The sequence below is a fragment of the Parvularcula dongshanensis genome, assembly GCF_014199615.1.
Lineage (GTDB): Bacteria > Pseudomonadota > Alphaproteobacteria > Caulobacterales > Parvularculaceae > Parvularcula > Parvularcula dongshanensis.
On sequence record NZ_JACHOB010000005.1, the window covers coordinates 114,242 to 312,988 of the forward strand.

171 protein-coding genes, 2 tRNA genes and 1 other RNA gene (1 of these 174 running past the window's edge) are annotated in these 198,747 nt (G+C 67.8%); 74 read left to right on the top strand and 100 right to left on the bottom strand.

All coding sequences use genetic code 11. The annotated features are described in order from the left end of the window. The 3 genes in view from GGQ59_RS11515 to petA are tightly spaced (at most 11 nt apart) and all read right to left on the bottom strand, a layout consistent with a single transcriptional unit that may run on beyond the window. Nucleotides 1-489 carry the 5' portion of a cytochrome c1 gene (locus GGQ59_RS11515; RefSeq protein ID WP_221401015.1) on the bottom strand. The gene continues 453 nt to the left of window position 1, outside the view, so only the first 489 of its 942 coding nucleotides appear in the window; it begins with the start codon at nucleotides 487-489; its stop codon lies beyond the left edge, outside the window. 11 nt (nucleotides 490-500) lie between these two features. Next, nucleotides 501-1,835, bottom strand: coding sequence for a cytochrome b (locus GGQ59_RS11520; RefSeq protein WP_183818734.1), 1,335 nt, complete (start codon nucleotides 1,833-1,835; stop codon nucleotides 501-503). Between the two features lie 6 nt (nucleotides 1,836-1,841). Continuing rightward, nucleotides 1,842-2,432, bottom strand: coding sequence for a ubiquinol-cytochrome c reductase iron-sulfur subunit (gene petA / locus GGQ59_RS11525; protein WP_183818736.1), 591 nt, complete (start codon nucleotides 2,430-2,432; stop codon nucleotides 1,842-1,844). Between the two features lie 153 nt (nucleotides 2,433-2,585). Here petA and hemF point away from each other — a divergent pair, with 153 nt between their 5' ends. Next, nucleotides 2,586-3,467, top strand: a complete 882-nt coding sequence (hemF, locus tag GGQ59_RS11530; RefSeq protein WP_183818738.1) for an oxygen-dependent coproporphyrinogen oxidase — start codon at nucleotides 2,586-2,588, stop codon at nucleotides 3,465-3,467. On the opposite strand, the gene GGQ59_RS11535 is transcribed toward hemF, so the two are convergent. From GGQ59_RS11535 to dksA, 5 genes are all read right to left on the bottom strand, one after another. Further along, a complete protein-coding gene (locus GGQ59_RS11535) occupies nucleotides 3,403-3,861 on the bottom strand; it encodes a hypothetical protein (protein ID WP_183818740.1) in 459 nt (152 codons plus the stop codon). The genes hemF and GGQ59_RS11535 overlap by 65 nt on opposite strands. Nucleotides 3,862-3,904: 43 nt before the next feature. Next, nucleotides 3,905-5,377 carry an ExeA family protein gene (locus tag GGQ59_RS11540; protein WP_183818742.1) on the bottom strand — a complete coding sequence of 491 codons (1,473 nt, stop codon included), beginning with the start codon at nucleotides 5,375-5,377 and terminating at the stop codon, nucleotides 3,905-3,907. Between the two features lie 19 nt (nucleotides 5,378-5,396). Then, nucleotides 5,397-7,379 carry a porin family protein gene (locus GGQ59_RS11545; protein ID WP_183818744.1) on the bottom strand — a complete coding sequence of 661 codons (1,983 nt, stop codon included), beginning with the start codon at nucleotides 7,377-7,379 and terminating at the stop codon, nucleotides 5,397-5,399. A gap of 80 nt (nucleotides 7,380-7,459) precedes the next feature. Next, entirely contained in the window at nucleotides 7,460-8,098 is a 639-nt protein-coding gene (locus tag GGQ59_RS11550) for an XrtA/PEP-CTERM system exopolysaccharide export protein (protein WP_183818746.1), read from the bottom strand. Between the two features lie 197 nt (nucleotides 8,099-8,295). After that, nucleotides 8,296-8,661, bottom strand: a complete 366-nt coding sequence (gene dksA, locus GGQ59_RS11555; protein WP_183819062.1) for an RNA polymerase-binding protein DksA — start codon at nucleotides 8,659-8,661, stop codon at nucleotides 8,296-8,298. Nucleotides 8,662-8,945: 284 nt separating this feature from the next. On the opposite strand from dksA, the gene GGQ59_RS11560 reads away from it, so the two are divergent. Continuing rightward, the gene (locus GGQ59_RS11560; RefSeq protein WP_183818748.1) at nucleotides 8,946-9,464 is read left to right on the top strand and encodes a lysozyme; all 519 of its coding nucleotides are present in this window, start codon (nucleotides 8,946-8,948) and stop codon (nucleotides 9,462-9,464) included. Here the strand turns inward: GGQ59_RS11560 and GGQ59_RS11565 are convergent. Continuing rightward, nucleotides 9,392-9,784 (bottom strand): YkgJ family cysteine cluster protein, encoded by a 393-nt coding sequence (locus GGQ59_RS11565; protein ID WP_183818750.1) that lies wholly within the window; start codon nucleotides 9,782-9,784, stop codon nucleotides 9,392-9,394. The two genes, GGQ59_RS11560 and GGQ59_RS11565, sit on opposite strands and share 73 nt — an antisense overlap. 85 nt (nucleotides 9,785-9,869) lie before the next feature. Here GGQ59_RS11565 and GGQ59_RS11570 point away from each other — a divergent pair, with 85 nt between their 5' ends. Beyond that, complete coding sequence (locus GGQ59_RS11570; RefSeq protein ID WP_183818752.1) at nucleotides 9,870-10,349, top strand: MmcB family DNA repair protein; 480 nt, start codon at nucleotides 9,870-9,872, stop codon at nucleotides 10,347-10,349. A gap of 305 nt (nucleotides 10,350-10,654) precedes the next feature. On the opposite strand, the gene GGQ59_RS11575 is transcribed toward GGQ59_RS11570, so the two are convergent. Together GGQ59_RS11575 and GGQ59_RS11580 are read right to left on the bottom strand one after the other, a co-directional pair. Then, entirely contained in the window at nucleotides 10,655-11,377 is a 723-nt protein-coding gene (locus GGQ59_RS11575; protein ID WP_183818755.1) for an HAD family hydrolase, read from the bottom strand. Nucleotides 11,378-11,419: 42 nt separating this feature from the next. Next, a complete protein-coding gene (locus GGQ59_RS11580; RefSeq protein ID WP_183818757.1) occupies nucleotides 11,420-13,606 on the bottom strand; it encodes a sodium-translocating pyrophosphatase in 2,187 nt (728 codons plus the stop codon). A gap of 139 nt (nucleotides 13,607-13,745) precedes the next feature. Between GGQ59_RS11580 and GGQ59_RS11585 the strand changes: the two genes are divergently transcribed. Beyond that, a complete protein-coding gene (locus GGQ59_RS11585; protein ID WP_183818759.1) occupies nucleotides 13,746-15,347 on the top strand; it encodes an amidase in 1,602 nt (533 codons plus the stop codon). Between the two features lie 6 nt (nucleotides 15,348-15,353). Here GGQ59_RS11585 and GGQ59_RS11590 read toward each other — a convergent pair whose 3' ends face one another. Continuing rightward, nucleotides 15,354-16,343: an NAD(P)/FAD-dependent oxidoreductase gene (locus GGQ59_RS11590; RefSeq protein ID WP_183818761.1), complete on the bottom strand. Its 990-nt coding sequence runs from the start codon at nucleotides 16,341-16,343 to the stop codon at nucleotides 15,354-15,356. A 235-nt stretch (nucleotides 16,344-16,578) separates the two neighbouring features. Between GGQ59_RS11590 and GGQ59_RS11595 the strand changes: the two genes are divergently transcribed. Continuing rightward, nucleotides 16,579-17,880: a hypothetical protein gene (locus GGQ59_RS11595; protein ID WP_183818763.1), complete on the top strand. Its 1,302-nt coding sequence runs from the start codon at nucleotides 16,579-16,581 to the stop codon at nucleotides 17,878-17,880. Here GGQ59_RS11595 and mfd read toward each other — a convergent pair. Together mfd and tpiA are read right to left on the bottom strand one after the other, a co-directional pair. Continuing rightward, a complete protein-coding gene (gene mfd, locus GGQ59_RS11600) occupies nucleotides 17,877-21,368 on the bottom strand; it encodes a transcription-repair coupling factor (protein WP_183818765.1) in 3,492 nt (1,163 codons plus the stop codon). The two genes, GGQ59_RS11595 and mfd, sit on opposite strands and share 4 nt — an antisense overlap. Before the next feature lie 114 nt (nucleotides 21,369-21,482). Further along, complete coding sequence (gene tpiA / locus GGQ59_RS11605; protein ID WP_183818767.1) at nucleotides 21,483-22,223, bottom strand: triose-phosphate isomerase; 741 nt, start codon at nucleotides 22,221-22,223, stop codon at nucleotides 21,483-21,485. 125 nt (nucleotides 22,224-22,348) lie between these two features. On the opposite strand from tpiA, the gene GGQ59_RS11610 reads away from it, so the two are divergent. The 4 genes from GGQ59_RS11610 (at nucleotide 22,349) to GGQ59_RS11625 (ending at nucleotide 29,636) form a co-directional block, all read left to right on the top strand. Beyond that, nucleotides 22,349-24,226, top strand: coding sequence for a peptidylprolyl isomerase (locus GGQ59_RS11610; protein WP_183818769.1), 1,878 nt, complete (start codon nucleotides 22,349-22,351; stop codon nucleotides 24,224-24,226). Then, complete coding sequence (trpE, locus tag GGQ59_RS11615) at nucleotides 24,219-25,733, top strand: anthranilate synthase component I (RefSeq protein ID WP_183818771.1); 1,515 nt, start codon at nucleotides 24,219-24,221, stop codon at nucleotides 25,731-25,733. Before GGQ59_RS11610 ends, trpE begins: the two co-directional genes overlap by 8 nt. A 138-nt stretch (nucleotides 25,734-25,871) precedes the next feature. Continuing rightward, nucleotides 25,872-27,971, top strand: coding sequence for an ATP-dependent DNA helicase RecG (gene recG, locus GGQ59_RS11620; RefSeq protein WP_183818773.1), 2,100 nt, complete (start codon nucleotides 25,872-25,874; stop codon nucleotides 27,969-27,971). Between the two features lie 102 nt (nucleotides 27,972-28,073). Further along, nucleotides 28,074-29,636: an alpha-N-arabinofuranosidase gene (locus tag GGQ59_RS11625; RefSeq protein WP_183818775.1), complete on the top strand. Its 1,563-nt coding sequence runs from the start codon at nucleotides 28,074-28,076 to the stop codon at nucleotides 29,634-29,636. On the opposite strand, the gene GGQ59_RS11630 is transcribed toward GGQ59_RS11625, so the two are convergent. The 3 genes from GGQ59_RS11630 to GGQ59_RS11640 form a co-directional block, all read right to left on the bottom strand. After that, nucleotides 29,633-30,106 carry a helix-turn-helix domain-containing protein gene (locus GGQ59_RS11630; protein ID WP_183818777.1) on the bottom strand — a complete coding sequence of 158 codons (474 nt, stop codon included), beginning with the start codon at nucleotides 30,104-30,106 and terminating at the stop codon, nucleotides 29,633-29,635. The two genes, GGQ59_RS11625 and GGQ59_RS11630, sit on opposite strands and share 4 nt — an antisense overlap. A gap of 661 nt (nucleotides 30,107-30,767) precedes the next feature. Continuing rightward, nucleotides 30,768-31,088, bottom strand: coding sequence for a YbjQ family protein (locus GGQ59_RS11635; protein WP_183818779.1), 321 nt, complete (start codon nucleotides 31,086-31,088; stop codon nucleotides 30,768-30,770). A 3-nt stretch (nucleotides 31,089-31,091) separates the two neighbouring features. Continuing rightward, entirely contained in the window at nucleotides 31,092-31,301 is a 210-nt protein-coding gene (locus GGQ59_RS11640) for a hypothetical protein (protein WP_183818781.1), read from the bottom strand. Between the two features lie 99 nt (nucleotides 31,302-31,400). Between GGQ59_RS11640 and GGQ59_RS11645 the strand changes: the two genes are divergently transcribed. Then, the gene (locus GGQ59_RS11645) at nucleotides 31,401-32,330 is read left to right on the top strand and encodes a fatty acid desaturase family protein (protein WP_183818783.1); all 930 of its coding nucleotides are present in this window, start codon (nucleotides 31,401-31,403) and stop codon (nucleotides 32,328-32,330) included. Here GGQ59_RS11645 and GGQ59_RS11650 read toward each other — a convergent pair. The 4 genes from GGQ59_RS11650 to GGQ59_RS11665 are packed head-to-tail and all read right to left on the bottom strand — an operon-like array spanning nucleotide 32,323 to nucleotide 34,890. After that, nucleotides 32,323-32,940 (bottom strand): hypothetical protein, encoded by a 618-nt coding sequence (locus GGQ59_RS11650; RefSeq protein WP_183818785.1) that lies wholly within the window; start codon nucleotides 32,938-32,940, stop codon nucleotides 32,323-32,325. The genes GGQ59_RS11645 and GGQ59_RS11650 overlap by 8 nt on opposite strands. Next, nucleotides 32,934-33,755, bottom strand: a complete 822-nt coding sequence (locus tag GGQ59_RS11655) for a TPM domain-containing protein (protein WP_183818787.1) — start codon at nucleotides 33,753-33,755, stop codon at nucleotides 32,934-32,936. Before GGQ59_RS11655 ends, GGQ59_RS11650 begins: the two co-directional genes overlap by 7 nt. Continuing rightward, entirely contained in the window at nucleotides 33,752-34,303 is a 552-nt protein-coding gene (locus GGQ59_RS11660) for a LemA family protein (RefSeq protein ID WP_183819064.1), read from the bottom strand. The genes GGQ59_RS11655 and GGQ59_RS11660 overlap by 4 nt, the downstream gene beginning before the upstream one ends. A gap of 29 nt (nucleotides 34,304-34,332) precedes the next feature. After that, nucleotides 34,333-34,890: a DUF3833 family protein gene (locus GGQ59_RS11665; protein WP_183818789.1), complete on the bottom strand. Its 558-nt coding sequence runs from the start codon at nucleotides 34,888-34,890 to the stop codon at nucleotides 34,333-34,335. 18 nt (nucleotides 34,891-34,908) lie between these two features. On the opposite strand from GGQ59_RS11665, the gene GGQ59_RS11670 reads away from it, so the two are divergent. Then, on the top strand, nucleotides 34,909-35,397 hold the full coding sequence (locus GGQ59_RS11670; protein ID WP_183818791.1) for a DUF983 domain-containing protein: 489 nt from the start codon (nucleotides 34,909-34,911) through the stop codon (nucleotides 35,395-35,397). Further along, entirely contained in the window at nucleotides 35,394-36,563 is a 1,170-nt protein-coding gene (locus GGQ59_RS11675; protein ID WP_183818793.1) for an MFS transporter, read from the top strand. The genes GGQ59_RS11670 and GGQ59_RS11675 overlap by 4 nt, the downstream gene beginning before the upstream one ends. On the opposite strand, the gene GGQ59_RS11680 is transcribed toward GGQ59_RS11675, so the two are convergent. Further along, a complete protein-coding gene (locus GGQ59_RS11680; RefSeq protein ID WP_183818796.1) occupies nucleotides 36,518-36,919 on the bottom strand; it encodes a hypothetical protein in 402 nt (133 codons plus the stop codon). The two genes, GGQ59_RS11675 and GGQ59_RS11680, sit on opposite strands and share 46 nt — an antisense overlap. A 100-nt stretch (nucleotides 36,920-37,019) precedes the next feature. On the opposite strand from GGQ59_RS11680, the gene GGQ59_RS11685 reads away from it, so the two are divergent. Then, entirely contained in the window at nucleotides 37,020-37,163 is a 144-nt protein-coding gene (locus GGQ59_RS11685) for a hypothetical protein (RefSeq protein WP_183818798.1), read from the top strand. A gap of 281 nt (nucleotides 37,164-37,444) precedes the next feature. After that, on the top strand, nucleotides 37,445-37,612 hold the full coding sequence (rpmG, locus tag GGQ59_RS11690) for a 50S ribosomal protein L33 (protein ID WP_183818799.1): 168 nt from the start codon (nucleotides 37,445-37,447) through the stop codon (nucleotides 37,610-37,612). A gap of 72 nt (nucleotides 37,613-37,684) precedes the next feature. Here rpmG and GGQ59_RS11695 read toward each other — a convergent pair whose 3' ends face one another. Further along, complete coding sequence (locus tag GGQ59_RS11695; protein ID WP_183818801.1) at nucleotides 37,685-38,269, bottom strand: flavodoxin family protein; 585 nt, start codon at nucleotides 38,267-38,269, stop codon at nucleotides 37,685-37,687. 116 nt (nucleotides 38,270-38,385) lie between these two features. Between GGQ59_RS11695 and purQ the strand changes: the two genes are divergently transcribed. Next, entirely contained in the window at nucleotides 38,386-39,048 is a 663-nt protein-coding gene (gene purQ / locus GGQ59_RS11700; protein WP_183818803.1) for a phosphoribosylformylglycinamidine synthase subunit PurQ, read from the top strand. 24 nt (nucleotides 39,049-39,072) lie between these two features. Here the strand turns inward: purQ and GGQ59_RS11705 are convergent, their stop codons facing one another. Next, complete coding sequence (locus GGQ59_RS11705) at nucleotides 39,073-40,968, bottom strand: cation:proton antiporter (protein ID WP_183818805.1); 1,896 nt, start codon at nucleotides 40,966-40,968, stop codon at nucleotides 39,073-39,075. A gap of 84 nt (nucleotides 40,969-41,052) precedes the next feature. After that, nucleotides 41,053-41,829: an enoyl-CoA hydratase gene (locus GGQ59_RS11710; protein ID WP_183818808.1), complete on the bottom strand. Its 777-nt coding sequence runs from the start codon at nucleotides 41,827-41,829 to the stop codon at nucleotides 41,053-41,055. A gap of 31 nt (nucleotides 41,830-41,860) precedes the next feature. Here GGQ59_RS11710 and GGQ59_RS11715 point away from each other — a divergent pair, with 31 nt between their 5' ends. Genes GGQ59_RS11715 through GGQ59_RS11735 form a run of 5 tightly spaced genes read left to right on the top strand, consistent with a single transcriptional unit; the run spans nucleotide 41,861 to nucleotide 44,557 of the window. Further along, nucleotides 41,861-42,082, top strand: coding sequence for a hypothetical protein (locus GGQ59_RS11715; RefSeq protein WP_183818810.1), 222 nt, complete (start codon nucleotides 41,861-41,863; stop codon nucleotides 42,080-42,082). A gap of 25 nt (nucleotides 42,083-42,107) precedes the next feature. After that, complete coding sequence (locus GGQ59_RS11720; protein WP_221401017.1) at nucleotides 42,108-43,064, top strand: calcium/sodium antiporter; 957 nt, start codon at nucleotides 42,108-42,110, stop codon at nucleotides 43,062-43,064. After that, nucleotides 43,061-43,795 carry an SDR family oxidoreductase gene (locus tag GGQ59_RS11725; RefSeq protein WP_183818812.1) on the top strand — a complete coding sequence of 245 codons (735 nt, stop codon included), beginning with the start codon at nucleotides 43,061-43,063 and terminating at the stop codon, nucleotides 43,793-43,795. The genes GGQ59_RS11720 and GGQ59_RS11725 overlap by 4 nt, the downstream gene beginning before the upstream one ends. Continuing rightward, nucleotides 43,792-44,181 carry a dihydroneopterin aldolase gene (locus GGQ59_RS11730; RefSeq protein ID WP_183818814.1) on the top strand — a complete coding sequence of 130 codons (390 nt, stop codon included), beginning with the start codon at nucleotides 43,792-43,794 and terminating at the stop codon, nucleotides 44,179-44,181. Before GGQ59_RS11725 ends, GGQ59_RS11730 begins: the two co-directional genes overlap by 4 nt. A gap of 10 nt (nucleotides 44,182-44,191) precedes the next feature. Further along, nucleotides 44,192-44,557 carry a 6-carboxytetrahydropterin synthase gene (locus GGQ59_RS11735; protein ID WP_183818817.1) on the top strand — a complete coding sequence of 122 codons (366 nt, stop codon included), beginning with the start codon at nucleotides 44,192-44,194 and terminating at the stop codon, nucleotides 44,555-44,557. On the opposite strand, the gene GGQ59_RS11740 is transcribed toward GGQ59_RS11735, so the two are convergent. Beyond that, a complete protein-coding gene (locus GGQ59_RS11740) occupies nucleotides 44,554-45,687 on the bottom strand; it encodes an anhydro-N-acetylmuramic acid kinase (RefSeq protein WP_183818819.1) in 1,134 nt (377 codons plus the stop codon). The genes GGQ59_RS11735 and GGQ59_RS11740 overlap by 4 nt on opposite strands. 82 nt (nucleotides 45,688-45,769) lie before the next feature. On the opposite strand from GGQ59_RS11740, the gene tyrS reads away from it, so the two are divergent. Genes tyrS through rnd form a run of 3 tightly spaced genes read left to right on the top strand, consistent with a single transcriptional unit; the run spans nucleotide 45,770 to nucleotide 49,132 of the window. Continuing rightward, nucleotides 45,770-47,026 carry a tyrosine--tRNA ligase gene (gene tyrS / locus GGQ59_RS11745; protein WP_183818822.1) on the top strand — a complete coding sequence of 419 codons (1,257 nt, stop codon included), beginning with the start codon at nucleotides 45,770-45,772 and terminating at the stop codon, nucleotides 47,024-47,026. Further along, complete coding sequence (locus GGQ59_RS11750) at nucleotides 47,023-47,928, top strand: 50S ribosomal protein L11 methyltransferase (RefSeq protein ID WP_183818823.1); 906 nt, start codon at nucleotides 47,023-47,025, stop codon at nucleotides 47,926-47,928. Before tyrS ends, GGQ59_RS11750 begins: the two co-directional genes overlap by 4 nt. Nucleotides 47,929-47,971: 43 nt before the next feature. Continuing rightward, a complete protein-coding gene (rnd, locus tag GGQ59_RS11755; RefSeq protein ID WP_183818825.1) occupies nucleotides 47,972-49,132 on the top strand; it encodes a ribonuclease D in 1,161 nt (386 codons plus the stop codon). Here rnd and GGQ59_RS11760 read toward each other — a convergent pair. The 10 genes from GGQ59_RS11760 to GGQ59_RS11805 all read right to left on the bottom strand — a co-directional run bounded on the left by GGQ59_RS11760 (nucleotide 49,129) and on the right by GGQ59_RS11805 (nucleotide 61,376). Next, complete coding sequence (locus tag GGQ59_RS11760) at nucleotides 49,129-50,640, bottom strand: Ppx/GppA phosphatase family protein (RefSeq protein WP_183818827.1); 1,512 nt, start codon at nucleotides 50,638-50,640, stop codon at nucleotides 49,129-49,131. The two genes, rnd and GGQ59_RS11760, sit on opposite strands and share 4 nt — an antisense overlap. 3 nt (nucleotides 50,641-50,643) lie before the next feature. Beyond that, nucleotides 50,644-52,848 carry an RNA degradosome polyphosphate kinase gene (locus GGQ59_RS11765; RefSeq protein ID WP_183818829.1) on the bottom strand — a complete coding sequence of 735 codons (2,205 nt, stop codon included), beginning with the start codon at nucleotides 52,846-52,848 and terminating at the stop codon, nucleotides 50,644-50,646. Then, entirely contained in the window at nucleotides 52,845-53,534 is a 690-nt protein-coding gene (locus GGQ59_RS11770) for a P-loop NTPase family protein (RefSeq protein WP_183818832.1), read from the bottom strand. Before GGQ59_RS11770 ends, GGQ59_RS11765 begins: the two co-directional genes overlap by 4 nt. Nucleotides 53,535-53,560: 26 nt before the next feature. Then, nucleotides 53,561-55,132 carry a DUF2066 domain-containing protein gene (locus tag GGQ59_RS11775; protein WP_183818834.1) on the bottom strand — a complete coding sequence of 524 codons (1,572 nt, stop codon included), beginning with the start codon at nucleotides 55,130-55,132 and terminating at the stop codon, nucleotides 53,561-53,563. Between the two features lie 27 nt (nucleotides 55,133-55,159). Continuing rightward, nucleotides 55,160-55,561: a hypothetical protein gene (locus GGQ59_RS11780; RefSeq protein ID WP_183818836.1), complete on the bottom strand. Its 402-nt coding sequence runs from the start codon at nucleotides 55,559-55,561 to the stop codon at nucleotides 55,160-55,162. A gap of 535 nt (nucleotides 55,562-56,096) precedes the next feature. Then, nucleotides 56,097-56,567, bottom strand: coding sequence for a DUF1622 domain-containing protein (locus tag GGQ59_RS11785; protein WP_183818838.1), 471 nt, complete (start codon nucleotides 56,565-56,567; stop codon nucleotides 56,097-56,099). Further along, nucleotides 56,564-58,324, bottom strand: a complete 1,761-nt coding sequence (locus tag GGQ59_RS11790) for a DUF885 family protein (protein ID WP_183818840.1) — start codon at nucleotides 58,322-58,324, stop codon at nucleotides 56,564-56,566. The genes GGQ59_RS11785 and GGQ59_RS11790 overlap by 4 nt, the downstream gene beginning before the upstream one ends. 68 nt (nucleotides 58,325-58,392) lie before the next feature. Continuing rightward, complete coding sequence (locus GGQ59_RS11795; protein WP_183818842.1) at nucleotides 58,393-58,683, bottom strand: hypothetical protein; 291 nt, start codon at nucleotides 58,681-58,683, stop codon at nucleotides 58,393-58,395. A gap of 165 nt (nucleotides 58,684-58,848) precedes the next feature. Further along, a complete protein-coding gene (locus GGQ59_RS11800; RefSeq protein WP_183818844.1) occupies nucleotides 58,849-60,321 on the bottom strand; it encodes a glycosyltransferase family 39 protein in 1,473 nt (490 codons plus the stop codon). Beyond that, nucleotides 60,318-61,376 (bottom strand): M48 family metallopeptidase, encoded by a 1,059-nt coding sequence (locus tag GGQ59_RS11805; RefSeq protein ID WP_183818846.1) that lies wholly within the window; start codon nucleotides 61,374-61,376, stop codon nucleotides 60,318-60,320. Before GGQ59_RS11805 ends, GGQ59_RS11800 begins: the two co-directional genes overlap by 4 nt. A gap of 54 nt (nucleotides 61,377-61,430) precedes the next feature. Here GGQ59_RS11805 and radA point away from each other — a divergent pair, with 54 nt between their 5' ends. From radA to purF, 5 genes are all read left to right on the top strand, one after another. Continuing rightward, on the top strand, nucleotides 61,431-62,786 hold the full coding sequence (gene radA, locus GGQ59_RS11810; protein WP_183818848.1) for a DNA repair protein RadA: 1,356 nt from the start codon (nucleotides 61,431-61,433) through the stop codon (nucleotides 62,784-62,786). A gap of 289 nt (nucleotides 62,787-63,075) precedes the next feature. Beyond that, on the top strand, nucleotides 63,076-64,128 hold the full coding sequence (locus tag GGQ59_RS11815) for an ABC transporter substrate-binding protein (RefSeq protein WP_183818850.1): 1,053 nt from the start codon (nucleotides 63,076-63,078) through the stop codon (nucleotides 64,126-64,128). Further along, the gene (locus GGQ59_RS11820; protein ID WP_183818852.1) at nucleotides 64,125-66,413 is read left to right on the top strand and encodes an ATP-binding protein; all 2,289 of its coding nucleotides are present in this window, start codon (nucleotides 64,125-64,127) and stop codon (nucleotides 66,411-66,413) included. Before GGQ59_RS11815 ends, GGQ59_RS11820 begins: the two co-directional genes overlap by 4 nt. A 7-nt stretch (nucleotides 66,414-66,420) precedes the next feature. After that, entirely contained in the window at nucleotides 66,421-66,993 is a 573-nt protein-coding gene (locus tag GGQ59_RS11825) for a CvpA family protein (RefSeq protein WP_246408807.1), read from the top strand. Between the two features lie 85 nt (nucleotides 66,994-67,078). Next, nucleotides 67,079-68,641 carry an amidophosphoribosyltransferase gene (gene purF, locus GGQ59_RS11830; protein WP_246408773.1) on the top strand — a complete coding sequence of 521 codons (1,563 nt, stop codon included), beginning with the start codon at nucleotides 67,079-67,081 and terminating at the stop codon, nucleotides 68,639-68,641. A gap of 51 nt (nucleotides 68,642-68,692) precedes the next feature. Here the strand turns inward: purF and prfB are convergent. The 4 genes from prfB to GGQ59_RS11850 form a co-directional block, all read right to left on the bottom strand. Beyond that, a protein-coding gene (gene prfB / locus GGQ59_RS11835) for a peptide chain release factor 2 (RefSeq protein ID WP_183818856.1) occupies nucleotides 68,693-69,812 on the bottom strand; the annotation gives its coding sequence in 2 pieces (ribosomal slippage) (nucleotides 68,693-69,742 and nucleotides 69,744-69,812; 1,119 coding nt in all). Nucleotides 69,813-69,882: 70 nt separating this feature from the next. Continuing rightward, the gene (locus GGQ59_RS11840; RefSeq protein ID WP_183818858.1) at nucleotides 69,883-70,239 is read right to left on the bottom strand and encodes a response regulator; all 357 of its coding nucleotides are present in this window, start codon (nucleotides 70,237-70,239) and stop codon (nucleotides 69,883-69,885) included. Nucleotides 70,240-70,241: 2 nt separating this feature from the next. Then, nucleotides 70,242-72,881 carry a penicillin-binding protein 1A gene (locus GGQ59_RS11845; protein ID WP_183818860.1) on the bottom strand — a complete coding sequence of 880 codons (2,640 nt, stop codon included), beginning with the start codon at nucleotides 72,879-72,881 and terminating at the stop codon, nucleotides 70,242-70,244. Nucleotides 72,882-72,987: 106 nt separating this feature from the next. Then, complete coding sequence (locus tag GGQ59_RS11850) at nucleotides 72,988-74,268, bottom strand: N-acetylmuramoyl-L-alanine amidase family protein (protein ID WP_183818862.1); 1,281 nt, start codon at nucleotides 74,266-74,268, stop codon at nucleotides 72,988-72,990. Between the two features lie 590 nt (nucleotides 74,269-74,858). On the opposite strand from GGQ59_RS11850, the gene GGQ59_RS15240 reads away from it, so the two are divergent. From GGQ59_RS15240 to GGQ59_RS11870, 4 genes are all read left to right on the top strand, one after another. Further along, the gene (locus GGQ59_RS15240; protein WP_183818864.1) at nucleotides 74,859-77,828 is read left to right on the top strand and encodes an Rne/Rng family ribonuclease; all 2,970 of its coding nucleotides are present in this window, start codon (nucleotides 74,859-74,861) and stop codon (nucleotides 77,826-77,828) included. Nucleotides 77,829-77,922: 94 nt separating this feature from the next. Next, nucleotides 77,923-79,302, top strand: coding sequence for a M48 family metalloprotease (locus tag GGQ59_RS11860; RefSeq protein WP_183818866.1), 1,380 nt, complete (start codon nucleotides 77,923-77,925; stop codon nucleotides 79,300-79,302). A gap of 12 nt (nucleotides 79,303-79,314) precedes the next feature. Continuing rightward, complete coding sequence (locus tag GGQ59_RS11865; RefSeq protein ID WP_183818868.1) at nucleotides 79,315-80,058, top strand: DsbA family protein; 744 nt, start codon at nucleotides 79,315-79,317, stop codon at nucleotides 80,056-80,058. 231 nt (nucleotides 80,059-80,289) lie between these two features. Then, on the top strand, nucleotides 80,290-83,418 hold the full coding sequence (locus tag GGQ59_RS11870) for a TonB-dependent receptor domain-containing protein (RefSeq protein ID WP_183818871.1): 3,129 nt from the start codon (nucleotides 80,290-80,292) through the stop codon (nucleotides 83,416-83,418). 56 nt (nucleotides 83,419-83,474) lie between these two features. Here GGQ59_RS11870 and GGQ59_RS11875 read toward each other — a convergent pair whose 3' ends face one another. Continuing rightward, nucleotides 83,475-84,269: a thiazole synthase gene (locus GGQ59_RS11875; RefSeq protein WP_183818873.1), complete on the bottom strand. Its 795-nt coding sequence runs from the start codon at nucleotides 84,267-84,269 to the stop codon at nucleotides 83,475-83,477. Next, nucleotides 84,269-84,469 (bottom strand): sulfur carrier protein ThiS, encoded by a 201-nt coding sequence (gene thiS, locus GGQ59_RS11880; RefSeq protein WP_183818875.1) that lies wholly within the window; start codon nucleotides 84,467-84,469, stop codon nucleotides 84,269-84,271. The genes GGQ59_RS11875 and thiS overlap by 1 nt, the downstream gene beginning before the upstream one ends. Before the next feature lie 84 nt (nucleotides 84,470-84,553). Between thiS and aroQ the strand changes: the two genes are divergently transcribed. Genes aroQ through pgsA form a run of 4 tightly spaced genes read left to right on the top strand, consistent with a single transcriptional unit; the run spans nucleotide 84,554 to nucleotide 87,375 of the window. Further along, nucleotides 84,554-84,994: a type II 3-dehydroquinate dehydratase gene (aroQ, locus tag GGQ59_RS11885; RefSeq protein ID WP_183818877.1), complete on the top strand. Its 441-nt coding sequence runs from the start codon at nucleotides 84,554-84,556 to the stop codon at nucleotides 84,992-84,994. Between the two features lie 11 nt (nucleotides 84,995-85,005). Beyond that, entirely contained in the window at nucleotides 85,006-85,464 is a 459-nt protein-coding gene (gene accB, locus GGQ59_RS11890; RefSeq protein ID WP_183818880.1) for an acetyl-CoA carboxylase biotin carboxyl carrier protein, read from the top strand. A 40-nt stretch (nucleotides 85,465-85,504) separates the two neighbouring features. Further along, nucleotides 85,505-86,854 (top strand): acetyl-CoA carboxylase biotin carboxylase subunit, encoded by a 1,350-nt coding sequence (gene accC / locus GGQ59_RS11895; RefSeq protein WP_183818882.1) that lies wholly within the window; start codon nucleotides 85,505-85,507, stop codon nucleotides 86,852-86,854. Next, entirely contained in the window at nucleotides 86,851-87,375 is a 525-nt protein-coding gene (pgsA, locus tag GGQ59_RS11900; protein WP_343074329.1) for a CDP-diacylglycerol--glycerol-3-phosphate 3-phosphatidyltransferase, read from the top strand. The genes accC and pgsA overlap by 4 nt, the downstream gene beginning before the upstream one ends. Here pgsA and GGQ59_RS11905 read toward each other — a convergent pair. From GGQ59_RS11905 to rnpB, 17 genes are all read right to left on the bottom strand, one after another. Then, a complete protein-coding gene (locus tag GGQ59_RS11905; protein ID WP_221401018.1) occupies nucleotides 87,356-87,970 on the bottom strand; it encodes a nitroreductase family protein in 615 nt (204 codons plus the stop codon). The genes pgsA and GGQ59_RS11905 overlap by 20 nt on opposite strands. A gap of 39 nt (nucleotides 87,971-88,009) precedes the next feature. Then, the gene (locus GGQ59_RS11910) at nucleotides 88,010-89,062 is read right to left on the bottom strand and encodes a cell division protein FtsA (protein ID WP_183818884.1); all 1,053 of its coding nucleotides are present in this window, start codon (nucleotides 89,060-89,062) and stop codon (nucleotides 88,010-88,012) included. A 7-nt stretch (nucleotides 89,063-89,069) separates the two neighbouring features. Then, nucleotides 89,070-89,984, bottom strand: coding sequence for a cell division protein FtsQ/DivIB (locus tag GGQ59_RS11915; RefSeq protein WP_183818886.1), 915 nt, complete (start codon nucleotides 89,982-89,984; stop codon nucleotides 89,070-89,072). Next, entirely contained in the window at nucleotides 89,981-90,910 is a 930-nt protein-coding gene (locus GGQ59_RS11920; RefSeq protein WP_183818888.1) for a D-alanine--D-alanine ligase, read from the bottom strand. The genes GGQ59_RS11915 and GGQ59_RS11920 overlap by 4 nt, the downstream gene beginning before the upstream one ends. Next, entirely contained in the window at nucleotides 90,907-91,785 is an 879-nt protein-coding gene (murB, locus tag GGQ59_RS11925; protein ID WP_183818890.1) for a UDP-N-acetylmuramate dehydrogenase, read from the bottom strand. Before murB ends, GGQ59_RS11920 begins: the two co-directional genes overlap by 4 nt. Further along, nucleotides 91,782-93,182 (bottom strand): UDP-N-acetylmuramate--L-alanine ligase, encoded by a 1,401-nt coding sequence (murC, locus tag GGQ59_RS11930; protein ID WP_183819073.1) that lies wholly within the window; start codon nucleotides 93,180-93,182, stop codon nucleotides 91,782-91,784. Before murC ends, murB begins: the two co-directional genes overlap by 4 nt. Nucleotides 93,183-93,208: 26 nt before the next feature. Further along, entirely contained in the window at nucleotides 93,209-94,312 is a 1,104-nt protein-coding gene (locus tag GGQ59_RS15475) for a glycosyltransferase (RefSeq protein WP_183818892.1), read from the bottom strand. Then, nucleotides 94,309-95,451, bottom strand: coding sequence for an FtsW/RodA/SpoVE family cell cycle protein (locus GGQ59_RS11940; RefSeq protein ID WP_221401019.1), 1,143 nt, complete (start codon nucleotides 95,449-95,451; stop codon nucleotides 94,309-94,311). The genes GGQ59_RS15475 and GGQ59_RS11940 overlap by 4 nt, the downstream gene beginning before the upstream one ends. Further along, the gene (locus tag GGQ59_RS11945; RefSeq protein ID WP_183818894.1) at nucleotides 95,444-96,805 is read right to left on the bottom strand and encodes a Mur ligase family protein; all 1,362 of its coding nucleotides are present in this window, start codon (nucleotides 96,803-96,805) and stop codon (nucleotides 95,444-95,446) included. Before GGQ59_RS11945 ends, GGQ59_RS11940 begins: the two co-directional genes overlap by 8 nt. Before the next feature lie 10 nt (nucleotides 96,806-96,815). Next, nucleotides 96,816-97,928, bottom strand: a complete 1,113-nt coding sequence (gene mraY / locus GGQ59_RS11950) for a phospho-N-acetylmuramoyl-pentapeptide-transferase (protein ID WP_183818896.1) — start codon at nucleotides 97,926-97,928, stop codon at nucleotides 96,816-96,818. Then, a complete protein-coding gene (locus tag GGQ59_RS11955) occupies nucleotides 97,929-99,425 on the bottom strand; it encodes a UDP-N-acetylmuramoyl-tripeptide--D-alanyl-D-alanine ligase (protein ID WP_183818898.1) in 1,497 nt (498 codons plus the stop codon). A gap of 17 nt (nucleotides 99,426-99,442) precedes the next feature. Further along, nucleotides 99,443-100,891 (bottom strand): UDP-N-acetylmuramoyl-L-alanyl-D-glutamate--2,6-diaminopimelate ligase, encoded by a 1,449-nt coding sequence (locus tag GGQ59_RS11960; RefSeq protein ID WP_183818900.1) that lies wholly within the window; start codon nucleotides 100,889-100,891, stop codon nucleotides 99,443-99,445. Continuing rightward, entirely contained in the window at nucleotides 100,888-102,642 is a 1,755-nt protein-coding gene (locus tag GGQ59_RS11965) for a peptidoglycan D,D-transpeptidase FtsI family protein (RefSeq protein ID WP_183818903.1), read from the bottom strand. The genes GGQ59_RS11960 and GGQ59_RS11965 overlap by 4 nt, the downstream gene beginning before the upstream one ends. After that, nucleotides 102,639-103,025 (bottom strand): hypothetical protein, encoded by a 387-nt coding sequence (locus GGQ59_RS11970; protein WP_183818904.1) that lies wholly within the window; start codon nucleotides 103,023-103,025, stop codon nucleotides 102,639-102,641. Before GGQ59_RS11970 ends, GGQ59_RS11965 begins: the two co-directional genes overlap by 4 nt. After that, nucleotides 103,022-104,023 (bottom strand): 16S rRNA (cytosine(1402)-N(4))-methyltransferase RsmH, encoded by a 1,002-nt coding sequence (gene rsmH / locus GGQ59_RS11975; RefSeq protein WP_183818906.1) that lies wholly within the window; start codon nucleotides 104,021-104,023, stop codon nucleotides 103,022-103,024. Before rsmH ends, GGQ59_RS11970 begins: the two co-directional genes overlap by 4 nt. Next, the gene (locus GGQ59_RS11980; protein WP_183818908.1) at nucleotides 104,020-104,544 is read right to left on the bottom strand and encodes a division/cell wall cluster transcriptional repressor MraZ; all 525 of its coding nucleotides are present in this window, start codon (nucleotides 104,542-104,544) and stop codon (nucleotides 104,020-104,022) included. The genes rsmH and GGQ59_RS11980 overlap by 4 nt, the downstream gene beginning before the upstream one ends. Nucleotides 104,545-104,758: 214 nt before the next feature. Next, an RNA gene (rnpB, locus tag GGQ59_RS11985) (RNase P RNA component class A) lies at nucleotides 104,759-105,144 on the bottom strand. Between the two features lie 64 nt (nucleotides 105,145-105,208). Between rnpB and GGQ59_RS11990 the strand changes: the two genes are divergently transcribed. Then, nucleotides 105,209-106,624, top strand: a complete 1,416-nt coding sequence (locus GGQ59_RS11990; protein ID WP_183818910.1) for a UDP-N-acetylmuramate--L-alanine ligase — start codon at nucleotides 105,209-105,211, stop codon at nucleotides 106,622-106,624. Here the strand turns inward: GGQ59_RS11990 and GGQ59_RS11995 are convergent. Beyond that, nucleotides 106,621-107,553, bottom strand: a complete 933-nt coding sequence (locus tag GGQ59_RS11995; RefSeq protein WP_343074330.1) for a branched-chain amino acid transaminase — start codon at nucleotides 107,551-107,553, stop codon at nucleotides 106,621-106,623. The two genes, GGQ59_RS11990 and GGQ59_RS11995, sit on opposite strands and share 4 nt — an antisense overlap. A gap of 85 nt (nucleotides 107,554-107,638) precedes the next feature. Here GGQ59_RS11995 and mazG point away from each other — a divergent pair, with 85 nt between their 5' ends. Next, nucleotides 107,639-108,442, top strand: a complete 804-nt coding sequence (gene mazG / locus GGQ59_RS12000) for a nucleoside triphosphate pyrophosphohydrolase (protein ID WP_183818912.1) — start codon at nucleotides 107,639-107,641, stop codon at nucleotides 108,440-108,442. Here mazG and GGQ59_RS12005 read toward each other — a convergent pair. Continuing rightward, nucleotides 108,439-110,226 carry a glycoside hydrolase family 15 protein gene (locus tag GGQ59_RS12005; protein WP_183818914.1) on the bottom strand — a complete coding sequence of 596 codons (1,788 nt, stop codon included), beginning with the start codon at nucleotides 110,224-110,226 and terminating at the stop codon, nucleotides 108,439-108,441. The two genes, mazG and GGQ59_RS12005, sit on opposite strands and share 4 nt — an antisense overlap. 109 nt (nucleotides 110,227-110,335) lie before the next feature. Between GGQ59_RS12005 and GGQ59_RS12010 the strand changes: the two genes are divergently transcribed. Genes GGQ59_RS12010 through GGQ59_RS12020 form a run of 3 tightly spaced genes read left to right on the top strand, consistent with a single transcriptional unit; the run spans nucleotide 110,336 to nucleotide 113,209 of the window. Continuing rightward, on the top strand, nucleotides 110,336-111,388 hold the full coding sequence (locus tag GGQ59_RS12010) for a type III polyketide synthase (protein WP_183818916.1): 1,053 nt from the start codon (nucleotides 110,336-110,338) through the stop codon (nucleotides 111,386-111,388). Further along, nucleotides 111,388-112,125 carry a methyltransferase domain-containing protein gene (locus GGQ59_RS12015; protein ID WP_183818918.1) on the top strand — a complete coding sequence of 246 codons (738 nt, stop codon included), beginning with the start codon at nucleotides 111,388-111,390 and terminating at the stop codon, nucleotides 112,123-112,125. The genes GGQ59_RS12010 and GGQ59_RS12015 overlap by 1 nt, the downstream gene beginning before the upstream one ends. After that, nucleotides 112,118-113,209 carry an NAD(P)/FAD-dependent oxidoreductase gene (locus tag GGQ59_RS12020; RefSeq protein WP_183818920.1) on the top strand — a complete coding sequence of 364 codons (1,092 nt, stop codon included), beginning with the start codon at nucleotides 112,118-112,120 and terminating at the stop codon, nucleotides 113,207-113,209. The genes GGQ59_RS12015 and GGQ59_RS12020 overlap by 8 nt, the downstream gene beginning before the upstream one ends. Here GGQ59_RS12020 and GGQ59_RS12025 read toward each other — a convergent pair. The 5 genes from GGQ59_RS12025 to GGQ59_RS15255 all read right to left on the bottom strand — a co-directional run bounded on the left by GGQ59_RS12025 (nucleotide 113,191) and on the right by GGQ59_RS15255 (nucleotide 116,227). Then, nucleotides 113,191-113,586 (bottom strand): metallopeptidase family protein, encoded by a 396-nt coding sequence (locus GGQ59_RS12025; protein WP_183818922.1) that lies wholly within the window; start codon nucleotides 113,584-113,586, stop codon nucleotides 113,191-113,193. The genes GGQ59_RS12020 and GGQ59_RS12025 overlap by 19 nt on opposite strands. Next, nucleotides 113,583-114,389 (bottom strand): inositol monophosphatase family protein, encoded by an 807-nt coding sequence (locus tag GGQ59_RS12030; RefSeq protein ID WP_183818924.1) that lies wholly within the window; start codon nucleotides 114,387-114,389, stop codon nucleotides 113,583-113,585. The genes GGQ59_RS12025 and GGQ59_RS12030 overlap by 4 nt, the downstream gene beginning before the upstream one ends. Before the next feature lie 39 nt (nucleotides 114,390-114,428). Next, nucleotides 114,429-115,706 carry a NupC/NupG family nucleoside CNT transporter gene (locus GGQ59_RS12035; RefSeq protein ID WP_183818926.1) on the bottom strand — a complete coding sequence of 426 codons (1,278 nt, stop codon included), beginning with the start codon at nucleotides 115,704-115,706 and terminating at the stop codon, nucleotides 114,429-114,431. 108 nt (nucleotides 115,707-115,814) lie between these two features. Beyond that, complete coding sequence (locus GGQ59_RS12040; protein ID WP_183818928.1) at nucleotides 115,815-116,024, bottom strand: helix-turn-helix domain-containing protein; 210 nt, start codon at nucleotides 116,022-116,024, stop codon at nucleotides 115,815-115,817. Between the two features lie 77 nt (nucleotides 116,025-116,101). Then, on the bottom strand, nucleotides 116,102-116,227 hold the full coding sequence (locus tag GGQ59_RS15255) for a hypothetical protein (RefSeq protein ID WP_281373843.1): 126 nt from the start codon (nucleotides 116,225-116,227) through the stop codon (nucleotides 116,102-116,104). 99 nt (nucleotides 116,228-116,326) lie between these two features. Between GGQ59_RS15255 and rdgB the strand changes: the two genes are divergently transcribed. Beyond that, a complete protein-coding gene (gene rdgB / locus GGQ59_RS12045) occupies nucleotides 116,327-116,938 on the top strand; it encodes an RdgB/HAM1 family non-canonical purine NTP pyrophosphatase (RefSeq protein ID WP_183818930.1) in 612 nt (203 codons plus the stop codon). Continuing rightward, nucleotides 116,935-118,056: a radical SAM family heme chaperone HemW gene (gene hemW / locus GGQ59_RS12050; protein ID WP_183818932.1), complete on the top strand. Its 1,122-nt coding sequence runs from the start codon at nucleotides 116,935-116,937 to the stop codon at nucleotides 118,054-118,056. Before rdgB ends, hemW begins: the two co-directional genes overlap by 4 nt. On the opposite strand, the gene GGQ59_RS12055 is transcribed toward hemW, so the two are convergent. The 3 genes from GGQ59_RS12055 to GGQ59_RS12065 form a co-directional block, all read right to left on the bottom strand. Further along, nucleotides 118,053-119,954, bottom strand: a complete 1,902-nt coding sequence (locus tag GGQ59_RS12055) for a response regulator (RefSeq protein WP_183818934.1) — start codon at nucleotides 119,952-119,954, stop codon at nucleotides 118,053-118,055. The two genes, hemW and GGQ59_RS12055, sit on opposite strands and share 4 nt — an antisense overlap. A gap of 62 nt (nucleotides 119,955-120,016) precedes the next feature. Continuing rightward, the gene (locus GGQ59_RS12060; protein WP_183818936.1) at nucleotides 120,017-121,546 is read right to left on the bottom strand and encodes a YifB family Mg chelatase-like AAA ATPase; all 1,530 of its coding nucleotides are present in this window, start codon (nucleotides 121,544-121,546) and stop codon (nucleotides 120,017-120,019) included. An 89-nt stretch (nucleotides 121,547-121,635) separates the two neighbouring features. Next, complete coding sequence (locus tag GGQ59_RS12065; protein WP_183818938.1) at nucleotides 121,636-122,187, bottom strand: hypothetical protein; 552 nt, start codon at nucleotides 122,185-122,187, stop codon at nucleotides 121,636-121,638. A gap of 149 nt (nucleotides 122,188-122,336) precedes the next feature. On the opposite strand from GGQ59_RS12065, the gene GGQ59_RS12070 reads away from it, so the two are divergent. From GGQ59_RS12070 to GGQ59_RS12080, 3 genes are read left to right on the top strand one after another with little or no spacing between them, the layout of a single operon-like run. Then, a complete protein-coding gene (locus tag GGQ59_RS12070; RefSeq protein ID WP_183818940.1) occupies nucleotides 122,337-122,549 on the top strand; it encodes a twin transmembrane helix small protein in 213 nt (70 codons plus the stop codon). Nucleotides 122,550-122,559: 10 nt separating this feature from the next. Next, the gene (locus GGQ59_RS12075) at nucleotides 122,560-123,138 is read left to right on the top strand and encodes a cob(I)yrinic acid a,c-diamide adenosyltransferase (RefSeq protein ID WP_183818942.1); all 579 of its coding nucleotides are present in this window, start codon (nucleotides 122,560-122,562) and stop codon (nucleotides 123,136-123,138) included. Further along, nucleotides 123,135-123,629 (top strand): hypothetical protein, encoded by a 495-nt coding sequence (locus GGQ59_RS12080; RefSeq protein WP_183818944.1) that lies wholly within the window; start codon nucleotides 123,135-123,137, stop codon nucleotides 123,627-123,629. Before GGQ59_RS12075 ends, GGQ59_RS12080 begins: the two co-directional genes overlap by 4 nt. On the opposite strand, the gene GGQ59_RS12085 is transcribed toward GGQ59_RS12080, so the two are convergent. Next, a complete protein-coding gene (locus GGQ59_RS12085) occupies nucleotides 123,626-124,042 on the bottom strand; it encodes a BLUF domain-containing protein (protein ID WP_183818946.1) in 417 nt (138 codons plus the stop codon). The genes GGQ59_RS12080 and GGQ59_RS12085 overlap by 4 nt on opposite strands. A 162-nt stretch (nucleotides 124,043-124,204) precedes the next feature. On the opposite strand from GGQ59_RS12085, the gene GGQ59_RS12090 reads away from it, so the two are divergent. Together GGQ59_RS12090 and GGQ59_RS12095 are read left to right on the top strand one after the other, a co-directional pair. Continuing rightward, entirely contained in the window at nucleotides 124,205-124,954 is a 750-nt protein-coding gene (locus GGQ59_RS12090) for an electron transfer flavoprotein subunit beta/FixA family protein (RefSeq protein ID WP_183818948.1), read from the top strand. After that, nucleotides 124,955-125,887: an electron transfer flavoprotein subunit alpha/FixB family protein gene (locus GGQ59_RS12095; protein ID WP_183818950.1), complete on the top strand. Its 933-nt coding sequence runs from the start codon at nucleotides 124,955-124,957 to the stop codon at nucleotides 125,885-125,887. 4 nt (nucleotides 125,888-125,891) lie between these two features. Here GGQ59_RS12095 and GGQ59_RS12100 read toward each other — a convergent pair whose 3' ends face one another. The 5 genes from GGQ59_RS12100 to katG form a co-directional block, all read right to left on the bottom strand. Then, nucleotides 125,892-127,373, bottom strand: a complete 1,482-nt coding sequence (locus tag GGQ59_RS12100) for a DASS family sodium-coupled anion symporter (protein ID WP_183818952.1) — start codon at nucleotides 127,371-127,373, stop codon at nucleotides 125,892-125,894. A gap of 12 nt (nucleotides 127,374-127,385) precedes the next feature. Further along, complete coding sequence (locus GGQ59_RS12105; RefSeq protein ID WP_183818954.1) at nucleotides 127,386-129,431, bottom strand: alpha-glucuronidase; 2,046 nt, start codon at nucleotides 129,429-129,431, stop codon at nucleotides 127,386-127,388. Between the two features lie 42 nt (nucleotides 129,432-129,473). Then, nucleotides 129,474-129,549 (bottom strand) — tRNA-Val (locus GGQ59_RS12110). Between the two features lie 53 nt (nucleotides 129,550-129,602). Then, nucleotides 129,603-130,046 (bottom strand): preprotein translocase subunit SecG, encoded by a 444-nt coding sequence (secG, locus tag GGQ59_RS12115; RefSeq protein WP_183818956.1) that lies wholly within the window; start codon nucleotides 130,044-130,046, stop codon nucleotides 129,603-129,605. 130 nt (nucleotides 130,047-130,176) lie between these two features. Further along, complete coding sequence (gene katG, locus GGQ59_RS12120; protein WP_183818958.1) at nucleotides 130,177-132,366, bottom strand: catalase/peroxidase HPI; 2,190 nt, start codon at nucleotides 132,364-132,366, stop codon at nucleotides 130,177-130,179. Nucleotides 132,367-132,661: 295 nt separating this feature from the next. Here katG and GGQ59_RS12125 point away from each other — a divergent pair, with 295 nt between their 5' ends. Continuing rightward, entirely contained in the window at nucleotides 132,662-133,519 is an 858-nt protein-coding gene (locus GGQ59_RS12125) for a fructosamine kinase family protein (RefSeq protein ID WP_183818960.1), read from the top strand. Here the strand turns inward: GGQ59_RS12125 and GGQ59_RS12130 are convergent. From GGQ59_RS12130 to recN, 3 genes are all read right to left on the bottom strand, one after another. Next, nucleotides 133,516-134,766 carry a cation:proton antiporter gene (locus GGQ59_RS12130; RefSeq protein ID WP_221401021.1) on the bottom strand — a complete coding sequence of 417 codons (1,251 nt, stop codon included), beginning with the start codon at nucleotides 134,764-134,766 and terminating at the stop codon, nucleotides 133,516-133,518. The genes GGQ59_RS12125 and GGQ59_RS12130 overlap by 4 nt on opposite strands. Nucleotides 134,767-134,853: 87 nt before the next feature. Continuing rightward, entirely contained in the window at nucleotides 134,854-137,037 is a 2,184-nt protein-coding gene (gene ligA / locus GGQ59_RS12135; protein WP_343074331.1) for an NAD-dependent DNA ligase LigA, read from the bottom strand. Between the two features lie 74 nt (nucleotides 137,038-137,111). Next, nucleotides 137,112-138,842, bottom strand: coding sequence for a DNA repair protein RecN (recN, locus tag GGQ59_RS12140; protein ID WP_221401022.1), 1,731 nt, complete (start codon nucleotides 138,840-138,842; stop codon nucleotides 137,112-137,114). Between the two features lie 142 nt (nucleotides 138,843-138,984). Between recN and xrtD the strand changes: the two genes are divergently transcribed. Both xrtD and GGQ59_RS12150 read left to right on the top strand, forming a co-directional pair. Further along, nucleotides 138,985-140,565 (top strand): VPLPA-CTERM-specific exosortase XrtD, encoded by a 1,581-nt coding sequence (xrtD, locus tag GGQ59_RS12145; RefSeq protein ID WP_183818962.1) that lies wholly within the window; start codon nucleotides 138,985-138,987, stop codon nucleotides 140,563-140,565. A 4-nt stretch (nucleotides 140,566-140,569) separates the two neighbouring features. Next, the gene (locus tag GGQ59_RS12150) at nucleotides 140,570-141,811 is read left to right on the top strand and encodes a glycosyltransferase family 4 protein (protein WP_183818964.1); all 1,242 of its coding nucleotides are present in this window, start codon (nucleotides 140,570-140,572) and stop codon (nucleotides 141,809-141,811) included. 1 nt (nucleotide 141,812) lies between these two features. Here the strand turns inward: GGQ59_RS12150 and GGQ59_RS12155 are convergent, their stop codons facing one another. From GGQ59_RS12155 to GGQ59_RS12165, 3 genes are all read right to left on the bottom strand, one after another. Then, on the bottom strand, nucleotides 141,813-142,316 hold the full coding sequence (locus GGQ59_RS12155) for a pyridoxamine 5'-phosphate oxidase family protein (RefSeq protein ID WP_183818966.1): 504 nt from the start codon (nucleotides 142,314-142,316) through the stop codon (nucleotides 141,813-141,815). Nucleotides 142,317-142,386: 70 nt separating this feature from the next. Beyond that, a complete protein-coding gene (locus GGQ59_RS12160) occupies nucleotides 142,387-143,022 on the bottom strand; it encodes a CoA transferase subunit B (RefSeq protein ID WP_183818968.1) in 636 nt (211 codons plus the stop codon). Then, nucleotides 143,022-143,756 carry a CoA transferase subunit A gene (locus GGQ59_RS12165; RefSeq protein WP_183818970.1) on the bottom strand — a complete coding sequence of 245 codons (735 nt, stop codon included), beginning with the start codon at nucleotides 143,754-143,756 and terminating at the stop codon, nucleotides 143,022-143,024. Before GGQ59_RS12165 ends, GGQ59_RS12160 begins: the two co-directional genes overlap by 1 nt. Nucleotides 143,757-144,354: 598 nt before the next feature. Here GGQ59_RS12165 and GGQ59_RS12170 point away from each other — a divergent pair. Next, nucleotides 144,355-145,215 (top strand): GIY-YIG nuclease family protein, encoded by an 861-nt coding sequence (locus GGQ59_RS12170; RefSeq protein ID WP_221401023.1) that lies wholly within the window; start codon nucleotides 144,355-144,357, stop codon nucleotides 145,213-145,215. A 1,103-nt stretch (nucleotides 145,216-146,318) separates the two neighbouring features. Here the strand turns inward: GGQ59_RS12170 and GGQ59_RS12175 are convergent. From GGQ59_RS12175 to GGQ59_RS12195, 5 genes are all read right to left on the bottom strand, one after another. Beyond that, nucleotides 146,319-146,726: a hypothetical protein gene (locus tag GGQ59_RS12175; RefSeq protein ID WP_183818972.1), complete on the bottom strand. Its 408-nt coding sequence runs from the start codon at nucleotides 146,724-146,726 to the stop codon at nucleotides 146,319-146,321. Between the two features lie 121 nt (nucleotides 146,727-146,847). Then, complete coding sequence (locus GGQ59_RS12180; RefSeq protein WP_183818974.1) at nucleotides 146,848-147,183, bottom strand: hypothetical protein; 336 nt, start codon at nucleotides 147,181-147,183, stop codon at nucleotides 146,848-146,850. 69 nt (nucleotides 147,184-147,252) lie between these two features. After that, nucleotides 147,253-149,565, bottom strand: a complete 2,313-nt coding sequence (clpA, locus tag GGQ59_RS12185) for an ATP-dependent Clp protease ATP-binding subunit ClpA (protein WP_183818976.1) — start codon at nucleotides 149,563-149,565, stop codon at nucleotides 147,253-147,255. Nucleotides 149,566-149,567: 2 nt separating this feature from the next. Further along, complete coding sequence (clpS, locus tag GGQ59_RS12190; protein WP_183818978.1) at nucleotides 149,568-149,891, bottom strand: ATP-dependent Clp protease adapter ClpS; 324 nt, start codon at nucleotides 149,889-149,891, stop codon at nucleotides 149,568-149,570. A 148-nt stretch (nucleotides 149,892-150,039) separates the two neighbouring features. Further along, nucleotides 150,040-150,438: a DUF1499 domain-containing protein gene (locus GGQ59_RS12195; RefSeq protein ID WP_183818980.1), complete on the bottom strand. Its 399-nt coding sequence runs from the start codon at nucleotides 150,436-150,438 to the stop codon at nucleotides 150,040-150,042. 135 nt (nucleotides 150,439-150,573) lie between these two features. On the opposite strand from GGQ59_RS12195, the gene GGQ59_RS12200 reads away from it, so the two are divergent. Beyond that, nucleotides 150,574-151,437, top strand: coding sequence for a hypothetical protein (locus tag GGQ59_RS12200; protein ID WP_183818982.1), 864 nt, complete (start codon nucleotides 150,574-150,576; stop codon nucleotides 151,435-151,437). A gap of 241 nt (nucleotides 151,438-151,678) precedes the next feature. On the opposite strand, the gene GGQ59_RS12205 is transcribed toward GGQ59_RS12200, so the two are convergent. After that, the gene (locus tag GGQ59_RS12205; RefSeq protein ID WP_183818984.1) at nucleotides 151,679-152,017 is read right to left on the bottom strand and encodes an ArsR/SmtB family transcription factor; all 339 of its coding nucleotides are present in this window, start codon (nucleotides 152,015-152,017) and stop codon (nucleotides 151,679-151,681) included. Nucleotides 152,018-152,127: 110 nt separating this feature from the next. On the opposite strand from GGQ59_RS12205, the gene arsB reads away from it, so the two are divergent. The 9 genes from arsB (at nucleotide 152,128) to GGQ59_RS12250 (ending at nucleotide 164,135) form a co-directional block, all read left to right on the top strand. Further along, a complete protein-coding gene (gene arsB, locus GGQ59_RS12210; protein ID WP_183818986.1) occupies nucleotides 152,128-153,147 on the top strand; it encodes an ACR3 family arsenite efflux transporter in 1,020 nt (339 codons plus the stop codon). Beyond that, entirely contained in the window at nucleotides 153,144-153,581 is a 438-nt protein-coding gene (locus GGQ59_RS12215; protein ID WP_183818989.1) for an arsenate reductase family protein, read from the top strand. The genes arsB and GGQ59_RS12215 overlap by 4 nt, the downstream gene beginning before the upstream one ends. Before the next feature lie 248 nt (nucleotides 153,582-153,829). Further along, the gene (locus tag GGQ59_RS12220) at nucleotides 153,830-154,282 is read left to right on the top strand and encodes an MBOAT family O-acyltransferase (protein ID WP_183818991.1); all 453 of its coding nucleotides are present in this window, start codon (nucleotides 153,830-153,832) and stop codon (nucleotides 154,280-154,282) included. A gap of 62 nt (nucleotides 154,283-154,344) precedes the next feature. Then, the gene (locus GGQ59_RS12225; protein WP_183818993.1) at nucleotides 154,345-154,755 is read left to right on the top strand and encodes a hypothetical protein; all 411 of its coding nucleotides are present in this window, start codon (nucleotides 154,345-154,347) and stop codon (nucleotides 154,753-154,755) included. Nucleotides 154,756-154,818: 63 nt separating this feature from the next. Then, the gene (locus tag GGQ59_RS12230; RefSeq protein WP_183818995.1) at nucleotides 154,819-156,786 is read left to right on the top strand and encodes a copper resistance system multicopper oxidase; all 1,968 of its coding nucleotides are present in this window, start codon (nucleotides 154,819-154,821) and stop codon (nucleotides 156,784-156,786) included. After that, nucleotides 156,786-157,571, top strand: a complete 786-nt coding sequence (locus tag GGQ59_RS12235) for a copper resistance protein B (RefSeq protein WP_183818997.1) — start codon at nucleotides 156,786-156,788, stop codon at nucleotides 157,569-157,571. The genes GGQ59_RS12230 and GGQ59_RS12235 overlap by 1 nt, the downstream gene beginning before the upstream one ends. Nucleotides 157,572-157,751: 180 nt before the next feature. Beyond that, on the top strand, nucleotides 157,752-160,352 hold the full coding sequence (locus GGQ59_RS12240) for a TonB-dependent receptor (RefSeq protein WP_183819000.1): 2,601 nt from the start codon (nucleotides 157,752-157,754) through the stop codon (nucleotides 160,350-160,352). A 150-nt stretch (nucleotides 160,353-160,502) separates the two neighbouring features. Beyond that, nucleotides 160,503-161,156, top strand: coding sequence for a fructose-6-phosphate aldolase (fsa, locus tag GGQ59_RS12245; protein ID WP_183819002.1), 654 nt, complete (start codon nucleotides 160,503-160,505; stop codon nucleotides 161,154-161,156). A gap of 90 nt (nucleotides 161,157-161,246) precedes the next feature. After that, complete coding sequence (locus tag GGQ59_RS12250; protein WP_183819004.1) at nucleotides 161,247-164,135, top strand: glycosyl hydrolase 115 family protein; 2,889 nt, start codon at nucleotides 161,247-161,249, stop codon at nucleotides 164,133-164,135. 12 nt (nucleotides 164,136-164,147) lie between these two features. Here GGQ59_RS12250 and GGQ59_RS12255 read toward each other — a convergent pair whose 3' ends face one another. Continuing rightward, on the bottom strand, nucleotides 164,148-165,314 hold the full coding sequence (locus GGQ59_RS12255; protein ID WP_183819087.1) for a serine hydrolase domain-containing protein: 1,167 nt from the start codon (nucleotides 165,312-165,314) through the stop codon (nucleotides 164,148-164,150). A 576-nt stretch (nucleotides 165,315-165,890) separates the two neighbouring features. Between GGQ59_RS12255 and GGQ59_RS12260 the strand changes: the two genes are divergently transcribed. From GGQ59_RS12260 to GGQ59_RS12275, 4 genes are all read left to right on the top strand, one after another. Then, nucleotides 165,891-167,039, top strand: a complete 1,149-nt coding sequence (locus tag GGQ59_RS12260) for an endo-1,4-beta-xylanase (protein WP_183819006.1) — start codon at nucleotides 165,891-165,893, stop codon at nucleotides 167,037-167,039. Between the two features lie 63 nt (nucleotides 167,040-167,102). Further along, nucleotides 167,103-168,557, top strand: a complete 1,455-nt coding sequence (gene xylB / locus GGQ59_RS12265; protein WP_183819008.1) for a xylulokinase — start codon at nucleotides 167,103-167,105, stop codon at nucleotides 168,555-168,557. A gap of 1 nt (nucleotide 168,558) precedes the next feature. Further along, complete coding sequence (xylA, locus tag GGQ59_RS12270) at nucleotides 168,559-169,878, top strand: xylose isomerase (RefSeq protein WP_183819010.1); 1,320 nt, start codon at nucleotides 168,559-168,561, stop codon at nucleotides 169,876-169,878. Nucleotides 169,879-170,001: 123 nt separating this feature from the next. Continuing rightward, nucleotides 170,002-171,039 (top strand): LacI family DNA-binding transcriptional regulator, encoded by a 1,038-nt coding sequence (locus GGQ59_RS12275; RefSeq protein WP_221401025.1) that lies wholly within the window; start codon nucleotides 170,002-170,004, stop codon nucleotides 171,037-171,039. Here GGQ59_RS12275 and GGQ59_RS12280 read toward each other — a convergent pair. Both GGQ59_RS12280 and GGQ59_RS12285 read right to left on the bottom strand, forming a co-directional pair. After that, nucleotides 171,029-171,634, bottom strand: coding sequence for a hypothetical protein (locus tag GGQ59_RS12280; protein ID WP_183819012.1), 606 nt, complete (start codon nucleotides 171,632-171,634; stop codon nucleotides 171,029-171,031). The two genes, GGQ59_RS12275 and GGQ59_RS12280, sit on opposite strands and share 11 nt — an antisense overlap. 36 nt (nucleotides 171,635-171,670) lie before the next feature. Continuing rightward, the gene (locus GGQ59_RS12285; protein ID WP_183819014.1) at nucleotides 171,671-173,548 is read right to left on the bottom strand and encodes a glycoside hydrolase family 9 protein; all 1,878 of its coding nucleotides are present in this window, start codon (nucleotides 173,546-173,548) and stop codon (nucleotides 171,671-171,673) included. A 229-nt stretch (nucleotides 173,549-173,777) separates the two neighbouring features. On the opposite strand from GGQ59_RS12285, the gene GGQ59_RS12290 reads away from it, so the two are divergent. Next, on the top strand, nucleotides 173,778-176,339 hold the full coding sequence (locus GGQ59_RS12290) for a glycoside hydrolase family 3 protein (protein WP_183819016.1): 2,562 nt from the start codon (nucleotides 173,778-173,780) through the stop codon (nucleotides 176,337-176,339). Nucleotides 176,340-176,616: 277 nt separating this feature from the next. Here GGQ59_RS12290 and GGQ59_RS12295 read toward each other — a convergent pair whose 3' ends face one another. The 10 genes from GGQ59_RS12295 to GGQ59_RS12340 all read right to left on the bottom strand — a co-directional run bounded on the left by GGQ59_RS12295 (nucleotide 176,617) and on the right by GGQ59_RS12340 (nucleotide 192,211). Beyond that, entirely contained in the window at nucleotides 176,617-177,969 is a 1,353-nt protein-coding gene (locus tag GGQ59_RS12295) for a GntT/GntP/DsdX family permease (protein WP_183819018.1), read from the bottom strand. A 4-nt stretch (nucleotides 177,970-177,973) separates the two neighbouring features. Further along, nucleotides 177,974-181,270, bottom strand: a complete 3,297-nt coding sequence (gene bglX / locus GGQ59_RS12300; protein WP_183819020.1) for a beta-glucosidase BglX — start codon at nucleotides 181,268-181,270, stop codon at nucleotides 177,974-177,976. A 62-nt stretch (nucleotides 181,271-181,332) separates the two neighbouring features. Continuing rightward, nucleotides 181,333-183,717 (bottom strand): glycoside hydrolase family 3 protein, encoded by a 2,385-nt coding sequence (locus tag GGQ59_RS12305; RefSeq protein WP_183819022.1) that lies wholly within the window; start codon nucleotides 183,715-183,717, stop codon nucleotides 181,333-181,335. A gap of 1 nt (nucleotide 183,718) precedes the next feature. Beyond that, nucleotides 183,719-184,567, bottom strand: a complete 849-nt coding sequence (locus tag GGQ59_RS12310) for an aldo/keto reductase (protein ID WP_183819024.1) — start codon at nucleotides 184,565-184,567, stop codon at nucleotides 183,719-183,721. Beyond that, nucleotides 184,564-185,751 (bottom strand): AGE family epimerase/isomerase, encoded by a 1,188-nt coding sequence (locus GGQ59_RS12315; protein ID WP_183819026.1) that lies wholly within the window; start codon nucleotides 185,749-185,751, stop codon nucleotides 184,564-184,566. Before GGQ59_RS12315 ends, GGQ59_RS12310 begins: the two co-directional genes overlap by 4 nt. Next, nucleotides 185,748-186,926: a glycoside hydrolase family 130 protein gene (locus GGQ59_RS12320; protein WP_183819028.1), complete on the bottom strand. Its 1,179-nt coding sequence runs from the start codon at nucleotides 186,924-186,926 to the stop codon at nucleotides 185,748-185,750. The genes GGQ59_RS12315 and GGQ59_RS12320 overlap by 4 nt, the downstream gene beginning before the upstream one ends. A gap of 39 nt (nucleotides 186,927-186,965) precedes the next feature. Beyond that, the gene (locus GGQ59_RS12325) at nucleotides 186,966-188,879 is read right to left on the bottom strand and encodes a sodium:solute symporter family protein (protein WP_183819030.1); all 1,914 of its coding nucleotides are present in this window, start codon (nucleotides 188,877-188,879) and stop codon (nucleotides 186,966-186,968) included. A gap of 72 nt (nucleotides 188,880-188,951) precedes the next feature. Further along, nucleotides 188,952-190,295 (bottom strand): glycoside hydrolase 5 family protein, encoded by a 1,344-nt coding sequence (locus GGQ59_RS12330; RefSeq protein ID WP_183819032.1) that lies wholly within the window; start codon nucleotides 190,293-190,295, stop codon nucleotides 188,952-188,954. Nucleotides 190,296-190,411: 116 nt separating this feature from the next. Then, entirely contained in the window at nucleotides 190,412-191,470 is a 1,059-nt protein-coding gene (locus GGQ59_RS12335; RefSeq protein WP_183819034.1) for an aldose epimerase family protein, read from the bottom strand. Nucleotides 191,471-191,533: 63 nt separating this feature from the next. Beyond that, entirely contained in the window at nucleotides 191,534-192,211 is a 678-nt protein-coding gene (locus GGQ59_RS12340) for a hypothetical protein (protein ID WP_183819037.1), read from the bottom strand. 133 nt (nucleotides 192,212-192,344) lie between these two features. Here GGQ59_RS12340 and GGQ59_RS12345 point away from each other — a divergent pair. From GGQ59_RS12345 to GGQ59_RS12375, 7 genes are all read left to right on the top strand, one after another. Beyond that, nucleotides 192,345-192,437 (top strand) — tRNA-Ser (locus GGQ59_RS12345). A gap of 163 nt (nucleotides 192,438-192,600) precedes the next feature. Next, nucleotides 192,601-192,969 carry a hypothetical protein gene (locus tag GGQ59_RS12350; RefSeq protein WP_183819039.1) on the top strand — a complete coding sequence of 123 codons (369 nt, stop codon included), beginning with the start codon at nucleotides 192,601-192,603 and terminating at the stop codon, nucleotides 192,967-192,969. Nucleotides 192,970-193,676: 707 nt separating this feature from the next. Beyond that, on the top strand, nucleotides 193,677-193,934 hold the full coding sequence (locus GGQ59_RS12355) for a hypothetical protein (RefSeq protein WP_183819041.1): 258 nt from the start codon (nucleotides 193,677-193,679) through the stop codon (nucleotides 193,932-193,934). A gap of 217 nt (nucleotides 193,935-194,151) precedes the next feature. Next, complete coding sequence (locus tag GGQ59_RS12360) at nucleotides 194,152-194,472, top strand: helix-turn-helix transcriptional regulator (RefSeq protein WP_183819043.1); 321 nt, start codon at nucleotides 194,152-194,154, stop codon at nucleotides 194,470-194,472. Beyond that, a complete protein-coding gene (locus tag GGQ59_RS12365) occupies nucleotides 194,469-194,816 on the top strand; it encodes a hypothetical protein (RefSeq protein WP_183819045.1) in 348 nt (115 codons plus the stop codon). Before GGQ59_RS12360 ends, GGQ59_RS12365 begins: the two co-directional genes overlap by 4 nt. Nucleotides 194,817-194,847: 31 nt before the next feature. Continuing rightward, the gene (gene mobF / locus GGQ59_RS12370; RefSeq protein WP_183819047.1) at nucleotides 194,848-197,769 is read left to right on the top strand and encodes a MobF family relaxase; all 2,922 of its coding nucleotides are present in this window, start codon (nucleotides 194,848-194,850) and stop codon (nucleotides 197,767-197,769) included. A 512-nt stretch (nucleotides 197,770-198,281) separates the two neighbouring features. Beyond that, nucleotides 198,282-198,747, top strand: a 466-nt coding sequence (locus GGQ59_RS12375; RefSeq protein ID WP_183819049.1) for a hypothetical protein, incomplete at its 3' end; no start/stop codon positions are given.

Here is a 198,747-nt window from a genome sequence, read left to right on the forward strand (position 1 = left end):
GAGAAGGCTCATATCGGGCGGATTCGCTCCCCCGTTGGCCAGCATCGCCTGCTGCTGGTTCGCATAGGGGCTGGGGAAGTAGTCGGACGGCAGGCCGGGCCGCGACAGCGGATCGCCCGAATCGTCGACCCCCGCCGTGATGGTGAAGTCCGCGGCGATCGCCTTGACGAACGGGTTCGCCGCCGGATCGGAGCAGTCGACCGTGTCGGCGAGGCCGAGTTCCTCAGGGCATGCGTCCAGGTGGTACGGCCCGCCCGGCTGTCCGAGGTGGCGGAACGCGACGAGCTTCATCGAGTGGCAGCTCGAGCAGACGGTTCGGTAGACCTGATAGCCGCGTTGAAGCTGGCGTTGGTCGTAGGAGCCGAACAGGCCCTGGCTGTGCCACTCGTGCTCGATCGGCTCCTTCGGATGCCCGCCGGCAGCGTGCGCGTTCCCGGCGAAGAGGAGCGGAAGGGCGGCGAGCCCGGCGGTCAGGAGAACTCTTCTCATCATTGTCACTCTTACTCGGCCGGGGCGGGCTGTGTGCCGCCGGCGGTCACGCCGAGCGGGCTCTTGCGCTTCTTGCTGCCAGCCTTGTCCGCAACCACCGCCTCGGAGATCGAGCGGGGCAGCGGCTTCGGCGTCTCTGTCACCGAGAGGACCGGCAGGATGATCAGGAAGTACGCGAAGTAGTACGCCGTCGCGAGTTGGCTGATCAGGATGTAGGGCTGTTCCGCGACCTGCCCGCCGAGCCAACCCAGCAGGAAGACGTCGGCGAAGAAGATCATCAGCCACCACTTCGCGATCGGGCGGTAGCGCATGGAGCGTACCCGCGAGCGATCGAGCCAGGGCAGGACGAACAGGATCAGGATCGACCCCAGCATGACGAGCACGCCGCCGAGCTTGGAGTTGATGATGACGATGTCCGTGAAGGGAATGCCGATGTCGAAGGTGATGGCCCGCAGCATCGCGTAGAAGGGCAGGAAGTACCACTCCGGCACGATGTGCGACGGCGTCACGAGCGGGTTGGCCCCGATGTAGTTGTCCGTGTGGCCGAGAACGTTCGGCATGTAGAAGACGAACGCCGCGTAGAGGATCATGAAGGCGACGATCGCGAAGCCGTCCTTGACCGTGTAGTACGGGTGGAACGGCACGGTGTCCTTCTTGGTCTGGACCTCGACGCCCGAAGGGTTGTTGTTGCCCGGCACGTGCAGTGCCCAGATGTGCAGAATCACGACGCCCGCGATCAGGAACGGCATCAGGTAGTGAAGCGCGTAGAAGCGGTTCAGCGTCGGGTTGTCGACGGAGAAGCCGCCCCAGAGCAGCGTCTTGATCGGGTCCCCTACCAGCGGCACGGCCGAGGCGAGCGAGGTGATCACCGTCGCGCCCCAGTAGGACATCTGACCCCAAGGCAGGACGTAGCCCATGAAGGCCGTCGCCATCATCAAGAGGAAGATGACCACGCCGAGGCCCCAAAGGATCTCACGCGGCTCCTTGTAGGAACCGTAGTAGAGGCCCCTGGCGATGTGCAGGTAGACCGCGATGAAGAACATCGACGCGCCGTTGGCGTGCGCGTACCGCATCAGCCAGCCGTAGTTCACGTCGCGCATGATCATCTCGACCGAGTCGAAGGCATGCTCGACGTGCGCCGTGTAGTGCATCGCGAGCACGACGCCGGTGACGATCTGCACCACCAGCATGATCGCGAGGATGCCGCCGAAGGTGTACCAGTAGTTCAGGTTCTTCGGCGTCGGAAAGTCGATGAAGCTGTCATAGCCGAGGCGGATGACGGGCAGACGCTTGTCGACCCAACGCTCGAAGCCAGTCCCGGGGACGTAGGTGCTCTCGTGAGCCATGGCGCGTTACCCTAGCCTAATGTTGGTGTCGGAGAGGAACTCGAGCGGCGGAACCGCGAGGTTCTGCGGCGCCGGGCCCTTACGGATGCGGCCGAGGCTGTCGTAGTGGCTGCCGTGACAGGGGCAGAACCAGCCGCCGTAATCGCCCCTGTTGTCACCGCTGTCGGTGCCGAGCGGCACGCAGCCCAAATGCGTGCAGACGCCGAGCACGATGACGAAGTTGTTCTGCTGCAGACGGTTCTCGACCGTCGCCTCGCCGGGCATCGCGTCGTTGCGCGATTCGGAATCCTTGAGCGCGGAGATCGGCGTCTCTTCGTCCTCGTTGAGCTCTCGCTCGGTCAGGTGCCGGATGAAGACCGGCTTGCCCTGCCAGACGACCTTGATCGCTTGTCCGGCCTCGACCGCGCCGATGTCGACTTCCTTGGTCGCCAAGGCGCGAACGGCCGCGTCGGGGGCGAGCTGCGTGATCACGGGGATCGCCACGCCGACAACGGCCGCGGCGGCGGTGCCGCCCGCGAGGAGGTGAATAAAGTCGCGGCGTCCCTCGTCGACCTCGATCTCGACGTCGTGGGGGCGGCCTTCCGTCGTGGAACTCATGCGTCTCGTGCCCGTATGGATTTTCCCGGGCGTGTGCCACGCACCGGCTTGGCGGTAAAGGCGAGTTACGCCGGAAAGCGCGCCGGTTCCACTGCGCGAAGCGTCGCGGCGGGAAGTATTGCCGCTCGGACGCGACGCCCCTACCCCGGCACGATGACCGACTGGGCAGACAGGAAGACGCGAGCGCGACGCTGGTTCGAGAGCCTGCGGGACGACCTTTGCGCCGCCTTCGAGGCGATTGAGGAGGAGGCCGAGACGGCTCTCTACGGGGCGGGTACGCCGGCCCGATTCGAACTCACGCCGTGGGACCGCTCGAACGATCCTGCGGTGGAGGCGGGCGGCGGCGTGATGGGCATGCTGCGCGGCAAGGTCTTCGAGAAGGTGGGCATCCACTGCTCGACCGTTCATGGCGAGTTCAGTCCGGAGTTCGCGAAGGCCATTCCCGGCGCGCAGGACGACCCGCGCTTCTGGGCCAGCGGCATCAGCCTGATCGCCCATGCCCGGAATCCGCACGTGCCCGCCGCGCACATGAACACGCGGATGATCGTTACGACCAAGGGCTGGTTCGGGGGCGGCGGCGATCTGAACCCGATGATGGACGCCTATCGGAACGCCGAGCACGAAGACACGCTCGACTTCCATGCTGCGATGAGATCGGCGTGCGACCGGCACGGGCCGGACTACTACGCGCGCTTCTCCGAGGAGTGCGAGCGCTACTTCTGGCTGCCGCACCGGAACGAGGCCCGGGGCGTCGGCGGCATCTTCTACGACCGACACGACACCGGCGACTGGGCGGACGACTTCGCCTTCACCAAGGACGTCGGACGCGCCTTCCTCGACGTCTATCCTCGCCTCGTGCGTCGCCGGATGCATCAGCCCTGGACCGAGGCGGAGCGTGAGCATCAGCTCTTCCGCCGCGGCCGCTATGCCGAGTTCAATCTTCTCTACGACCGCGGCACGACGTTCGGCCTCAAGACCGGAGGGAACGTGGAGTCGATTCTTTCGAGCCTGCCGCCCCTCGCGACCTGGCCCTGAGGCGAACGGCGCCGGCGGCCCCGAGGAGCGAGCCGAACAGGCCTGCGGCCCAGACCCCCCAACCATAGTCCTGGTCGGTCGCGAGGATCAGGATCACGCCGAGGACGCCCGCCGCCCCCGTGACGATCGCGGTGACCCCGCCCCTGCCCCGCAAGGGTTTCACGAGCGCGAGGAGGTGGACCGTCGCGCAGAAGAGCGCGAGGACAGCGACCGTCAGGCTCGTCAGGCCGATCACGCCGCCCTCCGGCAGGCAGAGAGGCGAGGCGTGCCACCGGGCCGATTGCAGGCATCGTCCGACCGGGGAAAGGAGCACGGCGCCGGTCCGTCCCCCCGCCTCCCACGGCGCGAAGAGAGCACTGATCGCGAGGCCGACGGCGAGGAGAAGCCGGATCATCGTTCAGGGCGCCGATAGTCTGGCACCGGACCGGCGATCAGCCTCACGCCTCCTTCGATGCGTTCTCGATGCGCAAGGCATGAAGGCGTTTGGCCTGGCGTTCCAGGTCCTCGTCGATACGATCGCGCCGTGCGCGCCGCCGCGCATCCATCGCATCCGTCTCCCGGCGGATGAGCGCTAGGCTCTCGCGTAGGCTGTCGAGCGCCTCCGTCGTCTCCGCGAGGAAGGACTCGAGTGCGGCGCGGGCCGCTCCGTTGTCCTCCGTCGGTCGAACCTCTTCCGGATCGGCGGCCGCGGCCGGATCTTCCAGCGGCGCGGGACGAGACTCATCGTTGGCCGGCCTCTGAGCGCTGCTCATCAACTCGTCCGGCGACGTGAAGCCCCGCGCCCTTTGATGCGGCATTGCCTGTATCTCGAGGATGGCTGCGTTGATGTCCTTGACGGAGACCGTCCGCCCGCCGGCGCGCGCATCGTCCGGCACCGATGTTCCGCGAGACGGCGCCTTCGCCGTCGGCGCATCCTCTCGGGGCCGCGGCCGTGGCGGGGGTCCGGCCGCCGCCATGCTTCCGAGGCTCGCCGTCAGAAGCGCGAGCGTGCGCTCGGCTTCGGCTTCCTCCTCGGCGCTCGCCGCGGCCTCGACATCCGCCGCTGAAACGGCGTCCGCTAGAGGTTCCCGCCGCTCCCCGGCTTCGACTTCGACTTCGGCCTCGACCTCCGCCGGCTCGGCATCTGACAACGCCGCGTGGACGTCTTCTGCGGTCGCCTGCGACTTTCCATCGAGCGCGAGCTTCATGAGAACTTGCGAGCAGACCGCGTTGATACGCTGGGGGACGCCCTTGGTCTCCCGGTAGATGCTGCCGGCCGCTTCGGGCGTGAAGACGTCCTCGCCGGTCCAGCCGGCGATACGCAGGCGGTGGCGAATGTAGGCCTCCGTGTCCGCCGCGCTGAGCGCCGGCAGGTGGTAGGAGGCGACGACCCGCTGGCGGAACTGTTCCATCTCGGCACGGTAGAGCGCGCTGCGGAGGCTCGTCTGCCCGATTAGGCACAACTGAAGCAGCGCTTCCCCATCATGGGACAGGTTCGAGACGAGGCGCAGCGCTTCGAGCGCGTCGTCGTCCAGGCGTTGCGCCTCGTCGACGAGCAGGGACGCCTTGCGCCCGCGTTCGCGCTCGTCACGCAGGAAGTCGTGGAGCGACCGCATCGGATCCGCGCCTTCGATCGGCTGGCGGTCGAAGGCGGCAAGCACCTGTACCGGCAGCGCTTCGGCCGAGACGGCATCCGGGAGAAGCGTGCCCGCCATCGTTTCGGTCTCGTCGAGGTCCATCAGGAGCCGCTCGACGACGATGGTCTTTCCGACGCCAGGCTCGCCGGTGATCACGACGAAGCCCTCGCCCTGCCGCAGGCCGTAGCGCAGATGCGCCATGGCCCGGCGGTGGGGGTCGCTCTCGTAGTAGAAGCCGACATCGGTGCTCAGTCGGAACGGCGTCCGCTCGAGTCCGAAGTGCTCTTCGATCATGGCTTTCGCCTTCAGGGTTTTAGAACGTCCAGCGGAGGCCGGCGCTCACTGCGTTCTCCTTGTAATCAAGTTGCGTGCCGGTCGAGCTGCGCTCGGCATGGTAGATCTGTCCGGTCGCGGATAGTTGAGGACCGAGCTGCCAGGCCGCGCCGACCGCCCCGAAGATCTGACTGGAGTTGCGGTCCCGGTTGCCTTCGAGGCCGACGATGACGTCCTCGTAGAAGCGGCCGTCGTTCCGCTGATAGCGGGCGTTGGCGTAGGCCGACAGGCGGCGGGATATCTGCCGCCTCACCTGGCCGTTGAGCGAGACGATGCTGTTGCTGTTGTCGTCCGTGCCGCCGCCCAGGCCGAAGAGATCGCTGCCGGTGTAGTTGACGCTCGCCGAGACGCTGGTCCGGCGAAGGAAGTACGTCGCCGAGAGCGAGTATCGGTCGTACGCCCCTGCCCCGGACCCTTGCCGCGTCACGTCGTCGAAGCCGCCCTGGAAGCTGACCGCCTGTTCGAGCAGGCGTTCGGCCGACCCCGCCTGAACGTTCGAGAGCTGATCGAGGACGCGGACGGTGCGGCTGTTGAAGCCGCGGAACCCGCGGAAGGTGCCTTGCGTGCCGGTGTCCAGGCGACGTTCGGCCGACGCCGTCACGTTGATGCGCGCGCTGGGGCGGTAATGGCCCTCGACCTCGAGCAGCGTTCCGCTGAACCGCTCGCCCAGCCGGACCTGGAGGCTGCTTCGCCGGCTCGGGACGGCGGTGAAGCCCACGGTCCACCAGACGCCCGAAAGGCCGCTCTCGGTATTGTCGGTGGGCGGTACTGAATCGACGAACCCCTGCGGGGTCAGTTCGACCGAGACGTCGTCATAGCCGACGCTCGCCGTCGCCGCGAAGACGGAGTTGATCTCGTAGGCGCCTTCGACCTCGGCGGAGAGGCGTTCGATCTTCGACTCCGCGAGGATGTCGCTGCCGCTCTCCTCGGTGCGGTTGGCGACGCCGGTCACGCGGAAGGCAATCTTGTCGAGAAGATCGCCGCTCCGGTACTCGAGGATGCCTTCGTGCGCCGTGCTGTCGTTGGCGTAGTTCTGTCCCTCGTCGACGAGGAAGAGGCGCTCGCCGGTGAAGCGTTCCGACTGGTCCAGGTTCTCGTCCACGACGAAGACACCCGTGTAGCGGTATCGCGCCTCGACCGAGCCGCCTTCGGCCACGTTGCGGAAGATGTACGGGCTCAGCGAGCCGCCCGCGAAGACGATCCGGTTGTCGAGGGCGCCGGAGCTCTCCGCGCTCAGGTTGTTGCGGGTGGACAAGGCCTGCTGCTCGGCGACCGCCGAGGCGTCGACGTAGAAGAGGTCGTCGACGATGCGGGCCGTCGCGGACCCCGCGATGTTCGGCTCGATGAAGACCTCGTCGAGGTCGTTCAAACCGAAGGTCGGCCGGTCCGTGGCGAGGACCCCGTCCGGCAAGGCCACGTTGGGATCGATCGAATCGAGGAGGCGCTGATCGAGCGAGGCCCTGTCGGCGTAGGTGCCGACACGGACGCCGCCGTTCACGACGCCGGTCAGACCGGCGCGTTCGTAGACGGTGGCCCCCCGAAGCGAGGCGCTCAGCACGACGTTGTCGGGCGGCTCGACATCGACGAGTTGGAGGGTCGGGACGAAGTCGATGATCGGCTCGCCGGTCTCCTCGTCGACGACCGGTGCGCCCTCGTCGTCGATACGCGGCACCAGCACGCCGACTGTCGACTCGTCGCCCGTCTCGTCCGCCCGAAGGAAGTAGCGGGCCCGCTGATCGGAAAGGCGCCGGAAGTTGTCCGAGTAGGTGGCCCTGAGGTCGAGGTTCCAGCTCGAGACCAAGTTCCGCCGGGGCGCGGCGGGCACCCGGCGGTTGGGCACGTCCTGGCCCTCGCGGTCAGGCCGGTAGGTGTCTTGCGCCGCCGCCGGAAGGGCGGCGACCGCCAAGCCGCTCGCCGCGCAGAGAAGGGCGCGGCGAGCCGGTCGGTGTCTTCGGGTGGTCATGAGCGTCCCTCTTCTCATCGGTCGCGGCGCACGCGCTCCGGCTCCCCAGCCTTATCGTTAGTCTCGTTCGGATCGTCCGGTCAGAACCGGCTCTCCGGCACGATGATGATGTCGCCGGGCTGAACCGGCACGTTGGCGCTGACGTCGCCGCGCCGCAGCAGGTCGTCGAGGCGAACGCGGTAGGTTTGATCGCCGCGGATCAGCTTCGTCCTGTTGCCCGAGGCGAACTCCGTCAGGCCGCCGACCTGAAGCATCACGTCGAGCACGGTCATGTTGGAGGAGTAGGGCAGCGGCGTCGGCTGCACGACTTCGCCGATGATGCGGACTTGTTGCTGTATGTCGCCGGTCGGCCGGTCGACGATGACCGTCACCTCCGGGTTCTTCACGTACTCCGACAGGACCCCTTCGATGTCGCGGGCAAGCTGGGTCGGCGTCTTGCCGGCGGCCATCATGTCCTCGACCAGCGGCGTCGAGATGCGCCCGTCCGGGCGGACGACGATGTTGGTGCTGAGCTCCGCGGCGCGCCAGACGAAGATCTGGAGCGCGTCGTTGGCGCCGATGAGGTAGTCCGGCGCGAGCTCGACGGCCCCCTCCCCGTCGCCACCCGGCAAGGCGCCGGCACCCGGCGCCTGCGGTCCGATCGGAGCTTGGCAGGCGGCGAGGGCCAGCAGGGCCAGCGCCCCGAATCCGGCTGCGGAAAGGCGAGCTTGAAGCAGCATGATCTCTTCACTCCATTCGCCGCGCGCGCGGGCCCCCGCGCGGTCGCGACCTTGCAAGAAACGGTGACAGGCCCAGCCGGGCCGACCCCTCATATCGGACGATCCTAGGCGGGAAAGACGCCGCACGATAGCGCCCGCCCGACAGGCGCCGCAGCGGCGTGGTCTTCGTTCGCGGATACCGGGCCCGAACCGCCGACCTAGTCGTCGCGGTGGACCTTCTCGCGCTTCTCGTGGCGCTCTTGCGCTTCGAGGCTCAACGTCGCCGTAGGCCGGGCCTCCAGACGCCCGAGCGAGATGGGGTCGCCCGTCTCGTCGCAATAGCCATACTCGCCCGTCTCGATGCGGCGGAGCGCGGCGTCGATCTTCGAGATCAGCTTCCGCTGACGGTCGCGCGTACGCAGTTCCAGCGCGTGGTCCGTCTCCGACGAGGCGCGGTCTGCCGGATCGGCGAGGTGGAGGCTCTGACCCTGAAGATTGCCGATCGTGTCCTTGCTCTCGCGGAGGATGTCCTCACGCCAGGCCAGAAGCTTCTTCTTGAAGTAGTCGAGCTGCCGTTCGTTCATGAACGGCTCGTTGTCGCTCGGTCGATAGTCTACCGTATTCGTCGCCGTCACGTCGATCTCTCCTGCCCTCTCGGCGGTAGGGCAGCGGCCCACGCCACCCCTTACCCGCCCGTCTGCCCCGCGCGGCTGATACCGGCACTGGGGGTCAGGAACAACTCCATACTCTCACGCCAGCGTGTGAAGGAGCCGTGAACGATCGGTAAGCGGAAACGAGACCTTACGGAAAGTTGTCCCCCTCGGCCGCGACGCCGCCATCGTGCCCCCCAGAGTGCCGGGAGGACGCGATGAAGGTGAGTGAGGACGGAAGAGCGCTGATCAGGCGCTTCGAAGGCTTGGCGCTTCGGGCCTATCAGGATGCCGCCGGCGTCTGGACGATCGGCTACGGGCATACGGGCGAGGCCGCGCGGCAGGGCAGCTCGCTGGGAGAGGCCGATGCCGAAGCGCTCCTCCGATCGGACCTCGCGCGCTTCGAAGAGGGCGTCGCCGAACGCCTGCTCGTTCCGGTCGATCAGAATCAGTTCGACGCGCTCGTGTCGCTCGCGTTCAACATTGGGCTGGCCGCCTTCGGCAGGTCGACGGCGCTGCGCCGTCTCAACGCCGGCGACGTGGTCGGCGCGGCGTCCGCCATGACGTGGTGGAACAAGGCGACGGTGGCGGGACGCAAGCGGACTCTGCCCGGACTGGTCCGGCGCCGCGCCGCCGAAGCGGCGCTGTTCCTCTCCGGCCCGGACTACCAGTTGCCGGTCGTCGCCACCCAGTCTGGATCGTCCTGCACCTCGCGCTCGAAGGTCAGGAAGTCGTAGTAACCGCACCTGTTCTGCGCGGGGAAGTCGCGGCAGATCGCCGGTCGCGCTTCGTAGATGCTGCAGCCGCGGGTCTCCGTATCCAGCATTCGGCAGATCGTACCGAAGTGCTCGTCGGGCTTGTGCCGAAGCACGAGCGGGCTCTCCGCGTCACCCTTCCTGACGAAGCGGCGGCGGGCGCCCGCGAAGTCGAGCCCGAAATGCGCCGCGAGCCGGTGGATGTCTTCCTCCGTTACCGGAATGTGCTGGTAGGAGCAGCAATAGGCCGGGCACTTCAGGCAGTCGTAGCGCGCGGCGGGATCGTCATCCGTGGTCGTCATCCGTCCGACTTCCGCTGTGCTGCCACCGAAGGCAAGGCTGATCAGGACGTTGACAAGCGAATCGCTTCTCGCGCTTCATAAGGACATGAACCAAGCCGCCCTCAAGCCCGTTCCGACTGACGACTTGCCCATCGACGCCAGCGCCGCTGCGACCGGACGTCCGGACACGACGCTCGCGCTCACCCGCGGCGTCGCGCGGCTGATGACGCAGATGGGGCTTGCCGTGATCGCCGAGTTCAAGCTCCCGAACGGACGGCGGGCCGACCTCGCCGGGCTGGGGCCGAAGGGCGAACTCGTCATCGTCGAGGTGAAGTCGTGCCGCGCGGACCTGGCCGTAGACACGAAGTGGCCCGAGTACCGGGACTACTGCGACCGTTTCTACTTCGCCGTGAACGAGGTCTTCCCGCTCGAGATGGTCCCGGAAGACGAGGGCCTCATCGTCGCGGACGCGTTCGGCGGCGCGATCCTGCGCGAAGGCGAACTGAGGAAGCTTTCGGGCGCTCGCCGCAAGGCGGTCACCTTGCGTTTCGCCCGTCAGGCGGCCTTCGGTTGCGGTGGTTTCTGACAGGCGAAGGCCGGGTGCGGCGGAATGCCCCCTCTCCCGCTTGTCACGCGTATCGCCTTGGAACGCTTTGGAAAGGGCGTAAGTGAAGCAGTGGCGGCGTCCGTGGCGCTCGTCCTGACGGACTGAGCGCGAGGTCTCTACTCTCTCCCCCGAAGGGGACCTTGGCGGACGCCGCCACCACCGGAACCGAAGTTCCTGAGTGGGAATGTGGGCAGGTACACTCCCCCCGAAGCGCGGCGACATGAGGTTGGGCAGGTGCCGCCACGCGCCACAATCCTAGCACAAACCGTGCCAAGTGAGGACGATTATGTGGCCGCTTCGCGGCGCGATAACAGGTTCGTGAACTCGTCGGTCAGCTGTTCGTGCGTGGCGAAGACACGTTCGGCCCCGGCATCGATTAACGCTTCGGCGTGGTCCGGCAAGCAGTGCCCGCCTCCCGTGAAGCCCCAGACCGTCGCTTCGGCCGCAACCCCCGCCGCCACGCCATGCGCGCTGTCTTCGATGACGAGGCAGCGTTCGGCCGCGACGCCGAGCCTCGTCGCGGCGAAGAGGAATATGTCCGGGGCGGGCTTTCCGTGGCTGACATGGTCCGCCGAGTAGACATGCTGACCGAAGACGGGCCGCAGGCCGTATCGGTCGATCTTGTCGTCCAGAAACGCCTGTCCGGATGACGAGGCGACCGCGATCCGGACGCCGGGAAGCCCTTGCACCATGCGCAGCAGGTCTTCGGTCCCCGTGACCAACGTCATCGTGTGCCGCTTCGCCCGCCGGGTTTCGATCAGCCCGTCGATGAGCTCCTCGAACTCGCGTTCGTCGGCATCGCGTCCGAGGATCTGCCCATAGGCCTCGCGCAGCCCCGCCGCGAAGCGGTCGTAGCGCATGCCGCTGAAGCGACGGATGAAGTCCTCGGTCGTCCAGGCGAAGCCGTGGCCGGACAGGTAGGCGGCCGCGTCCTCGAGTCCGACGACCTCGGAATCGACGAGAACGCCGTCGCAGTCGAAAAGGATCGCATCGAAGGGAAAGCTCATACGGCGGGGGTTAGCAGCCCCCGCCGCGTAAGGAAGCCTCGATCAGGCGCCGAGGCTCGCGAGGTAGGCGAGAAGCAGGAGCGCCACGATGTTCGTGATCTTGATCATCGGGTTCACCGCCGGACCGGCCGTGTCCTTGTAGGGATCGCCGACCGTGTCGCCGGTGACCGCGGCCTTGTGGGCCTCGGACCCCTTACCGCCGTGATTGCCGTCCTCGATGTACTTCTTGGCGTTGTCCCAGGCTCCGCCCCCGGCGGTCATCGACAGCGCGAGGAAGAGGCCGGTGACGATCACGCCCATCAGCATGGCGCCCACCGCGGCGAGCGCGTCCGCCTTCGTCGCGACCGTGCCGACGACGGCGTAGACGACGAGCGGCCCGAGGATCGGCAGGAGGGAGGGTACGATCATCTGCCGGATGGCGGCACCCGTCAGGATGCTGACTGCCCGGGCGTAGTCCGGCTTCACCGTCCGGTCCATGATGCCGGGGTTCTCGCGGAACTGCCGCCGCACCTCCTCGACGATCCGGCTCGCGGCCTTGCCGACCGCCTTCATCGCCATCGCGCCGAAGAGGAAGGGCAGAAGCCCGCCCGCGAAGAGCCCGACGATGACGTAGGGGTTGATCAGCGAGTAGTCCGGCGTGACGCCCTGGAAGAAGGGGTAGCGGTCCGGGTTCGCCGCGAAGTAGCGCAAGTCCTCCGCATAGGCGGCGAAGAGTACGAGCGCGCCGAGCCCCGCCGAGCCGATGGCGTAGCCCTTGGTGACGGCCTTGGTCGTGTTGCCGACCGCGTCGAGCGCGTCCGTCGTGTCGCGGACGGCGCCGTCGAGCTCCGCCATCTCCGCGATGCCGCCGGCGTTATCGGTGACGGGACCGAAGGCGTCGAGCGCGACGATCATGCCCGCGAGCGCCAGCATCGTCGTGACCGCGACGGCGATCCCGTAAAGGCCCGCGAGGCCGAAGGTCGTCATGATGCCCGCGATGATGATCAGCGCCGGCCAGGCGGTCGCCTCCATCGCCACCGCGAGGCCCTGGATGACGTTCGTGCCGTGGCCGGACTCCGAAGCGAGCGCGACCGACCGGACGGGCTTGTAGCGCGTGCCGGTGTAGTACTCCGTCACCCAGACGATCAGGGCTGTCACCACGAGCCCGACGAGCCCGCACAGGAACAGCGACAAGCCGGTGAAGCTCCGCATTCCCTCCCCGTCGGCGGAGACGACGTCATAGGTCTCGCCGAACGGCGTGATCAGCGCCGTGACGATGGCGAGGGCGAGGATCGAGAAGAGGCCAGTGACGATCAACCCCTTGTAGAGCGCGCCCATGACGTTGGTGGACCCGCTCGACAGCTTCACGAAGTAGGTGCCGACGATCGAGGTCAGGATGCAGGATCCGCCGATCGCGAGCGGATAGAGCATGAACCGCTCGACCGCCGTGAAGTCCGAGACCTCGCCGTTCACGCCGAGAAGGATCGTGTCCGCGAAGAGGATGGAGCCGAGAACCATGGTCGCGGCGATCGTCACGACGTAGGTCTCGAAGAGGTCCGCCGCCATGCCGGCGCAGTCCCCGACATTGTCGCCGACATTGTCCGCGATCGTCGCGGCGTTTCGCGGGTCGTCCTCGGGAATGCCGGCCTCGACCTTGCCGACGAGGTCGCCGCCGACATCCGCCCCCTTGGTGAAGATGCCGCCGCCCAGGCGCGCGAAGACCGAGATCAGGCTCGCGCCGAGCGACAGCGCGATCAGGCCGTTGATGACCCGGCGGTCCGCCGGCTCAAGGCCGACCGGCCCCGTCAGGACGAGGAAGAAGACGGAGATGCCGAGAAGGGCGAGGCCCGCGACGAGCATGCCCGTGACGGCGCCCGACTTGAACGCGACGTCGAGGCCGCCTGCGAGCGAACGCGACGCCGCTTCGGTCGTCCGGACGTTCGCGCGGACCGAGATCAGCATGCCGACATAGCCCGCAGCGCCGGAGAGGATCGCGCCGACGGCGAAGCCGGTCGCCGGGATCCAGTCGCGGAAGAAGAAGGCGAGGCCGACGAGGACGACGAGGCCGACGAGGGTGATGGTGGTGTACTGCCGCCCGAGATAGGCCTTGGCGCCCTCTTGGATCGCGCCTGCGATCTCGCGCATCCGTTCGTTGCCTTGCGGCAACGCCATGACCTGCCGTGTGGTCACTACGCCGTAAGCGACCGCGATCAAGCCGGCCAAGATGACCGGCACCAATCCAAACGTCATTCTCGCTCCCTACGGCGCTTGTGCGCCTTTTCTTGAATCGAAGAGAGCGTCGCAGGGGGAAAAGCCGAAAGCAACTGAGCTGCGCTGTGGGACAGCTTGGGGACATGACAAGGTCAGGAAAGCCTGATCAAACGAAGACATGCGATTCATGCTGCGCGCCCTGCCCCCCGCCCTTCTCCTCTCTGCGGCCGCGCTGGCCCAGCAGACGCCCGACGCCCCACAGCTGTCGGCGATCGCGTCCGGCGAGGTGCCGAGCGCCGAGGCGACGCAGTTCTACCTGCGCCGCATCACCGAGCGCGACGGCACCACTCAGGCCGTCCTCGCGCTTAACCCCAACGCGCTTCAGGAGGCGCGGGCCGCGGACGAGGCGGAGGCGGAGGCGGAGGCGCGCGACGCGCCGCTTCACGGGGTTCCGATCCTGATCAAGGACAACATCGAGACCAAGGAACTGCCGACGACGGCGGGCTCCTACGCCCTTAAGGCCAACGCCGCCGGCAGGGACGCGCCCGCCGTCGCGAAGCTGCGGGCAGCGGGCGCCATCGTGCTGGGCAAGACGAACCTGTCCGAGTGGGCGAACTTCCGGTCGAGCGATTCCGTCTCCGGCTGGTCCGGCATGGGCGGGCAGACGCGCAACCCCCATAGCCTCGACCGCACGCCCTGCGGCAGCTCCTCGGGCTCGGGCGCGGCGGTCGCAGCGGGCTACGCCGCAGCCGCGCTCGGGACCGAGACCAATGGTTCGGTCATTTGCCCCGCGAACGCCAACGGCATCGTGGGCTTCAAGCCGACTGTCGGCCTCGTCAGCCGCAGCCGCGTCGTTCCGATCAGCCCGACGCAAGACACGATCGGTCCGATGACCCGCAGCGTCGCGGACGCGGCGTTGCTCCTCGCGGTCATGGCGGGAAGCGATCCGGCCGATGCCGCCACGGCGGAGGCCGACGCGCACCTGCCCCCCGCGGACCTTCCCGCCGATGCCCTTCAGGGTCTGCGCGTCGGCGTCCTTCGGTTCGCCGAGGGGGACGACCCGCGCGTCTCGGCCCTCTTCGAGGACGCGCTCGGCGTGCTGCAGGCGCAAGGCGCCGAGCTGGTCGAGATCGCCGAGTGGACGCCGCCCGACACGCTCTGGGAAGACGAGTTCCTAGTACTGCAGGCCGAGTTCAAGACCGCCCTCGGCGACTACCTCGCGACGACGCCGGAAGCGGTGACCACGCGAACCCTCGCCGACCTCATTGCCTTCAACGCGACGAACGAGGCGCAGGAGCTTCCCCTCTTCGGTCAGGACATCTTCGAGACGTCCGAAGCGACCGGCGGCATGGAAGACGCCGCCTACAAGGAGGCCGTAGCCCGCATGCTGACGGCCGTCAGGCAGAACGGGATCGAGAAGCTCCTCGCCGAGAACGAGGTCGACATCCTCGTGGCGCCGACGGGCGCACCCGCCTTCCTCATCGATCCCATCGCTGGCGACCAGTACGAAGGCGGCATCGGCGCGGGCTGGATGGCGGCGATGGCGGGCACGCCGCACCTGACGGTGCCGATGGGAACGGTGCAGGGGCTTCCCGTCGGTGTCTCCTTCTTAGGCGCGAAGTGGGACGACGGCCGCGTGCTTGCCGCGGGCGCGGACTACGAGGCCGCGAGCGGGAAGATGGTGGCGCCGAGCTTCCGCCGGAGCGCCTTCGAGTCGGACGCGCTGAAAGAGGCCCTTACCCGGGACACGGACCCGGCCGCAGCGCTCAGCTCGGACTGAGGACGATCACCGCAACTCGTCGATGAGCGCGGCACCCAGGCGGTGCCCGCTCACCCAAGCCGATTCCACCCGCGGCGCCACGTGCCAGTCCCCGCAGGTCGCGAGCCGAGCATCGGCGTCGAGGGCGAAGCTTTCGGGCGCCGTCTCATCCACCTGCGCGTATCGCCAGCGGTGGGCGACCGCGTGGACCGGACGGCTCCGCGCCTCGATCAGATCGCAAAGCATATCGGTCAGTTTAGGGACGATGTCCTCCGGCGCCTCCTCGAGGTGCGCGCGTGACCAGTCGGTGCTCGCATGGACGACCCAGCGATGCGCGCCGCCGCGCCCCGGCTTGGACGGCTCGAAGGAGGCGAAGGCGATGTCGTGACCGGACAGAGAGGCGGCATCGAACGGAACCGGCTCCTCTCCCTCGAAGGCGGCCATCAGCGTCCAGGTCGGCGACGATCGCGCTCGCCTCGCCCCTCCCAGAAGGCTGGTCGGACGACCCGTTCCCGCCAAGAGCGCGGCGGTCTGCTCGGCCGGCGTCGCGAAGACGAGCCACTCGGCTTCCCAGGCGCTCTGTCCGTGTTCGCTATAGAGCTGCCACCTGTCTTCCCGCCCCCGAGGCGTCGCGATCCTCAGGCCGAAATGCGCACCGAGCGCTTCGGCCTCGGCCTTGACGAAGGCGTTCATACGCGGCGTACCGACGAAACGGTGGTCGCCGTCATAGGGCGACTCGTTACCGTTCTTTATCCGGACGAAACGGCCGTCCCAGCGGGAGACGTGCCCGGCGTCCCGCCACGCCGAGACGGCCCGCTCGAACCCCTCGTCGCGGACGGTAAAGAACTGCGCGCCATGGTCGAACGAGCCGAAGGGCGTGCGCCGGGTCGAACATCGTCCCCCCGGTCCCCTGCCCTTATCGTAAAGGGCCACGTCGACACCGGCGTCCGACAGGACGCGGCCGCAGGCAAGACCTGCGACGCCGGCGCCGATGATGGCGACCCTCGACCGAATCATTCACCCAACCCTGCACAACGTCCGATGCGAGGATGTAAGGGCGCGCCAGCCGAGGTCAAAAAGACCGCGATCGTGACGCATCCGTGCCGAACTCGGACAGTTCGGCAGGCCGCCTCTTGTTGCGCCGCGGGCGGCCGACAGATAGGCTGTCATGAGGTTTCGCGAAGGAAGATGCGCATGCGAACGCTGACCGGAATGGGCCTGACGACGACCCACCGGCGGGTTCGCTGAGACGATGCCGCGCTTCGAACCGCCCTTCCGACGCATCCTCGACGTACGGCTCACCGAGAGCGGCGCAGAGCCCTCCTTGCGGGCCGCGCTGAACGAAGCGGGCTGCGCCGTGACGCCGTTCGGCATGACCAGTGCCAAGGCGGCGCTGCCCGATGCTTTCGTCGTCGACCTGCGCGGGGCGGAACAACCGCTGGCGCTCATCAACAGGGCGCGGCAGTACGCCGGTGCCACCCCGGTCCTCATCGTGACCGGGCCGAACCCGAATCCGGACATCGCAAGCGCGATCGCACGGCATGGACTGGTTCAAGTCACCAGCGACGTACGGCCCGTCGTCCGCGCGCTCGGTCGCGCCGTGCGCTCCGCCGATATGGCTCGTGAAGCGGGTCTGCGGATCGCCGGACTGACCGCGCTCGAACATCCCCTCGGCCAAGATCACGAGCCGTCCGCCGATCGCCGCGTGGCGCTACTCGCCTCTCCGGGACCGCTGGCGCTCGAGACGCTCTACGTCCTGCGTCCCGCCTTCGGTTGCGACGGCGTGCTGACGCGGGCGCAAGCGCTCCGCGCGCTCGAGGCGGGCGACGCGGGCGCGCTCGTCATCGTCGCAGGCCAGTTGCGCCGCGACTCGGCCGCCCTCATTCGGCTCGTCAGGCGCCAAAGCGTCCTGCGGGATGTCCCGATCCTGGTGGTCGAACGGCGCAGGACCGCGCGGCACGTCGCCTACTGGATGCGCAACGGTGCCGATGCCTGCCTCCTGCCCGAGGAAGGCGATCTCCTGGAGGCGTTGATCGAAGGCGGCCTGCGGAGGCGCGCGATGAACCGTCGCCTGACGGGGCTCCTGGCGCGTACCGTCCTTTCCGATACCGGCGCCGAGTCGCGGATCGTCGGCTCCTGCCTCTTCGACGCCTGCCTGACCGAGCGCTGCCGCCGCGGCGCCGCCCCCTTTTCGATCGGCGCGATCCGCCTGACGCCGCCGCCGAACGTACCGGTCGAGATCGCCGAGCCGGCCCTCTCGGAGGCCGCGAGCTACCTCTCCTTCGGCGTCGGTCCCGAAGACCTCATGGCCCGCCCGGCACCGGACCTCTTCCTCTTCCAAGTCAGCGGCGCCGAGGCGCTCGGCGCCGAGCGCGCCATGCGCGAGCTCGCGACGCTGATCGGCGACCTCAAGTTCGGCGACGAGGACGCGTTCACCACCTTCGACACGAGGGCAACCGCCGTCGCCTGGCGCGCGACCGATCAGCCGGAGACCCTTATCGCCCGCGCGCTGCGGACGCTCGATGCGGCGGCGCGGGTCCGTCAGCCCGCCTAGGCACCGGCCTCCGCCACCTCGACCAGGATGTTCAGTACGCGTCGGCAGCCCTTCAGGCGCGCCTTCTCGTCCGGCCACTCCTGCTTGAAGACGAGCTTCTGATCGGGCCGCAGCTTCATGTCGTAGGGCGTGGTCGAGAGGTACTGAACGAGCCCCCCCGGATTGGGGAAGGTGTCGCGGAAGGTGACGACCGCGCCCTTCGCGCCCGCGTCGATCTTGGCCACGCAGGCCTTCCGGCAGAGCGCCTTGATGCCGACGATCTGCAACAGCTGTTCGGCTTCCTTCGGCAGCGGGCCGAACCGGTCGATGAGCTCCGCGCCGAAGGCCTCGATCTCGTCCTGGGCGGTCAGGTCCGACAAGCGACGATAGAGCGACATGCGTACGTCGAGGTCGGCGACGAAGGTTTCCGGGATCAGGACCGCCGTGCCGATGTTGATGGAGGGCGACCAGGTCTCCTCGGACGCCTCGCCCCCCTCCTTCATCTCGGCCACGGCCTCTTCGAGCATGTGCTGGTAGAGCTCGACGCCGACCTCCTTGACCGTGCCCGACTGCTCCTCGCCGAGAAGGTTGCCCGCCCCGCGGATGTCGAGGTCGTGGCTGGCGAGCGTGAAGCCGGCGCCCAGCGTGTCGAGCGACTGGAGGACCTTGAGGCGCCGCTGCGCGCCGTCGGTCATCTTCTTGCGCGGGCTCGTCGTCAGGTACGCGTAGGCGCGCTGCTTCGCCCGGCCGACGCGGCCCCTGATCTGATAGAGCTGGGCCAGGCCGAACATGTCCGCACGGTGAACGATCAGCGTGTTCGCCGTCGGCACGTCTATCCCGCTCTCGATGATGGTGGTCGCGAGCAGGACGTCGAACTTGCCGTCGTAGAAGGCGTTCATGATGTCCTCTAGCTCGCCCGCGGCCATCTGTCCGTGCGCGACGCGGAACTTCACCTCCGGCACCTGCGCGGTCAGGAACTCGGCCACCCCGTCGAGGTCCGAGACGCGCGGGCAGACGTAGAAGCTCTGCCCGCCGCGATAGTGCTCGCGCAGCAGCGTCTCGCGCGCGACCACGGGGTCGAACGGCCCGATGGTCGTCCGCACGGCGAGGCGGTCGACGGGCGGCGTCGCGATCAGCGAGAGGTCGCGGATACCCGTCATCGACAGCTGCAGCGTCCGCGGGATCGGCGTCGCCGTCAGCGTCAGGACGTGCGTGTCGCCGCGATACTCCTTCAAACGCTCCTTGTGCTTCACGCCGAAGTGCTGCTCCTCGTCGATGATGAGAAGGCCGAGGTCGCGGAAGGAGACGGTCTTGGCGAGCAGCGCGTGCGTGCCGATGACGACGTCGACCGTACCCTCCTTCAAACCCTTGCGCGTCTCGGACGCCTCCTTGGACGAGACGAACCGCGACAGCTGGCGGACGTTGAGCGGGAAGCCGCCGAAGCGCTCGGCGAAGTTGCGGTAGTGCTGACGGACGAGCAGCGTCGTCGGCGCGACCAGCGCGACCTGCCGCCCGTTCATCGCCGCGACGAACGCGGCGCGCAGCGCGACCTCGGTCTTGCCGAAGCCGACGTCGCCGCAGATGAGGCGGTCCATCGGGTGCCCTGCAGAGAGGTCGGAGAGCACGTCGTCGATGGCGTTGAGCTGGTCCTCCGTCTCCGCATACGGAAAGCGGGCGCAGAACTCGTCATAGGCGCCGGACGGCGGGGACAGGATCTCCGCCTTCTTCGCGGCGCGCTTCGCGGCGATGCCGATCAGCTGATCGGCCATCATGCGAACGCGTTCACGCATCTTCTCCTTGCGCACCTGCCAGGACGCCCCGCCGAGCTTGTCGAGCGGGTGGTTCGGATCGTCGGAGCCGAAGCGGGAGAGCAGCTCGATGTTCTCGACCGGCAGGAACAACCTGCCGCCGTGATATTCCAGGATCAGGCAGTCATGCGGCGCGCCCTGAACCTCCAGGGTCTTGAGGCCCGCATAGCGCGCGACGCCCTGCTGGATGTGAACGACGAGGTCGCCGACCGAGAGCGACGACGCTTCGGTCAGAAAGTTCTCCGCCCGCTTCGCCTTCGTCCGACGGACAAGCCTGTCGCCCAAAATGTCCTGCTCGGCGACGACGCAAAGCTTGTCGGTCTCGAAGCCCCGTTCGAGGCCGAGGACCATGACCGGCACGCGGTTCGGGTCGTCGACCTTCACCCCCGACCAGGACGGCGCCATCCAGAGGCCTGAGACGTCGTGATCGGCGAGGACGGACCGCATGCGTTCGGCGGACCCTTCGGTCCAGCCCGCGACCACGACCTTCTTCTCGCGGCGCTTCTCGGCGATGTGCTTTGCGACCGCGTCGAAGACGTTGAGGTTCGCCGCCCGCTCCGCCGCGAAGCTGCGCCCTTGCTTCGCGCCGAAGTCGAAGGCGCGCTGGTTCTCGGGCGGCGAGAAGGGCGTGAGCGGACGAAGCTTCGCCTCGGTCAGCTTGCCGGCGTACTCCTTCCGCGAAAGGTAGAGCGCATCGGGCGGCAGCGGGCGGTAGGGCACGACGTCCATCGCCCCCTTCCCTTCCTTCGCCTGCGCGTCCTCGGCCCGCGCGTCGTAGTAGTCCTTGATCTGCGCGAAGCGTTCCTCCGTCGCCTCGTCCGCGAGGTGATCGGTGAAGACGAGCGCGTCCTCGAGGTAGTCGAAGATCGTCCCGAGCCCTTCGTAGAAGAGCGGCAGCCAGTGCTCCATCCCCGCCTGGCGCCGCTGCGCCGTCACCGCCTCGTAGACCGGGTCGTCGCCCGGCGCGCCGAAGCGGGCGAGGTAGTTCGTGCGGAACCGGCTCGCCGTCTCGTCCGTCAGCAGCACCTCGGAGGCGGCGGCGAGGTCGATCGACGGCTTCTGCGCCGTCGTCATCTGCGTGACGGGATCGAAGCTGCGGATCGATTCGAGCGTGTCGCCGAAGAAGTCGAGCCGCAGCGGCTCGGGCGAGCCCGGCGGGAAGAGGTCGATCAGCCCGCCCCTGACGGCGAAGTCGCCGGGCTCGCGCACCGTCGAGGCGCGGGCGTAGCCGTTCGCGGCGAGGTAGGCGATCAGGTCGTCCGTCTCGACGCTCGCGCCGGGCTTGGCCGAGAACGAGGCCGTACGGATCATCTCGCGCGCGGGCACGCGCTGCGTCGCCGCGTTGATCGTGGTGACGATGACCAGCCGCTCGCCCTTCTTCCGCCCTGCGAGGGCCGACAGCGCCGCCATGCGCTTCGCGACCACGTCCGGGCTCGGGCTCATCCGGTCGTAAGGAAGGCAGTCCCAGGCGGGCAGCTGCATCACCGGCACGTTCGGCGCGAAGAAGCGCGCCCCCGCCGTCATCGCCGCCGCCCGGCCTGCGTCCCGCGCGATGACGCAGGTGACTCCGGCATGGGCCTGCGCGGCCTCGGCGACGGCCAGCGCGTCCGCCCCCTCCGGCGCCCCGTAGACGGTGACCGCCTCGTCGGCGCTCCACGCGGTCTTGGCGGGGATGATCGGGGTCAGGGTCGAAACGGCCATAGGTCCACGCGGAAAGAACGCGGCGGCCGAACGGTCGCCACGCGAGGAGAGAGAAGGCCGGAGTTAAGTGCCGCTGGCGTTCGAGGCAACGCGGTCGCGTCGCCGCATGCGAGGTCAGCCGTGATCGGTCCAGCGCGCCGAGATGATCTCGTGGAAGTCTTCCGCCTTCAGGCTCGCCCCGCCGATCAGCGCGCCGTCGACGTTCGGGATCGACAAGATGCCGCCCGCGTTCTTGCCCTTCACCGACCCGCCATAGAGGATCGGCGTGTCCGGCCCCACGGTCTTCCGGATGCGCGCATGAATCGCCTCGATGTGCGAGGGCCGGGGCACGACGCCCGTCCCCACCGCCCAGATCGGCTCGTAGGCGGTGACGAAACGCCCGCCAGAGATTCCGATATTGGGCATAGCGACCTCGATTTGAGAGCCGACCACGGCTTCGGCCCGGCCCGCCTCGTGGTCCTCGGGCTTCTCACCGACGCAGATTATCGGCGTTAGCCCCGCCCGAAGCGCCGCTTCGGCCTTCGCACGGACGAGCGCACTGCGCTCACCATGGTCCTGACGCCGCTCGGAGTGGCCGACGATGCACCATTTGGCGCCCGCATCGGCCAGCATCTCCGCGCTCACCTCGCCCGTATGCGCGCCGGACGGGCGGATGTGACAGTTCTGGCCGCCGAGTTCGATTCCTGCGGCCGCCGCCTCCTCGACGAGGCAACCCAGCAGCGTCGCGGGGGGGCAGACGACGACGTCGGCGCGTTTCCGATCGTCCGGCGTAAGCAGTTCGCCCAACCGCGTGATCTCCTTCTCCGCTCCCCTGAGCCCGTTCATCTTCCAATTGCCGACGATCAGCCGTCTCATCCACCATCTCCCTGCCCCGGCGTCGCTCGGCGGAGCGCTCGGGGCTCCCGCTCTTGCCAAGGACGGGCCGCTTAGCCAAACCCGACGCTCACCGTTCGGCTACGCGGCACGCCGCTCAAGGGGTCATGCTCAGCACCTTCCGCAACATGCTCAATGGGGTCGGCGCCTGGATCGTCGGCGGCCTCCTCGTCCTCGCCTTCGCCTTCTTCGGCGTACCGCGGCTCGACAACTTCCGGGCTCAGTCGGCGCTCAAGGTCGGCGACCGAAGCTTCAGCGCGCAGGCCGTGGACGCGGCGTTCCAGCGGCGCCTCTCGCGGGCGCAGGCCGAGGCGCAGGCGCAGGGCCAAACCGTGCCTTCGCGGCAGGACGCCATCGGCGCGGGTCTGCTCGACTCGACCTTGCAGGAGATGACGACCGCCGCCCTCATCACCGAGGAGGCCGACCGTCTCGGCCTGACCGCGACGGATGCGATGGTGCAACGGGCCGTGCGCGAGTCCGGCGCCTTCAACGACCCGGAGACCGGCGAGTTCTCGGCGCAGCGCTTGGCCCTCGCACTCAATCAGAGCGGAATCGCGCCGTCCGAGTTCCGTGACGATGTGCGCGAGGACATCATTCGCAGCCAGATCGCCGGCGCCATCTCTGCGGCGGCGAGCGCGCCTGACGGCATGACCGGCTACCTCCTCTTGCGGCAAGCGGAAGAGCGGACGGTCCGAACCGCCGTCATCACGGCCGAGGCCCCGGCCGAGGCGGACGAGGCGGCGCTGCGCGCCTACTACGATGCGCATACCGCCAGCTATCAGCGGCCCGAATATCGGCGCTACCGCGCTCTGCTGATCGACGAAGCGAGCATCGCCGATCAGATCGAAGTGTCGGACGAGGACGTCCGCGCGCTCTACGAAGCTCGCCGCGAAGGTCTGGCCTCGCCGGAGACCCGCACCTTCCGCCAAGCCCGTTTCCGCGATGAGGCGACGGCGGAGACGGCCGCCGAACGCATCCGGGGCGGAGAGGCGTTCGACACGGTCGCGGCCGAACTGGGCGTGACGGTCTCTCCGGCCGAGACCCGCCGGCGGGGCGAAGTCGTCGACGAGGCGGTCCGCGACGCCGTCTTCACGGCCGACGCGCCCGGCCTCGTCGGCCCCATCGATGGCGTGTTCGGGACCGTTCTCGCCGACCTCCAGGCCATCGAAGCGGGGTCGACGACGAGCTTCGAAGACAGCGAAGCCGAGCTGCGGCAAGAACTGCGCGACGAGGATTCCCGGCGCGCCTTCATCCAGGCCGTCGAAGACGTCGAGTCGGCCTTCGACGAGGGCGCGACCCTCGAAGAGGCGGCTTCCGCGGCCGGCTTGGCCGCACCTCGGACCTACGGGCCCGTCGATGCCGACCTCTTCACGCCCGAAGGGGCGATCGAGGACGCCCCCGGCGCCGTGCAGCGAACCGCCTTCACGATCGAGGAAGGCGAGCTTTCCGAAGCCATCGACCTCGATGAGGGCGGCTACGCCTTCGTCACCGTCGACGAGGTACAGCCCGAGGCGACCAGGCCCTTCGAGGAGGTGCGGGAGGAAGTCGCCGCCGATCAGCGCGAGGAAGCCGCCCGGACGGCGCTGCGCACCGCGGTCGAGGCGTTCCAAGCCCGCGTCGCTGGCGGAGAGGCGTTCGAGGACGCGGCCCAAGCGATCGGCTCGGACGTGCAGACCCGAAGCTTCTCCGTCGCGCGGCCCGACCCGTCGCTTCCTCCGGCCTTCCTGAGAGCGCTCTTCCTCGCCGACCTGGGCACGGTCGTCGCGGAGCCGACCGCGACGGGCGACAGCGCGGTCGTCGCGGTGGTGGACGAGGTGCGGTTCGGGGCCGACCCGACCGGTGGGGCCCTGCGCGACGCCGCGCGCGAACAACTCGGTCAGAGCCTCACGGAGGAGCTGATCGAAGCCTACCTAGAGGCGCTTCGCGACGAGTTCGGTGTGCGCCGCAACGACGCCGCACTCGCGGTCCAGTTCGGCGATGGATGACGGCGTTCACGCCCCCGCGCCGGGCTTCTCGGCCTTCGCGGCGGCCTATGACGAAGGACGCCCGCAACTCGTCTATCGCCGGACGGCGGGCGATCTCGACACGCCGGTCTCGGCCTATCTAAAGCTGTCCGCGGGCCGGAAGGACACCTTCCTCCTCGAATCCGTCGAGGGCGGAGAAAACCTCGGTCGCTACTCCTTCATAGGCTTGCTGCCGGACCTCGTCTGGCAGGCTCACGGAAACCAGGCAGCCATCAACCGGCGCCCGCAGCAGTCCCCGGACGCCTTCGAACCGGAGGCGCTCGGAACGCTCGCCTCCCTCGATAGGCTTCTGACCGAGTCGCGGATCGACGTGCCCGCCGAACTCGCGTCACGCCTGCCGCCCATGGCGGCAGGGGTCTTCGGCTACTTCGGCTACGACTTCGTTCGCCTCGTCGAACGGCTCCCGAACAGGCCGCACGACGAACTCGGCCTGCCAGACGGCTACTTCGTCCGCCCGACCCTGCTCGCGATCTTCGACAACGTCCGCCACGAGGTCGTGCTGATCACGCCCGTGCGGCCCCGGCCCGGCCTCGGCGCGAAGCAGGCTTACGACGAGGCGTCGGACCTGCTTTCGAACGCCCTCGGCGTCCTCGCCGGGCCGGTGCCCGAACGCGCCGGGCCACCGGACGAGGTTCCTCGCTTCGCCTCGAACCTCACGGCGGCGGAGTACGCCGACATGGTCGCGCGGGCGAAGGAGTACATCCGGGCGGGCGACATCTTTCAGGTCGTGCTCAGCCAACGCTTCAGCGCCGCGCTGCCGGGCGACCCCTTCGCCGCCTACCGGGCGCTGCGCAGGCTGAACCCGTCTCCGTTCCTCTTCCATCTCGACTTCCGCCCGGCGACCCTCTTCGGCGCGAGCCCGGAGATCCTCGTCCGCGTACGCGACGGCGAGGTCACCATCCGCCCGATCGCCGGCACGCGGCCACGCGGAAAGACGCCGCAGGAGGACAAGGCGCTCGAAGCTGAACTGCTCGCGGACCCGAAGGAGCGGGCGGAGCACCTCATGCTCCTCGACCTCGGACGCAACGATGTCGGCCGCGCGGCGGAGATCGGCAGCGTGACGCCGACCGAGACCTTCACCATCGAGCGCTACAGCCACGTCATGCACATCGTATCGAACGTGACCGGCAAGCTGAGAGAAGACCTACGCCCGCTCGACGCCCTCGCCGCCGGCTTCCCCGCTGGCACGTTGACCGGGGCGCCGAAGATTCGCGCCATGCAGATCATCGACGAGCTCGAGCCTGTCAGCCGCGGCCCCTATGGCGGCTGCATCGGCTACTTCGCCGCGGACGGCAGCGTCGACACCTGCATCGGCCTGAGGATGGCCATCGTGAAGGACGGCCAGGTACACGTCCAAGCGGGGGCCGGCATCGTCGCGGAGTCCGATCCCGCGTCCGAGCAGGCCGAATGCGAAGCCAAGGCGGGCGCCCTCATCGAAGCCGTCCGCCGCGCGGCAGCGGGCGGATGATCCGAGCAGGCGCAGCGAGGGTGTGACGGGCTCGAGAGCGAGGGCCTGTTCTGAGCCGCTACGATTCGGGCCTGCCTCATAGGGAGAGGCGAAGCACGAAGACGTGCATTCCCCCCCGCACCACCATAAACCGTCCCTGTGCGCCCCACCGTCCTCAACCCCCTCTTCGCGGACATCACCGCCCTGCCGAAGATCGGCCCGAAGCTCGCGGCCCTGATCGGCAAGGTCGCGGGCGCGCGCGTCGTGGACCTCCTCTTCACGCTGCCCGTCGGCCTCATCGACCGCTCCTACCGTCCGACCATCGCCATGGCGGAGGAGGACCGCCTCGCGACGATCGAGGTGACGGTGGACCGCCACGACCCCCCGCCGCAGGGCAAGCTCAACGTCCCCTGGCGGGTCCTCTGCTCGGACGAAACGGGCTTCCTCACCCTCGTCTTCTTCCGCGCCAAGGGCGATTGGATCCGCGAGCAGCTGCCCGAGGGCGAGCGCCGCCTCGTCTCGGGCCGCGTCGAATCCTACGGCAGCCAGCGCCAGATGGCGCACCCCGACCTGATCCTCCCTGTGAACGGTGACGCCGAGCTGCCCCCCGCGGAACCCGTCTACCCGCTGACCGCCGGGCTCACCTCCAAGGTCATGCGCCGCGCGGCCAGCGCCGCGCTGGACCGTGCGCCGAAGCTCGATGAGTGGCAGCGCCCCGATGTCCTTCATGCCCGCGCCTGGCCGAGCTGGCACGAGGCGCTGACCCGCGTGCACAACCCCGAGGACAAGGGCGACCTCAACCCGCAGAGCGTCGCGCGCCAGCGCCTCGCCTATGACGAGCTCCTCTCGAACCAGCTCGCCCTCGCCCTCATCCGCCACCGCCGCACCGAGCGCCCAGGGCGCCGGACGACCGGCGACGGCCACCTGACGAACGACGTCCGCGCCGCCCTGCCCTTCGCCCTCACCGGCGCGCAGGAAGAAGCCCTCAAGGAAGTCCTCGCCGACATGGCCGCCCCCTCCCGCATGGTCCGCCTCGTCCAGGGGGACGTCGGCTCCGGCAAGACCGTGGTCGCCTTGATGGCCATGCTGACCGCGGTCGAGGCGGGCGCCCAGGCCGCGATCATGGCGCCGACCGAGATCCTCGCGCGCCAGCACTTCGAGACGATCAAACCCTTGTGCGACGCCGCCGACGTCGCCTGCGAGCTCATCACCGGCCGTGACAGGGGCCAGGAGCGCGCGGCCAAACGCGCCGGCGTCGCCAAGGGCTACGTCAAGGTCGTGGTCGGCACGCACGCGCTGTTCTCGGACGACGTCGCCTTCGACGACCTCGCCCTCGTCGTCGTGGACGAGCAGCATCGCTTCGGCGTGCACCAGCGCCTCGCGCTGCAGGAGAAGGGCCCGCGCGCCGACCTCCTCGTCATGACCGCGACGCCGATCCCCCGCACCCTCGCGCTCACCACTTATGGAGACATGGAGGTCTCGACGATCGGCGAGAAGCCGCCGGGGCGAAAGCCCGTCGACACCCGTGCCGTCCCCCTCGCCCGCCTGGATCAGGTCACCGAAGGCATCGGCCGCGCCATCTTGCGCGGGGAGCAAGCCTACTGGGTCTGCCCGCTCGTCGAGGCGAACGACATGCTCGACCAGACGGCGGCCGAGGAACGCTACGAGGCCCTCGCCGCCCGCTTTCCAGGGCAAGTCGGCCTCGTCCACGGCAAGATGAAGGGCCCGCAGAAGGACGCCGTGGTCGAGGCGTTCTATCGCGGCGAGATCAAGCTCCTCGTTGCGACGACCGTGATCGAGGTCGGCGTCAACGCGCCGGACGCCACCGTCATCGTCATCGAGCACGCTGAGCGCTTCGGCCTCGCACAGCTTCATCAGCTTAGGGGCCGCGTCGGCCGTGGCGACAAGCCCGCCACCTGCATCCTCCTCTACAAGGCGGGCGAAGGCGGAAAGCTCGGCGACACGGCGAAGGCCCGGCTGAACGTCCTCCGGGAGACCGAGGACGGCTTCGTCATCGCCGAGCAGGACCTCGCGCTGCGGGGCGCGGGCGACGCCCTCGGCACGGCCCAGTCGGGCTTCCCCCAGTTCCGCGTCGCCGACGTCGCCGACCATGCGGAGCTCCTTCAGGTCGCCCGCGACGACGCGCAGCTCGTCGTCCAGACCGACCCCGAGCTTCAGACCGAACGCGGCGAGGCGCTGCGGACGCTCCTCTACCTCTTCGGCCAGAACGACGCGGTGAAGCTGCTCCGGTCGGGGTGACGGGGCCGCAATCCTTTTCAAAGGCGGAACGCAGCCCGCTGCGCTTGCCGGGCCCTCCGGCGGTGCGCTCCACTCGCGACGTCGATTCGTAGGGGCGAAGGTATGGTGTCCGGAAAGTTCAAAGCGTTCGTCCTCGCCGGGGCCGCCCTGCTGGGGGCGCTCGGAACCGCCGCCGCGCAGGACACGGTCCGCGTCGAGATCGACCCCTCGAGCGAAGGCCCTAAGATCAGCCGGCACATCTTCGGCCAGTTCGCCGAGCACTTGGGCACCGGCGTCTATGGCGGCGTCTGGGTCGGTCCCGATTCAGACATTCCCAACACGCGCGGCATCAGGAACGACGTCGCCGAGGCCCTTCGGGCCCTTCAGGTTCCCAACGTCCGCTGGCCGGGCGGGTGCTTCGCCGACGAGTATCACTGGCGCGACGGCATCGGCGAGCCTGCGGACCGCAAGAAGCGGCGAAACGCGAGCTGGGCGGGCCGGATCGAGGACAACGCCTTCGGCACGCACGAATTCTTCGACTTCCTCGACCAGATCGGCGCGGAGGCCTTCATCTCCGCCAATATGGGGTCGGGCACCGTTCAGGAAGCCGCCGACTGGCTCGAATACCTGACCGCCGAAGGAACGAGCCTCGCCGAGGAGCGGGCGCGGAACGGCCACCCCGAGCCCTACGCCGTCGCCTTCTGGGGCCTCGGCAACGAGATGTGGGGGTGCGGCGGCCCCCTATCGGCGCAGGAGTACCTGTCGCGCATGAAGCGCTTCTCCAACTTCAGCACCAACTACAACGAAGCCGAGCCGGTCCGGCAGGTCGCGGTCGGTCCCGACGGCGGCGGCTTCGTCGACTACACCGAGACCGTCATGAGCGCTTGGGCGGAGCGGAGCTGGGCTTGGGACATCCAGGGGCTCTCCCTGCATCGCTACACGAGGGGCGAGTGGCCACCGAAAATCGCCGCGACCGGCTTCGGCGAGGACGAGTACGCCGCGGTGATCGAAGAGACCCTCGGCATGACGGCGTTCATCGAGACCAACGCCGAGATCATGGACCGCTACGATCCCGATGGGCAGGTCGGCATCATCGTCGACGAGTGGGGCACTTGGTACGAAGGCGACCTGGGCACGCTCTACCAGCAGAACACGCAGCGTGACGCGGTCCTGGCGGCGCTGAACCTCAACATCTTCGCCAAGCACGCCGAGCGGGTCAAAGGCGCCAACATCGCGCAGATGGTGAACGTGCTTCAGGCGATGATCCTGACCGACGAGGACCGCATGGTCCTAACGCCGACCTACCACGTCTTCCGCATGTACGTGCCCTTCCAGGACGCGACGCGCCTCGACGTCCGCTTCCGGCCGGGAAGCTACCGCGTCGGCGACGTCCGCCTACCCCGCGTCGATGCGGTGGCGGCACGGGATGAGGACGGTAAGCTCTGGGTCGCCCTCGCCAACGTGGACGCGGCCCGTCCGGTGACGATGGAACTCGCTCTCGGTGAGGGAGCGATCGTGTCCGCCGCCGGTGAGACGTTGCGATCCTCCGCAATCGACGCGCACAACACGTTCGAGCAGCCCACTTCCGTCGTGCCGACCCCGGCGGAGGTCACCATCGTCGACGGAACGGCGCGAATCGAACTCGCGCCGCACGCCGTCGCGGTCGTCAGCGTTGCGACTGACTAACTTGAAGCGCCTCGGCTGCTCGCCGTCTCGGTTTCGGTTTTGAAGCGCGTGACCAGCTCCACGATCACGACCGTCAGGCCGTGCCCGGCGACCCCGACCCCGAACCATACCGTCGGATAGAACATCTCGAACCGGCCGTTGCCGTCGCCGAAGCTGATGGCGGCGAAGACGAACAGACAGAAGACGTAGCTCGCGAGCACGATCAGGAAGGAGAGGCGGAGCGCCGCCCTCGCCCTCTCCGGGTCGTTCCGAGCGACAGGCGCCGCGACGGGATCCATCGCGATCGAGCCGACTTCGGTGTCGAAGGCTGCGGCGATCGCCATCATCGAAGCGCTCGACGCACGCTCGCCACTCTCGACGCGCTGCACGGTCCGAAGGCTGACGCCCGCCGCCTGGGCGAGGTGCTCCTGCGACCAGCAGCGCTCTTCGCGCAACTGCCGGACCTTCTCGGCATCGGGACTGACTTGCATCTCGCTCTCCTCGAGTTGGTTGTATTCGTGCCCTGAAACTGAGCGCGAACCGGGCCGATTGCCAGGTCGGCAATCAGACTGCGACCCGCCAGATAGCCGCCAGTGACCCGCCAGAAGGCGAAAGAAGGCACACCCTCAACAGGTTGCGGCCCGACCGCTCCGTAGGGCGATTGCGCAAGGCGCGCCGCCCTGCGAACTTATCCCCGCCTCTTCGCGACGTGCCATGCTGCCCCCGTTCTCCCGGGCAGGCCGGGCGGTGTGCACGCTACTCATCGGTTCGGGGGACGGTGATCCTGAGGGGAGCGGACGTAGCGGTCCGTGCGGCAGGTGGCTGATCGGGGCCTGCCGTTCATTCCCGAGGGACGAGGGATTGAAGCGCTATCGCGGACCAAGGCGCCGAAAGGTCGCCCCCTGCGAGGGCCCCTCGGCAAGATCGCCGCCGGACGTTCTCGTTCTGGGCTACAGTATCAATCCAACTTCCCGCTCAGCGCGGGGACGTCCGGACACCCGGCGACTTTGACACCGACGACAGGTCGGCGCTTCGGCGTGCCCGAAACCCACCGGCCCAGCGCCGCTGGCGCCCGGGGCCGAAGGCCCGTGCCGCCAGCCCAGCGCTCAAGTAGCGAGCGCGAGCGAGCGGTAGCGCCACGAAGGAGAGTCCTCAGGCCTTCTCGAGGCGCACCGCCGTCCCGAAGGCCAAGATCTCGGCCGCGCCCTGGCTGATGGTCGAGGTGGTGAAGCGTACGCCGACCACCGCGTTCGCGCCCAGGCGCTCGGCGTGCGCGATCATTCGGTCCTGGGCCTGCTCGCGCGCCTCGGACATCATCTTGGTGTACTCGGTCACCTCGCCGCCGACGATGTTGCGGAGACCCGCGACGAAGTCGTTGCCGATGTGCTTGGCGCGGATGACGTTACCCCGGGCGAGGCCGCACGCCTCGGTGATCTTGTGGCCAGGAACGGTTTCCGTCGTGACGATCAGCATGGCTTACTCCTTCACCTCGCGCTCGTAGTAGCGGTCTTCGGGGTTCCGCAGACGCTGCCGCAGGACCGCGCCGAACAGGAAGGCGAAGAAACCGAGGACGGCGAGACCGATGATGCCCCAAGGCCACGCGGCGATGAGACCGCCGACGATGAAGCCCGCATAGACGAGCGCCAGCACGCAGATGCCGGCGAGAGCGAGGTTACCGAGAGACATGACGACCCTCCCTTTCGATGACTGTCAGGTAAGGTTCGGCAGCGAAACCTTCAAGCCGTACGGCTTGCCGGGTCGCAGTTGCGGGCGCATCATCCCAGCATGACGACACGCCGCCGCGCCGATCCCCGGGCGGCCTTCGGGGCCGACTGGGACCGTCTGCGCCGCGTCTCGCCCTGGCGTGGCCTTTGGCTCGTCGGTCACGCCTGGGGCGTGATCGGCGTCTGCCTCGCCGCTTCGGTGCTTTTTCCGAACCCTCTCGTCTGGCTCGGCGCCGTCGTCGTCATCGGCGCGCGGCAGCTCGGCCTCGCCATTCTGATGCACGAGGCGGCGCACGGCCTTCTGCACCCGAACAAGGCGGTCAACGACGCGGTCGGACACTGGCTCTGCGCCGCCCCGGTCGGCAGCGCGCTCGGCGTCTATCGCCCCTACCACCTCAGCCATCACAAGCACACGCAGACGACGGGCGACCCCGACCTCGCCCTCTCCGCCCCCTTCCCCGTCGCCCGCGCCAGCCTACGCCGCAAGATCGTCCGGGACCTGACCGGGCAGACCTTCCTCAAGCAGCGCTTGGGCCTCGCCGCGATGAAGCTGAAGGAGACGCGGCACGCGGCGGCGGTCGGCGGGTCGAGCTACCCCGTCTTGCCCTTCCTTGGGACCAACGCCGTGCTCTTCGCTCTGCTACTCGTCACGGGCGCAGGTTGGGCCTTCCTCGTCTGGCTCGCGGCGATGGCGACCTGGTTCCCGCTAGCGACGCGCATCCGCAACATCGCCGAGCATGCCTGCGTGGAGACGGACGTCGCCGACCCCTTCACCCATGCCCGGACGACGAGAGCCAACCGCCTGGAGCGTGCGCTGATCGCGCCCTACTGGGTGAACTTCCACGCCGAGCACCACCTCTTCATGTACGTGCCCTGCTACCGCCTGCCCGAGGCGCACCGCATCTTGCGGGACCGGGGCTTCGCCGAGGCGATGACCATCGCGCCGGGCTACCTCAGCGTGCTGAGGACGTGTACCGCGCCCGCTAGCTGACGATGACGTCCGGCAGTTCGTTGCCCGTGCCGGACCCCGGCGGGAAGTGCGGCGCGAGAAGATCTCCCGCCCTCGCCGCCGCTTCGGTCAGCCCCTCGATCGGCTGCTTCGCCTTCAGGCGCCGGGCGAGGTCGCCGGCGAGGCCTCGCCACTCGCCGCGGCCGATGACCTCCGAAGCCCGCGTGTCGCACAGCACCTCGACCGACCGCTCCGCCATCGCGGCGTAGATCAAGACCGCCGCGCGCTCGCCGGTGTCGCGAAGGCCGTGCGCGAAGAACTCGGCCTCCGCCGCGGCCCGGACGTCTCTCGCCAGCCGCGCCTTGCCGACGAGGCGGCGCCCGACGCCGACGGCAGGCAGAACGACGCCGAGGATCGCGAAGAGTACGAGCTGGCAGAGCCAGATCATCAGGGCGGGAACGGAGGGGAAGGGAAGCAGCACCGCAGGCAAGGTCAGCGCGGCGATCCCTGCCGCCGTCATCTCGACCGTCCGGTAATCGGTCGCGTGCCGGACCACCATGACGACGATCTCCGCGCCTGTCCTGGTCTCGGCCTCCGCGACCGCGGCCTCGATCCGCTCGCGTTCTTCCTCTTCGAACAGATCCTCTACCACGAGCCCGAGGCCCCCCCGCCGCCGAAACTGCCGCCCCCGCCGGAGAAGCCGCCACCGCTGAAGCCACCGCCCGAGAAGCCCCCGCCACTGCCGTAGCCGCCCCGCCCGATCTGGCTCGCGAATATCCAGCCGAGGGCGTCAGCGCCCGGATCGTAGCGACGACGACGCCGGTCCGAATCGAACAAGACCCGCCCCCGGCGTCGCGGCCACAAGGACAGAAGGACGAACAGGACGAAGATAAGGAGCGGCCAGGGGATGCCGCCCTCCCCATCCGCCATCGGCCGCTCGCCGGCCCGTTCGCGGCGGTCCTGCCACGACACGGGGTCGCCCGACAGGACCGCGATCATGCCGACCACCCCTTCGGTCACGCCGCGGTCGTAGTCGCCTTCGCGGAAGGCCGGCAGGACGGCGCGTTGAATGATCGTCGAAGACAGCGCGTCGGTCAGCGTGCCTTCGAGGCCATAGCCGACCTCGATCCGAACCTCCCGCTCGTTCGGCGCCACGAGCAGGATCGCGCCATTATCGAGGCTGCGCTCGTCCAGGCCCTCCGCGACGCCGATCCCCCACTCGCGGCCGAGGCGGTAGCCGTACTCCGTGATCTCGAGGCCACCGAGGCTCGGCACGGTCGCGACGACGATCTGGTCGGCGGACTGGGACTCCCAGTCCTGCAGGCGGAGGGTCAGCGCCCGTTCGGTCTGCGGGCTGAGGACCTCCGCGGCGTCCACGACCCGGCCGGTCAGGGCGGGGAAGTCTTGCCCCCACGCCGCCGTGACGAGGGGGACGAGAGCAAGAACGGTTGGAACGGCCCGTCTCATTCGTCCCCGAACTGCACCTCTGGCGCGGTCTGCGCTTCGGGCACCGCTTCGAACGGCACGGCACGCTCGTACTGGCCGTTGAAGATGCTCGCGACCCACCGGTCGGGCAGCACCATGAACTCGCGATTGTAGTCCTGCACCGTGGCGATGTAGTCGCGCCGTGCGACCGCGATGCGGTTCTCGGTCCCTTCAAGCTGGGACTGCAGCGCCAGGAAGTTCTGGTTCGACTTGAGGTCGGGATAGGCCTCGACCGTGACCAGCAGCCGCGACAGCGCGCCGGAGAGCTGGTCCTGTGCGGCTTGGAACTGCGCGACCTTGGCCGGGTCGGAGAGGTCGTCGGCGGAGAGCTGGATCGACGAGGCCCGCGACCGCGCTTCCGTCACTTCGGTCAGCACTTCACGCTCCTGGTTCGCGTAGCCCTCGACCGTGCGAACGAGGTTCGGGATCAGGTCCGAGCGGCGCTGATACTGGTTCTGTACCTCGGCCCAGGCCGCATCGACCGTGTTCTTCTTGTCCGGCACGTCGTTGATGCCGCAGCCGGTCAGCATCAGCAGCGCGGCGATGATGGCGAGCTTCCTCACGTCGGTCCTCCCTCGTCCTCAAAGCTATCACACGCCGCTTCGGCGTCCGGTTCCAGTGCGACGTGCGGTTCGATCCGCTCGGAAAGCCGCCGGACGGGGATGCCGAAGGCGGTGACGGTCGCGACGTTCATGACGTTGCCGTCGTCGAGCAGGTGTAGATGCTGCGTCATCCGCCCGCCGGGAACATCCTCCATCGGATAGGTCAGGCGCAGCGTGCCCCCCGCGACGACCGCCTTCACCGGGCCCGAGGCCTCGGTCAGCGTTCCTTCGTAGGTCCGTTCACCCGAGGGCCGCATCGTCCAGCGCCGCTCCGTCACCTTTCCGCTGCCGAAGCGCACCGTCTGATCGAGGACGAAGCCATCTTCGCTCTCTCGGCCTCGGCTGGTCACCGTGAACGCATCGTCGAGCGCGCCGTTCCGAAAGGTCAGGACGCCGCGGCCGCACCCCACCCCGGCGAAGAGAACCTCCGGACGCACGGCCTCTTCGGGCGGCGCGTCCGGCAGGTGACCCGTACAAGCAGGGATTACGAGAACGGCGAGGAGAGAAGCGCGCATCGCCCCGTCCATAGGCCGATGCCCCTTAGTCGCGCCACCAGGACGCACCGGCTTGCCGCCATGGCGCTCGCCGTCCATCTAGCCGCGATGAGCAGCACCGCCCTTCAAGACGACGACCGCCGCCCCTTCTGGCGGTCGGTGTTGCGCGGCGCGCGCAATCGCTGCCCCCGCTGCGGCCAAGGCCGGGTTCTTCGGGACTATGTAAAGGTGCGCGACGCCTGCGCGGTCTGCGGGCAGGACTTCTCGGGACACGAGGCGGACGACGCGCCGCCCTACCTGACCATCTTCGTCGTCGGTCACCTGATCGCCGTCCCGGTGGTCGAGGTGAAGCGCCGGTTCGACCCGCCGCTCGGCGCGCAGGTCCTCGGGTGGTGCGCCCTTGCGATCGTGCTGACGATCCTTCTGCTGCCGGTCTGCAAGGGTGCGCTGATCGGCCTTCAATGGGCGAACCGGATGCACGGCTTCGCGCAGACGCCGGACGACCCCGAAGACGTTCTGCGCTCATGAGCACGACGCAAGGGGCGGCGGCGGGAGACAGGGGAAGCACGCTCGGCCTCATCGCCGCCATCGCGGCTATCTCCGTCGCCGGGATCGGCTTCGGCCACTCGATCCCGCTCTTCTCGGTCCTGCTCGAGCGCTACGGCGCAAGCAGCTTCGCGAACGGTCTCAACACTGCCGTCGGCGCGCTCGCCGTGCTCGTCTGTGCTCCAATCTACCCCCGTTTGATCGTCAAGGTCGGCATGCGGCGCTTCTTGGTGTCCAGCATCGTCCTCATGGTGGTCAGCTACGGCCTGATCTACGTCGCCGAGGAGGCGATCTGGCTCTGGTATCCGTTGCGCTTCGTCTTCTCGGTCGGCGCGTCGGGCCTCTTCGTCGGCTCGGAGATCTGGATCAACGCCGCAGCCGACCCCGCCCGCAGAGGGCGTGTCATCGGAGTCTACTCGACCTGCCTCGCCCTCGGTTTGGCGCTCGGTCCTCTGATGCTCAACGTCACCGGCTATGACGGCGCGGCCCCCTTCATCGCCGGTGCCCTCGTCTTCGCGCTGGCCGCCATTCCCATCGCGCTCGCGCCGCCGCCGAGCGTCGATCCCGATTCGGGTGCCGACCGTATCCTCCCGCTGCTGACGCGGGCGCCGGTCACCTTCGGCGCTTCGGCCATGTTCGGCGCGGTCGAAAGCGCGATGCTCGTCTTCCTCCCTCTTCTCGCGCTCGACGCGGCGTTCGGGGAGCGGGTGGCAGCCCAGACCGTGACGGCTTACTGCCTCGGCTCGCTGGCACTGCAGTATCTGGTCGGCCGGGCGGCGGACGTCGTCGGCATCATGAGTATGCTCTTCGCGATGGCGGCGGGCGCCGCCGTCAGCGCCGCGCTCCTGCCTCTGGCCAACGACCGTCTGCCGACGCTCTTCGCCTGCGCCTTCGCGCTTGGCGGTCTCATCAACGGCATCTCGACTTGCGGGCTCACGCTTCTCGGTGACCGGTTCTCAGGGAGCCGTCTGCCCGCGGCCGGGACAGCCTACGCCTTCGCCTGGGGCCTCGGCGCGGTCACGGGTCCGGCCGCGGCGGGCCTGATGCGGGATGCCGGCGGACCGGACGCGATGATGGGCGGGATCGTCGTCGCGCTGGTGCTCTACGCCGTCGCGGCCCTCTTGCGGCGCGGAAGCGCGTTTCCGTAGGCAGCACAGGCGGCGGGTGCGAGCGCGTCGAGTAGCGGCGCAACGCCGTCCCGCCGCACGACCCACGCAGCCGCGGACTCCGCCCCCGTCCAGTCGCGCTGGCCGAGCAGGCGCGCGATGCGTAGCACGGCGCGTTCGTCCGCGCTGGGTACGAGTCCTTCCCCGATGTGCAGGCGCCGCCGGGCATGACGGCTCAGCGCCTTCACGGTGCGGCCGTAAGCCCAAGCCGCGACGCGCCCTTCGGCCCGCCCGGGATAGTGCGCCAGCGTCTCCGAAGAGCGGGCGGCGTCGGGGCCCCCGGCCCAGTGGGCGCGGAGGTGATGCAAAGCGGCGAGGTCGTCCTGGGTGATTTGCATACTCGAATGATAATCATTCTCACTTCGAGCGCAACACCTCCCCACGACCTGACGCGTGATTAACGCGCGCAAAAGAAAAGGCCGCCCCGGAGGACGGCCCTTGGTCACCGTAAGAGTGGTCGCCTACGCGGCCTACGCGGCGCCGGCTTTCTCTTCCTTGGCGTGGTCCGCTTGGTACTCGCCGCACCAATCCATGGCGCTGACGGTTGGCCACTGTGCCTTCGCGTCGCTCTCGCTGGGCTGAGGCGCATAGCGGCGGCACTCAGAGTCGGTGTCGTAGTAGTGAGCGCAAGTTTTGCAGTGCATCGCAGCCTCCATATTCCAATAACACACGTCGAACACGTCTATGGCGGATCGGTTCTGCGCCGTCCAGATTTTTTCGAAACTATGTTTGCTCGTTATTATGCAAATCGTTTGCAGATACTTTGAAAAGCATTCTCAAACGCAAGAGGCGTGAGGCGTTGACAGCCAAGGGCGCGCCACTATGTTCGCGCGTTCCGATCAACCCTCAAGAGGGAGGCCGTGATGGCCAAGCCGACCACCATCAAGATCCGCCTGAACTCGACGGCGGGCACGGGCTACTTCTACGTGACGAAGAAGAACACCCGGACGATGACCGAAAAGATGACCGTGCGGAAGTACGACCCCATCGCGCGCGCGCATGTCGACTTCAAGGAAGGCAAGATCAAGTAAGATCTCGCCTTTCCGATACGAGAAAGGGGCGCCCTCGGGCGCCCCTTTTCGCTTGTTCGGTGTTCTACTTGGTCAGTCCAGCTGACCCGATCCCCAGCGCATCGCCGCCTTGGCGATCCGCGCCCCGTACATCTTCGCCGTCTTGATGTCGCCCTGGGGCGGGTTGTCGGGTCCCGGCGCGGCGTTGTCGGATTGGGCCATCGCGCCGATGTAGCCGCCGATCCGGTTCACGCCGTCCTTGTGACCGTTGGTCCAGTCTTCCTGCTGCGTCTCGTTCAGATAGCCGGTCGGCACCCAGATCATGCCGTGCTGGGCGGCTAGGATCGCGAACTGCTGCAAGGTCGCGACCTTGTCCCCCGACATGCTGCCCGAGTTCGTGAAGCCCCCGGCGATCTTGTCCTTCCACTCTTGGCCGAACCAAGGTTTGGAGGTCGCGTCTATGAACGCCTTCATCGGTGCGGAGGGGCCGCCCATGTAGGTCGGCGCGCCGAAGACGATCGCGTCCACCTCCTTCAACTCGTCGAGCCTGGCCTGCCCTTCCTCGGCGGTGAGAAGGAGGACCTCGGCTCCCGCTCCGGCCGCGCCGTCGCGCACGGCCTCTGCCTGCAGCGCGGTGTGGCCGTAGCCCGAGTGATAAACGATTGCGACCTTGGTCATGGAGCCTCCGCTCATGGTGTTGCGGAGCGATAGGTCGTGCGCCTCGCCGCGCGGGCAAGGACAGGCGCGGGCAAAGCTGCGTTGCGGCGCCGACCGAGGCGGCCTAGAGGCCGCCTATGCAGACCGCCGTCATCGTCTTCCCCGCCTCGAACTGCGATCGCGACGCCAAGGTCGCCTTGCGCCAAGCCACCGGCCGCGAGCCGCACATGGTCTGGCACGCCGACACAGAGCTGCCCGAGGCCGATCTGATCGTGGTGCCCGGCGGTTTCTCCTATGGGGACTACCTGCGCTCGGGCGCGATGGCGGCCCGCAGCCCCGTTCTCAGGGCCGTCGCGGACCGGGCCAGGGCCGGCACGCCGACCTTAGGCATCTGCAACGGCTTTCAGATCCTGACCGAGGCGGGCCTCCTGCCGGGCGCGCTTCTTCGGAACGCAGGCATCGACTTCGTCTGCGGCATGCGCACGCTCAAGGTCGAAAGCACGGACAGCCCCTTCACCAAGGCCTATGAGAGCGGTGCCTACGTCCGCTTCCCGGTCGCCCACCACGACGGCAACTACGAGGCCGACGAGGAGACGCTGGACAGGATCGAAGGCGAAGGCCGAGTCGCGTTCCGCTACGTCGGCAACGTCAACGGCTCGGCACGGAACATCGCCGGCATCCTGAACGAAGCGGGCAACGTCCTCGGCCTCATGCCGCACCCGGAGCGCGTGATCTCCCCCCTCCTCGGCGGCGAGGACGGCGCGACCTTCTTCCGCCAGGCGCTCGAAGCGATCGGTTAGAGGCAGCTCGGCGGGCGGGCCCGCTCAGCCGCCAACCTTTTCGAGCGCCGCACGTTTGCGTTCTTCCAACGCCTCGATCTCCGGCGACCGGTTCTCTTGCGACGGTTCCTCTTTCGGCTTCGTCCCAGTCCCGGGCGGGACGTAGGCGAGGACGCGGTCGCCGACGGTCAGTTCGAGGCGCTGCTCGGCGGACTGGAAGAGGAGCTGGTCGCGGCGAACGACCAGGACGATCATCGCCTCCGTCGGCAGGGCCGCGCGGTAGCGGTCGGGCGGGTAGGCCTCGGACAGGCGCGTGAACTGGAACGTCCAGCCGGAATAGTGCTTCTGCAGCAGGGTATCGAGGCTCGTCTTCTCGGAGATGAACGTCTTGCCCTGCAAGCTGTAGGAGATGCCTTTCCGGCTGTCCTCCGTACCCTGCATCGAGAGCTGATAGGTGGTCGCTCGGTCCATCTCCGGGGCGAGGTCCGTGCAAACGAGCGCGTTGTGGGCCTCGTTCCCGCCGAGTGCCAGCAGGTAGCCGTAACGTACGAACTCGATGTGGTGCTCCGTCACCTCGGACAGGATCTCACCGTAGAAGGTGTCGATCCCGGCCTGCCGGGCGGGCCGCAGAGCGCGGTAGCTCGCGTCCGAGATCAGCACCGGCAGGTCGAGTTCCTTCAGCTTCTCGGCCAGCTTCACCGACCAGGGGCTTGAGCCGACGATGAGGACGCCGGGCGGCCTGGTCGACGCGAGGCCCAGGAGCTTGGCGAGCGGCGCGATGGTGAAGCCGTGGAGAAGGACCGTCGCGAAGACCATGGCGAAGGCGAGCGGGACGAGCATCTCGCCGTCCGCGTCGCCGCGCTGCTCCATACCGGCCGCGAAGAGGCCCGAGACCGCGACGGCGACGATACCCCGCGGCGCGATCCAGCCGACGAGTGCGCGCTCCTGCCAGGGAAGACCGGTCCCGATCGTAGCGATCCATACGGTGAGCGGACGCACGACGAACAGCATGGCGAGGACGAAGGCGCCCGCCCGCCAGTCGAGAAGCATCAGCGTCTCCGGCGTCAGGTTCGCCGTAAGAAGGACGAAGACGCCCGAGACGAAGAGCACGGCGATGTTTTCTTTGAAGTGCCGAAGCTGGTTGATGGACGGCATCTTGGCGTTGGCCATGGTGACACCCATCGCCGTGACCGAGATCAGGCCGCCCTCTTCCTGGAGCAGGTTCGCAAGCTCGAAGCAGAGCAGCACGGCCGCCAGCAGGACCGGCGGCTTGAGGTACTCCGGCACCCACCCCTTCCGGAACGCCCGCGCTATGCCGAGACCGAAGGCGATCCCCTCGAGGAGGCAAAGAACCGACCCGATGAGAAGGCTCGCGGCGAGTTGCGCCGTCGTCAGGTCGTGCTCGCCCGTGTTCGGCGCGAAGAAGAACTCGTATGCGATGACGGCTGCCAGCGCGCCGATCGGGTCGTTGACGATCCCTTCCCACTTCAGCAACGCCGCGGGACGCGAGGAGAGCTTCGCCTGGCGGAGGAGCGGGATGATCACGGTCGGTCCGGTGACGACCATGATGCCGCCGAACAGAACGGAGGCGGACCAGCCGAGGCCGCCGATCACGTGAGCCGCGCCGGCCCCGAGGAGCCAGGCGATCGGAACGCCGGGAAAGACGAGCCTTCGCACGCCCTTGCCCAGGCCGCGCAGCTCGTCGAGCCGGAGTTGGAGCCCACCTTCGAAGAGGATGACCGCGACCGCGACCGCGATGATCGGCTGGTAGAAGTCGCCGAACGTCTCCTCCGGCCGCATGATGCCGAGGATGGGACCGAGGAAGAGGCCGGCGATCGCCATCAGCACGATGGCGGGCAGGTTGAACCGCCAGCCCAGCCACTGAGCGCCGATGCCGACGACGCCGATCAGCGTGATCGAGAAGACGAGGTGTTCTTGCATTTGACGACCCGTCTTACCCGCGCCCTAGCTCGGCGCCCCGAGGCAACTTAGCGTGCAGGACCTGTTTTGCGAGCGCGAAGAGGCTCAACGGTGCTTGAAGGTGGGATCGCGCTTCTCGACGAAGGCCGCCATGCCTTCCTTTTGGTCTTCGGAGGCGAAGACGCCATGGAAGACGCGGCGCTCGAAGAGGACCCCCTCGGCGAGGGAACTCTCGAAGGCGCGGTTCACGCACTCCTTCGCCATCATGGTGACGGGTCGAGAGTAGCTCGCGATCTTCCTCGCGGTCTTGAAGGCTTCGTCGAGAAGATCGCTCGCCGCGACGACGCGGGCCACCAGGCCGGCGCGCTCCGCCTCCTCGGCCTTCATCATGCGGCCGGTCAGGATCATCTCCATCGCCTTCGACTTGCCGACGGCGCGAGTCAGGCGCTGCGTGCCGCCCGCGCCGGGAATCGCACCGATCGTGATCTCGGGCTGACCGAACTTCGCCGTGTCCGCCGCGATGATGAAGTCGCACATCATGGCGAGTTCGCAGCCGCCTCCGAGCGCGTAGCCAGCGACCGCGGCGATGATCGGCTTGCGGCAGCGCGCCGCCGCTTCCCAGTTCGCACTGATAAAGTTCTCGGAGAACGCCTCCATCGCGGTCTTGCCCTGCATCTCCTTGATGTCGGCGCCCGCAGCGAAGGCCTTCTCCGACCCTGTGAGGATCATGACGGCGATGCCGGGGTCGACGTCCGCCTTCTCGATCACATCGGAGAGTTCCTCCATCAGCCGCGTGTTCAGCGCGTTCATCGCCTCGGGGCGCGCTAGGGTGATCAGGAGGACCCGGTCCTCCGTCCGCGTCTTGATCGTGGTGTAAGCCATGAGCGTCACTCCGCTTCGAACCGGGGGGTCTATGCGTCGCCTACCCGACGGGCAACCGTTCCTTTCGCACCTGCGAAGGCCGATGCGCCGAGCGGGGGTGACGGCAAAGAAGCGTTCGGTTAGAGGCGGCGACACGTTCCCGCCGCAGCGACATCGCCCCCGAGGATCCATGCCCGTCAGCCTGATCGTCATCTTCCTCTTCGTGCTCGCCTTCGGCGCGCTCAACCGGCTGGAAAAGGGCCGCTGGGACTGAGCGGCCCTTCCCGGGACCGCCGACCTTGCTGACAGAGACACTCCTTCTCCTCGCGGGTCTCGCTCTCCTGCTGGTCGCGGGTGACTTCCTCGTGCGCGGCGCGGTCGGGCTCGCGAAGCTTCTGAACGTTCCGCCGCTGCTCATCGGCCTGACCGTGGTCGCCTTCGGCACGTCGGCGCCGGAGCTCGTCGTCACGATCCAGGCGGTGCTGTCAGGCGACAACGGCATCGCGATGGGCAACATCGTCGGATCGAACATCGCGAACATCCTGCTCGTGCTGGGCCTGCCGGCGGTGATCTCCGCGATCAGCCTGAAGACGCCGCGGCTCGGACGGCACGCCGTCGTCATGCTGATCGCGACGGCGGCGTTCTGCGCCTTCGTCTATGCGCGCGGCGCTATCGATACGCTCGCGGGCGCCGTGCTGCTCTCGCTGATCGCCGCCTACCTCGTGCTGATCTGGCGCGAGGCGAAGGCAGGCGAGAATGCCGAGCTCGTCGCCGAGGTCGAGGAGTTCGGCCAAGCCGCGACAGCGAGGTGGAAGCCGCCGCTCTACCTCGTCGTCGGCCTCGTCGGCTTGCCCATCGGCGCGCAGCTCCTCGTCGAGAACGGGGCTGCTATCGCGGAGGCGCTCGGCGTTCGTGAAGAGGTCATCGGCCTTACGGTCGTCGCTTTCGGCACGTCCCTGCCGGAACTCGCCACCGTCATCGCCGCCGCGATGAAACGAGAGGCGGATGTGGCCGTTGGCAACATCGTCGGCTCCAACATCTTCAACCTTCTCTTCGTGGGCGGCGTCGCCGGTCTCGTCGGGACGAGCGCCTTCTCGAGCGAAGCGCTGCGGTTCGACCTGCCGGTCATGGTGGGGGCCGCGCTGATCCTCTCGTTCCTGATCTTCCGCCGGTCGCGGATCGGTCGTCTGCTCGGCATCTTCTTCACGCTCGCCTACGTGGCGTACATCGCCGCGCTCGGGATGGGGGTCGCGTGAAGTCCGTCTTGATCACGGGCGGGGCCAAGCGCCTCGGCGAGGCCTTCGCCCGCGCGTTGGCGGAGGCGGGCTGGACCCCGGTGATCCACTACAACGCCTCGAGGGAAGAAGCCGAAGCGCTCGCGTCGTCCCTAGGCGGACACGCCGTCGGTCGCGACCTGTCGGCTCTCGAGAACGTCGAGAGCTTGATCGACGCGGCGGCGACGGCGGCAGGCGGTCCTTTGAGCGGGCTCGTCAACTCTGCCTCGATCTTCGAGCACGACGACGCGGGCTCGGTCACGCCGCAGGCTCTGCTTCGGCACTTCGCGGTCAACACGGCGGCGCCCGTTCTTCTGTCCCGCCGCTTCGCGGCGCAGGCGCCCGCAGGAGCGGCGATCGTCAACGTGCTCGACCAGAAGCTCTGGAACCCCAACCCCGATCATCTGTCCTACACCCTCGCCAAGGCGGCGCTGCGCGAGGCGACCACGCTGTGCGCTCAGGCCTACGCGCCGACGGTCCGCGTGGTCGGCGTCGCGCCCGGCTACGCCCTGCCAGGCCCCGGCGAGGACGAGGCCGCGTTCGAGAAGAAGGCCGCGGCGCAGAACCCGCTGGGGCGGCGCCTCGAACCAAAGCACGTGGCGGACGCCGTGCGCTTCGCGCTCGAGAACCCGGCCGTGACGGGCACGGTCGTGCTCGCCGACAATGGCGAGCACCTCGTCCCCTCGGCTCGCGACGTGGCGTTCAAGCCATGATGCAGCTGCCAGGCCTCGCCCCCGGTCACTACTTCGTCTTCCTCGAGGATCTCCGCCGGAAGGTCCGATTGGGCGTCCTCGCGCACGAGAAGGACCCGCAGCTCGTCAGCTTCGACCTGGCCATGGTGCTGCGGCGCGAGAATGCGGGCGACGGCATGGAGGACGTGGTCGACTACAACCACCTGCGCGACGCCGTGCTGGCGCTCACCGCAGAGCGGCACTTCGGACTGCAGGAGACGCTGTGCGAGGCGATCCTGGACCGCCTCACCGCTTTGCCCGGCGTCTACGGCGCCGTGGTCGAGACGCGGAAGCTGTCAGTCTACGAGGACGCGAGCGCGGTCGGCTGCCGCATGACGCGCGTGGACCCGAGCGTCCTCACGCGCTAGCTGCGCCCGCGTGTACGAGCAGTCCTACAGCTTCGGCTTCGAAGCCGCCCATGAGCTGGCCGACAATGTCGGCCCCGGTCACGACTATGCGCATGTCCACGGCCACAGCTTCCGCGTGACGGTGACGTTACGCGCCGACGCGCCCGGACCGCAAGGATGGATCGAGGACTTCGCGGTCGTTCGCGCCGCCTGCGACGAGGTGCGCGGCGTGCTCGATCACCGTTTCCTCAACCGGGTCGAGGGACTCGAGCGGCCGACGCTCGAAGTCATCGCGCGATGGATCTTCGACCGGCTGTCGCCGAGCCTGCCTGCGCTCGCCGGGGTAGAGGTCTCGCGGCCAAGCCTCTGCGAGGTCGTGCGCTACTGGGCGAGCTAGACCGGTTTGCGGTTGTAGACGCCCCCGGTCAGCGGGCGCGGGGCGCCGGTCGTCTTCTGGAAGCTGATCGGTAGCTTCTTCAAAGAGCGCACGGCGAGGTAGGCGAAGCACTCCGCCTCGACGTCGTCGCCGCGCCAGCCCGCCTCCTCTGCGGTCAGGACGTCCGCCGTCAGGCGGTCCTGCAGCTCCTGCATCAGAACGGGGTTGTGGCGCCCGCCGCCGCAGACGATCCATTCGCCGGGCGGGCTCGGCAGCAACGGTACGGAGCGGGCCACGCAGGCTGCGGTGAACGCGGTGAGGGTCGCAGCGCCATCCGGCACGCTCATGCCCTCGACGGGTTTGAGCTTGAAGTCGTAGCGATCGAGCGACTTCGGCGCCGGGCGGCGAAGGTAGGGGGCGAGCGACATCAGGCGGACGGTCTGCTCGTCCACCGTTCCGTCGGCGGCGAGGGCGCCGTCGCGGTCCATCGACTCGCCCGTTCGCATCTGCACCCACTCGTCGACGAGGCCGTTGCCGGGCCCGCAGTCGAAGGCGACAAGGCCAGCCGACGCGCCGTTCGCCGGAACGAAGGTGATGTTGGCGACGCCGCCGAGGTTCAGGACGCCGACGGCATGCGGCCTCTCCAGCTGCTTGACGAGGGCGGCGTGGTAGATGGGTGCGAGAGGCGCGCCCTCCCCGCCCGCGGCGATGTCCGCCTGCCGGAAGCCGTCGACCACGTCGATACGCAGTTCGTCGGCCAGCGTGCGGCCCGAGCCGATCTGCCAAGAGCGCCCGACCGAGACACCGTCGGATGGAGGGCGGTGAAGGATGGTCTGGCCATGGAAGCCGATAACATCGACGTCGTCGCGCGCGAGGTCCGCCTGATCGAGGAGTTCCCGCACGGCGTGGATGTGTGCGCTCGTCACCTCGTCCGCGGCGCGAGCGATGTCGGCGGCTTCGTTGCGGCCTTCGAGCGCGGCGCGGGTCGCCCGGCGGATCTCGGCCTTGGCGACGCGGCTGTAGGGGACGGAGATCGAGGGACCGGGCTCGAGGACCCACTCACCGTCGGTGCGCAGGACCGCGGCGTCGACCGCATCGAGTGAGGTGCCGGCCATCAGGCCGATCGCGGTAAGGACCTTATCCGAAGCCATGCCCTGCTCTCGTGTGGACGGACCGAAGGACGCGTGACTAGAAGCCACGAGACTTACCGTGGCCTTAAGGACGCTCAAGACGATGCCGAGCTTTCAGTCCGACTTTCTGCGCGTGCTGGACGAGCGCGGATTCATCCATCAGGGAACGGACCTCGCCGGCCTCGACAAGGCGGCGAGCAAGGGCATCGTCACCGCCTATATCGGCTTCGACGCGACGGCGGACAGCCTACATGCGGGCAGCCTCGTCCAGATCATGCTCCTGTACTGGCTGCAGCAGACCGGCCATCGTCCCATCGCGCTGATGGGCGGCGGGACGACCAAGGTCGGCGACCCGTCCGGCAAGGACACGCAGCGCAAGATGCTGACCGATGCCGACATCGAGTCCAACCTCGCGGGCATCAGGCGGAACGTCGAGCCCTTCTTGACCTTCGGCGAGGGCGGCACCGATGCGTTGATGCTGAACAACGACGACTGGCTGTCGGGCCTGTCCTACGTCCAGTTCCTGCGCGACTACGGCGTCCACTTCACCATCAACCGGATGCTGACCTTCGATTCGGTCCGCCTGAGGCTGGAGCGGGAACAGCCGCTGACATTCCTCGAGTTCAACTACATGCTGATGCAGGCCTACGACTTCCACGTCCTGCACCGCGACTATGGCTGCACGCTGCAGATGGGCGGGTCGGACCAGTGGGGGAACATCGTCAACGGGACCGAGCTGATCCGGCGGATCGCGGGCGGTGACGAGACCGCGCGCGCCTTCGGCCTGACGACGCCACTCCTGACGACGGCGTCGGGCAAGAAGATGGGCAAGACCGAGAGCGGCGCCGTCTGGCTGTCCGCCGACAAGCTGCCCCCTTACGACTACTGGCAGTACTGGCGGAATACGGAAGATGCGGATGTCGGCCGGATGCTGCGCCTCTTCACCGCCCTGCCCCTCGACGAGATCGCCCGCCTCGAAGCGCTGGAGGGCCGAGAGGTCAACGATGCCAAGGTCGTGCTCGCGACCGAGGCGACCGCGATGCTGCACGGCCGGGACGCGGCGGAACGCGCGAAGGCGACGGCGGCGGAGACCTTCGCGGGGGGCGCCGGCGGTGACCTTCCGACTTACGAGACGAACGCCGCGGCGTTGAACGAGGGGCTGCCGATCCTGGAACCCCTGCGCGCGCTCGGCCTCATCGCATCGAACGGCGAGGGGCGGCGCCACATCAAAGCGGGCGCCGTCCGCGTGAACGGCGAGCCGATCGCCGAGGAACGCAACCTCACGCACGCCGACCTTCAGGAAGGCCAGGTTCGCCTCTCCGTCGGCAAGAAGAAGCACGGACTGGTACGATCCTCATGAGCACGATCCGAATCACCTGGCGCGGCGACGCCGCCACCGTCCACGCCGCAGACAACGCGCTGTCCGAGGTGCTCGATCCGCCCGCCGACGCGGTCAGCCTCCTGAAGGAGGATTCTTCCGAGGCCGATTCGGACACGCCCTGGACGCTGCACGCCTACTTCGAGCACGATCCAGACGCGGACGCCGTCACCGAGGCCTTCGCCGCCTTCGGCCTTAACATCGGCCCGGGCGAGCGGGAGGTGCTGGAAGACCGCGACTGGGTCGCCCACGCCCTCGAAGGCCTCGGCATCGTCGAGGCGGGGCCGTTCGTCGTCTACGGACGTCACGACGCCGATAAGGCCGCGGCGTTGCCGGGTCACCACATCCAGATCGAGGCGAACCGCGCCTTCGGGACGGGACACCATCCGACGACGGCCGGTTGCCTCGAGATGCTCGCCGAGGTCGAAACCGCCGCTCCGTCACGCATCCTCGACCTCGGCACAGGCTCCGCCCTCCTTGCCATCGCCGCGCGCCGCCTCTGGCCGCATGCGACGGTGCTCGGCACCGACATCGACGAGCCGTCCGTCGCGATCGGCGAGGAGAACGCGGAGCTGAACGGGGCGCAGGGCATCACCTTCCGCGTCGCCGACGGCGTGGACGAGTCCGTGCGACGGGAAGGACCCTTCGATCTCGTCATGGCGAACATCCTCGCGGAACCGCTTGTCGACCTCGCGCCGGACGTCGCGGCAGTCACCGCGCCCGGCGGCCGCATCCTCCTGGCGGGGCTTCTCGACCGCCAAGAGGCGGCGGTGATCGAAGCCTACGCGGCCGAAGGCTTCGCCGTTACCCTACGCGGCGGCAATGTTTGGCCGATTCTGTTGCTGGAACGGCACGCTGAGCGAGGAACTCTCTCACGGATGTGAACGGCCTTCGCAGTTGGGCTCGAACCCTGCTAGCCCCCTCCGGATGCAGGTAATTTCGGACACTCAATCGCTTCGCGACCTCTGCGCCCGGCTCGCCACCCACGACTTCGTCACGGTGGACACCGAGTTCATGCGAGAGAAGACCTACTACGCGAAGCTGTGCCTCATCCAGGCAGCCAGCACGGATGAGGCGGCGATCATCGATCCCCTCGCGGAGGGAATCGATCTTAGCCCGTTTCTCGACCTACTCGCCGATGAGAGCACCCTGAAGGTGTTCCACGCGGCGCGGCAGGATCTCGAGATCTTCTACAAGCTGATGGGCGAGGTCCCCGCACCGCTCTTCGATACCCAGGTCGCGGCGATGGCCTGCGGCTACGGCGACCAGATCGGCTACGAGCCGCTGGTCCGGCAGGTCACGAGCGGCCAGGTCGATAAGGGCTCGCGCTTCACCGACTGGGCGCAGCGGCCCCTTTCCAGCAAGCAGCTCACCTACGCGCTCGGCGACGTGACGCATTTGGTCGACGTCTACTTGAAGCTGGCGCGGGTTCTCGACGAGTCCGGGCGCGGCCCGTGGGTCGCCGAAGAGATGGAAGCGCTCCGCGACGAGCAGCTCTACTTCACCGAGCCGGACGAGGCTTGGCGCCGATTGAAGCTCCGTGGCGTCCGGCCCCGCGAGGTCGGTCCGCTGATGAAGCTCGCCGCATGGCGCGAAGCGGAAGCCCAGGAGAAAGACCTTCCTCGGGCCCGGGTTCTCAAGGACGAAGTCTTGTTCGAGGTCGCGCGGGCGGCCCCCGAGGACGAGGCGGCGCTCGGCCGCCTGCGCTCGATCCCGCAAGGGTTCGAACGGTCGAACCAAGCGAAGGCGATCCTTCAGGCGGTGGCCGAAGGGAAGTCGCTCCCCCGCGACGAGCTTCCCGATCTGCGCGGTGACGGGCCGCGTCAGCCTGCACCGGCGGACGTGGTCGATCTGCTTCGCGTGCTGCTGAAGAGACAATCAGAGAAGCACGGCGTCGCCCCAAGACTCCTCGCCTCCTCCGCCGACCTCGAGGCGATCGCGCTCGATGACGATGCGGACGTGCCTGCTCTGCGCGGCTGGCGGCGGCAGGTCTTTGGCGACCTCGCGCTGCGCCTGAAGTCGGGCGAGCTCGGCATGACGCTGAACGGAAAGCAGATCACGCTGATCGAGCGCCGGCCGGCTCGTTAGAGCCAGTCGGCGCCGCTCGATACCTTCGGCGCGAGTCCGAGCGAGCCCGCGAACTTCTCGAACCGGCGCCGCGGCGAGTCGCCGAGGTAGTCTCGGTCGCCACGTTCGAGTTCGAGCCTCAAAGTGTCCTGATCCGCCGACAGGCGTGCTCGCGGAAGGACCGTGCGACCGACCGGGTCGAAGTCCGAGGCGAAGCGAAGCCCAAGTCCGACTTGGCGTGTCCAACGCAGCGTGTCGTCGTCCAGGAGCTGGGTATGCAGGTGGGCGGGGAAGTCCGCTTCGGACGCCGTATGCCGTTGGAAGAGGATCGCGGCGAGCGCGACGCGGCCCGGATGGTCGACGCTGATGAAGGGCATGTTCAGTACGGAGACGGCCGCCTCGTTTCCCCGGCTGTCGGGGTGGAAGAGGCCTGCGACGTTGGTGAGCTTCGCAGCCGCCCGTCGCAACCGCGCCTGGCGCGATGTCTCGTTCGCAAAGGCGGGCGAGAGGAAATCGAAGATCGCCCGCCGGCGTTCCATGCCCCCAGGCGAGAGGCGCTCGGCGTAGTGCTGCGAGAGCGCGACGAGCGGATCCTCGGCGCGCTCTTCGGGTGAGAGTTCAGCGTAGAGCGACCCTTCCCGCACGCCGCAGGACGAGATCGCGACCCTTTTCGCTCCGGACTTCGAGACGATCTTGCGCAGGACCATGGCCGCGAAGGGCAGAGTGGGCGCCCGGCGCGACGGTACGCCCGGCGTCGAGGCCAAGCTCTCCACGCTCTGCTGTTCGACGAGGCGGCACAACTCGATGGCCCTTTCGGCCGGCAGCCAGAAGTGATCCAGGATCGAGATGGGATGGCCGGTCTGCATGATTGCCAACCGACCGAGCGCCCGCCACGCCCCGCCGACGATGTAGAAGGTGGTCGGCTCGAGGCCCTTCAGCCAGGGCACGTCCGCAATGGCGGCGTTCACGGCCTTCTTCGCGTCGCGCAGATTGCCTTCGTACCGGCTCGCAAGACGAAGGCCACCGATCGGCAGGCTGACGAGGTCGGCGACGCCGTCGGGGGCGCCGCGGTCGAGATGCGACAGCTCCAGGCTCCCACCACCCATGTCCCCGGCGAGGCAGCCCCCTTCTTCTTCCATCACTTCGGGCGCGCCGGAAAGGATACCGAAGGCCGCCAGCTTCGCTTCCTCTTCCCCGGTCAAGAGCGTCGGTTCGAAGCCGATCCGGCGGATCTCGCTCAAGAAGTCGGGTCCGTTCGGCGCCTCGCGCGAAGCCGCCGTCGCGATCACCTTCAGGCTCGCCAGGTTCTCGTCCGCTAGGATCGACGCGAACCGGCGCAGGATCTTGAGAGCGTCGGCCATAGACGTTTCGCGCAAAGCTCCGCTGTCGGGCTCACGATCGCCCAGGCCGCAAAGCGACTTCTCGTTGAAGACAGCGATCGGCGCGCGGGCCGGTCCCTCGAAGATCACGAGACGGACGGAGTTCGAGCCGATGTCGATGACGGCACGGCGGGGGGAGACGATCTCCACCCGCTAATCCTCGACCGTCAGCAGGCGGGGGCCGAACTCGGCGAGGGCCGCGCCGCGGCCCGAAAGGCTGGGATTGGTCATGAAGTAGTCGTGCAGGTTGAAGGCGTCAGGCTCCCGCGCCGCCTCGTCGCGCCGCCAGGCGCCGTCCGCCCCGAGCCACCAGCTCTGCGCCTCGTCCTTGAGGTTCGCGACCATTATCTGATCGACGACCTGATTATGCGTCGTCGGGTTCTCGATAGGGCAGAGGACTTCCACCCGCCGGTCGAGGTTGCGCGGCATCCAGTCGGCCGAGGAGACGAACACCTTGGCGCGGTCCGAGGGCAGCTCGTAGCCGTTGCCGAAGCAGACGATGCGGGAGTGTTCGAGGTAGCGGCCGACGACGCTCTTCACCTCGATCGTTTCGGACAGCCCGGGCACGCCGGGCCGCAGGCAGCAAATGCCCCGAACCACGAGGAGGATCTTCACGCCCGCGCGGCTCGCCTCGTACAGCTTATCGATGAGCGTGCCGTCCACGAGCGAGTTCATCTTGGCCCAGATCGTCGCAGGTTCGCCCGCCCGGGCATGCTCGATCTCGCCGTCGATGAGGTCGATCAACGTGTCGCGAAGGGCGAGCGGCGCGATGACCAGGCGTTCGAACTCCTGCGGCACGGCGTAGCCGGTCACGTAGTTGAAGATCCGCGCGACGTCGCGCGCAATCGCGTCGTCGCAGGTGAAGAGCGCAAGGTCCGTATACACCTTAGCGGTGAACTGGTGGTAGTTGCCCGTGCCGATGTGACAGTAGCTCCGGGTCCCCTCGCCTTCCTTGCGCACGACGAAGCTGAGCTTGGCATGGGTCTTATAGTCGACGAAGCCGTAGACGACGTTGACCCCTGCGCGCTCGAGCGCTCGAGCCCAGCCGATGTTCGCTTCTTCGTCGAAGCGCGCCTTGAGCTCGACGAGAGCGGTGACGTTCTTGCCGCTCTCCGCCGCCTGGATCAGCGCTTCGATGATGGGCGACTGCTTGGACGTTCGGTAGAGCGTCTGCTTGATCGCAAGGACGTCTGGGTCGCGCGCGGCCTGTTTGAGGAACTGTACGACGACATCGAAGTCCTCATACGGATGGTGAACCAGGATGTCCTTGGCGGCGATCGCCGCGAAGCAGTCGCCGCCATGCTCGCGAATGCGTTCGGGGAAGCGCGCTTCGAAGGGTTCGAAGACGAGGTCGGGGCGATCCTTCGGGATCAGCTCCGAGGTCTGCGCCAGGCCTAGGAGGCCGTCGATCAGGACGACGTCCGAGGCGTGAACGCCGAGCTTCGAGGTGATCAACTCACGAAGGGCGAATGGCGTGCCCGCGTCGATCTTGAGACGGATGACGTCGCCACGCCGGCGCCGCCGCAGCATGCGTTCGTAGGAACGCACGAGGTCTTCCGCCTCGTCGTCCACCTCGACGTCCGAATCCCGGATGACACGGAAAGCCCCCGCGGAGACCACGTCCCGCGAAGGGAAGACATGGTGCAAGAAGCGCATGATCACACGCTCCAGGCTGATGAAGCGGACCTGTCCGTTGGCATCGTCGCTCGGCAGGCGGACGAAGCGGCGGATCTTGTTCGGCACCGGCAACAAGGCGTCCAGATGTCCGTCCGGCCCGTCCAGGCTGAAGCAGAGGACGAAGCCCAGGTTCGGGATGAAGGGAAACGGGTGCGCCGGATCGAGCGCGAGCGGCGTGAGGACGGGGAAGATCCCGGACAGGAACTCGGCTTCCAGCCAATCGACTTCCTCGTCGGTCAGCTCCTCCGCAGTCAGAACTTCGACCCCCGCCTTTCGCATCAGCGGAAGGAGACCATTCCAGGCATGTTGCTGGCGGCTCATCAGGGCCGCCGCGCGATCGTTGATCGCAGCGAGCTGCTGCTTCGGTGTCAGGCCGTCCTGGCTACGCTTGTTCACGCCCTCTCTAAGCTGCCCGACGAGGCCCGCGACGCGGACCATGAAGAACTCGTCGAGGTTCGAGGCCGAGATGGACAAGAAGCGCAAGCGCTCGAGGAGCGGATGCCGCTCGTTGTCGGCCTCTTCGAGCACGCGCGTATTGAAGTCGAGCCAGCTCAGCTCGCGGTTGATGAACCGCTCGGGGCTGTCCGTGGTGATGCCACGCTCACCCTCCGGTTCGCCTGCCTCGGGCCGGATGTCGGCGGAACCGTCCACGGCGTCCTCCCGTCTGCTCGGCGCGCTCATAGCGTGAAGCCGTCGGCTTCTGCCAGCGCGTCGCGCAACAAAGGACCCGGCCGCCTGTACCCCCGCGCCGCGACGCGTTCGACGAGGGCAGCGAAGCCTGCCACCGCAGCGAACTCTCGCCGGAGGGAAGAAGCCGCTTCGACGACGGTACCGAAGGGCATTTTGAGGCCGCGCGAGGCAAGGTCGGCGCCGAGCGCCTGCGCCAACATCGCCTCGTCCGGGATGCCGAGTTCGGCATGGGCGATGCTCTTCAAGCGGTTCTCGAGGTCCGGCAGCCTATCCTCCCCCTGCCCCGCCCAAGAGGTCAGCCGGCCTCGCCCCGCGATCAGCAGCGGCACCCTGCGGCCCGCCGCCGCTTCGATCAGGGCGAAGAGATCGAGCGGAGAGAGCTCCTGCACGTCGTCCAGGACGACGGCGCCGTCACCGATGACCGCCTCGAAGTCCGCGCCCGGCCCGCGAACGGGCACGCCGAAAGCCTCGGCCTCGCGTTCCAGCAGCATCGTCTTCCCGGCACCCGGCGCACCGGTGACGGCGGCGACCACGCTGAGCGGCCTGCCCCCATGAGCTTGCAGCCCACTGCGCCAAGCCTTCAGCCTCCCGATCGCTTCCAGGTTCGCCGACCCCTCGATGAAGGGGAGCGGTCGGCGCCGGCGAGGCGGAAAGGGCAGCGGTGCCTGATGCGGCATCGGGTCGTTCGGGTCTGGCATTCCTCTCAATCACTACGCAGCAGGAGATCGTCGATTGAAAGCTCGTCCTCCTCTGTCTCCGTAGCTTCCTCCGGCTCGCCGTCCTGGAAGAAGCCGTCATCGCTCTCCTCCTCGTCCGAGCCTGGTTGCGGCGCCTGTTCGAGGAACGTGCCCCGCCCGGAGCCGTCCTCTTCGCCGCGGCGAGCCCTACCAACGTTCGGCTCGGCATCCGCGCGCTCCGGTGCGAACGGGTTCCGGAAGCCCCGTCGCTCGTTCGGGCTGCCAAGCTCCGGCTCGAGCGGCTCCTCGCTGGCCTGCAGGTCCTCGGCTCTTTCGGCCTCCGCGATGTTCCAGCCTGTCTCGCTCGGCCACACGGTCAGGTTCTCCTGCCGCATGGCGAGGATGAACTGCTGCTCGTCGCCGATCGCAGTGACGTCGATGACCGCGTTCTCGTTGTTGAAGACGCCGGTCTCCATCTGCCTCACGAGCGAAGTCCCTTCGAGGGCCGCGCGGATCTCCGCCCACTCTCCGAGGCCGCTGAACCAGGCCGTCAGCGGGAACTCCCGAGTGGCGGCATGGTCAACGAGCGTCCGGCTCTTCCAGTCGCTCGCATAGGCGGCCACCGTCCCTTCGACAGCCCGCTGCGCGAGGGCGGGGAAGTCGTCCCCCTTCCCGCGGAAGAACGCCTCGGCGAGGAAAGTGCCCGGTTCGTTGGCGCTGACGCGAACGGGCCCCGACGTGCCGAAGCCGCCCTGATCGTCGTAGAGTTCGGCAGCGGTGCCCGCATCGATGCGGCGGCGGTTCGATCCGCGGCCATCGAGGTAGGCGTCGATCAGCGTGACGGTCAGGCGAAACTGTCCGTCCTCCTCCGCGAGGTGACCGAGCGCGATCAACACTTGGGGCACCCGATAGCGTTCGGCGAGCGCAGCGAGGGGCTCCAGATTCAACCTTTGAGCCTCCAACGGCGTGATCGTGTCGACGTCGCGCGCATCGCCGCGCGGCAGGACGAGCGGGGTCAACTCGTTCTCGAGCGGGCGCGCAAGCCATGCGCGCGCCCACGGGTTCTTCGCCTCCCAAAGGTACAGACCCTTCTCGGTCTCGAGCAGCGGCAGGACGAGCGCCTTGCGGCTCTGCGCTTCGGAGTACGGCAGGTGGGCGCTCGACAGGAGGTTGCGCACGGCGTCCGGTTTGAACCGGTAAGTGATCGACGCACGGTAGGTCGTGCGGGAGGACTTCTCGTCGAAGACGGCGAAGCTCTGCTCGAGGGCGGGAAGCTGTGAGGCGTCGAGGGCGACGGGCTGCTTCACGTCCATGCTGAAGCTGCCGTCGTCCTGCATGACGGGCTCGGCGTCGCCCGCTGGCGGGGCCTCCGAGGCGGACAGCTGAGGCAGGTAGACCCAGTCCTCCTCGGCTGTCAGGCGGCGAAGCAGCAGGTCCATTGCGATCCGGCGCCCCTGCTCCTGTGCCTGCGCCTGCGCGGCGGCGCCGTCCTTCGCCTCGGCGTAAACGGGAACACGGGGGACGGTGAAGATCTCGGTCTGGGCAGCGGCGGGAGAGACACCGAGGACCAGAAACAAGGTGAGGATCGCGATGCGCATGACCTGCCCTTTCTCAGGGACGACGGCCTAGCAGGAGGCGCCGCCCCCGTGAACCGAGCATCGACCCGTGGCGATACGACGGCGGCGCCCTAACGCGGTGGCCGCGATGCCTGTGGCGAAGAGGACGCCAGCGGGCGGGACCGGTACGGCAGCATCGACGAGCGGCGGCGTTGCCGGACGGGGGCCGGCCTGCCCGCCCCCACCAACGCCGCCCAAGAAACCGCTTGGCGACGCGGCGGCGAAGACCGGGCTTACGGGCAGACCGAACGAGGTACTCGGTCCCGCTGCCTTCGCCGCCGTGCCCTGAACCGGTCCTGCGGAGAGTTCGAAGGCAGGCGCCTCGCCGGCCTCGAACGCCGCCGCCGTGGCGACGACCGTATCCCTGACCAAATCCGCGACGGAAGGTACCGCGTACGTCTCCCCGGCCATGGCAGGAGCCTCCGAGGCGATGTTCGTCTCCTCGCCGTTCGACGTCGGAGAAACGACAGCCCTTTCGCTGGCGACCCTCGGCCGGAGACCTTCCCGGACGGTCAGGCCAGCGAGAGGATCAGACGAGCCGTGCTGGCGCTCCGCATCGCTGGGCAGGCTACCGGTCATGCCGAAAAGGCGGCCTGAAAACGGCAGAACGAGCAGCGATGTAGACAACACCACCAACGCGACTGCGATGAGGGTGAACCTGACCAATGCACTCTCCTAACCGAACGTTAAAACGTTCAACTGCAAAGGGAGCGCCGTCAACGCCGGTCACAACTTTCGGCGCTGTACTTGGTCTGTATTTTTCCCCAATCAGGTGTTTTGGTAAGGAATGTTAACAGCTATGCGTGCATTCGTTAACGAATCCATTCCGTTATTCGGGAAGGATCGCGCCGCGCAACACGTCCCGGTTGCGCCGAGGGCGACTTCGACGGCACGGGCGTCCCGCAGCCTGTTCCATGGCGGGACGCCGTCGTCATCCGCGGCCTGCCTACTCCGCGCTAGGCGACATAGACTTGGCGGTTTCCGCCGCGCCGGGCCTGTCGGATTCCCGAAGCTCGGCCAGCTCCCTGCCCAGGAAGTAGCTGATCAGCGTGCGAACGCTCGCGACGATCGCGAGCGCGACCAGGTCCTGAAGCGTGCGGTTGACGATGGTGAACAGGATGTCCGCCACGATGAGAAACTCCAGCCCGGCGAGGATGTACGCGCCCAGCCGCAGGCGCGCGGCCTGGAGGGCGCGTGAAAGGTGCTCTCGCCGGCTGAGCCCCATCGTCACGACGATGAGGAGGAAGCGCGCCGCACCGATCAGCAGGATCACCGCCGCCACGAACTCGACGACGAAGGAGGCCTGCTCGATCAGCGTTTCCACCACGGCGCGAACACCCCCCGCCTCGGCTGCCTCGGCCGCACGTGCAGCCGTCGTGACATCGGCGCGCCCGCCGAGCTCCTGAAGCCAACTCATCGGGCGCGCTGCTCCTCGATCCAAGCGGCGATCCGCGTTTCGAGGATAGAGAGCGGCACCGCGCCGTCCGCGAGAACGGCGTCGTGGAAGCGGCGGAGGTCGAAGTCCTCGCCGAGCGCTGCTTCCGCCCTGGCACGCAGTTCCTTCATCTTCATCTCACCGGTCTTGTAGGCAAGCGCCTGCCCCGGCCAAGTGATGTAGCGGTCGACCTCGGTCTCGATGTTGTTCATCGAGAGGCCCGAGTTCTCCGCCATGAAGTCGATCGCCTGCTGACGGGTCCAGCCCTTGGCATGCATGCCGGTGTCGACGACGAGGCGGCAGGCGCGCCACATCTCGTAGGAGAGCTGGCCGAACTTGGTGTACGGCGTCTCGTAGAAGCCGACCTCTTCGCCGAGGCTCTCGGCGTAAAGACCCCATCCCTCGACGAAGGCGGTGAAGCCGCCGTAACGGCGGAAGGGCGGCATATCGAGCTCTTGGGCCAGGGCGATCTGCAGGTGGTGGCCAGGCACCGCCTCGTGCAGCGTCAACGCCTCGAGTTCGTGCAGGGGCCGCGTGTCGAGCTTGGTCAGGTTGACCCAGTAAGTGCCGGACCGGCTGCCGTCCCCTGCCGGCCGCGAGTAGTAGGCCGTCGTCGTCTTCTCGGCGATGTCCTCGGGGATCGGCTTGATGTCGTAGGGCATGCGCGGCAGCCGGGTGAACAGCTTGACGAGCTGTCCATCCATCTTCTTGGCGATGACGCTCGCCGCGGCGATGCGCTCCTCGGGCGACTTCGGATAGAAGCGCGGCTCGGTGCGCAAGTACGTCTGGAAGTCTGCGAGGCTGTCATAGCCCTCGGCCGCGGCGATCTCCTCCATCTGGGCGCGGATTCGGGCTACCTCGGCGAGGCCGGTCCGATGAACGGTCTCCGCGTCCGTATCGGTCGTGGTGAACATCCGCACCCGGTGTTCGTAGTACTCCTGGCCTTGCGGCAAGGAAGAGATGCCGACCTCTTCGCGGCAGTTCGGTTGATATTCCAGGTTATAGAAGGCTTCGAAGCGGCGGAGCGCGGGAACGGCGGCGGTTGCGACGATCTCAGCGGCTTCGCTCTTCATTGCGCCGAAGCGGGCCTCGGGGATCGCGGCGGGACGCTTCTCGAAGGGCGCCATGAAGATCGAGTCGGCCGGATCGTCCACGACGTGGACGTTTATCGAGTCCTCAAAGCCCGCCATCGGCTCGCAAGGCTGGGTCCAACCCGTCTCGATGCTTTCTTGAAGGGTTTGGGTCGCGGCGGCGAGGTAGTCGGGGGCGGCGCGCAGGCGGGCAAGATAGCTCTCGTAGTCCGCCACCGTGCGGAACGGTAGCCGGTCCGGCAGACCGGTCAGATCGAGGTGTGGCCCGCCCCGGTTCGTCAACAGCATGGCGCGCGCCGGGTATCGCGCTTCCTCGACCTCACCTTCGAGGTCCAGGACGAGGAGATCCCGGTTGAGACGGTCTTCTTCGGCGAGGCCGTCATCGGGGAGCGCACGAAGTCTCGCCAGCAGGTCGGTCCTGGCCCGGGCCCCCTGCTCTATCGCCGGCAAAGAAGGATCGCCGAGGCGGTCATCGTAGTCGCGCACGCCGAGCGTGGTGGCGAAGACCGGGTTCTCGGAAAGGACGAGCGCCCAATGCTCGTCCAGGAGCGCTTGTAGTGCGGCGCTGCCGTTTCGCGGTGCTGCCGCTTCGTCGTTGGTGGTCGCGCAGGCGCCGAGCGCCAGAAGTCCAAGGATTGCCCGCTTCACTCTCGTCGCCCCGCTACTACCGTCCGAGGCAGGCTAGCGGCGGGCGGCTGGTGTTGCGAGCGGCGGGGTCAGACAGTGGCGAGGACGGCCTTGCGCGAACGCACCCACTCGCGGGCCTGGCGCTGCGCCTCAGCGACTTCGCGGTGGTTCATCTCGAGCGTCAGCTGCTGACGATAGACGCGAGCCTGATCGTTGCCTTCGAGCGCGGCGAGGTTGAACCACTTGTGCGCCGTAACGAGGCAGGGCGAGGCGCCTTCGAGCGGCGTCGAGGCTTCGAGGCCGCGGCGGTACATCTCTTCAGAGGTGAGAACCATCTTCTCGGCCTCGGCGAGGACGGTGTGGTCGAGGGACACGGACATCGTTCACATTCCTTACTGTTCTGGTTACAGGCGGCGCCTGTGCGATTAACCTTGAGACGATGATGACCACGCGCTCATGAACATGAAGTAAAACGGACTTTTACTGTTCAGTGACCTCTCGTTTTCCTTGTTTTAACCTGTGGAAACCGGTTCGGTAAGGTTCGGTTAAGGACGCCCGGGCGTGCAAAACTGTGTGTAGAGCCGTCCGGTAAGTGGCGTGACGCCCCATCGCGTACGGCGCCAACCGTCCGGTTTCAAAGGGTGTCGCCAAGGCGCATCGACGTAGATCGTATGCGGATCGTCATAGGCGAAGGCGAAGACGTCCTCTAGCGGCACGCCGCCGACCGTGTCCTCGGACCACACGTAGTAGCAAGGGCGCGACAGTTCGTCGGTCGGGTTGATGAACGGCAGAAGGTTGAGGCTCCGCACCTTCGCGTCGGGAAAGGCGGCGACGAGGTTACCGGCCGTGTTCTCCTCGCGTGAGAGGTAGACGCTGCCGGAAGGCGTCGCTTCGGCCAGCTTCGCCTCCAACGCCTCGTAAGGCGTGAACCGGCGGCAGTCCTCGCAGAAGGGCGGCCCCGGGAAGGCGAACTCGGCTAGGCGGATCGCGAGAACGAGGACAGTGAAGCCTGCCGAGGCCGTAAGGTATGGGCTCAGGCGACGGGGAGCCTTCAAGAGGCGGACCGTCCAGGCGAGGTAGGCGGGCAGAAGGGCCGGAATGACGTAGCGCTCGGAAACGCTGCCGACGCCGAAGGCGACGCCGAGGCCGATGAGTCCAATCGCGATCAGGGAGGTGCGGACGAGGATCCGGCTCTCGAACGTCGCTTCGGCATGCCCGCGCCGCCAGAACGGAACGGCGATGAGCGCCCAGGGCAGAAAGAAGCTCACGCAGGCGATGACGAGCTGCTCGGCCCCTTCCCCCAACCGTTCAAGCCGCGTGCCCGCAAGGCCGAGCGAGCCCTCGAGCGTGGCACTGTAGGCGGTGCCGCGCTCGAGCAGCCAAAGCGCGTGAGGGAGGAGGAAGGGCATCGCCGCCAGCGGGACGAGCAGGACGGCAGGCTTCAGGAGCCGGCCTCTCGCCTCGGGCAGCGTCAAGCCGGCGACGAGGAAGGGCACGGCGAAGAGGATGTAGTTGTACTTGGTCATCAAGCCGACGCCCAGCGCCGCGCCGAAGACCGCAAAGTCGGAAGCCCTGCCCCGCCGCGCGAGGACGAGACCCGACCACATTCCTCCGCATACGGCCGTGAGGAGCAGGGCGGAATGGGTGAAGGCCTGATGGTAGTTCCAGCCGACCTGATAGAGGAGCACCATGCCCATTGCCGCCCCGAACGAGACCTCTCGCGAGGCGAAGCGGCGCGCGGCGAGGTAGAGGAAGCCGGCCGCCGCCGCGAGCGCGGCGTACTTCAGGACGAGGAAGGAATAGATGCCGCCCCCGGCCAGCGGGTGCAGGAGCTTGATCAGCCATTCGAAGAGCGGCGGGTTGTCGGCCTGATAGCCCCACTGCCAGACCTGCGTGAACAGATTCGTCTTGGCGTCGTCCATATCGAGGCGCGTGCCGGAGAGAAGACGCACGATCGCGTTGAGAACGCCGTAGAGCGCCGAGACGAGAAGGGTGAGCCCGAGACCGGCCCGCTTCACCTCTTGAGCTCCGGCACGAGCGGATCACCCGCCGCGCGCTTCTCCTCGATCTCTTCTATCGTGGCACGCAGGCGGGCCAGGCGTTCGGGCACGAGCGGATGGGTCGAGCGTATGGTAAGGCTCTTCGGCGCTTCCGTGCCGAAAAGCTCGAAGGCGGCGGCCGCCGCTTCGAGATCGCCGCCCGCCCGGGCGTGCATGTACAGCCCGACATAGTCCGCCTCCGCCTCGAAGTCCTCCGTCCACGGCACGACGAGGCGCAGAGCGCGGCCTGCGTAGGATCGGTCCGGCTCGGCCCCGACGAGGCCGAGCGCGCGATCGATCAAGCCGCCCAGCGTGTAAAGGGCCGGGGCGAGCACCGCGCCGCCAGTGACGACCGAGTTGCGGATGTACGCGGCCTTATGCCCGAGCGCGACGTGAGCGAGTTCGTGCGCGATGACCGAGCGGAGCGCCTCGTCACCCAGCGACCGTACGAGGCCGGTGTAGATGGTGACGCCGTCGATGGCGTGAGCATTCAGTTCCTGACTGGTACCGATCTTCACTGGTACGTCGCAGGCTTCGGTTCCGCCGAACGTATAGGTCCGCCCGTCGGCCACGATCGTCGCCTCGCCTCGCTCTTTGAGGGCGGAAGAGATCAACTTCGCCGCTTCTTCGGGATCACCCACCGGCTCCCCTTCGACAGCGTCGATCATCATGCCCGAGACGAGGGCGGCTGCCTCCGCCGGACTTCCGGCGTTGACGTGGACGAGGCGCAGGCCCTCCTCGACGCCCATGACCGCGAGCGCCGCCTCTTCCATCCCGCCGGCCATCTCTGCGAGCAGCTTTCGGTCCGCGAGGACGAGCCCCGCTCTCACGCTCGCATCGGGGCACAAGGCGGCGTTCGCGGTTAGGACCGGCCAAGCGAGGTCGTAGACGCGCGCGCGACGGGCGAGCGCGAGGTCGTAGGCTTCGCGCGTCACTCGCGCGGCTTCGCTCTGCGTCAGCTCTTCGTCGAGGCCCGGCACGGCGTAGCGCGGCGTCGCGCACGCGAACAGAAACAGAACAAAAAGGATGCGCAAGCCCCGACCCATCGCTACATGCTAAGGCCCGACAGCGATTCCTGGAACCCGCGCATGGCCCGACCCAGCGAAACCTACGTCTGCCAGTCCTGCGGCGCCGTCTACTCGAAGTGGATGGGACGCTGCGAGGCGTGCGGCCAGTGGAACACGATCGAGTTGGAGCAGGACAGCGCGCCGCCCGGCCCCGCGAAGGGAGCGGCGAAGGGCGGCAAGTCGTTGCGCCTGGACGGCCTCGACGGCGAGACGCCGGCGGAGAAGCGCCTCGCCACCGGAAACGGCGAGTTCGACCGCGCGGTCGGCGGTGGGCTCGTTCCGGGCTCCGCGCTCCTCGTCGGCGGCGATCCGGGCGTCGGCAAGTCCACTCTCCTCCTCCAGGTCACGGCTGGCCTCGCTCGGGGCGGGGTCAGGACGGCCTACATCTCGGGCGAAGAAGCGACGGCGCAGATTCGGATGCGGGCGAAGCGGCTCGGCCTGCAGAAGTCGCCGGTCGGGCTCGCCGCGGGGACGAGCCTCCGGGACATCCTCGCGACCCTGAAGGCGGAGAAGCCGCAGGTCGTGGTGATCGACTCCATCCAGACGCTCTGGACCGACACCATCCCCGCCGCACCCGGCACGGTCACGCAGGTCCGGGCCTGCGCGCAGGAACTCGTTCGCTTCGCGAAGAACGTGAACTGCGTGCTGATCCTCGTCGGGCACGTGACCAAAGACGGGCAGATCGCGGGGCCACGGGTGGTCGAACACCTCGTCGACGCCGTCCTCTACTTCGAGAGCGAGGCTGGGCGGTCGTTCCGGATCTTGCGCGCGGTCAAGAACCGCTTCGGTGCGGCGCACGAGATCGGCGTCTTCGAGATGACGAGCGACGGCTTGCGGGAGGTGACGAACCCTTCCGAACTGTTCCTGTCCGAAACCGAAGCGGACGTCTCCGGCTCGGCCGTCTTCGCCGGCATCGAGGGTACGCGCCCCGTCTTGTGCGAGGTGCAGGCCCTCGTAAGCCCTTCGACGCTCGGGGCACCGCGCCGTGCGGTCGTCGGCTGGGACTCGGCGCGCTTAAGCCAGCTTCTCGCCGTCCTCGACGCGCGCTGCGGGTTGGATTTCGGACGGCACGACGTCTTCTTGAACGTCGCAGGCGGCCTCAAGATCACCGAGCCCGCCGCCGACCTCGCGGCGGCGTCCGCCCTGGTCTCCTCTCTCTTCGACGCCCCCCTGCCCCAGAAGACCGTGGTCTTCGGCGAGGTCGGGCTATCGGGAGCCGTTCGGCCCGTCCCGCAGATGGAGGCCCGCGCCGCGGAGGCCCGCAAGCTCGGCTTCAAGGGTCTGATGGCGCCGCGCGGGGTCGAGGGCGGCAAGCTCGGCGTCGCGAACTTCGAGACGCTGGCGGACGCCGTCGTATGGCTCAAGCGAATGGCCTGATGTCACTGCCGATCTAGTTGGTTCAGGGATCCTTGCCCCTCTTTCGCCGTATTTGAGTATTTGCCGAGGGCAAACTTAACTAATCTGCGCTACCCGCAACCTCCGAGGCAGAACAAGAAGACGATCCGCGGAGGGGCAGATGGGCCGGGGTAGATTGGTACGGTCTGACGGGAAGGTAGACCGTAGACGAGCAGCGGAGACCGTCCGCACTTCGATCGCGGCGAGCCTTGTTTGCTTCCGTCCGGGTCGCAAAGCGGTCACCGGGCTCCTCGCCGTCGCAGCCGCCCTCATGGCGCCTGCCGCGGCGCAGGATCGCCCGGTCGTCGCTCTGTTCGTCGTCGAGAACGTGCCCGGCGATCCGTGGGCGCACGGCCTGGGCCGCATCGGCGATTCCGTGTCTGCGGAGCTCGGCCTCGACTTCGAACTCGTCCTCTCGGGACGCGGCCGCCACGAAGCCAGCCAGTCGATGCATGACCGCCTTCAGTCCGCAGCACGTTTGGATTATGCCATCGTCGTCAACGACAGAGGCGTCGCGGCCCCTGCCCTCGAAGAGTTCGACGAGGCCGGTGTTAAGACGGTTCTCTTCAATGCACCGCTGACGAAGGAAGAAGAGGCAGCGCTCGGCGCGCCGGGCACGAAGTTGCCGACCTGGATCGCGGAAATCATACCCGACGACGAACGGGCGGGCTACGACCTCGCCAAGCTACTGATCTCGCAAGCCCGGGCTAAAAAGCCCGAAGGCGAGCTTCGTGTTGCGGGTTTTGCAGGCTCCTATCTCAGTACGGTCTCCAACGCCCGAACGGCCGGATTGCAGCGCGCGGTCGCGGAGAGCCCAGACGTAGAGCTGGTTCAGATCGTCGCTGCCCGTTGGCTGCCAGAGGTCGCAGCGGAGAAGTTCTCGCTGCTGACCGACCGCTACGGGCGGATCGACATCGTCTGGGCCGCCAATGACGGAATGGCCCTAGGCGTCCGGCACGCCGCATCGGCTGCGAAGCAGAACGTGCTGATCGGCGGGATCAATTGGAGCGACGACGCCCAGGAAGCGATCCGACGCGGTGAGCTTGCCGTCGCGATGGGCGGTCACGAGTACGACCTCGCCTACGCGCTCGGTTTGATCGCAGAAGACGCGCGGGGAGTCCAATCGACGGCCACGCGATCACGCACGGTACTGGTACCGATGACTGCCGAGACGATCGACGATCTGACGCTCTTCATGGACGAGGCGTTGAGCGACCAAAACCGAGCGGCCTTGACGCAGGCCACCATGGCGGAAGTGCAAGCGTCGAACGACGTGCCCTTCTCGATCGGACGCCTTCAGAAACGGATGGAGATCGCACCGTGACGGGCTTTCTCGACCGTTACCAATCGAAGCTTGGCATCCGCGTCGTAGTCCCCTCTCTGTTAGCGATCGCGTTGATCGTCGGCATCACCGCGATCGTCAACATTCAAGTGCGCCAGCGGGCGCTTACCACGCAATTCGCGGGCGACCGGACGTTCCTGACGCAGACGACCGCGCACTCCGCTTCGGTGCCCCTTTACGAGTTCGACGTCGATATCCTCGAAGGCTCGGTCCAGGCCCTTCTCAACCACCCCGCCGTCGAGGGGGTGAGGATCGCCGACTTCACCGGGAAGCCGATCATCCGGCACGGAACGATCGACGATGCCGCAGGGCACTACGTCGAGACCGCCGACATCCTGGCGCCGGACGGTGCAGTCATCGGCCAGTTGACCGTGACCTTCACCGACGGCGCGATCAGGCAAGAGCTGTCGGACGCAGCACGGACCTTCGCCGTCGAGATCGTGGTTCTCCTTTGCCTCTTGTCGGCCGTCGTCGTCTGGGCCGTCCGTTCGATCGTCGGACCGGTCAGAGAGTTGGAGAAAGCCGTGCGCTCGCACGACGGCCGGCAATGGTCGATCGACGTTCCCGGCATCGCACGGAAGGACGAGTTCGGGTCCCTCGCTCGCAGCTTCGCGGGCATGGCCGACCAGCTTCGTGGCCTCGTCACGGCGCTCGAGGCCCGTGTGGAGGAGCGAACTCGCGACCTGACCGAGGCGACGCAGAAGGCCGAGGCGGCAAGCCGCGCCAAGTCCGAGTTCCTGGCGACGATGAGCCATGAGATCCGCACACCAATGAACGGTGTCCTGGGCATGTCTGAGATGTTGCTCGAAACGCCGCTCGACGAGCGTCAGCGACTGTTCGGCGAGACTATCCGTTCCTCCGGCCTCGCTCTTCTGGACGTCATCAACGACATACTGGATTTCTCAAAGGTCGAGTCGGGCAAGCTCGAGGTCGAGGCCGCTCCGTTCGATTTGCAAGAAGCCGTCGAGGACGTGGCCACGCTGCTGAGCGTGCCGGCGCGGGAGAAAGGGATCGACCTTCTGGTGCGTTGCGCGCCCGACCTGCCGCAGCGCGTCGTCGGCGACGCCGGGCGGGTTCGGCAGATCGTCACCAACCTCCTCGGCAACGCGATCAAGTTCACCGAGTCCGGACACGTCCTGGTCGAAGTTTCGAGCGTCGTCGACGAGGAAACGGCGAATTGTGTCGTCGAGGTCGTCGACACCGGGATCGGCATTCCAGAAGATCAGCAGCGGCGCATCTTCGAGGCCTTCACTCAGGCCGAACAGTCGACGACGCGCAAGTTCGGCGGCACCGGGCTCGGGCTCAGCATCACGCGCAAGCTCGTCGAGCTGATGGGCGGCACCGTGGGCGTGACTTCGAATCTGAATGTCGGTTCGCGCTTCCGCGTCGTACTGCCGCTGCCGGTGGCGCCTGCCGATGCGCACACGACGTCGAACGAGGCCTTCCTCGAAGGCCTCGACGTCGCGCTCCTCACCAATTCTCCTGAACGTCGCGAGATCCTAGCAGAGCGCTTGAGTAGTTGGGGCGCTCGCGTCGAGCAGTACTCGGAGCAGCCCGACGGGAGCGTCGATGCCGACCTTCTCGTTCTATGGGCCGACGGGCAAGAGAGCGGTTTGCGTCAACTTAAGGCGGTCAGAGCGGCCCAAGGCGATCGCTCGACCCGCGTTCTCATCCTCACGACCGATGGGGGCGCGGGCTCTGCCCCGCTTCGCGAAGCGGGGGCGTCGAGTGTGCTGTTCCGGCCGGTGCGGACCAAGACGCTACGCCAAGAGTTGCAGCGGCTCCTGAAGAGTGCCCCGGCCGGGGCGCCCCGGCCGGTGTCGGCTGACGCCGCGCCCGACACTGTAGCCGTACCGTGCAAACACGCCCGTGTGCTCGTCGCAGAAGATAACGAGGTGAACCGTCTCGTCCTCGCCAGCCTCATCGATCGCGAGCGCTACGACCTGGTCTTCGCGGAGAATGGGCAGATCGCCTTCGAGACGTTCAAGATGGACCGGTTCGACGCCGTTCTGATGGACATATCGATGCCGATCATGGACGGCTACCAGGCGACCGCCAGCATACGACGCTTCGAGCGGGACAACGGCCTGTCACGAACGCCGGTCATCTGCCTGACGGCGCACGCCATGGCCGACCAGAAGGACGCCTGCCTGCGTGCGGAGATGGACGACTACCTCTCAAAGCCGATCAGGCGGCAAGACCTGCTCGCTCTGCTGGAGATGTGGACGGGAGAGAAGGACGAGGAGCGAACGGCGCTGAGCGCTTGAAGCCGTGATGGTCTTGGCGGTGATGACCCCGCCGATCGGCTCTGCTAGCCCCGAGCTTCGGGAACGGAACGCCGCCTTGACGCTCTACGACCTCTTCATCCTCGGCGTCCTCGTCATGTCGATCGGCTTCGGCTGGATCCGCGGCGTGCTGCGCGAAGGCGTGACGCTGATCGCGATCGCGGGCGGGGCCCTTCTCGTCTGGGCCTTCGCCACGCGGAGCGTTCGCATCCTCGGGGGAAGCCTACCGGTGTCGGTCGTCGTGATCCTCGTCCTCTTCACCCTGGGATTCCTGACCGTTACCCTCGCGCTGGAGATCATCCTGCGGCGCTTCGGCTCGGTCCATCCGAGCGGTATGGATCGGTTGACGGGCGCCGTCTTCGGCGCGCTTCGCGGCTGGTTTCTCGTCGGGCTGACGACGCTAGGCGTCCTCGCCTATTACGACCGGAACGACCTGCCCGCCTTCCTTTCCGAGGCGGCCTTCGGCGACCTCGCCACGTCGACCGCGGACACGCTAGGCGCGCTTGGGATTGACGGGCGCGCACCCGAGGCCGAATCGGAGGATGAACTCACACCCCTCTGAATGGTCCTCCGGGAGGTTTCGGAATGATAATGCGTGCTTCGCCGTTCGCGTCCATACCTCACGCCCCCAGCACGGAGCTCTGCCCATGACAGCGCGAACCGCGACGCCCCGGACCGACATGGCCCGCCCCCGCCCGTCCGAGGCAGCCGCCCGTTTCCTGCGGCGCGAGGCCCGCGCGGCCGCTAGGCAGTTCGCCGTTCCCCGGGCGCTGAACGAGGAGTGCGGGGTCTTCGGCATCATCGGCGCACCGGACGACGACGCGGGGGTGAAGGTCGCGCTCGGTCTGCACGCGCTCCAGCACCGCGGGCAAGAAGCGTGCGGCATCACGACCTATGACGGCGAGCGCTTCTACTCCGACAAGAAGCTGGGACTCGTCGCTCACGGCTTCACCGACGCTTCGACCTTGGACAAGCTTCGGGGTTCGGCCGGGATCGGGCACACGCGCTACTCGACGACTGGCGGGTCGGAGATGCGCAACGTCCAGCCACTCTACGCCGACCTGGACCGGGGCGGCTTGGCGGTCGCGCATAACGGCAATCTGACCAACGCCCATACGCTTCGAGCCGACCTCATTCGCAAGGGCTCGATCTTCCACACGACCTCCGACTCCGAGCTCTTCGTGCAGCTCGCCGCGCTGTCACGCGGGATGTCGATGGTCGACAAGGTCACCGACAGCTTGCATTCGGTCGAAGGCGCGTATGCGCTGACGGTTCTCACCCAAGATGCCCTCCTCGGCGTGCGCGACCCCAAGGGCATTCGTCCCCTCGTGCTCGGCAAGCTCGGCGACGCGCCGGTCCTCGCTTCGGAGTCTTGTGCGTTCGACCTGATCGGCGCCGAGTTCGTTCGTGACGTCGAGCCGGGGGAGATGGTCATCTGCCGAGCCGACGGCACGGTCGAAAGCCGCCACATCTTCGCTCAGCGGCGGGCCCGCCCCTGCATTTTCGAGCTGATCTACTTCGCGCGGCCGAACAGCTTCATCGACGGCGAGAGCGTTTACGACCTTCGCAAACGCCTCGGACGGAAGCTCGCCGAGGAGAGCCCCAGCGGAGCGGATCTCGTCGCGCCGATCCCGGACTCCGGCGTGCCCGCAGCGATCGGCTACGCGCAACGTTCCGGGCTTCCCTACGAGATGGCGTTGATCCGCAGCCACTACTCCGGCCGGACCTTCATCGAGCCGTCGCAGCAGATCCGGGAAGCCGGAGTGGCGCGCAAGCACTCCGCCAACACCGGTGTCGTGGCCGGCAAGCGCGTCGTCCTGATCGACGACAGCCTCGTGCGCGGTACCACCAGCCGGAAGATCACCTCGATGCTCCGCGAGGCGGGCGCACGCGAGGTGCACTTCCGCATCGCATGCCCGCCCATCGTCTACCCCGACTTCTACGGCATCGACACGCCCAGCCAGCAAGAACTGATGGCCGCGAACCATTCGATCGACGAGATGTGCGAGATGATCGGCGCGGACAGCCTCGCCTTCTTGTCGCTCGACGGGCTGTACACCGCGCTCGGCAAGGGACCGCGCTCCTCGCAGGAGCCCGCCTTCACCGATCACTGCTTCACCGGCGACTACCCGACGGCCCTGACCGATCAGGATGCGCTCTCGCGTTCCGCCAAGATCGAGCAGCTGAGCCTTCTTCGCGAGACGAGTTGATCGCGGGTCCGTCGGGCGGAGCGGACTGGTCCGTTCCGCCCGGTGGCGGAGCTACTCCTCCGCGCTCTTCTCGCCGCCGACTCGCTGCGCGAGCGCGGCTGCCATGAAGGGGTCGAGATCGCCGTCGAGGACGTTGTCCGGACTCGGACTCTCGACGCCCGTCCTGAGGTCCTTGACCATCTGGTAGGGCTGCAGGACGTAAGATCGGATCTGGTGGCCCCAGCCGATGTCGGTCTTGCTGGCCGCCTCGGCGTTCGCCGCCTCCTCGCGCCGCTGCAGTTCCTGCTCGTAGAGCCGCGCGCGGAGCATGTTCCAGGCGGTCGCGCGGTTCTTGTGCTGCGAGCGTTCGGACTGGCACTGAACGACGATGCCGGTCGGGATGTGGGTGATCCTGACGGCGCTGTCGGTCGTGTTGACGTGCTGTCCGCCAGCGCCGGACGCGCGGTAGGTGTCGATGCGGCAGTCGCTCTCGTTCACCTCGACCTCGATCGCGTCGTCGACCACCGGGTAGACCCAGACGCTGGCGAAGCTCGTGTGGCGCTTGGCGTTCGAATCGAACGGGCTGATCCGGACGAGGCGGTGAACCCCGCTCTCGGTCTTGAGCCAGCCATAGGCGTTCTCGCCTTTGACGAGGACGGTCGCGGATTTGATGCCCGCCTCCTCGCCCGCGGACTCCTCGATGACCTCGGCCTTGTAGCCGTGCTGCTGCGCCCAGCGGACGTACATCCGCAGGAGCATCCCGGCCCAGTCGTTCGACTCCGTGCCGCCGGCGCCCGAGTTGACCTGTAGGTAGGTATCATTGGCGTCGGCCTCGCCGGAGAGGAGCGCTTCAAGCTCCGCTGCCTGCGCACGGATGCGCAGGTCGGTCAGCGAAGCCTGGATCTCGTCGAGCGCACCGCCGTCGCCCTCCGCGTCGGCCATCTCGGCGAGCTCGAGGTTGTCCGACAGCTCGGTGTCGATGCCGGTGAGCGCGGTGATCGCGTTCTCGAGCTTGGTCCGCTCGCGCATCAGCTTTTGCGCTTCATCGGGGTCGTCCCAGAGCGAGGGGTCCTCTGCGAGGTCGTTCAGCTCGGCGAGGCGGGTGTTGGCGACGTCCCAGTCAAAGACGCCTCCTCAGCAGGGACAGCGATTGCCTCACCTGCTCAGCTTCGTGGTTGATCTCGGCGCGCAAGACGCGTCCTCCGTCTGTCTAAGAAGGCGTGAGGTAGAAGGCCGACGGCGACGCCGCAAGCCGTTCGGCATCAACCGTTCGGTTGGCGGAGAACCTCGGCGAGGGCGTCCTGCGGCACGGGTTTGGGCAGCACGGTGACGCCGAGACTGTCGAGCCGCGCGTTCCGTTCGTCGTAACCGCTGGCGACCACGGCTCGGCCGCCCCGGCCGACCCAGTCCTGAACCAAAGGTACGCTACTGATACCGTCGAGGTTGAGGTCGAAGACGACGAGATCGTAGGTCCCGTCCGTGAGCTTCGCACGCGCGGTGTCGAAGTCGCCCGCGATCTCGACGCTACGGGCACCGACATCGTAGAGGGCATCTTCGAGCCCCATGGCGATCAGCATGTCGTCCTCGATCACGAGGATCGATGGTCCCTCCCCCGGCATGATCAGTATATTCCCCCAAGATCGTCGGTAATGCTCTCGTCGCCGCGGCCCTGATCGGCGAGGCTCGCCCCGCTGTCGAAGCGCCGGTCACCATATATATCGTCCTCGGCCTTGAAGGCTTCAAGGATGACGTTCGTTTCGCCCGGTTGCGCCGGACGGCCGGTCCGGGCGTTCACCCGAACGAGCCGAATGCCCGACGGGGCGCGGAAGGGCACGACCGTCTCTCCCTCGAGCGCGTCGGCCATGAAGCGTCCGAAGATCGGCGCGGAGACGATGCCGCCGCCCTCGCCCTCGCCCATCGTCGCGGGCGTGTCGAAGCCGACATAGATACCCACGGCCAGGTCGGGGCTGAACCCGACGAACCACGCATCGCGGTAGTCGTCGGTCGTCCCCGTCTTGCCGGCGAGCGGCACGTTGCGGTCGACATAGTTGTTCACCCGAGTGCCGGTGCCGCGGTCGATGACGCCCTCCATGATGGATACCATCTGATAGGCCGTACGCGGATCGATCACCTGCTTGCGGTCGTCCGCCAGAAGGGGTTCCGGCTGATCGTCCCACTCCTCGACGTTGCACGCTTCGCAGTGGCGCTCGTCGCGAGCGTAGACGGTGTGACCGTAACGGTCCTGGACCCGGTCGATCAAAACCGGATCGATTGCCTTCCCGCCGTTGACGAACTGCGCGTAGGCCGTCGTCAAGCGCATCAGCGTCGTCTCACCGGCGCCGAGCGAGATCGCGAGCTCGCGCGGCAGCTGATCGGAGACGCCGAAGCGTTCGGCGACGTCGATGATGCGGCCGATGCCGAGATCTTGCGCCAAGCGGGCCGTCATCGTGTTGCGCGACTTCTCGATGCCGAGCCGCAGGGTCGACTCGCCGTAGAAGCGGCCGGCCACGTAGTTGCCCGGCTTCCACCACTCGCCATTGAGACCCGGCGCCACGAAGGGCGCGTCCAGGACGATCGAGGACGGCGTGTAGCCCGCTTCGAGGGCGGCAGCGTAGACGAAGGGCTTGAAGGTCGAGCCGGGCTGGCGCCAAGCCTGGGTCGCCCGGTTGAACTCGGAAAGGCCGAAGCTGTAGCCACCGACCATGGCGAGGACGCGCCCCGTGTGCGGATCGATGGCGACGATGCCGCCGTTCACGCCGGGCACCTGCCGCAGGGAGAGCGTCACCTTGCCCGCCGTCTCCGTCGGCAGGACGTAGACCACGTCGCCTTCGGATAGAACGTCCGTCACCGCCGTCAGCATGGGGCCGCGTGCGTTCGGCCCGGCATACTCCCGCGCCCAATGATCGCCCTCGTCCGGGCAACTCTCGCAGCGAGTAAGATCCGAGAGCGGAAGCGTGCCGGTACGGCCGTCCGGCAACCCTATCCGAGCGGCATCGCGGCCGGCTTCGAGCACCACACCCACTTCCCACGGCGCGAGGTCGTCCGAGGCCTTCCAGTTCTCGTAGAGGTCCGAACGCGCTTCGTTCAGAGCCTGTTGCCAGACGAAGGGTGGTTGTTCCTCGCCGGTCTGCTCGGCGTGCTCTCCGAGGTTCGCAGGCAGATCGATCGTTGTCAGCGGCCCCCGCCAACCGTGGCGCCGGTCATAGTCCTCGAGCCCCGCACGCAGCGCGCGTTGCGCGGCGTCCTGAAGGCGCGGATCCAAGGTCGCGCGGATCGACAGCCCCTCGTCGTAGAGCGCTTCGACGCCATAACGGCTTGCGATCCGCCGCCGCACATCCTCCGCGAAGTACTCGGAGTCCGACGACCGCGCCCCTAGGGGCGGCGAGATATGCGCACCGAGCGGTGCCGCCTGGTACTCCTCGACTTCCGCCTCGCTGAGGTAGCCGTTCTCACCCATCTGTCCGAGGATCCAGTTGCGCCTCGCGATCGCGCGGTCCGCCTGCCGGACCGGATGGTAGTTCGACGGCGCCTTCGGCAGCGTTGCGAGGTAGGCCGCCTCGGCGGGATTCAGCTCGTCGAGCGGCTTGTCGAAGTAGTTCAGCGCCCCTGCCGCGACGCCGTAAGAGCGGTTCCCGAGGTAGATCTCGTTCAAGTAAAGTTCGAGGATCTGGTCCTTGGTGAAGGCCCGCTCCATGCGCCGCGCGATCAGTGCCTCTTTGACCTTCCGCTCGATTTTGCGGTCGGAGGTCAGAAGGAAGACCTTTGCGACCTGCTGCGTGATGGTCGATGCGCCGACGACCCTTTGCCCCTGAATGACCCGCGGCAGGTTCGACTTGACGAAGGCGAGCGGGTCGATGCCGGAATGTTCGTAGAAGTTCTTGTCCTCGGCCGACATGAAAGCCTGCTTCACCACGTCCGGGATCGCCTCGGCAGGCACGAAGAGGCGCCGCTCCCGTGCGAACTCGGCGACGAGGCTACCGTCGCCTCCGTGTACGCGCGTGGTCACGGCGGGTTCGTAGTCGGCGAGGACTTCGTAGTCCGGCACGTCGAGCTTGCTGATGTAGGACCAGGCGTAGAACCCGGCGCCGACCGCAGCGATCACGCCGAGGATGCACAAGACGCCGAAGATGCGCAGCGCCAGCCGCAGCTTGCTCTTCTTCTTGCGCGGCGCGCGCTGCGGTTCGTCGTAGAGGGGCTCTGCCGCGAAGAGGTCTTCTTCGGGCTCGTCATACGCCCTTCGGCGCGAATCAGTGATCGTCATGCTCCGCCCCTGCGTGTGCGATTACTCTTGCCCGGATGCCCCCGAGCGACAACCAAGCTTTCGGTTAGGAATGCTGGTCCGGAAAGATGGCGAGAGGACGGCCCCCTCACCCCCCCGAGACGGCGCTGATGGCCTGCGCCGCCATCCGTTCGCCGAAGTAGTCGTCGATACCGTCCGCCACAGCGCCCATCGCCATCCGTCGCCAGCGCGGCGAGCGAAGGTTTCCTTCGTCTTCGGGGTTCGAGATGAATGCCATCTCAACGAGGACCGCCGGCACGTCCGCGGCAAGGAGCACCTTCAGGCTCGCCTTGCGATGAGTGTTGTTGATCATCGGGACGGAGCCCGAGAGCGAGGACACGAGTGCTCCTGCGAGGCGTCCCGACTCGTTCTGGGTCGCTTCGTTGGCGAGGTCGAAGAGGATCGCCCCGACGTCGCGCTCGTCCTCGGCTAGCGACACGTCGTAGAGAGAGAAGTTTCCCGCGTCCTTCGCCTCCGCTGCGAAGCGAGCGGAACGCTTCTCGGAGAGGGTGTAGACGGACGCACCGCGCAAGGAGTGATCTTCGTGCGCGTCCGCATGCAGCGACAAGAAGAGTTCCGCACCGGAGCGCCGCGCCATCTCGATCCGCTGCTCGTGCTCGACGTAGGAGTCGTCCTCCCGGGTCAGGATCACCTCGTAGCCGCGGGCCGTCAGGATGGTGCGCAGGGTCTTCGCAGCTTCCAGCGTCGCCATCTCCTCGGCGTATCCCGAAGGCCCTGCTGCGCCAGGGTCGAAGCCGCCGTGGCCAGGGTCGATCACGACGAGCTTGGCGGTGCGGCGGAGCGGGGCGTCCGTCTCGGCGACGGCCGCCGGCGTCTCCTCGCTCGCCGGCTTGATGCTGGGTGCGGGGACCAGATCGGCAAGCTCGGTAGGCGTGTCCGCAGCCCGGGGCGTCGGGGCGGGAGCGGCGCTCGCCTCCGCAAAGGTTTCCGGCGAGACGCCTCCGAGATCGATGACCAGTCGGTAGTGATCGACGCCGCCCGCGGGGGGTAGGACGAAGCTGTCCACCGGCAAGGCGGGGCCGCCCAGGTTAAGGGTCAGCATGCCGCCTTCGGCTGCGTAGGAAGCGACAATGCCGAGGCCTTCGCCCTTCGCATCTTCGTAGGTCGCACCGTCCACCGCGATGCGGATGCGTTCGCCCGTTTGCGGCGTTACGGTGAAATGCGGGCGCGCATCCATGTCGAGCACGACCCGCGTGCGGCCCTGCGCGTCCACACCGAGGCGAACGTCTTCGATCGTCGGCGTCGTCATCGCCTCCTCGGCAGCCGCAAGCAGCGCCCACAGGCCGGCGACGAGCGGCGCGGCGACGAGCGCCGGCTTGTACGTCAGAAGCCGAACGGCCCAGCCCATGGATATCTCCTCTGCCCTTTGCCCGTCGTCAGATGCCAAAGGCGGGCGCAAGTGGGAAGCACCGGTTTGGCGCGGCGTCGTTAAGGACGTGTTAACCCGGCGCAACCGACTTCACGTCCCGTTCACCCTGCCGGTCCATGAAGGCTTGCGAACTATCGCCTTGCGCCCGACATGCCGGGCGTATCGGCTGCCGCTACGGCGTTCGCCGGCCCTTACGCGCCGCGCCTCTCGCTTGAGGCGAGCGCCGGTTTCGGGCAGAACGTGAACTTGAGGCCGGCACGCAGCGAAGCGAGACCGGTCGTCGATCCGGCCGCTCCGCCGGTCGGCCCGGCACGGACAAGGCGCTTCGAAGGCGCCTCCCCCCGGACCTGAGGAGCGCAATCGGGCGCGACGCGCCCCGCGACCCATCCGCCTGCAAGGGCGCCGCCCTTCGGGGCAAGAATTGGAAACCGAGCCTGTGGTGCTTGCCGCCCTCTCCCTTCTCCTGATGACCGCGAGCTCCGGCGCGCGGCAGGGAACGGACTCCGCGCGGCCCCACACCACCGCTCCTTCGCCCGGCAGCGCGAGCGCGCGCCGGGAAGCGAGATATCATGTCAAAGAAGATGCTGATCGACGCGAGCCACCCGGAGGAGACTCGCGTCTCCGTCCTGTCGGGCGGCAAGGTCGAGGACTTCGACTTCGAGTCGCTGTCCCGCAGGCCGCTTAGAGGGAACATCTACCTCGCCCGGATCACCCGGGTCGAACCGAGCCTCCAGGCCGCCTTCGTCGAGTATGGCGGCAACCGCCACGGCTTCCTCGCCTTCAGCGAGATCCATCCCGACTACTACCAGATCCCGGTGTCCGACCGCGAAGTGCTTCGCAAGGCCGAAGCGATCGAGGCTGAGCTCGCCGAGAAGCTCGCGGCTCTGTCCGGTGACGAGGAGCCCGACGCTCTAGAGCTCGACGAGGATGACGACGACATCCGCGCCTTCAGCGACGATGCCGACGCGGAGGTCGATGATGACGACGACGACGACGAGCCCGCCGAGGAAGAGGAAGAGGAAGAAGAACGAGAGGCCGAACACGGCGGCGACGCCGGCACGCCCGTAAAGGCCGAGGACGCACCGGCCGACTATGCCGGTGAGGAGTCGGCGGAAGACGCAGGCTGGCACGCGATCGAGGAAGAGGAGATCGCCGGCCTGCCCAAGGAAGAGGCGAGCCACTCCCCGGGTCCCGAGGCCGACGAGCCCGCAGCCCCGGCGCAGAGCAAGGGCGCGTCTACCGGAACGAGCGAGACCGAGGCGCTTCGTACGGAAGATGCGCGGGTCTCAACACCCGCCGATCAGGACGAAGACGCCGAGGCGAAGGCCGAAGACGGCGACGAGACCGATCAGAAGTCCGAGGGCGGCGAAGATGGCGACGCCCGTCCCCGCCGCCGCCGCCGCCGCGGCGGCCGAGGACGCCGTCGGCGCGGCAGCAATGCGGAGGACACCGACTCGGAAGACGAGGACGAGGGCGAGACGGTCGCCCGTCACGTCGCCGAGGACGAGGAGGACGCCCCCGAATCGGCGCCGTCCGGCCGCAAGAGCGGCTCGTCCAACCCTCGCACGCAGGAGATCGCCGACCTCGAGCGCCGCTACGAAGAAGCCAAGCGCGAGCGCGCCCGCCTGCTGCGCAACTACCGCATCCAGGAAGTCATCAAGCGCCGCCAGATCATGCTGGTCCAGGCGGTCAAGGAAGAGCGCGGCAACAAGGGCGCCGCGCTGACGACTTACCTGTCGCTCGCCGGCCGCTACGGCGTCCTGATGCCGAACACGGCGCGCGGCGGCGGCGTCAGCCGCAAGATCACCAACGCCGCCGACCGCAAGCGCCTTCGCAAGGCGATGAGCGAGCTCGACATCCCGTCCGGCCAGGGCCTCATCATCCGCACGGCCGGGGCGAAGCGGACCAAGGCCGAGATCAAGCGCGACTACGACTACCTGTCGCGCCTGTGGGACACGATCCGCGAGACGACCATGCGATCGGTCGCGCCGTGCCTGATCTACGAAGAGGCGAGCCTCATCAAGCGGGCCATCCGGGACCTCTACGACAAGGATACGGGCGAGATCCTGGTCCAGGGCGAAGAGGGCTACCGCGAGGCCAAGGACTTCATGAAGATGCTCATGCCGTCCCACGCTCGGAACGTGCAGCCCTATCGCGAAGAGGTTCCCCTCTTCCTCAAATACCACGTCGAGCAGCAGATCGACGAGATGTACTCCCCGACGGTGAAGCTGAAGTCGGGCGGCTACCTCGTCATTCAGCAGACCGAGGCCTTGGTCTCGATCGACGTGAACTCGGGCAAGTCCACGAAGGAGCGCAACGTCGAGGCGACGGCGCTCAAGACCAACCTCGAGGCCGCGGAGGAAGTGGCGCGTCAGTGCAAGCTGCGCGACCTCGCGGGGCTTGTCGTGATCGACTTCATCGACATGGACGAGGGCAAGAACAACCGCGCCGTCGAGAAGAAGCTCAAGGACGCGATGAAGACCGACCGGGCACGCATTCAGCTCGGCTCGATCTCGAACTTCGGCCTGCTGGAGTTCTCCCGCCAACGCCGCCGCTCCGGCATCGTGGACGGTACGACCCGCCAATGTCCCCTCTGCGAGGGCGCGGGCGCGATCCGCTCGGTCGAGATGGCGGCACTGCGCATCCTCCGCTCGGTCGAAGAAGAGGCGATCAAGGGCAAGGCTGGCGTCATCACCGTGCAGACGGCGATGGACGTGGCGCTCTACGTCCTCAACCAGAAGCGTGACTGGCTGAACCGGATCGAAGGGACCTACGGTCTGTCGGTCGAGGTGACGGGTGATCCGCACAAGAACGGCGACCAGTTCGAGATCACGACGCGCGGCGAGCCGCGCACGCCGCAGAGCCTCCGCCAGGCTCCGCGCGCGGAGCTCGAGACGCTGGACGACGACGAACCGGCGAAGGCCGACAGCGATGACGGCCCCGCAGAGGTCGCTGGGAAGGTCGAGAAGGCCGAAGCCGAAGCCGAAGCGAACGACGACAGCGACGAGGCGCAAGAGCGCAATAAGAAGCGTCGACGCCGCGGCCGTCGTGGCGGTCGTCGCAACCGGCGCAGCGAAGACGGTGGCCAGGACGAGGACGGATCCTCGGCGGCGTCCGGTGACGACAAAGGCGAGACCCCAGACACGCCGTCCGCCAACCGGCCGAAGGACGCCGAACAGCCCGTCCTCGCCGAGCAGGACGATGAAACGAAGGTCGAGGCAGCGACACCGCAGAGCGCAACCCAACCGGTGCAAGACGAGGCGACGGACGACGAGCCTTCGAAACCGGAAGAGGTGACGAGCGGCGAGGCCGAGTCGTCCGACACGACCTCGGAAGAGGATGCCGGGTCCGTCTCTTCCGAAGACGCGGAACAGACGCCTGATAGCGCGCCTGCCGCCGAGCCGGTCGCGGCACCCGAGCGTGAAGGTCAGTCCGCGCCGGAACCGGACACCGCGAAGAGCCCGCGCGTCGTCCGGGAGGACACCAAGCCCGAGGGTCCGAAGCGTGGCGGATGGTGGCAACGCGCGCTCGGCCGGTAAAGATCGGGGCAAGGCGACCGCCTTGCCCCTTTCTCACCTTGCGATGGCCCGGGCCCTGCTAGCCTGGGCCATGAGTGACCGAGCGGGGGCCCGCATGCACCGACGACGACCCATTCGCAGCGCCATCCTGAGCGCCTTCGGCGCGCTCGCCTGCGCGGGCGCTCTGCTTGCACAGGCAAGCGCGCAGACCCTGCTGCGCGATGCGGAGATCGAGGAGTGGCTCGAGGAGTACACCGAGCCGCTCGTCGAGGCGGCCGGCCTCGCGCCCGGCAGCGTCGACATCTACATCCTCGGCGACTCGTCGCTGAACGCCTTCGTGGCGGGCGGCTCGAACATGTTCGTGCATACCGGACTCATCACGACCGCTGACACGCCGAACCAGATCGAAGGCGTCCTCGCGCACGAGACCGGCCACATCGCCGGTGCTCACCTCGCGCGCGGCGCGGAGGCCATGGCGCAGGCCGGACGTCCCGCTATGCTGAGCCTCGTCCTCGGCGCGGCGTTGATCGCGGCGGGCGCGCCGCCCGAAGCGGGCATGGCCGCGGTCGGCCTCGGCCAGACCGTGGGCGTGAGCAACTACCTCGCCTACAGCCGAGGTCAGGAGTCGGCGGCCGACCAGGCCGGCCTCTCCTACCTCGACCGGGTCGGCCACTCCGGCGAGGGCCTGATCGAGACCTTCGACAAGCTCGGCAACCGTCAGCTGCTCAGCTCGCGGGCGATCGATCCTTACATGCAGACCCACCCCCTCAGCCGGGACCGCGTCGCTCGCCTTCGGGACCGCGCATCGCAGATGGCCCACTGGGAGGTGAGGGACACGCCGGAGGAGATTGAACGCCTGCAGATGATTCAGGGCAAGATCAACGGCTTCATGGACGCCCCCTACACGACCCTACGCCGCTATCCCTTGTCGGATCAGAGCGCACCGGCCCGCTATGCACGCGCCGTCGCCTACTACCGGATGTCGGACCTCGATAAGGCGTCGACGGAGATCGATCGGTTGATCGAGGAGCAGCCGGAGAACCCCTACTTTGCCGAGCTCAAAGGCCAGATGCTGTTCGAACACGGAAAGATCGCCGACTCGATCGCGCCTCACCGACGCTCGACCGAACTCGCGCCCGATGAGCCTCTTCTGAAGATCAACCTCGCCCGGGCCCTCGTGGCGATGGACGACCAGAAGGACGTCGAGGAGGCGGTCGGCATCCTGGGAGTGGCGCTGCAGATGGAGTCGGACAACAGCTTCGCTTGGACAGAGCTCGCCCGCGCGCAAGCTCGTCTGGGCCGGGAGGCGCTCGCGAGCCTCGCTCAAGCCGAGGCGTTCTTCTCGGCCGGCGACCTTCCCTCGGCGCACCGCTTCGCGAGCCGCGCCAGCGATAAGCTCGAAGCCGGTACGCCGGAGCATCAGCAAGCCCTCGACATCATGAATGCCAGCGAGGACGCCGCCCGCAAAGCACGGCGCAGCCGCGGTCGCGGCTAGAGAGGAACCGAAATGAAGCCGCTTACCCTCGCGGGCCTCGCCGCCCTCGCCCCCCTGCCCTTGGCGGCGCAAGACGCTCCGCGCACCACGGCCGAGATCGAAGAGGTCGTTCGCGAGTACCTCCTCGCCCACCCCGAGCTGATCATCGAATCGCTTGAGGGCTACCAGGCACGCGAAGCGAACGCCGCCACGGCTCGTGCCGAGGCCGCGGTCCGCCGACACTGGCCGCAACTGAAGTCCGCCGCCTACGGCAACGCGCTCGGCGCGGAGGAGGACGAAGCGGAAGTCGTGATCGTCGAGTTCTTCGACTACCACTGCGGGTACTGCCGCAGGGCGGGTGACTTCGTCCTGGATCTTGCCAGGGAAGACGGCGTGCGCGTCGTCTTCCAGGACCTGCCCATCTTGAAAGAAGAGAGCCGAACCGCAGCCCTGGCCGGACTCGCGGCGGGGGAGCAAGGTTCGTTCGAGGCAGTCTACCGACAGCTTCTAAGAACGTCGGGCACGCTGGACCGAAAGGCGATCGATCAGGCCGTTCGGCGCGCCGGGGCGAAGCCGTTGCGCCAACTCGACGACGCCGCGGCGGTCGCCCGCTACGACGCCAAGATCGCGCAGTCCGAGGCTATTGCCGAAGCGATGGAAGTCGCAGGAACACCCGCCTTCATCATCGCAAGTCCGAACGCCGAGCGCGTCGTTCTCGTGCCCGGCTACGGACCTGACGAGATCCAACGGGCGGTCGCGAGCCTACGCGAGCGATAAAATATTTCCCGTTGAGGGCATCTCGCTAGCACAGCGTGTGACATAAATGTCATGCCAAGAGAGAACGAACTTAGGCCGTTCGTTTTCTGTACGATTGGATAGACCCCCCCGTTGACAGTTTCTTGATCGTCATCTTACAGTTTTTGCACTGCAAAACTGAGCAGATCAGTGTGGGCAAACTCAACCCACTAATGGAATCCGACGCAGTCGGATCGTTTCCACGGGATTGATATGACGATCAAGAACGAAGCGGGCTTGAAGGCCCTACTTGTGGCTGGTGCATCGGCGCTGGCGCTCGTACCCAGCGTTTCTTGGGCACAGCAAGTGCCGACGGATGACGATGTTGATCTCATCGAAGAGGCGCAACAACAAAGTCCAGGCGAAGACACCATCGTCGTCACGGGCTCCCGTATTCGCCGCGACGCCTTCAGCTCCACCGCTCCGCTTCAAGTCGTTGAAGGCGAGACGATCTCCGCCGCAGGTTTTATCAACCTTAGCGAGGCGCTCCAAACTACGCCTGTGGTGAACGGCGTTCAGACTACCGCTACGGTCTCTTCGCAGTTCATTTCCGACAACGGTCCGGGCGCGCAGAACATTGGTTTGCGCGGCCTTGGTGAAGACCGTACCCTTGTTCTTATCAACGGTCGCCGGTTTGCACCTGCCGGTATCGAGGGGGCGCCTTCGAACCCGGATGCTGGCCTTATCCCGACTTCGATCGTTGAGCGCGTGGACCTGCTGCTCGATGGTGCGTCCTCCGTGTACGGCTCCGACGCAGTTTCGGGCGTCGTGAACATCGTGCTCCGCGATGAGTTCGAGGGCATCTCGATCGGTGGGCAGCACAACCAGCCCGAGTTCGGGAACGGCGAGTCTTCTTCTGTCAACTTCATCATGGGTTCATCGAACGACGATTTCGATTTTCTCTTCGCTGGTGAATACTTCAACCAGCAGGCCCTTTACGGCAACGACCGCGGTTGGATGTGTGTCGATGTCGATCCCGAAATTTACCCTGACTTCGCCACGGGCCAGCAATTCTGTGGCTCTCGCGACGTCACCGGCGAGAGCACTTCTCTCGGGACGGCCGGACAGTTCCAAAGCTTCGTCGCCTACCCCTTCGGCGCCATCCTTTTGGGCCGGCCGGGGACGGACAACCCTGCGGCGGGCATTCCGAACTTCGAAGTCGCCGACCTGGCTGGAAACTTCAACGGCCTCTATAGGCTCAGCGTCCCTCTTCGCGAGGACGTCATGGTCGTGCCAGAGTTCGAGCGTGTAACGCTGTTCTTCAAATCAGACTATGATCTGTCTGACTACGTACCCGGCACCAACCTTTTCACCGAGTTCAACTTCGCCAATCGCCAAAGTTATTCGCAGAATGACTATGGGGTTATTGGGGTCGTTGTTCAGCCGGACAACCCGTTCATCCAGACCGAAGGGTTCACGATTGGCGGCGAAGGGCCAAACGCAAACTTCGACATGCGTCCGGTCAATCCGGTCCGCGGGGGCGTCGAAGCCGAACTTCAGCAATATCGCCTGTTCACCGGCCTTCAGGGCGATCTCGGTTTCATCGGTTCGGAAGACTGGAACTACGAAGCTTTCGTCGGCTACACGCGCTCGCAAGGGTACTCGACCCGCCCGGTCATCCTCGAAGAAAACCTAGTACGTTCGCTGAACACCACCGTCGATCCGGACACTGGCGCCATCGTTTGCGCGGACGTTCCCAACCCCACGGCGCCATTCAACTCGGGCGTGACGCGTGAGCCCTGCGTTCCCTTCAACCCGTTCTATGCCGGGCTCTATCCGCTCGACGGTAGTGCGCCGACGTTTGAGGACCCTCTGCTACGCGACTACCTTGAGGGTTCTCGTTCTTCGACCACGTTCGTCGATCAGCGGATCGCCGGCGCTTATATCACCGGTCCGGTCTTCGATCTCCCTGCGGGTCCGATCGAGACGGTGTTCGGTTACGAGTGGCGTGAAGAATCCATCGATACGCGTTCTGACGACGTAACTTCGCGTGGCTTGGGCGACGGATTCTTCCTCGACCGGCCGACGAAAGGCAACGTCGAGCTTTGGGAACTCTACGGCGAGGTCCTCCTACCTATCCTATCTGGACAGCCCTTTGCTGAGGTTCTCGAGGTCGAAGCCGCTGGTCGGTACGTGAACCACGAGTTTTACGGCTCGAACGAGACCTACTCCTTCAAAGGTCGGTACAAGCCGGTCGACTCACTGACCGTCCGTGGCACCTACGGTACGTCGTTCCGTGCCCCCAACCTGCGGGAACTCTTCCTTGCTGGTCAGTCGGGCTTCCAGGCCGTGAACGATCCCTGTGAAGTCCCGGTTCTTGCGCAGATCGACACGGACGGCGACGGCGTTCTCGACTCCTACAATCCAGGTGACGACAATGATGGTGACGGTCGCCCTGACAACGATCCTCGTGATCCCGTCGTGCTCTCGAACTGTCAGGCGGAGGGTCTCGATCCGTTCAGCCTAGCGCTCGGCGTCAACACTGGCTCGGTCGAGACGCTCAGCGCGGGCAACATCGGCCTCGATCCCGAGACGTCGAAGTCCTACACCTTCGGGGCCGTCTTCACGCAGCCTTGGTTCGACAGCTTCGACCTCGAACTGGCCGTCACCGCGTGGAACATCGAGATCTCCAACTCGGTGTACGAGCCGACCGCCGGTTTCCTGGTTGGTGAGTGCTACACGTCCGACACGTTCCCGAACGATCCCTTCTGTACCCGTCGCCTCCGCAACGCGACGACCGGCTATCTTCAAGAAATTGATGCTACGCCGTTCAACATTGCCGAGGAACGCGCGAAAGGTGTCGACTACAACGTGCGTGCAAGCACCGACTTCGAGGCGTTCGGACAGTCGTTCGACGTCAGCCTCAGCACGCTCGCTACCTATCAAGATGAACTAAGTCAGACGATCATCTTCGAGGGAAGCGATCCGGACTACGAGGACTTCGCAGGTCTCATTGGCAACCCCCAGTGGCGCATCACGAGCAACCAAACGGTACAATGGAACGACTTCCAAGCGTTCTGGCAACTGCGTTACATCGCAGGCCAGGAGCAACGCGACCTGACGGATATTCCGGACAACTGTAATCCGGACGAGGGCGACACGATGAACTTCGTGCCGAACTGCTACTCGACCGACGATACTGTTTACCACGACGTGTCGTTCCAATACGCGCCCGAGAACTTCACGGTCAGGGTCGGTGTCAGAAACATCTTTGATAAGGAACCGCAGACGATCGATGAAGACACGGGCGGCGTTACTCTCAGCCCGCGGGACGTACCGCTCGGGGTGGGTTACGATCGGATCGGTCGGACGTTCTTCATCAACGTCGAGAAACTCTTCTGACGCTTGCTAGAAGATGAAAGTACGAAGGGGCGGCTGCGGCCGCCCCTTTTCTTTTCTCAGATCAGCCCAGCCAACGGGCTGCTCGGATCCGCATACATTCGGCGTGGCATCCGCCCCGCCAGGTACGCTTCGCGTCCCGCGACCACGGCGTGCTTCATCGCCTGAGCCATCCGAACCGGCTCTCTCGCTTCGGCGATCGCACTGTTCATCAGCACCGCGTCGCAGCCGAGCTCCATGGCGAGGGCGGCGTCCGAGGCCGTGCCGACGCCCGCATCGACAACGACCGGCACTTCGGACTGCTCGACGATCAGGCGGATGTCGAGCGGGTTTTGAAGACCGAGGCCGGAGCCGATCGGGGCACCAAGCGGCATGATCGCGGCTGCGCCCGCCTCCTCCATCCTCTTCGCCGTGACCGGGTCCGAGGTCGTGTAGACCATCACTTGGAAGCCGTCCTTCACCAGCATCTCGAGCGCCCGCATCGTCTCGAAGACGTCCGGGTAGAGGGTCTTCGGATCGGAAAGGACCTCGAGCTTGACGAGGTCCCAGCCCCCCGCCTCCCGCGCCAGGCGCAGCGTGCGCACGGCGTCCTCGCCGGTGTAGCAGCCGGCCGTGTTGGGCAGGAAGGTGAAGCGTTCGGGGCTGACGTGATCGACCAACATGGGCTGGGTCGGATCGGTCAGGTTCACGCGGCGCACCGCGACGGTGACGACCTCCGCCCCCGCCGCCTCGGCGCAGGCCGCGTTCTCGGCGAAGTCCGCATACTTGCCCGTGCCGACGATGAGGCGGGAGGTGAAGGTCCGGCCCGCGACGGTGAAGGGCTTATCCTCGACCCGGCGTTCGAAACCGTCCATCAGCCGCCCCCGACGAAGGCGACGATCTCAATCTTGTCGCCGTCGGCGAGCGCCGTGTCGGCGTAGGTCGATTTCGGCACGATCTCGCGGTTCCGCTCGATCGCGACCTTCCTTTCAGGCAGACCGAACACGCCCAGCAGACCGGCTACGGTCAGCCCAGCCTCGACGTCCCTTCCCTCTCCGTTGACGGTGATCTGCATGAACGCCTCCTTGCCCGGGCGGCCCGGATCGGCCTAACCCGCATGTATTGAAGGCCGTGTGGCCTCGCAAGCGGGAGGCTTCGCATGGGCGTAGCCGTCTTGAACGGCCCGAACCTGAACCTGCTCGGCGAACGCGAGCCGGACATCTACGGCCGGACGACGCTCGGCGAGATCGAGAGCGCCTGCAAGAAGGCCTGTGACGCCAAGGGGATAGACCTCACCTTCGCGCAGACCAACGGCGAAGGCGCTTTGATCGACCTTGTTCAGGCAGCCCGTGCAGGCGACGGCATCGTCATCAACCCCGGCGGGTACACGCATACGTCGGTGGCCCTGCGCGACGCGCTGTCGGCCTGCCCCTGCCCGGTGATCGAGCTTCACCTGTCGAACCCCGCCGCCCGCGAGGATTTCCGGCACAGATCGCTCACCGCACCGGTCGTGACGGGTATCGTTGCCGGTTTCGGAGCGGACGGCTACACGCTGGCACTGAATGCGCTGTTCGGCCTCATGGACAGAGACAAGAGTTGAGAAGGGACGGGATGTCCGAAGCAGAAAAGATGGAACGCGACCTCGAAGCGATCCGCGCCCTCGCAGGCGTTTTGGACGAGACGGGCTTGTCGGAAGTCGAGATCGAGCGGGGCGGCTTGCGTCTTCGCGTCAGCAAGGGCCAGGTCGTCAGCACGGTCGCCGCGCCTGCCGCCGCAACCAGTGTAGCGGCACCTGCGCCTGCGGGCACGCCCGCGGCGGTGCCAGCAGCCCCGGAGGCCGGGGCCGTCCGCTCGCCCATGGTCGGCACGGCCTACCTTTCCCCATCGCCCGGTGCGGCGCCTTTCGTCACGGTGGGCGCGCAAGTCTCTCAAGGTCAGACGGTCATGATCGTCGAGGCGATGAAGACGATGAACGAGATCAAGGCGCCTCACGCCGGTACGGTGAAGGAGATCCTCGCCCGAGACGCCGAGCCCGTCGAGTACGACGAGACTCTGCTGATCATCGCGTGATGATCGAGGCTTACGACGCCACCGGCACGAGGACAGCCTGATGTTTCAGAAGGTGCTCATCGCGAACCGCGGCGAGATCGCGCTTCGCATTCATCGGGCTTGTCAGGAGCTCGGCATTCATACGGTCGCGGTGCACTCGACCGCCGACGCGAACGCCATGCACGTTCGCCTCGCCGACGAGAGCGTCTGCATCGGGCCACCCGCGGCGAAGGACAGCTACCTCGACATCAGCCGCATCATCGCGGCGGCCGAGATCACCGGCGCCGACGCGATCCATCCGGGTTACGGCTTCCTGTCGGAGAACGCGCGCTTCGCCGAGATCGTCGCGGCGCACGGCATCACCTTCATCGGTCCCTCCGCCGACCACATCCGGGTCATGGGCGACAAGATCGCCGCCAAGGACACCATGGGCAGAGCGGGCATCCCGCTCGTCCCCGGTTCCGACGGCGGCATCGGCAGCGTCGAGGAGGGACGGAAGGTCGCCGAGAGCATCGGCTACCCGGTGCTCGTCAAGGCGGCCTCCGGCGGCGGCGGACGCGGCATGAAGCTCGCGCGGACGCCGGCCGACTTCGACGACGCCATGCTGACGGCGAAGTCGGAGGCGAAGGCGGCCTTCGGCGACGACGCAGTCTACCTCGAGAAGTACCTCGAGCTTCCCCGCCACATCGAGATTCAGATCGCCGCCGACAGCCACGGCAACGTGGTGCAGTTCGGGGAGCGGGACTGCTCCTTGCAGCGGCGCAACCAGAAGGTCGTCGAAGAGGCCTTGTCCCCTGCCCTGACGCAGGAACAGCGGGCCGAGATCGGCGAGATCACCCGCGCGGCGATCGAGAAGCTCGGCTACTTGGGCGTCGGGACGATCGAGTACCTCTACGAGAACGACCGCTTCTACTTCATCGAGATGAACACCCGGATTCAGGTCGAGCACCCGATCACCGAGCAGGTGACGGACACGGACCTGATCCGCGAGCAGATCCGCATCGCGGCCGGGGAGAAGCTCTCGAAGACGCAAGATCAGATCACCTTCCGCGGGCATGCCATCGAATGCCGGATCAACGCCGAGGACCCGCAGACCTTCACCCCGAGCCCTGGCAAGATCACCGACTTCCACCCGCCCGGCGGCCCAGGCGTCAGGTTCGATTCCGGCGTCTATGACGGCTACACGATCCCGCCCTACTACGACTCGATGATCGGTAAGCTGATAGTGTTCGGCGACACTCGGGAGCTGTGCCTCGCCCGCTTGCGTCGGGCCCTGTCCGAAACGGTCATCACCGGCGTGAAGACCACCCTGCCCCTCTTCGAGCGCCTTCTGAACGAGCCGGACTTCCTCTCCGGCAACTATCACATCCACTGGCTCGAGCATTGGATGGAAGGGGCCGGCGACTCGTGACCGTCGCGACCTGGCTGACGATCGGGCGGATCGTGCTGATCCTGCCCTTCGCGGCTGCGTTGCTTGCGGGCTTGCCGTGGATCGCGGCGATCGTCTTCGCGCTGGCAGGATTGACCGACTGGTTCGATGGCTGGGTCGCGCGCAAGCGCGGCGAGGTGTCTGCCCTCGGCGCCACGCTGGACCCGGTCGCCGACAAGATGCTGACGGCCGCCGCCCTGATTCTCTTCGCGGCGACGGGCGCGATTGCGGGCTGGCACCTCGTCGCAGCCCTAGTCATCGCGCTGCGCGAAGCCTTGATCGGCGGTTTGAGGGAAGCGACGGCGTCCGACGGCATCAAGCTGCCGGTCACTCCGCTCGCCAAGTGGAAGACGACGGCACAGTTCGCCGCCTTCCTCTTCTTGTGCTTCGGACCGAACGTCGTCGGGCTCGTCCTGTTGTGGCTGGCAGCGGCCCTGACGGCGGTCACAGGCTATCAGTACACGGCAAAGGCCGTCAGCGCCCTCAGCCTTCCCAGCGAGTGACGATGGCGTCCATGTCCGGGCGGTCGCGTTCCAGCGGCTGCTCGGCAGCCGTACCGAGGTGCAGGAAGCCTGCGATCCGCTCGTTCGGTTCGAGCGCCAAGCTTTCACGGACGGTCGCATCGTAAGCGGCGCTGCCGGTCAGCCACTGCCCCGCGAAACCATAGGCGGAAGCAGCGATCAGGAGGTTCTGGCAGACCGCGCCGGCCGTCAGCACCTGCTCCCATTCCGGCGTCTTGTGCTCGCGGTCGACCGACGAAACCACCGCGACGGTAACGGGCGCCTGAACGAAGAGGGCGGCGTCCTTGCCAGCCTTACGCTCCGACAGGTCCGGGTCGCGCGCCAGGGCCGCCTTGGTAAGCACGTCGCCGAAGGCGCCGCGCGCCGTTCCTTCGAAGACGACGAAACGGAATGGCACGAGCTTTCGGTGGTCGGGCACACGGGCGGCGATCCGCAAGATCACGTCGAGCTGCGATGCGTCAGGCCCCGGCTCGTGCAAGAGTTGGAGCGGCGTCGATCGGCGCCGCGCCAGGAGCGCGAGCGTCTCGTCGGAGGGATGGGCGGCGGGAAGCGGCGTGCCGGGTTCGATCATGTCCATGACGCCGGTCTGCCCAACGCGCGCCGCCGCTGCAACGCGTCAGAACCGTTCCTTGAGCCAGTCCAGAAGGCCCGGGCGGTTCGGCGTCGGTAGCTTCGCGACCGCGCGATCTCGGCTGCCGCGAAGTCCCGACACGATGAAACCGCCCCCGGCCAAAAGCGGATCGCGCGCGAGTTCGCTCGGCATCGCGCTCGGCACGGATGCTTCCCCCCGCCATGACCGCAGCGCGTTCGCCGGTAGCCCGCTGATCACCGCGGAGGTGCCAGTGGGGACGCCGGCTCTGGTCGCAGCTTCCTGAAGAAGGTCGTCGAGTTCTTCCAAACGCGCGGCGATCACCTTCTCGGCTTCGTCGTCCGGCCGACCGGACAGTACCCTGTCGACGCGGGCGGCCGCCCCGTCCGTCATCCCGAAGGCCTGGGCGACGTCCTGCTCCAGATGGCGACGGCCGATCGGAACGCGCGCCGCTGCGGTGAGGCCATCGTCGGTCGCGCGTACCATGACGCAGTCGCCGTAGCCGAGATGGATGGCGACGCCCTCGCCGCTCGGAAGGAACGCGGCCGCGGCGGCTTCTTCGGCTGGGATCACGCCGTCTAGCCTCGCCCCCGCCGAGCGGACAGCGGCGTCGAAGGCCGATAGGATCGCGATCGGTGCCGTCAGCGCGATGAGGTCGAGGGTGAGGTCCCGCCCCTTCCGTCCCATCGCATCGGGCACGGTCTTACCGTCGAGGACATAGGTGGCTGGGCGGCAGGAAAGGACTGCGGTGCCGGGGGTCGCGACGGCGTCGCGTGCACGGCCGATCCCCTCGTCCAGCACGCTATGCGTGATCAACCCACCGACTGGGAGGTTGACTTCGATGCGACGCGGCGCGGCAACGCCGCCCGGCAGAACGAGGATGAGTCCGCCCGGTGCTTTCGCTTGGGTCAGCAGGTCGCGCAGGACCGTGCCAGCCGCCTCGCTCGGCCCTCCTTGGCGCGTAAGGCTTGGCCGGTCGCTCGTCGCGTGACGAAGGATGCTCAGCGTGCCGCCGCGCCCCGCCTCGCAGGTAAGGACGGCGGTGCCGGCCCGGCCGAGCCTGGCGACGGCGTGTGTCATATCGAAATCAGTCCGCCTTCGGCTTGTAGTACGCCCATTTCGGGTCGCGAAGGTCGATGTAGTCGAGCGACGAGGCGAGCTTGCCCGTCCCCGCGCCGAGACCCTCCAGACGCTGCAACGCTTCCTCGATCCCTTCTTCGGGCAGCTTGGCGGTGAAGTCGTTGCGGAAACGCAGGTCGTAGCGGCGGTCCGAGACGCTGACGATGGCGGCCACGGTCTTGAGAAGCTGAGGATGCCGCTTGAGCTCACTGAGGACCGGGATCGCGGCGCCCGGCGCACTGGTGCCGACGATGACCGGCAGGTCCGTACGCTCCGCAGGCGCTACGGGACGCAGGGAGACGCCCTCCCCGTCGATCAGGTGCAAGACCCCACCGCTATCCTGCCAGAGCGCTTCGGGGCTACGCTCGATGACGGAGACGTGGATCGTGTTCGGCCAGAGCTTGGCAACTGCGGCGTAGCGAACGGGGCCGAGCGCTTCGAGCTTCCCGCGCGCGGCCTCCGCATCGAAGTGGACCAGAGAACGGCCGAGGACGGAGCCCTCTTCGTCCGTCCACAGTGCACGCAGCACTTCCCGCTCCGTCAGGCTGTGCCCCCCCTTGAGCGTGACGCGGCTGACCGAGAAGCCCGCCGCTCGCGCGGCGCCCGCCGTGATGCCGCCCAGGCGCTCGCCCATGTTGACGAAGTAGCCGCCCGCGAAGAGCGCGAAGAGGGCGATCAGGCCCATCGCGGTGACACCCGCCGCTGCGTAGGTGAGGAAGCCCGACCAGGCGCGCTTGAAGACATCGTCGAGGCGCGCGCCGGTGCGCTGCATCGCGCCGCCCTTGGGCGCCGTCTTCCGGGTACGCGCTGCCGTCGTGCCGCGGCGCTTGGCGGGGGCCTTGCGCTTCGCGGTCGTCTTCGCAGCAGGCTTGCGCTTGGTCACCTTAGGCAAGAAGCGTCCTCCACCATCCAGCGGACGAGGTCGCCGAAACTCATGCCTTTGTAGGCGGCCTGTTCGGGCGCGAGGGAGGTCGGCGTCAGTCCGGGTTGGGTATTCACCTCTAGGATGAAGAGCCCGTTAACCCCGTTCTCGTCGTCCCAACGAAAGTCCGTGCGCGAGACGCCCCGGCACCCAAGCGCGCGCGCCGCCTGTGCAGCCATGTCGAGGCAGGTGGCGGTGATCTCTTCGGGGAGCTCGGCGGGCACGACGTGGCGAGAACCGCCCGCCTGGTACTTCGCCGCGTAGTCGTAGAAGCCGGCCGTCGGAATGATCTCGGTCACGGCGAGCGGCTCGTCGCCGATGCAGGCCACCGTCAACTCGCGTCCGGGAATGAAGGGCTCAACGAGGGCGAGGCCGTGAAACAGCGAGTCCTCCAACAGGTCTGCGTGCGGACCGCTGTCCGCCTCGCTCTTGACGATGTGGACGCCGAAGGAGGAGCCGTCGCCCACCGGCTTCACGACGTAAGGCACGGGCAGAGGGTGGCTGCCGTCGAAGCTCCCGACCGGAACCATCTTGCCGCCGGGCACGGGCAGGCCCGCATCGTGCATGATCGCCTTCGCGCGCTGCTTGTGCATGCAGGCGGCCGAGGCGAGGACGCCGGAGTGCGTATAGGGCAGGCCCATGATCTCCAGCATGCCCTGGACCGTGCCGTCCTCGCCGAAGGGGCCGTGAAGGGCGTTGAAGACGACCTCGGGGCCTTCGCCCCCGAAGGTCGCGCGGAGGTCCGCAGCGAGGTCTCGGGTGACGTCCACGCGCTCGACCGCAAAGCCTTGCTCTTCGAGCGCATCGGCCGCCGCCCCGCCGGAGACGAGGCTGACGCCCCGCTCCGCGCCCCAGCCGCCCATCAGCACCGCCACCCGCTTCGTCATGCCGCCCGTCCTATCCGCTTGATTTCCCAGTCGAGCCGCACGCCCTCCTGGCGCTGAACGTCCTCGCGGATGCCCTCGCCCAGCGCTTCGAGGTCCGCCGCAGTCGCGTCGCCCGTGTTGATCATGAAGTTGGCGTGCAGCTCGGACATCTGCGCGCCGCCGACGCGGCGTCCCCGACCGCCGACCGCGTCGACGAGCTGCCAGGAGGACCGGTCGGTCTGGTCCTTAGGGTTCTTGAAGGTCGAGCCGCCGGTGCGCTCACGCACCGGCTGGCTTGCCTCGCGCTTCTGCATGATCGCGTCCATCCGTGCCGTGACGGCCTCGGGATCGTCTTCCCGCCCCTCGAAGACGGCGCCCATGAAGATGAACTCCTCCGGCAGACCGCAATGGCGATAGGTGTAGCCGAGGTCACTGGCGGCGAAGTCGTGGAGGCGCCCCTGCCTGTCCACCGCGCGGGCCGAGACGAGGACGTCCTTCGTCTCGCCGCCATAGGCACCCGCGTTCATGCGCAGAGCGCCGCCGATCGTGCCGGGGATGCCCCTGTAGAACTCGAGCCCACCGATCCCCGCCGCGGCCGCTTGCTTGGCGACGTTCGCATCGAGCGCGGCTGCGCCGGCCGTGACGCGCGTACCGTCGACGGCGATACGTCCGAAGCCTGGGCCCAGGCGGATCACCGTTCCCTCGATCCCGCCGTCCCGTACGAGGAGATTAGAGCCGACGCCGATGACGCTCACACGCTCGTCCGCAGGCAGATCCGCGAGGAAGGCGGAGAGCTCGGCTTCGTCCTTCGGCATGAAGAAGCGGTCCGCGGGCCCGCCGACACGGAACCAAGTGTAGGGCGCCAGCGCTTGTCGCTCGGTGACGCGACCCTTCACCCCCGCCCCCGCCCGGCGAGCGCGGCAGGCAGGGCGGCGGCGTGCTTGGTCACATCGCCCGCACCGAGGCAGACGACGAGGTCGCCCGGTTCCGTCGCCTCGGCGATCAGTTCCGCGAGGTCCGACCAGCCGCCGAGCGGGCGCACGTCGCGATGACCATGGGCCGTCAGACCGTCCACGAGCGCCTCCTTGCTAGCCCCTTCGATCGGCGCTTCCCCCGCGGCGTAGACGTCCGAGACGATCACCGTGTCCGCATCGTTGAAGCACGCGCAGAACTCGTCGAAGAGCGATGCGAGCCGCGAGTATCGGTGCGGCTGGACCACGGCGACGACCTTGCCGTCCGTCACGCTGCGCGCCGCCTTGAGGACGGCTGCGATCTCCACCGGGTGATGCCCGTAATCGTCGATGATCCGTACGCCGTCCACACGTCCGACCTCGGTGAAGCGGCGCCCCACCCCTTCGAAACGCTCGAAGCCTTCGCGGATCGCCTCGTCGGAAATCCCGAGCTCCCGCGCCACGATCGCGGCGGCGGTCGCGTTGAGGACGTTGTGCGTGCCAGGCATCGGAATGCGCAGCCCTTCGATCCGGTGCGGATCCTTGCCGCGGAACACGACGTCGAAGCGCGTGCCCTCCGCTCCCGGCTCGATCCGCTCGATCCGCACGTCGGCCTGCGGGTTGAGGCCGTAGGTGACGAGGCGGCGGTCGGTGATGCGCCCGACCAGGGCCTGCACCTCAGGGTGGTCGAGGCAGACGACGCCGAAGCCGTAGAAGGGCGTGTTCTCGACGAACTGGTCGAAGGCGCGGCGAAGGCTGTCGAAGTCACCGTAGTGGTCGAGGTGCTCGGGGTCGATGTTGGTGATGACCGATACGGTCGATGGCAGCCGGATGAAGGTGCCGTCGCTCTCGTCGGCCTCGACGACCATCCAGTCGCCCTCCCCCGCCCGCGCGTTCGATCCGTAGGCGTTGATGACGCCGCCGTTGATCACCGTCGGATCGAGCCCGCCCGCATCGAGGAGCGCTGCGACCATCGAAGTCGTCGTCGTCTTTCCATGCGTGCCCGCGACGCAGACGTTCCACTTGAGCCGCATCAGCTCGGCCAGCATGTCGGCGCGCTTGACGACCGGCACGTGCCGCGCGCGGGCAGCCGCGAGCTCTGGGTTGTCCCCTCTGATCGCGGTCGAAACGACCACGGCGGTGGCGTCCCCGACGTTGGAGGCGTCATGCCCGATCTCGACCCGAATGCCACGCTCGCGCAGGCGCGCGACCTGCGCCCCTTCCGCGATGTCGGAGCCCGACACCTCGTAGCCGAGGTTGTTCATCACCCGCGCGATGCCGGACATGCCGATGCCGCCTATACCGACGAAGTGGATGCGGCCGATCGGGAACGGCAAGCGGATCGGGGGCGCTTCTGTCAAGGCGGACCTCACGTCTTCGGAAGCGGCGCCTCTAGCAGCCTCTCGCAGAGGTCGGCTAGCCGCCCGGCCGCATCGTCCGGCATCCGCCCCGTCGCCGCGTCCGCCATACGAGCGAGCCTTCCTTCTTCGCCAAGTAGGCCCTCGAGCGAGGCGGACGCCGCGTCGACGGTGAAGCCCGCTTCGAGCAGAACGTCTGCGGCGCCCGCAGCTTCCAAGACTTCCGCGTTGGCGCGCTGGTGGTCGTCCATCGCGATGCCGAGCGGAATGAGGAGCGAGGGGCGGCCGAGGACGGCCAGTTCCGTCACGCTGGACGCGCCCGAGCGGGCGACGACCAGATGGCTGTCGGCCATGCGCGCCGGAAGATCGGCGAAGAAGGGCGCGAGCGTCGCTTCGATCTCTGCGTTGGCGTAGACCTCCGCGACGCGGTCCTTCTCCTCGTCCCGCGCCTGCTGCGTCACATGCAGGCGGCGGCGGACCGTTTCGGGCAGCGTCGCGAGGGCCTCGGGCAGGACGCGGCTGAAGAGGCTCGCCCCCTGGCTGCCGCCGAAGACGAGGACGTTGATCGTGCCGTCGGCGCCTGGCGGATCGAAGGGCTTTCGCGCGGCGCGCACACCGTCGCGGATCGGGTTGCCGGTCTGCACGACCTCACCCTTGACCTGTCCCAGCCTGTCGAGGCGGGGAAAGGCATGGGCGACGAAGTCGGCCCCCGGGGCGATCCGGCGATTGACGCGTCCGAGAACAGCGTTCTGCTCATGCACGCCATGACGGCGGCGCTGCAGCTTTGCGGCGAGCATGGCAGGCGCGGACGGGTAGCCGCCGAATCCGACGACCAGCGCCGGGTCGTGCCGCCGCAGGGCTGCGGAGGCCTGGCGGAAGCCGGCCGCCATCGCCTTGGCCATGGACAGCTTCGCTGCGGGGCCGCGCACGTTGGGGTTCGCGGCCGAGAGTTGGACGATCGCGTCGGCCGGGAAGCCATCGGCGAAGCGTATGCCGCGCGCGTCGGTCAGGAGGAGGACGGACCAGCCACGCCGCTTCATCTCCTCGGCCAGCGCCTGAGCGGGGAACATGTGCCCGCCCGTGCCGCCCGCTGCGAGCGCGATCGTTCGCGTCACGTGCGCCGCCGCGTCAGCGCCAGGAGGAGGCCCATGGCAATGCCGGTCGCAACCAGCGAGGAGCCGCCATAGCTGACGAAGGGCAGTGTCATGCCCTTGGCCGGCAGGACCGAGAGGTTCACCCCGATGTTCACCGTCGCCTGGAAGGCGAGCTGCGCCGAGAGCCCGCAGACCGCGCATCGAAGGAAGACCGAGCGCGTTTCGCCCGCGAACTTGAACCCGCGGAACGCGATCGCGGCGAAGAGGGCCAGGATCAGCGCGCAAAGGAGGAAGCCGAACTCTTCGCCCGCTACGGCGAAGACAAAGTCAGTATGCGCATCCGGGAGCGATGCTTTTACCCCTTCGGTTCCGTGAAGGTCATGGCCGAGCGCCCCACCGCCCGAGATCGCTTCGAGCGCCTTGTCGGTCTGATAGGTGTCGTTGCCTTCCGGGTTTAGGAAGCGGTCGATCCGGCTGCGCACGTGAGGTGCGATCCGATAGCCGAGCGCGAGCGCACCGGCAGCTGCCGTCCCGAGGCCCGCGATCCAGGCCCAGGACCAGCCGGCGATGAAGAACATGACGCCCCAGATCGCGGTCAGCAGGATCCATTGGCCGTAGTCCGGTTGCAGGAGCAGCGTCGCAGAGCACGCAAGGTACAGGCCGAGGCTCACGATGCCGCCGGGGAAGCTCCTATCCCTCGCGCCCTCGGCCAGGAACCAGGCGCTCGCGATGACGAAGCCCGGCTTCATGAACTCCGACGGCTGAAGGCTGAACGGCCCAAGGTCGAGCCAGCGGTGTGCGCCCTTGATCTCAGGGCCTACGAGAAGGGCCAGCCACATGGCGAAGAACGCCCCCGCTCCGAGCACGACGCCGAGACGCCGTGCGGTCAGGGCGTCCAGCGTCGACAGCGTCGCCATGACGAGGAGCGCAGGAACGAGGAAGACGATCTGCCGCTCGAAGAAGTGCATCGGGTTCGAGATGCCGATCCGCGCCGCGGCTACCGGTCCGGCAGCGAGGCAGAGGACGAGCCCGATCAGGATCAGTGCGGCCGTGACCGTCACCAAGGCGGGGTCGAGGCTGCCCCACCAGGCCCGAACGGAACGCCAGGCGATGGGCGCAGAACCGTTGTGGGAGCGTGTCGTTCTCATCGTGTCAGCCATGCTGGACCGCCTTTTCGATGCCGTTACCCAGCAGCTCGCGGAACTCTTGCGCATTCGCCGGTCCGCCCGGCGAGAACAGCACGACGGGTGCACAATGCGGCTCACCGCGCGCCAGGGCCTGCGCATCGCGGCGGGCCGCCTCGAGCGCGGCGCCTAGATTGTCGAAGCGCGAACAAGGAACTTCGATACCGCCGCGGGCCTCGCCCGGTCCGAATAGGTACGCGGCGCGCAACGTCGGGTGTGCACCCTTCAAAGACGCCCCCGCCGCCTGGCCGATCCAGAAGACGTCCGGGCAGCTGTCGATGGCGAGGCCGACCGAGACGGGCAAGCGGGCACGGTGATCGTCGACGAACAGCACGCTGCCCTCGGAACCGAGCGCCTGGAACCGCCCCTCCAGCCCCTTGTAGCGATGCAGCGCCTTGATGATCAGCTGAGGCGGCACGTCGAGGGCGAGGCTCGCTGCGATGGCGGCGGCAGCGTCCTGGTTCAAATGCTTGCCTGAGAGCGCCCCGACGCGGGTGAAGTCGCCGACGGCGTGGGTCTTGCCTTCCCGCGAGGAGAAGGCGAGGCCTTCGAGGGCGAAGACGCCGTGCCCGAGGCTGGCCTCCCCCGATGCTGGGATGACACGGGCCCGACCGACCTTCGCCGCGTCGCCGGACTGAAGGGCCGTGCAGACCTTGAGACCGATGCCGTCGTCGACGCTGATGACCGCCGCGTCGCCGTGCTGATGCTGACGGAAGAGGCGCATGACGGCCCGCAAAGCGGCATCGAACCCGTCCATCTCGCCGCAGGGGCCGAGGCTGAGCATGACGGACACGTCGCAGCGGAAGCGCCGCGCCGCTGCCAGCCGCGCGACCGGAAGCTCGACGATGTAGGTCATCCCGGCCTCGGGCGCCGGTAGGGACAGACAGGGTGCGATGCCGCCGCCCCCGAGGACCGCCTTGCTGCCGTTCGCCTCGACGGCGCGCGCGATCAAGGTGGCGGTTACCGTCTTGCCGGCGGCGCCGGTCACGCCGACCACCCGGGGCCGTTCCCGGCTGGGCAGGGACTCGATGGTGCTCGAGAACAGGTCGAGATCCGTCAGGATGGCGATACGCTGCGCCTTGGCCCTGGGCAGGACGATCTTGGCGCCGCCCGACACGCCGCCGTCGCACAGGACGATCGCGTCGAGCCCGTCCAGGCTCGCTCGCGGCCCCTTCACCGTGAACGACGCTGCCTCGCGCCGCGAAGCGTCGTCGTCCCAGACCGAAACCTTGGCGCCCGCCGCCCGCAACGCCTCCGCCGCCGCCCGCCCCGCAGGACCGAGCCCGAGGACGCGTACGGTCGTGCCCTTCATCTGAGGCAGAGGAAACATGCGACTCTCCCTATCGCAGCTTCAGCGAGCTGAGCCCGACCAGCGCTAGGATGACGGCGATGATCCAGAAGCGGATCACGACCGTCGGCTCCTTCCAGCCGAGCTGCTCGAAGTGGTGGTGGACCGGCGCCATCTTGAAGACGCGCTTGCCGGTCAGCTTGAAGCTGGCGATCTGAATCATCACGGACAGGGCTTCGAAGACGAAGAGACCGCCGATGATGGCGAGGACGAGTTCGAACTTGGTCGCGACGGCCATCGCGCCGAGCGCTCCGCCGAGGGACAGCGAGCCCGTGTCGCCCATGAAGATCATCGCGGGCGGTGCGTTGAACCAGAGGAAGCCGAGGCCCGCCCCGAGGATCGCGCCGCAGACGACCGCAAGCTCGCCGACCTCCGGCACGTAGGTGATCTGAAGGTAGTCCGCGTAGATTGCGTTGCCCACGAGGTAGGCGATCATCCCGAAGCTGCCGGCCGCGATCATGACGGGCACGATGGCGAGGCCGTCGAGGCCGTCCGTCAGGTTCACCGCGTTCGAGCTCCCGACGATGACGAACGCCGCGAAGACGATGATGCCCACGAGCCCGAGCGGCAGGAACACGCCCTTGAAGAAGGGGATGGCGACGCCGGTCGCGATCTGCGGATCGAGCCCTTCGGTCGCGCGGAGGGCGAAGACGCATGCCGCCCCCGCCGCGAAGGCGAGCGCGAACTGGAAGACGAGCTTGCCCGATCCGACGACGCCGGTAGCGGTCTGCTTCGTGACCTTCAGGTAGTCGTCATAGAAGCCGAGCAGGCCGAAACCTGCGGTCACGCCGATCACGACCCAGACGTACACGTTGTCGAGCGGCGCCCAAAGGAGGGTGGAGACGAGCATGGAGACGAGGATCAGTACCCCGCCCATCGTGGGCGTACCGGCCTTCTCGACGATGTGGCTCTGCGGACCGTCCTTGCGGATGGGTTGGCCCTTGCCCTGCTTCTTCCGCATCCAGTTGATCATTCCGGGGCCGAAGACGAACGCGATCAACAGCGCCGTTACCACCGCGCCGCCGGTGCGGAAGGTGATGTAGCGGAACACGTTGAAGCCAGGGATGGTCCCGGCGAGCTGTTCGTAGAGCAGGTGATAAAGCATTCAGGCAGCGGCCCCCTCGGCACGCGACAAAAGTTCCGAAAGAAGCGCGCCGACACGGCTCGCGTTCGATCCCTTGAAGAGCACGACGTCCCCGTCGCGGAAGGTGGAAGTGAGGTCGTCCGCGAGGCTCAGCGCCGCGGCGGCGTGGACGCCGCGCTTCGCTTCGGGCAGCGCGTCGCGAAGCGCAAGCATTCCTTCGCCCGCCGTGTGTACAAGATCGACTTGAGCGGCCTGAACGGGTTCGGCGAGGGCGGCGTGCAGCTTTGCCCCGTCGCGACCGAGTTCCCGCATCTCGCCCAAGACCGCGATGCGTCGTCCGTTATCTGAGGGGTTCGCCTCGCCGAGGACACGCAGCGAGGCGGCCATCGAGGCGGGATTCGCATTGTAGCTTTCGTCGATCAGCGTCACGCGCGCCCCGCCGAGCGTGACCTCGTGGCGCGCCCCGCGCCCGCCCCCGGCACGGAAGGTCTCGAGCCCGCGAACGACGCGATCGAGGTCGGCGCCGGCAGCCAAGGCCGCAGCGAGGACGGCCGTCGCGTTCACGGCCTGATGCCGTCCGGGAGCGGAGAGAACGAAGCTGACTTCACGGCCCGCGACGTCCGCCGTCACCTTCGAGCCCGACGCTTCGGGCATGCAGGACAGAAGCCTGACGGCACCCTCGCCTTCCGCCGTCTCCCCGAAGGGCACGATGCGGGCGACGCCGTTTCTTTCCGCCTCGGCACGAAGGAAGCTGAAGTACGGGTTGTCTGCAGGTAGCACGGCCACGCCGCCTCGGCGCAGGCCGGTGAGGATCTCGGCCTTCGCTGCCGCGATCTCCTCGACGGAAGAGAAGAACTCGAGATGCGCGGCAGCGACCGTCGTGATGACGGCGACGTGCGGCCAGACGAGCTTCACCAGCGGCGTGATCTCGCCGGGATGGTTCATACCGATCTCGAAGACGCCGTAGCGTGCCGAGCCAGGCAGCGCCGCGAGCGTCAGCGGCACGCCGAGATGGTTGTTAAAGCTCGCCGCCGCTGCGTGCACTTCGCCGCAGGGCGTCAGCGCGGCACGGAGCATCTCCTTGACCGACGTCTTGCCTGCGCTGCCTGTCACCGCGATCAGCTTGCCGAAGCAGCGGTCGCGCGCCGCTGCCGCCAAGCCATGAAGGCCGTGCATCGTCCCGCCGAGCGCCTCGGGAACGATGAGAAGCGGCTTGTCCTTCGGCGCGCCCATCGGCGCCTTGGAGACGAGGGCCGCAGAGGCACCTGCCGCGAAGGCGTCGGGCACGAAGTCATGTCCGTCCCGGGCGTCCCGCACGGCGACGAAGATGTCGCCGGGGCGCAGCGTCCTCGTATCGATCGACAAGCCCGTCGCCGCCCAATCTTCTTCCGGCAGCCGCTCCGCGTCCCAGGCCGCCGCTTCCCCGACCGCGCCGAGATGACCGCCGGTCGCCGCGGCGGCCTCGAACGCGGTCCAGAGGATCCGCGCGGACAGGCTCGAAGTTCCGGGTCCACTCATGTCACCCTCCCACACCCTCATGCGGAGACGGAGGCGGCCTTCGCCGCCTCCCCTGCCACGGCCACGTCGTCGAAGGGGTAAGTCACGTCCCCGACGATCTGGTACTTCTCGTGTCCCTTGCCGGCGACGATGAGAACGTCCCCGGGCTCCAGCGCGTCCACGGCGGCGCCGATCGCCTCGGCCCTGTTCGCGACGATGCGGGCACCCGGCGCGCCGGAGGCTACCGCCTCGCGGATCGGTCCGGCTTCTTCGGTGCGCGGATTGTCATCGGTGACGAAGACGAGGTCCGCGCCCTCGGCGGCGGCCCTGCCCATCAGGGGGCGTTTCGCGCGGTCGCGGTCCCCGCCCGCCCCGAGCAGGACGGCGACCCGGCCCTCGGCGTGCGGCCGGGCGGCGGCGAGCGCGGTGCGAACCGCGTCGGGCGTATGCGCATAGTCGACGTAGATCGCCGCCTCTCCCCCTGCCATCCTCTTCGTACCCGCATGCTCCATGCGGCCGGGTGCGGCGGAGATCTCGGCGAGGCAGGGCAAGACCGCAGCGAGGTCATGTCCGCTCGTGACCGCGAGCCCCGCTGCGACGAGGGCGTTGTCCGCCTGGAACGCCCCAATGAGCGGCAGGTGCAACTCGTGACTGCGGCCGTCCGCCTCGACGACGATCCGAAGACCCGTCGGCGTTGGGGCGAGGTCCACAAGCTTGAGGTCGGATCCTTCTCGTCCGGTCGAAAAGACGGTCCGGCCCGCCGCCCGGGTCTCTTCCATGACCCGGTCCGCCCCGGCACCGTCCGCGCAGATCACGGCCGTCCGGCCTTCCGGCAGCAGGCCTGTCAGGAGCCGGAGCTTCGCTTTGAAGTAGTCCTCGAAGTCCGGATGATAGTCGAGGTGATCCTGCGTTATGTTCGTGAACGCGCCTTGCGAGAACGCGACCCCGTCCGCGCGGTGTTGAGCGAGGCCGTGGCTAGAGACCTCCATCGCGAGGTGCGTCGTGCCGAGCGAGGCCATGGTCGAGAGGACTTGGTGGATCTCGACCGGATCCGGTGTCGTGTGGCGAAGCGCGTAGTCGTAGCCGGGCGCGACCGCGCCGAGCGTGCCGAGCGTGCCGGCCTTGTGGCCGAGCGCATTCCAGAGCTGCCCGGTGAACCGCGCGACCGAGGTCTTGCCGTTCGTACCCGTGATGCCGGCGACGTGCGCGGGCTGGCCGTGGTGAAGCCGGCTCGCGATCTCGGCGAGCGTGAGGCGTGGCTCCTCGCTCTCGAGCACGGGCACGTCCGCCTTCGTACCCGTCGGTGCGATGATGGCCACGGCGCCCGCTTCGACCGCTTGCGGAATGAAACGGCGACCATCGGCCCGGCTGCCAGGCAGAGCGGCGAAGACGAAACCCGGTTCGACGGCACGGCTGTCCGCCGTCACGCCCGTAACCTCTGCATCCGGCAGCTCGGCCGCCAGGGGGTGAAGGTGTTGCAGCTTCATAGCGCGGCCTCCGCGAGGAGCGCCGCCAGCGCGTCGAGAGGCTCGCCCTCCCCCTCGATCGGCTCGTCCGACCGGCGCAGGCCGACGAAACCGTCGAACGCCACTTCGTCACCGACCGGCATGAGGCCGAGCGTCGGCGCGACCCGTTCTACCACCCGGCGGAAGACGGGCGCCGCGTTGTAGCCGGCGGTCCTGAAGCCGTAGGTCTCCGCGATGCCTTCGGGATCGTCGAGCGAGACGATCATGACGTAGGCGGGATCGTAGCCGGGGAAGGCGCCGACGAAGCTGGAGATCACCCCGTTGCGGCCATAGCCTTTGGAGCCGGGTTTGTCGGCGGTCGAGGTCTTGCCGATCACGTGGTAACCGACGGCCTCCGCGTTGCCGCCTGTGCCGTCGGTGACGACCCGTCGCAGCGCCATCCGCATCGACGCGGCGGTCCGCTGACTGAACACCTGCCGTCCCCTCACCGGCGTGTCCATCAAGAAGCGCGGCGTATGATAGACGCCGCCGTTGACGACGGCGGCCGTCGCCGCGGCAAGTTGGAGCGGCGTCACCGCGATGCCCTGCCCGTAAGACGCGGTAGCGAGCTCCGCCTCTCCCCAGCGGGCGGGAAGCATCGGCGTGCGGCTTTCCGGAAGATCGGTCTCGAGCGGGGTCTTGAGACCCAGCTCGTCCAACATCGTCTCGAACCCTTGAGCGCCGAGGCGTTGAACGATCTGTACGGTGCCGATGTTCGAAGAGTACTGCAGCACCTCTCCGGCCGTCAGGGGGTGCGGCTTTGCGGTGAAGTCGGAAATGGACCAGTCGCCGACGCGGATCGGCTTGGAGACGTCGAACCGCTCGCCTTCCTTGATCAGGCCCGCATCGACGGCGGCGGCGATGGTCAGGGTCTTGAACGCCGAACCGAGCTCGTAAGCGTCGGACATCGCCCGGTTGCGGCGATGGGCGGCGGGCGATGCGCCCGGCATGTTGGGGTCGTAGTCGGGCAGGCTCGCGAGCGCGACCACCGAGCCGTCGCGGGCGTCCATCAGCACGCCCCAGGCCGCCTTCGCCGAGAAGGTGTCCATCGCGACGGACAGTTCGTCCTCGAGGACTTGTTGGGCGGCAAGGTCCAAAGTGAGGCGGACCGCAGACGCCCCCTCCTTCGTATCGTTCAGGATACGCTCAACGCCCACCACGCCGCCTCGCCCGGCGATCGTGTAGCCGAGCACGTGGGCACCGACGCTGCCGTGCGGATAAACCCGGGCCTCGCCCTGCGGAAAGCGCATGCCCGGCAGGCCAAGGGCGACGACCGCCGCCTTCTCGTCCGGTGTCAGGCTCTGACGGACGAAGGCATAGCGGCCTTCCGACAACCGCTGGCGCAGGCGGGACGTGTCGACGCCCGGCAGGACCGAGGCGACGCCTTGCACCGTCTCCTCCACATCCCAGACGTCGCGGCCGTCGATCGCCAGACCCTCGGTCTCTCGGTTCATCACCAGGGGCCGGCCCTGCCGGTCCAGGACGTCGGGACGGCTGACCTCTCCTCTTTCCGCACGGACCAGGGCGACCTCGTCCTTCATGCCGAAGGAGACGTAGGCCAAGCGGAGGCCGAGCAGGCAGAAGGTGCACAGGAACGCGCCGAGGACCAGGCGAATGCGCCCGGTCATCTCTCGGCCTTCCAGGGCAGGCGCGTCGCCCACACCTCCATCTTGCGACAGGACGCGCACCCTCGCGAGGGGACGAAGCCCTGCATCGGCGTCGGCCCGGTTCATTGCCGCCCCCCGCTAAGAAGGACAGCGTCAGGGTCGCTCATCGTGATCGCGTTGCCGATCGTATCGGCCTGGGCGTCCAGACGATGGTCGGGCTTCGCCTCGCGGCCGATCATGGCCGCGAAGTCCTCCCGGGTGGTCATCTGCTCGGGCCGGGCGGCGCCGAGACCGACGGTCTGGGCGTTGAGGCTCGTAAGGCGCGAGGCGGATTCGAGCACCTCGACTTCCATCCGCAGCCGGCGCTCGCGCTCTTCTTCGTCCGCAAGCGCGCTGCGCACGGAGGAGAGCTCGACCCGCGCTTCGCGGACGCTCGCTTCCGCGTGGTAGCGGCCCGCAGCCGCCGCAGCGAGCATGAGACAAAGCGCAGGTGTCAGAACACGGATCATGAAGCCCAACGTGCTTGCAAAGGGGAAAAGGTGATTGGCGGCGCGCCAAGCGCGCTCAAGCGTTCGTCCGACCACTCGCGAAGAGGCTGCTCGGTCCGCTCGGCGACCCGAAGCTTGGCCGAGCGGGCGCGCGGGTTGACGCGGACTTCGGCTTCGCTCGGCGCGATCGGCTTGCGTCCGATCGGGATCAGGGTCGCGGCCTCCGCCTGGGCGGCAGGCTGGTGGCGCGACCGGCTCTCCGCGGATCCCGACGCCGCGGCGATGAAGCGCTTGGCAATCCGGTCTTCGAGGGAGTGGAAGGTGACGACGGCGAGGCGACCGCCCGCCCGAAGGCAGGCCTCCGCCGCGACGAGGCCGCGGACGACCTGCCCGAGTTCGTCGTTCACGAGGATCCTGATCGCTTGGAACATGCGCGTCGCGGGGTGAATCTTCTCCCGCGTGCCAAGAGCACGTTCGGCGATCGCGGCGAGGCGCCCGGTCGTTTCGATCGGCGCCTCCTGGCGAGCCAGCACGATCGCATGGGCCAGTCTGCGCGATCGTCGCTCCTCACCATACTGATAGATGACGTTCGCGATGTCCGCTTCGTCCGCCTCGTTCACAAAAGCGGCGGCGGCGATGCCTGCGCCCATTCGCATGTCGAGCGGGCCGTCGCGCAAGAACGAGAAACCGCGCTCCGCCTGATCGAGCTGCATGGACGACACGCCGAGGTCGAAGACGACGCCGTCGACCGGCAATGCCCCTTGGACACCGAGAGCGGCTCGCATGTCGGCAAAGGGCGCTTCGATCAAGGTCAGGCGGCCGTCGCTCGATGCTTCGCGCACGCGTCCGGCTTCGATCGCGGTGCGATCGCGATCGAAGGCGAAGACGCGCCCGCCCCCTGCCAGGAGAAGTTCCGTGTACCCGCCGGCACCGAAGGTCGCGTCGACGAAGGCACCGCCTTCGTGCGCGCGAAGCGCGGAGACGGCCTCTTCCGCGAGGACAGGAACGTGACCGCTCATCCGCGCCTCCCCTCGACCACGGAGGGAAGCGTGCGGGCCTTCAGCGTGTCGCGATGGCGCGCTGCTGCGGCGCGCGCAAGGCTTCGGCGGTCCGCAAGGAAGCTCGGCGCCGCGAGAACGAAGCGCTGGCCGCGCCCTGCGAAGCTCGCCTGCCCTTCGATGACGGCATGCTCACGCAGGCTCGGCGGCAAGACGATGCGGCCGTTGTCGTCGAAGGCGAGGCGCTGGGTCTCTTCCGTGATCGCCTCCTCCATCGCCCAGCGGTCCTCGTCGTAGACGTCGAGGTTCGAGACGACGGAGAGGAGAAGGCCGACGAGGTCTGCCCCGCCGCACTCGATCACGGGATCGGTCAGCGAAGCGAAGGCGTAGAGCGGCTCGCCCTCGCCGAGCGCGCGGCGGAAGTCCGCGGGCACGGAGACCCTGCCCTTCGCGTCCACCTTGCACTCGGCGCGGCCGACGAAGCGCGCGGCCGAGCGTGCGCTCGCCGCCTCCCCGCCTCGTTCCGTCGCGACCGCCTGCATGAGGACACACCTCTCCCGTTGCGCGCGGGACAGCCCCGCTGCGTGATCGTCTACCTGCCCGAGATGCCCCTTCGTGGTGATCGATGGGATATCATGGGATTTCGTGGACGGTCAACGTGAGTCAGAAGGTGTGGATAAGTGGTTAAGGCGTAGAACAAAGGGTGATCGAGAATAGGTAAGTAATGTCCCGGCCCCGTGTTCTGGGGCGGAACGTGGCGTCAGACGGCCTGTAAGCCGGGTTCTGTCCGGGGCCTTTCGACCCCTGAGCGACCATTCCTCTCGCCCGCCCCTTGCGGGACGGGTCCAGCGACACACCCGGACGGCGGGGCCTGACGGCGGGCCCTGCAACCCTTGCGGGCTGCGATGCCGTCCCTACTCGGTCTTGCTCCGGGCGGGGCTTGCCATGCCCGCCCCGTTGCCGGGGCGGCGGTGGGCTCTTACCCCACCTTTTCAGCCTTACCGCGGGCGGGCCCGCGGCGGTCTACTCTCTGTGGCGCTTTCCCTCGGCTCGCGCCGGCCGGGCGTTACCCGGCACCCTGCCGTCATGGAGCCCGGACTTTCCTCGAGAGCCAAAGCCCTCGCGGCCGCCCAGCCGTCTGACCGAATCGGGGTGCCGGGTGCCGAGACTCTCGTCAAGCGCAAACGAGCGGGCTAACGGACGAGCATGACAAAGACCGCTCACATGATCGGCCTGTGCGGCGCAGGCATGTCCGCCGTGGCTCACCTTCTTCAAGAGGCGGGCTACGCCGTCACCGGCTCGGACGAAGGCTTCTACCCGCCCGTGTCGGACTACCTGACCAAGCTCGGCATCCCCTGCTCTACGCCCTACGCCGCCGCGAACCTGCCGGACGATCCGGACCTCGTCGTCATCGGCAAGAACGCGAAGCTGGTGCCCGAGACCAATGACGAGGTCCGCGTCGCGCTGAAACGCTACCGGGACCGCGTCCGCTCCTTCCCCGAGGTGCTGGCCGAGCTGACGGCGGAGCGCGACCGGATCGTCGTCGCGGGCTCTTATGGGAAGTCGTCCCTGACCTCGATCATCACGCACTGCCTCGCGCGGGCAGGCAAGGAGCCCGGCTTCTTCATCGGCGCGATCCCGAAGGACCTCGACACCTCGTCGAGCCTGGGCGGCGATGGCCCCTTCATCTTCGAAGGCGACGAGTATCCGTCCGCGAACTGGGACGACCAGGCGAAGTTCCTTCACTACGCCCCGCAAACCGTCGTCCTGACGAGCGCGACCCACGACCACGTCAACATCTACCCGACGCTGCGCGACTACCACGCGCCGTTCCTGGCGCTGCTCGAAGGGCTCGAAGAGCGAGGCGGGACGCTGATCGCGTGTGCGGACGAAGCGGAAGCGTCGCGTCTCTACTCTAGCTATCACGGCCCCAGGGCCCGCTACGGCTTCGATGCGAACCGCGATTGGCGGGCGGTCAACGTGGTCTCGGGGAACCCGACCCGCTTCGACCTCGTCGGCGGCGGCGTGACCTATCCGGGCTTCACGACGACGCAGATCGGGCGGCACGCAGTCGAGAACATGGTCGGCGCGGCGGCCGTCCTCTTGGGCGGCGGCTACCTCACGCCGGAGGAACTTCAGGACGGCATAGCCAGCTTCTCAGGCCTCACCCGCCGCCTCGACAAGAAGACGGACCGCTCACGCCTGACGATCTACGAGGGCTTCGGCTCCTCCTACGAGAAGGCTCGCGCCGCGATCGAAGCCATGCGCGACCACTTCGCGGGAAAGAAGCTGACCGTCCTCTTCGAGCCCCACACCTTCACCTGGCGGAACCGCGCGGCGCTCGGCCAGTACGGCACGGCGTTCGAGGACACGGCGAAGGTCTGGCTCTACAGCCCGCCGACCCAAGGCGCGGGCACGCACGACCAGGTGACGCTCGACGAGATCGCGGCGGTCGCCCGCGAAGCGCACGCCGACGTCCGGACGTTTCAGAGGGACGAAGCGGAACGGATCGTGCGCGATGCGGATCCGGACGAGGACGTCGTCCTGATCCTTTCGTCAGGCAGCTTCGACGGCGCGCTGACGGAGGTCATCGCTGCCGCCGATAGGGTCTGGCCTGCCTAGCCCTTCACCGGCCTCAGCCAGTCGTGCTCGTCCTCGGTCGTTCCGTCGAAGAGTCCGAAGAAGCGCTTCTGGACTTCCTTCGTCACCGGGCGCTCCTGATTGCCGCCGCCGACCGCGAGGCCATCGACCGAGCGCACCGGCGTCACCTCCGCGGCGGTGCCGGTCATGAAGAGCTCGTCGCAGCCGTAGAGGAGTTCGCGCGGGATCGCCTGCTCGACGACCTCGACGTTCATGTCGTTCAGGAACGTCAGTACCGTGTCCCGCGTGATGCCGCCGAGGATCGAAGAGGCGAGCGGCGGGGTCAGGACCCGGCCGTCCTTGACGATGAAGAGGTTCTCGCCGCCGCCCTCCGAGACCGTGCCGTCATGGCTGAGTCCGATCCCCTCGACCATGCCGCGCACCTTCGCCTCGGTCGTGATGAGGCGGGAAGAGAGGTAGTTGCCCGCGACCTTAGCGCCGGCGGGCAGCGTGCCTTGAGCCGTCCTGCGCCAGGAGGAGACGCAGGCGTCGATCCCCTCCTCGATCGCCTCGGCCCCGAGGTAGCGGCCCCAGGGGAAGGCCGCGATGACGAGGTCGTCGGGGCAGCCCGTCGCCGAGGGGCTCATCTCGCCGTAGCCCAGATAGGCGTTGACGCGAATGTAGGCGGATTTGAGCTCGTTCTCCCGCACCGTGCGCAGGATCGCTTCGTTCACTTCGGCCTCGGAGTAGTCGATGCCGATCCCGTAGATGCGGGCGGAGTAGAAGAGCCGTTTGGTGTGCTCCTCGAGGCGGAAGACGCAGGTGCCCTTATGCGGCGTGTCGTAGGCGCGGATGCCCTCGAACGCGCAGGTGCCGTAGAGGAGCGCGTGGGTGAGGACGTGCGTGGTCGCCTCGGCCCAGGGAATCATCTCACCGTTCTTCCAGATGAACTTGGCTTCCTGAATCGGCACGGCGGGACTCCTTCTTCCGGCCTCTCCGTGTAACACCGCCGGAAGCCGCCGCAAGCGGCTCACTGCGCGCAGCGAAAGACACGACATGCCCTTCGATCCGCCGAAGAACCCTCGGTCCATGGACGCCGTCCTCGAGATGATGCGGCGCCTACGCGACCCCGAGGGCGGCTGTCCCTGGGACCTCGAGCAGACCTCGGCGTCGATCGCGCCCTACTGCATCGAGGAGGCCTACGAGGTCGTCGACGCGATCGAGAACGGCACCGACGCCGACTTGGCGGGCGAGCTCGGCGACCTCCTCCTCCAGGTCGTCTTCCACGCGCAGATGGCCGAGGACCGCGGCGCCTTCACCTTCGCGGACGTCTGCGAGGCGCTGGTGACCAAGATGGTCCGCCGCCACCCCCACGTCTTCGCGGACGGCGAGGAACGCGACGCGGAGGGCCAGACGCGCGCCTGGGAGGTCATCAAGGCGCAAGAGCGCGCCGAGAAGGGCGAGGACGAGAGCGCCCTGTCCGGCGTGCCGGTCGGCTTGCCCGCCTTCACCAGGGCCGAGAAGCTCGGCAAGCGCGCGAGCCGCGCGGGCTTCGACTGGACCGAGCGCCGTGATGTGCTGGCCAAGGTCCGCGAGGAAACCGACGAGATCGAGGAAGCGCTCGACGGCGACCCGGACCATCTAGCCTCCGAGGTCGGCGACCTGCTCTTCGCCTGCGCGATGCTGACGCGGAAGCTCGGCCTGCAAGGCGAGACCGTTCTTCGCGCCGCCAACGCCAAGTTCGAGCGCCGCTTCTCGCACCTCGAAGCGTCCGCCGAGGCGGCCGGGCGGCCGATGGACGATCACAGCCTCGAAGAGCTCGAAGCCTACTGGACCGACGCCAAAGCCAAGGGCCTCTAGTCGCCGAGCATCCGGTTGAGCGTGAACGCCGCGCTGATCAGCGCGAGGTGCGTGAAGGCTTGGGGGAAGTTGCCCAGGGGCTCGCCGGCCGGCCCCGTCTCCTCCGCGAAGAGGCCGAGCGGGTTCGCATAGCCGAGCATCTTGTCGAACAAGAACCGCGCCTGCGCGAGGTCGCCCGCCCGCGCGAGGCACTCGACGTACCAGAAGCTGCACATGTTGAAGGTGCCTTCTAGTCCATCGAGCCCGTCCTCGGTCGTGTCGGCCGAGTAGCGATAGACGAGGCTGTCATCCATCAGATGCGTCTTCACCGCCTGCAATGTCGACAGCCACTTCGGATCCGTCGCGCTGACGAAGCGGACGAGCGGCATGAGCAGGCAGGCCGCGTCGAGCGCGTACCCGCCCTTCGTCTGCACGAAGGCCTTCAACTCCTCGTTCCAGAAGTTCTCGTGCACGTCCTCGTAGATCGCGTCCCTCTCGCGCCGCCACCGTTCGATCGGCGCCGGGATGCCGCGCTTGTTCGCGAGACGCACGGCGCGATCGAAGGCAACCCAGCACATGACCCGACTGTGCAGCGTGTGTTGCCGCCCGCTGCGCGGCTCCCAGATGCCCTCGTCCGGCTGGTTCCAGTTCTCCGCCAGCCAGTCCATCATCTGTGACAGGTACTGCCAGTCCGCCGACCAAATCGGGTTGGTGTACTTGTCCGACAGGTAGATCGCGTCCATCAGCTCGCCGTAGATGTCGAGCTGAAGCTGTCCCGCCGCAGCGTTCCCGGTACGGACCGGCCGTGACCCTCTGTAGCCGGAAAGATGGTCGAGTTCCTGCTCCGCCGGGGCCGGGCTTCCGTCCAGCGTGAAGAGAAGCGGGAGCGGCCCTGGCGGCCCCTCGACCTTCAGCCCCCGCAGCCAGACCTGATACGCCGTCGCCTCCTCGTAGAACCCGAGGCGTAGAAAGGCGTACATGGTGAAAGCGGAATCCCGGATCCAAGCATAGCGATAGTCCCAGTTCCGGCCCGCCCCCGGCGCCTCGGGCAGGCCGAACGTCACAGCGGCCGAGACCGATCCGTACTCCGCCGACGTCAACAGCTTGAGGACCAGCGCCGAGCGCATGACCTCTGGCCGCCAGCGCCCGCGATAGGTCGAGCGGGACACCCAGTCCCGCCAGTAGTTCGTCGTCCGCTTGAACGCCTCCGCCGTGTAGCTCTCGACCGACGAACAGCCGCCGAGAGCGAGCCCCCCATCCTCGAGGACGAAGGTCGCGGCCTCTCCCGGCCTGAGCGTGAACGTAGTCGTCGCCTCACCGTTCCCGGCCGACAGCGGAACCGAAGCCCGCAGGCGCAACCGCGTAGCGTCGTCGCCAGTCGAAGCGAAGATGACGGCGCCGTCCTCGCGGGTCACCTTGGCTTCGGCGCGGGCGTAGTCGAAGCGCGGCGCGCAGCGCACGTCGAACCTGATCTCGCGGCGGATCGCCTTCACCCGCCGTACCATGCGCTGGCCGCCGTCCTCGTCGCCGATCGCCATGAAGTCCGAGATCTCGCTGACGCCTTCCTCGGCCAAGTGACGGGTCAGCAGGACGTTGGTGTCGGGCAGGTAGAGTTGCTGGCAGCGGGTGTCTTCGAGTTGCGGCGAGATCTCGAACGCACCGCCCTTCTCGTGATCCAGGAGGCGCGCGAAGACGCTCGGACTGTCGAGCCGCGGCCAGCAGAGGAAGTCGATCGCACCGTCCGTGCCGACGAGCGCCGCCGTGCGGAGGTCGCCGATGACGCCGTGGTCCTCGATACCCAGCATGTACGCGGTGCCCTTGCCGACTTCCCTCGGAACTTAGAGGCTTACGGCGTTACGACGAACGCGACAGACGCCGCTCGCAAATCTTCCGCGTTACGCTAGCTTGAGCCGAGTGACCCGGGCCCATCTCAACGCTGCCTCTGTCGCCGTGCCCGATCACGAGGTGCATGGCCTGTTCAAGGACTTCGCCCGGCGGCAGATCACCGACCGGCGGCGCGTCCTCCTCGACCGCATGATGGAACGCTCCGGCATCGAGGCGCGCTGGTCGACCCTCACCCCCGCGCCGTCCGAAGCGGGAATGGACGCCGAGGGCTTCTACCGCTTCGGCAGCTTCCCGAGCACCGCGGAGCGCATGCGGGTCTACGACCGCGAGGCGACGACGCTGGCCGAGCGGGCCGCGCGGGGCCTCGGCACCGATCTCTCAGGCGTCACTCACCTGCTCGTCACTTCTTGTACCGGCTTCGCCGCGCCCGGCGTCGACCTGCAGCTCGTGGACCGGCTCGGTCTCGATCCCGGGGTCGAGCGCACGCTGATCGGCTTCATGGGCTGCTACGCGGCGATCAACGCGCTTCGCCTCGCGCGGCAGATCGTCCTCGCCGAACCCGACGCGCGCGTGCTCTGCGTTTCGGTCGAGCTCTGCACGCTCCACCTTCAAGAAACGGACGACCTCGAGACCGTCCTCTCCTTCTCGATCTTCGGCGACGGCGCCGCAGCCGCGCTCGTGACCGCCGACCCCTTCGGCTTCTCGCTCGACAAGTTCCGCACGCAGGTCATGCCGGACGAGCGCTCGCTCATCACCTGGCATGTCGGCGATCAGGGCTTCGACATGGTGCTGTCGGGCGAGGTGCCTTCCGCGCTCAAGCGCAGCTTGCCGGAAGCTGCCCGCGCGATCGTGCCGGAGGGGCACGAAGAGATCGGCCTCTGGGCCGTCCACCCCGGCGGGCGGTCGATCTTGGACGTGGTCGAAGCGTCGCTGGCGCTGCCGAGCGACGCACTCCTCCCCTCGCGTGAAGTCCTGCGCCGCTTCGGCAACATGTCCTCGCCGACCGTCCTCTTCGTGCTCGAAGCCATGCTGCGCGCGGGCGCGGCGCCCGGCACGCCCGGCCTCGCCCTCGCCTTCGGCCCCGGCCTCACCGCCGAGGCCATGCGCTTCACCGCCGTCTGATGCCAGGCGCGATCCGCCGCGATTACGGCGCCCGCGCGGCGCCCCAAACCCTCCCTGAGCGGATGGACGGCGAGACCGACTACGAGACCTTCCGCGCGACGCTGTCGAGCCTCGCGAGCGTGAACCGTCTCACCTCCGGCTACGCGCCGATCCGCGCCTTCCTGGACCAGGTGCTGGAGCGCGGACTGCCCGAACGGCCCTTGCGACTCCTCGACCTCGGCTCGGGCTACGGTGACGGGTTGAGGGCGGCGGCGCGCTATTTGTCGGAGAGAGGCGTGCGGGCCGAGCTGACCGGCGTCGACCTCAACCCCCATGCCGCGATGGCGGCCCGGGAAGCGCAGGATACTGAGCATGAGGGCGTGACGATCTCCTACGTCACCGCCGACGTCTTCGACTACGCGCAGCGCGCGCCGCAGCCCGACCTCGTCACCTGCGCCCTGTTCACGCACCATCTTGAGGACGAGGAGGTCGTGCGCCTCCTCTCATGGATGGACCGCACGGCGTCGCGCGGTTGGCTCGTCAACGACCTCTACCGCAGCCGCGTCGCCGCCGCCGGCTTCAGGGTACTTTCGACGCTTCTCGGCAAGCATCCTTACGTCCGGCACGACGGGCCGGTCAGCTTCGCGCGCAGCTTCCGCCGCGCCGACTGGGACCGCTACTTGAGCGAGGCGAAGGTCGAGGGGGCACGCATCTTCATCGGCGCGCCCTTCCGTCTCTGCGTCGAGAAGCATGCCTGACGTCCTGATCGTGGGCGGCGGCCTTGCGGGTAGCGCTGCGGCGATCACCCTCGCCCGCCGGGGCGCAGCCGTGACGTTGGTGGAGCGCAGCGAGGCGGTCCATGACAAGGTCTGCGGCGAGTTCCTATCCGGAGAGGCACTGGCGGAGCTCACCGCGCTAGGCTGCGATCCGCGGGCACTCGGCGCGGTTCCGCTTCATGCCGTGCGCGCCTGTGCAGGCGGGGACGCCGTGCGGGCGCTCCTGCCCTTCCCGGCCCTTTCCGTCACCCGACGTCTTCTGGACGAGGCCCTCTTGGAGCGTGCGAGCGGGAACGGCGTTCTGGTTCTTCGCGGCGTGTCGGCACGAACGGCCGACGGTGGTGAGGTTCGCTTGTCGGACGGTCGGTGCCTGCGTCCCGAGCACCTCGTCCTCGCGACCGGAAAGCACGACCTTCGCGGCCACCGGCGCCCGGCGGGGATTCATAGCGACCTCGTCGGCCTCAAGGCCTACTTCCGCCTCGTCCCCCGCCTGGCGGCCGATCTCGCCGGACACGTCGACGTCGTTTTCTTCCCGGGCGGCTATCTGGGCCTGCAGCCGGTCGAGAGCGGCGAGGCCAACGCCTGCCTCGTCGTCAGCAAGGCCGAGCTCGCAAGGCTCGGCGGCGATCCTTGGGCGGTTTTCCGCCACGTAAAGGCCCATGCCCCTCACGCCGCCCGCCTCCTCGAAGGTGCAACGCCAACGCTGGGCAAGCCGCTCGCCGTCAGCGCCATTCCCTACGGCTACGTCCGGATGCGGAGCGAGGGCGCCTTCCACGTCGGCGACCAAGCCGCCGTCATTCCCTCGTTCTGCGGCGAAGGCATGGGCATCGCCCTACGCTCGGGACGGCTAGCCGCCGAAGCGATCCTCGCTGGCGAGCACGCAACCGCCTTCCAGGCGCGCTTCGGCCGCCTCGTCTACGCACGGGTGAAGGGGGCAGCGCTTCTCTCCCGCGCGCTCTCCTCGGTCCCCCTTCAGCGCACCGCTGTCGGCGCGGCGAGCCTCGCCCCGCACCTCCTCACCGCGCTCGCCGCAGCGACGAGAACGCCTCAGCCGTCCTCTCCGTAGGCGTCGTCCTCGAGACCGTACATGTCGTCGTCGGAGAGACCGAAGTGGTGGCCGATCTCGTGGACGAGGACGTGCCGCACGATCTCGTCCAGCGTGTCCGGTCCCGTCTGCCAGAACCGCAGGATCGGACGGCGGTACAAGAACACCATGTCCGGCTGGGCGTGCACGTCCCAGAGGCTTTTCTGCGTGACGTCGACTCCGTGATAGAGGCCGAGCAGGTCGTAAGGGTCGTCGATCTCGAGGTCCGCGAGCACGTCGTCCTCGGCGAAATCCGCCACTCGGATCATCACGTCGGCGGACATTCGCCGGAACGCTTCGGGCAGTTCGTCATAGGCCGTCTGCGCCATCTTACCGAAGGTCTCGAGGTCCGGCTTCATCGCAACAGCGCCTCCGCGTAGGCGTCCCACAACGCCGCGTCGCCGCAGCAAAGCATAGGGCGGTTGGCCTGTCTGATCGGCCGGTAGGGCTCGCCGCCTGGCAGCATGCCCGTCCGCCCGCCCGCCTCGTCCACGAGGAGGACGCCCGGCGCGTGGTCCCACACCGTCATCTGATACTGAAAGACGAAGTCCGCCTCGCCCTTTGCGACCTCGAGGTACGCCCACGCCGAGCAGCGGCCCGCATGGCTGCCTCCCGCGCCTTCCAGCGCGTCGGCGAAGCGGCTCCGCAACGGCTCATCCACGTACTGCCGAGAATAGTCGCCATAGGCACGCTCGAAGCCCACGCCTTTGCGAGTCCAGATCGGCCTGCCACCGAACGTCGCGCCCGCTCCCTTCTCCGCCACCGCACAGTCGCCGGTGGTCGGTGGGTAGACGAGCCCGAGCACGGTCTCGCCGCGCCGAACGAGCGCGACCATGACGCCGAAGCGCTCCTTGCCCTTTACGAAGTTGCCGGTGCCGTCGACCGGATCGACGATCCAGACCGCATCCGCATCGAGCCGGTCCAGCACGGAAGGGTCAGCGCTGACCGCCTCCTCGCCGACGACCGTCGAACCCGGCAAGAGGTCCAGCAGGCGGCGCGCCAGCAGCGCTTCGGCCTCGCGGTCGGCGACGGTGACGAGATCGTCGGGACCGGTCTTCTCGTCGATCTGCGAGCCGCCGAGCGCGCGGAAGCGGGGCAGGATCGCCTCCTCAGCGACCTCTCGGATCACGGCTTCGGCGCGCTGGGCGAGGCTCTCTGTCATGACCGAAGAGGTGTCAGTCACAGGAGGGGTATGCAAGCCTCAGTAGACGAGCCCGACGCAAGCCCCCGACCCGAGCGTCGCGAGCGTGCCCGCGACGATGCCCTTCGGGGCGAGGTCCAGCACGTCGCGCCGCCTCGAGGGCTCGAGGGCGGAGAGCCCGCCGATGACGATGCCGATCGAGGAGACGTTGGCGAAGCCGCATAGGGCGTAGATCATCACCAGCTCGGAGCGGGGGTCGAACGTACCAGGTTCCGACCCAACGAGCGCGATGTAGGCCACGACCTCGTTCACGGCCGTCTTGATGCCCATCAGCTCGCCCGCGTCCATCGCCTCGCCCGCCGGGATGCCGGCGAGCCAGACGAGCGGCGCGAAGAGCCAGCCGAGCATCCGTTCGAGCGTCAGCGGCGCGCCGTTCACGTCCGGCAGCCAGGCGCCCATGATGATGTTCAGGAGCCCCACCAACGCCACGAAGGCGAGAATCGCGATGATGATGTTCGCCCAGAGCTTGCCGCCCTCGGTCGCGCCGGTGACGAAGGCATCCATCGTGTCCTCGTACTCGAACCCCTCGCCGGCCGCTGCCGTGGTCGCCTCTTCGCCCTCGCGCGGGGGCACCATGATGCGGGCGAGGAGCAGACCGCCGAGGACGGCGATGATGGAAGCGACGATGATGTGGCCGAGGACGTCGGGCCGCAGGGTCCCCAGGATCGTCGCGTAGAGAACCATCACCGTGCCCGCGACCGTGGCGTAGCCGCAGGTGATGACGGCGAAGAGCTCTGCGCGTGTGAGGCTCGCGAGGTAGGCGCGGATGAGAAGGGGCGCCTCCGTCTGACCGAGGAGGACGTTGGCGGACGCCGCTAGGCTGACGGCCCCACCGGTGCCGAGGACCCGGGAGAGGACGAGCGCGAAGCCGCGAATGACGAGCTTGAGGATCCCCCAATGCCATAGGACCGCCGAGAGCGCGGAGACCACCACGAGGAGCGGCAGCGCCTGGAAGGCGAAGACGAAGAGAAGGCCTCCATTCTCGCCCGTGACGGCGAAGGGCGTGTCCGTCGAGCCGACATAGCCGAACAGGAACTCGGTCCCTTGCTGGGTCGCGGCGGAGACGGCTGCGACGAGTCCGTTCAGCGCGTCGAGCGAGTTCCGCGCCGCAGGCACGCGCAGGAAGAAGGCGGCGAGGACGATCTGAAGTGGAAGGGTGATCGCCACCTGACGCCAGGGAAAGGCGCTCTTTCGTTCGGAAAGCGCCCACGCGATCCCGCAGAAGGCGAAGAGCCCGAGAACGCTTTGCAGCCGTGGTCCGATGGCGGTGAAGTCCATGCGTCGCGATCCCTGCCCTGAGACTCCAAGGCCTCTAGCGGGCTCGGCGACGAAGGTCACGCGTTTGAGAGCGAGAAGGCGTCGGGGGGCGGTGCGGCCGGAACGGCCTCAGTCCTGCTCCTCGTAGAGGAGGATGTCGCCGGGCTGGCAGTCGAGCGCCCGGCAGATCTTCTCGAGGGTCGTGAAGCGGACCGCCTTCGCCTTGCCGGTCTTGAGGATCGACAGGTTCGCGATGGTCACGCCGACGGCGTCCGATAGTTCGGTCAAGGACATACGCCGTTCGGCGAGCATCCGATCGAGATGGACGGTGATGGCCAAGGCGGGCGCGTTCCTTTCATTCCGGTAACACCCAGGTGTCGCGGAAGTGCCGCGCGCCCGCAAGGTGGCCATCATCACTAGATGAGAACATTGAGATCGTTCACGGCGCCGATCATGGCAACTCCGATGAAGATCGTCGCGACCGCCGGCAGGACCCGGGTAACAAGGCCCGAGGTGATCGCGGAGAGCTTGAACGGCGACATTGGAATGTGGTCCTTTCTTCTAAGATCCGAAGGCCGGCCAATCCGTCCTTCGTTGCTATTCGATATGGAATTGCCGTTTCTCGATAAAAGAGGGGGCGGATGAAAAATTCGCACACGCGTCGTTTCGAAGGGGACCGCCTCGTCCTCGCCAGCCACAACCGGGGGAAGCTCGCAGAGCTGCGCGCGCTCCTGGATCCGTTGGGAATCAGCGTGCTGAGCGCTGCCGACGCCGGGCTCGAAGCCCCCGACGAGACAGGCGAGACCTTCGAAGAAAACGCAGCGCTAAAAGCTCGCGCGGCGGTGGAGGCGACCGGCCAGCCCGCCTTGGCGGATGATTCGGGCCTCTCGGTCGACGCGCTGGGCGGGGCGCCGGGCGTCTACTCCGCCCGCTGGGCTGCGCCGGACGGCGACCATTCCCCCGCGATCGCCCGCGTCGAACGGGAGCTCGGTGAGCAGGACGGGACGGCACGGTTCGTCTGCGTTCTCGCCCTCGCTTGGCCGGACGGCCACGTCGAGACGGCGCGAGGCGAGTGCCATGGCCGCCTCGTCTTCCCGCCGCGCGGCGAAGGCGGCTTCGGCTACGACCCCATCTTCGTCCCCGAAGGCGCCGAGCGGACCTTCGGTGAGATGGGCCCCGACCAGAAGCGCGCCTTCTCGCATCGCTCTCACGCGATGACGGCAATGATGGAGAAGGTCTTCGTGCCCTCGTGAGTCCGCCCACCGGCCTTTACGTTCACTGGCCCTACTGCGCCCGCATCTGCCCCTACTGCGACTTCAACGTCGTCCGGGCGCGCAGCGTGGACGAGGAGGCGTGGGCGAAGGCCTTCGAGGCGGACCTCACCCACCTTCTGGCCCGCTTCGGACGCCGCCCTCTCGTCAGCCTCTACCTCGGCGGCGGCACCCCGAGCCTGATGTCCGCGAATCTCATCGGCCGGATCAGGGAAGCGGCCAACAGGCTGTTCGGCCTCGAAACCGGCGCAGAAGTCACGTTGGAGGCGAACCCGAACGACGTGACGGAGGCGAGCGTCGCCCAGTGGCAGGGGGCCGGCGTGAACCGGCTGTCGCTCGGTGTGCAGAGCTTCGACGACGCCAGCCTACGCTTCGTCGGCCGCGATCACGACGCCCGCGCTGCGCGCCGAGCGGTGGATCTCACCTTGCGCGTCTTCGCGCGATCGAGCTTCGATCTCATCTACGCCCTCCCCGGCCAGACGTCCGATGACTGGGAAACCGAGCTCAAAGGAGCGCTCGCGACGGGGGCACGGCACCTGTCGATCTATCAGCTGACGGTCGAGCCCGGCACGGCCTTCGGCCGCCAAGTCGCACGCGGCGAGTGGGCGCCGCCCGGCGAAGGTCTCGATGCCGACCTCTACGAGTTGACCCATGACGTCACCACGGCGGCGGGACTGCCGCCCTACGAGGTGTCGAGCCACGCCGCGGCGGGGAACGAAGCGGTGCATAACGGCCTCTACTGGACCGGTGCGGACTGGCTCGCCATCGGACCGGGCGCGCACGGACGCCTGACGACGCCTCAGGGGCGCGTCGCTACTGAAGGCACGCGCAACATTCATGCCTACCTCGACGCACCGTCCCGGCAGCGCCTGCGCGAGGAGATGCTAGACGACGGCGCCGTGCTGACAGAACGCGTCTCGGCGGGCCTGCGCCGCGTGAAGGGAATCGAGATCGCAACGCTCGGTCCCGCCGCGCCCCGCCTTCTGGACGCAGCGAGGCCGTGGGCCGCCGAGGGGTTGCTCGAGATCGTCGACGGTCATCTCATGGCGACGCGGACAGGGCGACAGGTCCTCGACGCCCTTCTCGCCGAGATCCTCTAGGCGGCGCCGCGCGCCTTCGCCTTTTCGCCCGTCGTCCACTGATCGATGACCGCGATCAGGTCCGCGGGGTCGAAGGGCTTCGACAGAAAGTCGTCCATGCCGACCTCGAGGCAGATCTCGCGGTCAGTCCGCATCGCGTTCGCCGTCAGGGCGATGATCGGCAGGTTCGCGTCCTCGCCGCCCGCCGCGCGGATGCGCTTGGTCGCTTCGAGCCCGTCCATGACCGGCATGTGCATGTCCATCAGCACGAGGTCGTAGGGCGCTTGCTCCAACGCCTCGATCGCTTCGCGCCCGTTACCGGCGACGTCGACGTGATGCCCGGCGCGCCGGATGATCGCCGTCGCCAGGACGGCGTTGATCTGATTGTCCTCTGCCAAGAGGATTCGCTTCTTGTCGCCCGTGGGCTTCGCAGCCAGCGCTGGAGCGTCGAGGCGTGCGGGTTCGGTCGGCTTGTCGGGCACAGCATCCCTTGTCGAGAGCCTCTCGGCCAGGCTCGCTTGGCGGATTGGTTTGATGAGGTAGCCGTCGAAGCCGGCGCGCCGGAACGCTTCGAGGCGACCCCGCGCGACGGGGGACAGCATGACGATCGCGCGGCTGGCCAACTTTGCGAGGCGCTGACCGGCGACGGCTGCGATCGGCAGATCGCATAGGAGGATCGCGCCGGGCGACCGCTGCAGATACTTGGCCGCCTCGTCGGCGTTTCCGGCGATGTCGAAGCCGCCGACGCCGAGAGCCCTGAGCTGAAGGCTCAGGATGCGCGCGAGGATGTCGCTCGTGGTCGCGACGACCACGGGCGCGCGCGGAGGCGTCGTTACGGGTTGGCGGGCGTTCCCTTCGGCCATGAGTGGCACCTCGAACGCGAAGGTGCTGCCTTGTCCGAGCGTGCTCTCGACCGTCACGTCGCCGCCCATGGCGCGGACGATGCGTCGTGCGATGGAAAGGCCCAGCCCCGTTCCTTCGTGCGCCCGAGCCCTCGTCTCGTCGGCCTGTGCGAACTCCTCGAAGATCGTTTGGGTGGCTTGCGGCGAGATGCCGATGCCCGTGTCGCGCACCTCGACCCGCAAAGAGTGCCGTCCGTCGCCAAGGGCCTTCGACTTCACCTCGATCGAGACGCCGCCTTCCTCGGTGAACTTCACGCCGTTGCCGCCGAGGTTCAGCAGCACCTGACGCAAGCGTCCCTCGTCCCCGCGCAGGCGCGCGGGCACCTCGGGACTGACATAGGCTGCGATCTCGAGGTCCTTATGAGCGGCCCTCGGGCTCAGCAGCTCGCTGACCGACTGCACCAGCCCCGCCGGGTCGAAGACGTGATCGTCGAGTTCGAGGTGCCCCGCTTCGATCTTAGAGTAGTCGAGGATGTCGTTGATGAGGCCGAGCAGCGCCGACCCTGATTCGCGTACCGCCTCCGCATAGGCCGTCTGGTTCGCGTCCAAGCCGGTATCGAGCAGCAAGCCCGTCATGCCCAGGATGCCGTTGAGCGGCGTGCGCATCTCGTGGCTCATCGTCGCGAGGAAGCGCATCTTCGATTCGGAGGCGTCGGCGGCGGTCTTGGCGAGCGCCTTCAGCTCGCGCCATGCGGCCCGGTCGCGCGTGACGTCCAAGCCGAGATAAAGCGTGCCCGTACTCAGACGGGAGCCGCGCCACTGGATGAGCTGCATCCCCTCGCCGGCGTCGAGCGCGGTGGTGAAGTCCTCGATGTGACGGTGACCGTCGATGCGCTGCCGACGCGTGATCTTCAACGGCGCGGGCACACCCTGTGCGCCGAAGACCTCGCCCTTGAGGCCGGCCATGACCGTGCCGAGGGCCCACGTCTCGGCGCCCATCCGGACGATCCGGTCCTCCTCGTCCGTCAGAATCGACAGCAGGGAGAGGGAGTCGAGAAGGTCTTGGCTAGGCGTCATTCGGGCACCGTTGAACGTCCGCCACCCTTCGCAGGGACAGCTTACGTTTTGGTTGCCCGAGGCTAAGCCGAAAGCGTCCGGCCGGTCGTCGGAACCCCCGGTTCATGCCGCCTGAAGCTGATCGCCTCCGCGACGTGACGCCTTAACACGGCATCGTGACCCTCTAGGTCGGCGAGCGTCCGAGCGACCCGCAAAGTCCGGGTATAGGCCCGGGCGGACAGGGACAGCGCTTCGCAGGCGCGCACGAGGAGCGCTGCCCCCGCTTCGTCCGGGGCGGCGTGCCTGGCGAGCGCGGTCTCCCCGAGGTGGGCGTTGAGAACGCCTTCCTGGCGTCCGAGTTGCGCGGCTCGAGCCTTCGCGACGCGCGCCGCGACGATTTCGGTCGTCTCGCCGTCCGCGGGCCGGGCGAGGTCCAGGGCGGAGACGGGCGGCGTGTCGATGGCGAGGTCCATCCTGTCCAAGAAGGGTCCCGACACCCTGGACTGGTACTTCGCTTCGCAGTTCGGCCCCTGCCCGCAGGCCCGCCCGGACGCCTTGCCGTAACCGCAGCGGCAGGGGTTCATGGCCGCGACGAGCTGGAAGCGAGCCGGATAGCGGACATGCGCGTTCGCCCGGGCGATCATCACGTCGCCTGTCTCCAGCGGTTGTCGCAGGCTGTCGAGAACGCTCGCCGAGAACTCGGGCAGCTCGTCGAGGAAGAGGACCCCGTGATGCGCGAGCGAGGCCTCGCCGGGCTTCGCTCGCATCCCGCCGCCGACCATCGCCGCCATGGAGGCGGAGTGGTGCGGCGCGCGGTACGGCCTGATTCGCGACAGCCGGCCTTCGTCGATGAGGCCCGCGACCGACTGCACCATCGAGACTTCGAGCATCTCCTTCGGCGTCAGGGGCGGCAGGAGACCCGGCAGGCGGGCGGCCATCATCGACTTTCCCGACCCGGGCGGGCCGGTCATCAGAAGGTTGTGCCCGCCGGCCGCCGCGACCTCGAGCGCGCGCTTGGCGGTCTCCTGCCCCTTCACCTCGCGCAGGTCCGGCACGGCCGCGCCCGCCTCGAGCGGACCCGGCTCCGGCGCGCTCAGGACCTGAGTGCCCTTGAGGTGGTTCGCGAGTGCGATCAGCGAGGCGGGCGCGAGGACGCTCGCGCCGTCGCCGGCCCAAGCGGCCTCCGGCCCCGACCTCTCCGCGCAGATGAGGCCGAGACCCAGGCCGTTCGCGGCGACCGCGGCCGGAAGCGCCCCAGCGGTCGGCTCGATCCGTCCATCGAGGCCGAGCTCGCCGATGACCGCGTAGCCTTCGGCGGCGTCGGCCGGCAGCGCCCCCATCTCGACCATCAGGGCCACCGCGATCGGCAGGTCGAAGTGCGAGCCTTCCTTTCGCAGGTCGGCAGGCGCGAGGTTCACCGTGATGCGCTTCGGTGGCAGGCCGAGGCCGATGGCGCTGAAGGCGGCGTGGATCCGCTCGCGCGACTCCGACACCGACTTGTCCGGCAGGCCGACGATGAAGAAGTTCGGGTTCCCGCCCGAGAGCTGGCACTGCACCGAGACCGGCTTCGCCTCGACCCCCTCGAACGCGAAGGTTGTGACCCGCGTGACCATGATGCCCCCGAAGACTGCCCCGGCGCAGCTTGGGCGCGCTTCGCCGGATCAGACAACCCCGGCAGGCACTTGTGCCGAAACGCGACGCTTCAGAACGGCAGGTCGAGCCGCTTCTTCGGCTTGATGCCGCGCGACCTGATGCGCGATTCGAGCAGCGACTCGTAGACGTCCTCGGCTTCGAACGCCGCGCGCCCCGCGTCTTCCTCGTCGTCGAGAAGAACGATCACGGCGACCATGCTCCTGAAGCCATATCGGTCGCTGAGCGTGCCGTCGATGTCGGCCTCCGACCGCGCCTCGAGGAGGGCCGCGTAGCTACCGATCCAGCGTGCCTCGGCGACCGAGAAGTCGGGCACGAGACGCAGCCGCGCTTCGTCGTAGTCGACGAAGGTGATGGCGAAGCGCGGCGCCTCCGCGCGCATCGCCTCGCCGGCTGCGCGCGTCAGCAGCGCGAGCTCCATGTCATCGGTCGAGTGAATCAGGGGCGTGCTGGCCGAGACGCGAAGCGTGCTCGAATCGACCTTCGTCACCTCGGTGAGGCTCACCACCTGCCGCCAAGCGCGGCTGCGGACTTCGGCTTCGGGGTTCGGCCCTGTCGTACAGGCGCCGAGGGCGAGCAGAATCAGGGCAGCGCGCAGCCACATAGAAGGCCTCGTAGCGGTTCGTCCCGGGCTTCTCGCGCATGGGAGTTAAGGTTTCCATCCCCATGGCGAGGCGGCGGGACCGAGCCGATCCGCCGCGTGGTAGAAACGCGCGTCGCCCCTACCTATGAAGCAACCCGAAGGAGATCCGAATGCTCGGCGCCCTGCAGTACGTCCTCATCCCGCTCGCCATACTCGCGGTCACCGTGTTCCTGGTGCTCGGGATCTACTCGCTCGCCAAGGGCGGTGACTTCGCGAAGAACAACTCGAACAAGCTGATGCGCGCTCGCGTGGCGGCCCAGGGAATCGCGATCGCGCTCCTCGTGCTCTTCGCCTACCTCGTCTCGCGCGGAAACGGCGCATAAGGGAAACGGCATGGTCCTTCTGAACAAGATCTACACCCGCACCGGCGACGCGGGCGAGACCGGCCTCGTCACTGGAGACAGGCTTTCCAAGACCCATCCGCGGATCGAAGCCATCGGCGCCGTCGACGAGCTGAACGCGGCTCTTGGGGTCGCCCTCTCGGCGGTGAAGGATGAGGATCTGCGCGGCGTCCTCCTCGCCATTCAGAACGACCTCTTCGACCTCGGCGCGGACCTGGCGACGCCCAAGACGCTGCGCGGTGAGCTTCGCCTCGCCGAGGCACGCGTCGCGCGCCTCGAAGAGGCGATCGACGGACTCACCGAGGCGCTTCCCCCGCTCGAAAGCTTCGTCCTGCCCTCGGGCCCGGGGGGCGCCGGCGCCCTCCACCTCGCGCGCGCCATCGCGCGCCGGGCAGAGCGCATGGTCTGGGCCGTCGGGGCGCTGCCGGGCGACGAGGGACACCTCTCGGCGCCGGTGCCCCGCTACCTCAACCGGCTCTCGGACTACCTCTTCGTCGCCGCCCGAAAGGCGAGCCGGGATGCCGGCGGCGAGGTGTTGTGGGTCCCCGGCGGCGGATCCGACGACGAGTGAAGCGCGCCTTCGCCGTCCTTCTGATCGCCGCCTGCACGCCCGCTTCCGCCTTGCCCCCGCCCGACCCCCCGGCACGGCAAGCGCGTGGAGGCAGCCCGCTCGACAAGTTTCCGGGGCCGCAGGACGGCTTCATGATCCGGCTCCAGTCTCTCTGCACGGGCACCGAAGCCTACGGGACGGAGGACGGCACCACGCTGCGCCGTATGGGTTGCCGCATCGAAGCCGGACATCTCGAGGAGATCGAACTCGCCGTGGTTCGCGCTGAGAGGCGCCCCCTCGCGCCCAAGCTGGGGCGTGCCGGTATCGGCCTACACCTCGAGGTCACGGCGGCGAATGAGACCGTCTTCTCGGACCACGCGAAGGGGCGTGGCACGTTCACTCGGCAAGCCTTCGGCCCCGAAGAAGCCTGGGCTGTCGAGATCGTACCTGGCGACAGCCTCAGCCTGACTGGGCCCGAAACGCAGCTCTTCTTCGGGCTCGGTGGGCGCTAGGCCGCGTAGCGACGCTGAACGTGGAAGAAGGTCCGGACCATGACCCGGATCACGGGCGGCGTGTCGATCGCCAGCTTGCGGGACATCGCCTCCGGCGTCAGGGCGAACGCCCCCTCCTCGTCGATCGTCGCGCAGCCCATCGACCACTCGCCAAAGGACCGTTCGGGCACCACGCCGTCAAAGAGGACTTGAACGCCGTGATGACGCGTATCCGCCTTTATTCGGCGCAGAACGCGAGCGAGCGACTTCTCCTCGCCCTCGAGGACCTGAAGGAAGCTGCCGGAATCGAAGAGCAACACGCCGGTCACGTCGTCTCGTGCGTTGTTGCGGCGGGAGACGGCCAGCACCTCGCGAAGCGCTTCCTCGCTGAAGCCTTTGATGGCGGAACTCGTGTAGACGACCGATCGATACATGATGCCCCATCCCCAGGAAAACTTTGGCGAAAACTCCGGCCCGCACCTTAAGAAACGCTTTCGAGATGCGTGACTTCGCCGCTTCGTGAACCCTGCCCGCAAGGATTGAAGGGCGCGGCGGCCCTCCCTACTGTCCCGGCAAAACAGATCAGGAGCGCTCGCATGAAGGTCCTCGTGCCCGTCAAGCGCGTGGTCGACTACAACGTGAAGGTCCGGGTGAAGCCCGACCAGAGCGGCGTCGACCTCGCCAACGTCAAGATGTCGATGAACCCGTTCGACGAGATCGCCGTGGAGGAGGCCGTACGCCTGAAGGAGGCCGGCACAGTGGAGGAGATCGTCGTCGTCTCGATCGGGCCCGAGAAGGCGCAGGACCAGATCCGCCAGGCGCTCGCCATGGGCGCGGACCGGGGGCTGCTCATCACGGCAGAGGGCGAGGTCGAGAGCCTCGCCGTCGCGAAGCTCCTCAAGGCCGTCTGCGAGGAGGAGAAGCCCGACGTCGTGCTCCTCGGAAAGCAGGCGATCGACGACGACCGCAACCAGACGGGCCAGATGCTCGCGGCGCTGATGGGTTGGTCCCAGGGGACCTTCGCCTCGAAGGTCGAGAAGGACGGAGACAAGCTGCACGTCACGCGCGAGGTGGACGGCGGGCTTCAGACGATCGCCCTCTCCCTCCCCGCGGTCGTCACGACCGACCTCCGCCTCAACGAGCCGCGTTACGCTTCGCTGCCTAACATCATGAAGGCGAAGAAGAAGCCGCTCGACAAGAAGGCGGCTTCGGAGTTCGGGGTCGACCTTACGCCCCGGCTCGAGACCCTGAAGGTCACCGAGCCGCCCAAGCGCGAGGCCGGCATAAAGGTCGAGAGCGTCGAAGAGCTCGTCGACAAGCTGAAGAACGAAGCGGGGGTCCTCTAAATGACTGCACTCGTCATCGCCGAACATGACGGCGAGCACCTCTCGGATGCTACCGCGAAGACGGTGACCGCCGCGACCAAGCTAGGCGGGGACGTCCACGTCCTCGTCGCCGGACCAGATGCCATCGCGCAGGCCGCATCGAAGCTCGGCGGCGTCACCAAAGTCCTGCACGCGGGCGACGACGCCTACGCGAAGCAGCTCGCAGAGCCCATGGCCGCACTGATCGTCGGCCTTGCCGGCGACTACGATGCGATCCTCGCGCCAGCGGGCACGGACGGAAAGAACTTCCTGCCCCGCGTCGCGGCGCTCCTAGACGTGATGCAGATCAGCGCCATCACCGGGGTCGAGGGGCCGGACACCTTCCTGCGTCCAATCTACGCGGGCAACGCGGTCGCGACCGTGAAGTCGTCCGATGCGAAGAAGGTCATCACCGTTCAGGCGACCGCCTTCGAAGCGCCGTCCGGCGAGGGCTCCGCCCCCGTCGAGCCCGTCGGCGAAGGCGTCGAGCTTCCGTCCGTGTCGGACTTCGTCGCGGAGGAACTCACCCACTCGGACCGGCCCGAGCTTCAAGGCGCGAAGATCGTCATCTCGGGCGGCCGTGCGCTCGGCTCGACCGAGAACTTCGAGGAGTACATCTTCCCGATCGCGGACAAGATCGGCGCCGCGGTCGGCGCGTCCCGCGCCGCGGTCGATGCGGGCTACGTCCCCAACGACTATCAGGTCGGCCAGACCGGCAAGGTCGTCGCACCCGACCTCTACATCGCGGTCGGCATCTCCGGGGCGATCCAGCACCTCGCGGGCATGAAGGACTCCAAGGTCATCGTCGCGATCAACAAGGACGAGGAGGCGCCGATCTTCTCGGTCGCCGATTACGGCCTCGTCGCGGACCTCTTCGAGGCGCTGCCAAAGCTGAAGGACGCGCTCGGGGCGTGAGGCCTCACGTCACGGCCGGGACCAGGAACCTGGCCACGGCCGTGATGATCAGGATGCCGATGAGGTTGAGGCGAAGGCCGATCCTCGCCATCCGGGCGATCGACAGCTCCCCCGTCGCATAGGCGATGGCGTTCGGCGCCGTCGCCATCGGGAACATGAAGGCGCAGGTCGCCGCCAAGGCAACCGGCATCGCGATCTCTTCGGCGACCAGGCCCGCCCCCGCCGCCATGGCGACGATTACCGGCGTCAGCGCCGCGGCCGTCGCGACGTTCGAAGTCAGCTCGGTCGCGAAGATGACGAACGTCGTCAGCACCAGGATGACGAGGACCGCGGGCAACGAACCGAGCCCGACGAAGCCCGACGCCATCGCCGCGCCGAGGCCCGTAGCCGTGACGGCCGACGCCAGGCTGAGCCCGCCGCCGAAGAGGAGGACGACGCCCCAGGGCAGGCGCACGGCCCCCTCCCAGTCGAGGAGCGCGGTGCCCCGCTCTTTCATGCTGCCGGACGGCACGAGGAAGACGGCGATGGCGCCGGCGACGGCGATGCCGGCGTCTGACAGACCGGCAAGAGGCGCGACGCCGCCGATCTCGACGCTCTGCAGGACGCCGCGGGCGATCCAGAAGAAGGCCAGGACACCAAGGACTATCAGCGTGCGCCGCTCCGGCACCGACCAGGCGCCGAGCGCGGCGAGCCGTTCCCGCACCAACGCCCTCGCCTCTCCTCCGTGAGCCGCGTGCTGGACGCCGCGTAGGCGACTGAGGACGAGGTAGGCCGCGCCCAGAAGAAGCGCCACGGTCGGTACCCCGAACGCCATCCAGGCCGGAAAGCCGATGTGGCCGTGCCCTGCCGCTTCGAGGCCACCGAGCACGATCAGGTTCGTGGGCGTGCCGATGGGGGTCGCGAGCCCCCCGATCGACGCGCCGTACGCCACGGCCAGGATCAACCCTACCGAAAGCGGATCGGACGCGCCCCGCCGCGCGCCGAGCGACGCCGCTACGGACAGCGCGACCGGCATCAGCATGATCGTCGTTGCCGTGTTCGATATCCATGCCGAGAGAAGCGCGGAGGCGCAGAGGAAGCCCGCAATCATCCCCCGCGCGCCCGCCCCGGCCCGGCTGACCGTCAGAAGCGCGAGCCGCTCATGCAGGTTCCACCGCTCGACCGAGCGCGCGACGATGAAGCCGCCGAGGAGGAGGACGATGATCGGGCTGAAGTAGGGCGCCGACGCCTCCCCCATCGAGGTCACCCCGAAGAGCGGCAAGACGACGAGCGGCGAGAGCGAAGTGATGGGGATCGGGATCGCCTCGAACACCCACCAACAGGCCATCAGCGCCAGGAGCGCCAGGATGACCCGTGCGTCGAAGCTCAGCTCGCCCGGCAGCGGCAGGAGGAGGAGCGTGACGAACGCCGCGACACCAAGCACGAGGCCGAGACCCCGAGCGGTCCGATCAGACTGGCCGCCGGTTCCGTCAGCCTCCTCCCCCACTCGCGAACGACCTCAGTTCCCAGGCGCGTAGGGGAAGCTCTGCGCCTTATACCAGGCGAGGTCGTGCTCGGGCGGCCGCGCCCCCTCGGGCAGATCCAGGCCGTTCACGCTCTGCCAATAGGCGATGGACGCGTCGCGCCACCAGCGCGCTTCCTTCTCCTGGATGGCGAGGAAGTCCGCCGTCTGCGCATAGCGATCTTCGTCGATCTTCCCTTCGAGGCCCGCCCAGGTCTCGCGCATCGCCTGTACCTCAGCGACGCCGCGATCGTAGTGGGCGACGAGCGACTGCCAGAGGGTGCTGCCATCCTTCACCTCGTGATCCCACGGCACACGGTGGAACCACAGAAGCAATTCTTCCGGCGTCGTCTCGACCTCGTTCCACTGCGATGCCAGCGGCTCGTGGTATTGCGAGACCGCGTCCGACCCGCTCTCGGTCCGGTCGAAGCCGACCGCGTCCTTCGTGGCGCGGTGATAGTAGTAGGGCGTCCAGTCGGCACGGCCGAGGTCGTCGACCCACGGCGCGGGACCGTAGTGATGTCCCGTGCCCATGAGATGCGTGAGGCCGAGCGGCGTCATGTAGTCCACGACGGCCTCGCGCGAACGCATCATCATGCCGACGATCCGATCCACGGCCTCGGCGTCGTCCGTGAACGTCTGGCGTACCCAGTCACGCGCGATCGCCTCGGGCTCCGCCTTCGGGTCCCAGGCGAGCCGTCCGAAGGCGTACCAGTTGGCCTGCGCGAACTGGGAGCCCGACCAGTTCCGGTCCGTCCCGATGTTCGCGACGCCCGCCAGGCCGTCCACCCTGTCCGCGACCAGGCTGTCCTTGCCGCGCGCGTGCGTGTCCGCCGTCAACGCCTCGGACCAGAGGGGACCGAGGTAGGAGAGGTGCGTCGCGAACCCCAGGTACTCCTTGGTGATCTGAAGCTCCGCCAGGAGCGGCGTCTTCGGCATGGCGCCGAAGAGCGGCGAGAAGGGCTCGCGCGGCTGGAAGTCGAGGGGACCGTTCTTGACCTGCACGAGGACGTTGTCCGCGAACTTCCCGTCGAGGGGGACGAACTCCGTGTAGGCCTGCTTCACGCGGTCCTCGGGCTCCTCCGCCGAGTAGACGAAGGCCCGCCACATGACGATGCCACCATGCGGTTCGACGGCACGCGCGAGCATGTTGGCCCCATCCGCGTGGGTCCGGCCGTAGTCCTGCGGTCCCGGTTGGCCTTCGGAGTTCGCCTTGACGAGGAAGCCGCCGAAGTCGGGGATCGCGGCGTAGATCTCGTCCGCCTTCGCCTTCCACCACGCGGCCACCTCCCCATCGAGCGGGTCGGCCGTTTCGAGCCCGCCGATCTCGATCGGGGCGGAGAACCGCGCGGTGAGGTAGACCTTGATGCCGTAGGGCCGGAAGACGCCTGCAAGCGCCGCAACCTTCTCGATGAAGGGCGGGGTCAGCACGGTCGCGTCCGCGTTCACGTTGGTCAGTGAGACGCCGTTGATTCCGATCGACGCGTTCGCGCGGGCGTAGTCCGTGTAGCGCGGATCGAGGTAGTCCGGCAGCAAGTGCCAGTTCCAGATCGACTCGCCCGAATAACCACGCTCCACGTGCCGGTCGAGGTTGTCCCAGTGGTTCAGGAGGCGGAGCCGCTTCGCCGGCTGCTCGGTCAGACCGTCCTCCGGCATCGCCTCCCCGGTCGAGACAGCGCGGATCAGCCGATAGGTGCCGTAAAGAGCGCCGACGTCGGAGCGAGCGGTGATGACGTAGCCCTCACCGTCCATCGCGATCCTGTACCCCTCCTCGCCGACGTCGCGCTGACGGGGCAGTCGCGGCGAGCCCTCACCGCGGCAGGAAGACGTTGCGAAGCGGACGGTTCCGTGCGGCAAGGCGGCCGACAGTTCGTCCCGAGCGATCGTCAGGGTCTCGCTCGGCTCGTCGCAAGGAAGCGTGACATCGGCACCGCCGCCCTCGGCTCGCAGCCAAAGGCGGTAACCATCCTCGGCCCCAGCGCTTCCCCCTACGCCGAACAGAAGCACCGTCACGGCGCCCAGAGCGCCCAGAACTCGACCCATCGATCCTCCCACGCGTCGCTCCGCCTCTTGTCGGGCGGGTGATGGTGGGCGGTGAGAGGCTCGAACTCCCGACATCCTCGGTGTAAACGAGGCGCTCTACCAACTGAGCTAACCGCCCTTCGTCCCGTCGGTAGCGCGTCGGGACGTAAGGTTCAACGCGACGGGACGGGCTTACTCGTCTTCCGGGGTTTCCGGTGCTGCCTCGGAAGCCGGCTCAGTCATCTGTTCCAACGGCGCCTCGGTTTGAGGCGCTTGGGTTTGAGGCGCCGCGTCGGGCGCGTCCGAGCCGATCGCGTCGAGAAGGTCGCCCGAGTTGACCGCCCCAGGCACCACGGTCCGGCTCGGCTGCTCCTCGCCGGTCAGCTCGCGCAGGATGTCGCTCTGGTCCGTGCCGCGGTCGGCGGTCAGGGCCAGCAGAAGCGAAGAAGCGAAGAAGATGGTCGCGAGCACGGTCGTCGTGCGCGTCAGCGCGTTGGCCGCGCCGCGCCCCGACATGAAGCCGCCGCCCCCGCCACCGCCCATGCCGAGCGCGCCGCCTTCGGACCGCTGCAGCAGTACGACGATCACGAGCGCGACGACGATGAAGGTGTGAATGGCGAGGAGGATTGCGGTCATGGCGCTTCGAAGTTCCGTTCGGGAACGCGCGACCTAAGCCCCGGGGGGCGGGGACGCAAGGCCGAGGGGAGCGCCCAACCTTGCGACCATGATCGAAGCGCCGGGCGCATGGCCCGGCGCTTCGAGGTCGTTACTTGGCCAGGTCGAACCGGTCGGCGTTCATGACCTTGACCCATGCGGCGACGAAGTCACGCACGAACTTCTCTTTCGAATCGTTCTGCGCATAGACCTCGCAGAGCGAGCGAAGCTGAGAGTTCGAACCGAAGATCAGGTCCACCCGGCTCGCCAGCCAACGCTCCTGTTCGGTCGCGCGGTCGGTGCCGATGAACTCCTTGTCCTCTTCGGTCTTCGCCTTCCACGCCGTGCCCATGTCGAGCAGGTTGACGAAGAAGTCGTTGGTCAGCTGGCCCGGACGGTCGGTCAGGACGCCGTCCTTCTTGCCGCCCTGATTGGCGCCGAGAACCCGAAGACCGCCGACGAGGACCGTCATCTCCGGCCCACCGAGGCCGAGCAGGGTCGCCTTGTCGACGATCAGCTCCTCGGTCGGCACGGTGTGCGTCGCATGGACGTAGTTGCGGAAGCCGTCGGCATGCGGCTCGAGCGCTTCGAAGGACTCGACGTCCGTCTGCTCTTGCGTCGCGTCGCCTCGGCCGGGCGCGAACGGCACCTCGACGTCGTGACCCGCATCCTTGGCCGCCTTCTCGATCGCGGCCGAGCCGCCGAGGACGATGAGGTCGGCGAGCGAGACCTTCTTGCCGCCCTGCGCCTTCCCGTCGAAGTCAGCCTTGATCGCTTCGAGCTTGGAGAGGACGGCGGCGAGGCGCGCCGGGTCGTTCGCCTCCCAGTCCTTCTGCGGCGCGAGGCGGATGCGCGCGCCGTTGGCGCCGCCGCGCTTGTCGGACTGACGGAAGGTCGAGGCCGACGCCCAGGCGACGAAGACGAGGTCGGAGACCGAGAGGCCCGAATCCAAGATCTGCGACTTCAGCGCCTTGACGTCCGCGTCGTCGATCAGGGCGTGATCGACGGCGGGGATCGGGTCCTGCCAGATCAGGTCCTCTTCCGGCACTTCGGGGCCGAGGTAACGGACCTTGGGGCCCATGTCCCTGTGGGTCAGCTTGAACCAGGCCCGAGCGAAGGCGTCAGCGAACTCGTCGGGGTTGGCGAGGAAGCGGCGCGAGATCTTCTCGAACTCGGGATCGACCTTCAGCGACAGGTCGGTCGTCAGCATCATGGTCGGGACGGGTTTGTCCTCATGCGCGTCGGGCGCCATGTCCTCGGGCTTGATGCCCTTCGGCGCCCACTGCCACGCGCCGGCGGGGCTCTTCGTCAGCTCGTACTCGTAGTCGAAGAGCTGGTGGAAGTAGCCCATGTCCCACTCGGTCGGCTTGGCCGTCCACGGACCTTCGAGGCCCGAGGTGATGGTGTGACCGCCGCGGCCCGTGCCGTGGGTCGAGGTCCAGCCGAAGCCTTGGCCCGCGATGTCCGCGCCCTCGGGCTCGGCACCGACGAGGCTCGCATCGCCCGCGCCGTGGCACTTGCCGAAGGTGTGGCCGCCCGCGATCAGCGCAACGGTCTCCTCGTCGTTCATCGCCATGCGGCCGAAGGTGACGCGGATGTCGTGCGCGGCGCGCGCCGGGTCCGGCTCGCCGTCCGGGCCTTCGGGGTTCACGTAGATGAGGCCCATGTTCGAGGCCGCGAGCGGGTTCTCGAGCGCGCGGTCGCCCGACCAACGGTCGTTATTGCCGAGCCACTCGGCCTCGGTGCCCCAGTAGACGTCACGCTCGGGCTCGTAGATGTCCTCGCGGCCGCCGCCGAAGCCGAAGGTTTTGAAGCCCATCGATTCGAGTGCGACGTTGCCGGTCAGCACGAGGAGGTCGGCCCAGCTGAGCGCGTTGCCGTACTTCTGCTTGATCGGCCACAGGAGCCTGCGCGCCTTGTCGAGGTTCGCGTTGTCCGGCCAGGAGTTCAGCGGCGCGAAGCGCTGCGCGCCGGAGGACGCGCCGCCCCGGCCGTCCGAGACGCGGTAGGTCCCCGCCGCGTGCCAGGCCATGCGGATGAAGAACGGGCCGTAATGTCCGTAGTCGGCCGGCCACCACTCCTTCGAGTCGGTCATCAGCGCGAGCAGGTCCTGCTTCACCGCCGCGTAGTCGAGCGTGCTGAACGCCTTCGCGTAGTTGAAGCCTTCATCCATCGGGCTGGGCGAGACGCCGCCTTGATGAAGGATGTCCAGGTCCAGGGCCTTCGGCCACCAGTCCTTGTTCATCCGGCCCTTCAGGCGGGCCGGCTTGTGAATCACGGGGCACCTTGCTTCGCCGTCCATGATATCCTCCGTCTCAGTGTGAAAGCTTAGATCGAGATGCTGGGAGGGGCTGCGTGCTTGGCGACGGCAGGCAGGCATCGACCCACCCGCTTGCGGGGCGGAGACATGACCGTTCGCTCGCGATCCGGTCCAAACCCGTGCCCTTCCTCATGCTGCCCCCAGGCTAGGCCCAACGCTACTGACGGAAAAGCGGATCATGCACATGCGCAGTATCGATTTAGTCGATAGCGGTGCGTCTGAGCGGTCGGGACAGCCCCGTGGTGGCGCGCGATGAGCTCGCCCTTAGCTATGCTGCATGACCGACATGGCTGCCCGCATCGCTGTACTGCTCGATACCGACGTTACGAAGGTCCATCCGCTGGGGGTCGGCAGCTCGGGAAGCGGCGCGGTCCTGACGCGCGTCACGCTCGCGGACGGCCAGGACGTCGTGGCGAAGTCGGCGGAAGCCGAATTCTCCGGCCTCACCTTGGAAGCGTGGATGCTCGAGACGTTGGCGAGCCACGGCCTTCCCGTGCCCGCCGTCCATCACGCCGAGGACCGGCTGCTGGTGATGGACTACGTCCCCTCGAACGGAGGGCTCGACACGAAGGCGCAGGAGAATGCCGCCGATGCGGTCGCCGCCCTTCACGACGTGACGGGCGAGTGCTTCGGCTTGGATCGCGACACGGTCATCGGTCCCCTGCCCCAGCCGAACCCGCAGGCGGAGGACTGGCGTGTCTTCTTCGCCGAACACCGCCTGCGCCGGTTCGCGAGGAAGGCGCGAGACGAAGGGCGGTTGAGCGCGAAGACCGCGGCCTCGATCGACCGCGTCGCGGACCGGGTCGATAAGCTCATACCCGCTGGCTCCGTCCCCTCGCTGATCCACGGCGATCTTTGGGGCGGCAACGTGATGGTCGGCGCAGACGGCCGCTGCCGCTTCATCGACCCGGCCATCTACTACGCCGATGCGGAGGTCGAACTTGCCTACTCGACCCTCTCCGGCACGTTCGGGGACGCATTCTTCGGCCGCTACCGGGAACACCGGCCGATAGCGCCGGGCTTCTTCGAGGAGCGGCGGGACCTCTACAACCTCTACCCGCTCCTCGTGCACACGCGGCTCTTCGGCGGACACTACGCGCAATCCGTCGAGCGGATCGCGGCGCGCTTTGCCTAGGCGTCGACCGTTCGGTGGATGACGCGGATCAGGGTCAGGCCCTGGACGATGATGCTGAAGAGGACGACGGCGTAGGTCGCAGCCAGGATCGCGGCCTTGTAGGGGTTCTCCGGGATCGACAGCGCGAGCGCGACCGAGATGCCGCCGCGCAGGCCGCCCCAGGTGAGGACCGGGATCGTGCCGCGGACGAAGTGCTGCTTCACCCGGAGGACGGTGACGGGCGCCGCGACCGCGGCAAGCCGGGCGCACAGGACGATCGGGATCACGAGGAGGGTCAGGCCGAGCAGCGACGGCTCGAACCGAAGCACGATCACCTCGAGTCCGATCAGAAGGAAGAGAAGCGAGTTCAGGATCTCATCCGTCAGGGTCCAGAAGCCGAAGAGGTAGCGCTCCGTCTGCCCGCTCAGCGCATCGACGGGGCCCCTGTTGCCGATGAAGACGCCAGCCACGACGACCGCGATCGGCCCGCTGATGTGAAGCTGGTCCGCGATCGCGTAGCTGCCGGTGACGAGGGCCAGCGAGATCAGGACCTCGATCGCGTAGTCGTCGATCGCCCGCATCCCGCGATAGGCGAGGTAGCCCGTCACGAGACCGAGGAGCGCGCCGCCTAGCGCCTCGACGACGAAGAGTTCGCCGATCTCGGCGAGATCGATGCCCTCCCCCGACATGCCGAGCGCCGCGGCGAGGAGGGCGGTGAAGATCACGACGCCGACGCCGTCGTTGAACAGCGACTCCCCGGTCATCTCCGCTTTGAGGACCTCGGGAACGGGCGTGACGCGCAGGGTCGACAGGACCGCGACGGGGTCGGTCGGGCTGATCAGCGCGCCGAAGACGAGCGCCCAGGGCAGCGGCAAGGCGATGCCCAAGACCTGCGCGGCGCCCCAAACCCCGAGGCCCACCACCGCCGTCGAGATCAGGACGCCGAGCGTCGCCATCGAGCCGATCACCCAAGCCCGGTCGCGAAGCTTGCCGAGGTCGACGTGCAGCGAACCCGCGAAGAGCAGGAAGGCGAGCATGCCGCCCAAGACCGTCTCCTGAAAGTCGATCCGCCGGATCACCGACGCCACGCGGTTCTGAAGGTCGAGATCGGGTAGCACGAGTTGAAGCCCGACCAGGACCAGCGACGAAGCGAGGCCCATGATGAGAAGGCCGATCGTGTGCGGCAGGTGAATGAAGCGATGATTCACCCAGGCGAAGCTCGCGGTCAGCACGAGGAGGATCGCGACCAGGTCGAAGAGCGACAGCATGCGTGTTCCCCCGGGTCCGGTTACGCCCGAGTCGGGCTTTCGGAACGGTAGGGGTGCCAGGCGGCCCGCTCAACAGCGCTCAGGCGCCTAGCCTTGCGCGACCGCCAGCCAGTCGTCCTCGGTCATCACATCGAGCCCCAGCTCCTGCGCCTTCTTGAGCTTCGAGCCCGCCCCCGGCCCCGCGACGACGATGTCGGTCTTGGCCGAGACGGAGCCCGCCACCTTCGCGCCCATACGCTCGGCCTGCGCCTTCGCCTCGTCGCGGGACATGCGTTCGAGCTTGCCGGTGAAGACGATGGTCTTGCCCGCGACCGGCCCCTCCGCCGCCACGGCCTCGGGCGGCGCGGGGTCGAGCTGGGCCAGGAGCCGTCCTAGCGCCTCACGGTTGTGCGCCTCGTGGAAGAAGGCCGCGAGCGCGTCCGCCACCGTTTCGCCGAGCCCGTCGATGTCGATCAGCTGCGCGCGTGCCGCCTCGTCCCCTGCCGCCAGCGCTTTGCCGAGACCTACGAACTCCTCAGCCGACGGATAGCGCCGCGCGAGGAGCCGCCCCGTGATCTCGCCGACGTGGCGGATACCAAGCGCGAAGATCACTCGCGCGAGCGGCGCCGTCCGGCTCGCCTCGATCGAGCGGTAGACGTTGTCGAGGGCGGTCTGGTTCGTGACCTCGCTGGTCCACTCTTCGCTCCGCGTCTTGGTCGCGGGCTTGCGGCGATAGCTTCGGAGATCGGAGGTGCCGAAGACGGCGCCCTCCCCTTGCCGCGCCTCGAGGGTGTAGAGGTCGGCGGGCTCACGGACGATGTGGCGGGCGAACCACTCCTCCACCTGGCGTTCGCCGACCCCGTCGATGTCCATCGCCTTGCGCGAGACGAAGTGCTTCAGCCGCTCGACCGCCTGTGCCGGGCAGGTCAGCCCGCCCGTACAGCGTCGCACGACGTCGGGGGCGCCCGTGCGGGGGTTCAGCTCGTTTACCGCTTCCGATCCGCAGACCGGGCAGTGATCAGGAAAGTCGTAGGGCTTCGTGCCCTTCGGCCGCGCCTCTTCCAGTACGCTGACGACTTGAGGGATCACGTCGCCCGCACGTTGGATCACCACCGTGTCGCCTTCGCGGAGGCCCAAACGCTCGATCTCGTCCTTGTTGTGCAGCGTCGCGTTCGAGACGACCACGCCGCCGACATTGACCGGGGTCAGCTTGGCGAGCGGGGTCAAGGCGCCCGTGCGCCCGACATTGATCTCGATCCGCTCGACCACGGTCTGCGCGCGCTCCGCCGGGAACTTGTGCGCGACGGCCCAGCGCGGCGTGCGCGTGATGATCCCCAGCCGCTGCTGCCAGTCGAGGCGGTCGACTTTGTAGACGACCCCGTCGATGTCGTAGGGCAGGCTTGCCCGCTGCCGCTCGATCTCGCGGTAGTGGTCCAGCGCGCCTTCGATGGTTTCCACACGGCGGGTCAGGTCGTTGACGCTGAAGCCATAGCTTCCGAGCCGGTCCAGGATCTCGCTTTGTGTACCGCCTAGGCTCTCCGACACCTGCCCCCAGGCGTAGGCGAAGAAGCGCAAGGGGCGGCTCGCGGTGATGGCGGAGTCCTTCTGCCTCAAACTTCCCGCCGCCGCGTTGCGCGGGTTCGCGAAGCGCTCCTTGCGGCCCGCCCCCGCCCCTTGCGCCTCGCCTCGTTCGATGGCTTCGTTCAGCGCCGCGAAGTCTGGCTTGGTCATGTAGACCTCGCCGCGCACCTCGAGCACGTCCGGGGCACCCTCGATCTTCTTCGGGATGTCATCCAGCGTCCTGAGGTTCGCGGTCACGTCCTCGCCGGCCCGCCCGTCCCCCCGCGTCGCGCCGAGCACGAGCTTACCCTTCTCGTAGCGCAGCGAGGCCGAGAGCCCGTCGATCTTCGGCTCGGCGGTCAGCGCGACGGTCTCGTCCTCGGACAGCGATAGGAAGCTCCGCACACGCTTGACGAACTCGGCCACGTCCTCGTCCGAGAAGGCGTTGTCGAGGCTGAGCATGGGCTCGGCGTGCTGGACCTTGGCGAAGCGCGAGGACGGCGCGGCGCCGACCCTCCGGCTCGCGCTGTCAGGCCGGACGAGGTCCGGGAACGCTTCCTCGAGCGCGGCGTTGCGCGCCTTCAGCGCATCGTACTCGGCATCGGACATGACCGGCGCGTCGTCGGCGTAGTAGGCGGCATCGGCCTCGCCCATGCGCGCGGCGATCCGTTCCAGCTCTTCGGCCGCATCTTCCCGCGAGAGGTCGGCTGGATCGAGGTCACGCGTCGTCACGAAGGCGCTCCGTCAGGCTTGGCGCTTCCCTAGCGCGAGGCCGCACCGCCGCCCAAGCCGGGCTTTTACAGAAGTCAGGCCGCCGAACGCGCGGCCTCGCGACTGTCCGACAGAAGCGTCCGCGCCGCGGCCCGTGCCTCGTCGGTGACCTTGGCGCCCGAAAGCATCCGCGCGATCTCCTCGATCCGCGCGGGCTCGTCGAGCGGCGTCACGCTCGTCGTCATCGACTTCTTGCCCGCCTTCGAGACCAGCCAGTGGTCCCGGCCCCTCGCCGCGACCTGCGGGCTGTGGGTGACGACCAGGACCTGGCTGCCGTCTGCGATGCGCGACAGGCGCTCGCCGATCGCGTCGGCGACCGCGCCGCCGACGCCCGCGTCCACCTCGTCGAAGATGATGACGGTCTTGCCGTCCTTGGCGACCAGGCTCGCCTTCAGCGCGAGGACGAAGCGGGAAAGCTCGCCGCCCGAGGCGATCTTCGAGAGCGGCCCCAGCGGCGCGCCGGGATTGGTCGAGATCAGGAACTGGACCTTGTCGATGCCGGACGGCCCCGGCTCGTCGGGATGTGGGTCGACGTCCGCGGCGAAGGTCGCGTGACCGAGCTTGAGGGGCCCGAGCTCGCCCTTCACCGCCTTGTCGAGTCCCTTCGCGGTCCGCCGCCTACGCTCGGACAGCTCGGCGGCGGCCTGGTCGTAGGCGCGGCTCGCTGCCTTCACGTCCGCTTCCAGCTTGCCGAAGCTCGCCTCGCCCTCATCGATCAGCGCGAGCTGCCGCTCGACCTCGTCCCGATAGGCGGCGAGGTCGTCCGGCGCGCGCGAGTGCTTCCGGCCCGCGGCCCTCAGCGCGAAGAGGCGCTCTTCGACGGTGTTCTGCTCTTCGGGGTCCTGGACGAAGGCGTCGGCCGCGTCGATCACGGCCGAGCGCGCCGCCGCGAACTCCGACAACGCCGCGTCGAGCCGCGTGATCGCCGCCGTCAGGGGCGCCGCATCCTCCTCGGGCAGGCGGCTCGCCGCGCGCTCCATCCGGCCCGCGGCGGAGGAAAGCTTCTGTTCCAAGCCGTCATCGCCCAGCATCTCGACCGCGTCGGCAAGGTCCGACGACACCTTCTCCGCCGCCATCAGGACCGCCCGCCTGTCGGCGAGCTGCGCCTCTTCGCCCGGCTTGGGATCGAGCTTCGACAACTCGTCCGCCACGTGCCGCAGGTAGTCCGCCTCGCGCAGCGCCTTCTCCCGGCTCGCCTGCCGCTCGGCCAGCGCCCGCTCCTTCGCGCGGCGCTCTTCGTAGAGGCCGCGGACCTTCTGCACGTCCGCGAGCAAGCCGCCATAGGCGTCGAGGAGGTCGCGGTGCGCCGCGACGTTGAGGAAGCCCTGGCTCTGGTTCTGACCATGCACCTCGATCAGCGCCTCGCCCACCTTGCGTAGGAGCGCGACCGAGACCGGCTGGTCGTTGACGAAGGCGCGGGAGCGGCCGTTGGCCTCCTGCACGCGGCGCAAGATCACGAGGTCGTCGTCCGTCTCGAGCCCGCCCTCGCTCATTACGTCCCAGACGACGTGGTCTTCGCCGACGTCGAAGGTCGCCGAGACGATGCCTTTCTCCTGCCCGATCCGCACGAGGCTCTTCTCGGCCTTGGCGCCGGTCGCGAGGCCGAGGCTGTCGAGCAGGATCGACTTCCCCGCCCCCGTCTCGCCCGTGAGCGCGGTGAGGCCGCCGCCGACCTGAAGCCGGAGCTTGTCGATCAACACGATGTCCTGGATGCTAAGCTCGCACAGCATGAAGAGCGATGTCGCCCTGCCCGTGAGCGCGGTCAAGAAGACGTGGTGCGACGAGAACCGAGCGTGGCGGCTTTCTTGCTAGCCCCGAGGCTGCACTCTAAGCAGTCCGGTATGTGCGCACCCGACGTGCCGCCAGGCAAATCAGAAGACGCTGTACGGCTAGGAAACGGCAGGGGTTATGAACGCGTTGATCTCCACGGCTAGCAACGTCCTGCAGGACACTCGCGGCCGGGTCGCGACCTTGATCTTGACTTGCATCGCGCTCGCGATCGTCTTCAGCTTCTGGGACGGTCTCGGCGACCTTTGGATGCGATGGGGCCAGCAGCAGGAGCTGAGCCACTCCTACTTCCTGCCGCTCATCACTCTTTGGATGCTCTGGGAGCGGCGCGACGCCCTTACGAGGAGCGTCGGGGCGCCCGCGCTCTCCGGCTTCGTCGTCGCTGGCGCGGGGATGTTCCTTCTCTTCCTCGGCGCGCTGACCCACATCATGGTGGCGGTCCACCTCGGCTTCGTTCTGACGCTCATCTCGCTGCCCTTGATCCTCGGCGGTTGGTCCCTGTTCGCGATCTCGGTGGTGCCCCTCGCCTACCTCTTCTTCATGGTGCCGCCGCCCTACTGGGTGATCACCCGGATGTCCCACAGCTTCCAGCTCATGTCCTCGGCGCTGGGCGTGGACATGATCCGCATGTTCGGCATTCCCGTCGAGCTGTCGGGCAACGTGATCAAGCTGCCGACCGAGACCCTGCAGGTCGTCGAGGCCTGCTCGGGCCTTCGCTACCTCTTCCCCTTCCTCAGCCTCGGGGCGCTGGCCGGCTACTTCTACAAGGGCCCGCTGTGGCAGCGCGTGGCGATCTTCCTCTCCACGATCCCAATCACCATCCTGATGAACAGCTTCCGGATCGCGGTCACCGGCGTCCTCGTGGACCGCTACGGCACGGGGCATACCGAAGGCGCGCTGCACTTCTTCGAAGGCTGGGTCGTCTTCTTGATGTGCATCGCCTTCCTGATGCTCGTCATCTGGGCTTTCACCCTGCTGCGTGGCCAGAAGAGCCCGCTGGCCTTCGTCGGCTTCGAGACGGTCCCGGCGCGGACGCCTACGGGCACCTGGACCCAGCCCGCCTTCGTCCGCAACGGCGTGATCCTGACGGCGGTGATCCTCGCCATGGGCGTCTTCGTGCACGCCGTCGGCAACCGCACGATCCTCATTCCCGAACGCGAGGACTTCGACACGCTGCCCTTCGAGTTCCCGGAATGGACGTCCCGGCAGGCGACCCTCGACGTGGAGGTTGCCACCACGCTCGGCGCCGACGACTACATCATCGCCGACATGACTGGGCCCGACGGCCAGTACGTCAACCTCTACATCGCCTACCTCGACGCGCAGCGCGACGGCCGCTCCTGGCACTCCCCCGCGCAGTGCCTGCCGGGCGGCGGGTGGGAGCCGGTCCGGCACGACATCGAGGCGACCGAGCGCCTCAACGGCGAACGCTACTTCCGCAACCGCATGGTCATCGAGCAAGGCGACGATCAGATGCTTGTCTACTACTGGTACGATCAGCGGGGACGGAAGATCGCGAACGAGTTCATGATGAAGTTCGCCCTGATGTGGGACAGCCTCGTCAAACGGCGCTCGGACGGTGCGATGATCCGTCTGATGACGCCGGTCATGCCGGGCGAGACCGTCGGCGACGCCGAGGCGCGGCTAAACGCGATGCAGCGCGAACTCGAACCCAAGCTGCCGCGCTACGTCCCGAACTGACCGTATGAAGGTTCTTCTCTTCGCGCCCAACGCGTCCGAACGCATGGGTGGTGAAGCGGTGCTGCCGCTCCACTACCTACGCGAGTTCGAGGCGATGGGTCTGCGCGTTTCGCTGCTGACCCACGCCCGTTGCCGCGCCGAGCTGACGTCGGGTCCTTACGCTCGCTACGACCTGCACTTCATCGAGGACTCGCCCGCCGAAAAGGCGATCTGGCGCTCCACGAAGGGCCTTCCCTCCCCCGTGCGCTCGGCCGGCGGGATCGCCACGGGCACGCTGACCGACTACCGCCTAGGGGCGGCTGCGCGGCGCCTCGCCGAGCGCAGTGGCTGCGACCTCATCCACCAAGTCACGCCGGTCTCGCCGCGAGCGCCGTCCTTCGTCACCGGAACCGGGCTGCCGCTCGTGATCGGACCGATGAACGGCAATATGAGCTACCCGGCAGGGTTCGAGGCGGGGTGGGGCGAAGGGACCGGCAAGGTGGTCGGCGCCGCGAGGGCGCTGTCGGATGGTCTCAACGCCGCCTTCCCGGGCAAGACGAACGCGGCGCGCCTCCTGGTCGCCAACGAACGGACGCGGCGCGGCCTGCCCGCCGGCATCGCCGACGCAAAGGTCGTCACGCTGGTCGAGAACGGCGTCGACCTTTCCCTTTGGCAGGCACCGGAACCCCTCGCCGAGACGCAGCGGGACCTCGTCTTCGTCGGACGCCTCGTGAAGTGGAAGGCCGTCGACATTCTGATCGACGCGGTGGCATCCGTTCCCGAGGTGAGGCTGCGGATTGTCGGTGACGGCGCCCAGCGCGCTGCGCTCGAGGCACAGACCAAGTCGCTCGGCCTTTCGGACCGCGTGCTGTTCGAAGGTTTCCAACCGAAGGAACGGGTCAGGTCGATGATCTCGGACAGCCGAGCGCTCGTCCTGCCCTCCGTCTACGAGTGCGGGGGGGCTGTGGTGCTCGAGGCCATGGCGTGCGCACGGCCGGTCGTCGCGACGGATTGGGGCGGTCCGGCCGACTATCTTGAGGACGGCGCGACCGGCTTCCTGGTCGCCCCCTCCTCGCCCGAAGGCTTGCGCGACGGGCTTGCCGAAGCGATCCGCAAGCTTGGCGATACGGAACGCGCTTGTGCGATGGGCCTCGCGGGTCGCCGCCGGGTGGAGGCCGACTTCTCGTGGAAGGCGAAGGCCGAGTTCGTGCGCGGCGTCTACGAGGACGTGCTGGCCGAACGCTCGGGCGTCCGGCCAGCGGCCTGACTTAGAAGGTCACGTCGGTGCGGACGCCGACGTCCGGCACCTTGTCGTCCATCAGGTTCGACTTCGCGATCTCCCATCCGAACCGGGTCGAGCTGTCCGTTGAGCCCCAGATCGCGGCGTGCTCGAGCGTCATCTCGATCAGGGTCATGCGGGGATCTTCCTTGCCGTGCTCGAACCAGGCCGCGACGATCGGGTCCCAGAACTGATCGACCTTGGCGGGGTCCTTGTTCTCGCGCAGCGTGCCCTTGGCGCAGGCGTGGTAGTCGTGGTCCTTGCCGACGACGCAGAAATGCGCCTCGGCGTGCCCGGCCTGAACCTGCTTGCAGAGGTCGGAATCGTTGTGGAGGTAGAACCACAGCTTCTTGGCCTCGGGCTCCTCGCGCGGGCTCATCGGCTGCATGTGGTCGGGCAGGCCTTTCACGCCGAGCATGCCGGCGCGGACCTTCTTCACCTCTTCCCAGAACTGCTTCTCGGGCGCTTCGCGCGTTTCCTTGAGATCGACCATGAAGGCCTCCCTGATGCTTCGGGGGGAGAACGGGAGGGCGGCCCTCCCGGTTCCCCTTCAGGGGCAGCGTTCAGGCGTCGAAGTCGGCCTCGGTCGCCTCGCGCAGGACGTCGAGCGTCACCTCTGGCGCCATCTCGACGAGCTTGAGGCGCCGTGCCGTCTTGTCGACGTCGAAGACCGCATGGCTCGAGACGACCCGGTCGACGCAGGCGACGCCGGTCAGCGGCAGCGAGCATTCGTGCAGGAGCTTCGGTGCGCCCGACTTCGAGACGTGGTCCATGAGGACGACGACGCGCTTGACGCCGGCGACGAGGTCCATCGCGCCGCCCATGCCCTTCACCATCTTGCCCGGGATCATCCAGTTGGCGAGGTCGCCGCCCTCGGAGACCTCCATCGCGCCGAGGATGGAGAGGTCGATGTGCCCGCCCCTGATCATCGCGAAGCTGTCCGCCGAGCTGAAGAAGCTCGTCTTCGGCAGGGCGGTGATCGTCTGCTTGCCGGCGTTGATGAGGTCGGCGTCGACCTCGTCTTCGTAAGGGAACGGCCCCATGCCGAGCATGCCGTTCTCGGACTGCAAGGTCACGTCCATGCCCTCGGGGATGTAGTTCGCAACCAGGGTCGGGATGCCGATGCCGAGGTTCACGTAGAAGCCGTCCTCGAGCTCGGAGGCCGCCTTCTGCGCCATCTGTTCGCGGGTCCAGGGCATCACTCGCCTCCTGCGGCGGCTTGTTCGGGGTGCGAGGTCCGCTCGCGGACGGTGCGCTGCTCGATGCGCTTTTCTTGGGCCGCCTGGACGATCCGGTCGACGTAGATGCCGGGAGTGTGGATGGTGTCGGGGTCGAGCTCGCCCGGCTCGACCAGCTCCTCGACCTCGGCGACGCACACCTTCCCGGCGGTCGCCATCATCGGGTTGAAGTTGCGGGCGGTCTTGGAGAAGACGAGGTTTCCGGCCTTGTCGCCCTTGGCGGCGCGCACGATCGAGAGGTCTGCGACGAGGCCCGTCTCGAGGATGTAGCGCTCGCCGCCGAACTCGCGCTCTTCCTTGCCCTCCGCGATCAGCGTGCCGACGCCGGTCTTGGTGTAGAAGCCGGGAATGCCCGCCCCGCCCGCGCGGATGCGCTCGGCCAGCGTGCCTTGCGGGTTGAACTCGAGCGCGAGGTCGCCCGAGAGGTACTGCTCTTCGAAGGTCTTGTTCTCGCCGACGTAGGAGGAGACCATCTTCGCGATCTGGCGGGTCTGGAGGAGAAGCCCGAGGCCCCAATCGTCGACGCCCGCATTGTTCGAGACGACCGTCAGCCCCTTGGCGCCCGAATCCCTGAGCGCCAGGATCAGCGTCTCGGGGATGCCGCAGAGGCCGAAGCCGCCCGCCATCACCGTCATCCCGTCCCGCGTCAGGCCTTCGAGCGCGGCCTTCGCGTCGGGGTACACCTTGTTCGCCATGTCGCCTCCGATCTTGGAGGCGTTGTGACGGGGGCGCGGCGGCCCTTCAAGGTTGGAGTGCGGAAGGCGCGCACGCCGAAGCGGCTGAGTCTTTTGTGGCGCTATCGCTCGCGATGCTCGCTACTTGAGCGCTGGCTGGCGGCACGGGCCTTCGGCCTGTGCGCCAGCGGGCGCGCAGCGGGCAGCCGTTCTCGTCCGCCCCGAGTGCGGTATGAGAAGGTCCGGGGTGTCCCGCGCGCGGCTCGCCGCAGTTCGGGGAGTGGTAAGGTTGTCTGCGGCGCAAGGGGTCCCAAACCCTCGCAACGCGCGGTACGGGACCCTCCACCTCCCTCGAGGCGATCCGCCGGGGCCGTTCTTCAGCTCGCCCGGCGCGTGTCTGGCCCGATACGGCGGGATGCATTCCATCACCCAGGCCGACCGGCACGTGGTCCCGCAGCGGCAGGCAGGAGAGACGTCAGCTGTCCGCCCCGCCCCGGCCCTGCCGCGACGAGGCAAGGATGGCACGGGACGACAGGGCGGGGATAAGTCGTAGGGCGGGTCGCGGAACCGCTCGTTGACGACGACGTCGTAAGCTCTGCGACGACGAAAGGACCTCGCTTTGACTGAACCAGCTCTTGCCCGGCAGCTTTGGACGTTCTCAGACCTCCTTGCGAAGGCTGGGCTCGATCCGGCTGAGGTTCGGCTGTTGCGGCATCAGACGGTCGCGGACACCGGGATGACGCCTTACCTTCTTTGGCGAGACGACAGGCCTGCTTTCGAAGATTATCAGGCTGTCCAGACGCTGGGCAATCGGGCCAAGCTCTCGGCGCCCTACTGGGCATGCTTCGTCTGCCCACCGGGAGAGACGCTTTTCGTCGGTGTTTACCGGGCCGAGCGCAAGGGCTTCGGCGATCAGGACCGGACCGATCCCCTCACCGGCCGGACCGAGCGCGAGCTTGGGACAGGTGAGGTCGATGCCTACGACCTGGCGCCCGCCCCTACGCTGTCAGATTACATCGGTCGGCTGACGATCGATTGGGGCCTGGGCACAAGGAGCTGGATACAGCGGGGCGATGGGACGCCCAAGCCCGTGGCGGAGTTGCGACGTGAGTTCCGCGATCCGGCCTATCCTGGCCACAGCGAGCTTCTGCTTAAGCTGACGGACGTGCCAGGCCTTCCAGCCTCTTGGCGAGAGGTGCTCCGTAGCGCGCGGGGCGTGTACCTTCTGACCTGCCCCCGGACGAAGGAGCAGTATGTCGGCTCGGCCTGTGGCACGGGCGGCTTCCTGTCGCGATGGTCCGACTACGCCGCGAACGGGCACGGGGGGAACGTAGCGCTGAAGAGCCGGGAGCCGAGCGAGTATCAAATCAGCATTCTCGAAGTGAGTGCCAGCACAGCGACCGAAGGCGATGTGCTGGCGGCGGAGGGACGCTGGAAGCGGAAGCTGCAGAGCCGCGAGATGGGGCTGAACCGGAACTGATGCAGAGTCTGTAGGGTGGATAAAGCGAAGGGGATCCACCGTCGCGAAGCCCGAACCACCGAACCGCCCCCCCCGCCGGGGCGAGCACCCCGGGACGGCGACGCCCCCGGCGCGGGGCGTCACGCCCCTGCGGCGTGTGGCACCTGCGTAGATCCGCTTCGCTTGATCCATCCTACGCGTGGTGGGCAGGGCCCAACTAGAAAAACTAACTATACTGTATGTGGAGATCACGGGCACGTTACCATATACCTGTCCGCACCCACACTTTTGGAAAGGAGGTGATAATATGAACACGGAATATGCAACAAAGCTAGCTTCTACGGTTTCGCCGAGCTATCTAAGAGGCTGTCACGACGGTATCCGTCGAGCGTTGCAATGTGACTTGGATCCAGAATGTCAGGATCATTACGGCGTGCAGGAGTACGCTGACTGGTCCGAATGGCGAGACATTCTGGAAGCTGAGATGACATCGCGTAATATTTCCTTTGTACGGATAATTTTCTAAACAAGGGACCTACAACACTGGTGGTTGCTCAGAAACGTCGTATCCGCGGTTCTGAGCTCCCAACTGATTTGCAGTATCCAATTCTACGGGAATACCCCGGATGGATGCGTTCCGCTCCTGGCGGGGTACCGGGTAAACCTCTACTTCGCGCGGCCGATAGATACGGGTCGCTGCGGCGTACTCGTCGCCGAGCCGGTCGTAACCCGCAGCCGTAAGATCGAGAGGACCGTCCGGTGCTTCCGCAAAGGCACTGATCATTGGAAATGCGTGCGGTGCGATTGGTTGATGACGCGGCATGCCTACACGGCAGCACGCTCGCGACGCGACAAGAACGTAGGGCAGTTGCCCCGCATTGAAGCTAAAGCTGCCGCGTAAACGTTACGGGCAACCGCGTCGCTGCGTCCGCAGCCGTCGGAGCGTACGGTGGGAGCGGCACGTGGCTGCCTGCAACGTCGCACGGTCCCCATCGGCGTCAGGCACGGGCAGCCGCCCTACGGCGCAGGGCGTCCGTCTACTGCGAAGCGCAACACTCCCGCCGGAGCGAGCAATCCGCACGCAACGCCCGCGCTACGCACAGCGCTCGCCGAGCAGACACAAATTAAGGAGTGTGAGTAATAACCGTACGGAGAAAGAAAACAATTTCCTGCTCCGCAGCGTGGCCAAATTTGCGCGCGGTGAAATCAGTATTGAAATCGAACATCGCTTTCCGTATACTGAGAGTATCAGCCTCGCGAATGAATTCGGCAATCAATCCCCGTGGAATCTCCTCATGCGCTGAGATTTCGTCCGGTCGATACATTTTGCTACTGATCGTAAAATCTAAAGTAAACCAAGGTCCATTCGGGGAGTCGTAAGCTTCAGGCTCTGCATAGATCCGCCCCCCACCGGAACCTTCTTCTAGCGCCGCACTACCGATACGGAAGAACAGAGCAACGGTACCCTCAAGAGTTGCAACCTCTTCATCGTAATCGAAGCGATTAAATGCCGAGATAATCTTGTAATCCAAGACATTAGATTGATCAGATAACGCTTGTTTAAGATGAGGTTGCTGCTGGGGAGGAGTTGAACAGCGCCAACCTGGTCTGATATCTAAGTACGCAAGTGCACTCTGTTTAAACTCTGCGCAATCAAAAAATCGAAACCATCATCTTATGCGCCGAGCGAGCAAGTACAGTCTCGTTCTTCTGACTAAACATATTCAACCAAGAAGACCATCGCTGAATCAAGTCAAATTTCGCACCAGTCAATAAATACGATGATTGCGATTTGCTTTCAGCTGCGAGAGCTTTGATCTCCGCGCGCTGAAGTTCGAGCTCCTCTCTTTGCAGAAGAATAGTTGCGATAATCCATAAAAAAGAAAGTGATCCTGCGAACCCAGCAAGGAAGTCGCCAATTTCGTTGGCTGGCCGCGCCCACACGCAGCCACCCACGAAAATTGCGACCGCCCATAAAGCGACGGGCACGCTGATAACGGACGCCCAGAATACTGGCGAACGCCACCGCACCTTCCGTAGCACCTGCCTACAGTTACCCTACCGCACCCGCTCCTCTTCAACGCCTTCCGCCCCCTCTTCCCCAGGCTCCCGCTTCGGTCCTTCGGGGATGAACTCGAAGGCGAGCGCTCCCTCCTTGACCTCGACGCGGACGATGCCGCCCTCTTTGAGCTTGCCGAAGAGGATCTCGTCGGCGATCGGCTTCTTGACGTGCTCCTGGATGACGCGGGCGAGCGGGCGGGCGCCCATCTCCTCGTCGAAGCCGCGTTCGGAGAGCCAGCGCGTGGCCTCCTCGGTCAGCTCGAAGGTGACGCCGCGGTCCTGAAGCTGGGCCTCGAGCTGGAGGACGAACTTCGCGACGATGCGGTCGATGATGGGCTTGGAGAGGCCCGCGAACTGGATGATCGCGTCGAGGCGGTTCCTGAACTCCGGCGTGAAGAGGCGCTTGATGGCCTCGTCGCGCTCGTCATCCTTCTTGCCCGCGCCGAAGCCGATGGCGTTGCGCGTCGAGTCCGCCGCGCCCGCATTGGTCGTCATGATGATGACGACGTTGCGGAAGTCGATCTTCTTGCCGTGGCTGTCGGTCAGGGCGCCGTTGTCCATCACCTGCAGGAGGATGTTGAAGACCTCCGGGTGGGCCTTCTCGATCTCGTCGAGCAGCACCACTGCATGTGGATTCTGGTCCACGGCGTCGGTCAGGAGGCCGCCGCCCTGGTCGAAGCCGACATAGCCCGGAGGCGCGCCGATCAGCTTGGAGACGGTGTGCCGCTCCATGTACTCCGACATGTCGAAGCGCAGGAGCTCGACCCCCATCATCTTGGCGAGCTGCTTGGAGACCTCGGTCTTCCCGACGCCGGTGGGGCCGGCGAAGAGGTAGGAGCCGATGGGCTTGTCGGGCTCGCGCAGGCCGGCGCGGGCGAGCTTGATCGCCGCGGTCAGCTGCTCGATGGCGTCGTCCTGGCCGTAGACCACGCGCTTGAGGTCCGCGCCCATGTTGGCGAGCCGCTCGGTGTCGGACTTGGAGACCGATTTGGGCGGGATGCGCGCCATCTGGGCGATGATCTCCTCGACCTGGTGCGTGTCGATGGTGTCGACGCGCAGGGCCTCGGCGATGACCTTCTGCCGGGCGCCCGCCTCGTCGATGACGTCGATGGCTTTGTCCGGAAGCTTGCGGTCGGTCATGTACTTGGCCGACAGCTCCGCCGCGCTCTTGAGGGCGTCGTCGGTGTATTTGAGGCCGTGGTGCTCCTCGAAGGCCGGTTTGAGGCCGTGCAGGATCTGGATCGTGTCGTGGACCGTGGGCTCGGACACGTCGATCTTCTGGAACCGGCGCGACAGGGCGCGGTCCTTCTCGAAGTGCTGCTTGTACTCCTTGAAGGTCGTGGAGCCCATGCATTTGAGCGTGCCCTGCTGGAGGGCGGGCTTGAGGAGGTTCGACGCGTCCATCGCGCCGCCGGAGGTCGCCCCGGCGCCGATGATGGTGTGGATCTCGTCGATGAAGAGGATCGCGTGGTGGTGCTGCTCGCACTCCTTGAGGACGGCCTTCAGCCGCTCCTCGAAGTCGCCTCTGTAGCGCGTGCCCGCGAGGAGGGCGCCCATGTCGAGGGAGTAGATCGTGGCCTCGGCCAGGACTTCCGGAACCTCCTCGTCGACGATCTTCTTGGCGAGGCCCTCGGCGATGGCGGTCTTGCCGACGCCGGGGTCGCCGACGAAGAGCGGGTTGTTCTTGCGCCGCCGACACAGGACCTGGATCGCCCGCTCGACCTCGGCCTCGCGGCCGATGAGGGGGTCGGTCTTACCCACGCGGGCCTTCTCGTTGAGGTTGACCGTGTAGGCGGCGAGCGCCTCGGGGCCGGCCTTGGCCTCCTCCTGCTCCTCCGCGGCGCCCTTGGGCGCACGGGCCGGGCCGGTGCCGGTCTTGGTCAGGCCGTGGGAGATGTAGTTGACCGCGTCGTAGCGGGTCATGCCCTGCGCCTGCAGGAAGTAGGCGGCATGGCTCTCGCGCTCGGCGAAGAGCGCGACGATGATGTTGGCGCCGGTGACCTCGGAGCGGCCCGAGGTCTCGACGTGGATGAGGGCGCGCTGAACGACGCGGTGGAAGCCCGCGGTGGGCTTGGCCTCGTCCACGTCCTCGACGATGAGGCGGGCGAGGTCCTCGTCGATGTACTCTTCCAAGGTCTCGCGCAGCTCCTCGACCGAGACCGAGCAGGCGGAGAGGACGGCCTTGGCGTCCTCGTCCTCGGTCAGGGCGTAGAGGAGGTGTTCGAGCGTCGCGAGCTCGTGCCGGTTCTCGGTCGCGAGCGCGATGGCGCGGTGGATGGAGCGTTCGAGGGACTTAGAAAACGTCGCCATGGTTATTCCTTCTCCATCGTGCACTGAAGCGGATGTTCGTTGCGCCGCGCGAGCTCCATCACCTGCGCGACTTTGGTCTCTGCGACCTCGTAGGTATAGACCCCGCAGATGCCGATGCCGGTCTGGTGGACGTGCAGCATGATGCGCGTCGCCTCCTCCCGGCCCTTCTGGAATACGGCCTCGAGCAGCCAGACGACGAACTCCTGCGGGGTGTAGTCGTCGTTCAGCAGCAGAACCTTGTAGAGCGAGGGGCGCGCGACCTTGGGCGCCGTCTTGGTGATCGTGCCCACCCCTTCGCGTCGGTCGTCGTCTCTTTCGGTGCTCATGGGTCCTTCAGGTCTTGCCAGGAGGGGTACGGAGAATGGCGAGGGCCGGAGCGGCCCCGTCCTTCGATTATCTGGGCTTTTTGCGATGGGCCGCAACCGGGTGCGGCAGGACGTCGGACCCGCCATTTGGGGGCGGCGCCGCACCGCATCAAGAACCCGCGCCTTCGAGGCGTTCGCGCAGGGCGTCCGACCAGCGTGCGAGACGCTTCGCGTTGACGCCGAAATCGCCCTTACCGATCCGCGATGCCGAGTAGAGGAGAAGCCGCGTCCCCTCCCCTTCCGCCACCGCCTTGGCGTGCACGTCGTCGGGGAAGCGAAAGAGCCTCGAGCGCTGCACGCATGCATGGGTCCCCGCCTCGGGATCGAAGTCGGCGACCGTCACGCGCGGCTCTGCGCGCGCGGCCGCGTCCCAGGCCGCGATCACCTCGCCCGGGGGGCGGACGAAGCGCAGGGCCCCCCGGTCCGCAGCGCCCGGCGTGTCGCCCGGGTCCGCGTACAGCGCCGTGTTAGGGGTTCGAGGACGCTGAAGGCTTGCGAAGTCAAACATGTGTGAGTCCTGGCCACTCGCCGCCCTGCCGCCGTGTTTAGAGCACATTAACCCTTTCGAGGCGCGCGGCCAGAGCGCGGCGTGCCATTCGCCCCCGGCCCTTCCGGCCGGGCATATTTCAGGAGGAGAGAGACTATGAAGACCTACGCACTCATCGCCGCCAGCACCTTGGCCCTCGTCGCCTGCGGCGGCACGGACGCGCAGCAGAACGCCGATGCCGACATGTCGCCCGACCAGACGGTCGCCCAACGCGACCGCAGCGGGTCGCCGAACGACACCCTCTCCGACGACGCCACGGCGCTCGACGACCCCGTCCTGGCCCGCACCAACGCACGCGAACGCGCGGACAGCGTCTACGAAGTCGGCTCGGACGATCCGGCCTACGACGTCGCGGATTCCGAAGAGACCCAAGACCGCGGCATGACGTCGGGCAGCTACACGAGCGACCTCGACCAGGACATGGACGTCGCGGCGGACGACCGCATGGGCATGGACGGCATGTCGATGGACGGTAGCCAGTCGGCTCAGAACCAGTCGGGCACCGATCAATCGGTCGCGCCGCGCAACGACGACCTCTCCGCGTCGGCGTACACGGCGAACAACACGGACGCCTACACGCAGGACGGCAACCTGATCACGGGCTCCGAGGCCGAGCGTCTTTCCGGCACCTACGCGGCAACGGTCCCGACCGGCGAAGGCGATGCGACCGAAGACGTCATCCTGTACATCCAGGGCGACGGCGACCAGGCGGTCGGCACCTTCAACGGCGAGCCGATCCAAGTCGCGGTCACGGGCGGCAACTTCACCTTCGACGCCCCCCTGCCCGGCGTCGAGTCCGAAGACATCATGACCTTCACCGGCACCTTCATGGACGGCGAGATCATGAACGGCGTGGTCGAGAGCCAAGGCGACGGCACGACGATGGACTGGTCGGCCGAGCGCATGAGCGACGGCGAGATGATGGACGAGGCCGGCAGCACGGACGAGAGCGAGATGTAAGCGTTCGAAGCTAGACCGCTTCAAAGAGAGAGCCCCGCTTCGGCGGGGCTTTTTCGCGTTTGGGCACCGGCGCTTCCGCCCCGCCCCCCGCGAGCGCGACGAGGGCCTCGCAGCAGCGCCGTGACGCGACGCTCGCGCCTCGAACAGTCCGCCCGCGCTTGTGGGTTCATGGGACGATCAGGACGCCCTCGAGGGTTTTCGGACGGCGCCATGCGCGCCCAACACCGACCCGTCGTCCGGTTCAGTCGGTCGGCGTCAAATCGCGGATCGGCGCGCAGACCTCCGGATGTCCCCCACAGCAGTCCTGAACGAGCACCCGGATCAAGCCCGCCACCTCGTCGATCCGGACCCCGTAGATGAGGTTTCGACCGTCGCGTCGCCTGCCGATCAGGCCCGCGTGCTGCAAGACCGATAGGTGCGAGGACAGCGTGTTCTTCGCGACGCCGAGGCGTTCGCCTATCTGCCCGGCCGCCATGCCCGTCGGTCCGGCTTGGACGAGCATACGGAACACGGCGAGGCGTGTCGTCTGCGCGAGGGCGGAGAGCTGCTCGACGGTCTTCTCGGTATCGGCGCTGGACATGCCCCCGCTTCGTATGCCGCCGGACGCCAGACCCGCAACATTTCAATTGTTCCAAGACTGTTGAACAATAAGGTTCTCGCCCTAGGATGGGGTGTCCGAGAGGAAGGTCCATGGGACGGTTCGAACGATATCTCAGTCTATGGGTGGGTGTGGCGATCGCCCTCGGGGTCGGCCTCGGGCAGCTTGTACCGGGCGTCTTCGAGGCGTTGGCGGCCTTGCAGATCGCGCAGGTGAACCTCGTCGTCGCAGTCCTGATCTGGGCGATGATCTACCCTGTCATGCTCGGCGTCGACTTCGGCGGCCTCAAACGCGTGAAGGACGAGCCGCGTGGGCTCTTCGTCACCCTGGTGGTCAACTGGCTGGTCAAGCCCTTCTCGATGGCCGCGCTCGGCGTCCTCTTCTTCCGCTGGATCTTCGCAGGCGCGATCCCGCCGGAAGACGCCGAGGGATACATCGCCGGGCTTGTCCTTCTGGGCGCTGCGCCTTGCACGGCCATGGTCTTCGTCTGGTCGCAGCTGACCCGGGGCGATGCGAACTACACCCTCGCCCAAGTCAGCGTGAACGACGCAATCATGGTCTTCGCCTACGCGCCGATCGTCGCCTTCCTCCTGGGGGTCACCGACATTCCGGTACCGTGGAAGACGTTAGTCCTCTCGGTTCTCCTCTACGTCGTCGTCCCCCTCATCGCCGGCATCGCGACGCGGCGCGCTCTGATCGAGCGTGGCACGCTCGGCACCTTCACCGAACGCTCGAAGCCCGCCGGGCCTATCGGCCTCGTCCTCACCGTCCTGATCCTCTTCGGCTTTCAAGGCCAAGTGATCGTGGACCGCCCACTGGTCATCGCGATGATCGCGGTGCCGATCCTCATTCAGTCCTACGGCATCTTCGCGATCGCCTACGGCGCGGCCTTCGCGCTCAAAGTGCCGCACCGGATCGCCGCGCCCTGCGCGCTGATCGGTACGTCGAACTTCTTCGAGCTAGCGGTCGCCGTCGCGATCAGCCTCTACGGCCTCGCCTCGGCCGCGGCCCTCGCGACCGTCGTCGGCGTTCTGGTCGAGGTACCGGTCATGCTTTCGCTCGTCGCCTTCGCCAACCGCACGCGGGACCGGTTCGCGGGGCGCCCATCATGACGGTCACCATCTACCACAACCCCAACTGCGGAACCTCACGCAACGCGCTCGCCATCGTCAGAGCGAGCGGCGACGCAGCGCGAGGGATCGAGGTCATCGAGTACCTGAAGACGCCGCCCACCCGCGAGCGCCTGGCGCAACTCTACGCTGCCGCTGGCCTCAGTCCCCGGGAGGGTTTGCGAACCAAGGGCAACGAGGCGATCCTCGAAGCGGAGGGCCTCACCCTCGCAGATGCCGACCCTTCGTCCGATGCGGAGCGCGTCCTCGCCGCGATGACCCGACACCCGATCCTCATCAACCGGCCCCTCGTCGAAGGCCCGCGGGGCACCGTGCTCGCGAGGCCGAGCGAGCGCGTCGCCGAGGTTCTGAAGGCGCCGCCGACGGCGTGGACCAAGGAGGACGGCGAGACCGTCCGCCTCGGGACCGACGAGTAGAAGAAACCCCGTTTGTCGACGGTCGATCCGCGGGCCGTGAAGGTCGGTCGGGCCGCCGGACCGATCCTTCGCGCGGATGCCCGCGACGGTTCATCGGCTGTCTTGCGCGCACAGGAACCCGCGGCCGACGAGGTCGCGGCCGAACCATCGCCGCGTCAGGCCGAGTGGCTTCGCGAGCTGCGCTTCCGACCACGGTTCGTTTACCTTCGGAAGCGACGTGTTCCCCTCGCCGCGCGAACGGGGGGAAGGTGACACTCGCACAGTACGTCCGCCGTCGTACCGGCCTGCCGCTCGGCGCGAACGGCTCGCTCGAGGCCATGCTCGGCCGGGCGTTCGGCGCGCGCTCGTTCGCGGGCTTCTGGCGGTATTGGAACCCGATCTTCGGCTACTACCTGCTCTACCGCGTCTATACGCCCACTTCGAAGGTCGTGCCGCGGCCAGTCGCCCTCGTCGTGACCTTCCTCGCCTGCGGGGCGCTGCACGACGCGGTGACTTTGGCGGTGCGCGGCTCGACCGCCTTCTTGTTCACGACGATCTTCGCGTTCTTCGCCGGCGGCGTCCTGCTCGGCGAGGCGGCGCGCCTCGACCTGTCGCGGGCGCCGCGTCCGGCCCGGGCGGCCATCCACCTCGCCTACCTGGCGTCCTGCATCCTCGCCGCCTACGCCCTTCGCGCGGCGGTTCCGGGCTGGCTGTCGCTTTGACGCGGCAGAAGGAAGCGCCGGCTCGGCTTGCCTCCCGCCCTTCCGATCGCCACCTTCTCCGCGTGTCCGGCCTACGATCCGCCCCCGCGCCTCTGCGCGCTTCGCTGACCGCGTTCCTCGCGGCCGTGCTGGTGGCGGCGGCGATCGTCTGCGCTTGCGCGCCGGGCGCCGGACGGGCTGCGCCGCCGCTTCACCAGGCGGCGCAGGGACACAGCCACCATGACATGGCCTCGGCCGAGCCCGTGGACGCGCCGGCCGAGCACTGCGCGCAGTGCCCCGACCGCGAAGTCCTGCTCGCCGCCGCCCCGGTCCTGCCGACGGCGAGCCTGCCCTCCCCCGTGTTCGGCGTGACGATCGCGCCGATCCTGCCGGTGCCTGCGGAGGCGGAAGCCGCCTCGGCGCGGGCACCGCCGCGCAGCCTCGGGCCGCCCGCGCGGACGCCGACGGCACGGTACGACGTCCTCCTGACCTGAGGAGCGGCTCGCCGCCTCGATGAGGCGTGCCCGCCGCTGTTCCCTCTATCAGGAGAGATTACCATGCAGACCCGACGCGCCTTCCTCGGCAGTGCCGCAGGAACCCTCGCCGCCTCCGCGCTCGTCCCCGCCTGGGCGCGGAGCGCCGTGCGCGGCAATACCGGCATCGCCGCCGAGCACCAGCATCTGTACGACTTCACGATCGCCAGGACGCCTTTGCGGGTGAACGGCCGGGCGACCGAAGCCGTGACCGTGAACGGCGGCGTCCCCGCCCCCCTGATGCGCATGCGCGAGGGGCAGGAGGTCGTCATGCGGGTGAAGAACACGCTCGATGAGCCGACCTCGATCCACTGGCACGGCCTTCTCGTCCCGTTCACCATGGACGGCGTGCCGGGCGTCAGCTTCCCCGGCATCGAGCCCGGCGAGACGTTCGAGTACCGCTTCCCGCTGCGCCAGTCGGGGACCTATTGGTACCACTCGCACTCCGGCCTTCAGGAGCAGATCGGACATTACGGGCCGATCGTGATCGACCCCGCGGGCCGCGACCCGATCGGCGCCGACCGCGAGTACGTGCTGGTGCTGGGCGATTGGACCTACATGGACCCTTACGTCCTGTTCCATCAGCTCAAGACGATGAGCGACTCGCTGAACTTCCAGAAGCGCACGCTCGGCGACCTGTTCGCGGACGCGGAGGAAGACGGGCTTGGCGCGGCGGTGAAGAACCGCATGGCGTGGGGCAAGATGCGGATGACCCCGACGGACATCGCGGACGTCACGGGCGAGACCTACACCTACCTCATCAACGGGCACGGGCCCGAAGACGACTGGACGGCGCTGTTCGAGCCCGGCCAGCGGGTGCGGATGCGCGTCATCAATGCGAGCGCGATGAGCCTGATGAACGTGCGCATTCCGGGCCTGCCCCTGCGGATGGTGGCGTCGGACGGCAACCTCATCCGGCCGCTGATGACCGACGAGTTCCAGATCGGCCCGGCGGAGACCTACGACTTCGTGGTCGAGCCGGAGGACCGGGCCTACCGCATCGTCGCGGCGTCGATCGACGGGTCGGGCCAGGCGCTCGGCACGCTGACGCCCCGGCTCGGCGAGACGGCGGAGGCTCCGCCGCTGCGCCCGCGTCCCCTCCTGACCATGAAGGACATGGGAATGGCCGGGATGATGGGCATGGACGATCCGGACGCGCCCGGCATGATCGGCCAGGGCCACGACCAGCCCGAGCCTGCGCGCGAGGGCGGACACGCGAGCATGGCCGGGATGGACCACGGCGCGATGGGGCATGAGGGCATGAACCACGGCGCCATGGGGCATGAGGCGATGGCGGGCATGGATGCCGGGCCCAAGGGGGGCGACATGAAGGGCATGCACGACATGCAGAAGCACGACCACCCGATGGGCCCGGGCGTGGCGTCGGTCGCGATGATGCCGGTGAACAGGCTCGATGAGCCCGGCATCGGCCTCGAGACCGTCCCGCACCGCACGCTGACCTACGCGCAGCTCGCCGCGCACGCGCCGAACCCCGACACGCGCGCGCCGGGGCGGGAGGTCGAGCTTCACCTGACCTCGAACATGGAGCGCTACATGTGGTCCTTCGACGGCGTGAAGTTCTCCGAGGTCACGCAGCCCATCACCTTCTACGAGGGCGAGCGGGTGCGCCTGACCATGGTCAACGACACGATGATGCCGCACCCGATCCACGTGCACGGCATGTTCTTCGACGTCGTCGTGCCGGACGCGGAAGAGCCGGGGGTGGGCGAGCGTTACCTGCCGCGCAAGCACACGATCGTCGTCAAGCCCGGCGAGAAGCTGTCCGTGGACATCACCGCGGACGAGGTCGGCGACTGGGCCTTCCACTGTCACCTCCTCTACCACATGCACGCCGGCATGATGCAGGTCGTCAGCGTGCTGCCGAAGGAGCGGGGGCGGCCGATGACGATGCGCGAGGAGGCCTCCTCGCACGAAGGAATGGGCCATGACGGCATGGATCACGGGTCCATGGACCATGGGGGGCACCACTGATGCGGCGGGCGATGCTTCCCGCCGCCCTCGCCCTCCTCGCCGCGCCCGCCTTCGCCCAGGAAGGGCCGGAGGACCCGCCGTGGAACCAGGCCGACGACACCTACGGCGCGGACGCCATGGCGGCGGCGCGCGCGCACGTGCAGTCCCATCACGGCGGTCAGCGCTGGATGCAGGTCATGGCCGACCGCCTCGAATGGCAGTCCGGTGACGAGGAGACCGCGCTTTGGGACCTCCAGGGCTACTACGGCGGCGACCTGTCCCGCGTCTGGCTGAAGTCCGAGGGCGAGTACGGCTTCGGCGAAGATGCGGTCGAGGACGCCGAGGTGCAGCTCCTCTACGGCCGCGCGATCAGCTCGTACTTCGACCTCCAGGCGGGCGTCCGGCAAGACTTCGAGCCCGATGGACGGACCTACGCGGTCCTCGGCGTCCAGGGCCTCGTGCCCTACTTCTTCGAGCTCGACGCGGCGGCGTTCCTCTCCGACGAGGGCGACCTGAGCGCCAGGATCGAAGCGGAGTACGACATTCTTCTGACCCAGCGGCTGATCTTGCAGCCTCGCGCCGAGATCGACCTGTCCGCGAGCGAAGTTCCGGAGCGGCAGGTCGGCGAAGGCGTCGCATCGGTTAGCCTCGGCGCCCGCTTGCGCTACGAGGTGAAGCGGTCCTTCGCGCCTTACGTCGGCGTCGAATGGTCCGTCGCGCCCGGCGAGAGCGGAGCCCGGACCGAAGCGGCGGGCGGCGAGAGCGAGGATACGAAGCTGGTGGCCGGCGTCAGGGCCTGGTTCTAGCGGGGTCCGCCGCAGCGGGGCCCTCATGTTTCAGAACGGGACGCCGCTGTGGCGGAATCGCCGCGGCGCCCGGTCCTATGCCGTGCGCCGCCTGCGCAGAAGTTGTGCGGCCCCACAGGTCACGATAGCTTTTCTTCCAACAGACGGCGTCAAGGCCGCGATCCTGGGAAGGAAACACCGATGAAGAGAACGCTCCTCGCGACCAGCGGGATAATCGCCCTCACCGTGCCCGCCGCCGCGTCGGCGCAGATCGACGAGATCGTCGTCACCGCCACCAAGCGCGAGCAGACCTTGCAGGAGGTGCCGGTCGCCGTCTCGGTCGTGCAGGAAGACACGATCGAGAACGCGCAGATCATCGACGTCTTCGATCTTCAAACGGTCGTCCCCTCCCTGCGGGTCAGCCAGAACCAGTCTTCGGGCAACACCACCTTCACCATTCGCGGCTTCGGCAACGGCGCGAACAATGTCGGCATCGAGCCGTCGGTCGGCGTCTTCATCGACGGCGTCTACCGCTCGCGTTCGGCCTCTGCGATCTCCGACCTCGCACAGATCGAGCGGATCGAGGTCCTGCGCGGGCCGCAATCGACCCTGTTCGGCAAGAACGCCTCGGCGGGCGTCATCTCGATCGTGACGGAGCGGCCGCAATTCGACCTCGGCGGGAACGTCGAGTTGACCTACGGCAACTACGACCAGAAGATCGTCAAGGCCTACCTGACCGGCCCCCTGAGCGAGACCGTGGCCTTCAGCGTCCAGGGCTCGATCAACGGCCGCGACGGCTACGCGGAGAACCTGACGAACGGCGACGACCTGAACGAGCGCGACCGGTGGGCGGTGCGCGGCCAGCTGCTCTTCGAGCCGACGGACAACCTGACCTTCCGGGCCATCGCCGACTACGATCAGCTCGAGGAGGCGTGCTGCTACACCGGGAACCTTCAGGCGGGGCCGACGACCGGCGTCATCCGTGCGCTCGGCGGGCAGGTCGTGACCGGAGACTTCTACGGCTACGACGCCTACTACACCTTCACCCCGCAGAACGACATCGAGAACAAGGGTTTGAGCCTTCAGGCGGACTGGGACGTCGGCCCGGCGCAGATCACCTCGATCACCGCCTATCGCGAGAAGTACGGTCAGGAGAACTTCGACGGCGACTTCACGTCGCTCGACGTGATCGGTGAGCTGAGCGCGATCAGCAACACCAAGACCTTCACCCAGGAGCTGCGCGTCACCGGCGAGACGGAGCGCTTCGGCTGGCTCGCGGGCGCCTTCTACTTCAACGAGGACGTGCGGGCGGACTCCTACGTGGCGTACGGCGCCGACCAGCGCGCCTACGTCACCGCACTCGCGCTGCAGGGCGCAGGGGTGGACATCACCGCACCCGGTATCATTCCCGCCATCCAGGCGGGGTCCGACCTCGGCGGGCAGAACCCGCTGACGACGATCGAAGGCGCGCTCGGCCTGCCGCGCGGTACGTTCTTCGCGGACGGGCAGACCTTCGCGACGCTGTTCGACCAGGATGACGAGTCGCTGTCGCTGTTCGGGCAGCTGGACTTCGACGTGACCGACCGCCTGACGGCGACGGTCGGCCTGAACTACACGACCGACAAGAAGGACGTGTCCCTGACGTCGTACAACCAGGACGTCTTCTCCTCCTTGAACCTCGTGCAGATCGGCGGCGGCCTGATCCAGCAGCAGGCCTTCGCGACCGCCTTCCAGGAGAACACGGGCCTCGCGCCGACGCCGGACAACATCGCCCTGATCGGTCAGCTGAACCCGCAAGGCCTCGCCGCGATCCAGGCCGGCGCCCAAGCCTTCGCGGACGCGAACGCGGCGAACGCGGAGGTGAACCCCCTCCTCGCCCTCGTACCGCTTCAGTTCCTGCCCCCGCAGGTCGAGTTCCCGAACGCCGTCGAGGGCGGCCAGACGGACGACGACGACCTCTCCTACACGCTCCGCCTCGCCTACGACGTGACGGACCGGGTCAACGTCTATGGTTCCTACGCGACGGGCTTCAAAGCATCGTCCTGGAACCTGACCCGCGACAGCAGGCCCTTCCCCTCCGACACCGGCGCGCTGCAGGCCGCGGACCTGCTGCCGAACACGACGACGGCGGCGCTCGGCACCTATGCGGGCACACGCTTCGCCGGGCCCGAGGAGTCCAAGGTCTGGGAGGTCGGCGCCAAGGCGCAGTTCGCCTGGGGCGCGGTGAACCTCGCGCTCTTCGATCAGACGATCGAAGGCTTCCAGTCGAACCTGTTCCAAGGAACGGGCTTCGTCCTCGCGAACGCCGGCAAGCAGTCGGTCCAAGGGGCAGAGATCGAAGTCAGCGCCACGCCCTTCGACCGGCTGGACGTGAACTTCGCCGCGACGCTGCTCGACCCGGAATACGACCGGTTCGTCGGCGCGCCGGGCCCGAACGGCCCGACGGACCTGTCGGGCGAGAAGCCAGACGGCATCTCGGAGGTGTCGACGAGCACCTCCTTCACCTATCACCAGCCGACGCCCTGGGGCGAAGCGTTCCTGCGCGGCGAGTGGCAGTACGAGAGCGACACCAGCACGGCCGACAACGTGCCCGACACCGTCGAGGGCCGCGAGGTGAACCTCTTCAACGCTTCGCTCGGCCTGACCATGGACAACGGGTTCGAGGCGCTTCTGTGGGGCCGGAACCTGTTCAACGACGAGTGGGTGCAGGTCGCCTTCCCCGGCACCGCGCAGGCGGGCACCTATTACGGCTATCCGAACGCGCCGCGGACCTGGGGCGTGACGGTGCGCAAACGCTTCTGATCCCGAGCATGCGGGGGTTCTGGCACGCGCCATGGCCCCCGCCCCGCTTTCGCGCTAGGCGTGCGCCTTGTCATAGAGTCTTGTCTTGTTACCGCTAACAACGGGGCCAGATAGCCTAGTGTAGAGATCGCTTCCGGAGGAGCGCACGCCATGAAGATCTTCATCGACACCGCAGAGACGACCGAACTGAAGGAGGCCTTCGCGACCGGCCTCGTCGACGGCGTCACGACCAACCCCTCGCTGATCGCCAAGTCCGGCCGCGACTTCAAGGAAGTCATCCGCGACATCTGCGAGATGACGGACGGCCCGGTCTCGGCCGAAGTCGCCAGCACCGACTACGACACCATGCTCAAGGAAGGCCGCGTCCTCGCGGACATCGCGGGCAACGTGGTCGTCAAGCTGCCGCTGACCTGGGACGGCCTCAAGACCTGCAAGGAGCTGACGGGCGACGGCATCGACACCAACGTCACGCTCTGCTTCTCGGCGACGCAGGCCTGGCTCGCGGCGAAGGCCGGCGCGACCTACATCTCGCCCTTCCTCGGCCGCGTGGACGACACGGGCTGGCCGGGCATGGACCTGATCGCAGAGATCCGCGCGATCTACGACCAGTTCGACTACGAGACCGAGATCCTGGCCGCCTCGATCCGCTCGCCCCTGCACGTCAAGGAAGCCGCCCTCGCCGGCGCGGACGTCTCGACGATCCCGTTCAAGGTGTTCCAGTCGCTGCTCGGCCACCCGCTGACGGAGAAGGGCCTCGACGCCTTCACCAAGGACTGGGCCGGGACGGGTCAGTCGATCCTGTAAGCGCCGATCAAGACGAACGGGGCGGGCCCAGGCCCGCCCCGACTTTTAAGGGCCAAATTCCAGAACAGGCCCTCGCCCCCCGGAGGAAGAATGACGACCCGCATCCGCGCCGCCCTCCTGGCATCCGCCGCCCTCGCAGCCGCCCCCGCCCTCGCCCTCGCGGCGCCTTCCTGTGACGGCGCGGCCGCGCTCTGCACGGAAGGAAGCGAAGGGCAGTTTGCGCTGATCGCGAACGGTATGCCGACAGCGATCCATGCGGACGCGGAGGATCACTCGGGCGTGCGGGTCGCGGTCGAAAACCTTCGTGGCGACCTCGCTTCGGTGGCAGGCCGAGAGGGGGCGCTCGCGATCGGCGCCGTGCCTCGGGAAGGCATGCCGGTCATCATCGGCTCGCTCGACGCGTCGCCCATGATCCAGAAGCTGGTCTCGGACGGCAAGCTCGACACGGACGGCGTTGAGGGCGTCTGGGAAGCGTACTCGATCCAGACGGTCGAAGACCCCTTCCCCGGCGTGGAGCGCGCCTTGGTCGTGATGGGTGCGGACGAGCGCGGCACGATCTACGGCGCCTACGACCTTTCCGAGCGCGCGGGCGTCAGCCCCTGGCACTACTGGGCGGACGTGCCCGCCGAGAAGCACGCTACGCTGACGGTGACCGAAGGACGTCGCGTCGAGGCGCCGAGCGTCAAGTATCGCGGCATCTTCCTCAACGACGAGGAGCCCGCGCTCGGCAACTTCGCGCGCGAGACCTTCGGCGGGATCAACGCGGACTTCTACGAGAAGGTGTTCGATCTGATCCTGCGCTCGAAGGGCAACTACCTCTGGCCCGCCATGTGGGGGAAGGCGTTCTACGACGACGATCCGAAGAATCCTCAGCTTGCGGACAAGATGGGCGTCGTCATCGGCACCTCCCACCACGAGCCCCTGATGCGCGCCCATGTCGAGTGGGAGCGCTATGGCGAGGGCGACTGGAACTATCAGACGAACGCCGAGGCGCTGCGGACGTTCTGGCGCGGCGGCATGGAGCGGATGGGTGACGAGGAGGCGCTCGTCACGGTCGGGATGCGCGGCGACGGCGACGAGGCGATGACGGAGGGCACCGCGATCGACCTCCTCGAGACGATCGTCGCGGACCAGCGCGAGATCATCGCGGAGGTGACCGGCAAGCCCGCAGCGGAGACGCCGCAGGTCTGGGCGCTCTACAAGGAAGTCCAGGACTACTACGATCAGGGCATGGAGGTGCCGGACGACGTCACGCTCCTCTTCGCCGACGACAATTGGGGGAACATCCGCAGGCTGCCCGAAATGGGCGCCGAGCGGCCGGGCGGCTACGGCGTCTACTATCACTTCGACTATGTCGGGGGTCCGCGGAACTACAAGTGGCTGAACACGACGCAGATCGAGCGGGCGTGGCAGCAGATGGACGTGGCGTGGGACCGCGGCGCCGACCGGATCTGGATCGTCAACGTCGGGGACCTCAAGCCGATGGAGTTCCCGATCAGCTTCTTCCTCGACCAGGCCTGGGACCCCGAGGCGATGACCGTCGAGCGGGTGGACACCTACGCCCGCGACTGGGCAGCCGAACAGTTCGGGGAAGAGCACGCCGACGAGATCGGCGAGCTTCTCGAGACGTACACGAAGTACAACGCGCGGCGGAAGCCCGAGCTTCTGGACGCGGACACCTACGACGCGGCGTCGGGCGAGTGGGCACGGGTCGCAGGCGACTACGACGAACTCGCGAAGCGGGCCGATGTCCTGCGCGAAGAGATGCCGGAGGGGTATGACGATGCCTTCGTCCAACTCGTCTGGTTCCCGATCCAAGCGAGCGCGAACCTCTACGACCTTTACTACGCCGTCGCGATGAACCGGATGCTGGCCGAGCAGGGCCGTCCGTCCGCGAACGAGTGGGCGGACCGCGCCGAGGCGGCCTATGCGCGCGACGCGGAGCTCACGCGGCTCTATCACGAGGACGTCGCGGGCGGGAAGTGGGACCACATGATGTCCCAGACCCACATCGGATACACCTACTGGCAACAGCCCGAAGAGCAGACTATGCCCGAGGTAACGCGGGTGGACGCCGAGGGCGAGGACGCGCTGAAGGTCGCGGTCCAGGGCAATGCTGGGACCTACGGCGCGGGCGAGGACGCACGCCTGCCGATGATGACGGAGGGGGGCGGCCCGGTCCGCTTCACCCTCTTCACGACGGGCACGGACGAGCTTCGCTACCGCATCCGGCCGTCCGAGCGGGCGGTGAAGGTCTCGACCAAGCGCGGACGCCTGTCCGGCGAGGAGACGGTCGAGGTCACGGTCGATTGGGACCGTGTGGACGAAGGCTCGACCGAGGCGCTCATCGCCGTCGACGGGCCGGACGATCAGGACCTGACGCTGACCCTGCCGCTCTACAAGGCGGCCGAGGACGCGGCCGGCTTCGTCATGGCGGGCGGCGCGGTGTCGATGGGTGCGGCGAGCGCGAGCTGTACGGCCGACGCGGGCGCCCTCTCCTGGCTGACCGTGCCAAACCTCGGCCGGACGGACGACGCGGTGGCCGTGGTGCCCGCGGACGCCGAGCCTGCGGCGCCGGGCGAAGGGCCGCGCATGGACTACGTGTTCACGACGACCGAGGGCGGCGAGGCGACGCTGACCGCTACCCTCTTCCCCACGCTCGATCCCGATGGCGGCGAGGGCCTGCGCTACGCCGTCTCGCTGAACGGCGGTGAGCCGCAGACCGTCACGCTCGGCACCACGCCCGACGAGGCGGAGTGGGGCCAGGCGGTGTCGGACTACGCGCACAAGGCGACGACGCGCCTCGGGCGGATCGAGCCCGGCACGCACACGCTGAGCCTCTACGCGGTCGACCCCGGCATCGTCGTGCAGCACCTGACGGTCGCGACGGGCGAGACGGGCGAGACGCCGGAGATGTATCTCGGCCTGCCGGAAAGCCCGATGGCCGGCACGCCGGACTGCGGCACGGCGGCGGACTGAGCGGGCGGAAGGCTAGCGTTCGAGTTTCAGGGACGAGTACTCCCATGCCCAGGGCGCACCCGTCTCGCCGAGCGCCGCCTCGACGATCGACGGGAACGCCGCCTCCGCGCGGACGTCGTTCGACAAAATGACGACGCAGTCGCGGCGCTCCTTCAGGCAGACCAGGGTGTTGCCCGTGTTCTCGTCGTGCCCGCCCTTGTAGAAGGCCGGCCCTTGCGGCCCTTCGAAGGTGACGACGCCGAGACCGGCGGAGAGGTCGGCCCTGCGCTCGTCCGCCGGCAGTTCCTCCGTCAGCGTCGGGAACTGCGCTGGCGTGGTGATCGGCAGGGACGGCGCGGTGAGTTGCGCGCAGCTATCGGACGAGAGGTTCTCGCAACGAACCAGGCCAGCGGCGAAGCGGGCGACGTCCGTGATCGTCGTGTCCATCGAGCCCGCCGCGCGCACCTTGCTACGGTCGTCGTGCGGGACCGGCTCGCCCTCCATCGTCCAACCGTCGGCGAGGTCGTCCGCGAAGTCCTCGCGCCAAATCATGCCGGTGCGCGTCATGCCGAGCGGTTCGAACACGCGGGCATCCATCTCCTCGCCGACGTCGAGGCCGAGCCCCTTCTCGAGGACGTACTGCATGAGGATGAAGCCGTCGCCCGAGTAGGCGTAGCGGCTGCCCGGCTCGAAGTGGATGTGCAGCCCCCGGTCGGGTTCCAGGAACCAGAAGTTCGCGAAGCCCGCGCTGTGCATGAGCAGCATGCGCGGCGTGATCCGCCGCCATCGGTCGTCGCCCGCGAGCGTGGCGTAGGGCGCGTAGACCCAGGGATCGCCATCATAGGCCGTCAGCGGCTCGGAGAGGTAAGTCGGGATCGGCTCGTCGAGGTCGATCACGCCTTCCTCGGCCAGCTGCACGACCATGTAGGCGAAGGCGGCCTTGGTGAGCGAGGCGCCGTACATGACGGTGCGCCCGGTGAGCGGCTCTCCGTCCGCGTTGCGGTCGCCGAGCACGCGGACGCCGACGACCTCGCCGTCCTCGACGAAACCGAAGGCGAGACCCTTCGCACCGGTCGCGTCCATACCTTGGCGCGCGGCGGCTTCTATTGCGTCGAGGGGCGTCACCTCGGGTCTCTCTTGCGCCGCTGCAGACCCTAGCAGGACCACAGCGACGGCGGACGCCTTCGATAGGGTTCGCAGGTTCTTCGCGATCACGTCATCGTCTCCCTCGCGGGAGAGCCTGACACGAACGACGCGCCGTGCAATCTGCGCCTGCAGCACGGTCAGCTGTCGGCTGCGTGGCGGTTCGTCCGAGGGAACATCTCGGTTGCAGCCTGGATCGCCCCCCTACTCTCGCTTCTCCGCATACATGCAGGGCGTCGTCCGCTTGCCCTCCCCCAAGGGACGGCAGGCGAAGTCGTAGTCGGTGCCGTCGGAGGCAAGGCGGAGTTCGAGCGGCTGGCCGATTAGGCCTTTCCCGCCGGCCCCCGCGACCCCCTCGCCTGCTTCGGGTGCGTCGTCACCGGCACGGGCCGCAGGCGGGGCGGGTAAGCAGAGCGATGAGTGGAGCCGATGTCGTGCGGCTATATAGTCGGCAAGGTTCGCTTCGGCCACGTTTGTCGCCTGGACAACGACATTGGGAGGTGATAGCGCTAACATGTCGGGAACCTTCTGAACAGCTGGGCCACTCGCTTTGGTCGCAGAGTTTGGTAAGGCGTTCCAAGAACTACGCGTCACGCAGCCGGTAAGAGCGCGGGCGCTATGGGAGGAAGACGGATGGCGAACTACTCGCGACGCGAGACGCTCGGACTTCTTGCAGGCGCGACCGCGCTCGGCGCTTGCGCGACGGGCAGGCCGGACGGTTCGGCGCAGGCCGTTCAAGGCGCGGGCGATTCCGTCTCCTTGGACGCGCTCGCGCGTCAGAAGGGCCTTCGCTTCGGCACGGCCATCAACGCGCGGCAGCTCCGCGATCCCCGCTACGCCGAGATCGTCAAGGCGGAGTGCGGCGGCCTCGTCGCCGAGAACGAACACAAGATCTACGTCATCAAGCCCGAGCCGGACGCGTGGAACTTCGCGCCGGCGGACGCGATCGTCGACTTCGCGAAGTCGAACGACCTGGCCATGCGTGGTCACACCCTGATCTGGCACCATCCCCGCTGGCTGCCGCAATGGCTGAACGAGACCGAGTTCGGCAGCGCGTCCGAGGCGGAAGGTTTCCTCCAAGACTACATCGGCCGCGTGGCGGGCCGGTACAGCCCGTTCCTCTACTCCTGGGACGTCGTCAACGAGACGATCGACGACGAGACCGGCGAGATGCGCGAGACCTCTTTGTCGCGCGCGATGGGGCCCGAAGTGATCGACGCCTGCTTCCGCATCGCGAAGGAACACGCGCCGAACGCGACCCTCGCCTACAACGACTACATGTCGTGGGAGACGACGAGCACGGCGCACCGGCGCGGCGTGCTGCGCCTTCTCGAGCGGCTGGTCGGCAATGGCGTGCCGATCGATGCGCTCGGCATCCAGTCGCACTCGAACTACGAGATGCCGGACGAGTTCACGCCGCAGAAGCAGCGCGAGTGGCGCGCCTTCGTCGACGAGGTCGTCGGCATGGGGCTCGACATCTACCTGACCGAGTTCGACGTGAACGACACGCGGCTGCGCCCCGACACCGCCTATCGTGACGAGCTGATCGCGTCCTACACCAAGGACTATCTCGACATGATGCTCTCCTACGAGGAGACGAAGGACGTGCTCGCCTGGGGCATGGTGGACAAGGACAGCTGGCTTCAGACGTTCCTTCCGCGCGAGGACGGGGTGGAGAAGCGTCCCACCCCCTACTCTTCCGACTACCAACCCAAGGCGATGCGCGAAGCGATCGCGCAGGCGTTCCGTGACGCGCCGACACGCACGCCGCTTCGCAGCTAATACCCAGTCAGTCCCCTTGGCCGCGGCGGCGTCCCGGTCCTAGGAGCAGTCAAGGAGTTCCACATGTTCCTCGGCATCGACATCGGCACGTCGGGCGTGAAGGTCGTCGTCACCAACGACGACAGCGACGTCATCGAGCAGGCCGTCTCGCCGCTTCCCGTCTCCCGCCCCCATCCGTCCTGGTCCGAGCAGGATCCGGCCGATTGGTGGAAGGCGACGCAGGAGGCGGTTCTCCAACTCTCGCCGGATCGCCGGGCGAAGATCGAGGCGGTGGGCCTGTCCGGTCAGATGCACGGCGCGACGCTTCTGGGCGCGGGCGACGAGGTCCTGCGGCCCGCGATCCTTTGGAACGACGGGCGCAGCGCGGCGCAGTGCGTCGAGCTCGAACGGCGCGAGCCGAAGACGCGCGAGATCACGGGCAACGCGGTCTTCCCCGGCTTCACCGCGCCGAAGCTTCTCTGGGTCGCCGAGAACGAGCCCGAGGTCTTCTCCAAGGTCGAGAAGGTCTTGCTGCCCAAGGACTATGTCCGCCTCCTGATGACGGGCACCTACGGCTCGGACATGTCCGACGCGTCGGGTACGTCCTGGCTCGACGTCGGCAAGCGGGCCTGGTCGCCCGCCATGCTGGAGGCGACGGGCCTCACCGAAGCGCACATGCCCGAGCTTTTCGAAGGCTCGGACGCCACCGGCACGCTGCTGCCCGAGGTCGCGAAGGCCTGGGGCATGAACGCGGTGCCGGTCGCGGGCGGCGGCGGCGACAACGCGGCGGGCGCCGTCGGCGTCGGCGTCACGGGCCCTGGCGACGCCTTCATGTCGCTCGGCACGTCGGGCGTCCTGTTCCTAGCGGGCGAGGCGTTCTCGCCGAACCCGGACTCGGGCGTTCACGCCTTCTGCCACGCCCTTCCCGGCCGCTGGCACGAGATGACGGTGATGCTGTCGGCGGCCTCCTGCCTCGACTGGGCGATGCGCCTGACGGGCACGCCGGATGCGGGGAGCCTCGTCGCGGCGGCGGAGAAGAAGGGCCGCCTCGACGCCTCGCTCTTGTTCCTGCCCTACCTTTCGGGCGAGCGGACGCCGCACAACGACCCTCATGCGCGCGGCGTCCTCTTCGGCCTCGACCATGACAGCGGCACGCCGGAGGTGGCGCAGGCCGTACTCGAAGGCGTCGCCCTCGCCTTCGCGGACGGGCTCAACGTCCTTCGCGATCCGGGCCGCGTGTCCGAGGTCACCGTGATCGGCGGCGGGGCGCGGTCGTCCTATTGGGGCCGCATCCTGTCGGCGGCGCTCGACAGGCCGCTCGCCTATCGCCGCGACGCGGATGTCGGCCCGGCCTACGGCGCGGCGAAGCTCGCGCAGCTCTGCCTCGGGAATGCCGACGCGGACAAGGTCCTCGCCGCGCCGCCCGTCCTCTCCGTCGTCGAGCCGAACAAGGACGACGTCGCGATCCTGGCGGAGAAGCGCGAACGCTTCTCCGCTCTCTACTCAACCCTTAAAGACAGCTTCCCGAAAGGAGCCTGAGATGTCGAAGTCTTCCGAGTACTTCTCGTCGGTCGAGCCCATCAAGTTCGAAGGGCCGGATACGGACAAAACGCTCGCCTACCGCTACTACGACAAGGACCGTGTCGTCATGGGCAAGACGATGGAGGAGTTCCTCCGTCCGTCCGTCTGCTACTGGCACACCTTCTGCTGGAACGGCTTCGACGTCTTCGGCGCGGGCACGTTCGACCGCCCGTGGCAGAAGCTGAGCGGTCAGGAGATGGCCGAAGCCAAGCTCGACGCGGCCTTCGACTTCTTCGCGCGCCTCGGCCTGCCCTTCTTCGCCTTCCACGACGTCGACGTCATGGCCCCGGCGTCGAACATGAAGGAGCACACGGAGAACTTCGCGCGCATCCTCGACCCGATGGAACAGAAGATGGAGGAGACCGGCGTCAAGCTCCTCTGGGGTACGGCGAACATGTTCTCCGACCCGCGCTACATGGGCGGCGCCTCGACCAACCCGGACCCCGAAGTCTTCGCCTGCGCGGCCGTTCAGGTCCGCCAAGCCATGGACGCGACCAAGCGCCTGAACGGCGCGAACTACGTCTTCTGGGGCGGCCGCGAGGGCTATGACACCCTCCTCAACACCGACCTCAAGCGTGAGATGGATCAGCTCGGCCGGATGCTGTCCATGGCGGTCGACTACAAGCACAAGATCGGCCTCGAAGGCCCGCTCCTGATCGAGCCCAAGCCGCACGAGCCGACCAAGCACCAGTACGACCGCGACGTCGCGACGGTGTACGGCTTCCTCGAACGCTACGGCCTGACCAACGACGTGAAGGTCAACATCGAGACCAACCACGCGACGCTCGCCGGCCTCTCGATGGATCACGAAGTCGCCGCGGCCTACGCGCTTGGCATCTTCGGCTCGATCGACGCGAACCGCGGCGATCCGCAGAATGGTTGGGACACCGACCAGTTCTGGAACGACCCGCTCGACATCACGCGCACGATGATCCACCTGCTGCGCAATGGCGGCTTCACGACCGGCGGCTTCAACTTCGACGCCAAGGTCCGCCGCCAGTCGATCGACGCCGAGGACATCTATCACGGTCACGTCGGCGGCATGGACATGCTCGCCAAGGGCCTCCTGTCCGCCGCGGCGCTCATCGAGCACGGCGAGGCCGACAAGTTCCTCTCCGACCGCTATGCGGGCTGGGACGGCGACCTCGGCAAGTTCATCATGGCCGAGGGCACGACGCTCGACGCCGTGGCGGACCGCGCCCTTTCCGACGGCGTGGACCCCAAGCCGCGCTCGGGCCGTCAGGAGCACCTCGAGAACCTGGTCAACCGGTTCCTCTAAGAACGGCGAGGGCCGCGCTCCGGCGCGGCCCTCACGCACTGGCGTTGTCAAAAGTTTCAACCCAAGGCAAGATTTGGGACAACGCCGGGACGGCACGAAGCCCGGGCACGACGGAGGGCACCGTTGGCTGACGGGCAGGAAGGCGGCCGCAGGCCGCAAGCGACGATCCGAGAGGTGGCCGAGCGCGCTGGCGTCTCGCAGATGACCGTCTCGCGGGTGCTCAACTCGCCCGACCTCGTCAAGCCCGAGACGCGCGCCCGCGTTCAAGAAGCCATCGAAGCGCTGCGCTACCGACCGAACATCCTTGCCCGGACGCTGGCGGGGGGTCGAGCGCTCTTCATCGGCCTTCTCTACGACAACCCTTCGCATGGCTACCTGTCCGAGTTGCTGCTGGGCGCGCTGGAGCGCTGCCGGCAGGCCGGCCATCACCTGGTCGTCGAGGACCTGTCGGGCGACGAGGCGGCCAAACCTTCGATCATCGTCAACCGCGCGCGTGACGGCGGCCTCGACGGCGTCATCATCATCCCGCCGCTCAGCGACGATGCGAGCGTCGTTCGCGCCCTGCGCGAGGCGGGCATCGCCTGCGTCCTCATCGCGCCGAGCAACCCCGAGCACGGGGACGGCGCCGTCAGCATAGACGACGCGGAGGCAGCGGCGAGCATGACGCGCTACCTGATCGAGCGCGGGCACGAGCGGATCGGATTCATCAGCGGGCCGGTCGGCCACAGCGCGGGCGTGATCCGGCAGGAAGGCTACCGCGCGGCGCTGGAGGCGGCGGGTCTGCCCTACGAAGAGGCCCACGTCGCGAAAGGCGCGTTCACCTACCGGTCGGGCATGATGGCCGCGGAGCACCTTTTGCGGACGCCCGTCCGGCCGACCGCGATCTTCGCCGGGAACGACGACATGGCCGCCGGCGCGATCGCCGCCGCGCATCGCCTCGGCCTCAAAGTCCCCGAGGACGTGTCCATCGCAGGGTTCGACGACACCGCCATCGCGAGCACCGTCTGGCCGCAGCTGACGACCGTGCGCCAGCCCATCGCCGAGATGGCGGCCCGCGCCGTGTCGATCCTCGGTCGCGAGGAAGGCGCGGAGGCGCAAGGGCCGCTACCGACCTCGATCATCGAGCGGGCGTCGGTCGGACCGCCTCACGTCAAGGCGTGACGCTGCCGGAGGGAAGCCCGGCGGGATCGGCGTTCTGTCCCATGTTCATGACGTAGTACTGACCGATCTCCACGGTCTGTCTGAGGCCGCCGACGTTGAACGACATGCCGATCTCGCCCGGCGCGTAGGCCTTCTGCGCCGTGCCGTTCAGGTAGTGGAGCTGCCAGTCCTCGGACAGGGGAACGAGGCGCGAGGCGAGCGCCGTCCAGGGCTCGCTCGTCTCTTGCAGGCGCATGTCGGCCTCGGCACGGTCCTGGTCCGGATCCATCTTCTCCGCCCGGGCCCAGACGGCGATCAGGACCACGTCGCCCGCCTCGACGCCGCCCTGAACGGGAGCGGCCGCGGAGATGCGCCAGGCGTCTGCGGCGGGACGCTTGACCTTGACCCGGAAGGCGGTGCCGCCCGCGACGTCCGCCTTGGCGACCCGGCCGCTCGCGCCCTCGCCGTAGACGTTCCAGTTCACTTCGAGCGGGTTGTTCACGAGCGTGCCGGGCAGCGCCTCTTCGAGCGCCGCGAGCGCCTCGTCCTCGGTTTGAGCCGCCGCTGGGCTCGCGAGCGCGAGGCCCGCGAGCAGTATGATCAGTCTACCTCTCATCCTTCTCCTCCCATGTCACCGCCTCTGCCCGGACGGTCAGTCCTCCGCCAGGAAGGCGGTGATCCAAGCGAACGGCGCGTTCCAGTTGATCGCGACTTCGTTCAGCGCGTAGGCGCGCTCGTCGTCGCGGTAGCAAGTCATCGGCGCGCAGCTGTCCGCGATCTCCCTTGCGACGTCGTCGGCGGGGCTCGTCTTGTTGGCGCCGCCAGCCAGCGCGCCGGGCGGCGGGAGGGGCAGGCCCTCGACGGTCGCGCCCATCCAGAAGCGGTGATGGGGGCGCCGGAGCGCGTTCTCGCCGTAGCCCGCCACGTAGGAGAAGCCGAGCGGGTTGCGGCCGAGGAGGTAGTCCTCGATTCCGAGGACCGCCGTCCGGTAGCGCTCGTCGCCGGTGAGGTCGTAGGCGTAGGCGAGGACGATGCCGCGGTTCGCCATGTCGCCGTTCGACCCCCAGCCATAGGACCGGTCGAAGGGCACGCCGTACCCCTCGCGCTCGGCCTCCGCCACGAGGGCGTCGCCCGCCGAGACGACGCTCTGACGCAGAAGGTCCCGATCGGCCTCGGGCAGCGCGTCGCTGCCGAGGAGAAGCGAGAGGCTCGCCAGGCCTTCGACCGAGCCCCAGCCAATGTCGCGGGCCGGACCGGCCGCGCCGGGGACGGCGAGGAAGGTCCGCGACGCGCGCATGTCCTCTTCGTAGTCGGCCTCGCTCGTCGTCAGCCACAGCTCCGTCGCGGCCCAGGTGAACTCGTCCGTCAGGTCGGCGTCGCCGTAGGGACCGCTGCCGCCGGGGGTCACGTCGTAGGCGAGGACGTCCGGGACGCGCTGCGCCGCCGCGTAGGCGCGCCGGGCGGCGCTCAAGCAGCGATCCGCATAGGCATCGTCGACCCCCCGGAAGACCCGCGCGCACTGCGCAGCGGTCGCCGCGAGGTCGAGGGTCGCCGCCGTCGAGGGGTAGGAGAGGTAACGCGTCTCGGGGTCCTCGTGCGGAGGCATTGGAAGGCCCGTCCAATGCTCGTCGCCAATCTTGTGATGGACCATGCCGGAGGCGTCGACGGTATCGAAGTCGAGGCTGTCCTGATCGGCGTACTGATTGCCGCGCGGCAGGCGCAGCGTCGTGCCGTCCGGCACTTGCATCGCCAACATGAAGTCCAGGTTCCAGCGCGCCTCGTCGAGCGTGTCGGGCATGCCGTTGCCGGCCTCCGGAATGCGCAAGGCGCCGTCGGGCAGACCGCCGCCCGTCCGCTCGGCGTAGTTCAGGAGCGTCCAGGTCGAGATGCCGGAGTTGACCACGTACTTTCCGTGGTCCCCCGCATCGTACCACCCCTTGGAGACGTCGAGGCTGTAGGGGCAGCCGCCCCAGTCGTTGCCGCGCGCGTCCTTCGGTCCGTAGCAGGTGGCGGCGTCCGGCGCGTGGGCGGCGGGGCGGGCCCACGCGCTGCCCACATAGGCGGCCTGGATCGGGGTGCTCGCCCGCTGATGGTAGAAGAAGGCCATCGCGTCCCGAGCGAGCGGACCGTAGAGCCCCGGCTTGATGTCGAAGGGCTCGCTATGCGCGCCGCCGGCGGTCAGGACGAAGCCCTCCCCTGTCCGGTCGACCGTATCGAAGTCGAGGATCTGCACGCGCTGACCGGAGGCGTCGTCCGCGCCGAAGGGCACCGTCTGCCCCTGCGCCACCGGCGCGCCGGCGGCATCTTGCAGCGTCCATTGCAGGGGGGTCGCCGCATCCGTCACCACGGTCGCCCGCTTCGCGCCGGCCGGCAGGTAGCCGGTCATGTTGACGTGGATCGCGCTCGCCCGCTCTGCGACGGGTGAACCGCCCGGGCCGGTCGGCTCGGACGCCGAACGGTCCGGGGCGCCATCGCTGGCACAGGCGGCGAGCACGAGCAGGCTCGCCCCGATGAGGGGTCGCAACGTCATTCATCCTCCCGGCGGGCGTCGCCCGTTCGAACTCTTTGGACGAAGAGTGCCCGGGCGGGACGTGACTCGCAAGCAAAGGGGGAAGCCAAGTTGATCCGGGAGTGGGTTCGGCTAAACCTCGTCGTGAACGGCGTGGGACTGTCGTCCCGAAACGCGAAAGGCGCCCGACAGAAGGCGCTGCGCGGAGTGCCGATGGTTCGACGTGGAAACGCTCAGGAAGGGGTGTCGGATGGACGTGAAGATCAAGAGGGCGCTGCTGCTCGCAAGCGGGCTCGGCGCGTTGTTGACGGCCGGTTGCGGCGGCGGGGACGAAAGCCCCGACGCGATGGGCGAGAATCCCGCCGCGCAAGAGGCCACCGAACAGCAAGCGGATGCGAACGAGTACCCGCCGATCCGTCCGGAGATCTGGCCGCAAGTCCAAAGCCCGGTCCAGCGCGTGCCCGCGATCGAGAACGAGGTCCAGCGCCTCCTCTCCGAGATGACGCTGGAGGAGAAGGTCGGCCAGGTCGTCCAGGCCGACATCGCTTCGGTGACGCCCGAAGAGGTCGCCGAGTACCACCTCGGCTCCGTCCTCAACGGCGGCAACTCGGCCCCCGGGGGCGACCTCCGCGCGGATCCGCAGGACTGGCTCGACCTTGCCGATGCGTTCTGGCGCGCCTCGACCGGCGAGGACGGCACGGGCATTCCGGTGATCTGGGGCACGGACGCCGTGCACGGTCATTCGAACCTCGTGGGCGCGACGATCTTCCCGCACAATATCGGCCTCGGGGCGGCGAACGACCCCGACCTCATCGAGCGCATCGGCGCGGTGACCGCGCTCGAGATCGCGGTCACGGGCCTCGACTGGACCTTCGCGCCTACGGTCGCGACGCCGCAGGACGACCGGTGGGGCCGGACCTATGAAGGCTACTCCGAAGGGCCGGACATCGTCTCGGCCTATGCGGGCCGGATGGTGACGGGCCTTCAAGGTGAAGCGGGGACCGACGAGTTCCTCGGCGCGGGCAAGGTCATCTCCACGACCAAGCACTTCCTCGGCGACGGCGGCACCGAGGGCGGCGTCGACCAGGGCGAGACGATCGCCACCGAAGAGGAGCTGCGGGACATCCACGGCGCGGGCTACCCCTCCGCGATCGAGGCCGGCGTGCAGTCGGCCATGGCGTCCTACTCGAGCTGGCACGGCGAGAAGATGCACGGCAACAAGGCGCTCCTGACCGACGTCCTCGTCGATCAGATGGGCTTTGACGGCTTCGTCGTCGGCGACTGGAACGGTCACGGCCAGGTCGCGGGCTGCGAGGCGACGGACTGCCCCAAGGCGTTCAACGCGGGCCTCGACATGTTCATGGCCCCGGACAGCTGGAAGGGCCTCTACGAGAACCTGGTCAAACAGGTGAAGGACGGCACGATCAGCGAGGCGCGCCTGAACGAGGCGGCCGCGCGCATCCTGCGGGTGAAGCTGCGCTACGGCATCTTCGACAAGGGGCTGCCCTCGACGCGTCCCAATGCGGGCGACTTCGACCTGCTCGGCTCGCCCGAGCACCGCGAGGTTGCGCGCGAGGCGGTCCGCAAGTCCCTCGTCCTCCTGAAGAATGACGGCGTGCTGCCGATCGAGCCCGGCGCCCGCGTGCTGGTCGCCGGCGACGCGGCCGACAACATGGTCAAGCAGACCGGCGGCTGGACCCTGTCCTGGCAGGGCGAAGGGAACACCCGCGAAGACTTCCCGAACGCCGACACGATCTACGAGGGCCTGGAGGCCGCCATCGGCGAGGCGGGCGGCACGGCCGTCCTCTCCGAGGACGGAAGCTTCGAGGAGCGTCCCGACGTGGCCATCGTCGTCTTCGGCGAGCCGCCCTATGCGGAGTTCCGCGGGGACCGGATGAACGTGGACTTCGCGGATCCCGGCCCGCTCGAGACGCTGCGAGGCTTCCAAGAGCAGGGCATCCCGGTCGTGTCGGTCTTCCTGTCGGGCCGGCCGCTCTGGGTGAACCCGGAACTGAACGCGTCGAACGCCTTCGTGGCCGCATGGCTTCCGGGTACGGAAGGTGCAGGCGTCGCGGACGTGCTGGTCGCGCAAGCGGGCGGCGAGGCGGCCTACGACTTCACCGGCAAGCTATCCTTCACCTGGCCCAAGGCGCCGGACCAGACGCGCATCAATGTCGGCGACGAGGACTACGAGCCGCTCTTCGCCTACGGCTACGGCCTCACCTATGGCGATGACGGCTCACTCGACCTTCTGTCCGAGGACTACGAAGTGTCCGAAGAACAGACGGGCGTGATCTTCGCCGAGGGCGGCGGCGAGGAAGGTTGGCAGATGATGCTGGCTTCCGAGGAAGGCGAACCCGTCGAGGTCAACGATCCGACGGCGCAGACCGAGGACGGGGCGCTGAAGCTGTCGCATACGGACCGCCGCGCCCAGGAAGACTCCGTGAAGCTCGAATGGTCGGGCGATGCCCCTGCCAGCTTCATGATGTCGGGTGAGCCCGTGAACTGGAGCCGCGAGCTGAACGGCGACCTCGCCCTGACGGTCGACTACCGCCTGGACGAAGCGTCCGGCGGCCCGATCCGCGTCGGCATGGGCGACGTGCTGCTCGAACTGCCCGGTCAGGACGGCACGGTCGGCGAGTTCCAGACCGTCGCGATCCGCCTCGCCTGCTTCGCGGACGAAGGCGCCGAGTTGCAGGCCATGGCGACGCCGCTGGTGCTGCAATCGGCCGCCGCCAACGCGATCACCGTCTCGGACGCGAAGCTCGGCCCGACGGAGAACGGCGCGGCCTGCCCGCCGGCGGCGGAGTAACGAAGCGAAGGCCTGGGGGCGACCGTTCCCAGGCCTTCGGCCCTAAGACGACGCGCTTGCCGATCACGGCCCCCGCGGCCGTGGCGAGCGCGCCCCGGACGGTGACGCGGACGACCGCGCTGCCTCAAGGCGCCTTTCCGACCCCTGCCCTCAAGAAGCCCGAGGACGCGCAGCGAGACGACGCCGCGTTCGTTCCGGGGTGCGAGCGTGCGAAGCCGCTTGTCCTAACGCCTCGGACGCCTGCGCGGACTATGGGGCGCGCAGGCGCGAGGCTCGGTCACACGAAGAGGGATATGAGACAGGTGACGAGGAACCCCGTCACGCCGATCAGCGTCGTGCAGACCGTCCAGCTTCGCAAGGTGAGCGCCTCCGATAGGCCCAGATAGCGGCTGACGAGCCAGAAGCCCGAATCGTTGACGTGGCTCGTCAGGCTCGCGCCCGAAGCGATGGCGACGACGACGAGGCCGAGCTCGGGGCCCGAGAGGCCCGCGAGCTCCGCGACCGGCGCGGTCAGGCCTGCGCCGGTGATCATCGCGACCGTGGCGGAGCCCTGTGCGATCCGTACGATCCCCGCCGAGAGGAAGGCGAAGGCGAGGACGGGCATGCCGCCGCTCATCAAGGCCTCGGCGAGGGTTCGGCCCGCGCCCGAGTCGACCAGCACCTGCTTGAAGGCGCCCCCTGCCCCGGTCACGAGGACGACGAGGCCCGCGGGTTCGAGCGCCCGGGTCATCGCCTCGCGCAGCTCGGGCGCGGGCACGCCGCGCCTGACGCCGAAGAGGCCCCAAGCGAGGAGGCAGGCGATCATGAGCGCCGTGAAGGGGTGACCGAGGAAGAGGAGGCCTTGCGCGACCGGGCCCGCCGTCCCCTCGCCCACCATGGCGGCGGTGACCGTCGCGCAGACGATCAGCGCGACCGGAGCGAAGATGACGAGCATCGCCTCCCCGAAGCCGGCAGCCTGACGGTCGGCAGGGACCGAAACCGGGGCCGCATGGGCAGGTGCGCCGGCCTCGGCGAAGGCTTTTTGCTTCTCCAAGGCGCGGCCGAGGACCGGTCCCGCGACGAAGGCGGCGGGCAGCCCTGCGAGCGCGCCGAACAGGATGACCCAGCCAAGGTCGGCGGACAGGATCTCCGCCACGGCGATCGGTCCCGGGGTCGGCGGCACGAAGGCGTGGGTGACGGCGAGGCCTGACAGGAGGGGGATCGCGAAGCCGATCAACGGCCTTCCCGTCCGCTCGGACAGGCCGATCAGGACGGGCATCAGGATGATCAGCGCCACGTCGAAGAAGACCGGGATCGAGACGAGGAAGCCGATCAGGGTGAGCGCGGCGGGCGAACGCTCCGGTCCGAAGCGGGTGAGGAGCGTGTTCGAGATCGCGTCGACACCCCCTGAGTGCTCGAGCAGCGCGCCCATCATCGCGCCGAGGCCGACGACGACGGCGACGAAGCCGAGCGTGCCGCCCATGCCGTTCCGGACCGACTCGACCACATCGGTCGGCGTCATCCCGATCGTCAGGCCGAAGCCGAGCGAGACGAGGATCAGCGACAAGAAGGCCGGTAGCCGGACCCACAGGACGAGGACGAGGAGGGCCGCGACCGCGGCCCCCGTCACCAGGAGCGGAAAGAGGACCACGTCCCTACCCGCCGAGCTTCACCCGCGCGAGGAAGGAACCGGAGGTGATGTAGATCGCGTCCTCCGTGTCCGTCAGCGCGACGTTCGCCGCCGCCGTCCCCGTGCGGACGAGCGCGAGGCGCTCGCCTTCGGGGGAAAGAAGGTGGATGCCGCCGGGCCCTGCGAGCCAGATGTTTCCCGACTGCGAGACCGCCATGCCGTCGGGCAGACCGGGCTCGCCTGCCTTCACCATCGCGGTCAGGTCGATCAGGACTCGCCGGTTCGTCACGTCGCCATCCTCGCCGACGTCGTAGGCGTAGAGCCTCGCGGCGTCCGGATCGGAGACCGCGACGTAAAGCGTGCGCTCGTCCGGTGAGAGGCCCACGCCGTTGGGCCGGGTCAGTTCCCGGTCGATCAGGCTCACCGTTCCGTCGGGCGAGAGGCGGTAGACACCGTTGAAGTCGAGCTCCTTGAGCTCGGACTCGTCTCCGTCCTGAAGGCCGTAGGGCGGATCGGTGAAGTAGATCGTGCCGTCCTCCGCCCGGACGAGGTCGTTGGGGCTGGAGAACCGCTTGCCTTCGAATTGCTGCGCGAGGAACGTCCGCTCCTTGGTGCCGAGGTCGACACGCGCGATCGCGCGGTTGCCGTGATCGCCCATCAGGATGGCGTTCGGGCCGTCCGCGATCAGACCGTTCGATCCCGGTTCCCTGAAGGCGGGCGGCACCTCGCCGGCAAGGCCCGAAGGCTGCAGGACCACTTCGAGCCCGCCCTCTTCGGACCATCCGTAAAGCGTGTTGCCGGGCACGTCGCTGAAGAGGACCTCGCTGCGGTCCGGCATCCAGACCGGCCCCTCGGACCAGCCGAAGGTGTCGTCGGTCAGCTTCTCGATGGCGGCGTTCTCCGGGATGACCTCGTCCGCGCGGGGGTCCAGGCGGTCTATCGATCCCACGCTCACGGGCTCACTCTCCGCATTGCCGCCGCTGACGGTGGTCACGGTCTCGATGGCGGCGGCGGGCTCGTCCGCGGTCACGCCCTCTTCGATCGTGAAGCTGCCCTCGCCGCGGATGTCGGCGGAGGTCGAGCCTATCATCCAGCGGATCTCGCCAGCGTCGACCCGCCAGGCGCCCTCCTGCCCCCAATAGGCGAACTGCTCCGGGCGCAGCTTGAAGCTGACGGTCTTCGTCTCGCCAGGATCGAGCGAGACGCGCGAGAAGCCGCGCAACTCCTGGACGGGGCGCGCGACGGTCGCCAGCGGGTCGCGGGTGTAGAGCTGCACGACCTCGTCGGCGGCCATCTCGCCCGCGTTCGTCACATCGGCGGAGATGGTGATCGTCCCGCCGGCGCCGACCGTCTGCGTGTCCTGCGAGATCCCGGCGTAGTCGAAGCTCGCGTAGGAAAGCCCGTGCCCGAAGGGGTAAAGCGGCGTGATGTCGACGTCCGTGTAGCGCGAGCTGTCGTTCTCGAGGTCGGGGTCCGCCGGCCGTCCCGTCGGGTAGTGGCCCATGAAGATCGGCACTTGCCCCGTTCGGCGCGGGAAGCTCGCCGGTAGGCGGCCGCCCGGGCTCTCCTCGCCGAAGAGGACGGAGGCGACGGCGGGGCCGGTCTCGACGCCGAGGAACCAGGTCTCGAGGATCGCGTCGGCCTCCGCGTCGAGCGAGGAGATGTCCAAGGGGCGCCCGTTCATCAGCACGACGACGACCGGGGTGTCGGTCGCCAGGATCGCTTCGGCCAGGGCCGCCTGCCCTGCGGGCAGCGTGATGTCCGAGCGGCTCCGCGCCTCGCCGGAGTAGTTCCAGTCCTCGCCGATGACGAGCACGGCCACGTCCGCCCGCTCCGCCGCGCGCACGGCGTCGCGCAGGTCGCGGCGGTCGGGCATGCTGCGGGCGTCGGCACCGGGGACGTAGTCGATCCGTACCCCTTCGGGCAGCGCGGCTTCGAGCCCTGCGCGGATCGTCACGACGTCGCCCGAGCTGCCCTGCGCCGACCAGGAGCCGAGCGGCGAGTAGGGATCGTCCGCCAGCGCCCCGATGAGCGCAACGCGGCCCGCCCCCTCGCGGATAGGCAGCGTCTGGTTCTCGTTCTTCAAGAGGACCATGGACTTGACCGCGGCGTCGCGGGCGACGGCACGGTGCTCTTCGGACAGCATGACCGCCGCCTCGCGGTCGGTGTCGTGATAGGCGTAGGGATCGTCGAAGAGGCCGAGACGGTCCTTGGCGAGAAGGACGTGGCCCACCGCATCGTCGAGCGACGCCTGGAGCGTCTCGTCGCCGCGCACCGCCTCGGCGAGGTCTTGGGCGTAGATGCCAGAGGTCATCTCCATGTCGACGCCGGCCTCGAGGGCGAGCGTGCCCGCCCCGACCCTGTCCGCTGCGACGCCGTGGTTCGTCAGCTCGAGGACGGCGTTCCAGTCGGAGACGACGAGGCCGTCATAGCTCCAGGCCTTGCGCAGGACGTCCTGCAGCAGGGGCGCGTTCGCCGTCGCGGGCACCCCGCCGATGTCGTTGAAGGCGACCATGACGCTGCCCGCGCCCGCCTCCACCGTCGCGGCGTGGAAGGGCGGCAGGTAGGTCTCGTGCAGCGTGCGCTCGGAGATGTCGGCGCTGTTGTAGTCGCGGCCGCCCTCGCCCGCGCCGTAGGCGCCGAAGTGCTTGGCCGTCGCGATGATCGTGTCGGGCGCGGTCAGGTCGCGCCCCTGATAGCCGCGCACCTGCGCCGCGGCCATGCGAGCGCTCAGATAGGGCTCTTCGCCCGCCCCCTCGACGATGCGGCCCCAGCGGGGGTCGCGCGCGATGTCGATCATCGGCGCGAAGGTCCAGTGCAGCCCCGCCGCCGAAGCCTCTTCGGCCGCGATCCGCGCGGTCGACTGGCCGACTTCGTCAGAGAAGCTCGCGGCGAGCGCGAGGGGGACGGGGTAGATCGTACGGTAGCCGTGGATCACGTCCATCGCGAAGAGGAGCGGGATGCCGGTCCGGCTCTCTTCGACCGCCGTGCGTTGCAGCTCTTCGAGCGGGCCCGCGCCCGCGACGTGCAGGTAGGAGCCGACCTTGCCCTGGCGGACGCGGTCGAACTCGCCGTCGTCCAGGCGGGAGTTGAGGTTCTTCTGACGCCCGCCCGCCATCTGATGGAGCTGGCCGAGCTTCTCCTCGATCGTCATGTTCGAGATCAGGAAGTCGATGCGCTCCTGCCCGGTAAGGCCCTGCGCCGTCGCCTGGACGGCGAGCGTCTGCGCGTCCTGTTCGTTCTGGGCTTGGGTGAAACCGCTGCCGAGCGCGGCGAGGCTCAAGCCCGCAGCGAGTGCCGCGAGCCGGTGACGGTGAAGCATGAGTGGTTCCCTTCCCTGTCTCTTCCTAACCTGCCGCGCGCTTCTTCGTCGCTTTCGGCGTCCTATTCCATCTCGAGCCGCACGTCGGAGACACGCAGGGTCAGCCGCCCAGCGGTCTTGATGAAGAGCGGCGCTCTCGTCTCGGCGAGATCCCCCTCGCGCAGGCCGGACCCGGAGAGGGGAAGCAAGAGCCGGACCCAGCCCTGCCCCGCCGCGCCCCGCAGCCGGTCCGTCACGTCCCCGGCGCCTTCGCCCGAGGCCGTCAGTACGCCCATGCGGACGGGCGCGCCCGGCGCCTCGCGGACCTCGCAGTGAACGGCGACCATCAGGCGGCCGTTCGCCTCCCGCGTGAGGTCCTGGCCCGGACCTTCGAGAACGAAGCGTGCAGGGCCAGTGAAGGTCAGTTCGCGCGCGTCCTCCTGCGCCGCCCGGTCGACGGAGCGGACGGACAGCGCGCCGTCCGTCGTCTTGGCAGCGGGGCCGGTCAGTAGGACGTCCTCGCCCTGCGACGAGAGCACGATCTTGTAGGGCGGGCGGGCACGGCCAGCGCGCAGGTACTCCGTCCCGCCGCGCGCGTTGGCCGCGTCGCGGCCGCTCTCGTCGAGCCGCGCGAGCGCGCCGTCATCGGCGTAGGTGAGGCCGAAACCGTAGGCGAAGAGCGGATCGCCATCGCCTTCACCGGCGTTGAGAGGCGTCTGATGCGGGTGCCTCGGCCAGGAGAACGAGAGCTTGCCCGCGAAGTCGCGGCGGGGCCGTCCGTCCGCGTCGCCGACCAGCACGTCCGCCACCCCGCCGCCCTCGCTTCCCGGCAGCCAGGCGGCGACGAAGGCGTTCGAGGCGTTGATCTCCGGGTTCAGGTGAAGAGGCCGGCCCGACAGGAAGACGGAGACCGTAGGGATGCCGTCGGCCCGAAGGCGCTTCAGGAGCGCGAGCGGGGCGTCGTCGGTGAAGTCGAGGTTCTCGCGGTCGCCCTGGAACTCGGCATAGGGCTCCTCGCCGAAGACGACGATGGCGACGTCGGGGCGGGTCTCGGTGCGTCCGTCTTCGGAGAGCTCAGGCGTGCCGCCGCCCGCCTCGACGGCCTCCCGCAGGCCGTCCCAGATCGACTGGCCGTTCGGGAAGCGGTCGTTCGTGTTCCCCTCCCCCTGCCAGGTCAGGGTCCAGCCGCCGCAGGCTTTCTGGATCGAAGCCGCGTCGCCCGCGACGAGGACCCGTGCGGACGGCTTGATCGGGAGGACACCGTCGTTCTTCAGGAGGACGAGGGACTTGGCGACGGCTTCGCGCGCGACGGCTCTGTGCGCGGCGCGGCCGGGAACGCTCCCGTTCCCCGCGCCGGGCCGTTCCGTCGGGCGCGGCCTGTCCCAGAGGCCGTAGCGCAGCTTGACCCGCAGGACCCGGCGGACAGCATCGTCTATGCGCGCCTCGGCGATCTCTCCTTCGCGGACCTGCTCCAGCGTGTTGCGGAAGAGCGCGCGCCAGTCGTCGGGCGCCATGATCACGTCGACGCCCGCTTCGTAGGCGGCCGGGCAGCTGTCATTGCGGCAGCCCTCGACCCCGGCATGGCCGTTCCAGTCGCCGATGACGACGCCGTCGAAGCCCATGCGGCCCTTCAGGACCTCGGTCAGCAAGTAGCGGTGGCCGTGGAGGCGCTCGCCGTGCCAGCTGTTGAAGCTCGCCATGATCGTCTGGACGCCCGCTTCGATCGCGGGCGGGTAGCCCGCGGCGTGGACCTCGCGCAGGGTCGCCTCGTCGCAGAGCGTGTCGCCCTGGTCCTTGCCGCCCTCGGTGCCCCCGTCGCCGACGAAGTGCTTGGCGGTCGCGATCAGGCCGTGGCCGCGAAGGAATCCTTCCGTGCCCGCCGCGCCCTGTAGCCCCTCGACCATGGCAGCGGCGTAGTCGCGTACGATGCGCGGATCTTCCGAGTAGCCCTCATAGGTCCGCCCCCAGCGGTCGTCGCGCGGCGTCGCGAGGGTCGGCGCGAAGGTCCAGTCCATGCCGCAGGCCTGGACCTCGCGCGCGGTGACCTCGCCGATGCGGCGGATGAGGCCCGGGTCGTCCGCGCAGCCGAGGCCGATGTTGTGGGGGAAGATCGTCGCGCCGACGAGGTTGTTGTGCCCGTGGACCGCGTCCGTACCCCAGAGGATCGGCACCTTCGTCCCCCCGCGCCGAAGGGCCGCCTGATGGAACGCGTCGACCGTCTCGAGCCACGCTTCGAGGCCCGCATAGTTGTCGCCGCCAGGGGCGGAGTTCCCGCCGCAAAGGACAGAGCCAAGCGGCACCTCGAGGAGGTCGTCCGGCACGATCGAGGCAAGGTCGGCCTGGATCGTCTGGCCGACCTTCTCCTCGAGCGTCATCCCGGCGAGAAGCGCGTCGATGCGCGCCTCGACCGCCTCGTCCCTGCCGGGACGAGGGCTCAGCTCCGGCCAGTCCTCGGGGCGGCGCTCCATCTCACGGCAGCCTTTCGCCCAGAGACGCTTCGAGGACCTCGTACCACTGCCGGCGGGTGAGCTTGAGCTCGCTCGCGCGTGCAGCGTCGCGCAGGCGCTCTTCCTTCGTGGTCCCGATGATCGGCACGACGCCGGAGGGGTGGGCGAGCAGGAAGGACAAAGACGCGGCAGAGACGCTGATCCCCGCCTCGTTCGCCAGGCGTTCGAGGACGGGGCGCACCCGCGCCGCGCGCTCGCCCTCGCCGGTCGGCACGCGCCCGCCGCCCAAGGGAGACCAGGCGAAGAGGTCGAGGCCCATCGCCATCGCCTGATCCGCGGTCCCGTCGTAGAGGGGGGCGGGCTCTAGGACCGAGAACTCGACCTGCTGCGCGGTCAGCGGCGCCTTCAGATGTGCCTTCAGCGCACGGACCTGCTCTACCGTGTAGTTCGAGACGCCCACCCGGCCGACCTTGCCCGAGGAGACGAGTCCGTCGAGGGCGTCTGCGACCTCGGCCGGATGCGCGAGGAAGTCGGGGCGGTGGACGTAGAAGAGGTCGACGCGCTCCGCCTTCATGCGGCGCAGGGACTCGTCGCACGCACGGGTCAGGTAGTCCTTCGAGTTGTTGTAGGGCGTGCCGAACTCGACGCCCGCCTTGGTCGCGACCTCGAGCCCGTCGAGGAAGCGGGGGTCGCGATCTCTGATCTCGCCGAGCAGGACCTCCGCCGCGCCGAACTCGCCGCCGCCATAGACGTCCGCCGTGTCGAGGTGGGTGATGCCGAGCGAGCGGGCGGTGTCGACCATCCGCATGGCCGTCTCGGCCTCGCCGGGACCGTAGCGCCAGAAGCCGTAGGCGAGCGTGTGCTTGGTCATGTCGTCTCCTTCAGGCGGCGGATCATCTCCATCATCGCCCGTCCGTTGTGGTAGGGCCCCTTCCAGAACCCTGACTTGTAAGGACCGCGCGCGGGCAGGTCGGCGCGAGAGAACCAGCCCCACTCGCCGTGCTCGGGGTCGATGACCTCCGCCCGGATGAAGTCCCAGAGGCCCGCGGCCGTGTCGCGATACTTCGCCTCGCCGCTCAACGCATAGGCGTTCTCGAAGCCGACCATGGCCTCGGCCTGGACCCACCAATGGCGTTCGCCGACGGACGTGCCGTCCTCGTGCCGTTCGTAGGCGAGGCCCCCACCCTGCGTGTAGGCCGTCAGCGCGGCGTCGGCGGTTCTGATCGCAAGCGTTTCGGCGCGCGACAGCCGCGCTTGGTCGCCGAGCGCGACGGCGGCCTCGTGGAGGAGCCAGCTCGCCTCGATCCCGTGCCCGTAGCTCTCCCCACCGCCCTGGTCGTTCCAATCGTCGTCGTAGAAGAGCGCGAGGTGGCCGTCGTCCCGTGCGCCCGAGAAGCGGTCCGCGAAGAGGTCGATGCTGTCCGCGAGGACGCCCGCCGTGAACTCGCTGCGACAAAGTGCGTGAAGCGCCGTGTACCCCTCCAGCACGTGAAGGTGCGTGTTCATCGTCTTGGGTGCGTTCATGTCCTTCGCGCTGAGGCGCTGATCGGGGATCGCCGACCAGTCCTGCGCGAACGCTTCGAGGTAGCCGCCCTTGGCGCGGTCGACCGTGCGCTCCTCGAGGAGGCGCGCGAGCGTCAGCGCCTCTTCCTTCGCGGCCTCGTCCTCGAACGCCGCCGCATAGGCCGAGAGCGCGTAGATCGCGAAGGCCTGGGCGTAGGTCTGCTTGCGGGTCTCGGACGGCGTGCCGTCCGCGTCCAGCGCCCAGAAGACGCCGCCGTGATCCCGATCGAAGAAGGGGGCGAAGCCTCGGCGCGTCGCGTGCGCCGCTTCGGCCGCCTTCGGATCGTCCCTGAACCCTGCGAGGGCCGAGAAGAACCAAAGGGCGCGCGCGTGCTGGACCGAGCCGCGCGGGGCGCTCTTGTCGGGGCGGTTCTGGTCGTCGACGGCGCCGTGGAGCCGTCCCTCGGCATCCATACCGTGCGCGATCCACCAGTCGCGGATCTGGTCCAGCTCCGCCTCGAAGGCGGCAGGCGTGTAGGCGTGGTTCGTCACGCCCGTTCCATCAGAGCCAGATTGCCCTTCGCAAGGGCGACGCGTTGCTGCACGGAGGCGCCGGAGGTGAGCGGGTCCTCGGGCGTGTTCTTCACGTAGTCGAGGAGGCGCGAAATGTCCGTCGTCGCGACGTGCATCCGCGTGTCGGACGAGCCGTAGTAGATGAAGACGCGGCCGTCGGGCTCTGCGATCCAGCCATTGGTGAAGACGACGTTCGAGACGTCCCCGACCCGCTCTTCGCCCTCGGGCACGATCAGGGCGCCCGCCGGGCGGTGGGTCACGCGCCAGGGCTCGCCCAGCGCGGTCATGAACATGTAGCAGGTGTAGCGCAGGCCCGCGGCGGTGTTGCGGACGCCGTGCGCGAGGTGGAGCCAGCCTTCCTCGGTCTTGATCGGCGCCGGCCCCTGCCCGTTCTTGGTCTCTTTGATCGTGTGGTAGACGCGGGGGTCCACGATGTTCTCCTCGCCCACCGTCGCGCTTTCGAGGTCGTCGGTCAGGCCGTAGGCGATACCGCCCCCCGACCCTGCGTCGATGAAGCCGTCCTGCGGGCGCGTGTAGAGCATGTACCGTCCGTCCACGAACTCAGGGTGGAGGACGACGTTGCGCTGCTGCGAGGAACGGGTCTTGAGGTCGGGCAGGCGTTCCCAGGTCGCAAGGTCCTTCGTCCGCACGATGCCCGCCGCCGCGACCGCCGCCGTGGGGTCCGAAGGCTTCGCGTCGTCGTGCCGCTCGGCGCAGAAGATGCCGTAGACCCAGCCGTCCTCGTGGCGCGTCAGCCGCATGTCGTAGACGTTGGTGGTCGGCGCCCCCGCCTCGGGCAGCTCGAGCGGCAGGTCGCGGAAGCGGAAGCCCTCCGTAGCCGTATCGCTCTCGGCGATCGCGAAGAAGCTCTTCCGGTCCGCACCCTCGAGCCGGACGACGAGGCAGTACTTGTCCCCCCACTTGATCGCGCCCGCGTTGAAGGCGGCGTTCACGCCCATCCGCTCCATCAGGTGCGGGTTCGTTCGGCGGTCGAAGTCGTAGCGCCAATGGAGCGGCGCGTGGGCGGCGGTCACGACCGGGTTGCGCCAGCGCTCGTAGATCCCGTTGCCGGGCAGGACGGCTGCGTTCCGCCTGGTGATCAGCGCCTCGTGCTCGGCCCTAAGGGCCTGCATGCGGGTGTCGAAACTGGTCATGATCTCGTCCGTAGGAGGGAGAAGAAGGGAAAGAAAAGCTCAGAGCGCAGCGCCCGCGCCCTGGGGGACGGCGGGGCCGCTGGCCTTCGCCTCGGCGGCCGCCTCGCTCACGTCGTCGGGGTAGTCCTTCAGCCTGTCGTACCAGGTGAACTTGAAGACGACCGTGAGAGCGACCGCGAGCAGGAGCGCCATCCACATCATCGCCATCTCGCCGATGACGAGGAAGACCGGCACGGCGACGAGCGAGGTCTGCCAGACGATGCCGAGCCCGACGTTCATCATGTCGATGCCGAAGTCGCGGTTGGGCTCGACGGCACGGCCCTCCGCCTCTTCGAGCGCACGGTGGACCGGCCCCCAGAAGCCCCAAGGCCGCGTGCGGCGGTAGAACTCGACGAGTGCGGGCATCTCGGTCGGCGGGGTCATCAGCGTGCCCGCGATGCTGGCGGCGGTCGTGATCGCGAGCATGATCGGGAAGAACTGCCACGGGTCGAGCGCGGCAACACCCCCAAGGCCCAAACTCTCGCCGATGGGCAGGAGAAGCGCGGTGATCACGCCCGACGCCATGCCCCAGAAGTAGCCGAAGCCGTTGAAGCGCCACCAATACCATTTGAGGACGTTCGCCGCGGCGTAACCGCCGTAGAGCGCGGAGACGAGCCAGTCGATGATGGAGGAGAGGTCCGGCACGAAGAGGCCGATCGCCGTGCCGAGAACGACGAAGACGGTCGCCGTGATGACCGACAAGCGGACGTAGTGCTTCTCCGTCTCGTCGGGCTTCAGGTAGCGGCGGTAGACGTCGTTGACGACGTAGGCGGGCGCCGCGTTCACCGCCGCCGCGAAGGACGACATGAAGGCCGCGAGGAGCCCCGCGATCAGGACGCCGAGGAGGCCGACGGGCACGAACTCCCGCATCGCGAAGGGCAGGATCAGCTCGAAGTCCACGTCCTCGCCCATGCCGCGCAGTTCGGGCGCGAAGTAGACGAGCGCGAGAACGGAAAGCCCCGCGATCAGCAGGTAGCGCGGCGGGTTGAGAACGATCGAGACGAGGCCCGACATCATCGCCGCCTCTCGCGGGGTCCGCGCCGACAGGATGCGCTGCATGTCGTAGTTGGGCGCAGGACCCGCCGCCGAGACGAAGACGCCCTTCACGAGGATCATCAGGAAGAAGAAGGTGAAGAGCGAGTAGCCGTCGCCCGCGATCTTCCCGTCCGCCGCGGGCAGGATGTTCGACCAGTCGAGGTCCAGCCTCCAGCCGAAGAAGGGGTTCGTCCACCCTTCGGGCACGGCCGCGGCGAGCATGTCGGGACTGACCGCCTCGATCGCGATCCAGGCGATGACCACGCAGGCGACCGTCATGATGAAGAACTGCATCACCTCGGTGATGACGACACTCATCATTCCGCCCTTGACGACGTAGAGCGAGGTAATCGCGACCACGATCAGCCCCCAGAGGGTCGCATCCACGTTCGGGTCGGCGGAGAGGTGGATCGGCAGGAAGGTCGCCGCGAACTTGCCGATGCCGATGAAGCTGTAGGCGAGGTAGGCGAGCACGACGACGAGCGCGAAGGCGACCACGACGAGGTGGCTGAGCCGCGCGCCCCGCCCCTCGCCGAAGCGGAAGGTGATCCACTCCGCCCCCGTCACGACGCCCGACCGGCGCAGCCACATCGACAGGAACATCATCAGGAAGATCTGGTTGAAGACCGGCCAGAGCCAGGGAATCCAGACGCTCTTCAGTCCGTAGACGAAGAGGAGGTAGACGAGCCACATCGTGCCGGAGATGTCGAACATGCCCGAGGCGTTCGAAAGGCCGAGCGCGTACCAGGGCAGCTTGTTGCCGCCGAGGAAGTAGTTGCGCGTGCTCTTGGACGCCGCCCGGCTGAAGACGACGCCTATGCCGACCGACAGCACGAAGTAGGCGATAATGATCGCAAGGTCGATCGTCGTGACGCCCATCGGTGTTCCCTTCCCTGCCCGCGGCCCTGACCGCTTGTAAGTATCACGGCGAGGTTCGCCCCCGCTCTTTCGTTACTGCGCGGAGATCGCCTCCGCATGGTCCTCGATGATCGCGAGCGTCGCCTCGTCCACGTCGAAGACGGAGTTGCGTCCCTGCGGCTCTTGCGGCGGGTCGCCCGTGTAGCTCGTGTCGCCCGGCTGCCACTCGCCGTCCGCGTGCTGCGCCCGGCCGTAGCCGCCCCAGGCCCAGAGGTTCGTGCCGACGAGCGGGCCGCCCGACGCCGCGCTTCGCTCGACGCGGTCGTAGACGGCGCGGAGCAGGCGGTCGCGGTGCGGGCTCGGACTGCCGGGGGTCAGTACCTCGTCGGCGCGGTCGAGACCGAACTCCTCGAGGACGATCGGTTTGCCGAGCTCCTCGGCCAGCGCGATGTGCTGGTCGATGTAGGCGCCGACCTGAGCCATCGCGCCGTCGATCGTCCCGTCCGCATCCATCGGATCGAACCAGGACCAGTTGCGCGGCCACATGTGGAAGGTCGCGTAGTCGATCGCATCGCCGTCATGGGCGCCCGTGAAGCAGAATGCCGAGCCGTTGCAGCCCATCATCCCTTCATTGCCGGTCGAGACGAGGTGGTTCCGGTCGAGCGACTTGATGAAGCGGGCCGTCTCATCGATCCAGGCGTGGAAGGCGGCCATCTCCGCGTTGCCCTGCGCCGCGTCGGGATCGGGCCGCGGCTCGTTCGCGAGTTGCCAGGCCATGATCGCCGGGTCGTCGACGTAAGGGGTGCCGGTCACCGAGTTGGTCCGGGTCACGACGGCCTCGGCGTAGTCGCGGAAGAGCGCGTTCGCCTCGTCGTTGGAATAGAAGTCCGCCACGAAGTTCGGGAAGGCCGGCCACGGATAGGCCGGGTCGCCGAGGTCGATATACTCGCCGCCATTGACGTAGGACAGGTAGGTGCCCATCCCGCCGGACCACTCCCAGAAGTTGTTCAGGTAGATGACGGCGGTCATTCCGCGCTCGCCGATCTCGGCGAGGGCGGTGTCGAGGCCTTCGAGCAGGGTCTCGTCGTAGTCGCCGCTCTCGTCCCGGAAGGTGACCTTCAATGACTTGCCGAAGGGAGAGGTCTCCGAGGCGCCGAGGATGCGCAGGTTGGTGACGCCCAGCGCCTTCAACCGGTCGAGTTCGCGTCCGAGCCGCTCGCGGTCGCCGTATGGCGCGTCCGCGCCGAGATAGGCGGCGTACCACATGTTGACGCCGACATAGGGGTAGGCCTCGCCGTCGCGGATGAAGCTCATGTCGTCGACTTCGACGAAGCCGGGATCAGCCTCCGCCTGCTCGTCCCCCTGCCCGCCCGCGGCGCAGCCCGCCAGGAGCGCAACCGCGCATGCCAGGAGCGGCAGGATAGACAGACGTTTCATGAGCACCCCTCGCTTGGTGGAAGCTGCTTACAGGCAATCCGTAGCGCAGGTCGAGCGTTCGGGCGGACTCGTCCCAAATGAGGACAACGGCGCCCGCTTCCCCTACCCGCCCCTCCCTACTCGGCGACGCGGAACCTGAACTCCGTGGTGCTCTCGTAGAGCTCTCCCGGTCGCAAGGCGGTGTCCGGGAAGCCAGGTTGGTTGGGGCTATCGGGGAAAGCCTGGGTCTCGAGGCAGACCCCGGTGCGCCAGCCCAGCGTTCGGCCTTTCCCGTGCGACGTGCCGTCGAAGTGGTTGCCGGAGTAGAACTGGATGCCCGGCTCGGTCGTGTGGACTTCGAGCACGCGGCCGCTCGCCGGGTCCGACAGAACGCCAGCGAGCCGCAGGCCGCTTCCTGACAGGACCAGGTTGTGGTCGTAGCCGCCCGCAAGGCGGAGCTGCTCGTCCTCCGCATCGATCCGGTCAGCGATCCCCGTCGGCTCTCGAAAGTCGAAGGGCGTTCCGTCGACCGAGCGGACCTCGCCGGTCGGGATCGCCGTCTCGTCGATCGGCGTGAAGGCGTCCGCGGCCAGCCGCAGCACCTGCGCCATCGGATCGCCGGCCCCGCCCGTCAGGTCGAAGTAGCTGTGCTGAGTCAGGGCGACGGGCGTCGGCGCGTCGGTCTCGGCACGGTAGTGGACCACGAGCGTGTCGTCCTCGCGCAACAGGTAGGTGACCTGGACCTGCAACGTGCCGGGAAAGCCTTCTTCCCCGTCGGGGCTCACGTAACGCAGGATCAACTTCGGACCCGCCTCGCCCTCGCGGGCTTCGGCCTCCCAGACGCGCTTGTCGAAGCCGCGCGCCCCGCCGTGAAGCGTGTTCGGCGGGTCGTTCGTCTCGAGCGTGTAGGCGTGTCCGTCCAAACTGAAGCGCCCGCCCGCGATCCTGTTCGCGTAACGGCCGATCAGCGCGCCGAGGAAGGCGGTGTTCGCCTCGTAGGCCGCTAGGTCGTCGAGGCCGAGGACCACGTCGGCGAAGTGACCGGCCCGCCCCCTCGCCGTCAACGCGGTGATCGTGCCCCCGTAGTCGAGCACGGACATCTGCATGCCGGTCGCGCCCGTCAGGGTGAAGCAGGTGACCGCCTCGCCCGTCTGCGTCGTGCCGTAGGCCGTTCGTTCGATACCGCTCGCGGACATGCCGCCTCCGTGCTTGGCGTCGCCGGGGGGCTTAGCCCTGCCCGGCGTGCCGCGTCACGGGGGTCAGAAGCGGTAGCCGAGACCCACCGTCACGACCGGCCAGTAGGCGTACTCGTCGATGTCGTTCTGCAGCTGGAGCGCCTCTTCGTCGAGTTGGCGGCGAAGCTCCGCGGCGAGCGTGGGATCGGCGCTGTCGAGGCCCGTCGCGTCGAGCGCGACATCGGGCTCCCCGGCGAACATCACGCCCGCCCGCGCGATGAAGGACAGGCGGCCTTGCTTGTAGAGGGCGTTGTCCCAGCCGAACCCGGCGAAGAAGGCCGTGTCCGAGAACTTGGCAGAGCCGGTCATGACGCCGACCTCTTCGGGGGTGAAGACTCGGTCGCCGATCTCGACGTCCGTCTGCGGCTCCGCATCGAGGCGAACCGACTTGTCACCGACGAAGACGCCGCCCGACACGGTGAAACCGTTGGCGAAGGGGTGCAGGTCCGCGAAGCCGCCGAAGCCGGAGAACTCGAGGTCGCCGTCGTAGAGGATGTCGTCGTACTCCTGCTCGTCGGCGGAGTAGTCGAGCCAGTTGTAGCCGGCACGCAGCGCCAGCCGGCTGGTGAGCCCGACCTGCGCGTTGCCGCTGATGCCGGTGGTTCCGGCGCTCACGTCGAACGCAGCGTTGCCCGGCACCTGTGCCGACGCGACGCCGATCAGGCTCAACGCCGCCAATCCGCTCGCAATCAGTCGAATCATGTCTCTGCCCCTCTCAAACTTGACGGGCGCGGGGTTAGCCCTGCCCAGTGAGTATTCCGTTACCGACGAGCGGGCGCGCTTTCCGCTCAGAACCGTCTTGCAATACCAGCCCCCCTCCGCCAGTGTCCGCGACGGGCAGGTGGCCGAGTGGTCGAAGGCGCTCCCCTGCTAAGGGAGTAGGCGGCTTATACCCGTCTCGAGGGTTCGAATCCCTTCCTGCCCGCCAGCTTCCGAAAAATCTCCGAGCTAGATCAGCACTCTAGGTGCTTATGAGATCTCATTTATCTTTCGATCCCACCATTCTACCCACCATCACCCTCTGACTGCTAATGCTCGTGAATGTGATGACTTGGCATGAGTTTTGAGTGGTCGGTCTCGGGAGCGAGACCATGCCGATCGAAGAAACTCCGCAATTGCCTGGACTCGAAGACGAAGCGAGTCTGAAGCCGGTTCGCGTTAAGCCTGCCTGCAACTCCTCCACACGAGCGTTCGAGCGACAGGCGCATGTCTCCGCCGTCACCGTACGCGAAGCCGAGCCGACGGCGACCCCGTCCAGTTCCGAAGCGACGCCGCGCAAGGAGAGTCCCCAATCGCGACGGCAGCTACAGTTCAGCCTGCCGTGCGAGGTCCATACGCGGTTCAAGACCCAGGTGTATGAACGCTACGGCATGGAGCATGGCGGGAGCACCAAACTCTTCCTCGACATGCTCGAGCTTCTGGAAGCAACGAAAGGCTCGCTGAGAGGGCGCTCGCCGTGATTGCCCGGCAGCAAGCAGATACGTGCAAATCAGCGCACGTATCGTCCTTCTTGTTACGGATGCAACCCCTTGTCTGGGCTCCTGCCTACAATCTTATCGCCCGATTGAACCTCTCGTGCGAGAACTTACCTGCCTCGTTCATTGCGCTTGTCACTGCCGCGGCGGTCGCCGCCCTTGCCGTACGCTTCACCGATTGGCCCCTCCTGCCCTCTCTCGCCACTACGGGGTCTGTAGCTTTCCTCGCTTGCGCGGCGCTCGCGACCATCGGGAGTGATTGGCGTTTGAGATTGTCGTTCGATGACGCCGAACGCAGTCGTGCCCGTCAGTTGACGTCGATGCTACCGGCCGGGCTTGTGCGCCATGTGAAGAGCGCAGAATTCGGGGACGATCGCAGAAATTGGCACCGTAATCAGGGGGCTGAGCTTGACGGCAGGCTAACGCTTACAAGCGCAGACGCCTCAGCTAGGAAACAAAGATCGGACGCACGGACGACGACGAACGCTTCGTTGCTCGTAGGGCGGGTGAGCGCTCATTTTGTGTCTACAGTGGTTCCGTTTCTCCAGCAGGTCGAGCCGTCCAGCCGCACTGCGCGAGCCGCTTCACGAGGTAGCCTTGCTCACGATCGCCCTCGACAGGGGGATCATCAAGTCGATCGCCCGGCCGATCGCGTTGCGTTGCTTCAGTCGTCTCCCGCTCTGGCGACCGCTATGATCCTGCGTGCAGAACGGCTCTGTTCGGCGACGAAATCTCCCGACTTTGGTGAGCAACTCCGACGCTACCACGTCTTGATGGTGCTGCCGGTCCGGGACCGCACGAGATGGAAGGTTGCGTCCCGTCAGCTCGCCGAGCATGGCATCGACGTCGATCCGGAAACACTTCGTAAGTTCTTCAAGGGGAGAGGCGGCACCGCGTTCCAGCGATGGCTCGATGCTGCCGCTGCCGAATTTGATACCGTCGTCCGATAGATCCTAACTGATCACCGGCGCGGACGCACACCTGCGTCGACGCGCAGCCGCGCATATGCGCCGATATGCAAACCTTTTTAGGTTTGCCGAGGGTACGGCAAAGGCTCGGCAACCTATTTGCTGGTTATCGCCTCCGGTATACTCCGGTTTTGCCAACTACATTCCGCGGCTCTGATCTGATCCGCTTGTCCTGTTCATCAAACGACAGGAGCGAACGATGACGATCAACTGGAGCACGCCCGAGGCGGAGGCGGGGGCCAACGGCCCCTTCCGCGAACTCGTATCGAAGAAGGAGTTGATGCGGCGGCTCGGGGTGAAGTCCCCAACGACCATCTACAACATGGTCGCCCGCGGCGAGCTGCCGCCCGCGATCGAGATCGGGCGAGGCACGAAGCGGTGGGACTGGGCGGCAGTCGTCCGGAAGGTCGCAGCAGCTCAAGAACGCGCCTTCGAGGCGCTCATCGCCCGCCAGGCTCGCGCTCGCGAAGAGCGTCAGAAGCGTCTGTTCGGCGACTCGCGCACGGAGGCCCGGTCGTGAGCCTTCATAAGGTGACGATCACGCTGACCAAAACGGAGCGGGACGCTCTGAGTGCGGTTACCAACAGAACCGGAGAGACGGTGCAGAGCTTCTGCGCCGCCGCCATCGCGGACGCCGCCCTTCGGATCCTCGATCCTTCACCACCCGCGATCACCTATGCCGAGATCGCGGCGGAGAACTCTCTCTGGATCCGATCGCTCCTGGCCGACTCCTGGCTCGAAGGCGGGGACGAGGCCCTAGCCGCGAAGGCGACCAAGACCATGGACGCGATCCGTCAGTCGCGAGGCTGGCCGGAAATGCGGTGCGGCTACCTGCCGCCGCACCGCGAGAGCCAGTCGCGCTGAGGCGCGGCTGCGCAAGCGCGCGGGTGCGCAGATGCTTTCGATTGGCAAGCTTGGCTCGGCAGGCGCCGCGGCGCAGTACTACCGCGCCGATGACTACTACGGGCGGGACGGCGAAGCAGAAGCGCCGTCCCGCTGGCACGGCCGCGGCGCCGCGGCGGCGGGACTGACCGGCGACGTCCGTGCCCACGACTTCGCGAAGGTCATGGACGGACAAGTGCCGGGGGGTCCGCTTCTCGGCCGGATCATCGCCGGCGAGCGGCAACATGCACCTGGATGGGACCTCACCTTCTCCGCGCCGAAGAGCGTCTCGGTCTACGAGGCGTTGCTGACGGACGAGCATCAGCGGCAACAGCTAAGAGAGGCGCACCGCGACGCGGTGACCGCGGCGCTCGGCTGGGCGGAGCGTTCGGTCGAGGCACGGGTCTGGGACCCTGCCGAGCGGAAGCAGGTTCCAACCGGCGATCAGGGCGCGGTCATCGCGACCTTCGAGCACGACCTCAGCCGCGATCAGGACCCGCAGCTTCACACTCACTGCGTCGTCGCCAACATGGCGCTCGGCGACGACGGGCAGTGGCGCAGCGTCGACTCGCGGCGGCTCTTCTCGGACAAGATGCTGCTCGGATCGGTCTACCGATCCGAGCTCGCGAGCAACCTCCGCGACCTCGGCGTTGAGATCGAGCCGACGGGCGGACGCGGTGCCTTCGAGGTCGCAGGCTTCGACAAGACGCTCGGCCACGCCTTCAGCACGCGGCGCGAAGCGATCGAGGCCCGGCTCGAAGCGACAGGCCGGTCAGGTGCGAAGGCGTCTGCCGAAGCCGCCCTCGCGACGCGGCAGCGGAAGGGTAAGGCAGACCCTGACGCACTTCGCGAGCGTTGGACCAGGACGGTCAGCGAGCACGACCGCGACCTCGATCGAGACTACACCGCTGCTCTCAGCGATCGGGACCGAGGTACGACCGACCGGCTCCCGTTCGAGGCGGCCCGCGACGCCGTTCTGCAGGCGGCCGAGCATTTGTTAGAGACCGAGTCCTCGTTTGCCGAGCGTGATCTCCTTCGGCAGGCGCTCACCTTCTCGCTCGGAGAGGCACGGTCGCGCGACGTGGCCGCTGCCGTCTCCCATCACGTCAGGTCCGGGGAACTGATCGCGGCGCGGACGGGAAAGGGAGACTGGACCTACACGACGGCGGAGAGCGTCCTGGCGGAGAAGGATGTGATCGCACTCGAAGCGAGGGGCCGTGGCGTAGCCCGTCCGCTCGCGAGCGGACGGCAATTGGACCGCCGCCTCGGACGGGACAGCTTCACGGACGGTCAGCGCAGCGCGGTGCGCGACGCTGTCCTCACCTGCAGCCGCGTCGTCGGCGTGCAGGGCTACGCCGGCACCGGCAAGACGACCGCGCTTCGAGCGATCGCGGACCTCGCTCGGGCGGGGGGCTACGAGGTTCGGGGGCTCGCGCCCTCCCATCAGGCTTCGGCCGAGCTCGCGAAGGGGGCGAAGATCGAGACCGAAACCGTGCAGCGCTTCGCCCTGCGCGAGACGAACGCAGCCGAGCCTTCGGATCTTCGCCGCACCGTCCTGATCGTTGATGAGAGCTCGATGCTGTCGACGCGGATGATGCGCGACGTGCTGCGGATCGCGGAAGAAGGACGCGCGGCCCGCGTCGTCCTCGTCGGCGACACGCAGCAGCTGCAAGCCGTCGGGGCGGGCACACCGTTCCGGGCGCTGCAGGACGCAGGAATGGCGACCGCGCGGATGGACGAGATCGTCCGGCAGCGCTCTTCCGAGCAGAAGGCGTCGGTCGAGGCGGCGATCACGGGGAGCGCGCGAGAAGCGCTCGAGAGGCTCGACGGCGTCCTGATCGAGACGAAGCGTTCCGACCTCGCCGAGCAGGCAGCGCGATCGTTCCTATGGCGCGGCCAGCGACAGCGCGAGGAGACCGGCGTCATCGTGCCGACCAACGCGCTGCGGCGGGAGGCGAACGCTTTCATCCGCGCCGGGCTCCGAGCCGAGGGCACGCTCACTGGCGAGGAGACGGCGCTCGCGATCCTCTCGCCCCTCCACCTCAGCAAGGCCGAGCGCGAACGCGCCGAGAGCTACGCGCCCGATCAGGTCGTGACCTTCGCGCGGGACTACAAGCGGCTTGGGATCGAGAAGGGCGACCGTTACCTCGTTGCCGGGGTGGATCGTGACGCTTGCACCGTGTCCCTCGCGACTGCCGACCGGAGGATTGAGTGGGCGCCAGCGCGCTTGGGCGCGGTCGGTGCTCAGGTCTTCGAGCTCGCGGAGCTGCAGATCGCAAAGGGAGACGACCTCCGCTTCACGCAGAACGATCCCGAGGGACGCTTCGTCAACGGTGGCCGGTGCTACTACCTCGGCAAGAGCGGACCCGATCATTTGATACATGACCGGACCTCCGGGCGGCTCTTCGAGCTCGCCCCGGGTGACCCCGCCCTCGCTACCCTCGACCACGACTACGCTCACACCACGCACGCCTTCCAGGGGCGGACGGTGGATCAGGCGGTCATCGTGATGGACAGCCTCAGCCGCCGGCTCACGACCCAGGAGAGCCTCTACGTCGGCCTCTCCCGCGCACGGGACGACGTCACCTTCATCACTGATGACCGCGCCGAACTCGTCAGGACTCTCGAGAGAGCGGGCAATGCCAAGCTGTCCGCGATCGAGGTCGCCGGTATGGCCGCGCGCGGCGCCGACGCGAAGGCAGCAGCGGACCGAAGCGACGCCTTCCGGCGCCGGTTCGAGAAGGAGGACGACGAGCGGAAGGACGATGGCCGAAGCTCGGGCAGCACGGCAGGACGAGATCGCGACGGCAAGACGGGCCGATCTCTCGATTCGATCCTCAAGGCCTCTCGGAAAGGCGGCAAGTTGCAGGAGAAGGCGTCCCGGGCTGAGGAACGGGATGGCTCGCGGTCGTCCGGCTACGACTTCGAGCGATGAGGCGATCACTGGCAGACCTAGACCAATCTGAACGCGGATGGTCAGGAACGATTTTTTCGCCAGCGATCGCTGCGAACCGTTTGGGCGATTCAACAAACATAATTCTTAGACGGACCAACTCCTTACGCGCCGCTACCGGGGTAGCATCAGGTGTGCCCCTCCAGCTTTCCCTGCATGCTGAAAGAGCAGTCGGCACGGGGTTCGAGAACCGGACTGACGGGCAGACGCTTGGATGACCGTAGGGAAGCCGCCGGCATCCTCCCATCTGGCAGGGCCGATCGCTTCAGACCCCGTTGTCCCCGCCTCCGGATCGACGTACGCAGGACGGGCAGTCGGTACGTCCCGACCGTGAGGCGTGGAAACCTCAAGACACAGACGCCGGTTCAGCCCGTGGCTGACCGGGTGGCCGTCGCGTATGTCCAAGGCTCCGCCCAAAGGCGGCGGCGCCTTGTGTCTGTGCAGGGTTTCCAACACCCGGTTCGGGACCACCGCCAGGAGCGGAGGTCCAAGTCATGAACGAACACCCTCAACCCGGCAGAGACCCGGAAGCGCTTCAGGCGCTGACTGCGGTCTACGGCGAGCTACCGGTCCCGACGTCGCTCTACTGTCGGCACGTCACAGCGACGCTGCGGCACGCCGACCTGGCGCGCATCGCCGACCTCCTCTCGCCAATCGTGAGCCGCTTCGCGAAGGACGCCTGCGAGCACGCGGCTCAAAACCCGGAAGCAGCGAAAGACGACGAAGAGGACGACCCGCTGGAGGGACGCTTCGTCATCGACAGGGTCCGATACTACACGCTCGCTATGGCCCCCGGCGGCTTGCGGTCCGACTTCGCGAAGGCGGTTTGGGAGGACGAGGAGGTTTGGCGAGGCGGTCGGGAGGCCGTCAGCTGGGAAGACGTTGCCCTCCTCTTCGAGCAGCCCGTCATCGACCTCACCTTCTCCGCGATCGGCCGCGGCTACCACCTCGCCCAAGGAG

What these genes read in the sequence shown, in the direction of transcription:
- GGQ59_RS11680 (WP_183818796.1), bottom strand. Translation starts at nt 36,919, where the DNA reads ATGCAAATCACCCAGGACGACCTCGCCGCTTTGCATCACCTCCGCGCC.
- GGQ59_RS12305 (WP_183819022.1), bottom strand. Translation starts at nt 183,717, where the DNA reads ATGGAGCGCCGCCCCGAGGACTGGCCGGAGCTGAGCCCTCGTCCCGGC.
- GGQ59_RS11670 (WP_183818791.1), top strand. Translation starts at nt 34,909, where the DNA reads ATGCCCCTTAGTCGCGCCACCAGGACGCACCGGCTTGCCGCCATGGCG.
- GGQ59_RS12200 (WP_183818982.1), top strand. Translation starts at nt 150,574, where the DNA reads ATGAAGACCTACGCACTCATCGCCGCCAGCACCTTGGCCCTCGTCGCC.
- clpA (WP_183818976.1), bottom strand. Translation starts at nt 149,565, where the DNA reads ATGGCGACGTTTTCTAAGTCCCTCGAACGCTCCATCCACCGCGCCATC.
- GGQ59_RS11655 (WP_183818787.1), bottom strand. Translation starts at nt 33,755, where the DNA reads ATGAGACGGGCCGTTCCAACCGTTCTTGCTCTCGTCCCCCTCGTCACG.
- GGQ59_RS12020 (WP_183818920.1), top strand. Translation starts at nt 112,118, where the DNA reads ATGCCTGACGTCCTGATCGTGGGCGGCGGCCTTGCGGGTAGCGCTGCG.
- GGQ59_RS11715 (WP_183818810.1), top strand. Translation starts at nt 41,861, where the DNA reads ATGCGTCGCCTACCCGACGGGCAACCGTTCCTTTCGCACCTGCGAAGG.
- GGQ59_RS12065 (WP_183818938.1), bottom strand. Translation starts at nt 122,187, where the DNA reads ATGTGGCTGCGCGCTGCCCTGATTCTGCTCGCCCTCGGCGCCTGTACG.
- GGQ59_RS12320 (WP_183819028.1), bottom strand. Translation starts at nt 186,926, where the DNA reads ATGACCAGTTTCGACACCCGCATGCAGGCCCTTAGGGCCGAGCACGAG.
- GGQ59_RS11840 (WP_183818858.1), bottom strand. Translation starts at nt 70,239, where the DNA reads ATGCCGGGGGAGGGACCATCGATCCTCGTGATCGAGGACGACATGCTG.
- GGQ59_RS11785 (WP_183818838.1), bottom strand. Translation starts at nt 56,567, where the DNA reads ATGAGTTGGCTTCAGGAGCTCGGCGGGCGCGCCGATGTCACGACGGCT.
- mobF (WP_183819047.1), top strand. Translation starts at nt 194,848, where the DNA reads ATGCTTTCGATTGGCAAGCTTGGCTCGGCAGGCGCCGCGGCGCAGTAC.
- xylA (WP_183819010.1), top strand. Translation starts at nt 168,559, where the DNA reads ATGTCGAAGTCTTCCGAGTACTTCTCGTCGGTCGAGCCCATCAAGTTC.
- tyrS (WP_183818822.1), top strand. Translation starts at nt 45,770, where the DNA reads ATGCCGAGCTTTCAGTCCGACTTTCTGCGCGTGCTGGACGAGCGCGGA.
- GGQ59_RS12330 (WP_183819032.1), bottom strand. Translation starts at nt 190,295, where the DNA reads ATGAAACGTCTGTCTATCCTGCCGCTCCTGGCATGCGCGGTTGCGCTC.
- accB (WP_183818880.1), top strand. Translation starts at nt 85,006, where the DNA reads ATGTCCGAAGCAGAAAAGATGGAACGCGACCTCGAAGCGATCCGCGCC.
- GGQ59_RS15240 (WP_183818864.1), top strand. Translation starts at nt 74,859, where the DNA reads ATGTCAAAGAAGATGCTGATCGACGCGAGCCACCCGGAGGAGACTCGC.
- GGQ59_RS11560 (WP_183818748.1), top strand. Translation starts at nt 8,946, where the DNA reads ATGAAGGTGAGTGAGGACGGAAGAGCGCTGATCAGGCGCTTCGAAGGC.
- GGQ59_RS11570 (WP_183818752.1), top strand. Translation starts at nt 9,870, where the DNA reads ATGAACCAAGCCGCCCTCAAGCCCGTTCCGACTGACGACTTGCCCATC.
- GGQ59_RS12205 (WP_183818984.1), bottom strand. Translation starts at nt 152,017, where the DNA reads ATGTCCAGCGCCGATACCGAGAAGACCGTCGAGCAGCTCTCCGCCCTC.
- GGQ59_RS12310 (WP_183819024.1), bottom strand. Translation starts at nt 184,567, where the DNA reads ATGACCAAGCACACGCTCGCCTACGGCTTCTGGCGCTACGGTCCCGGC.
- dksA (WP_183819062.1), bottom strand. Translation starts at nt 8,661, where the DNA reads ATGAACGAACGGCAGCTCGACTACTTCAAGAAGAAGCTTCTGGCCTGG.
- GGQ59_RS12150 (WP_183818964.1), top strand. Translation starts at nt 140,570, where the DNA reads ATGAAGGTTCTTCTCTTCGCGCCCAACGCGTCCGAACGCATGGGTGGT.
- GGQ59_RS12075 (WP_183818942.1), top strand. Translation starts at nt 122,560, where the DNA reads ATGGTCCTTCTGAACAAGATCTACACCCGCACCGGCGACGCGGGCGAG.
- tpiA (WP_183818767.1), bottom strand. Translation starts at nt 22,223, where the DNA reads ATGAGACGGCTGATCGTCGGCAATTGGAAGATGAACGGGCTCAGGGGA.
- GGQ59_RS11990 (WP_183818910.1), top strand. Translation starts at nt 105,209, where the DNA reads ATGACAAAGACCGCTCACATGATCGGCCTGTGCGGCGCAGGCATGTCC.
- GGQ59_RS11860 (WP_183818866.1), top strand. Translation starts at nt 77,923, where the DNA reads ATGCACCGACGACGACCCATTCGCAGCGCCATCCTGAGCGCCTTCGGC.
- accC (WP_183818882.1), top strand. Translation starts at nt 85,505, where the DNA reads ATGTTTCAGAAGGTGCTCATCGCGAACCGCGGCGAGATCGCGCTTCGC.
- GGQ59_RS12360 (WP_183819043.1), top strand. Translation starts at nt 194,152, where the DNA reads ATGACGATCAACTGGAGCACGCCCGAGGCGGAGGCGGGGGCCAACGGC.
- GGQ59_RS12025 (WP_183818922.1), bottom strand. Translation starts at nt 113,586, where the DNA reads ATGAAGCCGGACCTCGAGACCTTCGGTAAGATGGCGCAGACGGCCTAT.
- radA (WP_183818848.1), top strand. Translation starts at nt 61,431, where the DNA reads ATGGCCCGACCCAGCGAAACCTACGTCTGCCAGTCCTGCGGCGCCGTC.
- GGQ59_RS11640 (WP_183818781.1), bottom strand. Translation starts at nt 31,301, where the DNA reads ATGTCTCTCGGTAACCTCGCTCTCGCCGGCATCTGCGTGCTGGCGCTC.
- GGQ59_RS12230 (WP_183818995.1), top strand. Translation starts at nt 154,819, where the DNA reads ATGCAGACCCGACGCGCCTTCCTCGGCAGTGCCGCAGGAACCCTCGCC.
- GGQ59_RS12070 (WP_183818940.1), top strand. Translation starts at nt 122,337, where the DNA reads ATGCTCGGCGCCCTGCAGTACGTCCTCATCCCGCTCGCCATACTCGCG.
- GGQ59_RS12165 (WP_183818970.1), bottom strand. Translation starts at nt 143,756, where the DNA reads ATGGCGAACAAGGTGTACCCCGACGCGAAGGCCGCGCTCGAAGGCCTG.
- GGQ59_RS12035 (WP_183818926.1), bottom strand. Translation starts at nt 115,706, where the DNA reads ATGGACTTCACCGCCATCGGACCACGGCTGCAAAGCGTTCTCGGGCTC.
- GGQ59_RS12105 (WP_183818954.1), bottom strand. Translation starts at nt 129,431, where the DNA reads ATGGGTCGAGTTCTGGGCGCTCTGGGCGCCGTGACGGTGCTTCTGTTC.
- GGQ59_RS12005 (WP_183818914.1), bottom strand. Translation starts at nt 110,226, where the DNA reads ATGCTGGGTATCGAGGACCACGGCGTCATCGGCGACCTCCGCACGGCG.
- GGQ59_RS12350 (WP_183819039.1), top strand. Translation starts at nt 192,601, where the DNA reads ATGCCGATCGAAGAAACTCCGCAATTGCCTGGACTCGAAGACGAAGCG.
- GGQ59_RS12260 (WP_183819006.1), top strand. Translation starts at nt 165,891, where the DNA reads ATGGCGAACTACTCGCGACGCGAGACGCTCGGACTTCTTGCAGGCGCG.
- GGQ59_RS12055 (WP_183818934.1), bottom strand. Translation starts at nt 119,954, where the DNA reads ATGACGCCTAGCCAAGACCTTCTCGACTCCCTCTCCCTGCTGTCGATT.
- GGQ59_RS11955 (WP_183818898.1), bottom strand. Translation starts at nt 99,425, where the DNA reads ATGAGTGGACCCGGAACTTCGAGCCTGTCCGCGCGGATCCTCTGGACC.
- GGQ59_RS11610 (WP_183818769.1), top strand. Translation starts at nt 22,349, where the DNA reads ATGCTCAGCACCTTCCGCAACATGCTCAATGGGGTCGGCGCCTGGATC.
- GGQ59_RS15255 (WP_281373843.1), bottom strand. Translation starts at nt 116,227, where the DNA reads ATGTCGCCGTTCAAGCTCTCCGCGATCACCTCGGGCCTTGTTACCCGG.
- rsmH (WP_183818906.1), bottom strand. Translation starts at nt 104,023, where the DNA reads ATGAGCGGTCACGTTCCTGTCCTCGCGGAAGAGGCCGTCTCCGCGCTT.
- GGQ59_RS11815 (WP_183818850.1), top strand. Translation starts at nt 63,076, where the DNA reads ATGGCGCCTGCCGCGGCGCAGGATCGCCCGGTCGTCGCTCTGTTCGTC.
- xrtD (WP_183818962.1), top strand. Translation starts at nt 138,985, where the DNA reads ATGAACGCGTTGATCTCCACGGCTAGCAACGTCCTGCAGGACACTCGC.
- clpS (WP_183818978.1), bottom strand. Translation starts at nt 149,891, where the DNA reads ATGAGCACCGAAAGAGACGACGACCGACGCGAAGGGGTGGGCACGATC.
- GGQ59_RS11905 (WP_221401018.1), bottom strand. Translation starts at nt 87,970, where the DNA reads ATGGACATGATCGAACCCGGCACGCCGCTTCCCGCCGCCCATCCCTCC.
- GGQ59_RS11970 (WP_183818904.1), bottom strand. Translation starts at nt 103,025, where the DNA reads ATGATCCGTGTTCTGACACCTGCGCTTTGTCTCATGCTCGCTGCGGCG.
- GGQ59_RS11845 (WP_183818860.1), bottom strand. Translation starts at nt 72,881, where the DNA reads ATGACGATCACTGATTCGCGCCGAAGGGCGTATGACGAGCCCGAAGAA.
- xylB (WP_183819008.1), top strand. Translation starts at nt 167,103, where the DNA reads ATGTTCCTCGGCATCGACATCGGCACGTCGGGCGTGAAGGTCGTCGTC.
- GGQ59_RS12130 (WP_221401021.1), bottom strand. Translation starts at nt 134,766, where the DNA reads ATGCTGTCGCTCTTCGACCTGGTCGCGATCCTCCTCGTGCTGACCGCG.
- GGQ59_RS11625 (WP_183818775.1), top strand. Translation starts at nt 28,074, where the DNA reads ATGGTGTCCGGAAAGTTCAAAGCGTTCGTCCTCGCCGGGGCCGCCCTG.
- rnd (WP_183818825.1), top strand. Translation starts at nt 47,972, where the DNA reads ATGCAGGTAATTTCGGACACTCAATCGCTTCGCGACCTCTGCGCCCGG.
- aroQ (WP_183818877.1), top strand. Translation starts at nt 84,554, where the DNA reads ATGGGCGTAGCCGTCTTGAACGGCCCGAACCTGAACCTGCTCGGCGAA.
- GGQ59_RS11580 (WP_183818757.1), bottom strand. Translation starts at nt 13,606, where the DNA reads ATGACGTTTGGATTGGTGCCGGTCATCTTGGCCGGCTTGATCGCGGTC.
- GGQ59_RS11780 (WP_183818836.1), bottom strand. Translation starts at nt 55,561, where the DNA reads ATGGCCGGGGAGACGTACGCGGTACCTTCCGTCGCGGATTTGGTCAGG.
- GGQ59_RS12335 (WP_183819034.1), bottom strand. Translation starts at nt 191,470, where the DNA reads ATGTCCGCGAGCGGTATCGAACGAACGGCCTACGGCACGACGCAGACG.
- purQ (WP_183818803.1), top strand. Translation starts at nt 38,386, where the DNA reads ATGCAGACCGCCGTCATCGTCTTCCCCGCCTCGAACTGCGATCGCGAC.
- GGQ59_RS11630 (WP_183818777.1), bottom strand. Translation starts at nt 30,106, where the DNA reads ATGCAAGTCAGTCCCGATGCCGAGAAGGTCCGGCAGTTGCGCGAAGAG.
- GGQ59_RS12160 (WP_183818968.1), bottom strand. Translation starts at nt 143,022, where the DNA reads ATGCCCTGGACCCGCGAACAGATGGCGCAGAAGGCGGCCTCCGAGCTC.
- GGQ59_RS11535 (WP_183818740.1), bottom strand. Translation starts at nt 3,861, where the DNA reads ATGATCCGGCTTCTCCTCGCCGTCGGCCTCGCGATCAGTGCTCTCTTC.
- GGQ59_RS12125 (WP_183818960.1), top strand. Translation starts at nt 132,662, where the DNA reads ATGACCGACATGGCTGCCCGCATCGCTGTACTGCTCGATACCGACGTT.
- GGQ59_RS12355 (WP_183819041.1), top strand. Translation starts at nt 193,677, where the DNA reads ATGATCCTGCGTGCAGAACGGCTCTGTTCGGCGACGAAATCTCCCGAC.
- GGQ59_RS11730 (WP_183818814.1), top strand. Translation starts at nt 43,792, where the DNA reads ATGATGCAGCTGCCAGGCCTCGCCCCCGGTCACTACTTCGTCTTCCTC.
- purF (WP_246408773.1), top strand. Translation starts at nt 67,079, where the DNA reads ATGACAGCGCGAACCGCGACGCCCCGGACCGACATGGCCCGCCCCCGC.
- GGQ59_RS12250 (WP_183819004.1), top strand. Translation starts at nt 161,247, where the DNA reads ATGACGACCCGCATCCGCGCCGCCCTCCTGGCATCCGCCGCCCTCGCA.
- arsB (WP_183818986.1), top strand. Translation starts at nt 152,128, where the DNA reads ATGGGACGGTTCGAACGATATCTCAGTCTATGGGTGGGTGTGGCGATC.
- GGQ59_RS12280 (WP_183819012.1), bottom strand. Translation starts at nt 171,634, where the DNA reads ATGAGAGGTAGACTGATCATACTGCTCGCGGGCCTCGCGCTCGCGAGC.
- GGQ59_RS11520 (WP_183818734.1), bottom strand. Translation starts at nt 1,835, where the DNA reads ATGGCTCACGAGAGCACCTACGTCCCCGGGACTGGCTTCGAGCGTTGG.
- GGQ59_RS11695 (WP_183818801.1), bottom strand. Translation starts at nt 38,269, where the DNA reads ATGACCAAGGTCGCAATCGTTTATCACTCGGGCTACGGCCACACCGCG.
- mfd (WP_183818765.1), bottom strand. Translation starts at nt 21,368, where the DNA reads ATGGCCGTTTCGACCCTGACCCCGATCATCCCCGCCAAGACCGCGTGG.
- GGQ59_RS12285 (WP_183819014.1), bottom strand. Translation starts at nt 173,548, where the DNA reads ATGACGTTGCGACCCCTCATCGGGGCGAGCCTGCTCGTGCTCGCCGCC.
- GGQ59_RS11635 (WP_183818779.1), bottom strand. Translation starts at nt 31,088, where the DNA reads ATGCTGATCGTCACGACGGAAACCGTTCCTGGCCACAAGATCACCGAG.
- GGQ59_RS11645 (WP_183818783.1), top strand. Translation starts at nt 31,401, where the DNA reads ATGACGACACGCCGCCGCGCCGATCCCCGGGCGGCCTTCGGGGCCGAC.
- GGQ59_RS11920 (WP_183818888.1), bottom strand. Translation starts at nt 90,910, where the DNA reads ATGACGAAGCGGGTGGCGGTGCTGATGGGCGGCTGGGGCGCGGAGCGG.
- GGQ59_RS12015 (WP_183818918.1), top strand. Translation starts at nt 111,388, where the DNA reads ATGCCAGGCGCGATCCGCCGCGATTACGGCGCCCGCGCGGCGCCCCAA.
- GGQ59_RS12030 (WP_183818924.1), bottom strand. Translation starts at nt 114,389, where the DNA reads ATGACAGAGAGCCTCGCCCAGCGCGCCGAAGCCGTGATCCGAGAGGTC.
- GGQ59_RS11825 (WP_246408807.1), top strand. Translation starts at nt 66,421, where the DNA reads ATGGTCTTGGCGGTGATGACCCCGCCGATCGGCTCTGCTAGCCCCGAG.
- rpmG (WP_183818799.1), top strand. Translation starts at nt 37,445, where the DNA reads ATGGCCAAGCCGACCACCATCAAGATCCGCCTGAACTCGACGGCGGGC.
- GGQ59_RS12060 (WP_183818936.1), bottom strand. Translation starts at nt 121,546, where the DNA reads ATGGTCACGCGGGTCACAACCTTCGCGTTCGAGGGGGTCGAGGCGAAG.
- GGQ59_RS12155 (WP_183818966.1), bottom strand. Translation starts at nt 142,316, where the DNA reads ATGGTCGATCTCAAGGAAACGCGCGAAGCGCCCGAGAAGCAGTTCTGG.
- GGQ59_RS11875 (WP_183818873.1), bottom strand. Translation starts at nt 84,269, where the DNA reads ATGGACGGTTTCGAACGCCGGGTCGAGGATAAGCCCTTCACCGTCGCG.
- secG (WP_183818956.1), bottom strand. Translation starts at nt 130,046, where the DNA reads ATGACCGCAATCCTCCTCGCCATTCACACCTTCATCGTCGTCGCGCTC.
- GGQ59_RS11565 (WP_183818750.1), bottom strand. Translation starts at nt 9,784, where the DNA reads ATGACGACCACGGATGACGATCCCGCCGCGCGCTACGACTGCCTGAAG.
- GGQ59_RS11795 (WP_183818842.1), bottom strand. Translation starts at nt 58,683, where the DNA reads ATGTCCGTGTCCCTCGACCACACCGTCCTCGCCGAGGCCGAGAAGATG.
- thiS (WP_183818875.1), bottom strand. Translation starts at nt 84,469, where the DNA reads ATGCAGATCACCGTCAACGGAGAGGGAAGGGACGTCGAGGCTGGGCTG.
- GGQ59_RS11940 (WP_221401019.1), bottom strand. Translation starts at nt 95,451, where the DNA reads ATGGCTGACACGATGAGAACGACACGCTCCCACAACGGTTCTGCGCCC.
- GGQ59_RS11740 (WP_183818819.1), bottom strand. Translation starts at nt 45,687, where the DNA reads ATGGCTTCGGATAAGGTCCTTACCGCGATCGGCCTGATGGCCGGCACC.
- GGQ59_RS11980 (WP_183818908.1), bottom strand. Translation starts at nt 104,544, where the DNA reads ATGCAGGCGGTCGCGACGGAACGAGGCGGGGAGGCGGCGAGCGCACGC.
- GGQ59_RS11665 (WP_183818789.1), bottom strand. Translation starts at nt 34,890, where the DNA reads ATGCGCGCTTCTCTCCTCGCCGTTCTCGTAATCCCTGCTTGTACGGGT.
- GGQ59_RS11710 (WP_183818808.1), bottom strand. Translation starts at nt 41,829, where the DNA reads ATGGCTTACACCACGATCAAGACGCGGACGGAGGACCGGGTCCTCCTG.
- GGQ59_RS11750 (WP_183818823.1), top strand. Translation starts at nt 47,023, where the DNA reads ATGAGCACGATCCGAATCACCTGGCGCGGCGACGCCGCCACCGTCCAC.
- GGQ59_RS11765 (WP_183818829.1), bottom strand. Translation starts at nt 52,848, where the DNA reads ATGAGCGCGCCGAGCAGACGGGAGGACGCCGTGGACGGTTCCGCCGAC.
- GGQ59_RS11595 (WP_183818763.1), top strand. Translation starts at nt 16,579, where the DNA reads ATGCCGCGCTTCGAACCGCCCTTCCGACGCATCCTCGACGTACGGCTC.
- GGQ59_RS11705 (WP_183818805.1), bottom strand. Translation starts at nt 40,968, where the DNA reads ATGCAAGAACACCTCGTCTTCTCGATCACGCTGATCGGCGTCGTCGGC.
- GGQ59_RS12195 (WP_183818980.1), bottom strand. Translation starts at nt 150,438, where the DNA reads ATGTTTGACTTCGCAAGCCTTCAGCGTCCTCGAACCCCTAACACGGCG.
- mraY (WP_183818896.1), bottom strand. Translation starts at nt 97,928, where the DNA reads ATGCTTTATCACCTGCTCTACGAACAGCTCGCCGGGACCATCCCTGGC.
- GGQ59_RS11540 (WP_183818742.1), bottom strand. Translation starts at nt 5,377, where the DNA reads ATGATCGAAGAGCACTTCGGACTCGAGCGGACGCCGTTCCGACTGAGC.
- GGQ59_RS12240 (WP_183819000.1), top strand. Translation starts at nt 157,752, where the DNA reads ATGAAGAGAACGCTCCTCGCGACCAGCGGGATAATCGCCCTCACCGTG.
- GGQ59_RS11945 (WP_183818894.1), bottom strand. Translation starts at nt 96,805, where the DNA reads ATGTTTCCTCTGCCTCAGATGAAGGGCACGACCGTACGCGTCCTCGGG.
- GGQ59_RS11965 (WP_183818903.1), bottom strand. Translation starts at nt 102,642, where the DNA reads ATGAACCGGGCCGACGCCGATGCAGGGCTTCGTCCCCTCGCGAGGGTG.
- GGQ59_RS11660 (WP_183819064.1), bottom strand. Translation starts at nt 34,303, where the DNA reads ATGCTGACCGGCTGCGGCATCAACGACGTGCCGGACAAGAAGAACACG.
- GGQ59_RS11545 (WP_183818744.1), bottom strand. Translation starts at nt 7,379, where the DNA reads ATGACCACCCGAAGACACCGACCGGCTCGCCGCGCCCTTCTCTGCGCG.
- GGQ59_RS11550 (WP_183818746.1), bottom strand. Translation starts at nt 8,098, where the DNA reads ATGCTGCTTCAAGCTCGCCTTTCCGCAGCCGGATTCGGGGCGCTGGCC.
- GGQ59_RS12290 (WP_183819016.1), top strand. Translation starts at nt 173,778, where the DNA reads ATGGACGTGAAGATCAAGAGGGCGCTGCTGCTCGCAAGCGGGCTCGGC.
- trpE (WP_183818771.1), top strand. Translation starts at nt 24,219, where the DNA reads ATGGATGACGGCGTTCACGCCCCCGCGCCGGGCTTCTCGGCCTTCGCG.
- hemF (WP_183818738.1), top strand. Translation starts at nt 2,586, where the DNA reads ATGACCGACTGGGCAGACAGGAAGACGCGAGCGCGACGCTGGTTCGAG.
- rdgB (WP_183818930.1), top strand. Translation starts at nt 116,327, where the DNA reads ATGAAAAATTCGCACACGCGTCGTTTCGAAGGGGACCGCCTCGTCCTC.
- GGQ59_RS12340 (WP_183819037.1), bottom strand. Translation starts at nt 192,211, where the DNA reads ATGATTCGACTGATTGCGAGCGGATTGGCGGCGTTGAGCCTGATCGGC.
- mazG (WP_183818912.1), top strand. Translation starts at nt 107,639, where the DNA reads ATGCCCTTCGATCCGCCGAAGAACCCTCGGTCCATGGACGCCGTCCTC.
- GGQ59_RS12235 (WP_183818997.1), top strand. Translation starts at nt 156,786, where the DNA reads ATGCGGCGGGCGATGCTTCCCGCCGCCCTCGCCCTCCTCGCCGCGCCC.
- GGQ59_RS11850 (WP_183818862.1), bottom strand. Translation starts at nt 74,268, where the DNA reads ATGGGCTGGGCCGTTCGGCTTCTGACGTACAAGCCGGCGCTCGTCGCC.
- GGQ59_RS11910 (WP_183818884.1), bottom strand. Translation starts at nt 89,062, where the DNA reads ATGACACACGCCGTCGCCAGGCTCGGCCGGGCCGGCACCGCCGTCCTT.
- GGQ59_RS12090 (WP_183818948.1), top strand. Translation starts at nt 124,205, where the DNA reads ATGAAGGTCCTCGTGCCCGTCAAGCGCGTGGTCGACTACAACGTGAAG.
- GGQ59_RS11585 (WP_183818759.1), top strand. Translation starts at nt 13,746, where the DNA reads ATGCGATTCATGCTGCGCGCCCTGCCCCCCGCCCTTCTCCTCTCTGCG.
- GGQ59_RS11775 (WP_183818834.1), bottom strand. Translation starts at nt 55,132, where the DNA reads ATGCGCATCGCGATCCTCACCTTGTTTCTGGTCCTCGGTGTCTCTCCC.
- GGQ59_RS12095 (WP_183818950.1), top strand. Translation starts at nt 124,955, where the DNA reads ATGACTGCACTCGTCATCGCCGAACATGACGGCGAGCACCTCTCGGAT.
- petA (WP_183818736.1), bottom strand. Translation starts at nt 2,432, where the DNA reads ATGAGTTCCACGACGGAAGGCCGCCCCCACGACGTCGAGATCGAGGTC.
- fsa (WP_183819002.1), top strand. Translation starts at nt 160,503, where the DNA reads ATGAAGATCTTCATCGACACCGCAGAGACGACCGAACTGAAGGAGGCC.
- GGQ59_RS11575 (WP_183818755.1), bottom strand. Translation starts at nt 11,377, where the DNA reads ATGAGCTTTCCCTTCGATGCGATCCTTTTCGACTGCGACGGCGTTCTC.
- GGQ59_RS12215 (WP_183818989.1), top strand. Translation starts at nt 153,144, where the DNA reads ATGACGGTCACCATCTACCACAACCCCAACTGCGGAACCTCACGCAAC.
- bglX (WP_183819020.1), bottom strand. Translation starts at nt 181,270, where the DNA reads ATGCTTCACCGTCACCGGCTCGCGGCACTCGCTGCGGGCTTGAGCCTC.
- GGQ59_RS11590 (WP_183818761.1), bottom strand. Translation starts at nt 16,343, where the DNA reads ATGATTCGGTCGAGGGTCGCCATCATCGGCGCCGGCGTCGCAGGTCTT.
- GGQ59_RS12325 (WP_183819030.1), bottom strand. Translation starts at nt 188,879, where the DNA reads ATGGGCGTCACGACGATCGACCTTGCGATCATTATCGCCTACTTCGTG.
- katG (WP_183818958.1), bottom strand. Translation starts at nt 132,366, where the DNA reads ATGGACGGCGAAGCAAGGTGCCCCGTGATTCACAAGCCGGCCCGCCTG.
- GGQ59_RS12085 (WP_183818946.1), bottom strand. Translation starts at nt 124,042, where the DNA reads ATGTATCGATCGGTCGTCTACACGAGTTCCGCCATCAAAGGCTTCAGC.
- GGQ59_RS11770 (WP_183818832.1), bottom strand. Translation starts at nt 53,534, where the DNA reads ATGCCGCATCAGGCACCGCTGCCCTTTCCGCCTCGCCGGCGCCGACCG.
- GGQ59_RS11870 (WP_183818871.1), top strand. Translation starts at nt 80,290, where the DNA reads ATGACGATCAAGAACGAAGCGGGCTTGAAGGCCCTACTTGTGGCTGGT.
- GGQ59_RS11960 (WP_183818900.1), bottom strand. Translation starts at nt 100,891, where the DNA reads ATGAAGCTGCAACACCTTCACCCCCTGGCGGCCGAGCTGCCGGATGCA.
- GGQ59_RS11675 (WP_183818793.1), top strand. Translation starts at nt 35,394, where the DNA reads ATGAGCACGACGCAAGGGGCGGCGGCGGGAGACAGGGGAAGCACGCTC.
- GGQ59_RS11865 (WP_183818868.1), top strand. Translation starts at nt 79,315, where the DNA reads ATGAAGCCGCTTACCCTCGCGGGCCTCGCCGCCCTCGCCCCCCTGCCC.